This is a genomic window from Streptomyces sp. NPDC052682, assembly GCF_040678435.1.
Taxonomy (GTDB): Bacteria; Actinomycetota; Actinomycetes; order Streptomycetales; family Streptomycetaceae; genus Streptomyces.
On sequence record NZ_JBFATS010000002.1, the window covers coordinates 53,943 to 275,614 of the forward strand.

Below are 221,672 nucleotides of genomic sequence, written 5' to 3' on the forward strand. Positions count from 1 at the left end.
CGCACTGCGAATACTGTCGATCATCGTCATCGTCCTGGCCGGCCTCTTCGTCGTCGCCGACCGCGTCGCCGTCAACTTCGCCGAGGACGAGGCCGCCGACCGCCTGAAGGCGAACGAGAACCTCGCCACCACCCCCGACGTGTCCATCAAGGGCTTCCCGTTCCTCACCCAGGTCGCCTCCGGCTCCCTCGACGACGTCGAGGTCGGCATCGACACGTACGAGGCCGCCACGGGCGACGGTGCCAAGAAGATCCGTATCGACGATCTGCGCGCCGACATGAAGGGCGTCGAGTTCTCCGGCGACTACAGCTCCGCCACCGCCGCCAGCGCCACCGGCACCGCGTTCGTCTCCTACGACGAGCTGCTCAAGGCCGCCAAGTCCGAGGCCACCCAGGTCGCCCCGGGCGTCACCGCCAAGGTCGTCGGCCTCTCCGACGGCGGCAACGGCAAGATCAAGGTCGACGTGGAGGCGACCGTGCTCGGCACCGAGCTGCCCAAGCCGGTGTCCGTGCTCAGCTCGGTCTCGGTCGTCGACGGGGACACCGTCCGGGCGCACGCCGACTCCCTGCCCAGCTTCGGCGGGGTCGCCCTCGCGGAGAACCGGGTCCGGTCGATCACCGACTTCCAGCAGAAGATCGACGGCCTGCCCGGCGGCATCCGGCTGGACAAGGTCGAGGCCGCGCGGAACGGCGTGGAGATCACGGTGAAGGGTTCCGACGTCCGGCTGGCCGGGTAGGACCTGTCCCCGGAGCGGCGGTGGACGACGGTTGTCCGAAAGGCGAGACGACGTCGTCCGCGGGGCAGGGGCGACCGCGTACACGGGGGCCGGGCGGCGTGCGACGCCCGCCCGGATCGCCCTCTGATCCCGCATCGCGGACGATCGCGTCTCAGCATGCGACACACCGGTGACACGGTCCCCCGACCGTCCCTACGATCGGGACCATGAAGCGACAGGCGGATCTCACGAAGCGGCGGGCAGTGGACCTGTGCCGCGTTGCCGCCATGCTCTGTCGCCCCTTCTGAGCGGAAGCCCGGCTTCCGTATCCCTCGACGCCCTGCTGCCAGGGCACCCGTGCGCCGCCCTCGGCATGGGCGCGCGCCCTGAAGATCTCGCACGCCCCCGCAACTGCCCCGGAGGAGAAAGAGCATGAGCCGCAGCGACGTCCTGGTCGACGCCGACTGGCTTCAGGAGCACCTGGACGACCCCAGCATCGCGATCGTCGAGGTGGACGAGGACACGTCCGCGTACGACAAGAACCACATCAAGAACGCGATCCGCATCGACTGGACCAAGGACCTGCAGGACCCGGTCCGCCGTGACTTCGTCGACCAGGAGGGCTTCGAGAAGCTCCTGTCGGAGAAGGGCATCGCCAACGACCACACGGTGGTCCTGTACGGCGGCAACAACAACTGGTTCGCGTCCTACGCCTACTGGTACTTCAAGCTCTACGGCCACGAGAACGTCAAGCTCCTCGACGGCGGCCGCAAGAAGTGGGAGCTCGACGCCCGCGAGCTGGTCCCCGGCGACGAGGTGCCGGAGCGCCCGAAGACCGAGTACAAGGCCAAGCCGCAGGACACGTCCATCCGGGCCTTCCGGGACGACGTCGTCGCCGCGATCGGCTCGCAGAACCTGGTCGACGTGCGCTCGCCCGACGAGTTCTCCGGCAAGCTGCTCGCCCCGGCCCACCTGCCGCAGGAGCAGTCCCAGCGCCCGGGCCACGTCCCGACCGCCCGGAACATCCCGTGGTCGAAGAACGCCAACGACGACGGCACCTTCAAGTCGGACGAGGAGCTCAAGGCCCTCTACGCCGAGGAGAACGTGGACCTGTCGAAGGACACCATCGCCTACTGCCGTATCGGTGAGCGCTCCGCGCTGACCTGGTTCGTGCTGCACGAGCTGCTCGGCGTGGAGAACGTCAAGAACTACGACGGCTCCTGGACCGAGTACGGCTCCCTCGTCGGCGTGCCGATCGAGCTCGGCGCCAACAAGTAACCCCTCCCGACCGACCCCATCCGACCCCCTTCAGGAGAACGACATGTGTGGAGCGAAGGCCGGCGGGCCGGACGCCTCGACGATCAAGCCCGGTGAGACCACGATCCAGGGCCAGGTGACCCGCGACGGCGAGCCGGTGCAGGGCTACGTGCGGCTGCTCGACTCGACCGGCGAGTTCACCGCCGAGGTGCCGACCTCGGCGACCGGACAGTTCCGCTTCTACGCGGCCGAGGGCACCTGGACCGTCCGCGCCCTCGTGCCCGGCGCCACCGCCGACCGCACGGTCGTCGCCCAGAAGGGCGGCCTGGCGGAGGTCGCGATCGCCGTCTGACGGCCGTCGTACGGCACGCATCGGCCGACGGGCCGCACCCCTCGGGTTGGACGCCTGGGGTGCGGCCCGTCGGCATGTCCAGGGCCGGGCACGCGGATCTACCCTGAAGACATGTACGCGCGCAGGCGGCACGCCTACTTCGCCCTGATGGGCACCTGCGTCGGGCTTTTCGTCCTGGCCTGGGGCGTGGTACGCCTGTGGTCCGTGCCGGCCGCGGTGGGCATGTGTGTGGTGGCCATGGTCATCCCGCCCGTCGCCGCGATGGTCGCCAACCGGCGGGGCCCGGAGGACCGCTGGTGGGACGACCCGTCCGGGGACCCGGTCTCCGATGCCTGGTGGGACGAGCTGGACGGCAGGAAGCGGCCCAGGTAGCGGCCGGGTACCACCCGGGCCTGTCTCAGTAGACGAGCGCCTGTGTCCCGTCCGCCAGCGCCTCCTGGACGAAGACCTGCGCGCCGGCGATCCGTACGCCCTCGATGACGTCCTTCTCCGTGATCTCGCGGCGGGCCGCGCACTGCGTGCACAGGGTGATCCGGCCGCCCGCCAGGATCGACTCGAGCAGGTCGGGCAGCGGGGCGGCGTGCGGCAGCTCGAACTCGGCGGCACGGCCGGGCAGCGCGAACCAGGCGGACTCCCCGGTGAGCCACAGGGAGACGTCGACGCCGCTGGCCACGGCCACCGCCGCCACCGTGAACGCCTGGGAGCAGCGCTCGGGGGCATCGGCCCCCGCCGTCACCTTGATCACGAGCTTCTTCGCCATGACCGAATCGTAATCAACTCCTCCCACAACCACCGGCGCCGCCCGGGGGTCTCCTGTGCGCGCGTGTGACGGACGTGCGCGCCGACCTTCGTGGGGGGATGTCTTGGAACGACCTGAAGGGACGGGCGCTCGGCGCGGGCGGGCCGCGGCGCTGATCGGTGCGGCCGCCGCGCTGGGGGTGGTCGCCGGGACCTGCGCCGGTTACCTCGTCCAGGCCGGGCGCGAGCCCACCGAGCTGCCCCCGTTGTCCCAGCCGGTGCTGGCCCAGGCGAAGGGCGAGGCGCCCGAGCCGCTCACCGCCGCGCAGGACCGGCGCGTGAAGACCGACGGCGACCTGCGCGAGCTGCTGCTGAAGAAGCCGCGCGGGGCCAGGGACGCCGAGTACCTCAGGGGTGACGACGGCTGGCTGGACCTGGACGGCTACGCGGCCTTCCACAAGTACCCGGACCGTGCGTTCGGGGCGCTGGTCAGCGACGAGTTCCGGCGGGCCGCGGTCACGGGCTGGGAGGTCGGCGGCACGTACGTGGTGGAGATCCGCCTCCTGCAGTTCCGCCAGGAGGAGCGTCTCGGCGCCGTCGAGAACAGCGAGGGCAACCAGTACGGGGCCGACGCGCGGGACGACGACGCCCGCACCTGGGCACTGCCCGGCACCCGGAACGGGCGCGTGTTCGTCGCCACCCGGCCGGAGACCAAGCCCGGCTACCGGCCGGACTACACCGCGAAGGCCTTCGCCTGGCGCGGTGACATCGCCATGGAGGTCTGGATCTCGGACACCCGCCCGATCCCCAAGGCGAAGATCATGGATCTGGCCGAGCGGCAGTTGGAGCGGCTGTGACCGAGAACCAGTCCGGCCGGAACCACCCGGCCGTCGAACCCCAGCCTGTGCCGGCCGGGCAGCCCGAGGCGCAGACCGCTGCCGAGACCGCTGCCGAGGCCGCAGGCGCGCCCGTACGTCGGCGCGGGCGGGTCGCCGCGGTCGGCGCGTCCGTGGTGCTGGCGCTCGCCGTCGCCGGCGGCGCCGTCTGCACCGGGGTGACCGTCAGCGGCGCCGACCGGGACGCGGGAGCGCCGGTGTGGAAGTTCCCGGAGGAGAACTCCGCCACGGAGGAGCCCCCGCGGGAGAGCACCGGCGCAGGCGACGGCAAGGCGGCCGCCTCCGGGCTCGCCGCGATGCTCGTGCCCTACGGCACCACGTGGGGCCGCGGGCCGGACCTCGGCGCGTTCGGGTCGGACGCCGCCCTGAGCGGCCAGGAGGCCACCGCCCTGCGCAAGGAGTCGCTGAGCGGCCTGCCTCGCTCCCAGCGCAAGCGGCTGGAGAAGTCGATCGACCGGCAGCGCATCACCGGCCTGGCGATGCGCAGCTACGTCAGCACCACCGACCTCGCCCCGGCCTTCACCGGTGACGCCTTCACCCTGCGCATCGAGCTGGCCCAGATGGGCAACAGGGCGGCCGTGCGCGACATCGCGGACTTCCAGAGCGAGTTCCTGGACGCCCTGAAGGTGCTGCGAAAGGGCCCGGCGATCAAGGGCCACGACAACGCGCGCTGCTTCCTGCCGCCGAAGGACGCCGACAAGGACCTGGAGACGATGGTCTGCTCCGCCTTTGTCGGCAACGTCCTGGTCACCGCCGTCGCGGACGGGGCGGAACCACTCGACACCGAGCAGGCCGCGCTGCTGGTCACCCAGCAGCTCGACCGCATCTCCGACCCGGGGAAGGCCGTATGACCGAGCAGCAGAACCTCGCCGCCGCCCCTCTGCCTCAGGAGCCGCCCGCCGCACCGCCGCCGGCCCGCCGGGACCGCCGGGCGCTGCGGGCCGTGCTGCGCTGGAGCGCCGCCGTCGCCGTCTTCGCGGCCGTCGGCGCCGCCACCGCGTACGGCATCACCCGCCTGGAGCGGACCGACGTACCGGGGCTGGCCACGGAGTCGGACGGGCGCTGGACGTATCCGGCCCTCACCAGGCCGCCGCTGCCCCCCGGCCGTCCCGGCCCGTTCGCCGCGTCCAACCGCGCCAACACGCACTACGCCGACCTGCGCGCGCTGCTGCTGCCCGCGCCCGAGGGCGCCGAGGAGGACAAGGAACTGCGCGGCGGCGACGGCTGGCTGGCGACCGAGGACTTCCTGACCCAGTACGCCTCCGAGGAGGACGCCGAGGAGATCCGCCGGCAGCTCACCGACCACGGCCTGCGGCACATCGCCGCCCGCGGCTGGACCACCCAGGACGGCACCCGCACCCGGATCTACCTGCTGCAGTTCGACACCGCGGCCGTCACGGACGAGCTGTTCGGCCCCTGGCTGGCCCCCTACGGCCAGCCGAGGTACCAGCTGAGAGGCACCGCGATGTCCGGGCACGATGAGGCGTTCCCCGACGCCGCGCAGGTGGAGAACGTCCAGCGGACGCCGTACGACGAGCAGGAGCCGTATGGCGTAGAGCACGTCCGGCACGCCTACCTGGCCGCCGGCGACACCCTCGCGCTCGTGGTGCAGTCCCGCGAGAAAGCCGCGCCCGCGGTGCCCTTCCAGCAGACGGTGACCCTGCAGAGCCAGCTGCTGGGCTGACCCACCTCACACGACAGCGCCGGAGTCCGGCCGCGTAAGCTGGGGCCCGGCCCTGTGCATCCATCCGCACCCCGCTCAAGGAGCACCCCGTGGAACTCTTCTTCGAAATCCTGCTGGTCCTGGTCTGCGTCGGCGTGCTCGCCTTCGCCGGGCTGACCGTGAAGAAGCTGTACCAGGGCCAGCGCTGACCCACCTCTAGGAACTGCTGCTGATGATCGAGATCCCGTCCGACCTCCACAAGGACCTCGTCCCCCTCGCCTTCCTGCTCGGCAACTGGGCGGGCGCGGGCGTGCACGACTTCCCCGGCGCCGAGAAGTGCAACTTCGGTCAGGAGGTCACCTTCACGCACGACGGCCGGGACTTCCTGGAGTACCACTCGCACACCTGGGTGCTGGACAAGGACGGCAACAAGGTCCGGCCGCTGGAGTCCGAGCACGGCTACTGGCGCATCGACGCCGAGCGCAAGGTCGAGGTCACGATGACCCGCGACGACGGTGTCGTCGAGATCTGGTACGGCGAGCTGGCCGACAAGAAGCCGCAGATCGACCTGGTGACCGACGCGGTGGCGCGTACGGCCGCCTCCCGGCCCTACACCGGCGGCAAGCGGCTGTACGGCTACGTCAAGAGCGACCTGATGTGGGTCGGCGAGAAGCAGACGCCCGAGGTCGAGCTGCGTCCCTACATGTCGGCGCACCTGAAGAAGGTCGTCACCCCCGAGGAGGTCGAGCGCTGGGCCAAGGCCCTCCCGGACGACCTGCCCGACGACGGGATCGCCTTCTTCAAGTAGCTCTAGACTCGGTGCTGTGGTGAGCACCGACTGGAAGAGCGATCTGCGGCAGCGCGGCTACCGGCTGACCCCGCAGCGGCAACTCGTGCTCGAAGCCGTGGAGACCCTGGAGCACGCGACCCCCGACGACATCCTCAGCGAGGTGAGGAAGACGGCGTCGGGGGTCAACATTTCCACCGTCTACCGGACCCTGGAGCTGCTGGAGGAACTGGGGCTGGTCAGCCACGCCCACCTCGGGCACGGCGCGCCGACCTACCACCTGGCCGACCGGCACCACCACATCCACCTGGTGTGCCGCGACTGCACCAACGTCATCGAGGCGGATTTGAGCGTGGCCGCCGAGTTCACCGCCAAGCTGCGCCAGGAGTTCGGCTTCGACACGGACATGAAGCACTTCGCGATCTTCGGCCGCTGCGAGGACTGCACTCTCAAGGCTTCAACTACCGAGTCGTAGGCTTGTGCGTATGAAGAGCCCCCTGCTGACCCTGCCCGGCGCCGTTCCCGCCGAGGGTGTGGACGAAGGCGTCGCCGCCCACTACGGCGACCTGTTCCGCGAGCAGCGTGCCCTCGCCGACGGCACCGGCTTCGTCGACCTCTCCCACCGCGGCGTCGTCACCGTCTCCGGCGAGGACCGGCTCGGCTGGCTGCACCTCCTGCTCACCCAGCACGTCAGCGAGCTCCCGCCGCACCGGGCCACCGAGGCGCTCATCCTCTCCGCGCACGGCCACATCGAGCACGCGCTGTACCTGGTGGACGACGGCGAGACGGTCTGGGCGCACGTGGAGCCCGGCACCCAGGAGGCGCTGGTCGCGTACCTGGAGTCGATGAAGTTCTTCTACCGGGTCGAGGTCGCCGACCGCACCGCCGACTTCGCGGTGGTGCACCTGCCGGCCGGTTCCATCGCCGAGGTCCCCGAGGACGTCGTCGTACGGGAGACGCCGTACGGCCGTGATCTCTTCCTGCCCCGCGCCGAGCTGGAGTCCTACGCCGAGAAGGCCGGCCCGCCCGCCGGGCTGCTGGCCCACGAGGCACTGCGGGTCGAGCACCACCGGCCCCGCCTCGGCTTCGAGACGGACCACCGCACCATCCCGCACGAGCTGGGCTGGATCGGCTCGGCGGTGCACCTGCAGAAGGGCTGCTACCGGGGCCAGGAGACCGTCGCCCGGGTCCAGAACCTCGGCAAGCCGCCGCGCCGGCTGGCCTTCCTCCACCTGGACGGCAGCGAGGTGCACCTGCCGCCGCACGGCACGGAGCTGCGCGTGGCGGAGGACGGCCCCGACGGCCGCAAGGTCGGCTTCGTGACGACGTCCGTACGCCACCACGAACTCGGACCCGTCGCCCTCGCCCTGGTCAAGCGCAATGTCCCGGTCGACGCCCACCTGATGGCCGGCGACACGGCGGCGGCCCAGGAGGTCGTGGTCGAGCCGTAGGCCGGGCGGGGCCTAGATCTCCAGCAGCACCGTGAACGGGCCGTCGTTCGTCAGCGACACCCGCATCTGCGCCCCGAACCGCCCGGTCGCGACCGTCGCGCCGAGCCCCCTGAGCTGGGCCACCACCTCATCGACCAGGGGCTCGGCGACATCCCCCGGAGCCGCGGCGTTCCAGGTGGGCCGGCGCCCCTTGCGGGCATCGCCGTAAAGAGTGAACTGGCTGATCACCAGCAGCGGTGCGCCGACGTCGCTGCACGACTTCTCGTCGTGCAGCACGCGCAGCGTCCACAGCTTGCGGGCCAGCTGTGCCGCCTTCTCCTTGGTGTCCTCGTGGGTCACACCGACCAGGACGCACAGCCCCTCGCCCTCGATCGTCCCGACCGTCTCGCCGTCCACGACGACGCTCGCGCCGTCCACCCTCTGCACCACCGCACGCATATGGACCATGATGCCGGGCGGTGCCACGCACCCCGACGGCGGTCCGCGGCAGGACCCCAGTCGGCTGATTATTCCTCCTTGTGCCCCCATCTGGGGAGGATCGTGGGCACTCGGTCACTATGCGGCCACTTGGGGTGGCACGATGCTTTCTCACACGCCGGTCGAGGGGACGGTAGAGACACATGAGCACATCGAGTACCGGGCAGCAGCCCGGGGCTGTCTCGTGGATCCGCGCGGGGGCGGGGGAGCTGGAGTACCACCGGCCGCCCACCCAGCGTACGGACAGCCCGCCGATGCCGGGGGACACGTCCCAGCCCGCTCGGACAGCCGGGGCCGCACCCGGGCACCACCTGGCCGCACTGAGCCTGGCGGAGCTGCGCGGCCTGCGCCGGGAGGCCCAGCGCGACGAGGCCGACCTGAGCTACGTACGGCGGCTGCTGCAGGGGCGGATCGACATCCTGCGCGCCGAACTGGCGCGGCGGGCGCCGGCCGGGGAGGCCTCGGTGTCGGCACCGGCGGAGGGGTCCGTCGTCGAGCGGCTGCCGGAGATCCTGCGGGACGCCCCGGCCAGGCACCGCTCCTCGGCCCGCCATGTGACGCTGGGCACACCGCAGGGCGAGGAGTCCCGGCGGCTGGCCGCCGAGATGCTCGCCGAGGTGGAGCTGTCCGACCTGGCCGCCCGCACGGACCCGGAGCTCAACGCGGCGATGGGCCGGCTGGTGCGCTACGAGCGGCAGGTCTCGGGCCGTCGGCAGCGGTTGCAGCGGACGGCCGACGAGTGCAGCGCGGAGATCGCCCGTCGGTACCGTGAAGGAGAAGCACAAGTCGACGACCTGCTCCTGTGACGTATCCGGCCCGGCGACCCCGGGCCGTTCGCCGGAGCGGGTCACGTTCCGTCCGGGAGGCCACCGCCGATGTCCGCGATATCCCCTGTTCTCGCCGAGGTCGTCCGCTCCGGGTTCGTCGAGGGACGGCACCGGGGCGCCCTGGTGGTGCTGGACGCGGACGGGGCGGTGGAGCTGGCGCTGGGGGAGGTGACGGCGCCCGTCTTTCCGCGGTCCAGCAACAAGCCGATGCAGGCGGCGGGCGTGCTGAAGGCGGGCCTGGACCTGTCGGGGGAGCGCCTGGCACTCGCCGCGGCCAGCCACTCGGGGGAGTCCTTCCACCGTGACCTGGTGCAGAAGATGCTCGACGAGCACGGGCTGCGCCCCGAGTCGCTGCAGTGCCCGCCCGACCTGCCGCTGGACGCGCGGGAGAGGGAGACGTACCTCGCGGCGGGCGGGGCGCGGGACCGGGTGGTGATGAACTGCTCCGGCAAGCACACCGCGATGCTGGCGGCCTGCACTCTGCGGGACTGGCCGCTGGAGTCCTACCTGGACCCGGACCACCCGCTGCAGGAACTCATCCACCGGGTGGTGGAGGACGCGGCGGGCGAGCGGGTCGCCGCCGTCGGCACGGACGGCTGCGGGGCGCCCCTGGCGGCGATCAGCCTCACCGGACTGGCCCGGGCGTACCGGGCGTTCGTGCGGGCCGAGCCGGGCTCGGCCGAGCGGCGCGTCGCCGACGCCATGCGCGCCCACCCCGAGTACGTCGCCGGCACCCGCCGCCACGACACCTGGCTGATGCGCGAGGTGCCGGGCGCGCTGTCCAAGATGGGCGCGGAGGCGGTCCAGGCGGTGGCCCTGCCGGACGGCCGGGCCCTGGCCTTCAAGGTGGAGGACGGCGCGGCACGGGCGCTGGGGCCGGTGCTGGCCCGGGCGCTGGAGCGGATGGGAGTGGACGCGCCGGTGCTGGAGCGCATCGGCCGGGCACCGCTGCTGGGCGGGGGCCGCGAGGTGGGGGAGGTCCGGGCGGCGTTCTGAGGCGGACCGCCGGAAAACCGGTGGGGCGGCCGCGCCCCGGCCGCCTACCGTGAGCCCATGGCTCCCCACCCCGACAGCATCGACGTACGCGCCGTCACCGAGGCCGAGTTCGCCGACTGGACCCGCGCGCTGTGCACCGGGTTCCTGCGGGAACCCACCGTCTCCGCCGAGGCCCTCGAAGCCCGCCGTGCCCAGTTCGTGCCGGGCCGGCTGCTCGGCGCCTTCGACGGCGGGCGCTGTGTGGCGACCTTCCGGTCCTTCGCCCAGGAGCTCACCGCCGTCGGCGGCGCCACCGTGCCCGCCGACGCCGTCTCGAACGTCACCGTCAGCCCCACCCACCGGCGCCGCGGCCTGCTGACCCGCATGATGAGCCAGGACCTGGCGGCCGCGAAGGAGCGCGGCGACGTCGTCGCGACGCTGATCGCCGCCGAGTACCCGATCTACGGCCGGTACGGCTTCGGCCCGGCCACCTGGACCTGCGAGTGGACGGTCGACGTACCGCGCACCGGCCTCGACCCGCGCTGGGCGGGTCCGCGGGACGGCGGCCGCGTCGACCTCGTGGACGGCGAGGACGTCCGCAAGCTGGGCCCCGAGCTGCACGAGCGGCTGCGCGCCGCCCAGCCGGGCGCCGTCAGCCGCGAGGCGCTGTGGTGGAAGCTGAACACCGGCGCCCTCCGGTTCTCCGAGTCGTGGACCGAGCCCTTCTACGCCGTCTACCGTTCGGCGGCCGGCGAGGTCGAGGGCATGGTCTCCTACGAGGCCGACGACCGGTGGGGGGACGGCAAGCAGCCGCTGAACACGGCGAGCGTCAACTGGCTGATCGGGGTGACCCCGGCCGCCGAGCGCGCCCTGTGGCACTACCTGTGCTCGATCGACTGGATCACCAAGGTCAAGAGCGGCTGGCGGGCCCCCGACGACCTGCTGCCGTTCTTCCTGCCGGACCCGCGCGCCGCCGCCGTCACCACGCAGGCGGACTGGCTGTGGGTGCGGATCCTGGACGTCGTTCGGGCCCTTCAGGCGCGGACGTACGCGGGGCCGGGGACGCTGGTGCTGGAGGTGGCCGACCGGGACGGGCTGACCGGCGGGCGGTACCGGCTGGAGGCGGCCGAGGACGGCGCCTGCTGTGTGCCGACCACCGAGAGCGCCGATCTGGCGCTGGAGGTGGGCGAGTTGGCCACGCTGTGGCTGGGCGACGAGTCGGCGGTGCGGCTGGCGGCGCTGGGCCGGGTGCGGGAAGAACGAGCGGGCGCCGCCCGGAAGGCCGACGCCCTGCTGCGTACGTCCAGGCGACCGTGGTGCCCGGACCTGTTCTGAGGACCGCTCCCTTCCGCCGACGACTGGAACGCTCATCCGTAGCGAGCTGTGGAGTTGTGGTTGTTGTTCGGTTGTGGCTGTGCGGACGGTGTTCGGTTGTCGATGTGAAGTTGTGACTGTGCCGTTGCGTGGTGTGCGGTGGCCGCTGAGCGCACCGGCCGGGGTCCCGGCTCCCCTCCGGAAGGGAACCTGGCACGGTGTGCCAACACCTCTCGAAGTTTGACCATGTCGCCCAAGTTGGCGACCAACTTCACTGTACTTATCTCCGCTTGGAAGCGGCTCATAACCACCTTTCGCTGAACTGCCGGAAGATGGCGGGAAGTTGTAGTGTTTGTGCGTGGAGCCGGAACACGCCTCCGTCAGTGGGCGGAAGAGGTCGCAGCGGCCACAGAGGACACATCGCGAGGTGGCCGACGAGCTGCGCGCCCGGATCAGGTCCGGAGCGCTGCGCCCCGGACAACGCATGCCCACCCAGGCTCAGCTGGCCCACGAGTTCGGTGTCGAGCGCGGAGCCGTGCGCGAGGCGCTGCGCATCCTGCAGTCCGAGCAGCTGCTCACCAACGTCTCCAAAGGGAGCCCGGCGACCGTCGCCCCCGACCCCGTCAGGGCGCTGACCGGCCCTTCCGCGCCGCCCCTGCCCACCACCGTGGCCCTCGCGCCCCGGATCGCGGCCGCCTTCGCCGCCGAACACGTCGAGATCGACGCCGTGTGCCTGACCTCGGTCTCCCTCACCCTCGCGGTCGGCGAGCCGCTGCGCCAGATCCACGCGGGACAGCTGAAACCGGCCAAGATCGACGTCCGGGTCCTGGTGCCGAGCCGGAACATCGACCTCGCCTTCCCGGTGCCCGTCGAGGGCCGCGACGGCGACGACGACCCGATCCACCAGCGCTGGGTGGCCATGCGCAACGCCCAGTTACAGGTCCTCCAGCACAACCTGCACGCCCTGCGCTCCACCCACGGCATCGAGGTCCGGGTGAGGTTCCGCGCGCTGCCCTTCACCCCGCCCGTGAAGCTGTACCTGCTCAACGGCACGGAGGCGCTGTTCGCCTACTACACGCTGACGCGCCGCGAGGAGGAGATCGGCCAGGAGCACCTGGAGATGTACGACGCCCACGGCATCCGCCAGATGCTGTTCGCCTTCGCACCGGGTGCCGGCCCGCGCGACGCGACGTTCGTGGAGCAGTCCCACCTGTGGTTCGACGCGTTGTGGGAGACGATCAGTTCGGAGCTGAAGCTCACGAGCTGACGTCTCCCAGGGGCCGGCACCCCGGCTGGTGCGTCACTCACAGGGCGGGGCCCGCCATCAGCAGGGCGAGGACGACCGCGCCGGCGGAGCTGATCGCCGGGCTCTTGGCCTTGATGCCGACGGTGAGCAGGAGCAGGCCGACGATGCCGGTGGCGCCGTACTTCCACTGGACGAGCTGCTCGAAGCCGATGACGAAGACGGCGGAGAGGACAGCGAGGACGGGCACGGTTCATTCCCCCTTCGGGCTTCCCGGGCGGGTGGTGGGCGGGTGGTGCGCGGTGGTGGGGCGACGGGGGGCGAACTTCGGAAGCAAAACTTCCGCCAACTCCCCCAAGTTGGCGACCAACTCTGACTAAGTTGTCCCCGCTTGGTCCCTAGTTATAAACAACTTTCAAACAACTCCCCTCAGATGGATCAGAGTTGTAGCGTTTGGTCGTGGCCCAGGAGAGCGTGGCAGTGAACGGCAGCAGACGACTCACGCCGCAGGAAATCGCCGATGTCCTGCGGGAACGCATCCGTGCCGGCGAGCTGAAGGCGGGGGAGCGCCTGCCCACCCAGGCCGAACTCGCCGAGGAGTTCGGGGTGGAGCGCTCAGCCGTGCGCCAGGCCCTGCGGGTGCTGCACGAGGACGGCCTGCTGACCAACGTGAGCAAGGGCAGTCCGCCGCGGATCGCCGAGCCGGCGGGGGAACGGGGGGAGCCGCAGCCGACGATGGTGGCGCTGGCGCCCCGGCTCGCGCAGGCCTTCTCGGTGCCGCGCGTGCGCATCGACGCGGCGTGCCTGACCGCCGAGACCCTGATGCTGGCCCTCGCCGAGCCGCTCCGCCTGATCCACGAGGGCCGCATCCGCCCTCAGTCGATCGACGTGCGCATCCTGCTGCCGTCCCGGGACATCAACCTGGCGTTCCCGATCTCCGTCGAGGACCGCGGCGACGACGACCCGGTCCACGAGCGCTGGCTGGCCCAGCGCAACGCGCAAGGGCAGGTGCTGCGGCACAACCTGTACGCGCTGCGCTCCACCCACGGCGTGGAGGTCCGGGTGACGTTCCGCGCGCTGCCGTTCACCCCGCCGGTGAAGCTGTACCTCCTCAACGAACAAGAAGCCCTGATCGCGTACTACATGGTCACCCGCCGCGAGGAGTTCACGGACAGCGGCACGATGGACATGTACGACGTCCTCGGCACGGAGTCCCTGCTGTTCTCGTTCGAGAAGCGGGCGGGGCAGCGCGACGCGGCCTTCGTGGTGGAGTCCCAGAAGTGGTTCGACGCCCTCTGGGAAACCATCACGTCCGACCTGACACTCTTCTAGTGACCCGTGATGCGACGCAGACTGAACCGGTGACAGCATCGACTGAGGAACTGCAGAAACTGCTCGCTCCCGTTCGCTACGTCCTGTGGGACCTGGACGGGCCCATATGCCGCCTGTTCGCGGGGCATCCGGCGGAGGGAGTGGCCAAGGAGCTGGTGGGGCTCATCGACCGGCTGGGGCTGGGCGGGCTGTTGACGGAGGAGGAGCGCGTCCAGAAGGACCCTCAAGCCGTCCTGGGCGGGGTCGACAGTCGGCACCCGGACAGCGATCTGACCGCGGAACTGGAGGACTGGCTCACCGGCCAGGAACTGAAGGCGGTCGCCGGCGCGTTCCCCACTCCGTACGCCGACCCACTGATCAGGACGTGGTCGGCCCTGGGTGCCCGGTTCGCCGTCACCACCAACAACTCGGCGCGTGCGGCCGCCGCCTACCTCGCCAGCCGGGGCCTCACCGGCTGTTTCTCGTCGATCTACGGGCGCACTCGTGACCTCCACCTGATGAAGCCGCATCCGCACTGCCTGCTCCAGGCCCTCAACGCCCTGGGCGCCGATCCGGCCAGGGCCCTGATGCTCGGCGACGCCCCGACGGACTTCGCCGCCGCAAAGGACGCGGGTGTGCCCTTCCTGGGTTACGCGCGCACCGCGAGGACGGCCGAGGCGCTGGTGGCGGCGGGGGTGGATCCTGCGTGCATCGTGGGGTCCCTCGAGGCCGTGCTGACCGTGCTGAGGGGCCAAGCCTGAGCCATCGGCCCGTCCGATCCTGGAGCCCGGCAACTTCCCTACTGCCCATTGGACGGGTTGCTGTGAGGTGGTCGCTCCGCGTGACGAGATGGGCTGGCTCGAGTCCCGTCAGGGGAGCGGGTCCCGCGTGATCCGGCAGCCGGTCTCCGGTGCGGTCGGGGCGTCTCCGGTGCGCATGGCGGACCTCGGGTGGTTCATCGACCGGGTGTTCCAGCACCAGGAGGTCGACCTCGACGTCTACACGCTCACCTCGGAATCGCTGGACACTCACCTGCGGTTGGGAACGCGGCCGACCTTCGGGTGCGCCGACGGCTGCCGAAGATCGCGGACCGGCATCTGGTGTCGCTGCGCACCACGCTCCAGGACCTAAAAGGCCAACGGCAAGATCGGCAAGGTCGCCGCCCGGCCTATCGCCCGGCCCGCTCCTCGGGCGGAACCCACCGGGGTTCCGGGATCACGGGGTTCTGCGACTTGATGTACCCCAGCTTCTCCCACAGGTTCCGGTGCCACTCCATGTGGTGCTCCGCGATCTCCTGGGTGGAGCGGGACTGCGCGCGCCGGTCCCAGCCGATGATCCGGGCCTTCCCGTAACGCAGGCCGAAGCCCGCGGCGTCGAGGATCCGGTAGGAGTTGTCACGCCAGTTGATACGGGTGTCCATTATCCCGTAGGGCGCATAGAACAGCTTTTCCTGGTTGAGGATGTAGACCTTGCGCTCGGGTATCTGCGGCGACTCGCGGACCTCACACGTGATGGCGATGTGCGGGTTTCGTTGGTGCACCCGGTCCAGGAGATCCTTGAGCTGGTTCCAGTTGGGCTTGGTGAAATCGTCCCGCATGCGCTGACGGTTCTCCGCGAAGTCCGCGAAGAACACCGTGCCGGCGGGAAGACCGGAGGCCTCAGGAGCGGGATCAAGTCGTCCGGGCAGGCTCATCGGCAGATTGAGATGGGCGATGATGATGCGCAGGTGGAGTTCCTGCGTGCGTACTTCCTCGTCGGCCAGGCGTTCCAGTGGTTCCCGCAGCAGGCCGATCAGCGTCTGCATAGTGAAGCCGGAGAAGTCGATACGGACCTGGCGCGCCTCGAACGCCTCCCTGAAAGGAGCGGCCAGGTCGTTCAGATTGGCCAGGACGTAGACACCCGACACCTCGCGGGGCTCGGACTCGCTGACCGCGTCGAAGAGAATGAGGGCGATCAGTGCGGCGAACGAACCGCCCAGGAAGCCCTGGCCTTTGAGGGCGTCCCCTAGAGGATCGATGATCTCGGCGGCCACACCGAGGACGGCGACCAAGGCCAGCAGCCACTTGATGAGACGGGGTTTCCACTCGCTCAGGGCGTGCTGCACGCGCTGGAGTCTGGAAGGCCGGCCGTCACCCGGATCGCGCGGAGACACCCGCCACCTCCCCTGTGCGCGCCGCAGACACGAGACGACGGCCATGTCTGTCGAGCGTGGTGGCCCCCATGATGCCGTGGTCAAGTCCACAGCGCCAGAAGGTCACTTGCCTTTTCGGAGGGCTCGCGCGGCGACGATGACCGGTTCATGGGAGGGCACCACCCAGTCGGCCAGGCGCTCCCACATCTGTGTGGCGCGCTCCTGCCGCGAGGTGTATCCGATGAAGCGGGTGCCCGCCGCGCGAGCGGCTTCGAGGTCGGTGAGCTGGTCTCCCACCAGCAGACACGAGGAAGGGAGCAGCCCCAGGTGCTGCACCGCGCGGTCCACCGCGTAGGAAGCGGGCTTCATGTGCCGCAGCTCGTACGGGTCGCGCCCGATGACCGTCTCGAACCGCGACTCCATGCCCAGGCGCTTGAGGAACTCCCAGACCGGTCCCTCGGCGTTGTTGCTCACAATCGCCAGGGTCAGTTTCAGCTTGAGCAGCTCATCGACGAGATCCGTGAAACGTGCCGTCGGCTCGGCCGCCTCGACGGCTTGGTATTCGTACCGGGTCACGATGGCTTCCGCCAGGGCGAGCGCCCTGCGGCTGCGAGAGACCGGGGCCGGACGGTCGTACATGTCACGGATGCGCCGCAGAATGCCGTGCGAGTCCTCGCACGCCTCGACGTCAGGGTCGAGAGGGCCCCAGATCTCGCGGACCGCCGCCTTGATCTCCTGGGCGACGGGGGCGGTGGACACCCCGCGGAACAGCCGGGTGACCGGTCCGTCGAAGTCGAACAGCACGGCGCGCGCGTCACCGAGAAGCCGTCGCAGGGCCTCCTGCTCGTCGCGTGCGTCGCCCATCGGTCTCCTCCCGCTCGCCGGCTTCAGTGTGGCTCACGGCGGGCGCTGCGGGGGGCACCGCAGGTCACCGTTCGATCCGCGTCGAGAGGGGATCGACGGGCGTACATGGGCCCGTCCGGTAACCGTTCGGTGGAACAACTTCGGCGAAGAGCGGCGTTTGACGTGAGCCACACGTGACCGCGGAGTACTTTGCTGCCACATCTGTACCCTCCGGAAGGTTCCCACGCAAGAGAAACGGCCCCATGTCATCGGAACCAGCTTCCAGCGCTCGACGGCATGCCCTCCAGGTGTGTGGGGACGCGAGCGTGGTCGAAGGGCCGCTCCAGGGCTACCACCACGAAACGTACGTGTTCCCTCTGCCCGGCGGCGCGGGAACGGCACGGCCGGTTCGCTGGAAATGCCGGGAGCCGCGCACCGAGCTCCTGTGGTTCGACCGACGGTGTTTCGCTTCGGAAGAGGAGTTGCTGGACGCGCTGAGCGGCCGCATCACGGGTATCCCGGACATCCTGGAGTTCGGCGGTCTGCGCCTGCAGCGTTTCATCGAGGGCCGGACGCTCGGGTCGTTGTGGGAATCGGGCCTGCCCGTGCCGGAACCTCTCCTCCGACAGATCGCGCAGGTGTTCCGGCAGCTGGCCGAGGTGACTGCGGAAACGCTGATAGTCAAGCGACGCTGCACCGGCGAGGACCGACCGGAGGACGGTGACACCGACGGCTTCCTGGAGCGGCTCGTGTGTTTCACCGAGGAGAACGTCTACCTGCGGAACCTGCAAAGGTTCGAAGCGCTCTTCGGTGAGCTCGGTGTGGACGGGGATTCCTTCAAGAAGCTCAGGAAGCAGGTGCCGGGTCTCCGGGAGCGCCCCTTCTGCCTGCTGCACGCCGATCTGCACCGGGAGAATTTCATCGTCGATCGGCGCGGACGGCTGTGGACGATCGACTGGGAACTGGCGATGCTCGGCGATCCGCTGTACGACCTGGCGACCCACCTCCACCTGATGCGGTACCCGACCTGGCAGGCTCGCAGGTTGACCGAGCAGTGGTGCCGCACGGTCGAGAAGGTGCGCCGCGGCAGCTCGAACGGCTGGGAGCAGGATCTCGGGCGGCTCCTCTCCTACAAGAAGGCGCAGTCCGTGTTTACCGACGTCATCCGCGTGGCGCTGTCCCTGGAACCCGGACAGGGTGAGCACGGGCGGCACCTCGCGCGGTCCGCACTGAGACTGCGTGGAGTCCTGGCCGAGGCCGCCGTGCCCCTGGGGCTGGACAGGGTGCCGGACCCCCGCGAGATCACGGCCGCTCTCGCGCGATGGTGCCGCACCCACGGAGAACCGCGACGTGACCTGCCGGGCTGACCCTTGTCGTGGTCACCCTCCGCTTGCGTAGGCTCCCCCCATGACCCCACCCGGCCTGCGTGAGCGCAAGAAGCAGCGGATGTACCAGGTGCTGTCGGACGTCGCCGTCCGGCTGTTCCTGGAGAAGGGGTTCGACGCGGTGTCCGTCGCGGAGATCGCCGCCGCGGCCGAGGTGTCCAAACCGACGCTGTTCCGGTACTTCCCGGCCAAGGAGGACCTCGTCCTGTACCGGATCGCCGACCACGAGGGCGAGGCCGCGCGGGTGGTGGGGGAGGGGCCCTCGCCCCTGGCGGCGCTGCGGCGGCATTTTCTGCGCGGGCTGGAGCAGGGGGACCCGGTCACCGGGCTGAGCGACGATCCCGAGGTGCTCGCCTTCCACCAGCTGCTGTACGGCACGCCGGCGCTGGTCGCGCGGCTGTACGCCCATCTGGAGCGGTCCGAGGCCGCGCTCGCCGAGGCGCTGGGCGGCGACCTGGACGCCCGGCTCGCGGCCGGGCAGATCGTCGCCGTGCGGCGGGTCCTCGCGCAGGAGAACTGGCGGCGGATCGCGGCGGGGGAGCGGGCGGCGGACGTACGGGCGGACGCGGTGGCGGCGGCTGAGCGGGCGTTCGGGCTGCTGGCGGGAGGGCTGCCCCGGTTCGCCTGAGTGAGGCTCAGTAAAAAATGTGACCGAGTTACGTTTTTACCGTACGCTCGGCGGCATGACGTCACCCGACCCCGCCCTCCCGCCCGCCCTCGCCCGCGAACGCGCCCACCACGACCGCTGCCGTGCCGCCCTGGCGGCGATGGCCGACGGTGCCCGGGAGTACGTCGTCACCGGCGAGGACGTCTCCGCCTCCGGCGCCGACGCCGAGGTCCTCGGACGCCGGCTGCGCAGCCGGGCCGCGGAACTGCGCGAGCTGCCCGACGGGCCGTTGTTCTTCGGCCGGCTGGACTTCGGCCCGGGCGGGGGCGAGCACGCCGGGCTGACGTACCACATCGGGCGGTTGCGGATCACCGAGGAGCCGGCCGAGCCGCCCCTCGTCGTCGACTGGCGGGCCCCCGTCTCCCGCGCCTACTACCAGGCCTCCACGCGGGATCCGCAGGGCGTGGCCGTGCGGCGGCGGTTCGGGTGGGCGCCCGGCAGCCGGGGCGAGTCCGCCGACCTCACCGGGCTGGAGGACGAGCACCTGGCGCGAGGGGAGGCCGGGCCCGGCGGCATCGTCGCCCGGGAGATCGAGCGGCCCCGGGTCGGGCCCATGCGGGACATCGCCGCGACGATCCAGCCCGAGCAGGACGACCTCGTACGCGAGGACCTCGCCGTGTCCGTGTGCGTGCAGGGCGCGCCGGGCACCGGCAAGACGGCGGTCGGGCTGCACCGGGCGGCGTACCTGCTCTACACCCACCCGCAGCGCCTCCGGCGGGGCGGCCTGCTGATCCTCGGCCCCCACCCGACCTTCCTGTCGTACATCTCCGAGGTGCTGCCCTCCCTCGGGGAGACGGGCGTACGTCAGTCGACGCTCGGCGACGAGATCGCCCGGCATCCGGTGACCGGCGCCGACGACGAGCGGACCGCCGTCGTCAAGCACGACGCCCGGATGGCCGAGGTGCTGCGCCGGGCGCTGTACGCGCGCGTGCCCGGCGGCGCCGGTCCCCTCGAGGTGCCGGACGGGTCGTACCGCTGGCGGGTGGGGGCGCAGGAGCTGGAGCGGATCGTGGCGGGCGTGCGGGACGAGCGGCCGTTGTACGGGGTCGGGCGGGAGCGGGTGCGCAGCCGGATCGTGGCGGAACTGCGGGACCAGGCCGAACGGCGGGGCGGGCCGCGGACGCGGGCGTGGCTGCGCCGGATGGAGCGGGCCCGGCCGGTGACCGCCTGCCTGGACGCCGTCTGGCCCCGGGTGCGGCCCGAGGAGGTCGTCGCCGGCCTGCTGTCCGACCCCGCCGTGCTGGCGGCGGCGGCCGAGGGGGTGCTGGACGCCGAGGAGCAGAAGGCGCTGCTGTGGGCGGGGCCGCCTCGGTCGTGGCGCTCGGCGCGCTGGTCGGCCGCCGACCTGGTGCTGCTCGACGAGGTCGCCGGGCTGATCGAGCACCCGGCGGGGTACGGCCATGTGGTCGTCGACGAGGCGCAGGACCTCTCCCCGATGGAGTGCCGGGCCGTCGCCCGCCGGTCCGCCTTCGGCTCCCTGACCGTGCTGGGCGACCTGGCACAGGGCACCACCCCGTGGGCGGCGCGCTCGTGGCGTACGGTCCTTGCGCACCTGGGCAGGCCACAGGCGCCCGTGGTGGCGCTGACCACCGGGTTCCGGGTGCCGAAGGCGGTCGTCGCCCTCGCCAACCGGCTGCTCGGCCGGCTCGGCGTGGACGTCCCGCCCGCCACGTCGCTGCGCGGCGACGGGGAGGTGCGCATCCGGCGGGCGGCTCCGGGTGAGGTGCCGGGAGAGGTCGTGGCCGCCGTGCGGGACGCACTCGCCCGGGAGGGCTCCGTCGGGGTCGTCGCGGCCGACGCGGACGTGCCCCGGGTGCGTCGTGCGCTGGCGGCGGCCGGGGTCGCGGCGGCGGGCCCGGAGGACCTGGGCGCCCGGGTGACCGTGGTGCCGGCGAGTGTCGTCAAGGGCCTGGAGTACGACCACGTGGTGGCCGTCGAGCCGGCGGCGATCGCGGCGGCGGAGGACCGCGGGCTGCACCGGCTGTACGTGGTGCTGACCCGGGCGGTGTCACGGCTGGACGTGGTGCTCAGCGGCCAACTGCCGTTCTGACAGCGGGCGTAGGGTGCGGGCATGGCAGACACGGAGATCGACACCGACCGCGACACCGCCAGCGACACCGACCGCGTCAGCGACCGGGGCATCGCCGCGTTCGCGGACCTCCCCACCACCACCCTCGCCGACCTGCTGGGCCGCGCCCAGGTCATGGACATCGGCATCCGTCCGCTGTGGGGCCCGGTGCCGCGCGTGGCCGGGCCGGCGTTCACCGTGCGGTGCCCGCCCGGCGACAACCTGATGCTGCACGCGGCCGTCTACCGGGCCGAGCCCGGCTCGGTCGTCGTCGTGGAGTCGGGCGACCTGGACTACGCGCTGGCCGGCGGCAACGTGTGCGCGGTCGCGCAGCGCCGGGGCGTCGCGGCCTTCGTCGCCGACGGGCTGATCCGGGACCTGGCCGAGGTGCGGGAGGCCGGGTTCCCGGTGTTCGCGCGCGGGGTCATCCCGATCCCGGGCACCAAGTCGGCCGTACGGCCGCTCGGGGAGCGGGTGCGGTGCGGCGGGGTGTCCGTCTCCCCGGGGGATGTCGTCGTGGCCGACGAGGAGGGCGTGGTCGTCGTGCCGGGTGACCGCCGGGCGGAGATCCTCGCCGGGGCCCGGGACAAGCTCGCCAAGGAGGCCGCCGAGTCCCTGGACGACTGGGAGGCGGCGCACCGGGCGCGGATCGAACGGACCCTGGCCGAGGGCGGGTTCGAAGGGTGACGTTCCGGGGCCGGGGAGGGAGCCGTCCCCCGGCCCCGGGGGATCACCCAAGGTGGCGGCTGATGACCTCCGCGACCCGCACGAAACCGTCCGTGCCGTGTCCGAGACCGATCGCGCGGCGGGCCATGCCCTCGGTCGCGCGCATCACGCCGGCGTCGATGCCGTGGGACTCGGACACCGCCACGATGTGGGCCATCGAGGACGCCCCCGAGGTGAGCGGATTGAGGCGGCCGGAGAAGGTGCCGTCGTCGGCGTCGCCGGCCCACTCCGCGAACAGCGGCGGCAGGATCGCGGCGATGCCCTGGGCGAAGGGCGCCAGCTCCCGGGCGGTGATGCCCTCGGCCTTCGCCACCGCCAGGGCGTGCGCGTAGCCCGCCATCGACGTCCAGAAGACGTCGAGCAGGGCGATGTCGAAGGCGGCGGCCCGGCCGATGTCCTCGCCGAGGTGGGTGTGGCTGCCGCCCAGCACGTCGAGCACGGGGCGGACCTCGCGGTAGAGGTCCCGCGGGCCGCTGTACAGGAACACCCCGCCGGGCGTTCCGATGACCGGGGTCGGCACCATGATGGCGCCGTCCAGGTAACGGACCCCGTGGGCGGCGGCCCACTCGGCCGTCTCACGGGCCCGGGCCGGGGTGTCGGCGGTCAGGTTGACGACCGTACGGCCCTTCAGGGCGGCGGCGACCTCGTCCTGCCGCAGCACGGCGTCGGCGGCGTCGTAGTTCACCACGCAGACGACGACCACCTCACCGGCGGCGGCCGCCTCGGCGGCGGTCCGGGCGCCGGCCGCTCCCCGGTCGAGCAGCTCGCGGTCCTTGCCCGGGGTGCGGTTCCAGACGGTGGTGCGCAGCCCCGCGTCCAGGAAGGCGCCGGCCAGCGCCCGGCCCATCGGACCGAGCCCCAGCACGGTGACGGCGGCCCGGGAGGAATGCCCCGGGGACGGGGTGGTGCTGTACGTAGACACGCTTCAACTCCTAGCTGTATTACGGCAATTGATGACGAAAGGGGCGAGGATGACGCGCCGCCGCCAGGACCCGGGCGTCTGCGGAGTGACCGCCGCGATCAGCGTGATCGACGGCAAGTGGAAGACGACCCTGCTGTGGCTGCTGGAGTCGGGCCCGCGGCGGCCGGGGCAGCTGCGCCGGCAGGTGCCGGGCCTCACCGAGAAGGTGCTGACCCAGGCGTTACGGGAGATGACGGAGGACGGGCTGGTGCACCGGGAGGTGTACGACGTGCTGCCGCCGAAGACGGTCTACTCGCTGACCCCCTTCGGCCGTGAACTCGCCGAGGCGCTGGCCCCGCTCTCCGACTGGGGTCACCGCCGCCTGGAGCGGCTGGCCGAGACCGAGGCGGGAGTCTCCCGGCCCGCCTCCTGACGCGTACGTCACCTCCGTCCCCTGCCCGCCCGGCACCTCACCGGCCGCCCACCACCAGGGTCGCCGTACGCCCGCACCCAGCCAAGTACCCACAAAAAAGTGGGTGTTGGTCACCGGCCGGCCGGCCATGCGGCGCGGCACCGCGAGGTCCGGGTGGCGCGGCTCCGGGTCGCGGTCATGCCTCCGGCCGCCGGGCGAGGAAGACGAGCTCCTTGCCGGGGCGGTCGGGGGCGTCCCGTACGGCTTCGACGGTGTACCCCTGTGCGGTCAGGTCCGCCTCCACCTCCTCGCGGCCGCGGAACCGCAGGGTCGAGTCGGAGGTCAGCACCTGCCCGTCCGCGGTGAACACGTACGTCCAGCGGAAGGTGACCAGCTGCCCGTCGACGCCGCGTACGTCCACCCAGCTGCGCACCGTGCCCACGCCGGGGACCTCGGTGACGCGGTACGTGGCCTCGCGGTGCCAGTCCTCCCAGGCGCGCCGGGCCGGGTCCCGGGTCTCGAACACCAGCCGTCCGCCCGGGCGCAGGGCCTGGCAGGCGCCCTGGAGGGTCGCCTGCCAGGCCTCGGGGGTGACGATCGCCTGGGCGACGTTCGCCGTCATGGTGGCCAGGTCCACCCGCAACGGCGGCAGGGCCGTGGCGTCACCGTGGATCCAGCGCACCCGGTCGGCGCCCGGTGTCGCCCGGGCCACGTCGAGACACGCCCCGGCGGGGTCCACGCCGACCACCTCCACCCCGCGCCCGGCCAGCAGCAGCGCGAACACGCCCGTGCCGCAGCCGATGTCCAGCACCCGGCGCGCCCCGGACTTTGCCGCCAGCCGGAGGTAGGGCGCCAGGTCGGTGCGGTCCGGGTGGAGGTGGTCGTACAGGGCGGCGAGCCGGGGGTGGTGGAACTCCTCGTCGGCCATGCCGGGACGCTAGCCGCCGGGGCGCGACGCCGTCAGCCCGCGAACGGGCCGTCCGCGCCGAAGGCCAGCGCGGCGAAGCGTTCGCCGATCCGGCGGTGGGCCGCGGCGTCGGGGTGGAGCTGGTCGGGCAGGGGCAGTTCGGCGTGGTCGGCCTCGCCGTACAGGTCGCGGCCGTCGAGGTAGTGCAGGTGGGGGTCGTCGGCCGCCCGTTGCCGCACGATGCGGGACAGCTCCTCCCGGATGACGCCGAGGGTCAGTTTCCCGCTCGCGCGTTCCGCCGGGTCGCCCATCGCGGCGAACCGCAGCTGCCCGGCGCGCAGTCCGTCGAGGTCGGGCGCGCTGGGGCCCGGGGTGTCCTCGTGGATCGGGCACAGGATGGGGGAGACCACCAGCAGCGGGGTGTCCGGGTGGCCCTCGCGGACGGTGTCGAGGAAGCCGTGCACGGCCGGGGTGAAGGCGCGCAGCCGCATGAGGTCCAGGTTGACCAGGTTGATGCCGACCTTGAGGCTGATCAGGTCGGCTGGGGTGTCCCGTACGGCGCGGGCGGTGAAGGGGTCGAGCAGGGCGCTGCCGGCCAGCCCGAGGTTGATCAGCTCCACGCCGCCGAGGGAGGCGGCGAGCACCGGCCAGATGCCCGTCGGGCTCGCGGCGTCGGAGCCGTGGCTGATCGAACTGCCGTGGTGCAGCCACACCCTGCGGCCGCGGTCCGGCACGGGCTGGACGGGGGCGTCGGTGCGCAGGGCGAGCAGCTCGGTGGTCTCGTTGTGCGGCAGCCAGATCTCCACGTCCTTCATCCCGGCGGGCAGGCCGGTGAAGGACACGGTGGCGGGCGGGCCGGGCCGGTGCTCGGCGGTGCCGGTGGTCATGTCGATGGTCACGGTGTGCCCGCCGCCGGCGGTGGCCTGGGCGGTCAGCCGGCCGTCGACGAGCAGGTCGTACAGCCCGTCCGGGCGGGGCGGGGCGCCGACGTAGGCGCGTTTGGTGGGCAGCGTGTCCAGTTCGACGGCGGTGGCCGGCGTACGGAACACCAGCCGTACGCCGGAGGGCTGGGACTCGGCCGTCGCGAGCTGCTCGTCGGGGCACTGGGCGCGGGCCCGGGCGGGCAGCCGGTGCGGCAGGATTCCGCGTTCGGTGCGTTCCAGGTCGAGGGCGCCGCGGACGAGTTCGGCGGTCAGGGGGGTGGTGGTCCACTCGGTGTGCACGGGTTCCGCTTTCCGACGTCGGGAGGGGCCGACGGTGCCCGGGCCGGGCAGCCCTGTCCAGGCCGGGCAGCCGGGCCGGGCACCGTCTGTCGGCGACTACCCAGCCTGACTCACGCCAGTTCCGGTTGCGGTTCCGGCCGCGGGACCGCCGGCGTCTTCGGCTCCCACCGCTCGATGGCCCGTACGAAGCCGTACACCACGGACGCCATCGCCAGCAGGAGCAGCGGCCCGAACACCCACGGATACGCGGCCATCGTCACCGGCAGGTAGCGGTAGGACACCAGCATCAGGGCGAAGACCGTCGTGCCGCAGGCGACGAGCTGCACCGCGGACCGGTCCCAGCCGCGGCCGGCCGCGCGCAGCGCAGCCTCGATGGTCAGCGCGAACACCACGCCGGCGATGAGGTCCGCCCCGTAGTGGTAGCCGAAACCGAGCGTCGCGGCGAGCGTGGCGATGAGCCAGAAGGTGCCCATCAGGCGCAGCGCCCGGGGGCCCCTGCGGGAGTGCACGAAGATGGTGGTGGCCCAGGCCGTGTGCAGGCTGGGCATGCAGTTGCGGGGGGTGATCTGGTCGAACGGTATCGGGTGCGGCGCACCGGCCGGCGGGGTCGTCGGCCACAGGTTCGCCGCCGCCCAGTGTCCGCCGTCGGCGCCGTAGGCGAAGACCGGTCCGACCACCGGGAAGATCATGTAGATGCCGGGTCCGAGGAGGCCGATCACCAGGAAGGTGCGCACCAGGTGGTGGGCGGGGAAGCGGCGCTCGGCGGCCACGTGGCGCAGCTGGTACACCGCGACGACGACCGCGGCCACGGCGAGCTGGATGTAGACCCAGTCGAGGAGATGGGCGCCGACCGGGCCGGTGGCGTCGACGAGCCGGCCCACCAGCCAGGACGGGTCACCCAGGGCGTGGTCGGCGGTGGCCACGTACGGGTCGAGCACCGTCGGGCGGGTCTTGGAGGTGATGAGCAGCCAGGCGTCACCGGTCTTGCGGCCGGCCACCAGCAGCAAGCCCAGCCCCACCCCCTTGAGCAGCAGCACGCGTTCCTGTCCGGTGCGGCGCGTGACGGCGATGACCGCGACGGCCAGGATCACCCACAACGCGCCGTTGCCGAACGGGTGGCCGGTGGGCGGCCAGATGCCGAGGACCCACCGCGCGAGAAGGAAGACGAGGTCGATGCCGACCGCGGCAGCAGCCGCGATGAACCGCTGCCGCCAGGTGAGCACCACCATCGTCAGCGCCATGCTGGCGTACAGCAACGGCCCCGATTTGGGGGCGAATATCACCTCCCGCGCCTGATTGGTGATCGGCCCTGGTATGCCGTAGCGACGGGCGGCGATCTCCAGCGCGACCAGGAACCCGAGGGCCACCGCACCGGCCGCGGCCCACAGGATGACGCGCGGCCGGCGCCAGGCGGGGGGCGCAGGTGTGTTGTCTGTCCGCGAGGTGTCTCGCGAGGCTATGGGTATCAATGCTGTGGCCGATTTGGTCGGTTATGGGCGAATTAATGCAAGATGGTTGATAAATGCGCTCACCATGAGTTCGAACATGTTATCGGCGCAGGCGGCGCAACACGCCGAAAACGGCACCGAAAACCATGCGGGAATCCTTTTGCCCCATCCTTGATCCCGTCTCGGCCGACCGGGCGGTTCCCGCGTGGCGTGGCGCACTTTTGCAAGCGGCGTGCTTGCAAAAGTTAGCGGGGGTGGGGCAAGGTGGAGGCATGGCATCGCTCAACGTCGGCAATCTCGGTGAGTACCTGCGCGAGCAGCGGCGCAACGCGCAGCTGTCGCTGCGGCAGCTCGCCGACGCCGCCGGTGTGTCCAATCCGTACCTCAGCCAGATCGAGCGCGGGCTGCGCAAGCCGAGCGCGGAGGTGCTCCAGCAGGTCGCCAAGGCCCTGCGGATCTCCGCGGAGACGCTGTACGTCCGTGCCGGGATCCTGGACGCCGAGCGGGACCGGGACGCGGTGGAGACGCGGGCGGTCATCCTCGCCGATCCCACGCTGACCGAGCGGCAGAAGCAGGTGCTGCTCCAGATCTACGAGTCCTTCCGCAAGGAGAACGGCCTCGCAGGCGAGCATCCGGCCGACGCGGCAGGTGAGGATGCGGCGCACCCGGACACTCCGGACAGCGGCACCGCCGTAGGACGTACCCGCACGGGCGACCGTGCCGACCCCGCCGTACGCCGTCCCCGCACGGTCGGCGGCGGTGACAACGGCCCGCAGCAGGCGGCCGGTTGAGCCGGACCAGGGCACCGGCCACCTGACTGCGGACCCACAGACCCCCAGCCGAAACGAATCCGGGAGGACCATCACCATGGCCATCACCGACGACCTGCGCAAGACCCTGAGCAACCCGACCCCGCTGTACTTCGCCGCCGGCACCGCCGACCTCGCCCTGCAGCAGGCCAAGAAGGTGCCGGCCCTGGTGGAGAAGCTGCGTGCCGAGACCCCGGCGCGGATCGAGGCCGTGCGCAACACCGACCCGAAGGCCGTGCAGGAGAAGGCGACCGTCCGGGTCAAGGAGACGCAGGAGACCCTGCAGAACAAGGTCAACGAGTTCCTCGGGTCTCTCGACAAGGACCTGAAGAAGTTCGGCGAGACCGCCCAGGACCTCGCGCTGCGCTCGGTCGGCGTGGCCGCCGAGTACGCCGTCAAGGCCCGGGAGGCCTACGAGAAGGTCGCCGAGCACGGTGAGCAGGCCGTGAAGACCTGGCGCGGCGAGGCCGCCGAGGGGATCGAGGATCTGGCCGTGGCCGTCGAGCCGAACGCCGAGCCGGTCGAGGTGAAGGAGGAGGCCAAGCCCGCCGAGGCCAAGCCCGCCGAGGCCCAGGCCGGCCCGGACGCCGACAAGAAGGCCCCGGCCAGGAAGGCCCCGGCGCGCAAGCCGGCGACCGCGAAGAAGACGACGCCGCCCGCCAAGTAAGCGGCGGCAGGCGAGCGGGCCGGGCACCCTCGGGGTGCCCGGCCCGTTGTACGGGTACGGTGACCGCGTAGGAACGAGCCGAGTCGGGTGGTGAGCGTTGTGCTGATGCAGGGCTTCGCGGGGTTCATGTGGCTGCTGAGCATGGCCCTGATCCTTTTCAGCGGCTTCGCGTTGATCGACGCCGCCGTGCGACGCGAGGACGCCTACCGCGCGGCCGACAAGCAGACCAAGCCGTTCTGGATGATCATCCTCGGCATCGCCTTCGTGGTGGACCTGCTCTTCCCGATCCTGTCGTTCCTGCCGGTCATCGGCCTCGTCGCGACGATCGTGTACATGGTCGACGTACGCCCGGCCCTCCGCAGCCTGCCCGGCGGCGGCCGCAGCCGCCGCGGCTCCAGCAGCGACGGCCCGTACGGCCCCTGGAACGGCGGGCGCTGAGCGCTGCGACGCCAGGGCCGGCGCCGAGCGGGACGGTGCGGAGCGGGTCCGCTCAGCCCTCCCGGTCCAGCAGCAGCACGGCCACGTCGTCCGTCAACTCCCCGCCGTTGAGCGTCCGCACCTCGTTCACCGCGGCCCGCAGCAGTTCCTCACCGCGCAACCCCTCGGACAGCTGCCGGCGGATCATCTCCACCATGCCGTCCTGCCCGAGCCGCTCCCGGCCCTCACCGATCCGGCCCTCGATCAGTCCGTCGGTGTAGAGCATCAGGCTCCACTCGGCGCCCAGCTCCACCTGCATACGCGGCCAGCGGGCGCCCGGCAGCAGGCCCAGGGCCGGGCCGTTGTTGTCGTACGGCAGCAGCCGCGGCGCCTGGCCCGGGCGGGCCAGCAGCGGTGCCGGATGGCCGGCCAGGCACAGCCCGGCGCGGCGGCCGTCCGGCGCGATGTCCACCGTGCACAGGGTCGCGAAGATCTCGTCGTCGGCACGCTCGTGCTCCAGCACCTGCTGCAGCGTGCCCAGCAGCTGGTCGCCGCACAGGCCCGCCAGCGTCAGCGCCCGCCAGGCGATGCGCAGCTCCACCCCGAGGGCGGCCTCGTCCGGGCCGTGGCCGCAGACGTCGCCGATCATGGCGTGCACGGTGCCGTCCTGGGTGCGCACGACGTCGTAGAAGTCGCCGCCGAGCAGCGCCCGGGAGCGGCCCGGGCGGTAGCGGGCGGCGAACCGCAGGGAAGAGCCCTCCAGCAGCGGGGTCGGCAGCAGGCCGCGCTGCAGCCGGCGGTTCTCCTGGGCGCGCATCCGGCCCTCGGCGAGCCGCCGTTCGGCGGTGTCGGACCGCTTGCGCTCCACGGCGTAGCGGATCGCCCGGCTCAGCAGCCGGCCGTCCAGCTCGTCGCGGAAGAGGTAGTCCTGGGCGCCCACGCGCACCGCCTCGGCGCCGCGCTCGGCGTCGCCGGACGCGGTGAGCGCGAGGACGGCGTGCCGGGGCGCGAGCTCGAGCACGTGCTTGAGCACGGCGAGCTCGTCGTCACCGTCGCCCGCCCGGCCCGGCGCCGGCAGCGCCAGGTCCAGCAGGATGCAGTGGACGTCGTCGGTGAGCAGCCGCTCGGCCTCGGTGAGGTTGCGCGCGGTGCGGACGCGGATCGGCTTGCCGGCCTGGTCGAGCAGGTCGGGCACGATCGGCGAGCCGGCCGGGTCGTCCTCGATGAGCAGCAGCGTCAGGTTGGTGTGGGTGGTGTGGTTCTCGACCTGGTCCGTCTTCTCGACCTTGGCCTCCTTGCGCGGGGCGGTCCCCAAGGAGTCCTTGGGAGCGCCGTCGCTCAGGGACGCGGCCTGCGCCTGACCACTCTCCACGGCCGGGATCGCTCTCTGCCGCGGTACGGGTACGGGCATTGTCCTGAGTTCCTTCCCTCCCCCCGAGGGCTGGCGGGGGCGAGGGGTCTCGACCCACCGACGGGGACCATAGCGGGTCGCGGCACCGCAGCGGAATGGTGTGAGGCACGCCGCTGGGCCCTCGGCCACTGTCATATGCCGCGATATCCGTAGCAGTTGGACAGGGAATGTGTGTCGCGGGGATGACGAACGTCACGTCCGCGCGGGGTTTTCGGGGGTGTTGGGCGTGGGGTGGGTCACGTGGTCCACGTCACGGAGGGCGGTCACCCCCCGGCGGTTCCTACGCGTCCGGCCGGACCACCCCGAGGATCGGCATCGAGCCCGCCCCCGCGATCGTCACGGTCCGCCCCGGGCGCGGGGCGTGCACGATCGAGCCGTCGCCGATGTACAGCGCGACATGGCTGGCGTCGTCGAAGTAGATGATGAGGTCGCCGGGGCGCATGTCCTGTACGGCGATGTGCTTCAGCCGCTTCCACTGCTCCTGCGAGGTGCGCGGGATGCCCCGCCCGGCCGACGCCCAGGCCTGTGAGGTCAGCCCGGAGCAGTCGTACGTCCTGGGGCCCTCGGCGCCCCACTGGTACGACTTGCCGAGCTGGGCGGTGGCGTACTGGACCGCCTTCTTCCCCTGCTCGGTGGCCTTGCCGGTGATCTCGTCGAGGACGCCGGAGTCGAGCCAGGCGGTCTGCGCCCGCTGAGCGGCCTCGCGTTCCAGTTCGGCGAGGCGCTCGCGCTCCTGTTTCGCCAGCTCCGACTCGAGCTTCTCGGCCGCCGCGATCTGCTTCTCGATCTTCTTCTGTGCCGTGGCCTTGGCCTTGCGGCCCGCCTCCAGCTTCTTCCACTGGGCGGTGGCGTCCTTGGCGTACTGCTCCAAGTCCTCCTGAGTGCGGGTCATCTCGCCCAGCAGGCCTTTGGCGGCGTGCTGGCCCTGGCGGACCCGGCGGGTGCCGTCGAGGAACTCCTGCGGGTCGTCGCTGAGCATCAGGTGGGCCTCGGGCGGCAGCCCGCCCGTGCGGTACTGGGCGCGTGCCGCGGCGCCCGCGCGGTCCTTCAGCTCGGCCAGCTTCTCGCGGCCCTCGGCGATCTTCTTCTCCAGCCGGGCGATCTCGGCGGACTGCTGCTTCGCCTTCTCCTCGGCGGCGTTGTACTCCTCCGTGGCGACGGCCGCCGCGCGGTAGAGGCTGTCGAGCTTCTTGCGGACGGCTTCGAGGTCCTTGTTCGGCGCGGGGGCCGGGCTGGTGGACGGTGCGGGGCTCGTGGACGCGCTGGGGGAGGGGCCGGGGTCGGGGGCGGCGAACGCCGTGCCCGGGGCCGCCAGCACGGTGACCGCCAGGACCACGGTCACGGCCGCCGTGATCAGGCCGCGCTTGCCCGTTCCCATAGCCCATCCCCCCACGTGGTTAACGGTCAGTAACTTACGGCGTCTGGGGGATGCTGCCATGCCCGCGCCCGAAACGACAGAGTCCGTACACCCGCCGGTCCCTCCGGCAGGCCTTTCCTGGCCGCGGTCCTGTCATGACGGGCCCCCGGTGAGTGTGACGAACGACTCACAGAGATCGTTCCGCGGTGGGGGACGCTCCCCCGCACGGGCGGTGCCCCGTTCACCCCCGCGGCGCCAACGCCTCCCACCGCAGGGTCACTTCGCCCTGGCGCCAGCGGGCCGGTCCGTCCGTGACCGGCCAGTCGGTGCGTATGTCCTGGACCGCGCGGATCCAGCGCTGCCGGGCGCCGTAGGCGGCGTAGGGCGCGGCGGCGGCCCAGGCGCGGTCGAAGTCGCGCAGGAAGGCGTGCACCGGCTCGCCGGGGACGTTGCGGTGGATGAGCGCCTTCGGCAGCCGTTCCGCCAGGTCCGAGGGGCGCTCCAGGGAGCCCAGCCGGGTGGCGAAGGTGACCGTGCGCGGGCCCTCGGGGCCGAGGGCGACCCACACGTGCCGGCGTCCGATCTCGTCGCAGGTCCCCTCCACCAGCAGCCCGCCGCCCGAGTGCGCGGTCGCCGGGGCCAGCCGGGCGCACAGTCCGGCCCAGACGGAGGCGACCTCGCTCTCGTCGTACTGGCGCAGGACGTTGGCGGCGCGGATGAGCAGCGGACGCTCGGGGATGGGGATCTCGAACCCGCCGTGCCGGAAGGCCAGGCCCTCGCGCTCGTACGGCCGGGCCGCCGCGACCCGGGCCGGTTCGATCTCGATGCCGACCACACGCGCGCGTGGCGCCACGGTCCGCAGGCGGCCCAGCAGCTCGACGGCCGTCCAGGGGGCCGCCCCGTAGCCGAGGTCGACCGCGACCGGGTCGGCGCCGCGCCGCAGCTCGGCGCCGTGCGTGGCCGCGATCCAGCGGTCCATGCGGCGCAGCCGGTTGGGGTTGGTCGTCCCGCGCGTCACCGTCCCCACGACGGGCGTCCCCGGGCGGATCCGAGCCTGGGGGAGGGGCACTGCGCGGGCTGTCACGGATACGAGGGTAAGGGAGCGTCCACGCCGCCCACGCAGGCGAGCGACCCGGCAGTCCACGCATCCCGGCGTCGAACGGTTGAGCGACCAGCAGTAATGATTCGGCAAAAGCCGCCCCCGGCGGAAATGGGGCAGCCCCTTCCGGTGTTGCCCCTCTTCGAAGGGCTCGTGCGCCCTGCGACCGGCATGCCCGCAAGCGAGGAGGAACGCCACGTGAGCCAGTACATCGGCAGGCTCGGGCGGCGCTCCCCGGCCGCATCGCCGCGCCTGAGGCTGCACCGCAGGCCACGCCGCGTGGCCATGCTCTCCGTGCACACCTCCCCGCTGCACCAGCCGGGCACCGGCGACGCCGGCGGCATGAACGTCTACATCGTGGAGCTCGCGCAGCGCCTGGCCGCCCACGGCATCGAGGTGGAGGTCTTCACGCGCGCCACCGCCGCCGCCCTCCCGCCGACCGTGCAGCTCGCCCCGGGCGTGCTGGTCCGGCACGTGGACGCCGGGCCGTACGAGGGCCTCGCCAAGGAGGACCTCCCGGCGCAGCTGTGCGCCTTCACGCACGGCGTGATGCAGGCCTGGGCCGGCCACCGCCCCGGCCACTACGACCTGGTCCACTCCCACTACTGGCTCTCCGGCCACGTCGGCTGGCTCGCCGCCCAGCGCTGGGGCGTGCCCCTGGTGCACGCCATGCACACCATGGCCAAGGTCAAGAACGCCAACCTGGCCGACGGCGACACCCCCGAGCCCGCCGCCCGCGTCATCGGCGAGACCCAGATCGTCGCCGCCGCCGACCGGCTCATCGCCAACACCGCCGAGGAGGCCGACGAACTCGTCCGGCACTACGCCGCCGACCCGGCCAAGGTCGCCGTCGTCCACCCGGGCGTCAACCTCACCCGTTTCACCCCCGCCGACGGCCGCGCCGCAGCCCGGGCCCGGCTCGGCCTCCCGCAGGACGCCCTGATCCCGCTCTTCGCCGGCCGTATACAGCCCCTCAAGGCCCCCGACGTGCTGCTGCGCGCGGTCGCCGTGCTGCTCGACGAGCGCCCCGAGCTGCGTTCCCGCATCCTCGTGCCCGTCGTCGGCGGCCCCAGCGGCAGCGGCCTCGCCAAACCCGAAGGGCTGCAGAAACTCGCGGCCCGCCTCGGCATCGCGGACGTCGTACGGTTCCGCCCGCCGGTCGGCCAGGAGCAGCTCGCGGACTGGTTCCGGGCGGCCTCCCTGCTGGTGATGCCCTCCTACAGCGAGTCCTTCGGCCTGGTCGCCATAGAGGCCCAGGCGGCGGGCACCCCCGTGCTCGCGGCAGCGGTCGGCGGCCTGCCGGTCGCCGTACGGGACGGGCAGACCGGTTTCCTCGTCCGCGGGCACAACCCCGCCGACTACGCGCGCGTGCTGCGCGACTTCGCCGACAGGCCGGAGCTGACGGACCGTATGGGCGCCGCCGCCACCCGGCACGCCCAGTCCTTCGGCTGGGACACCGCGGCCGCCGCCACCGCGGACGTCTACACGGCCGCGCTGCAGGCGCACCGGCGTCGCGTACGCTCCCACCATGGCTGAGGCACACAAGGCGGCGGCACAGGTCATCGAGGGCGTCCTGAAGGACGCCGAGCTGGAGTGGGAGAGCCCCGAGCCCGGGACGTACGTGGCCAAACTCCCCGGCACCCGCAAACTGTCGACGACCCTCTCGCTGCGCGTCGGCCGCCACTCCCTCTCCCTCAACGCCTTCGTCATCCGCCACCCCGACGAGAACGAGGCGGCCGTCCACCGCTGGCTCCTGGAGCGCAACCTCAAGCTGTACGGCGTGAGTTACGCCGTGGACCAGCACGGCGACATCTACGTCACCGCCCGCCTCCCGCTGTCCGCCGTCACCCCGGACGAGGTGGACCGCCTGCTCGGCCAGGTCCTGGAGGCGGCCGACGGCAGTTTCAACACCCTGCTGGAACTGGGCTTCGCGAGCGCCATCCGCAAGGAGTACGCCTGGCGCGTCTCGCGCGGCGAGCCGACGCGGAACCTGGACGCCTTCGCGCACCTGCTGCAGCGGCCGACCGAGGACTGACGTCCTCAGGCCCGGCGCAGCCGGTCGTACCCGACGAACCGGAACATCCGCTCGCCCGCGACCAGGGGCCGCGGATCGCCGGTGAACCGGTGGGCGCCGACGGCCTGCCGGACCGAGGGATCGGACACCGCGAGGCGTTCGAAGCCGCGCTCCTCCAGCCAGGCGCAGACCTGCGGGACGAGGTCGGGGGCCTTGCGGTTGCGGGTCCAGACCAGGGTGCCGCCGGTCCGGCACAGCCGGGTGCAGTAGTCCAGGATGCGTTCGACGTCGGTGTCGGTGACGTTGCCGAGCGTGCCGCAGACCAGCACCAGGTCGGCCGGCACCAGGCCGACGTAGTGGTCGGTCAGCGCGGCGTCGCCCGCGACGACCTCCACCCCCGCGAGTCCCGCCGCCCGGGCCGCGCCCCGCGCCGCCTCGACGTTCCGCTCGTCCAGCTCGACCAGCCGGGCCCGCACGTCGGCCCGGCGGGGGTGCCGGGCGAGCACGCCGATCAGATCCCGCCCCTGGCCCGCGCACAGGCTGACGGCCGTCAGCGGCCCCGGCGGGGCCTCGTCCAGGGCGCGGCGCACCTGCGCCTGGACGAGCGCCAGCCGCCGGGCGAGAACGGAGCCGGGGGAGTCGTAGGCGTCATGCCAGGAATGCCAGTCCACGCCCGGACCCTACGACCGCGCACCTGTGGACGACGAGGCCTTTTTCACCGCCGTCGCCGCGTACCGCCCCGGGGTCACCCCCACCAACTTGCGGAAGTGACGGGTGAGATGGGACTGGTCGTAGAACCCCGTGGCGGCCGCGACCTGACTCGGTGCCGCTCCCTCGAGGAGCAGCCGGCGGGCGCGGCCCACGCGGCGGGACATCAGGTACTGGTGCGGGGCGATGCCGTACGCGGCACTGAACGCCCGGACGAGATGGGCGGGATGGGCGTGCAGCAGGCCGGTGGCCTCCGCCAGCCCGAGCCCCTCCACCACCCGTGCGTCGAGCAGCTCGCGCAGCCGGCGCGCGAGCACCGGGTCACGCCGGGGCGCGGACGCCCGCCCCGCGGACCGCGACCGGTCCCGCAACCGCTCCCGCAGCCACTGCCCGACGAACGCCAGCCGGCTCTCCGCCTCCAGCTCGTCGCCCGGTTCCGCCAGCGCCGCGTGCAGCTGCCCGACGCGCCGCCGCAGCAGGGGATCGCGCAGGTCGGGACCGTCCACGGCGGCCCCGACAAGGTCCTCCGGCAGATGCGTGCCGTCCAGGTACAGCACCCGCTTGCGGAAACCGCCCGGCGTCGCCGGCGAGCCGTTGTGCGGAACGTGCGGCGGCAGCAGGGACACGGTGTCGTGCGGGGTGCCGTGCTCGTGCCGGTCCAGGTCGTAGCGCACGGCCCCGGAGTCGACGATCAGCAGCGTCCACGCGTCGTGCACGTGCATCGGATACGCGTACTCGGTGAACCGGGCATGCAGCACCTCGACCACGCCCGGCACGCGCGGGCGCCAGGCGGAGACGTTCTGCCCAGGGGCGGTGTCCGGGGAGCCCATGCAAAGAACGTACAAGACGCGTCCGGGCCCCGACGGCAGCCTTGGTGCCCATGAGCACCGAACCCCTCCGCTTCGACACCAAGATCGCCGTCCTGCTGCGCGAGGACCTCGCACCCTGGCAGCGCCTCAACGTCACCGCCTTCCTGGTCAGCGGCCTGGGCACCCGGGTTCCCGAGGTGATCGGCGACCCGTACGAGGACGCGGACGGCGTGCCCTACCTGCCGATGTTCCGCCAGCCCGTCCTGGTCTTCGAGGGCGCCAAAGAGACCCTGACGACGGCCCACGCCCGCGCCCTGTCCCGCGCCCTGCCGCGCGCCCTGTTCACCTCCGACCTCTTCACCACGGGCAACGACCACGACAACCGCGCGGCCGTACGGGCCGTCCCGACGGCACAACTGGACCTGGTGGGGCTGGCGGTGTACGGGCCGCGCAACGCCGTGGACAAGGTGGTGAAGGGGGCGCGGATGCATCCGTGAGGCAGCGGCTCAGGTGGCCTGCGGGGAGCCCGGCACGGCCTGTGAAGCGGTGGCCTGCTGAGAATCCTGGACCCTCCGCGAGGCCAAGGCTTCCCCCGCCTCCTGCGGGAGGGGTTCCTCCGCGGGCAGTCTCCGCATCAGCACCCCGTATCCCACCCCGGCCACCGTCCCGACGGCCGCGCACGTCCCCCACAGCCACTGCGCGCCGAACCGGTCGATGACGAAGCCCGACAGCAGCGGGGCGACCAGGGAGGCGACGGACCAGGACAGGGTGTACATGCCCTGGTAACGGCCCCGGCCGTGCAGGGGGGAGAGGCGGACGACGAGGCCGGTCTGGGTCGGGGCGTTGACGATCTCGGCCAGGGTCCACACGCAGACGGTGAGCGCGAAGACGCCGACCGACCCGGCGAACGCGGTCAGCCCGAATCCGTACCCGGCGAGCAGCGACGACACCACGAGCAGCCGCCGGGGGTCCCGGTGCTCGATGAACCGGGTGACGGGAATCTGGAGGGCGACGACGAGGACACCGTTGAGGGCGATCACCATGCCGTAGTCGGCCGGACTGAACCCGGCCCGGCCCATCGCCACCGGCAGGCCGACCGACCCCTGCTGGAAGATCATCGCGACCAGGAAGGACAGCCCGACGACCGCCATGAACCGCCCGTCGCGCACCACGGCCCCGAGCCCCGCATCCCCGCCCGGCCCCTCCTTCCCGGCGGCCGCCCCGCCCGCCGGCCGCGACTCGGGCAGCTTCAGGAAGACCAGGACGGCACACACCATCGTCATCCCCGCCTCGATCAGGAACCCGGCGAGATAACTGACCTCGGCGATGAACCCGGCGCCCATGGACGACACGGCGAACCCGAGGTTGATGGCCCAGTAGTTCAGCGAGAACGCGCGGATACGGTCCTCCGGCCGCACGATGTCCGCCATCATCGCCTGCACGGCGGGCCGGGAGGCGTTGGACGCCATGCCGACGGCACACGCGACGACCGCGATGGACACCGGGTCCCGCACCAGCCCCAGCACCGCGATGGACACGGCGGTGGACGCCTGCGCCACCAGCAGGGTGGGCCGCCGCCCCAGCCGGTCGGTCATCACGCCCGCGCCCAGCGAGGAGATCACCCCGCCGAGCCCGTACAGGGCGGCGACCAGACCGGCGTACGAGGCGGAGTAGCCGCGGTCGAGCGTGAGGTACAGCGCCATGAAGGTGGCGACGAAGCCGCCGAGCCGGTTGACGAGCGTGCTGGTCCACAGCCACCAGAACGCGCGGGGCAGACCGGAGACGGACTCCCGGACGGCACGTCTGGCACGGACGAACGGCATGCATCCCCCACACAGGTTGCTGTAACAGGCGCAGTCGACGCCTGAACCTTACGAACACCACGTACGGCGCGACCACCGAATTAACAGATCCCGCCGGCCGTCCGCCCAGCGAGCGGCCCGCGCGAGCGATCAGGGGGTTCGATTACGCTCGGGGCCATGGCCGACGCACCGTACAAGCTGATCCTCCTCCGCCACGGCGAGAGCGAATGGAACGCGAAGAACCTGTTCACCGGCTGGGTGGACGTGAACCTGAACGAGAAGGGCGAGAAGGAGGCCCTCCGCGGCGGTGAGCTGCTCAAGGAGGCCGGCCTGCTGCCCGACGTCGTCCACACGTCCCTCCAGAAGCGCGCGATCCGCACCGCGCAGATCGCCCTCGAGGCCGCGGACCGCCACTGGATCCCGGTCCACCGCTCCTGGCGCCTGAACGAGCGCCACTACGGCGCCCTGCAGGGCAAGGACAAGGCGCAGACCCTGGCCGAGTTCGGCGAGGAGCAGTTCATGCTGTGGCGCCGCTCGTACGACACCCCGCCCCCGCCGCTCGAGGACGGCGCGGAGTTCTCCCAGGCGGACGACCCGCGCTACGCGACGATCCCGCCGGAGCTGCGCCCCCGCACGGAGTGCCTCAAGGACGTCGTCATCCGCATGCTCCCGTACTGGTACGACGGCATCGTCCCCGACCTCCTGGCCGGCCGCACGGTCCTGATCGCCGCCCACGGCAACAGCCTGCGCGCCCTGGTCAAGCACCTGGACGGCATCTCCGACACGGACATCGCGGGCCTGAACATCCCGACGGGCATCCCGCTGTACTACGAACTCGACACCGACTTCAAGCCGGTGACCCCCGGAGGCCGTTACCTGGACCCGGAGGCCGCGGCAGCGGCCATTGAGGCGGTCAAGAACCAGGGCAAGAAGAAGTAGCCCGACGCCATTAAGCCCCCGACCTGCGGTCTCTTCGCGGGGCGGGGGCTTCTTGGTGGTGCTGGGCCGCCTCGCGGCCGTCGCGCTGGTGCTCTGCTTGGGAACCTGCGCGACCGCTGAGCCGATCGAACTAGGCTCCCAGCATGTCTGGTCCGACGTTGGTGATCGAGCTGGCGGAGCCGCTCTCCCCGGCTGAGCTGCGGGAGTTCCGCGCGTTGATGGTGGGGCTCTCCTCGCGCTTCGCCGAGAAGCGGCCCGGGTTCTTCGACGTCAACGTGCCCGCACAGCGACTGGGCGTCGAGGACAGGCGAGAGGAGGACTGGCGAAAGCCGTTCCCGCTTCCACTCCTCGGCAACGCCTCCGCGGACGAGGAGCTCACGGCCCTGGTGGGGTGCAATCCGCAACGCGAGGACCGGCGCCGGCCCTTCCTGGTCTACTTGATGGGGCCGGGTATCGGCGATGAGAGCCTCTTCGAGGCTGAGCACGCGGACGAGCCCGAGGTGGAGGCCATCCTCGGCTTCAGACCGACTCATGCCGTCAATGTCAGTGCCTGCTGCAATCGCGGGATCGACCACGTGGCCACGGCTCTGCTGACCGCCGCTGTCATGGACGTCATCGGGGGCGTGGCCAAAGCCGACCTGCTGGACGGACAGGCGTCGGTCGTCGCCGGCCTTCCAGGGGTGTTGGGGTTCACGGACGACGACGGGATGGCGCTGGGAACGGCGGAGTTCCTGCGGACCTGGGCCGGGCACCCCGCCTTCCGGCTGGTCAAGTAGCCCCGGACGGCGTCCTCGTCGGCCCGCACCAGCTAGGCGATCACCGGCACCCGGTTCCGGCTGGCCGAGGCCGGCAGCGTCACCTTCTGCCAGTCAGTTCGCGCACACGGACAGGCTTGGCATCGCACTTCCAGCGGTCGGATCGGACGCCACCGCTCATTCACCAGGGAAGAAACCCCTCCCTGCGATGCTCGCAGAGGGGGGTTTCCTCAGTGCGCTTGGGATCAGGCCGGGCAGGCCCCTGTCACCTCAGATGCCGCCCGAAGAACCGCACCGTGTCCTCCAGTTCGAACCACGGCGTGCCGGTGTGTCCGCCCAGGTTGGCGTGGAGTGTCTTCTCCTTGCTGCCGAAGGCGTCGAACAGGTCCAGGGCCCGCTGCCGGGGGTTTCCCTCGTCGTTCCACTGGAGCAGGACCAGCAGCGGGATGGTGATCCGGCGGGCCTCCTCGCGCTGGGCGTGGGGCACGTAACCCCCGGCGAAGAAACTGGCGGCCGCGATACGTGGCTCGAGGGCCGCCAGCCGGATGCCGACGGCGGTCCAGCCCGAGTACCCGACCGGGCCGCCGATCCCGGGCAGGGACAGGAGGGCGTCCAGGGTGGTCCGCCAGTCCGGGACCGCCTGTTCGACGAGCGGGCCGACGAAGGACTCGAAGACCTCGTCGACCGGCTCGCCGGCCTGCATCGCCCGGCGCAGCTCGGCGCGGGCCTGTTCGTCGGCGGCGGAACGGGGCCGGTCACCGCACCCGGCGGCGTCGATGGACGCCACCGCGTAGCCGCGCGCCGCCGTGTACCGGGCCCGGGCCACCAGGCGGGCCGCCCCCTTGGGCAGGCCGTTGTTGTGGGCCGTCAGGATCAGCGGGGCCGGTTCGGCGGAAGCGGGCGTCCACAGGGTGCCGGGAATCTCGCCGAGAGTGAACTCGCGTTCGAGAACGCCGTCGTCAAGGCGCTGCTCGGAAGTGAAGCGCATGGTCGTGCCTTTCGGGAGTGCTCACGGACGGCGCTCCCGGACGACCTGTCGCCCGACCGTGACCCCGGAGGGGAGCACCCATGTCGATACAGCGTTCACGGGTACCACCTCCTCACGTCCTCGCACGGCCACCCGAAACGTAGCAGTGGGCGCCTGACCCGCCAAACGGTTTTCCGCGCGGCACCGGCGGGCCCGCTCAGCTCGTGAAGGTGAAGTACTTCCAGGAGCCGTACGTCGTCGTGTTCACGCTGTCGCCCGAGCCGCTGATGTACGAGTCGCGGACCCGGAAGCGGTAGCCGGTGGGCGGGGTCCCGGTGAGCGTGACGACGGACTTGCCGGCCGAGTCGAGTGTGAAGTACTGCTTGGCCGTGGTCTGCCAGACACCGCCGGAGTAGACCTGGACCTGCAGCAGCTGCGTGCGGCCGGGGTACGGGGTCATCGTGGTCGTGACGACCGGGTCCTTCGACTGGTGGAAGTAGTAGTAGGTGTGGTTCCAGACGGAGCGGGTCGTGTAGGAGCCGCCGAGCGCCGTGGACACCTTCACCTTCGTGCCGACCGTGCTCGTCGCCGTCTTCGGCGCGTAGCGCGCGTCCCCCGCGAACTTGGCCGTCAGCTTGGTCTTCCGCTTCAGGGTGAGGGTGACGGAGAGGTTGCCGCTGGAGTTGACCGTGCCGGACTTCACCAGGGTGTCGGGCTGGTCGGCGCCGTACGGGTTGGCCCAGATCTCCACCGTGCGGTTCTTGTACGTGGTGCCGAGGTGCGCCGTGAAGGTGACGGACTGGGCGTAGCCGTACACCTTGCCGTTGTTGTCGAGCGTCAGCGTGGGCGTGGCGCGTGAGACGGAGACCGTGTCCGAGGCGGTCGCCGCGGTGTGCGTGGCGTCACCGGCGTACGTCACCTTGTACGTCACCTTGCCGCCGGCCGGCGGGGTGTCGGTGAAGGAGTACGCGCCGCCCGCGCCCAGGTACTTGGTGCCCAGGGACGTGCCGTTCGGCGACTCCAGGTCGGTGCGGGTGACCCGCAGCGGGGTGCCCGCGGGCAGCGCCAGGTTCGCGGTCAGCTTGCCCTTGACGGTGAGGGACGTGGCGCGGGTGGCCGTCGAGGGGGCGTCGACCGTGAGGGTGGCGGCGTACTTGCGGGGGGCGTCGACGGTCTGGAACTGCATGGCGTCGCTGGAGCCGGTCAGTACGAAGAGCCGTGAGCCGTCGGCCGACCAGCTGGTGGAGTGCCCGCCCCCGGGCATCCAGGAGTGCGACAGGTTGCGGACGCTGGCCGGCTGGGCGGGGTCGGTGCCGAACACATAGGTGTCGCCGACGTCGTCGGTGTCGAGGACGGTGGCCGCGACCGTGCCGTCGGGGGCGACGCTGACCGTCTCCGGCGCCGACACGGTCGGGAAGGTGCGCACCTCGGACAGGTCGGAGAGGCGGTACTCGGTGAGCGCCCGCCCCCCGGGACCGGCGACGACGACGTTCTGGCCGTCCGGGGTGAGGGCCGCGTCGTGGTAGAAGCCGCCCTTGTCGGCGGAGACGCGGATCGCCGGGGTGCCGGAGGAGATGTCGTAGACGACGATCGGGCCGGAGCTGATGCCCCCGTCGAGGGCGAGGAGCGTGCCCGGGTTGTCGGGGTCGGCGTAGAGCATCGGCGGGCTCGCGAAGTCGTGGCCGGCCGCCAGGTCGAGGGTCACCGTGGGCGTCTGGGCGGTCAGGTCGACCTCGCCGAGCCCGGAGTCCCACTGGTCGCCGTAGCCGAACCACAGCTTGCCGTCGGCGTAGGCGAGCCGGGAGGGGATCGTGTGGTCGCCCGTCGGGTACGCGGCGGTCTGCGTGAGCTGCCCGGTGTCGATGGCGACGATCTTGTCGGCGCCGTACACCGCGGCGTACAGCGTGCCGGAGTCCGGGCTCAGCTCCAGGTCGCGGACCTGGGGGAGGCCGGTGAGCTGGGCGACGACCTTGCCGGTGAGGTCGGTGACGACGATCTGGCTGTCGTAGGTGTCGCTGATGAAGACCCGCTGGTGGACGCCGTCCACGACGGTGTCGGCCGCGCCCCAGACCGGCAGGGGCGTGCTGGAGTCGGCGGACGCCGGTACGGCGAGCACCACCGAGCTGAACAGGGCCGCCAGGGCGGCGGCGGCCGGAAGAGTACGCAGACGCACGGTGTCGAACCCCCGGGGCGAAGGTGAGCGCGAGTGGGCGCCACCCGTGCGTCCGGTGTGCGGACCGTCGGCCGTGTGTGGCGGGTGAGCGAAGAGTAGGGGATGCCGCGGGACACCGTGAGAGAGGGGGTCGTGTACGTGTCATGCGTACGGGCGAGCCCGCCGGCTGTCCTGCGAGCCACCGGTGCCGCCCTGCCCCCTCGGGCCCTCACCCTCGGCGGCCCGGCCGCGCGCACGCGACCACCCCGCTCACCGCGGCGGTCGCCGCCAGGCTCCCCGCCATGACCAGCAGCACGCCGATCAGGAACAGGCCGGTGGCGTCGTCCGACCAGTCGTAGTAGGCGGCGACCGTCAGGCCCGCCGTGGTGCCGAAGACGGCTGCCGGAATGTGGCGCCGGGCCGCCGCCCAGCACACCGGCGGCAGGAGCGTCAGTACCAGGCCGATGACCTGCCACGGCTCGTACGGGCCGGTCGACGAGCCGTCGGGGTGTACGTCGCGTTGCTGGTCCCAGCCCAGCCAGGCGGCCCACAGGGCAGCCGCAAGCACAGCCGCCCCGAGCGCCGGCAGCAGGCGGGACATGACGGTCTTCGGAAGTCCTGATCGCATGGGGCCAGCGTTCCTGCCCGTTCGGGCGGCGACCAGAGCGCAGGTACTCAGTCCGTTCCGAGTACGCGCGGCCGGTCCGAGGCCGGCCAGACGTAGGGCAGATCGTCCGGTACGCCGGGGAACAGCGGGGCGTACGTGACCGGGTCCTTGCGGACCAGGGCCGACCGGTGACTGCGGTGGAAGGCGGGGTCGCCGAGCCAGGGAGGGAGTTCCCCGGCGGCCGCCAACGCGTCCTGCTCGCGTATCGGCACATGGGGCCGGAAGGCCAGGAGGTCGGCGACCAGGGTGGCCGCGCAGCTGTCCTGGTGGCCGAGTTCCCGCCAGACCCGGCAGACCTCCAGGCCGTACCGGACCAGCGCCTCCTCGTACCCGGCCCACATCCGCACCGCCGGGTGATGCCGCCAGCCGTACCCCGGTACGACGAGGCCGCGCAGGACCTGCAACGTCTCGACCCGCTGTTTGCCGAGCCGCCGACGGTCCAGCGCCTTGGCCGTGGCCCTGAAGTCGGAGTAGGGCAGGAAGGTCTGCATGCCGCCGGAGTACCACGGCCGGTGGGGGAGCCACACGACTCGGCAGGTTGAAAAGGAAAACAGAACAGAAGATAACGGGCATTTTCTGCTTATCGGGGTGAATCTGGTGAAGAGGGGCACTCCCTCAAGGGGTGACCCCTGGAGGGCAACCCCCACCACGGACCCATGACGGGAGAACAGCATGATCATCAAGAAGATGCACGAGATGGGCGTCCGCAGCGAGCACGCCTACATGGCGGCCTTCGCCTCCATCGGCCTCACCGTCGCCGCCTGGATGACCAGCCTCAAGGCCGAACCCGGCACCGGGCTCGCCCGTGCCGACCGCTGGGGCATCTTCGTGGGCGAGTGGGCACCGACGTTCTTCGGTCTGGGCATCGCCCTGTCCCACTACGAACAGCACGACGGCACCCTCACCGCGACCGTCCACGAGCTGCGGCAGCACAAGCAGGCCGTCTGACCGGCGGGATCGCGCCGCGTTTGTTAGGTTCCTGACAGAGAGGTCGCTGCGACGCAACGCAGCGCGAAACAGGGGGGACCAAGGAAAATGGGCGCCACGGTGGCCGCGGTCAGCAGCAACGGTACGTACTCCTTCACCAAGCCGAACCGGGACAGCATCACGCTGATCGCCGGGATCGGGGTCGAGGGGGACGTGCACGCCGGCGTGACGGTCAAGCACCGCTCGCGCATCGCGCAGGACCCCACGCAGCCGAACCTGCGCCAGGTGCACCTCATCCACGAGGAGCTCTTCGCCGAGGTCGGTGCGGCGGGGCACCACGTGGCGCCCGGCGACCTCGGGGAGAACATCACCACCCGCGACATCGACCTGCTCGGGCTGCCCGTCGGCACGCTGCTGCACCTCGGCGACGAGGCGGTGGTGGAGGTGACGGGGCTGCGCAACCCCTGCGTGCAGATCGAGGCGTTCCAGGAAGGGCTGCTGAAGAAGGTGGTCGGCCGGGACGAGTCCGGCGCGGTCGTGCGGAAGGCCGGGATCATGAGCGTCGTGAAGGTGGGGGGTGTCGTCCGCCCGGGCGACGCGATCGAGGTGGAACTCCCGGACGGACCGCACCGCCCGCTGGACCGGGTCTGAGCCCACCCCGGCCCCATTTCCCGTCCGCTATTCCCGGCCGGTGCAGTTCCGCGCCCGGGACGGCCGGAAGCGGTGACGCGGCATCGTCCGGTGCGGCGGACGGGTCAGGGTGATCTGGCGGACGAACTGCTGGAAGCAGGCCAACGACGCCAGGACGGGCAGGGCTGTCGCCGACATGTCGACGGCGTTCCTGGGAGCCTGGGCGACGGACAGCAGGATCGCGATCGCCGAGAAGACCAGCACCACACACCACGAGTGCACCGCGCGGCGCTGGTGCAGCGCGGCCCGCAGCACCGACAGGGAGGCCGCGAGCCAGGGGCCGTACACCAGCACGGGCCACAACGAGGCGATGCCGTGCTGGGCGCCGGACTCGCCGGCGTGGCGCAGGGGGTCGTACGAGGCCACTCCGCCGACGTAACTCACCCCGGAGGCGATGAGCGTCACGCCGGCGGCGATGACGCAGCTGACCGTGCGGATCGCGCCCCTGCGCCGGCGCGCCTTGCGATGGCCACGCGACGGCGCCTTCAGCGGGGGCAGCTCCGCGGTGATGTCCTGGAGCCCGCGCAGGTGGCCGCTGTCCGTAGCCGGGGCACCGGCGGAGACGTCCGCGGCATCCGGCGGGGCGCCGGGCCCGTCCTCGCCCGGCCGGTCCGCACGGTCCGGGCCGGCACCGGGGCCGTCCCAGCCCTCGGCGAACCCGTCCGTCGAGGGCTTCTGGTCCCGGGGGGGCGGAATCCTCCTCAGGCGCTGCTCCCGGCTCTCCTCCAGCATGGTCTCCTGGAGCATGAAGGCCAGTTCCTCGGCCGGGTCCCAGGCGGAGTCCGGAGGGACCAGGGGTCCCCGGCGCTCCCTGTTGTCCCGGCTGTCCCGGTGAGGGGCGGCAGGAGCGCGGTGCCGGCCGGTGCCGGACTCGGTGTAGTCGTACATGACCACGGCGGCTCATTCCGCCCGGGCGAACGTCGGCAGACCCGTCGCGCTCATCCACCGCCGGCCCAGATCGTCCTCCAGGGACCGCAGGGCGTCGAGGAAGTCCCGCAGGATGGGCTCGGTGGTTGTCAGGGTGATGAGACGCCCGTCCTTGGTGAGGGTTCCGTCGGCAGTGGCCGGTGAGCGCGGCGGTGCGGGAATGTAGGTGTAGGTGCCCATTTTTACTGCCCGTCCCACGGTGAGTCCTCTCCCGGTGCCTCGGTCGTATTCCGACTAACGCCTGCCCGGTACGGCGGATGCGCGACAAACGGGTGAAGGATTCCTTAGATTATTTCCTTTTGTGCCTGCTGATTCGAGCCCTAGATATCGCTTTATGAAAAACACAGGGACTGCGTCGTACACAGGGACTGCGTCGTGCCGCCGGACCTACTGGACAATCAGCGGCACGGGGTGGACCTCGTCGGCCTTGTGGCCGGCGCGTTCGTGGATGCGCTGGACCGCTTCGGCGGAGGGGGCCTCGGACAGGCAGTAGACCGTGCCGGACTCCGGGTCCGCCCAGGCTGTCTCGAAGTGGACCTTCTCGTCCTTCTCGATGGCGAGGTCCGCGTTGTGCGCCTCGAGCAACTGCTCCTCGGTGATGCCCTTCATACCGTGGTGGACGTCCATGAACTTGGCCATGGTCACGCACCTCCTTCGTCAGCGTGTCCCGGCCTGTTCTGCTCCTTCCATGGTGCGCCCGCCGTACCGGGGCGGGCGACCGCACCGAGGCCCGCCGCCCCTCACCGCACGCCGAAGGGCCCCGGCGTGCAGCGCCGGGGCCCTTCAGGGGCTCTCGCTCGTCCGTGTCCTCAACCGCACTGACAGGGACTGCCCGACTGGCAGCCGCAGCCGCAGCCCGATCCGCAGCCGCACGCGGCGATCAGCGTCAGGTTTCTGATCTCGGCGGGCTGCTCGGTCGGGCGTTCCTGCGCGGGGTCAGGTGTCGTGCTGGGGGATTCGGCCATGGTCCCTCCTCAAGGCTGGTGCCTGTGCCCATTGCACGCCCGCCCGCCTGGGCGCATCAACGGCGCACTGTGGCTCACGCCCGCCTTGGACGGAAGGTCCGCGCCGTCGGGATGAGCGGCGCGGCCGCCCACCGCGATCAGGCGCCCTCGGCGTCCGTCACCGGCTGGATCTCCGGCTGCACGTCCGCCTGGAGCTCGTCCGCGTGTTCGCCGGTGACCAGGTACACCACCCGCTTGGCGACCGCGACGGCGTGGTCGGCGTACCGCTCGTAGTAGCGGCCGAGCAGCGTCACGTCGACGGCGGTCTCGATGCCGTGCTTCCAGCGGTCGTCCATCAGGTGCTGGAAGAGGGTGCGGTGCAGCAGGTCCATCGCGTCGTCGTCCTGCTCCAGCTGCAGCGCCAGGTCGACGTCCTTGGTGATGATGACCTCGGCGGCCTTGGCCATCAGGCGCTGGGCGAGCTGGCCCATCTCCAGGATGGTGGCGTGCAGGTCGTGCGGGACCGCCCGGTCCGGGTAGCGCAGCCGGGCCAGCTTGGCCACGTGCTGGGCCAGGTCGCCGGAGCGCTCCAGGTCGGCCGACATACGCAGCGAGGTGACGACGATCCGCAGGTCGGTCGCCACCGGCTGCTGCCGCGCCAGCAGGGCTATGGCCCGGGCCTCCAGCTCGTGGTGGAGCTCGTCGACCTTGGCGTCGGCCTCGATCACGCTCTCGGCCAGCTTCAGGTCGGCGTCGAGGATGGCGGTCGTGGCGCGCCCGATCGCCGACCCGACCAGCCGGGCCATCTCCACCAGACCGTCGCCGATCGAGTCCAGTTCCTCGTGGTACGCGTCCCGCATCAGGGTTCCCTCTCGTACGTCATTTCCGGGGGGTTCGCACCCCACGCTCCCACGGTCCGCCCGCTACGCGTCCGTTTCCGTCATCCCAAATGAACCGCTACTGGCTCCAAGGTGAACTCTGGGCGACGAGTGTTCGAGGTCGCCCTCCGGCGGCTGTGGAGATGTCCTACCCCATGCCTAACCTGGACGCATGGACGTGAACGCGGCGGTCGCCGCAGCGGCAGCGATCGCCGGGGTGCTCACCGGCGTCATCGCCATGCTGGCGTTCCGCTGGAGCGAGCGCGAGCAGAAGCGCCCGACGCGTACCTCCCTGCACGCCGACCCCATGCTCCCGCCGGGTGTGGACACCGTTCTGTCGGTCCTGCGTTCGTCCGCCGTCGTGCTCGACGAGGCGGACGCCGTGGTCAAGGCCAGCTCCGCCGCCTACGCCCTCGGGCTGGTGCGCGGCGGCAAGCTCGCCGTCGAACCCATGCTCCAGATGGCCCGGGACACCCGGAGGGACGGGGAGATACGCCAGGTCGAGCTGGACCTCCCGCGGCGCGGGACCGGCCGGGGCGAGGCCCTGGCCGTCTCCGCGCGCGTGGCGCCCCTGGGCTCGCGGCTGGTGCTGCTGCTGGTCGAGGACCTCACCGAGGCACGCCGGATCGAGGCGGTCCGGCGCGACTTCGTGGCGAACGTCAGCCACGAGCTCAAGACACCCGTCGGCGCGCTGTCCCTGCTGTCGGAGGCCGTGATGGACGCCTGCGACGACCCGGAGGCGGTGCAGCGCTTCGCCGGGCGGATGCAGATCGAGGCGACCCGGCTGACCAACCTGGTGCAGGAACTCATCGACCTCTCGCGGGTGCAGAACGACGATCCGCTGGAGGACGCCGAGCCGGTCCGCGTCGACGAACTGGTCGCCGAGGCCATCGACCGCTGCCGCCACCAGGCGGGCACCAAGCAGATCACCATGGCGGCCGGAGGCACGGCCGACCTGGCCGTGTGGGGCAACCGCGGCCAGCTCGCCGCCGCCCTCGGCAACCTCGTCGAGAACGCCGTCAACTACTCCCCGGCCCGCACCCGCGTCGGCATCGCCGCCCGCCGGGTGAGCCAGCCCGGCGGGGACCTGATCGAGATCGCCGTCACCGACCAGGGCATCGGCATCTCCGACAAGGACAAGGAGCGCATCTTCGAGCGCTTCTACCGCGTCGACCCCGCCCGCTCCCGCGCCACCGGCGGCACGGGACTGGGCCTCGCGATCGTGAAGCACGTGGTCGCCTCGCACGGCGGGGAGGTCACGGTGTGGAGCGCCGAGGGCCAGGGCTCCACCTTCACGCTGCGGCTGCCGGAGGCCGCGTCGGCCCGTGACCGGGCGGCACAGCAGCAGCCCGCCCGCGACGCACACGCAGGCCTCGACGGCGAGGCCGGGCGGTCCACCGCCGCATCCCCTGACTCAACCACCGACACCACCGCGTACGAAACGCTTTCCGCCCCGGAGGTCCTTCCGTGACCCGTGTGCTCGTCGTCGAGGACGAGGAGTCCTTCTCCGACGCCCTGTCGTACATGCTCCGCAAGGAGGGCTTCGAGGTCGCCGTCGCGACCACGGGGCCCGACGGACTCGACGAGTTCGAGCGCAACGGCGCCGACCTCGTCCTCCTCGACCTGATGCTGCCCGGGCTGCCGGGCACCGAGGTGTGCCGTCAGCTGCGCGGCCGCTCGAACGTTCCCGTGATCATGGTGACCGCCAAGGACAGCGAGATCGACAAGGTGGTGGGCCTGGAGATAGGGGCCGACGACTACGTCACCAAGCCGTTCTCCTCGCGGGAACTGGTCGCCCGCATCCGCGCGGTGCTGCGCCGCCGCGGCGAGCCGGAGGAGGTCACCCCGGCCGCCCTGGAGGCCGGCCCGGTCCGCATGGACGTCGACCGGCACGTGGTCACCGTCAACGGCACCAAGATCGACCTGCCGCTGAAGGAGTTCGACCTGCTGGAGATGCTGCTGCGCAACGCCGGCCGCGTGCTGACCCGGATGCAGCTCATCGACCGCGTCTGGGGCGCCGACTACGTCGGTGACACCAAGACCCTCGACGTCCACGTCAAGCGCCTGCGCGCCAAGATCGAGCCGGACCCGGGCGCCCCGCGCTACCTGGTGACGGTCCGCGGCCTGGGCTACAAGTTCGAGCCGTAGACCGTCCGGCACCACGTCGTACGTCGGTACGTCGCGTGAACCGCCGTCCGTACGTACGTGAAGGGCGGGACCTCCCGGAGGTCCCGCCCTTCAGGCGTTACGGCTCAGTGACCGGCCGGCGACTCGGAGGCCGAGGCGCTCGCCGACGCGGAGTCGTGCGGGGAGGCCGACCCGCCCGGGGTCTCGCCCGGCGAGGCCGAGGCGCCCGCGGACGGCTTCTCCGACGGGCTCGCGGAGGCGCCCGGCGTGGCCGGGGTCTCGCTCGGGCCCCAGGCGGCGTAGTAGCCGTCGGCCGGGTGGACGAACGCCTTCAGGCGGACCTCGCCGGACTCGCTGAAGGTGAAGGTGACCTGCTGCACGTTGCCGTCCTGCAGCGCCTCGCGGCCGCTGGGCAGTACCGCCGAGGCGTTGTCCTTGCCGCCGATGATCAGCGAACCGTGGGCCGGGACGGTGAGGCTGCCGCCCTTGGCCGGCGTGAGCTTGGCGCTGCCGGCGCCGTCCACGCTGATCGACTCCAGCTTCTGGTCGGTGCTGCCGGAGTTGAAGACGGTGGCGGAGACCATGGCCGGACCCGTCGCCTCCGGGTCCTTCTGGGTGACGACGATGGCGTTCTGGATCTTGAGGTCGCCGACGGTCGTCGCCGCGTTGTCCGGCTGGATCTGCAGGGTCTGGGCGTTGTGGCCGGCGCCGCACGCGGCGAGCGAGGCGATCGAGAACGCGATGGCGGCGGCGGCGAGGGCGCCGCGTCGAAGGCTGCTGCTCACGGCGGCGGCAACTCCTTGACTCGAGCGAGGCGGCGGCGAGGGGTAAAGCCGCCCTAAGTGTCTGTCAGCGGGCTTAGGTTACCGAGCCGCCCCCACCCGGCCGCACCCGACCCCCCGACACCCTTCGTCCCGTCCCTCTCACCGGCCATTCCGCACCCGTCACCGGCCGTGGCGCCCGCGCGCCGGGACGACTGGCCGGTCCCCGGGGCCTCGCCGGGTCCAGCTTCGCCGGTCATTCACATAAGGACCGCCGGGAGTACGGCTAAGTCTTGCTGGGACTACCGCCGAATTCCGGTGCCGGAATGCGCGGCCGCCCCGCCGAATTGATCAACGTCCGCCCGGCCCGCCGCCGCGTGATCAATTCCTGATTCGGCCGGAAGCGGGCCCGCGCACCGAACGGAGTAGCGAAAGTCGCACGCCTGGAACCGGACATATCGGGATGTTTGGTCGCCTCGACGGGGCCCCGGATGTGTGTAACGTACGCGTTTCACCTGACCCGGACAGCCGCTCCGACCTGCGAATACCTTGTTCCGCTCACCTCGCGAAGCACGTTCCTGTCGCTGTTGTCAAGCCCCGAGATATGCCCTGACCTGCGAAAACGCCATTCAGAAGACGCCGTATCCGTGTTACCCTGGATAGCCACGGAAGGGGTACCTGTCACATGACGTTCAAGGTTGGCGACACCGTGGTCTATCCCCATCACGGGGCCGCGCTGATCGAGGCCATCGAAACTCGCCAGATCAAAGGCGTGGACAAGACCTACTTGGTGCTGAAGGTCGCCCAGGGTGACCTGACGGTACGTGTGCCAGCGGACAATGCGGAGTTCGTCGGCGTGCGTGATGTGGTCGGTCAGGACGGGCTGGACCGGGTCTTCGAGGTGCTGCGTGCGCCGTACGCCGAGGAGCCCACGAACTGGTCCCGTCGCTACAAGGCAAACCTGGAGAAGCTCGCCTCGGGCGATGTCATCAAGGTCGCGGAAGTCGTGCGTGACCTGTGGCGTCGTGAGCGCGAGCGCGGACTCTCCGCCGGTGAGAAGCGCATGCTCGCCAAGGCGCGCCAGATTCTGGTGAGCGAGCTCGCTCTCGCGGAGAACACCAACGAGGACAAGGCCGAGGCCCTGCTCGACGAGGTTCTCGCCTCCTGATCCGAGGCGAAGCCCGTTCGTTCAGCACTTCGCTCAGTACACCGAAATGCCGCGGTGCCCGATGACGCATCTCCTGTCGCCGGGCGCTGCGGCATGTTCGTACGCAGTCGCCGTCCTCCGTGACGGTGGCTGATGTGCCGTCCCTCACGCCCCCGCGCGATGCTGTGCCGGGCCCGGGCAGCCGGCTCGACCAGTTCACGGAAGGGGCCGGTCAAGGCGTCGCGCCCGGTACTCCCCCGTGCTCCACGAGCAGGGGGTACCTCCCAGGCCATACCCACGTACGCCGAGCACACAAACCTGACAGGAACCGATGTCTGACGATTCGCGCCCCACGCCGTCGGCGACCCGTACGGGACCGCGTACGGCGGCTGTGATCCCGGCCGCCGGCCGAGGGGTACGCCTCGGCCCGGGCGCCCCCAAGGCGCTGCGCGCGCTGGGCGGCACGCCCATGCTCATCCACGCGGTGCGCGCGATGGCCGCGTCCCGCCATGTGTCCCTGGTGATCGTCGTGGCCCCGCCCGACGGCGCCGGCGAGGTGAAGTCCCTGCTCGACGCGCACGCGCTGCCCGAGCGGACCGACTTCCTCGTCGTCCCCGGCGGGGCCTCCCGCCAGGAGTCCGTCCGGCTCGGCCTGGACGCGCTGCCCGCCGACTACGACATCGTGCTGGTGCACGACGCGGCCCGGCCGCTGGTGCCGGTGGACACGGTGGACGCCGTCATCGAGGCCGTACGGGAAGGTGCGCCGGCCGTCGTCCCGGCGCTGCCGCTCGCCGACACGGTCAAGCAGGTCGAGCCCGCGGCGGCCCCCGGCGAGCCCGAGCCGGTCGTCGCCACGCCGGAGCGGGGGCGGCTGCGCGCCGTGCAGACCCCGCAGGGCTTCGACCGGGCGACGCTCGTCCGGGCGCACACGGAGGTCACCGGTGACGTCACCGACGACGCCGGGATGGTCGAGCAGCTGGGGCTGACGGTCGTGGCGGTCCCCGGCCACGAGGAGGCCTTCAAGGTCACCCGACCCCTGGACCTCGTCCTCGCCGAGGCGGTCCTGGCCCGCAGGAGGCTCACCGATGGCTTCTGACGAGGTCGTCCTGCCGCAGGTCGGCATCGGCACGGACATCCACGCCTTCGAGGAGGGCCGCGAGCTGTGGTGCGCGGGCCTGAAGTGGGAGGGCGAGGGGCCCGGGCTGGCCGGCCACTCCGACGCGGACGTCGTCGCGCACGCCGCCTGCAACGCGCTGTTCTCCGCGGCGGGCCTCGGCGACCTCGGGCAGCACTTCGGCACCGGGCGGCCCGAGTGGTCGGGCGCCTCCGGTGTGGTCCTGCTGACGGAGGCCGCCCGGATCGTACGGGAGGCCGGTTTCCGCATCGGCAACATCGCGGTGCAGGTCGTCGGCCCCCGGCCGAAGATCGGCAAGCGCCGCGAGGAGGCGCAGAAGATCCTCTCCGAGGCGGCCGGAGCCCCCGTCTCCGTCTCCGGCGCCACCACGGACGGCCTGGGCTTCCCCGGGCGCGAAGAGGGCCTGATGGCCGTGGCCACGGCCCTGGTGGTGCGGACGCGCCCCGAGTCCTGAACGGCGGTCACCCCGGGCCGGTGCCGTCGTGCCGGGGGGGACTGCGTGGCGCGACGGCATCACCGACGCCGTCGTCGCGGCGACGCGTTGCGCGCGCGGTGCGCCGTTGGCGGTGGTGCGCTTGACCGGTGTGCCGGGGCCGGCAGGCGCGTGGCGCCGGCGGGCCGGGGCGGTGGTCCGTCCAGGGCTTGCGCGCGGGTGGGTGCGTGGCGTCGGTGTGGTAGCCGCCGCCCCGCGTGGGGGCGACTGCGCGGCGTGTGCCGTGCGGGCCGTCGGCCGAAGGTGCACGGTTGCCGCTGGGCCGTGGGTGCGCTCCGCGCGGGCCGGGGACGAACGTCACGAATGCGTCCCCCTTGCGGCGAAGGTCGCGAGGCACTGGGTGCGGCCCACTACCCTGGGACACGTGACTATTCGCCTGTACGACACCAGCGCCCGGCAGATCCGTGACTTCACCCCGCTAAAGCCGGGTTGTGTCTCGATCTACCTGTGTGGCGCCACCGTGCAGGCCGCACCGCACATCGGGCACATCCGGTCGGGCCTGAACTTCGACATCATGCGCCGCTGGTTCGCCTACCGCGGCTACGAGGTGACGTTCGTCCGCAACGTCACCGACATCGACGACAAGATCATCGCCAAAGCGGCCGAGCAGGGCCGCCCCTGGTGGGCCATCGGCTACGAGAACGAGCGGGCGTTCGGCGACGGCTACCGTGCGCTGGGCTGCCTGCCGCCGACGTACGAGCCGCGCGCCACCGGCCATGTCACCGAGATGGTCGAGATGATGCGCACCCTCATCGAGCGCGGGCACGCCTACGAGGCCGACGGCAGCGTCTACTTCGACGTCCGCTCCTGGCCCTCCTACCTGGAGCTGTCCAAGCAGGACCTCGACGAGCTGCGCCAGCCCGCCGAGGAGGGCATCACCGGCAAGCGCGACCCGCGTGACTTCGCCATGTGGAAGGCCGCCAAGCCCGGCGAGCCCGACTGGGAGACGCCGTGGGGCCGGGGCCGTCCGGGCTGGCACCTGGAGTGCTCGGCGATGGCGCACAAGTACCTGGGCTCCGCCTTCGACATCCACGGCGGCGGGCTGGACCTGATCTTCCCGCACCACGAGAACGAGATCGCCCAGGCCAAGGCCTTCGGCGACGACTTCGCCCGGTACTGGGTGCACAACGCCTGGGTCACCATGAGCGGCGAGAAGATGTCCAAGTCGCTCGGCAACTCCGTGCTCGTCTCCGAGATGGTCAAGCAGTGGCGGCCCATCGTGCTGCGGTACTACCTGGGCACCCCGCACTACCGCTCGACCATCGAGTACAGCGAGGAGGCCCTGCGCGAGGCCGAGTCCGCGTTCGCGCGGATCGAGGGGTTCGTGCAGCGGGTGGTGGAGAAGGCGGGCGCCGTCGAGCCCGCCCCCGAGGTGCCCCTCGCGTTCGCCGAGGCCATGGACGACGACCTCTCGGTGCCGCAGGCGCTCGCGGTCGTGCACACCACGGTCCGGCAGGGCAACAGCGCGCTGGCCGCCGACGACAAGGAAGCCGCGGTGGCCCGGCTGGCGGAGGTCCGCGCCATGCTCGGCGTGCTCGGGCTCGACCCGCTCGACGCGCACTGGGCCGGGGAGAACGACCGGGGCGAGGACCTGCACGGCGTGGTCGACACCCTCGTCCGCATGGTCCTCGACCAGCGCGAGGCCGCCCGGGCCCGCAAGGACTGGCCGACCGCGGACGCCATCCGCGACCAGCTGGGCCAGTCCGGGCTGGTCATCGAGGACAGCCCGCAGGGACCGCGCTGGACCCTCGGCCCCCGCTAGCTCCGGGTGACCGGCTGTGCCGTCCGGGTACCCGGGCGGCACACCGCACACAGCATTGCACAACAGCACTTCACAGACGTACGCACGCAGACAGAGACAGGTAGATCATGGCCGCGAACAACCGCCGCATGTCCGGCAAGAAGGGCGCGCAGGTCGGCAGTGGCGGCAAGCGGCGCCGGAGCCTGGAGGGCAAGGGCCCGACCCCGCCCGCCGAGATGCGCAAGGGCCACGCCAAGCAGCGCGCCGCCCAGGCCAAGGCCCGCCGCGCCCAGAGCCGCGCCAAGGGCCCCCGCTCCAGGGGCACCTCCGAGCTCGTCGTCGGCCGCAACCCCGTGGTCGAGGCGCTGCGCGAGGGCGTTCCCGCCACCACGCTGTACGTGCAGCAGTTCATCGACAACGACGAGCGGGTCCGCGAGGCGCTGCAGCTCGCCGCCGAGCGCGGCGGCATCAACCTCATGGAGGCGCCCCGTCCCGAGCTCGACCGGATGACCAACGGGCTCAACCACCAGGGGCTGGTCCTCCAGGTCCCGCCGTACGAGTACGCCCACCCGCAGGACCTCGCCGACAACGCCGCCGACGCCGGGGAGGACCCGCTGATCGTCGCCCTCGACGGGGTGACCGACCCGCGCAACCTCGGTGCCGTCGTCCGGTCCGTCGCCGCCTTCGGCGGGCACGGCGTCGTCGTGCCCGAACGGCGCGCCGCCGGCATGACCGCCGGTGCCTGGAAGACGTCCGCCGGTACGGCCGCCCGTACGCCCGTCGCCCGGGCCACCAACCTGACGCGGGCGCTGGAGGCGTACCAGAAGGCCGGGATCATGGTGGTCGGCCTCGCCGCTGACGGGGACGTGGAACTCGGCGAGCTCGACGCGCTGGAGGGGCCGGTCGTCATCGTGGTCGGCAGCGAGGGCAAGGGCCTGTCCCGGCTGGTCGGCGAGACCTGCGACTTCCGGGTGCGCATCCCGATGCCCGGCGGCGCCGAGTCGCTCAACGCCGGTGTGGCCGCGGGCATCGTGCTGTACGAGGCGGCCCGCCGCCGCGCCTGAACAGACGTTCGCCGCTTTCCCCCGTACGGGGTGTTTCGGATGGTCCGGGCAGGCTTGACGCGGTCCGGACAGTTCTGGCGGGTCAAAGCAGTGTCCTAACACCACGTCACTCGGTTAGATGAGTGTGGACACCAGAACACCCCGCACACCCACGGGGGACCGCTCGTCGGGACTCGACGACGCTCCCGCGCTGAGCATGGTGAAGGTGCCGAGCGATCCGGCGCAGGTCATCGTCAACCACGCGAGTTTCCGTGTGCAGTTGGGCGCCTCGTCGCGCCGTATGCAGTCCCCCCGGGTCGCACGGCACATGAGCGCCGCCGAGGACACCGCCCGCATGCCCGTCGTGGGCGCCGACGGGGCCCGTCGGCGCCCCGTCGTCTGGAGCGGCAGGTCCGCCCCGGACGACACCGGCGCCCACCGGCTCCTCCAGGCGGTGCGGAGCGAAAGCGTCCGGCACGCCGACGAGCCGTCCTCCGAGGCCGGGGCCACCCAGGTCATCCCCCGGGTCGGCACCGGCTACGGCGACGGCCCCGGCCGGGACGACCTCACCCGGACCGTCGAGACCCCCGTCGTCGGCGCCCAGCGCGCGCCCGCCGCCGGCGAGCGGCGCCTGCTGCCGCCCATGCGCGACGTCGGCAGCGCCTACGACGAACCCGCCTACCGCGACGAGCGGTTCGGGGACGTCCCCGCCGAAGAGGAGGAGACCGGCCGGCTGGGCAGACGGCACGGCGACGACCCAGCACGGCACGCCTACTACCCCGGCCGCCGCGTGAACCTCGGCATCGTGCTGCTGCCGCTGCGCGTCTTCCTCGGCTGCATCTCCCTCTACGCCGGCATGGGCAAGCTGTGCGACCCCGTCTACTTCGACGGCGGCGAACGCGGCTCCATGGTCACCTGGCTCAACACCCTGCACCCCTGGGAAGTCGCCGAACCCCTGCGCCAGTTCGCGCTCCATCACCCGATCGGCTCGGGCCTCGCCATCGCCTTCGCGCAGGTTCTCGTCGGCGTCCTGACCGTCCTCGGCTGCTGGCAGCGCGTCGCCGCCGTCGTCGGCGCGATGCTGTCCGCCGCGCTGCTCGTCACCGTCAGCTGGAAGAGCGTCCCCGCCTACGAGACCCCCGACATCATCTACCTCGCCGCCTGGTCTCCGCTGATCATCGCCGGCGCCCCCGTGTACTCCGTCGACGGACGCCTCGCCGGCAGCGCCTGGCGCCGCCTCGGACCCCGCGCCGCCCTGTGGGACCTGCGCCGCTACGTGCTGCGCCGCGGCGCCCTGATCACCGCCGTCACCACCGGGATCACCCTGCTCGTCGGCTCGCTGCTCGGCGGTGCCGTCCGCGACACCGACCGCGTGGTCGTGCCCGGCCCCGGCGAGGCCCCGCGCAACGAACTGCCCGGCTCCCCGCTGCCGCAGGAGCCCGGCACGCGGCACAGGAAGACCCCGTCGGCCTCCGCCACCTCCCCCACGCAGGGCGCCGCCTCGGGCTCGGCCACCCCGTCCACCGGTGCCGCGACCACCCCGGGCGAGGCCCGGGAGAGCGGCACCGCGACCGGCGGCTCGGTCCCCAGCCAGACCCAGGGCAGCGTCGGCCAGGCCCCGCCCCAGCAGTCCTCCCCGGCCGGGCAGGCCCCGAGCACCAGTTCCGGCCCGGCCTCCGGCGGCAGCAGCAGCGGTGGCCCCGGCAGCGGCGGCTCGACCGGCGGACCCAGCTCGGGCGGCTCGTCCTCCGGACAGCCCGGGCTGGTGGGCGGCCTGCTGGGATAGACCCACGGCGGCCGTACCCGTACGACGACGGGGTCCCGCACGGACGATGTGCGGGACCCCGTCGGCGTGTCCGGGCGCGTATCCGGGCGGGTGTCCGTGGTGCGCGGGGACGGTCCGGGTCAGCGGCCCTGCGCCGCCAGTTCCCTGGCCGCCTCCGTCAGGTCCTTGGCGGTGTCGATGGCCCGCCAGTAGGAGCCCTGCGGGATCGGGAAACCGGCCAGGCGGCGCTCCCGCGCCAGATGCGGGAAGGTCGTCCGCTCGTGATCGCCGCGCTCCGGGAGCAGGGCGGCGAACTCGGGGGAGAAGACGTAGACACCCGCGTTGATCTCGAACGTGGACGGCGGGGCCTCGATGAAGTCGGTGACGCGGCCGAAGCCGTCGGTCTTCACCGCGCCCCACGGCAGGCGCGGGCGGGCCAGGGCGAGCGTGGCGACGGCGTCCCGCTCGGCGTGGAAGTCCGCCATGTCGCGCAGTGAGAAACGCGTCCAGATGTCGCCGTTGGTGGCGTACCAGGGCCGGTCAGGGTGGGGCAGGTGCGCGGCGGCGTACTTCAGGCCGCCACCGCGGCCCAGCGGCTCGGTCTCCACGACCGTGGTGACGGACAGCGGCAGGTCGGCGGAGTCCAGCCACTTCTGGAGGACCTCGGCGAGGTGGCCGCAGGAGACGACCACGTCGGTCACGCCCTCTTCGGCGAGCCAGGACAGCTGATGGCCGATGATCGGCGTCCCCGTCCCGGGGATCTCGACCATCGGCTTGGGCCGGTCGTCGGTGTAGGGGCGCAGCCGGGAGCCTTGGCCGCCGGCCAGGACGACGGCTTGAACGGGGCGGGACGCGGCACTCGGATCGGTCATGACCGAACTGTACGTGGCGTCCCGCGCTCACACGGCGTCGACGACCGTTCTCGTATCCGCGGTTGACCCACTTCCCACCTGGCGGTTCGGTGTGCTCAGCGGTGTGCGGCGGCGACCCCCGAGGCGTAGGCGGTGTCGCAGACCGGACGCGCGAAGGACTGGGCTTCCTTCGGGCCGTAGATCCGGACCGCCGCGCGGCCGAGGGCGCGGGCGAGAGACGTGCAGTGCCGCGCCAGCGACGGGTGCTCGTCGACGGCCTGCTGGAGGTGGGTGAGGGCGACGCCCGGGTTCTCCTTCTGGAGCTCGGTCAGCAGCTGCTCGCGCAGCACGTCCTTCGGGGCGCGCGGGGCTGCCTTCGCGGAGCGTTCCGACACGGTGGTGTCCGCGGCGGTCAGCACCGGGCCGGTGTGGTTGCCCGACCAGTTGACCCGGGTGACCGCGAGGGTGCCGGAGAGCACCAGGACGACGGGGAGGACGAGGGCGAGGGAGCGGCCGATCCGTCGGGCGGGGCCCCGGCCGCGTCGCGTCTGTGGGGTGGTGGAGTGCTTCACGCGTGTGAGGGTAGCGTGCAGTGATGGTTTGTAGACATTAAGTCACCGGTTCGGGGGATGAGAGACCGCCCGATATTGGGTAAAGGGTTGACGCACGCTGCTCGAAATGACCGGTGTGCCGGGGTATTTGTCGACAACTGCCGACCACGAGGAAGGGCCCCGCAGGGATCTGCGGGGCCCTCGTTCGTCAACCTGGGTGACCTCAGTCGGACAGGCGCTCACCGGTCGAGGTGGAGAACACGTGGGTCTCGCCGGAGCGCGGCACGACGCGCAGCTGGCTGCCCTTCTCGGGCACGTCACGGCCGTTGACGCGGACGACCAGGTCCTTGGAGCCGTCGCCCAGCTGGGCGGTGCCGTACACGTAGGCGTCGGCGCCCAGCTCCTCGACGACGTTCACGGTGACCGCCAGGCCCTGGTCGGACTCCGGGCCCGCCACGTCGAAGTGCTCCGGGCGGACACCCACCGTCACGGTCTTGTCGGTGGTGGCGGAGAGCGCGTCGCGGTCCACCGGGACGACCGAGTTGCCGAACTTCACACCGCCGTCGGTGATCGGCACCTCGACCAGGTTCATCGCCGGGGAGCCGATGAAGCCGGCCACGAAGAGGTTGGCGGGCTTGTCGTACATGTTGCGCGGGGTGTCGATCTGCTGGAGCAGACCGTCCTTGAGGACCGCCACACGGTCGCCCATCGTCATGGCCTCCACCTGGTCGTGGGTGACGTAGACGGTGGTGATGCCCAGGCGGCGCTGGAGCGAGGCGATCTGCGTACGGGTGGACACACGGAGCTTGGCGTCCAGGTTGGACAGCGGCTCGTCCATGAGGAACACCTGCGGCTCACGCACGATGGCGCGGCCCATCGCGACACGCTGGCGCTGACCACCGGAGAGGGCCTTCGGCTTGCGGTCCAGGTACTGGGTCAGGTCGAGGATCTTGGCGGCCTCCTCGACCTTCTGCCGGATCTCCGCCTTCGGCACACCGGCGATCTTGAGCGCGAAGCCCATGTTGTCGGCGACCGTCATGTGCGGGTAGAGGGCGTAGTTCTGGAACACCATGGCGATGTCCCGGTCCTTGGGCGGCAGGTGCGTGACGTCGCGGTCGCCGATGCGGATGGCGCCGGAGTTGACGTCCTCCAGCCCCGCCAGCATGCGGAGCGAGGTCGACTTTCCACAGCCGGACGGGCCGACCAGAACGAGGAACTCGCCGTCCTCGATCGCGATGTCGAGCGCGTCGACGGCGGGCTTGTCGGAACCCGGGTAGATCCGGGTCGCCTTGTCGAACGTGACAGTGGCCATGGTGAATGGGCCCCCTTCTACCGGCAGGAACGTGCCGGACGATCCGTTGTAGGAAGGTGGTGCCACGACGGGTGGATCCGTGTGGTTTTGTTCGATGTAGTCCACCGACGTGAACTGGGTCAGGACGGTACCTGGCGTTCACCTGGTCTGTCAGTACCTCGGGGGCTGTGAATTTCGCGGGAACTTTCGACGGACCGCTTCTCCCGCGCCTACGGGGCGGCCTGCTCCCCGCTGTACCACTCCGCCAGCACCGCCACCGCCCGGGCGACGGCCCGCCGCAGCTCGGGCGGACCCAGCACCTCCGCCTCGGTGCCCAGCCGCAGCAGGTCGCCCACCGCGACCGCCTCCGCCTCCACGGGCATCTCCACCTCCACCCAGCCCGCCGCGTCCGGCGGCCCCGCGCTCTCCAGCGCCCGTACGCCCGCCGCGCCGCACTGCATCGGCAGCAGGCGCTGCGCCCGCGGCGAGAGACGCAGTCGGGCGGTGCCCTGGTGCAGGGCCGCCTCCAGCCGCCGGGAGGACTCCTCCCAGTGGGCCGCCAGATCGAAACCGGCCGGACGCGCGAAGACCTCCCCCGTCTCCTCCGCCTCCAGCACGCGCGACACCCGGTACGTCCGCGCGGCCGTCCCGTCCGCGAGCGCCACCAGGTACCAGACACCGCCTTTCAGCACGAGCCCCAGCGGCCGCACCTCCCGGTCCACCTCGCCCCGCCACCGCCGGTACCGCAGCCGCAGCACCCGCCCCTCCCACACCGCCCGGGCGATCACCTCCAGGAACGGCACCGGATCGGCCTGACGGAACCACGCCGGCGCGTCCAGGTGGAACCGCTCCTGCACCCGCCGGGCCTGTTCGGCCGGCTCGGCGGGCAGAGCCGCCCGCACCTTCAGCTGCGCACTGGCCAGTACCGCCCCCAGCCCCAGGTCCCGGGCCGGCCCGGGCATTCCCGCCAGGAACAGGGCAGCGGCCTCCGTGTCCGTCAGCCCGGTCAGCCGCGTGCGGTAACCGTCCACCAGCCGGTACCCGCCCTCCGGGCCCCGCTCGGCGCACACCGGCACACCCGCCGCGCTCAGCGCCTCGACATCCCGGTACACCGTCCGCACCGACACCTCCAGCTCCGCGGCGAGCTGCGGGGCCGTCATCCGGCCGCGGTTCTGCAGCAGCAGGAGGAGGGAGAGGAGACGGTCGGCTCGCATGCGGGCCATTGTTCCGGGGCCGGTCGCCGTACCTGACGGAAGATGTCAGGTACGGCGGACAGGCTGGTCCCGCAGACGGAACACGCCCTGTGCCCGACCGGGAGGACACCCATGCCCAGCCCCAGCACCACCGACGGCCACTTCACCTACGCCGACTGGAAGGAGCACCCGGTCGGCTCGGCCGACACCAGCCCGCGCCTGGCGCACGCCTCGGTGACCAACACCTTCCACGGCGGCATCGAGGCTGCCGCGACGCAGTGCGAGTACTCCATCGCCTACGTCACGGAGAAGACCGGTTCCTTCGCCGGCATGGAGCTGATCACCGGCCGCGTCGACGGCCGTGCGGGAAGCTTCGTCCTTCAGGAGCGGGGCTTCTTCGACGCCGACGGCACGGTGCACTGCACGTTCGAGGTCGTGGCGGGGTCGGGGAGCGGGGAGCTGGCGGGGCTGCGGGGGAGCGGGCGGTTCACCGCTCGGCAGGGGGAGACGGAGGTGGCGTACGCGTTCCGGTACGAGCTGGACTGATCCACGCCGGCGGTCGTCCGCTGCGGAACGCCGTGGCTCGGGGAAAGGGCGGCTGTGTACAGTGGAGCCGCCCATGCGTACGGGTGGTACGCGGTGCCTCCTTAGCTCAGCTGGCCAGAGCAACGCACTTGTAATGCGTAGGTCGTCGGTTCGAATCCGACAGGGGGCTCTGCTCGGACCCCAGGTCAGTCGCGGTCTGACCTGGGGTTTGTTTGTTGAGGCCACGAGCAGCCCGTGGCAGGCTCATGCCGCATGATCGATGGCTTCGCGAAGGAACATCTGCACGGCAGACTGCGGCGGGACCGCGAGGCGCTGCTGTGGAAACTCGACGGCCTGTCCGAGTACGACGCCCGCCGGCCTCTGACGGTGACCGGGACCAACCTCCTCGGCCTGGTCAAACACGTGGCCACCGTCGAGGCCAGGTACTTCGGCGAGGTCTTCGGCCGCCCTTCCCTGGAACCGCTGCCCCGGTGGCAGGACTCCGACGGCAGCGATCTGTGGGCGGCCGAGGACGAGACCCGCGATCAGATCATCGGGTTCTACCGGCGCACGTGGGAACACTCGGACGCGACGATCAACGCGCTTCCCCTCGACGCCCCCGGCCACGTGCCGTGGTGGCCGGAGCCTCATGCCGACACCAACCTGTTCGCCGTCATGGTGCATGTCCTCGGCGAGTCCATCCGGCATGCCGGGCACGCCGACATCCTGCGCGAGGGCCTCGACGGCCGGACCGGGTTGCGCGCCGCACACGAGAAGCAGATCGACGAGGAGGCCCGGGCGGCCCACTGGGCGAAGATCGAGCAGGCCGCCAGGTCGGCCGCACCGAGCGAGGTTCAGAAGCGTCCGGTTCGCTGAGGAACCCTCAAGCCGCCCACCCACCCCGGGCGGTGTCAGTCCTCCACCCTGATCCCCAGTTCCGTCGCCAGCAGCGGTGCCAGGTCCAGTAGCTGGGCCGTGCCGATCACCGCTCCGGCCAGCCGGTCCAGCCCCCGGGCGATCTCCAGACGCGCGGCGCCGCGCAGGTCCACGTCCGTCAGGGTCGCTGCCGTGAGGTCGGCTTCCTTCAGGGTGCAGTCGACGAACTCGACGCGTTCCAGGCGGGCGGCGCCGAAGTCGGGTTCGACCAGGACGCAGCCGTCGAAGACGACGTCGCGCAGGCGGGCCGAGCGGAGGTTGAGGCAGTCGAGCTTGCCGCCGCGGACGATGACGCGCTCCAGGACCGCGCCGTGCAGCTGGGTGCCGCCGAGGCGGGCGTCGGTGAGGGTGACGTCGCGGAGGGTGGCTTCGGCGAGGTCGGTGCCGACGCCGTGGGGGCCGGTCAGGGCCGAGTCGAGGATGCGGGCGTGCGCGAGGCGGGTCTCGGTCAGGACGCAGGCCTCCAGGGCGCAGTCCAGGAAGCGGGCTCCGGTGCCGTCCTGTCCGGTGAGGTCCGTGGCGTGAAAGCGCAGGCCGTCGTAGTCGCCGTCCGGTTCCAGTGCCTCTCCGGTGTGCGGTTCCAGGGGCGGCAGGCGCAGGTCGGGGCGGCGGGCGCGCCTCAGGTGTCGGGATGCCATGCCGTCCATGCTGGGCCTCCCCACTGACAACCCTCTCTGACCTGCGGAAACGGGGCTCATGTCACATTCCGGGGGGTTCGGTCGGTCCTAGTCGTGACACGGGCGCCAGGAGGGCGGCCGGAGCGAGAGGGAGATCCCGGGTCATGCATCGCATCACCGTGATCGGCGGCGGGTTCGCCGGACTGACCGCGGCCATCACCGCAGCGGAGGCGGGCGCGAAGGTCACCGTGTACGAGGCCCATCACACCCTCGGCGGGCGGGCGCGGACCGCCGAGGGGCCCTACCGGACGAACGAGGGGCCGCACGCCCTGTACAGCGGCGGCCCGCACTGGACGTGGCTGAAGCAGCGGAATCTCATCGGGCCGCTCGCCCCGGTTCCGCCGCTGGAGGCGGCCCGGCTCCGGTTGCGGCACCGCGGGGTGCTGCGCCGTACGCCGCCCTTCGCGATGCTGAAGCTGCTGCGGCGCAGTGCTCAGCGGGCCCCGGTGGACGCCGACTTCATGACCTGGGCGAGCGGGGTCGCGGGGGAGGAGGGGGCGCGGGCCGCCGCGCACTACGCGGCGGTGGCGCTGTTCCACCACGATCCCGGGGCGCTGTCGGCCGCGTTCGTGCAGGAGCGGCTGCGGCGGGCCATGAGGGTGCCGCCGGAGGCGCACTATCCGCGGGGCGGGTGGGGGAGCGTCATCGACCGGATGGCGGCACGGGCGTGGAACCTGGGGGTGCGGATGGAGACGCTGGCGCGGGTCGACACGCTGCCCACGGACACGCCGGTGGTGGTCGCGACCTCGTTGGCGGCGGCGCGGCGGCTGCTGGGGGACGCGTCCTTGGTGTGGCCGAGCGGGCGGACCGTGCTCGTCGACCTGGCGGTGCGGACGCGGCGCGGGGACGCGTTCGTGGTGTCGGACCTGGACGCTCCGGGGTGGATCGAGCGGTTCACGGCGCAGGACCCTTCCCTCGCTCCGGCCGGTGAGCAGGTGATCCAGGGTCAGATCCCGGTCGGGCCGGAGGAGTCGAAGGCCGACGGTGTGGCGCGGGCGGAGGAGTTGCTGGACCTGGGCTTCGCGGGGTGGCGTGAGCGGGTCGCCTGGCGGCGGGAGGCGGTGGCGGACGGGCGTACGGGGGCGGTCGATCCGCCGGGGAGCAGCTGGCGTGACCGGCCGGCGGTGGACCGGGGCGACGGGGTGTATCTGGCCGGGGACCAGGTGGCGGCTCCCGGGGTGCTGTCGGAGGTGTCCTTCACCAGTGCGCTGACGGCGGTGTCGCTGGCGCTCGGCCGGCGGGAGCTTGACCTCAAGCGTGCTTGAGGCCGGAGACTGGGGCCCGGGAGACAGTCGTCGAGAAGTGGGGGTCCCATGCGCGCCGTTCGTCTGCACGCCTTCGGTCCGGCCGAGAACCTCGTCGTGGAGGAGGTGGAGGATCCGCGACCCGGTCCGGGGCAGGTGCGGATCGCCGTCCGGGCGGCCGGTGTCCATCTGCTGGACACGGCGCTGCGGGAGGGGATACGGGGGCCGCTGCCCGAGCTGCCGGCGCTGCCGACGATTCCCGGCCGTGAGGTGGCCGGGGTCGTCGACGCTGTGGGGGAGGGCGTGCCGGAGAGCCGGCTCGGCAAGCGGGTCGTGGCGCATCTCGGGTTCGCTCCGGGCGGGTACGCCGAGCTCGCCGTCACCGATGCCGGGCGGCTGCACGAGGTCCCGGAGAACCTGGACTTCGCCGAGGCCGTCGCCATGATCGGTACGGGCCGTACGGTCATGGGGATCGTGCAGTTCGCCGAGCTGGGGCCGCAGAGCGTGGCCGTCGTGCCGGCGGCCGCCGGGGGGATCGGCACGCTGCTGGTGCAGTACGCCCGCAACGCCGGGGCGACGGTGGTCGGGCTGGCGGGCGGACCGGAGAAGGTCGCGCGGGTGCGGGCCAACGGGGCGGACCTGGCCGTGGACTACACGGAGCCGGACTGGCCGGGGAAGGTGCGCGCGTTCCTGGGCGGGCGGGGTGCCACGGTCGTCTTCGACGGGGTCGGCGGGCAGGTCGCCCGGGAGGCCGTCGGGCTGCTGGGGCCGGGCGGCCGGCACATCGTGTTCGGGTGGTCCGGCGAGGGGGTGCGGGACGGGGCGCCGTATCTCGTCGAGGGGGTGTCCGAGCAGGTGCTCGGGCCGGTGATGCTGCAGAAGGCGGGCGGCCCGGATCCCGTACGGACCCTGGAGCTGCGGGCGCTGGCCGAGGCCGCGGCGGGGCGTCTGGTGCCGGCGGTCCAGCGGTTCCCACTGGCCGAGGCCGCCGCCGCGCACCGGGCTCTGCAGGGGCGGGGGACGGTGGGGAAGGTGGTGCTGGAGCCGTGACAGCGGTGACGGCAGTCGCGGTGACCGGTGGGACGGGCGGCGCCGTGGCGGCGAGGCAGTCGGTGGCGACCGCGGCGCCGTGCCCCCCGTAGCGGTGACCGTCGTGGCCGGGCGGCGAGGCAGGTTGTGGCGGCCGTGGCCGTCGTGACCGTGTGGTGGTGGCGGTGACGTGGTGGGCCGGGTGGCCCGGGCAGTCTGTGGCGGCCGTGGTGGCGGTGACGTGGTGGGCCGGGTGGCCCGGGCAGTCTGTGCGCCGTGGCGTCGTGACCCGCGTGGCGCGGCGGTACCTGTCGTGGCCGGTGGCACCGAGGCAGTCTGTCGCAGTCCGAGGCCGCGTGGCGGCCGGTGAGCGGCGGTGACCGCCGGGAGGGCCGTTGCAGCCCCGGCCGCCGTGGCGGCGTGACGGCGTGACCGGGACGGGGGAACGCCAGGGGTCCGGCGGGTGCGCCACGTCCCGTCTCGTGGTGTTCTGGCGAGATGAGTGGCACCCGGACAGGCGAGGCCGCGGCTCCCGTGCACGCCGACCCCCGCCGATGGTGGGGTCTGGTGGTGATCGCCCTCGCCCAGTTGATGGTCGTGCTGGACGCGACGATCGTGAACATCGCGCTGCCGTCCGCGCAGCGCGACCTGGGCGTGTCCGACGGCGACCGGCAGTGGGTGATCACGGCGTACACGCTGGCCTTCGGCGGGTTGCTGCTGCTGGGCGGGCGGATCGCCGATCTGGTGGGGCGCAGGCGGACGTTCGTGATCGGGCTGGTGGGTTTCGCCGCCGCCTCGGCGCTCGGGGGCGCGGCCACCACTGCGGGGCTGCTGTTCGCGGCCCGTGCCCTGCAGGGTGTGTTCGCCGCCGTGCTGGCGCCCTCGGCGCTGTCGCTGCTGACCACGACCTTCACCGATCCGAGGGAGCGGGGGAAGGCCTTCGGGATCTACGGGGCGCTGGCGGGCAGCGGGTCGGCGATCGGGTTCATCCTCGGCGGGCTGCTCACCGAGTACCTCGACTGGCGCTGGTGCCTGTACGTCAACGTGCCCATCGCGGTGGCCGCGGTGTGCGGTGCGCTCACGCTGCTGCGCGACCGGCCCGGGCATGCCGGGGCGCGGCTGGACGTGCCCGGGGTGCTGCTGGGCTGCGGGGGGCTGGTGGCGCTGGTCTTCGGGTTCAGCGAGGCGGAGTCGCGGGGCTGGTCGGACGGTCTGGTGCTGGGGGCGTTCGCGGCGGGGGCCGTCCTGCTGGCCGTGTTCGTGTGGTGGCAGTCCCGGGTGGAGCGGCCGCTGCTGCCTCTGCACATCGTGCGGGACCGCAACCGGGCCGGGTGCTTCCTGACCATGATGCTCGCGGTGATCGCCATGTTCGGGCTGTTCCTGTTCATGACGTACTACCTCCAGGCCGTCCTCGCGTACTCGCCGGTGCGCACGGGTCTGGCGTTCCTGCCGCTGACCGCCTCGATCGTCGTCGGCTCCACGCAGATCTCGGCGCGGCTGCTGCCGCACGTGCCGCCGCGTCTGCTGCTGGCACCGGGGATGCTGCTGGCCGCGAGCGGCATGGTGGTGCTGACGCGGATGACCGTGGACTCCTCGTACGCCACCGAGATCCTGCCCGCGCTGATCCTGATCGGCCTCGGGATGGGGCTGACGTTCATGCCGGTGTTCTCGACGGCGACCGCGGGGGTGGCCCCCCGGGACGCGGGGGTGACCTCCGCGACCGTGAACACCTCGCAGCAGGTGGGCGGTTCCATCGGTACGGCCCTGCTCAACACGATCGCGACCACGAGCACCTCGGCCTACGTCACCGCCCATCTGCACGGCCCGGCCCGGCGGGCCGAGGTGGTACGGGAGGGCGTCGTCCACGGCTACACGGTCGCCCTATGGTGGGCCGCCGGGATCATGCTGCTGGCGGGCCTGGTCGCGGGGTCGATGGTGACGGCCGGGGCACCGAAACACGGCACCGCGGCGGGTACGCCCGTGCCGGAGTCGGTGGCCTGAGGGCCCGCGGTGGGCCCACCGGTAGCGTGGGTGAGGTGATCGACGTCCCAGCGGAACTGGCCCTGTCGCAGGAGAAGTACAACGGGGCGCGGGGCCGCGCCTTCGTGCAGCGGCTGCCCGGCCTGGCGACGGAATTCCTCGACCGCTGGGGACTGCGTCCGGACGGCCCGTCGATGTCGGGTGTGTGCGCCCTGGTCCTTCCGGTGGTGCGCCGGGCGGACGGCACCCCGGCGGTGCTCAAGCTGCAGCTCCTCGACGCGGAGAGCGAGGGCGAGCCGGTCGCGCTGCGCGTGTGGGACGGGGACGGGGCCGTACGCCTCCTCGACCACGACGAGGCCACCGGCACGATGCTGCTGGAGCGCCTCGATCCGGCGCGCATGCTCCGCCACCTGCCGGACGCCCGCGCGGCGGCCCTGGTCATCGCCGGACTCCTGGCCCACCTGACCTCCGTCCCCGCCCCGCCCGGTCTGCGCCGCCTCGGCGACCTCGCCCGGGCCATGCTGGAGCGCACTCCCCGGGCGCTGGAGCGGGTCCCCGACCCCGGGACCCGCCGGCTGCTGGCCGACTGCGCGGCCGCCGTACGGGAGGTCGCCGGCACCCCCGGTGACCGGCTCCTGCACGGGGACCTGCACTACGACAACGTCCTCGCCGCCGACCGCGCCCCCTGGCTCGCCATCGACCCCAAGCCCCTGGCGGGCGATCCGGGTTTCGAGCTGCTGCCGGCCCTGTACAACCGCTTCGACCCGGACGGCATCAGCCCGCGCTTCGACGCGATGACCGGCGTCCTCGGCCTGGACCGCGCCCGGGCCCGCGCCTGGACCCTGGGCCGCGTCCTGCAGAACTGCCTGTGGGAGATCGAGGGCGGCCGGCCGCTGGAGGCGGAGCACCTGCAGATCGCGCGGCGGCTCCTCGGCAGGGCCTGAGCCGGGCGGCGCCGTTTTCCGTGCCCGCCACAGCGGCATCAGACCTCTGGACGACCGCGGGACCGGAAGCTGGGCCGTTCCTAGTACCAGCCGTACGCGGTCCGTGCCTCCTCGTTGGGGTCCAGGGACTGGTGGAGGCCCACCAGGGCGCTGACCAGGCGGGGGTCCAGGCCGGGGGCGCGTACCTCGTACGTGCCGGCCAGGCCGCGGAAGACGAGGTGGGTCCGGCGGGAGGCGTCGCGCCAGATGATGCGCCGGGGCGGGCCGAAGCCGTCGTCCCCGTCACCCAGCAGGGCCATGACCAGCCACACCAGGCGGATCGGCGCGCCCAGGGGCCACCACAGCGCCCACCACACCAGCCGGCCCTGGAAACCGTGCAGTACGGGACCCGTGGCCGGCTCCACCGTCCACCGTGTGCGGCCCCACCGGAAGGCGCGGCGGCGCCGGAGCGTGATCCGCCCGAGCGGGACGTCGCGGGCGTCGAGGACGTCGTAGACGGCGGGGCGTCCGCTCAGGCGGTAGCCGAGGGGCTGGGTGGTGAGCAGGCGGCCGAGGTACGTGCCGTCCTCGGCGAGGAGGTGGAAGCCGCGGACCGAGTCGAGGCGGTCGCGGGCGGGGCCGTCGGCGGTGCGGGAGAGCCGGACCGTCACGCCCTCCGGGCCCGGTGCCCCGTCCCGTACGACGGCCGGCGGGTTCACCTTGTAATCGATCGTGTAGGTCACGCGTGGTGCGGTCATGCGCGTCACTGCTCCCGGACGTTCACGGGACCCTGGGGAAGCGGGCCTGGAGGGTCCAGATCGCCGGGTTCTCCGCGAGGTCCTCGTGCAGGTCGCACAGGTCGGCGATCAGGTCGTGCAGGAAGTCCCGTGCCTCGCGGCGCAGTTCGGCGTGGGAGAAGCTCAGCGGGGACTCCTCGGCGGGCATCCAGTCGGAGGCGATGTCGACCCAGCCGAAGCGGCGCTCGAACAGCAGCCGGTCGGTGGACTCGGTGAAGTCGAGTTCCGCGCGCTGCGGGCGGGAGGCGCGGGAGCCGGCCGGGTCCCGGTCCAGCCGCTCCACGATGTCGCACAGCGCCCACGCGAAGTCGAGCACCGGCACCCATCCCCAGGCTGTGGAGATCTCCCGGTCCGTCTCGGTGTCGGCGAGGTAGACGTCGCCGCAGAACAGGTCGTGCCGCAGGGCACGGACGTCCGCGCGGCGGTAGTCGGTCTGCGGCGGGTCGGGGAAGCGCTGGGAGAGGGCGTAGCCGATGTCGAGCACGGGGGTGATGGTGTCACGTCCCCGTAGGATCACGAGCGTGCCCCGGTTCGCGCGCATTGCCGCCGTCTTCGCCCTCCTCGTCCTCGCCCCGACCGCCTGCGGCGGGGGTGGCGGCCACGGCAGCCGCGGCGGCGCCGGGCTGCGGGACCCGTACTTCCCGAAGGCCGGCAACGGCGGCTACGACGTCACCCACTACGGCCTGCGCCTGTCCTACGACCCCGGGCCCCGCCGCCTCACCGGCACCGCGACGATCACCGCGCGCGCCACCCAGGACCTGTCCGCGCTCAACCTCGACCTGAAGGGCCTGACGGTCCGGAAGGTCACCGTCGAGGGCGAGGCCGCCCGCTGGAAACGCGCCGGTCAGGAACTCACCGTGCGCCCGTCCCGCGCGCTGGAGGAGGGCGAGACGTTCGCCGTGACCGTCCACTACTCCGGGGCCCCCAAGACCCTCACCGACCCGGACGACTCGAAGGAGGGCTGGCTGCGCACCGCGGACGGGGCGGTCGCGCTGGGCGAGCCGGCCGGGTCGATGACGTGGTTCCCCGGCAACCACCACCCGCGCGACAAGGCGGCGTACGACATCACCGTCACCGTGCCCGAGGGCCTGCGGGCCGTGTCCAACGGGGAGCTGACCGCCGAGCACACCGAGCGGGGCCGTACGACCTTCGCCTGGCACACCGCGGAGCCGATGGCGAGCTACCTCGCCACCGTCGCGATCGGCGCGTACGAGATCCACCGCTCCACGACCGGCGGCGGTCTGCCCGTGTACACGGCCGTCGACCCGGACCAGGCCGAGGCGAGCCGGGCGGTGCTCGCGCGGCTCCCCGAGGTGATGGACTGGGCCGGGACGACCTTCGGCCCCTACCCGTTCTCCTCCGTCGGCGCCGTCGTGGACCGCCCGGACGACGCCGGGTACGCCCTGGAGACCCAGACCCGGCCCTTCTTCCCCGGCGCCCCCGACCTCGACACGCTCGTGCACGAGCTGGCCCACCAGTGGTACGGCGACTCCGTCACCCCGCGGACCTGGCGGGACATGTGGCTCAACGAGGGGTTCGCCACGTACGCCGAGTGGCTGTGGCAGGAGGACCACGGCGGCGACACCGCCCAGGAGACCTTCGACGCGCTGTACGCCGGCGACTACTTCGACACCGAGGAGGACGACCGGGCGCTCTGGGCGTTCCCGCCCGCCCGGCCGGCGAGCGCCGCGCACCTGTCGGACCCGCCGGTGTACTGGCGCGGCGCGATGGTCCTGCACAAGATCCGCCAGACCGTCGGCGACGACCTCTTCCACGACATCCTGAAGGGCTGGGCGGCCGCCCACCGCCACGGCACGGCGAGCACGGGCGACTTCACCGCGTACGTGGAACGGCAGGCCCCCGACGAGGACTTCGGCCGGATCTGGGCGGACTGGCTGTACGGGGAGGGGCGGCCGAAGCGGCCCTGACCGGGCTTCAGGGGGTCAGCCGCCTGAGCAGCACCGCGCAGGGGCGGCCCCGTTGGCGGTCGGCGCGGTGGTCGATGACCTGGTAGCCGAGGGCCGTCCAGAAGGCGAGGGCCCTGGCGTTGCCGTCCAGGACGGCGAGGCGGACGGCGGTGCGGCCGGCGGCGCGGAAACGGTCCTCGACGAGGGACGCCAGCCGGCGGCCGTAGCCCCGGCCGTGCAGACGCGCGTCGATCATCAGCAGGCCGATCCACGGGTCGGGGTCGGCCGGGTCGGGGTGGTGGGCGAGGGTGATCGCGATGCCGGCCAGGCGCCCGGCGTCACGGGCGAGCAGCACCTCGGCGTCCGGGTGCGCCAGCTCGGCCGCCAGCGCGGCCGCCACCTGCTCCGGGCGGATGTCGTCGGGGTCGGGGAAGTCGCCGCTGAGCGCGTGGAAGTCGCGGTGGGAGACGTACAGCGCGGTGAGCTCGGCGAGCAGCGGGGCCGGGATGCCGGGCCCGGGGGCGCTCTCGCGGGTGAGCGGGAGCGGCTCGAGGGTCAGGTGGGGTGGTCCGGGGGTCACGCGGTGAACCTAACGCGGGACACACCGGAGCCCCCGGTCTTTTTCCGGACCGGGGGCTTCTCAGGACGCGGATGTCCTCGGACGTGGATGTCCTCGGACGGGGGCGTCGCGTCAGACGTTCACGCCGAAGTCCTGGGCGATGCCGACCAGGCCCGAGGCGTAGCCCTGGCCGACCGCGCGGAACTTCCACTCGGCGCCGTTGCGGTACAGCTCGCCGAAGACCATGGCGGTCTCGGTGGCGGCGTCCTCCGACAGGTCGTAGCGGGCGATCTCGGCGCCGCCGGCCTGGTTGACGATGCGGATGTAGGCGTTGCGGACCTGGCCGAAGTTCTGGCCGCGGTTCTCGGCGTCGTAGATGGAGACCGGGAAGACGACCTTGTCGATGTCGGCCGGGAGGGCGGCGAGGTTGACGTTGATCGCCTCGTCGTCGCCGGCGCCCTCACCGGTGCGGTTGTCGCCGGTGTGGACGATCGTGTTGTCCGGGGTCTGCTTGTTGTTGAAGAACACGAAGTGGGCGTCCGAGTAGACCTTGCCCTGCGTGTTCACCGCGATCGCGGAGGCGTCGAGGTCGAAGTCCGTGCCGGTGGTGGTGCGGACGTCCCAGCCCAGGCCCACGGTGACAGCGGTCAGGCCCGGAGCCTCCTTGGTGAGCGAGACGTTGCCACCCTTGGACAGGCTTACAGCCATTGTTGGGAGTCCCTTCCCTCGTTGCGTACGGGCACGAAGCTACAGCTACCCCAAGGAACGCCGCGGGGGGTGCCGGAGGTTCCCGCGTCTTTACTTTCTTTACCGAACGGGCCCGGTCCGGATTATTGAGGTGACGTGGACCGGTCAGGGGCGGGAACATGTACGGCATGTCCGGTCCCTATCTCATCCGCGGCTCCGTCTCGCTCCCCGAGGCCGAGCTCATGTGGCGTTTCTCGCGGTCGTCGGGGCCCGGCGGACAGCACGTCAACACCACCGACTCCCAGGTGGAGCTGCGCTTCGACCTGGCCCGCACCGAGGCGCTGCCACAGGTGTGGAAGCAGCGGGCTCTCGAGCGGCTGGCCGGGCGGCTGGTGGACGGGGTGATCACCGTACGCGCCTCCGAGCACCGCTCCCAGTGGCGCAACCGCGAGGCCGCCGCCGTACGCCTGGCGGCGCTGCTCGCCGAGGCCACCGCGCCCCCGCCCAAGCCGCGCCGGCCGACCCGGATCCCGCGCGGCATCAACGAGCGCCGGCTGCGGGAGAAGAAGCAGCGCTCGGAGACCAAGCGGGGGCGCTCCGCGCGGGACTGGACGTAGCCCGACCCCTACGACAGGGCCAGCGCCCCGACGATCTGCCCTCCGTTGGTCTCACCGGTCGGCCGGAAGCCGAGCCCCAGGTAGAACCCTTCCGGGCCGTCGGGCCCGGGATGCCAGGTGACGTACAGCTCCGTGCCGCCCCGGCGGCGGATCTCGCCGGCCACCGACTCCACTGCGAACCGGCCGTAGCCCCTGCCCTGCTCGGCGGCGTCGATGTTCAGCCGCCACAACCCCGAACGGACGGGGCCGCGGCCCTGCCCGCTCCAGTCGATGCCGAAGAAGGCCATGAGGAAGCCGACCGGCCGGCCGCCGTCGACGATCAGCCGGGGCCAGGCGACGCCGGGATGGACGTACGCCTCGGCGAGCGACTTCACGACCGGCGCGACCGCGTGCTCCTGCTCGGGCCGGACCCGGATCCCGAGCGCGGCGTCGAGACGAGCGGGCGTGATCTCTTCGAGGCGGAGCGCGGAGGGGGCCATGCGGGCAGGCTAGGCCGTGTGTTCCCCGGAGGGCCACGGGATTACGGCCGGCGGCGCCGGGCTTCCCGGGCCGGGCCGCGGCCTGCTCGGGGACCGGGCGTCCGGGGGCCTCGGGCTGTGCGGGGCCTGGGGCTGTGCGGGGCCTGGGGCTGTGCGGGTCCCCGGGTCGTTCGGTCCCCGGGTCGTCCGGGTCCCCGGGCTGGCCCCGTTCAGCCCAGATGCCGGTACCGGCCCCGGAAGTACGTCAGCGGGCCGGTGTCCGTGTTCGGTGTGTGGGCCGTCAGGACGCGGCCGATCACCAGGGTGTGGTCGCCGGCCGTGACCCGTTGCTCCGTGCGGCACTCCAGGGTGGCCAGGGCGCCGCCGACCAGGGGCGCACCGGTGTGTTCGCCGCGGACGTACGGGATGTCCTGGAACAGCAGCCGGTCGCTGAGCCGGCCCTTCATGGCGAAGCGGCCGGCGATGTGCCGCTGGCCCTCGGAGAGCACCGACACCGCCCACAGGGGCTGCTCGGCGAGCACCTCGTCCATGCGGGAGCCCTCGCGCACGCTGACCAGGACGAGCGGCGGGTTCAGCGACACCGACACGAACGCGGTGGCCGTCATGCCGACGTCCTCGCCGCCCGGCGCGCCGGGGTCGTCCGGGTCGAGCGGCGGCTCCTGCGCGGTCACCAGGACCACGCCGGCGGCCAGCCGGGACATCGCCGCGCGGAACTCGTCGTTGCTCACCCCCTCAGCATGCCCGGCGGCGGGCGAGGGGATCATCGGCGAGGTGACAGCGGGAGTGTTCGGCACGTTCGAAACGCTAGTCGCCGCCGCCCGCGCACCGCATCGGACCTCGGCCCGAGCGGGGACCTAGGTCCGCGGAAGGACGCACCGGAAGAAGGCAGAGGAAGCAGAGGAAGGCAGAAGAAGGCAGAAGAACGCAGAAGAACGCAGAATCTCCACGCAATTGCTCACGTTTGCCTGTGACTTGAGTCACAAGAGGCGAGAATTGTTGACCCTGTGTACCGAGTGGGCAGCGCGCTGTGATTCAGTGGCGGGGAAGCCACTAGGACGATACGCCGAAGAGAACCCTTGATTCGCTGCGAGGTCTCGGGGGGAGGGCGAGCATGGAGACCGAGTCGGAACCCTACGTCCGTCTTGCGTCCCTGCGACAACTGCACCAGGTCATGGCCGACATGAACACGGCCCGCAGCCTGGCGGACACGTTGCAGACCGTCGCCGACGGCGCGGTCAACGCCCTCGGCTACGAGCTGGCGTGCGTCAACCTCGTACGCCCCGACGGCGACCTCGTCGTCGCCGCCCTGGCAGGCAACCCCGCCGCCGAGGCGCTCATCACCGGCCGTGTCGGCTCCCGCGAGTCCTGGGAGCGCCGGCTGAGTATGGGCGAGCGGTGGGGCGACCTGGTGTTCATACCGCACACCGAGGGCTGGGTCCTCGACGACGACGACGTCCCCCAGTGGTACACCGACGGGCCCGCGCCCCGCTTCGAGGACGAGTGGCACCCCGCCGACCGCCTCTTCGCGCCGATGTACGCGCCCGGCCCGCAGGGCGGCGGAACGAGCGGCGAGCTGATCGGCGTGCTGTCCGTGGACCGGCCGCGCAACGGCCGGCTGCCCGGCGCCTGGGGCCGCGAGGCGCTCCAGATGTACGCCTTCCAGGCCGCCATCGCGATCAGCAACGCCCGGCTGCGCGCCAACATGCAGCGCGCCCTGGTCCGTCTGGAACGCGAGCAGCAGGCGCTGCGGGCCAGTGAGGAAAGCTTCCGGCAGGCCTTCGAGTACGCCCCCTCCGGCATGGCCATCGCCGAGATGGGCGGCGACCAGCACGGCCGGATCCTGCGCACCAACGACGCCCTGTGCCGCCTGCTGGGCCGCCCCGCCTCCGCGATGCGGCGCTACTCCTTCTCCGACCTCGTCCACCCCGAGGACATAGGCACGCTGCTGCGGACCTCCGCCGAGGGCGGACGCGCCGAGCTGCGGCTCGGCCGCCGCGACGGCACCTACGTATGGGTGTCGCTGCGCAACTCCGTCGTCGCCGACGCCGCCGACGGGCCCCGCTTCCTGCTCACCCACGTCGAGGACATCGAGGAACGCAAGCGCCGCGAGCTCCAGCTCGCCCACCGCGCCTCCCACGACTCCCTCACCGGCCTGCCCAACTCCGCCGAGCTGCGCGCCCGGCTCTCCGCCCGGCTGTGCCAGCGGTCCACGTCCCCGCATCCCGCCGAAGCCGGGATCGAGTCGCAGGACGCGGCCTTCGGCCACCCCGCCTTCGACTCGGTCGGCCACGGCTTCGCCTTCCCGCCGCCCGCGGAGGCGTACGACGCCTACGACCACCACGTGCACACCGTCGCCCCCGCCGCCGACCGCGACGACGGCACCAAGGGCCTCGCGGTGCTCTTCTGCGACCTCGACGGCTTCAAGTCGATCAACGACCGTTTCGGGCACAACGCCGGCGACGCCGTCCTCATCGAGGTCGCCCGCCGCCTGAGCAACGGCGTACGCGACGGCGACACCGTCGCCCGGCTCGGCGGCGACGAGTTCGTGATCCTCGCCGACGGGCTCGGCCGCGCCGACGCCCAGGACCTCGCGGTGCGGCTGCGCAACGAGATCATCCAGCCCATCCGCGCCGAGGGCCGGGCCGTCCGGGTGGGCGCCAGCTTCGGCATCGGGTGGGCGCACTGTGGAATGACTGCGGACGAAGTGTTGAAGTCCGCCGACGAACGGATGTACGTCGAGAAACGATCTCGTCCCAAACAACACAGACGCGCGGGCTGACCCCCAGGTCAGCGAGTCGATGCGGTCTGAGTCACCCGTTTGGGTCACGTGGAGCGGGTAGGCTCGCAGGTCTCACCACCCGTACCGCATCCACACGCACCTGACTGAGGAGACCAAGGGATGACGCCCGGCAACAACGGCGCGAGCACGCCCGAGGACGACGACCCGTTCGGCTATCTGTACGCCGACGGGCAGGCCAACGGGGCCCAGCCGCCGTCCGGTGGCTACGGCTACCCCAACGCGGTCAACCGTGTGCGGACGGTCGGACAGCGCCAGTACGGCCAGCAGGCGCAGACGGCGCCGTACGGTCAGGTGTCGCAGCAGCAGAACACGTACGGCCGGCCCAACGCCCACTACGCCGCCCCGGAGACCTTCCCCGGCGGTGCGACCACCGTGCAGCAGCAGGCTCCCGCGGCCGGCGCGGGCGGCCGGGGCCGCGGCCCGAACACCAAGGGGCTGCTGATCGGCGCGGTCGCGGTGGTCGCCGCGGTCGTCATCGGCATCGGCGTGGTCATGCTGGGCGGCGACAAGGAGCCGGACGACACCGGCACGCAGGCCGGCGGTGCGACGCCGGGGCAGTCCCAGAGCGCGGAGCCGAGCCCGTCGGCGAGCAGCAGCGGCGCGAGCCAGGCCGAGCTGCCCAAGACCGACGCCAAGGCGCTCCGCCTGGAAGGCGGGACCACGACCGCCTCGGACATCAAGGGTGCGAAAGCCGACGGCGGCGTCTACGTCACGGGTTTCAACAAGGCCGGCGCCTCGGTCACCTGGACCTTCAACGGCATCGAGAAGGCCGGCAAGTACACCGTGTTCGTCGGCTACAGCGTGCCGGGCAAGGACCAGAACGCCACCCTCACGGTCAACGGCACGCCCCTGACCACGCCCGTCGACCTGAAGAACTGGGCGGGTGCCGGCGCGGGCGACTACGAGAAGGGCTGGACGAAGACCTACAACTACGTCCAGCTCAACAAGGGCACGAACACCGTCAAACTGTCCTGTGAGCAGGGCAACCAGTGCGACGCCCTCATCGACCAGCTGTGGCTGGTCAAGGGCTGGGTCAAGTAGGAGGCCTCAGGCCGCGCTGGCCTCGCCCGTCACCGACACCCGGCCCAGCAGCTCCCCGTACGCCGCCCGGTCGACCTCGTCCGCTGCCGGCGTCGTCGCCGCCGACAGTGCTGCCGCGCGGGCCAGGCGGTCCGGCCACGGCAACCGGTCGACCAGGCCCGACAGCAGGCCCGCGACCACCGCGTCGCCGGCTGTGGCCGGGGTGCCCCGGTCCTGGGCGGGCGGCCTGGCGCGCCAGCGGCCCTCGGAGGTCGCCGCCAGCAGGCCCTCCGCGCCGAGCGAGGCCACCACGGCCCGGGCGCCGCGCCGCCGGGCGTCCAGCGTGGCCCGCAGCGGCTCGTGGGAGCCGGTCAGCTCGGCCAGCTCGTCGGCGTTCGGCTTGATGATGTCGGGGCGGGCCGCCACCCCCCGGCGCAGTGGCTCCCCGCTGGTGTCCAGCAGCACCGGCACCCCGGCGGCCCGGGCGGTGCGCACCAGACCGGCGTACGCGCCCACCGGCACACCCGGCGGCAGGCTGCCGCACAGGGCCACCGCCGACGCCGCCGGCAGCAGGCCCTCGTAGGCCTTCTGGAAGGCGGACCACTCGGCGGGGGTGATCAGCGGGCCGGGTTCGTCGAGCCGGGTGGTCCCGCCGGTGTGCTCGTCGACCACGGCGACGGTGCGGCGGGTGGCGCCGCCGACCGGGACCAGTGCGTCGACCAGCCCGGGCACCGCGGCGAGCCGCTCCCGGACCTCCCGGCCGGTGGTGCCCCCGGCGAAGCCGGTGACGGAGACCTCGTGCCCGAGGGCCGCGAGGACCCGGGCCACGGTGACGCCCTTGCCGCCGGGGCGTTCCCGCACCTCGGAGACCCGGTGGGAGGCGTGCGGCCGCAGGGCCCCGACGCGGTAGGTGATGTCGAGAGCGGTGTTCAGCGTGACCGTGAGGATCACCTGGGCCGACCTCCCCCGATGGATGTGCCATCCGTTCGCCATACGTTCCGGAGAGCCGATCATGCCAAAGAGACGGCGGCCGGCCCAGTCCAGGCCTCGGCCACCGTCTCTCCGACAGCGGGACGCATTAGGCCAGTTGGGGATCGACCACCCACACGCCCCGGCGCATCACGCCCCTGAGCTCGAAGTCCTGGTCCAGGATGAGCAGGTCGGCGAACTTCCCGGGCTCCAGTGAGCCGATCGTGTCCGCCATGCCGAGCAGCCGGGCCGGGTTCTCCGACAGGGCCCGCACCACGTCCTGCACCGGCAGCCCGTCGACCGTGACCGCGCGCTTGAAGGCCCGGTCCAGGGTGAGGGTGGAGCCGGCGATCGTGCCGTCCGCGGCCAGCCGGGCCACCCCGTCGGCGACCTCCACCTCCAGCGGGCCGAGCATGTAGCGGCCGTCGCCGAAACCGGCCGCGTCCATCGCGTCGGTGATGAAGGCGACCCGGTGCGCGCCCGCGTGGCGGAACGCCAGCTGCAGCGCGGCCGGATGCAGGTGCGTGCCGTCGTTGATCAGCTCGACCGTGACCCGCTCGTCCTCCAGCAGGGCGGCGATCGGGCCGGGGGAGCGGTGGCCGAGCGGGGGCATCGCGTTGAACAGGTGCGTGGCGACGGTCGCGCCCGCGTCGATGGCCTCCACCGTCTGCTCGTAGGTGGCGTCGGTGTGGCCGACGGCCGCGATCACGCCGTGCTCGGCGAGCAGGCGCACCGCGTCGATGCCGCCGGGCCGTTCGGTGGCCAGGGTGACCATCGTCGCGTGGCCGCGTGCCGCGTCGATCAGCTTGCGGACCTCCGCCGGGTCCGGGTCGCGCAGCAGGTCCTCGGCGTGCGCGCCCTTGCGGCAGGGGGAGATGAACGGTCCCTCGAAGTGGATGCCCGCGATGTCCCCCTGCTCGGCGAGCTCGCTGAGCAGGCCGGCCCGCCGGGCGAGGAAGTCCATGTCGCCGGTGACGGTGGAGGCGACCAGGGTGGTGGTGCCGTGCAGGCGGTGGGTGTGGATGCCCTGGAGTACGTCCTCCACCGACCCGGAGGTGAAGGAGGCTCCGCCGCCGCCGTGGTTGTGCAGGTCCACGAAGCCGGGGACGACCCAGTGGCCTGGGATGTCGATGACGTGAGCGTGTTCCGGGGCCGTGTGGGTGATGCGGGTGCCGTCGACGGCCAGCCGGCCGTTCTCGACGGTTCCGGTGGGGAGGACCACCCGGGCGCCGGTGAGCACCAGGGGTGTTCCGGCCGTGGCGGGGTGCGGGTGCGTCGTGGCTGGTCGCGCCCCGCGGCGGAGCCGCATATCGACGCTGTCCCGCGCCCCTTGAGCGGCGTCGGCCATCAGGGGGTTACCTCCGTACGGTCGGTTCGGTCCAGGAGATCCCAGGCGAGCAGGCCCGCGCCCAGGCTTCCGGCGGTGTCTCCCAGGGCGGCCGGGACGATGTCCGGCAGTTTCTGGAACGTGACCCGGCGCCGGACGGCGTCCCGCAGGGGCGTGATCAAGGTTTCCCCCGCCTCGGCCAGGCCGCCACCGATGATCAGGACGCGGGGGTCCAGCAGGGTGAGGGCGGTGACCAGGCCGTCGGCCAGGGTGTCCACCGCCGTCTGCCAGACCGCCCGGGCCCGCGGGTCGCCGGACTCGACGGCCTTCGCGCAGTCGGCGGCGTCCGCGCCCGGGTCGCCGCAGGCCGCCGCCCACGCCTCGCTGACGGCCGCCGCGGACGCGTACCGCTCCAGACAGCCGCGCTGCCCGCACGGGCAGTCGGTGCCCCCGGGCCGTACGACGATGTGGCCGATCTCACCCGCGAAGCCGTGCGCGCCCGCCTCCACCCGGCCGTCGAGGCCGATGGCGCCCGCGATGCCGGTGCCCAGCGCGACGAACAGGAACCGGTCGGCGCCCCGGCCCGCGCCGAGACGGCCCTCGGCGAGGCCGCCGGTGCGCACGTCGTGGCCGAGGGCGACCGGGAGGCCGAGCCGGGCCGCCAGCAGGTCGCGCAGGGGCAGGTCGCGCCAGCCGAGGTTGGCGGCGTAGACGGCGGTGCCGTGCGCCTCGTCGACGATGCCGGGGACCGCGAGGCCCGCGGCGCAGGGGTCTTCACCGAAGCGGCGCGCCGCGTACGACCGCAGTTCGGTGGCGAAGTCCAAGATCGCCGCGACGACGGCCTCCGGGCCGCGCTCCCGGCCGGTGGCCCGGCGCGCCTGGTGCAGCAGGGCGCCGTCCGCCCCGACCAGGGCGGCCTTCATCCCGGTGCCGCCCACGTCCAGGGCGATGACATGTCTCACGGGGACAGTGTGGCCCGGGGACCCGCAAGAGGTCTAGTCCACTCACGTGGTGTAGACCTAAAGTCTGATGATTCGAAAAATTTCGCAGAGCAAGATGTGGGGAAACGGTGCAGCGTCGGCGTAGGACAGGAACGATCGCGGTGGTGTCCGCACTGGGCATGACGGCGGTCCTGGGCGGCTGCGGCCTCACCGGTGTCTCGGGGGACGTCACCCTGAGACTGGTCGCCGCCGACTACGGCGACAGCGCGGCCAACAGCTCCGAGAAGTACTGGGACCAGCTCGTCACGGAGTACGAGAAGGACCACCCCGGAGTCAAGATCGACGTCAGCGTGTACTCGTGGAACGACGTCGACCGCAAGGTCAGGGAGATGGTCGACGCCGGGGACCCGCCGGACATGGCGCAGATCGGCGCGTACGCCGACTACGCGGCCAAGGACCTGCTCTACAAGGCCGGCGACGTGCTCTCCATCCCCGTGCAGGCCGACTTCGTCCCGCAGCTGTCCACCGCGGGCGAGGTCAGCGGGGTGCAGTACGGCATGCCGTTCGCCTCCTCCACGCGCGTGCTGTTCTACAACAAGACCCTCTTCGCCAAGGCCGGCCTCACCCCGCCGAAGACCTGGGCCCAGCTCGCCTCCGACGCCGAGGCGCTGAAGGAGGAGGGCGTGAAGTACCCGTACGCCCTGCCCCTCGGGCCGGAGGAGGCGCAGGCCGAGACGCTGCAGTGGCTGCTCAGCGGCGGGGGCGGCTACACCGACGACGTCGGCACGTACCAGATCGACTCCCCGCAGAACGTCAAGACGTTCACCTGGCTGAAGGACGAGCTGGTCGACAAGGGCCTGACCGGTCCGGTCGCCCCCGGTGAGCTCAACCGGGCCGCAGCGTTCGAGGCCTTCGCCAACGGGGACGTCGGCATGCTGAACGGGCACCCGTCGCTGATGAAGATCGCCGCGAAGAAGGGCGTGAAGTTCGGCATGGTGCCGATGCCGGGCGCCGAGGGCGTGAGCAAGCGGACCCTCGGTGTCGCGGACTGGATGCTGGCGTTCAAGAAGAACGGCCACGCCGAGCAGATCGGCGACTTCCTCGACTTCGTCTACAGCGACAAGAACGTCCTCGCCTTCTCCCGCGAGTACGACCTGCTGCCCGTCACCACCTCCGCGTCCGCGGCGATGGCCGGGGCGGAGGAGGACCGGGACCTCAAGCCGTTCCTGCAGGAGCTGCAGTCCTCCGAGCTGTATCCGGTCGGCCAGACCTCGTGGGCCGAGGTCAGCGCCGACATCAAGAAGCGGATCGGCAAGGCGGTCGCGCCCGGTGGCAGCCCGGCGGGCGTCCTGACGCAGCTCCAGACGACGGCGACCCGGGCGGAGAGCGCCCAGCAGTAGCCGGCCGGCAGCCGTGTTGTCGGTGGCAGGGGCTACGGTTCCTGCCATGGACCAGGAGCAGCTCGGACGCCGTGAGCAGGACATCCTCGCTCTGGAGCGCCGTGGCTTCGCGGGCCCCGGCGCGAAGGAGCGGGCGATACGGGAGGAGCTGGGGCTGGCGCCGGTGCGCTACTACCAGCTCCTCAACGCCCTGCTGGACGATCCGCGCGCCCTGGCCCACGACCCGGTGACCGTCAACCGGCTGCGGCGGGTCCGGGAGGCCCGGCGGGCGGAACGCTGAGCACGAGGCTTCTCAGGGTGCTGGGCGTCGGCGCCCGGGCCGGGTGGGAGCGCAACCCGGCGCGTCCGGAAGCGCCCCTCACTCTCGGTTTCACGCGAGCGGGCCCCCTCGCCCACCCGTGCCGCCCCAGCGGCACGACCGCCCGCAGCCGGGCGGCTCACGGGATGTCCGCCGCCGGGGCGGCCCCACCGCCGTGCCCGTGCCGGGTGGCGGCGGGCGCGCCGCCGGCAGCGGGGCGGCACCCACGGGACGGCCGGCGCGGGCCGCGCGCGGGCTCAGGCCAGCCGCTCGGCCAGGGTGCGCAGGAGGCTCACCACGCCCTCCGGGCCGGGGACCACCACGTCCGCGCGTTCGCGCAGTTCCGTGACCTCGTCGTTGCCGCTGCACACCAGCACGCCGGGGGTGCCGTCGGTGCGCAGGGTGTCGACGGCGGCGAAGGCGGGCAGGTCGCCCAGGTCGTCGCCGGCGTACAGGACCGAGCCGGCGCCGATCTCGCGGGCGAAGTCCAGCAGGGCGACGCCCTTGTCCATGCCCGGCGGGCGCAGCTCCAGGACCATCCGGCCGGGCTCGACGATCAGGCCGTGCCGGGCGGCCAGCGCGGTGAGCGGCTCGCGCAGGGCCTCGAAGGCGGCCTGCGGGTCGGCGGCCCGGCGGGTGTGCACGGCCACCGCCCGGCCCTTCTCCTCGACCCAGGTGCCCTGCCCGGCGGCCCCGGCCCGGTCCAGAACACCGGGCAGCTCGGCGCGTACGGCGGCGACCCCGGGGTGCGCGGGAGGTGCGGTGACCTGGCCGGTGGTGGCCTCCCAGCGCTCGGCGCCGTAGTGGCCGAGCACCACGAGGTGCTCCAGGCCGGGCACGCCCGCGAAGCCCCCGTTGCGTACCGCCACCTCGGCCGGCCGGCCGGTGATCACGGCGACGGCGGCCACCTTCGGGGCGAGGGCGGCCAGCGCGGGCACCGCCTCCGGGTGCGCCCGGGCCCGCTCGGGGTCGGCCACGATCGGCGCGAGCGTGCCGTCGAAGTCCAGGCCGACCAGCGCCTTGCCCGGCCGGGCCAGGAGCGCGTCGAGGCCCTGCCGCCCGGGGCGGGTGGCGGGCGTCGGCAGCGAGTCGGTGCCCATGCTCAGCCCCTCAGCGCGTTCAGCTGGTCCAGGAACCACTGCGCAGGCGGCAGCGCGGTCGCCGCCGCGGCCAGCCGCTTGGAGCGTGCCGCCCGTTCCTCCGGTGCCATCGCCAGCGCCTCGTGCAGCGCCCGGGCCGTGTCGATGACGTCGTACGGGTTGACGACGAGCGCGTCCTCGCGGAGCTCCTCGTGCGCCCCCGCCTCCCGCGACAGCACCAGCGCGCAGCCCTTGTCGGAGACGACCGGCACCTCCTTGGCGACCAGGTTCATGCCGTCCAGGACGGGGTTGACCAGGGCCACGTCGGCCAGCCGGTACGCCGCCAGCGACCGGGCGAAGTCGTCCTGGACGTGCAGCACGACCGGGGTCCAGCCCGGCGTCCCGTACCGCTCGTTGATCTCCCGCGCCACGCGCTGCACCTCGGCCGTGTAGTCGCGGTACACGGCGAGGTCCTGCCGGGAGGGGTAGGCGAACGCCACGTGCACGACCCGCTCGCGCCACTCGGGGTGGTCCTCCAGCAGCTGCCGGTAGGCCAGCAGGCCCCGCACGATGTTCTTGGACAGCTCGGTGCGGTCGACCCGGACGATGGTCCGGCGGCCCTCGCCGATCTCCTCCCGCAGCGCCGCCATGCGCTCCTCGACGTCCGGCTCGTGGGAGCGGGCGCGCAGGAACTCGGCGTCGGCGCCCAGGCCGTGCACCCCGATGAGCGTGGTCGTCAGCGGCGGCCGGCCCGTCGGCGTGTGCTCGATGTACCGGCGCGGGTCGCCGCTCGGCCAGCTGGGGGAGATCCGCTCGCCGTCCACCTCACCGGCGCACGACATGAACAGCGACGCCCACCGCCAGGTCAGGAACCCCAGCCGGTTCGCGCCGAGCATGCCCCACACCAGCTGGGCGCGGATGTCGTGCGGCAGCATCCGGAAGTACTCCGGCGGCGCCCACGGCGTGTGCGAGAAGTGCCCGATGCGCAGATCCGGGCGCAGCTCGCGCAGCATCCCCGGGACCAGGCACAGGTGGTAGTCCTGCACCAGCACCGCCGCGCCCTCGGCCGCCTCCTCGGCCAGCGCCTCGGCGAAGGCCCGGTTGTACGTCTCGTACGACGCCCACTGCCGCCGGAACTCCGCGTCGAAGACCGGCTCCAGCGGCGTCTGGTACAGCATGTGGTGCACGAACCACAGCACCGAGTTGGCGATGCCGTTGTACGCGTCGGCGTGCACGTCGGCCGGGATGTCCAGCATCCGCACGCCGTCCTCGCCGACGCCCCGCCGCACCGCCTCCCGGTCGCCGTCGGACAGCGCCGAGCACACCCACAGGGCGCCCGCGTCCGGCCCGATCGCCGACAGCCCGGACACCAGCCCGCCGCCGCCCCGTCTGGCGTGCAGCGAGCCGTCGTCCTTGACCGAGTAGGAGACCGGGCCCCGGTTGGAGGCAACCAGCACCTGAGCAGCACCGTTCGTCGAAGCCATACGCCTCAACCTAGCCCGGCCCGGAAACGCTCAAACGTACGACCCGCCCGTATACGGTGCGCACGCCCGTATCAGGCCGTCCGGGCCGCCGTCGCGGTCAGGCCGCCGTGCGTTCCTGGTACTCGGCGATCTCCACCATCGGCGGCCGTTCCTCGGTGTCCACCGAGTACGTCCGCGGCTCGAAGCCGTCCTCGCCCCGCTCGAACTGGGTCAGCGACGGCCGGATCAGGTGGCCGCGGGCCAGCCGCAGCTGGGCCGTGCGGTAGATCGCGGCGGCCATCCGGCCGAGCGCCTGGCCGTCCTGGTGGCGGTGCTTGCGCACCCCGACATCCACCTGGGCGAGGGCGTCCAGGCCCACCAGGTGCAGGGCGTCGACGAGCATGCCCAGCTCCACGCCGTACCCGACGGGGAAGGGCAGCTGCTCCAGCAGCGAGCGGCGGGCCGCGTACTCGCCGCCCAGCGGCTGCACGAACCCGGCCAGCTGCGGCCAGTGCATGTTGAGCAGGGGCCGGGCCATGAGCTCGGTCACTCGCCCGCCCTGCCCGGCCGCCGACCCGAGCGGACGGTCGTACATGGCCTTCACCAGGTGCACGTCCGGGTCGGTGAGCAGCGGGCCGACGATCCCCGAGACGAAGTCGGAGGAGAACTCCCTCAGGTCGGCGTCGACGAAACAGACGATGTCCCCGCGGGTGACCAGCAGGGAGCGCCACAGCACCTCCCCCTTGCCGGGCACGGTGGGCACGCGCGGCAGGATCCGGTCCCGGTGCACCACCGTCGCGCCCGCGGCGGCGGCCACCTGCGACGTACGGTCGGTCGACCCCGAGTCGACGACGACGATCTCGTCGACGAGGGGAACTTGCTGCATCAGGTCGTGACGGATGATCGCGACGATGTCGCCGACCGTCTCCTCCTCGTTGAGCGCGGGCAGCACGACGGAGACCGACTGGCCCGTGCGCTGCTTCGCGGCCAGGATCTGGTGGAGCGGGCGATCGGTCACGGACCAGGAGCGGGTGCTCAGCCAGCGCTCGACTTCTTCCAGCACGGTGGGCGGCTCCTCACTGTTTGTCTCGCGGTTCGGACGACTATCTCAACTGTCCTGGCCTTCGGTTACAGTCTTGAACAACGCGGATGACCATCGCATGTCCGATCCCGTGCTCGAGGGTCGCCGCCGTTGACAACCTCATACAGCTCATCCAGAGGGGCAGAGGGACACGGCCCGATGAAGCCCCGGCAACCCCCCTGATCCGGTCTCGTTGCGTCACGCGAGGCTCCCGGCCAGGGAAGGTGCCAATTCCGTCTCACGGCGAGATGCGTCGTGAGGAAGATGAGGAGAAAGGGCCTCGCCTCCATGGCTGTGCAGACCGTTGCAAGCACCAGCAATCCCGCCGCTCCGTCCGTCGACCTGGGTCCGGCCGCCGCGCTGTCCTGCCGCGAGTGCGGTCACCGGGTACCCCTCGGACCGGTCTTCGCCTGCGAGGAGTGTTTCGGCCCGCTGGAGATCGCCTACGACTTCTCCGCGTACGACGCCGAGGAGCTCCGCAAGCGCATCGAGGCGGGCCCCGCGAACATCTGGCGCTACGCGCCGCTGCTGCCCGTCCCCGCGGACGTGGCCGCCAAGCCGAACCTGAACCCGGGCTGGACCAAGCTCGTCCAGGCCGACAACCTGGCGCGCGAGCTCGGCGTGACCGGCGGCCTGTACGTGAAGGACGACTCCGGCAACCCGACGCACTCCTTCAAGGACCGCGTGGTCGCCCAGGCCCTGGAGGCGGCCCGCGCCTTCGGCTTCACGACGCTGTCCTGCTCCTCCACCGGCAACCTGGCCGGCGCCGTCGGCGCCGCCGCCGCACGGGCCGGCTTCCGCTCCTGCGTGTTCATCCCGCACGACCTGGAGCAGGGCAAGGTCGTCATGGCCGCGGTCTACGGCGGCGAGCTCGTCGGCATCGAGGGCAACTACGACGACGTGAACCGCTTCTGCTCGGAGCTGATCGGCGACCCGGCGGGCGAGGGCTGGGGCTTCGTCAACGTCAACCTGCGGCCGTACTACGCGGAGGGCTCCAAGACCCTCGCCTACGAGATCTGCGAGCAGCTCGGCTGGCGGCTGCCGGACCAGATCGTGGTGCCGATCGCCTCCGGCTCCCAGCTCACCAAGATCGACAAGGGTCTTCAGGAGCTGATCAAGCTGGGGCTCGTCGAGGACCGGCCGTACAAGATCTTCGGTGCCCAGGCCGAGGGGTGCTCGCCGGTGTCCACGGCCTTCAAGGCCGGGCACGACGTGGTGCGCCCGCAGAAGCCGGACACCATCGCCAAGTCGCTCGCCATCGGCAACCCGGCGGACGGGCCCTACGTGCTGGACATCGCGCGGCGGACCGGCGGCGCGGTGGAGGACGTGACGGACGAGCAGGTCGTCGACGCGATCAAGCTGCTCGCGCGCACGGAGGGCATCTTCGCGGAGACCGCCGGTGGCGTGACCGTGGGGGTGACGCGCAAGCTGATCGAGAACGGGGTGCTGGACCCGGCCCTGACGACGGTCGTGCTGAACACGGGCGATGGTCTCAAGACGCTGGACGCGGTGGCGGGCACCGGGCTGACCGCGACCATCCGTCCCACCCTCGACTCCTTCCGCGAGGCCGGACTCGTCTAGACCGTCGTCCGCTGCGGGCCGGTGGGGGCCGGCCCGCGGTTCCTCGCGCCCCTGGCTTCGTTCCCCTACCGGAGGTTCCACCGTGAGCGTCACCGTCCGCATCCCCACCATCCTGCGCACCTACACCGGCGGTCAGGCCGAGGTCACGGCCGAGGGCGCGACCCTCGCCGAGGTCATCGCGGACCTGGAGAAGAACCACACCGGCATCGCCGCCCGTGTCCTGGACGACCAGGGCAAGCTGCGCCGGTTCGTCAACGTCTACGTCAACGACGACGACGTGCGCTTCGAGCAGGGGCTCCAGACGCCGACGCCCGAGGGCGCGGGCGTGTCCATCATTCCGGCCGTCGCCGGCGGCTGAAACGGCTTGCTCGTTACCTTCGGTAACGGCTGTCACGCAGCGTTTGCCGGATTGCCCCCTCCGTAAGAGAAGCGGAGGGGGCAATTCAGTGTGGTTGATCGCGGTACAGTTGGGGAACGCGATGCCGCTCCGCTGTTGCGTAACCCTGTTTTTCCTGCCGTACGCCCGTCGAGATGTAGCCAAAGTGTGCGCGTCTTTCGCGGCTTTTGTTCCCTTTGTGCGGCCTGACTTGCCCCGAATTCAGGCGAATTCTCGCCACATTCCGGACCGGGTGCGTCCAGATTTCTCGTCCGATTGACCTGTTGCAGACGGCAGTTGGGCAGATACATTCGGCCGCGGTCGACGCGTTCCGGCGCACGCCCCCAACCGTTGGGGGGTGAGGTCTGACCCGGATCCGCGAAGTGTGGATCTGTGCAAGGGCCAGTAATAGGGGAGTTAGGCATGGCTCAGGGCACCGTCAAGTGGTTCAACGCGGAGAAGGGGTACGGCTTCATCGCGGTCGACGGTGGTGCGGACGTCTTCGTCCACTACAGCGCGATCCAGATGGACGGCTACCGCACCCTGGAAGAGGGCCAGCGGGTCGAGTTCGAGATCTCGCAGGGCCAGAAGGGCCCGCAGGCCGACATGGTGCGCGTCACCGCCTGAACGCGCGACCGACGACCAACCGCTGACACACGGTCTTCTCGCAAGGGCCCGTACCCCCCGGGGTGCGGGCCCTTCGGCCTGCCCGGGAGCGGCTCGAAGCCTTGTTCGCCCCGGGCTGAGAAGGCCCGGCCTACCCCCGAGCCGCTTGCACTCGCCTATGTCGAGTGCTAATCATTGGCGTTAGCACTCTGAAGGTGAGAGTGACAACTGGAAGGACCGGGTCGGTGAGGCCACGGACCAGGTGGGGCAAGGAACCACCGGTCGGGGGCCGTCCGTCGCGGGCGCGGGCGCGGTCCGAAGTAATCACCCCCAGTCCTGGAGGGACCACTTCACATGGCCAAGATCATCGCGTTCGACGAGGAGGCGCGGCGCGGCCTCGAGCGCGGCATGAACCAGCTCGCGGACGCCGTCAAGGTGACCCTCGGCCCGAAGGGCCGCAACGTCGTCCTCGAGAAGAAGTGGGGCGCCCCCACGATCACCAACGACGGTGTCTCCATCGCCAAGGAGATCGAGCTCGAGGACCCGTACGAGAAGATCGGCGCCGAGCTGGTCAAGGAAGTCGCCAAGAAGACGGACGACGTCGCCGGTGACGGTACGACCACCGCGACCGTGCTCGCCCAGGCCCTGGTCAAGGAGGGCCTGCGCAACGTAGCCGCCGGCGCCAACCCGATGGCCCTCAAGCGCGGTATCGAGAAGGCCGTCGAGGCCGTCTCCGCCGCCCTGCTGGAGCAGGCGAAGGACGTCGAGACCAAGGAGCAGATCGCCTCCACGGCCTCCATCTCCGCCGCCGACACCCAGATCGGCGAGCTCATCGCCGAGGCCATGGACAAGGTCGGCAAGGAAGGCGTCATCACCGTCGAGGAGTCCCAGACCTTCGGTCTGGAGCTGGAGCTCACCGAGGGTATGCGCTTCGACAAGGGCTACATCTCGGCGTACTTCGCCACCGACATGGAGCGTATGGAGGCCGTCCTCGACGACCCCTACATCCTGATCGCCAACTCCAAGATCTCCTCCGTCAAGGACCTGCTCCCGCTGCTGGAGAAGGTCATGCAGTCGGGCAAGCCGCTGCTGATCATCGCCGAGGACGTCGAGGGCGAGGCCCTGTCGACCCTGGTCGTCAACAAGATCCGCGGCACCTTCAAGTCCGTCGCCGTCAAGGCCCCGGGCTTCGGCGACCGCCGCAAGGCCATGCTCGGCGACATCGCCATCCTCACGGGCGGCGAGGTCATCTCCGAGGAGGTCGGCCTCAAGCTGGAGAACGCCACCCTCGACCTGCTGGGCAAGGCCCGCAAGGTGGTCATCACCAAGGACGAGACCACCATCGTCGACGGTGCCGGCTCCGCCGAGCAGGTCCAGGGCCGGGTGAACCAGATCCGCGCCGAGATCGAGAACAGCGACTCCGACTACGACCGCGAGAAGCTCCAGGAGCGCCTGGCCAAGCTCGCGGGCGGCGTGGCCGTCATCAAGGCCGGTGCCGCCACCGAGGTCGAGCTCAAGGAGCGCAAGCACCGCATCGAGGACGCCGTCCGCAACGCCAAGGCGGCCGTCGAGGAGGGCATCGTCGCCGGTGGTGGCGTGGCCCTGGTCCAGGCCTCGCAGACCTCCTTCGAGAAGCTGGAGCTGGAGGGCGAGGAGGCCGTCGGTGCCGAGATCGTCCGCAAGGCGCTGACCGCCCCGCTGACCCAGATCGCCGTCAACGCCGGCCTCGAGGGCGGCGTCGTGGTGGAGAAGGTCCGCAACCTCACCCCGGGCCACGGCCTGAACGCCGCGACCGGTGAGTACGTCGACATGATCGCCGAGGGCATCATCGACCCGGCGAAGGTGACCCGTTCCGCCCTGCAGAACGCCGCCTCCATCGCCGCGCTGTTCCTGACCACCGAGGCCGTCATCGCCGACAAGCCGGAGAAGGCCGCCGCGCCCGCCGGTGGCGGCATGCCGGGCGGTGACATGGACTTCTGATCGACCGGTTCCGGTTGATCGACCGTCCTTCCGTGACCGAGGGCGGCACTCCCTTCCAGCAGGGGGTGCCGCCCTCGGGCGTGTCCGGGATCACAGCGGCCGGCGGGATGCCGGTGAGGCGTGCGGGAGTTGACACGGACGCAGCGTCCATGCGCATGCACATACCAGCTGGTCCCTTCGCAAGGAGCCGTCCCGTGTCCCTCACCGAGTCCCCGGCCGCCCGCGCCGCCGAGATCCTCTCCCGGCCCGTCGCCATCAACGGCCTGACCGTCCCGAACCGCATCGCGATGGCGCCCATGACCCGGATGTTCTCCCCGGGCGGCATCCCCGGCGAGGACGTCGTGTCGTACTACGCGCGCCGTGCCGCCGCCGGGGTCGGGCTGATCGTCACCGAGGGCACCTACGTCGGCCACCCCTCGGCCGGGCAGAGCGACCGGGTGCCGCGGTTCCACGGGGAGGAGCAGCTCGCGGGCTGGGCCAAGGTCGCCGAGGCGGTGCACGCGGCGGGCGGCACCATCGTGCCGCAGCTGTGGCACATCGGCATGGTCCGCAAGCAGGGCGAGCCGCCCTTCCCGGACGCCCCCGCCCTCGGCCCCTCCGGGCTGCGCCTCGACGGCAGCGAGGCCGGCACGGCGATGACCCAGCGGGACATCGACGACGTCATCGGCGCGTTCGCCGAGGCCGCGGCCGCCGCCGAGCGGATCGGCTTCGACGGCGTGGAGATCCACGGCGCGCACGGCTACCTCGTCGACCAGTTCCTGTGGGCGGGCACCAACCGCCGCACCGACGCCTACGGCGGCGACCCGGTCGCCCGCACCAGGTTCGCCGCCGAGATCGTCGCGGCCGTACGGGAGACCGTCTCCCCCGAGTTCCCGGTGATCTTCCGCTACTCGCAGTGGAAGCAGGAGGCCTACGACGCCCGCCTCGCCGAGACGCCGGAGGAGCTGGAGGCCATCCTGACCCCGCTCGCGGCGGCCGGTGTGGACGCCTTCCACGCCTCCACCCGCCGCTACTGGCTGCCGGAGTTCGAGGGCTCCGACCTGAACCTGGCCGGCTGGAGCAAGAAGCTCACCGGCAAGCCCTCCCTCACCGTCGGCTCGGTCGGCCTGAACGGCGACTTCATCAAGGCGTTCCAGGGGCAGGGCGCCGAGGTCGGCAGCCTCGACAACCTCCTGGAGCGGCTGGAGCGGGACGAGTTCGACCTGGTCGCCGTCGGGCGGGCGCTGCTCCAGGACCCCGAGTGGGCGGCGAAGGTGCTGGACGGCCGCGTCGGCGAGCTGACGGCGTACGACCCGGCGTCACTGAAGACGCTCAGCTGACTCCGCGCACGCACTGCTCTTTGTTGTCGCCATCAATTGTGGTGGCCTCCCACGGTTGCGTAGTGAGGAGTCCACGATGGCGACAGCGCAGTCCCGCCCCTCGAAGGCCGACGACTCCGCCGGGCCCGTGGTCCGTACCGGTGCCGGTACGGTCCGCGGGCGCTGGGAGGACGGGCTGGCGGTGTTCCGCGGGATACCGTTCGCCGCGCCCCCGGTGGGCGAGGCCCGCTTCGCGGCGCCCCGGCCGGTGCCCGCCTGGGACGGCGTGCGGGACGCGTACGTCTTCGGCCCGCCGCCCCCGCAGGACGCGGCCGGCCTGGGCCCGGCGGACGGCCTGGACGCGGCCGAGGGCGACGACTGGCTGACCGTCAACGTCTGGACACCCGACCCCGACCCGGCGGCCCGCCGCCCCGTCATGGTGTGGATCTACGGCGGCGCCTACAAGATCGGCCACTCCGGCAGCCCCGGCTACGACGCCCGGCACCTCGCCCGCGACGGGGACGTGGTGGTCGTGAGCCTCAACTACCGTGTGGGCATGGAGGGGTTCGCCCACATCGAGGGCGCGCCCGCCAACCGCGGCCTGCTCGACCAGGTCGCCGCCCTGGAGTGGGTCCGGGACACCGTCACCGCCTTCGGCGGCGACCCGGACCAGGTCACCGTCTTCGGCGAGTCGGCGGGCGCGGGCTCGATCGCCGCACTGCTGGCCATGCCGCGCGCGGCCGGACTGTTCCGGCGGGCCATCGCCCAGAGCGTGCCGGGCACCTTCTTCTCCGACGAGCTGGCCCGGGACATCGGCACCGCCCTCGCCGCCGAGGTGGGGCTGCGCCCGGCCGTCGCCGACCTGGCGAGGGTGGAGCCGCGCCGGCTGACCGAGGCCGGTGCGTCGCTGAGCGCGAAGATGCTGCAGTACGTCGACCGGTGGGGGCAGGCCGCGCCGACCGTGACCCCGTTCTCGCCGGTCGTCGACGGGGACGTCCTGCCGGTGACGCCCTGGCAGGCCCTGGCGGCGGGCGCGGCCCGCGACACCGACCTGGTGGTGGGCCACAACCGCGACGAGTTCCGCCTCTTCGTCGCCATGTCCGGGCGCCTCGGGCAGATCACCGACGAGCAGGCGGCCTCGGCGCTGCGCCTGTTCGCGCCGGGCGGGCCGGGCGGGGAGCGCGCCTACCGCGCCGCGTTCCCGCGGGCGACGCCGGGCGAGCTCTACGAACGCGTCCAGAGCGACTGGCTGTTCAGCATGCCCTCGCTGCACCTGGCCGAGGCGCAGGTGGCGGGCGGCGGGCGCGCCCACCTCTACGAACTGACCTGGGCGGCCCCGGCCGAGGGCGGTGCGCTGGGCGCCTGCCACGGCCTGGACGTCCCGTTGCTGTTCGGCACGTACCAGGCGGATCTGGGGGGTCTGCTCTTCGCCGGGGCCGGGGAGTCAGCGCAGGCGCGGGCGCTGTCGTCGCGTTTCCGGGCGTCGTGGACGGCGTTCGCGCGCAGCGGCGACCCGGGCTGGCCGGTGTACGACACACGGCGGCGGCTGACGCAGGTGCTGGACGCGGAGCCGGAGGTCAGGCCGTACCCGGAGGAGGCGTCGCGGCGCCTGTGGGAGGGGTACGCGTTCGCGCCCCTGCCGCTTCTCTGAGCGCTACAGGTTGCCCATCGGCTCGATGTCGACCCGTACGGGCGTGCCCCACACGCGCAGCACCTCGTAGTCGGTGAACTCGTGCACGAGCCGGTACGCCCGCGCGGGCCGGGGGCCGCGCAGCTGGGCCGCGATGTACAGCTCGGCCTCGCGGCGGTCCCGGCGCGGGGTGCCGCACAGCTGCCAGGCCTGGCCGTTCCAGGCTTCCGGGAGCCAGCGCTGCTGGGGCTGGGGGCGGTCGCCGCGCATCCCGTAGCGGGACGGGGCGGGCTCGGCGGGCCGGGGCTGCGGTGCGCCGCCGCCCGCGTACTCGGCGCGGCGGGCGGCCCTGCGGCGGGTCTCGCACAGCAGGCACAGGTCGGGAGCGGCCGTGTCGACGGGCCCGTTCGGATGCTCCGGGCAGCGTGTGCTGGGCGCGGCCGTGGTGACGCTGTCCTCCAGCAGGTCCAGGGCACGCTTCAGGTCCGCCCTGACCTCGTGCAGCTTGGCGTCCGGGGTGTCGGCGGTGAGGGCCTCGCCGTGCTCGCCGAGGAGGCGGAGGGCGCGGCCCAGGGCGGTGAGCTGGGCGTGGTTCATGGGGTCAATTGTGGTCACAGGTCGGACCGTAGGAGCGGTCGTACGGGCGTTCTTTCTTGTTGCCGTCGGGCCATCGCGGCACGGATCTCGGCAGCGCGAGCGTGGATCATGGAGGGCGGCAGCGGCGTACTGGAGCGGGCAGGGGCGTGTTCGCCCCGGCAGGCGCTGCAACGGCCTCCCGGCAGGGCCTCCGGGTGCCCCGGAGCGCCGCAGGTCGCGCACTCCAGCATCCGCAGGTGCGGGCGGGGAGCGGGTGCCGGCGGCGGGAGTTTGCCGGTCAGGCGGGTGCGCACCAGGGCGGCGGGGTGGTGCACCGGGGTCGGCAGACCGGCCGTCAGCGCCCGCAGTACGTCGTCTTCCGAGGCGCCCCGCGCGAACCACTCCGTCACCAGCGGGGCGAGGGCGGCGCAGTCGGTCTGGGAGAGGGACAGGACGGGCTCCGTGCGGCCGAGGGCGGCCAGGAGGACGTGGGCGCGGGAGCGGGTGGGGGGCCGCGGAGCTTCCGGCTGCCGCTCCGGTACGTCCCCGCGGGTGAAGGCCGACCACCAGTCGTCGTCCCGCGCGGTGCGGGACCACCACGTTCGGGTGATCCAGCGGGAACTTCCGTCCTGCGCCGTCACACACTCCCGGCCCCGGCGCAGATGCCCCGCGTCCTGGAGGCGGTTGAGGGCGGTGCGCAGGGCGCACTGACCGTACGGCAGCTGTCTGGCCAGCGTCTTCACGGAGATGTCGGCGCCGTCGGGGAGCCGGTCCAGGTAGGCGGCGATGGCGGCTTCGCGGGGTGGGAGGTGGGCGAAGTCGTGGCTCGTGCGGCGGAGTTGGTCGGGGGCGGAGCGCTTGCCGTAGCCGGGCCTGGCCAGGGGGTGCGCGGGCAGCGCGGGCGCACTAAAGTCTGTCTCAGCCATGGGATCGGTCCGTGTTCGATCTCGTTGGTTAAGCCCCCGCAGGTGTTGCCGCACCGGGCGGGGGCTGTTGCTTTATGCAGGCACGCTAGAGGTCCGTCACTGTCTGTGGCAAGTCGAACGCGTCAGGTCAACACGCAGGGTGGGAGGGTGGGTTGGAGCCTTCCACCCGTTCCTTGGAAAGAGGGCTCGAAGCTCGGCGCCCGAGGCTCAGGCGGCCCCGTCCTTGAGGTTCGCGACGAACGCGGCCCAGGTCTCGGCCCGGAACACGAGCTTCGGGCCGTGGGGGTTCTTGGAGTCGCGCACGGGGACCAGGGCGGGGTGGCCTTCGGCTACTTCGAGGCAGTCGCCGCCGGACCCGCCACGCTTGATCGCCTCCACTTCCACCGCTTCGGCCAAGTGCCTCGCGGGCGTGGCGCAGTTCCGCGCCCAGCAGGGCCCGAGGTGCTGCGCTCGCTGCCCGCCGGGGAGACGCTGCGGGCCCGGGTGCGGCAGGTCGACCGGGAGGCCAACGGTAGTCAAACCCGGGTGAATGACAGGTGATCGTCAGGTGTACAACCTTTCGGCCCCCACCGTCGTCGAACAGGCGTATCGCGCGTACACGGCGTACGCCCCACCGCACGCCACCCCGGAAGACACGCCACCCCCCTAGAGGAAGCCTGTCCATGATGATCCGTTGGTTGTGCGGTGTCCTGCGTGTGCGCGGGAAGACCGACCTGCTCCTGGTGTTCCTGTTCGCCGCCGGGTTCACCGCCCTGCCCGTCTTCGCGCTGCTGCCGTCCCTGTGGGGCTTCGCGGTCGCGTCGGCCGTGAGTTACGCCGCGGACGAGGTGCTGCACGTCCGTGCCCCGAACTTCGTACGGCGGCTGGCGACGCTCCAGCTGACGCGGACGCTGCGGTTCGCCGTACGGACGGTGATGCTGCTGGCCCTGGCGGAGCGGATGGACGCGCCGGAGACGGTGCCGGTGGCCGCGCTGGCCGTGCTCAGCGGGCACTTCGCGCTGGTGATGCTGTACACGGCGGTGCACCACGCGATCCGGCGGCGCCGCATGCTGCCGGTGATCGTGCGGAACCTGGACATGAGCGAGGCGGGCATCCCGCAGCAGCCGCCCGCCCTGCTCCACCGGCGTTACCTGCGCAAGCTGCTCCACCTGGACGTGCCCGCCCACGCCGGGCTGCTCGCCGCGCTGGCGGCCGGGACCTGGTACCCGGCGCAGCTCGGTTACGCGCTGACGGCCGGGCTGTCGGTGGCGGCCGTGGTGGCGGTGCTGGGGCAGCTGCGCCGGGCCCGGCGGATGCCGTCGCGGGACGCGGTGCTCGGGGAGGTCAACCGGCAGCTGGCCGGGTACCGGCCCGAGGTCGCGCTGTACTTCAGCTTCGCCTCGGTGTCCCGGGACTTCATGTACCAGGTCAACATGTGGATCGAGACACTGGAACAGCTCGACCGGCGGCCGGTGATCATCCTGCGGGAGCGGGCGTCGTTCCGGTATCTGAGCCGTACGTGGATCCCCGTCGTGTGCGTGCCGAAGGCCGACGACCTGGCGCAGCTGGAGCTGTCCGGCGTGCGGGTGGTGCTCTACCCGGGCAACGCGGGCAAGAACGTGCACATGCTGCGGGTCGCCGAGGCCAAGCACGTGTTCATCGGGCACGGCGACAGCGACAAGCTCGCCAGCAGCAACCGGGTCAGCAAGGTGTACGACGAGATATGGGTGGCGGGGAAGGCCGGCCGGGACCGCTACCAGCGGGTGCGGCACGCCATCAGCGACGAGGCCATCGTCGAGGTGGGCCGTCCGCAGCTGACGCCGATCCGGCTGCACGCCGACCACGCCCCGGGCCCGCTGCCCGTCGTGCTGTACGCGCCGACCTGGGAGGGCTGGAGCGACGACGACTGCCACACCTCGCTGATCCCGATGGGCGTGACCCTGGTGGAGAAGCTGCTCGCGGAGAACGTCCGGGTCATCTACAAGCCGCACCCGCTGACCGGCAAGCGCTCACGCGAGGCCGCCGAGGCGGACCGGGCCGTCCGGGAGCTGCTGCGCGCCGACAACGCGCGGCGCGACGCCGAGCGCACCGAGGCCGCGATCGCCGCCGCCCGGCCCCGTCTGGCGGAGATCCAGGCCCGGCTCGACGAACTGGCCGGGCGGCAGCGGGGCGACGACGCCCAGCAGACCCGCCAGGCCCGGGTGCCCGACCGCGAGGGCGCGGCCGAGTGGCACGCGCTGCGCGCCGAGTGGCACCGCGTCTTCTGGGAGAGCCGCGGCGAGCTGCGCCACCACGTGATCCTCAAGCAGCTGCCGACGCTGTACGAGTGCTTCAACCAGGCAGACATGCTGATCAGCGACGTGTCGTCCGTGGTCGCCGACTTCGTGGCCAGCCTCAAGCCGTACGTCCTGACCAACGCCCACGACCTGCCCGAGGAGGAGTTCCGGGCCGCGTACACCACCGCGGGCGGCGCCTACCTCCTGGACCGTGCCTGCACCCGGCTGCCGGAGATCCTGCGCGCCGTGCGCGAGCCGCGCCACGACCCGATGGCCGCCGAGCGCCGCACCCTGAAGGAGTACGTGCTGGGCCCGGACCACCCCACCTCGATGGAGCGCTTCAACCAGGCCGTCAACGCCCTGGCCGACAAGGCGGAGGCCGAGCGGTCCGCGGCCGGCCGGGCGGAGGCGGAGCCGTCCGCCGCCCGCGCGGACCTGCAGCGGATCGCCGTCGGCTGAGGTCAGCGGGCCGCCGCCAGGGCCGCCCGCAGATGGCCGTCCGACTCGTGCAGGAGACGGGCGGCCGTCGGGGCGTCCACGTCGGCCAGGAGGACGAGGATGGCGTGCTTGACCTCGCCGTCCGTGGCGGCCAGGGCCCGTTCGATCTCCGCGTCGGTGGCGCCCGTGGCCAGGGCGACGATGCGGTGGGAGCGGGCGCGCAGCTTGTCGTTGGAGGCGCGGACGTCGACCATCAGGTTCCCGTAGGTCTTGCCCAGCCGGATCATCGTGATCGTCGACAGCATGTTGAGGACGAGCTTCTGGGCCGTACCGGCCTTCAGGCGGGTGGAGCCCGTCAGCAGTTCCGGGCCGGTCACGATCTCGATGCCGTGGTCGGCGGCCGCCGCCAGCGCGCTGCCGGGGTTGCAGGCCAGGCCGACGGTCAGGGCCCCGCGGGCCCGGGCGTGTGCGACCGCGCCGAGGGCGTACGGGGTGCGGCCGGACGCGGAGATGCCGACGACCGTGTCCTCGGGGGTGAGGCGCAGCGCGTCCAGGTCCGTCCTCGCCAGGTCCCCGGAGTCCTCCGCGCCCTCGACGGAGGTGACCAGGGCCTTGGGGCCGCCCGCGATGAGACCCACCACCTGCGCGGGGTCGGTGTTGAAGGTGGGCGGGCACTCGGAGGCGTCCAGCACGCCGAGCCGGCCGGCCGTGCCCGCGCCCGCGTAGATCAGCCGCCCGCCGCGCGCCATCCGCTCCGCCACGGCGTCGATCGCGGCGGCGATCTCCGGCAGCCGCCGCGCGACCGCCCCGGCGACCGTCGCGTCCTCCCCGTTCATCAGCCGCGCGAGGTCGAGGGTCGCCAGCCGGTCGATGTCCGCGAGCTCGGGCCGGAACGCCTCGGTGGCCAGCGACTCCAACTCGGCTCTGACGTCACGGGGGTCGGGCGGGGAGGTCATCACAGGGCGGTTCTTTCGTCGTACGGCCGGCCGGCGGCGGGACGGAACGGGCGGCTGAGGCTGATCCCCGTCCCGCGTGCCTCCAGCCACCGTACCGGCGACCTGTAGCGAAGTCGTCAAGCCGACCTGTGCTCACAGGACACCTGGAGGGGCCTCTCTGAGGAGAGGCCCCTCCGACGAGGGCCCGTCGGGCCGGTCCTACTTGTTGCGGGCCCTGCTCACCAAGAACGCCACCCCGAAAAGCGCGCCCGAGGTGAGCCCGGCTCGGTGGCCGGCCCTCTGGACCCCAAGGCCGTTTCGCGTGTTCGACGCCTTATAGGGACTCAGCGACGCCGTTTGGCATACATGACACCGACGAAAATCATGGCTGCGACGAACAAGCCGATGGCCAGGTAAGGAGACCAGGACGGCCCGTCGGGTCGGTCATTGGCGAGTTCAATGAGAGCAAACATGCAGGGTCTCCCGAGGCGTCAGAAGGTGTACTTGGCCGTACCTGAGCACTTTCCGGTGCTGCCACCTGTACCCACGCCCTCGCTTCCATCAGTAGCCACTCACATGACCGAAAAGGGCCGGTCAGCCGTTTCCGGCACGGGGACGGTGCCGGTGCGCGAGTGCCTCGTACGACGCCGACAGGGCGGGCGCCGCCGTGTCGTACGTCCGCTGCGCCACGCCCACGAACAGGCAGTCCACCACCAGCAGCTGGCTGGTGCGGGACGACATCGCCGCCGGGCGCAGTTCGCTCTCCCGGGCGGTGGAGGTGGTCAGCACATGGTCGGCGTACTGGGTGACCGGGCCGTCCGGGCGGCCGGTGATCGCCACGGTCGTCGCGCCGTGCTCGAAGGCCACGCGGAGCGGCTCGATGACGTCCCCGGTGGACCCGGAGTGGGTGATGGCGATCGCCACGTCCCCCGCGCGCAGCTGCACGGCGTTGGTCACCGCCAGGTGCGGGTCGCTGTGGGCGTGGGCCATCAGGCCGATGCGCAGCAGCTTCTGCGTGAGGTCCTGAGCGACCAGGCCGGAGGCGCCGACGCCGTACACGTCGGTGCGGCGGGCGGCGGCCAGGGCGGCGACGGCCGCGCCGAGCTGGGCGGTGTCGAGGCCGGCGGCGGTGTCGGCGAGCGTCTGCTGCTCGTCACGGGCCAGCTTCGCGACCACGTCGGCGATCGGGTCGTCGACCGCGATGTCCGTGGTGATGGCGGGGGCCCGGCCGGACTCCTGCTGGGCGGCCAGGCCCGCCAGCGCCAGGCGCAGGTCGCGGTAGCCCGGATAGCCGAGCAGGCGGGCGGTGCGTACGACGGTCGCCTCGCTGGTGCCGGTGCGTTCGGCGAGGCCGGTGACGGTGAGGGCCGCGCAGCCGGCCGGGTCGCTCACGACGGTCTCGGCGACCCGCTGCATGGACCGGGTCATCGACGGGGCCAGGGTGCGGACTTTGGCCGCGAGGGCGGCGGGCGGGGGCGGGGTGACGCCCGGGCGGCCCCGCCCGCCTGCGAGCCCGTCTCCGAAAATTCCCTTCACGTCCTGGGTCACTCCTGAAAGGTATTTTCGTCTCGGTGGCACGGTCAAGCGTGCGCACAATGGGTGCATGAGCCCCACCGACAACCCCGTCAGCCCCCTGGAGCAGGCGCTGCACGCGGCGCGCGCACGCGTACTGGCCGACCTGGTCGCGGGCCGGGTCGCCGAGGCGGACGTCGTCTCGCTGGTCGAGGACTCCGTCACCCAGCGGCGGTGGTGGGTCGAACAGTGGCCGGAGGGCGCCGCCTACGTGGCCGGGCTGGTCGCCCAGGACGTGCAGGACGCCCTGCTGGAACGGTACGGACGCTGGCCGCTGTGCCCGGTGTGCGGCAGCGGCGACCCGCACGCGCTCGACGTCGAACCCGAACTCGGCCCCGACCCGCACTGGGTGTGCGCCAAGGCGGGCGTGAAGGTCGCGGCGGTGGGGTCGCTGGGCGAGGCCACCGGCGGGACGGCCTCGTCGTGACGGTGTACATCGACCCCCCGACCTGGCCCGGCCACGGCCGACTGTGGTCCCACCTCGTCAGCGACGTCTCGTACGACGAACTGCACGCCTTCGCCGACCGGTTGGGCATCCCGCGCCGCGCCTTCGAACGCGACCACTACGACATCCCCGAGCACCGCTACGCGGAGGTGGTGCGCGCCGGGGCGGTGCGGGTCAGCAGCCGCGAGGTGGTGCGGCTGCTGAACGGGGCCGGGCTGCGCAGGCGCAAGGGGCGGGGCGGCCGGGACGAGAGCCGGGACGACGGCCGGGGCGAGGGCCGGGCTCAGTCGCGGGACGCGCGCAGCTCGTAGACGAGCTGTTCCTCGTTCTCGGCGACCCGGGTGAATCCGGCGCGCGTGACGACGTTCTGCGACGGCACGTTGGCCCGGTCGATCACGGCGGTGACGGCCCGTACGCCGTCCTGCCGGAGCGACCACGCCGACAGCGCGCGCAGCGCCTCCGTGGCGTAGCCGTGGCCGCGCGCGTCCGGCACCAGGTCGTAGCCGACCTCGACCCGGCCGTCCTCGTCCGGGGCGCCGTGGAAGCCCATGGCGCCGACCGCCCGGTCGTCCTCGCGGCGGACCAGGACGTACATGCCCCACTGCGGGCGCAGCACCCCGGCCTCGTACTGCTTCACGCCGATGCCCGCGCCCTCCCGGGTGCCCTCGATGGGCCCGCCGGTGAGCCAGGTGAAACCGCCGTCGCCGCCGGACGCCAGGTCCATCGCGGCGGCCGGGGTGACGCCCTCCAGGGTGAGGCGGTCGGTGGGCAGGACCGGATTGTTGTACCAGCACCACTCGGTGACCGGGGCACGGCCGGGCAGGTCCGCGCGCCCGGTGGCCCACAGCAGGGTCTGCCAGGGGCTGGGGCCGGGCTGGACGTGCGGGAAGATCCGGGTCAGGACGAACGTGCTCAGCTCGGCGGGCGGTTCGTACGCCACGCCCAGGCCCTCGGTGATGTCGTGGGTGTGCAGCAGCACCTCGGCGACGCCCATCGCGGCGAAGCCCTCGCGGTTCGCGCTGCGGAACGGGTACGGGTGGAAGCCGCGGACCGCGCGCGGCGCGCTGCGGATCGTGGTGACGAGCACGGCGGCGGTCGCCTCGATGGCCTGCAGGGCGCCGGCGTTGTCGGTGCCCTCGGCGACGGTGATGCGCAAGGGGACGCGCGTGGCGTGGCCGCGCCCCGCCAACTGCGCCGCGTACATGAGGAAGGCGTGCGGGATGTGGTCGGCCGTCTGCCGGCAGCTCCACTCCAGCCGGCCCGCCGTCACCCCTTCCCAGTCCCGGTCCGCGACCGTCCGCAGCAGCGCCACGCAGTGCGTGACGGCCTCCTCCACCTGTTCCCCGCCCACAGCATTGTGCATAGGGGCGAGGCTAGGCGGCCCGGCCGCGTCACGTCGACAGCATTTCCAGCTCGGCGCGGAGGTTGTAGCGGGCTGTCGCCTCCCACTTCTGCCGGCCGTACGGGGTGCGGAACAGGCGGGGCAGGCCGAGGAGTTGGCGCAGGATCGCGGCGCGGCCGGAGCGGAAGGCGTCGTTCGGGACGAAGTGGTACTCCTCGCGGACGGCGGCGGTGTAGGCGGCGTACGCCGACGGGGGCGAGGCGAGGACGGCGAGGTCGGCGTCGCACAGGACCTGGCCGTTGGCGTCGTCGTCGGCGGGGTCGTGGGTGACGGTGAGGCGGACGAGACGGGCGGCCTCGGCGGTCTTCCCGGCGCTGACGCCGGCCTCGGGCAGGGCGCGTTCGGCGAGGCGCGCGGAGCGCTCCTCGTTCTCGGAGCGGTCGGGCAGGTACACGGCGTCGTGGAACCAGGCGGCGAGGCGTACGACGTCCGGGTCGTCGGCGTACTCCTCCAGCACGTCGATGTGGTCGAGGACCGCCGCGAGGTGGGTGAGCGTGTGGTACCGGCGTTGCGGCTCCTGCCAGCGGGCCAGCAGGTTGTCGGCGTACGGCACCGGGTCGGGCCCGCCGGCGGCGCCCCGGGCTGCTTCCAGGGCGCGCACGAAGCGGGCGCGCAGGGCTTCGGGTTCGGCCATGGGGTCATTCTCCCGCCCCGGGGGGGCGGTGCCCCTAGCGTGGAGGGCATGACGACTCCAGCTGATGTGCACGATGTACGAGACCCCGAGCTGCCCGGGCGGCTGCTGGCCGCCGAGCGGGACGCGTTGATCCCGTTGTTGCGGGCCCGGGGCGATGAGGACTTCACGCGGCCGGCCGCCGGGTGCCCGGGCTGGACGGTGCGGGACGTGCTGGCGCACTGCTCGGCCGCGCTGACGCGGGTGGTGGAGAGCCGGTTCGAGAAGGGGGTGTTCTCGCCCGAGTCGAACGACCGGGACATCGCCGAGCGGGCCGGGTGGAGCAACGCCGAGGTGGTGGACGAGCTCGAGCGCGGGATGACCGAGGCCGGGCCCGTGATCGCCAAGGCGGGCGGGCCGCTGGACGGGATCGCGCTGGGCGAGTGGGTGCACGCCGGGGATGTGCGCGAGGCGCTGGGGGAGCCCGGGGCGTACGCGGGGGAGGCGCTGCCGTACGCGCTGACGCTGCTCGCCCAGGTCACCCGGGAGAAGGGGCACCTGCCGCTGCACGCCGACCTGGACGACTGGGACGAGCCGCTGCGGCTGGGCGACCACCTGGCCGGGGACCGGCCTCCGGCCCGGTACATCGGGGACGCCGCCACCCTCGTGCGGCTGTACGCGGGCCGGCCCGTGGGCGGGGCGTCGTACGAGCTGGCGGGCGCGGAGGAAGGGGAGCTGAACATCTTCCGCTGAGGGACCCGGGTGGATGACGTCCGGTGACGGTGTGGACTAGACCTGTACATTGGCCTAGACCTGTAGTCGTCCAACCGAATGGGGTCCCATGAGCAGGCGTGCGGTCCTGGAGGTGATCGCCCTCGGCGTCGAGGACGCGGTCGCCGCCCAGGCGGGAGGCGCGGACCGTCTCGAACTGGTCACCGACATGGCGGCCGACGGGCTCACCCCGCCGGCCGCCACCGTTGCCGGGGTGCGGGGCGCGGTCGAGGTGCCCGTACGCGTGATGGTGCGGCCGGCCGACGGGTTCGCGGCGGGGGACGTCGGGCGACTCGTCGATGCCGTGGGGGAGTTGCGGGAGGCCGGGGCCGAGGAGTTCGTGCTCGGGTTCCTCGACGCGGACGGCGGGGTGGACCTGGGGGCCGTCGAGCGGGTGGTGGGGGCGCTGGACGGGTGTGCCTGGACCTTCCACCGGGCGATCGACCGGGCCGCCGACCGGGAGGCGCTGCGCAAGCAGCTGGACGGGCTGCCGGGGCTGGACACGTATCTGACGGCGGGGGCGGCCGGTGGGGTGGACGACGGGCTTCCCGTGCTGCTCGCCGAGGCGGGGCGGCGGGGGGAGCCGGGGTACGGGCAGGAGCTGATGGTGGGGGGCGGGCTGCGGCTGGATCATGTGCCGGTGCTGCGGGCCGCGGGCGTGGGCGCCTTCCACATCGGCGGGGCTGCTCGGCCCCGGGGGTGGGGGGAGCCGGTGTCGGTGGAGGCGGTGGCGCGGTGGCGGGCTGCGCTGGACGGCGTCTGACAGCGGCCCGGCGCGTGGGGGGCGGGGCGGGGTGGGGGCGCAAACCGGCGCTGCGGGGTGCCTCCCCCACCCTTGCTTGAGCGGGGGGCCCGTCGCCCACCCGTGCCGCCCCAGCGGCACGACTGCCCGCGCAGGTGCCTCAGGGGGCCAGCTGCGGCGGGAGCGGCGCCTGGTGGGTGACGAGGAGGCCCGAGACCGCTCGGGTCAGGGTGACGTACAGGCGGCGCAGGCCCGTGCGCTCGTCGGGCTCGCCGTCGACCACCGCCCGGGGTTCGTCCAGGACGACGTAGTCGTACTCCAGGCCCTTGGCGAGGGAGGCCGGGACCAGGGTCAGGCGGGTGTCCTGGGTGGTCTCCTCGCCGGGGGCGAGGCAGGAGATGCCGGCCGCCGCCAGCGCCTTCGCCAGCTCCGGGACCCGGGCGTCCGCCGCGATCAGGCCCGTCGAGCCCTCGTGGCCCAGCATCTCCCGGCAGGCCGCCACCACGTCCGCGGTGCCCGTGACCGGACGCACCTCGAAGAAGCCCGGGTTCTCACGGATCGACGCCACCGGGGTCAGGCCCGGGGCGATGTGGGGAAGGAGACGCGAGGCGTAGGCGATGACGTCGGTCGGGACGCGGAAGCCGGCCGTCAGCTCCTCGACCAGCGCGTCCGGCTTGCCGAGGTGGGTCAGCGCCTCCTGCCAGCTGCGGGTCGCCCACGGTGTGGTGCCCTGCGCGAGGTCGCCGAGGACCGTCGCCGAGCCGGTGGTGCAGCGGCGGCCCACCGCCCGGTACTGCATGGGGGACAGGTCCTGCGCCTCGTCCAGCACCACGTGCCCGAGGGACGGGGTGCGCTGGATGAGGTCGGTGGCCTCGTCGATCAGCACCGCGTCCGCCGGCGACCACTTCGCGGACTTCACCGACCGGGCCGGTTTCGTCCACAGGACCGCCTTCTGCTCCTCCTCGCTCAGCAGGCCGTCGGCGTGTGCCGCGAGGAAGTCCGCGTCCGACAGCAGGCGCAGCACCAGCTTCGCCGGGTCGACGGCCGGCCAGATCTCCTTCACGGCCGCCTTGACCGCGCCGGTGCGGGCGACCGCGTCCTGCACCCGGTCGTCCGGCGCCTCGCCCGACCGTTCCATCTGCACCAGCACCGCGTGCGCGATGCGCTGCGGCAGGGCCTCGCGGGCGGCGCCGTAGCGGATGCCGCGGTCCAGCAACTGGCGGACCAGGTCCTGAAGTTCGTACGCCGGGACGCGCCAGCGGCGGGAGCCGCGGACCACCACGACCGGTTCGGTGGGCAGCGTGACGTGGGAGTACAGGGCCCGGCGCAGCACCTGGGCCATCCGCGCGTCGCCCTTGACCAGGGCGGCCGCCGGGTCGTCCGTGCCGCGCACCTCCACGTGCGCGACCAGGTCGTCGACCGTGGCCTGCCGGACGGTCAGCTCGCCCAGCGCGGGCAGCACCTGCTCGATGTAGCTGAGGAAGGACCGGTTCGGGCCGATGACCAGCGTGCCGGTGCGGGCGAGCCGCTCGCGGTGCGCGTACAGCAGGTACGCCACCCGGTGCAGGCCGACGGCGGTCTTGCCGGTGCCGGGACCGCCCTGCACGCACAGCGAGCCGGACAGGTCGCTGCGGACGATCTCGTCCTGCTCGGGCTGGATCGTCGCCACGATGTCGCGCATCGGGCCGACGCGCGGCCGCTCGATCTCCTGCTGGAGCAGCCGGCTGGCCTTGGCCGCCTCGGCCGGGTCGGACAGGTGCTCGTCCTCGTACGCGGTGAGTTCGCCGCCGGTGTAGCCGAAGCGGCGGCGCAGCGCGATGTCCATCGGGTCCTTCTTGGACGCCCGGTAGAACGGCTGCGACACCGGCGCACGCCAGTCGATGACCATCGGGTCGCCGTCGGCGTCGTGGACGTGCCGCCGGCCGATGTAGAAGCGCTCCCCCTGAGCACCCTCGGCCTGGTCGGCGCCGGGCGCGTGCAGGTAGTCGAGCCGGCCGAAGAACAGCGGGGTGTCGCTGAGGTCGGCCAGCGCCTTGATGCGTTCCTCGATCTGGTGGGCCAGCACCTGGGCGTTGACCCAGTTCGCGGTGACGTCGCTGATGTCGAGGGACTCGACGTCCTCGCGCATGGCGCGCAGGGCGGCCCGGGACGCGGCGAGGTGCGCGCGTTCACGGGAGAGGGGGTCGTCGTCGACGGGCGTGGACAAGGGGGTGCCTCCGAAGGACCTGCTGCGGGACGGGCCGCGGTTGCCGGGAACGGCCGCGGTTGCCGGCCGGTTTCCGAGCGGCCGGCGGCACTCCGTTGGGGGAGGCGGGCAAGAGGGGGGATTCTAGGACGCCGGCGCGAGCGGGGGCCAACCGTTTTTCCCGCCCCCTAGGGGACGAGGTCGTCCCCCCTGAGGGGCAGGGGTCACTCCGCAGACGTACGAGCGGCGGACGCGGGCTCGGTCCCTGGGCCGATGCCCTCCTTATGTCCCGGAATCCACCATGGAGACATGAGTGCAGCAACCATCACCCCGGCTCCCGGACCCTCCGGAGCGACGCCCCTGCAGGGCAGCCACCACCACCCCCTCGGCGACGCCCTCCGTGCCGTCCGCGTGTTCCTGGGCGCCGCCTTCGACGTGGTCGTCCTCGGCGAGTACGGCGCGGAGGCCGGCCTCGTCCGACGCAAGTGACCGGGGACAGCCCCCGGTCAGCTCTCCGCCAGCAGCTCGTCCGCGTCCATGATCCGGTACGCGTATCCCTGCTCCGCCAGGAACCGCTGCCGATGCGCGGCGAAGTCCTGGTCGATCGTGTCCCGGGCCACCACCGAGTAGAAGTGCGCCTGGTGGCCGTCCGCCTTGGGGCGGAGCACCCGGCCCAGCCGCTGCGCCTCCTCCTGCCGTGACCCGAACGTGCCCGACACCTGGATGGCGACCGTCGCCTCGGGCAGGTCGATCGAGAAGTTCGCGACCTTCGACACCACCAGCACGCTGATCTCGCCCTCCCGGAAGGCGTCGAACAGCTTCTCGCGCTGCGCGTTGGACGTCTCGCCCTTGATGACCGGCGCGTCCAGGTGCTCGCCCAGCTCGTCGAGCTGGTCGATGTACTGCCCGATGACCAGGATCTGCTGTCCGGCGAAGCGCCGCACCAGCGCCTCGGTCACCTTGCGCTTGGTGTCCGTCGTGGCGCAGAAGCGGTACTTCTCCTCCGCCTCGGCGGTGGCGTACGCCAGCCGCTCGGCGTCCGTGAGGTTGACCCGGACCTCCACGCAGTCGGCGGGCGCGATGTAGCCCTGCGCCTCGATCTCCTTCCACGGCGCGTCGAACCGCTTCGGGCCGATCAGCGAGAACACGTCCGACTCGCGGCCGTCCTCGCGTACGAGCGTCGCGGTCAGGCCGAGCCGCCGCCGGGCCTGGAGGTCGGCGGTGAACTTGAACACCGGCGCGGGCAGCAGGTGCACCTCGTCGTAGACGATCAGGCCCCAGTCCCGGGAGTCGAACAGCTCCAGGTGGGGGTAGATGCCCTTCCGCTTCGTCGTCAGCACCTGGTAGGTGGCGATGGTGACGGGCCGGATCTCCTTCTTCGTCCCGCTGTACTCGCCGATCTCGTCCTCGGTCAGCGAGGTCCGCTTCACCAGCTCGTGCTTCCACTGCCGGGCCGAGACGGTGTTGGTGACGAGGATCAGGGTGGTGGACTTCGCCTGCGCCATGGAGCCCGCGCCGACCAGGGTCTTCCCGGCGCCGCAGGGCAGCACGACCACTCCGCTGCCGCCGTGCCAGAAGTTCTCCACGGCCTGCTTCTGGTACGGCCGCAGGGCCCAGCCGTCCTCGCGCAGCTCGATGGGGTGCGCCTCGCCGTCGACGTACCCGGCGAGGTCCTCGGCGGGCCAGCCCAGCTTCAGCAGCACCTGCTTGATCTGCCCGCGCTCCGAGGGGTGCACCGCCACGGTGTCCGGGTCGATCCGGGCGCCGACCAGGGGCGCGATCCGCTTGGACTTCAGCACCTCCTCCAGCACCGGCCGGTCGGTGGTGGTCAGGACCAGGCCGTGCGCGGGGTGCTTGCTCAGGGTGAGGCGGCCGTAGCGGTCCATCGTCTCGGCGATGTCGACCAGCAGCGCGTGCGGCACCGGGTAGCGGCTGTACTGCACCAGCGCGTCCACGACCTGCTCGGCGTCGTGCCCGGCGGCCCGGGCGTTCCACAGGCCGAGCGGGGTGACGCGGTAGGTGTGGATGTGCTCCGGGGCCCGCTCCAGCTCGGCGAACGGCGCGATGGCCCGACGGCAGTCGTCGGCCTGCTCGTGGTCGACCTCCAGGAGCAGGGTCTTGTCGGACTGGACGATCAGCGGTCCGTTCACGCGCGGCACACACCCTTTCCACAACGGCCAAACGTCCAGTGTGCCTGATCGTTCCCCGGGCCGCGGTGGCCCGCGCCACCCCGCCCAGCCGCAGTCCCGGGAGCGGGCCGGATCGCCGAGGAACGGGGTGCCGGTCACGGCCGGCGGGCTGGCCCGGAACGGGAGGCCGGGCTCGCCGGCCCTCCCGGCGCGTCGGATCCGCGGCGCGGGGACTTCCTTTCTGCTGCGCTCGCACGGGCGGCCCCAGCGGGCCCCCGGGCTCGGTCAGGACACCCGGTGGCTGCCCGCGGCCACCGGCCGCATGCCGACACGCCGGGCGGGACCGCCCGCGGGCGGGACGTCCCCGGCGTGCCGTGCAGGGAACCCGGCCTCCACCCGTACGGGTGATTCCTGCGCTGGTCCCTCCGCTGATCCCTCAGTGGTCGCCGTCGGCGAGTTCCGCGACCCCCGTGATCCGGTGCAGCGGATACGTCCGGACCTCGTCCGCGGTGTGGTCGTACGCCGTGACGAAGCCGCCCTCGACGCGGACCGGGGCGATGACGCGCTGGCTGGCGGCGCCGTCGGCGTTGACGTAGCCGATCCACAGGGACTCGCCGGTCAGGACGGCGGCCTGCAGGGTGGCCAGGGTCTCGGCGGAGGAGGTCCGGGGCAGTTCGCCGCCCACGGCCGCGCCCGTGCCGGTCTCGGGCTGTCTGCGCGGGGCGGTGGAGGCGAGGTCGCCGGCCCGGATGGCGCGGATCGCGGCGGCGAGCAGGGTGTCGTCGGGCACCGGCGGGCCGTCCGGCACCGGCTCGGGCGGCGTGCGGGGCGGGGTGCGGTGGGCGTGGGCGCGGGTGATCAGCACGTCGCCCTCCGCCGACTCGGCGGCCGGCGCGAACCCCATCGACCGCAGGCCGTCCAGCAGCGCGGCCGGGCCGGCCTGGGCGGCCAGCACGGTCGGCGCGAGACGGCGCAGCCCCAGGCCGGCGGCGCGCTTGTCGGCGAGGATCTCGCTGAGCACGGCGTCGTCGTCGCAGCGCACGTACGCCGAGGCGGCACCCACCCGCAGGTGCCCGTGCCGGCGGGCCACGTCGTCGATCAGGTAGGCCAGCGGCTGCGGCACCGGCGTACGGGAGTGCGCGGCGAGGAAGGCGTGCAGGTCGGCGGCGGTCTGCCCGGCGTCCAGGGCGCGCCGTACCGAGCCCGGGGTGAACCGGTAGACGGTCGCCCCGCCCTTGGACTCCACGTCGGCGAGCACACCGAGCATGTCCGCGAGCGGGCGTCGCAGCGGGCCGGGAGCCACCGCCGTGAGGTCCGCCTGGAGCAGGACGTGGTCGAGCGGCTCGGGCAGCAGCGGCGCGAGCAGCCGGGCGGCGGCCGCGGCGGCCGTGGCCTGCTCGGCGGGGGGCAGCGGCGCCAGGGCGGGGGCGGGCCGGTGGTGGACGGGCAGCTTGTCGCCCGGGCCTTCGGGGCCTTCGGGGGGTTCCTCCTGCGGTGTCCGGTGGTGCACCGGCGCCCCGAGCAGGGCCCGCCCGTGCGCCGACAGCGCGCCCCGGCCCGTGACGCCGAGCATCTCGGCCTCCGACAGGGTCCAGCGGGCGAGCCGTTCGCGCAGGTCGTCCTCGCGCCGCTGCGGGCGCTCCCACCGCAGCCGGGCGAGCACCGACTCGGCGGCGGGCGCGGCGCCCTCCGGCAGGTGGGCCAGCAGCGCCAGCACCCGGTGCCGCACCTCGGGCGCCGCCGACCGGTCCAGGCCCGGGCCGAGCGCCGACAGGGTCCGGTCCTTCGCGTCCCGGCCGCCGACCAGTCCGGGCGTGCGGGTGGCGGTCAGCCAGGCCGTGGCCAGCCGCGCCCAGCGCTCGGCGGGGGGCGACTGGAGCCACTCGTCGTACGCCGGGGTGGCCGCGTACCGCTCCTCGGCCTCCCCGTCGGAGGCGACCAGCCCGGCCGCGTACGCCAGCTCCACCCAGAACGCCGCGACCGGTTCCGACACGTCCAGGGCGACCGCGGTCCGCTTCAGGTCCCGCACGCTCAGCCCGCCCGCCCGCAGCACGGCCGGGCCGCCCTCGTCCCACTCCTTCAGCAGCTCCTCGACGGTTGCCAGGGCGGTGTACGCCTGCCCCGCCGCGGTGGTGTCCACCACCTGTGGACGGTGGGCGGCGGCGGCCTCCACCGGCGGCGGCACCGGTTCGGGCGTCCGGTGCGCCCGCCCGCGCCGCAGGTGCAGGGCGACCTCGCGGGGCAGTACGACCGTGCCGGGCGCGGTCGGCAGCAGCAGCCCGCGGTCCAGCAGCCAGCGCAGCCGGGGCGCCGGGTCTGCGGTGACCTGCCCGTACGGCGGGCCCCACACCAGCCGTTCCAGCACCTCCAGCGAGTCGGCCGGCGCCCCGGCGAGCAGCGCGGCCATGCGCTCGCGGTCGGTGAACAGCGAGGTCAGGGCGGTCACGGCGGAGACCGAGTCGTGGGTGGAGGCCAGCCCGGCGGTGGTGACGATCTCCTGGATCCGGCCCGGGGACATGCCGGCCGTGGCCTCCCGCACGGTCGGGCCGAGGCCGGTCGGCGAGGGGTGCTGCGGGGAGGGCGCCAGCAGCTCCCGGGCCGTGCGGACCAGCCGCAGCCGGTCGTCACCGCCCCACACCAGGGCCTGCTCGCGCAGCGTGCCCAGCGCGCGGGGCAGGGCGGCGGCGACGGCGGGGTCCTTCTCGTCGCCCGCCATGAGACCGAGCAACTCGTCGTACGTCGCCGGGTCCGCCGCCACGGCCAGCGCCTGGGCCGTCTGGAGCGCGAACCGGTCCAGGTGTTCGAGGGCGCGCACGACCGAGGCGCGGGTCCCCGCCCGGGTGGCGAGCTGGGTCAGGTCGGCCGGAACGGGCGTGATGAGGTCCGGGCGGCTGCGCAGGAGGGCGGCCAGGGCGTCGTCGTGCCGCGCGCGGAGGGCTTCCGCGAGGGAGCGGGGGGCCGGGGCCGCGGGGGTCTCCTCGGTGCTCATCCGGTCAACGGTAGCGGGTGGCGGTGCGGGGGGAAGGGGGTCCGCCGGCGAGGCGCCCGCGGCCCCGCGCACCCCACGGGCCACCCGGCGGGCGTGGCACGCACGCCGGGCGGGCGCCGACACGCGATACCGTCGTCCGGCAGGGGTTCGAACGCGCCAACCCCCGGAGGGACTTCGTGGGGATCGAGAGCGACCAGGTCGTCTACGAGTATCTGAGCCGCGTCGGGGACGTGGCGCACCAGCGGCAGTTGTCGTCGGCCGCGCGGATGCGGCTGGTCGCGGAGCTGCGCAACGAGATCGACCGGCGCCGGGCCAGGACACCCGTGGACAGCCCCGCCGCCGTCCGCCGCATCCTGAGCCGTCTGGGCAGCCCCGACGAGGTCGTCGCCGCTGCCGCCGGGGGCGACGGAACCGGCGGCGCGTCCCCGGCCGCCGCCTCCCCCGCCGCCGTCCCCGTCCAGCGCGACGGCGAGCCGCGGGAGGCGGAGCGCACCAGGAGCGCGCGGCGCCGGATCGTGCCGCGTCCCCGCACGGGCCGCGCGGACCGCGACGCCGAGCCGCAGGCCCCCTCCACCGGGCCCGCCCCGCCGCACCTGGCGGCCGCCCACGAGCTCGGCGACGGGTCCGCGCAGCCCGACTGGTGGCGGGTGACGGACCACGGCCCCCTCGCGCTCGGCGACGACGTCCCCGGCTTCGTCGGCGGCGTCGAGATCCCGGAGCTGCTCAAACCCCCGCCGGGCAGGGACGTGCCGAGGCAGGCGGTGGCGAAGGAGGCCCCGGCCGCCGAGGAGCCCGCCGTCGAGGAGCCCGTGGCGGCGCCGGCCCCCCGGCGCCGCCTGCCCCGCCTGACCGGCGGCCGCTGGACCAACCCGCTGCTGCTGCTCGCCGCCGGGCTGCTGCTCGCGGGCGCCGTGCTCGGGAACTGGTTCGCCCTGCTGCTGGGCTGGGCCCTCGCCTACACCTCGCGCCGGCTGACCCAGGCCGAGCGGAAGTGGGCCGTCATGGGCCTGCCCTCGCTCGCGGCCACGGCGGGCCTGGTGTGGCTGTGGGGCCGTACGGAGGGCCGCTGGGGGACGCCCATCGCCGAGGGGCAGATGAACGGCGCGGTCGCCGGGACCTGGCCGTGGGTGGTGCGCGGCGCCGCCGTCGCGTCGGCGCTGTTCCTGGTGTGGCGCTCGCAGCGGCAGAGGTAGGCCGCGGCGGGTGCGCGCGGCAGGCCTGGGCGCCGCACCTCCTGGGCACAATGGCCCATATGGCCTTCACGACCTCGCCCGTGCCGACCGTCGGGTTCGACCTCGACATGACCCTGATCGACTCCCGCCCCGGCATCCGCGCCTGCTACCTGGCGCTGTCCGAGCGGACGGGGACGTACATCGACGCCGACCTGGCGGTCACCCGGCTCGGTCCGCCGCTCGCCCAGGAGCTGATCCACTGGTTCCCGGCCCACGAGGTGCCGGCCATGGCCGAGCTGTACCGCGAGATGTACCCGGCCATCGCCGTCACCGCGACCCCCGCGCTGCCCGGCGCGCACGAGGCCGTCGCCGCCGTACGGGAGGCCGGCGGGCGGGCGATCGTCGTCACCGCGAAGTACGAGCCGAACGCCAAGCTGCACCTGGCCCACCTGGGCATCGAACCCGACGCCGTCATCGGCGACCTGTGGGCCGAGCAGAAGGCGCAGGCGCTGCGCGAGTACGGGGCGGGCGTGTACGTCGGCGACCACGTGGGGGACGTGCGCGGCGCCCGGGCCGCCGGCGCGCTGTCGGTCGCGGTGGCCACCGGCCCCTGCCCGGCCGGGGAACTGCGCGCCGCCGGCGCGGACGTGGTCCTCGCCGGACTGCCGGAATTCCCCGAGTGGTTTTCCGGGCACCTCGGCGAACCGGACTACCGCCCCTCGCGCGCCTGACGCCGTCCGGCCGCGACCGAGCGCAGTACACCCGCAGCGGCGATCACGAATCCGACCGCCATGAGCATGCTCAATCCGAACATGTATGGCGGAAAGGGCGTCGTTCCCAGGAACAGCGGGGCCACCGTGACCAGCGTGGCCACGGCTCCGAGGAAGAACACGAGGGCACCGGCGCGGACCAGTCGGTCACCGGGCGCGGCGGAATTCGGTTGGGTTTTGTCACGCACCCGACCAGGGTAGTTCCCAGCGCGAAGGAACAACCGGGTGACGTCTTGTCACCGGCCTGAAGACCATTAGCCTTGGAACCGGCGGGTCCGGACGGCCCGCCCGAGTGCTATCAAGAGCCGTTTCCGTAAGCAGTTTTCCGACGAGTACGAGGACGAGGACAGACGTGCCTACCGGCAAGGTCAAGTGGTTCAACAGCGAGAAGGGCTTCGGCTTTCTCTCCCGCGACGACGGCGGTGACGTCTTCGTCCATTCCTCGGTCCTCCCCGCCGGAGTCGAGACGCTCAAGCCGGGACAGCGCGTGGAGTTCGGCGTGGTCGCCGGGCAGCGCGGCGACCAGGCGCTCTCCCTGACCCTGCTCGACCCGACTCCGTCGGTGGCCGCCGCGCAGCGCAAGAAGCCCGACGAGCTGGCCTCCATCGTCCAGGACCTCACGACGCTCCTGGAGAACATCACCCCGATGCTGGAGAAGGGCCGCTACCCCGACCGGAACTCCGGCAAGAAGATCGCGGGCCTGCTGCGCGCGGTCGCCGACCAGCTGGACGTGTAGCGGGGACCGGCGGACCGGCTGACTAGGGGAAATCCAGCGCGTGCGGGCCGAGGGGCGGGACCAGCCCCTCGGCCGCCGCGCGGGTGAGCAGGCCCCGCACGGCCGCGTAGCCGTCCTCGCCGAGGCCGGCGGTGAACTCGTTGACGTACAGCCCGATGTGCTGGTCGGCGACGGCCGGGTCCATCTCCTGGGCGTGCGCCATGACGTACGGCCGGGAGACCTCCGGGTCGTCCCAGGCCGCCCGTACGGACGCCCGGACGGAGTCGGCGAGCCGCCGCAGCGTGTCCGCGCCGAGGGACCGCTTGGCGATGATCGCGCCGAGCGGGATCGGCAGGCCGGTGGTGTGCTCCCAGTGCTCGCCCATGTCGGCGAGCTTGTGCAGGCCGTAGGTGTGGTAGGTGAAGCGCGCCTCGTGGATGACGAGGCCCGCGTCGACCTTCCCGTCGCGCACGGCCGGCATGATCTCGTGGAACGGCATCACGACGATCTCGCCGACCCCGCCGGGCACGGTGTCCGCCGCCCACAGCCGGAACAGCAGGTAGGCCGTGGAGCGCTCACCGGGCACGGCGACCGTACGGCCCGTCAGGTCCGTGCCGGGCTCCCGCGTCAGCACCAGCGGCCCGCACCCCCGGCCCAGCGCGCCCCCGCAGGGCAGCAGCGCGTACTGCTCCAGGACGTACGGCAGTACCGCGTACGACACCTTCAGCACGTCGAACTCGCCCCGCTCGGCCATGCCGTTGGTGACGTCGATGTCCGCGAACGTCACGTCCAGCGCCGGGGCGCCGGGGACGCGGCCGTGGGCCAGCGCGTCGAAGACGAAGGTGTCGTTGGGGCAGGGGGAGTAGGCGATCTTCAGCGGCTCACTGCTCATGGGGGTTCCAACTCGTCAGGACGGGTGCGAGCTTCCCGAAGGCCTCCGTCAGGGCGGCCAGGGCGTCACCGATCCGCCAGGCGGCGCGGTCGCGCGGGCCCACGGGGTTGGACACCGCGCGGATCTCCAGCACGGGCACGCCATGCGCGGCGGCGGCCTCGGCGACCCCGAAGCCCTCCATGGCCTCGGCGAGCGCTCCGGGGTGGCGGGCGCGCAGCTCGGCGGCCCGGGCGGCCGTACCGGTCACGGTGGACCCGGTGAGCACGGCCCCGACCCGCGCCCCGGTCGCGGCGGCGGCAGGCCGCACGAGGTCCTCGGGCGGCCGGTGGGTGACGGTGCCGAAGCCCAGCGCGGTGACGGGCAGGAACCCGTCGGCCGTCTCGGCCCCCAGATCGGCCGCGGTGATCTCGTCGGCGACGACGAGGGACCCGACCGGGGCGTCCGGCGCGAACCCACCGGCGATCCCCGCGGAGACGACCAGGCCGTAGGGGCGTCCCTCCAGAGCGGCGGCCGCCAGTGCGGCACCGGTGGACGCGGCGGCGAGCGCGGGCCCGACCCCGGCGGCGAGGAGGTCGTAACGGACGGCGGGCCCGGAGTGCGGGGTGCGGGGCGTCCCCTGCGGGGCGGGGGACGCGGGGGGTGTGGGGTGCAGCAGTGTCACCCCCGGGAGCCGGAGCTCGCGGTGCGGGGGTGGGAACGCCTGGGCCACCGCGTCCCGTTCCGCGGGGACGGCGGTGGCGATCAGGACGCGCATCGGCGGATCAGGCGTCGGCGTTCTCGAGCTTGAAGTTCCACACGCCCCGGAACTTCGAGCCCGCCTTGTTCTGCTCGACGACGCTGATGTACAGGTTCTTCTGCGGGGCCTGGCCCTGCTGGCTGGCGAAGAGGTCCGCGCCCTGGAAGGCGTAGTACGTCTTGTTGAACGTGTCGGTCGCCTGCTGGCCGTTGATCCACAGGGCCCAGCCCTCGTCCGCGATCTCCGGGTCGACCCCGACGCGCAGGACCTCGCCCTGCTCCACCTTGATGGTGTCCGAGGCCTTCTTCATGGCGCACTTGGTCGCCTGCTCGCGGCTGAGCTCGTCCTCGTAGCACTTGGCCTCGGCACTCACCGAGTTCTTGCCGAACGTGACGGTGGCGATCGGCGTCGGCTTCTCACAGGCAGACAGGACGAGGAGTCCGGCGGAAACGGCGCCGAGAGCGGCTACGGCGCGACGGGAACGCTGGGAGGTCATGCCCGAAGGCTATCGGGCACCCCGCGCGGTCCTCCCATGCGGGGTACGGCGTGCCCGTACCGTTACCCCGGCCGCTACGCCACCCGCGGGCGTTCCGCGCCCCCGCGCCGGGCCGAGGCGACCAGCCCCCGTACGGTGGTCAGCCAGCCCGTGCCGACGATCGCGGCGCCCACCGCGAGGCCCAGCGAGCCGATCAGCGGCAGGGCGATGCCGATCGCCCCGCCCAGCACCCACGCCATCTGCAGCAGCGTCTCGACCCGCGCGAAGGCCGACGTCCGCACCAGCTCGGGCACGTCCCGCTGGATCATCGCGTCCAGCGCCAGCTTGGCCAGCGCCTGCGCGAACCCGGCGACCGCGGCCAGACAGGCCACCAGGAACGCCCCGAAGAACACCGCCGCGGTGATCGCCGCGCCCAGCACGCACGCCGTCACCGTCACGATGATGATCTCCGGCGCCCGGGAGCGCAGCCACGCCCCGACCGCCGTACCGAGCGCGTTGCCCGCCCCCGCCGAGGCCGCCACCATGCCCAGCGACACCGCCGCGCTCTGCCCGGTCATCGGGTGCTCGCGCAGCAGGAACGCCAGGAAGAAGATCAGGAACCCGGACTGGCAGCGGATGGCGGCGTTCACGGTCAGGCCGTGCGTGACGGCCGGGCCGACCGTGCGCAGCCCGGGCCGCTTGACCGGTCTGCGGTGCGGCCCGTGCAGATGCCGCTCGTCCGCCGCGAGCAGCGCGGTGTCCTCGCCCCTGGCCGAGTCGACCTTGTGCGGCAGGGAGAAGGACAGCACCGTTCCCGCGACGAAGATGACGAACGCGCCGTACAGGGGCCAGCGCGGCCCGAGCTGGTGCAGGCCGGCGCCGACGGGTGCCGCGACCCCGGTGGCCAGCAGCCCGCCCAGGGTGACCCGGGAGTTGGCCTTCACCAGGGAGAAGCGGGGCGGCAGCAGCCGCGGCACGACCGCGCTCCTGACCACCCCGTACGCCTTGGAGGCCACCAGCACGCCGAGCGCGGCCGGATACAGCTCGATGCCCCCGGTGACGACCGCGCCCGACAGCACCAGCGCGAGCAGCGCCCGGGCCAGCATCGCCGCGGCCATCGCCGCCCGGCGGCCGTGCGGCAGACGGTCCAGCAGCGGGCCGATCACCGGCGCGAGGAGCGTGAACGGCGCCATGGTGATCGCCAGGTACAGCGCGACCCGGCCGCGCGCCTCGTCGGTCGGCACGGAGAAGAACACGGTGGAGGCGAGCGCGACGGTGATCATGACGTCGCCGGCGCCGTTCACACAGTGCAGCTCGATCAGCTTGCCCAGGCCCGACTCGCCCGCGCCGTGCGCGTGGGTCGCCTTGCGGATCCCGCGGGCCGCGCCCGTCACGGGGAGGTGCAGGGCACGGCCGATCGCACGCAGCGGACCGCCCGTCCGGCCCGGCCCGCTGCGTCGGCTGCTCCCCTTGACCCCTTTCGGCCCACCGGTCCCGGTGGCGCCCTGGGGCGTCCTCGCGGCTGCCACGACTGCATAGTGCCCCGAGAAGGCCGGGCCTAGTGCCCCCATGACTCGTATAGAGCCTGTGGGGTGACGGTTCGGGCATGCCGGCCCGGGCGGGCGGCGCGCAAACACCGCCGCGAGGCAGCGGACTGCTCCGTCGGTGTAGGCCGCGGGCACGCGAGAAGGTAGCGTGCGTATCTCAGCCATCCAGCAGAATGGATGGAGCAGGCGCGCCCGAGCACGATTCGGCGCGGACGTCGACGCGGTCCTGCGGTCCGCTCCGTCCGCCCCCGCGCTGGGAGTGGCGCACTCGTGAGACGGCGTATGGAGAGAAGCGATACCTGTGAGCGCAGCGACAACGCGAAGCCGCACCCCTGACCGTCTGTGCGCCGAGGCCGTCGACCTCGCCCGTGCCGCGGCCGAGGAGGCCGCCGCCCCCGGGGTCGTGGGCGAGCACGTCGGGCTGGTCTCCGAGGGCGACCGCGTCGTCACGCACCTCTTCGAGTGCAAGGAGCTCGGGTACCGCGGCTGGCGCTGGGCCGTGACGGTGGCCCGGGCCTCCCGCGCCAGGATCGTCACGGTGGACGAGGCGGTCCTGCTGCCCGGCCCCGACGCGCTGCTCGCCCCCGAGTGGGTGCCGTGGAGCGAGCGCCTGCGCCCCGGCGACCTGGGCCCTGGCGACCTGCTGCCCACCGACGCCGAGGACCTGCGCCTGGAGCCCGGGTACACCGGCGCGGAGGAGCCGCCGCCCAACTCCGCGGTCTCGCAGGAGATGGCCGACCTGGTGGAGGCGGAGGACGCCGAGGTCACGCAGGACTCCCCGGCTCGGCTGCCCGTCGCCCCGTCGCGCGGCTCCGTCGCGGCCGTCGCCGAGGAACTGGGCATGCGCCGTGCCCGGGTGCTGTCCCGGTACGGCCTGCACACCGCCGCCGACCGCTGGGAGGAGGCGTTCGGCCCCAAGACCCCGATGGCCCAGGCGGCCCCCGCGTCCTGCGTCAGCTGCGGCTTCCTGGTGCCTGTCGGCGGCTCCCTCGGGCAGGCCTTCGGCGTGTGCGCCAACGAGTTCTCCCCGGCCGACGGACGGGTCGTGTCGCTGGCGTACGGCTGCGGCGGCCACTCGGAGGCCGCGGTCATGCCCAAGCCCCCGCAGCCGGCTCCGCCGGTCATCGACGAGACCCGGGTGGACCCGTTCCCGCTGCGGCCGGCGTCGGACTCCGGTTCGGTACCGGTGTCCGCCGACGAGGACACCGAGGAACTGGGACACTCGTAGCGTCCCGTCGCCGGTTCCCCGCCGGCCCGTGGTGGCACCCGTTCCGGGGCTGCGCCCCCGGCGGCCCCGTGGTCCCGGCCCGGTCCTCGGAACCGGACGGCCCGGGTCGGTCGGTGAGGGGCAGGAGGGGGCGTGGCCTCGCGGTACCTTCTCCTGGTCACGCCGATGAGGAGAGTGAACGTGAGCAAGTTCGTGCGGCCCGCCGCCGAGGGTGCGGACCCGTTCGGCACGGCACGCCTGCGGCGCGGGGTGCTGGACGCCTGGGTCACCAGCCCCGCCCGGTTCCGTGAGGACGCCAACGCCGAGGAGGATCTGGTTCTCGGCGGCTACCGGGACCGGCTCGTCGTCGAACTCGCCCAGAACGCCGCCGACGCCGCCGCCCGCGCCGAGGTGCCCGGCCGGCTCCGGCTGACCCTGCGTGACGGCGTCCTGGTCGCCGCCAACACCGGCGCGCCGCTGGACGCGGCCGGTGTCGAGTCGCTGGCCACGCTGCGCGCCTCCGCCAAGCGGGACACCCCGTCCGTGGGCCGGTTCGGTGTCGGCTTCGCCGCCGTCCTGGCCGTCACCGACGAGCCCGCCGTCGTCGGCCGGCACGGCGGGGTGCGCTGGTCCCTCGCCGAGGCCCGCGAGCTCGCGGGCGACGTGGCCCGGCACAGCCCCGGCCTGGGCGACGAGATCCGCCGCCGCGACGGGCACGTGCCGCTGCTGCGGCTGCCGTTCGCCGCCGAGGGCACCGCCCCCGAGCCGTACGACACCGCCGTCATCCTGCCGCTGCGTGACGCGGCCGCCGCCGACCTCGCCGAACGGCTGCTGCGCGCCGTCGACGACGCCCTGCTGCTGGCCCTGCCCGGGCTGGCGGAGGTCGTCGTGGAGATCGGCGACGACAGCCCCCGGACCCTCGCCCGCCGCACCGACGGCCCCTTCACCGTCGTCGACGACTCCGCCCACGGCGTCACCCACTGGCGCACCGCCACGGCCCACGGCCCCCTCACGCCCGACCTGCTCGCCGACCGGCCGGTGGAGGAGCGGCTGCGGCCGTTCTGGTCGGTCACCTGGGCCGTGCCCGTCCAGGACGACGGCTCCCCGGCCCGCCCCCGCACCACGCCCGTCGTGCACGCCCCCACCCCCAGCGACGAGCCCCTCGGCGTCCCCGCCCTGCTCATCGCGTCCTTCCCGCTGGACTCCACCCGCCGGCACGCCGCGCCCGGCCCGCTGACCGATTTCGTGGTGCAGCGCGCGGCGGACGCGTACGCCGAACTCCTCGCCGGCTGGCGCCCGGTGAACGCCGGGATCATCGACCTCGTACCGGGCCCGCTCGGCAAGGGCGAACTGGACGGCGCGCTGCGCCGGGCGATCCTCGAACGCCTGCCCCGCACCTCCTTCCTGCCGCCCGCCGCCGAGCCGCGCGGCCACGACGCCGAGGACCTGCCGCAGTCCCTGCGGCCCCGGGACGCCGAGGTGGTGGAGGGCGCGGGCGCGGACACCGTGCGCGTCCTCGCCGAGGTGCTGCCCACGCTGCTGCCCGCCGGTCTGGAGCGGCGCGCGGAGCTGCGCACCCTGGGCGTCGCCCGCGTGCCCCTCACCGACGCCATCGACCGCCTGGCCGGGCTGGAGAAGGAACCGGGCTGGTGGCGGCGGCTGTACGACAGCCTTGCCGGGGTCGACCCGGACCGGCTGTCCGGCCTGCCCGTACCGCTCGCGGACGGCCGTACGACCATCGGCCCCCGCCAGGTGCTGCTGCCCACCCCGGACGCCGCCCGCATCGACCCGGAGGTGCTGGCCCGGCTCGGCCTGAAGGTCACCCACCCGGACGCCGCCCACCCTCTGCTGGAGAAGCTCGGCGCCCTGCCCGCCACCCCCCGGGCCGTCCTGACCACCCCGCAGGTACGGGCCGCCGTCGCCGCCTCCCTGGACGAGGAGGGCGGCACCACCTGGGAGGAGGACGCCCTCGACGCCGAGGAACTGGCCGACACCGTGCTCGCCCTGGTCCGGGACGCGGGCCTGGAGCCCGGCGAGGAGCCGTGGCTCGGCGCGCTCGCGCTGCCCGACGAGGAGGGGGAGCTCGCCCCCGCCTGCGAACTCGTCTACCCCGGCGGCCCCTTCGCGCAGGTCATGCGCGAGGGCGAACTGGCCGCCGTGGACGCCGACCTGGCCGGCAAGTGGGGCGAACAGCCGCTGGCCGCCTGCGGGGTGTTGGTGAGCTTCGCCCTCGTGCGCGCCACCGACGTCGTCCTCGACCCGGACGAACTCGAGCCCCGCGACGGCGACTTCCCCGAGCCCGACGACGCCGGCCTGCTGGACGCGGTGGACGTGTGGTGCGAGGACATCCTCGACCGCTTCCCCGACTCCCCGGTGCCGCCGGTCGCCACGGAGATCACCGCCGTACGCGACCTGGACCTGGTGGACGACGACAAGTGGCCCCAGGCGCTGGGGCTGTTGTCCCGGCCGCCGCTGCGGGACGCGATCGTCCAGCCGGTGCGCATCTTGCTGCCGGACGGCACCCACGAGGTCGTACGGCCCTACACGGCCTGGTGGCTGCGCGGCCACCCGGTGCTCGACGGCCGCCGCCCGGCCGGTCTGCGCGCGGCCGGCGGCGACCCGCTGCTGAAGGGCCTGTACGACGAGGCCGACGCCACCGGCTTCGACGACGAGCAGGTGCTGCGCGCCCTGGGGGTGCGGACGTCCGTCGCCGCCCTGCTCGACGAGCCGGGCGGCGCGGCCGAGCTGCTGGACCGGCTCGCCGACCCCGAGCGGGAGGTGACGGCCGCCCAACTGCACGCCCTGTACACCTTCCTGGCCGAACTGGACCCCGAGCAGGTGACCCTGCCGGACGAGCTGCGCGCGGTGGTCGACGGCCGGGTGGAGGTCGTCGACGCGGCCGACGCGGTCGTGGTCGACTCGCCCGACCTGCTGCCCTTCACCGAGGGCGTCCCGCTGCTGCCGGTCCGCCCGTCGCTCGCCGGCGACCTGGCCGAGCTGTTCCAGGTGCGGCGGCTGAGCGAGTCCGTCTCCGGCCGGGTGCACTCTGAGGGCACCGAGCACGACGTACCGGAGCCGGTACGGGTCCTGCTCGGGCCGCGGACCCCGGCCTCCTACGTCGAGCACGAGGAACTCGTCGTGGACGGCGTGGACATCGACTGGCGCCTGACCGACGACGGCGTGCTGCACGCGGCCACCCTGGAAGGCGTGGCCGCGGGGCTCGCCTGGGCTGCGGGGCAGTGGCCGCGGCGCTTCGAGGTGGCGGCGCTGCTGGAGGACCCGTCGCGGACCCAGGAGCTGGCCCGGGACCGCTGGTTCGACTGAACTCCCCCTGGTCACACCGTTCTTCGAAAAAAGTTCACGACTTCGCACAACCTTTCACACCGGTCCCGGGTCTTGTCTGTGACGTCAGCGGTCGCTGGCGTCACCGACCTGATGCGGGCACCGCGGAGGCCGTAGAGCCAGACGCGTGCCCCTTGAAACGTGGGGACACACAACACATGCGCATTCGTGCCTCTGTCGCCGTCGTGACCGGCGCTCTGGCCCTGTCCGCCCTCGCCGTCCCGGCCGCGCAGGCGGACGTGTCCGCCCCGAGCGCCGCCGCGAAGGCCGCCACGGTCACGCCGTTCGGCACCGCCGCCCCGGCGGACGACGTCACCGAGGGCGACATCAAGATCAAGAAGGTCACCGTCAACGGTGGGAAGAACATCGTCGTCGGCACCACCCAGAAGAAGACCTTCACCATCTCGGTGACGGCCACCGACCCGTCCGGCATCCACGACGGCATGGCCATGCTGTGGCACGGCCCGGACTTCGAGCACGTGGACGGCGCCATCGTGCCGGAGACGGAGGAGGGCGACTGCACCAACTCCAGCGCCACCACCGCCACCTGCAAGGTCACCGTCGTCGCCGACCCGAAGGCGAACATCTACGGCAACGTCCTGGCCGGCACTTGGAAGGTCTGGGTCGGCGCCATCGCCAAGGACGGCGACCTGATCATCCGTGAGGCCTACAAGACCGCCAAGGTCCAGCGCGCCTCCAAGCTGACGGTCAACGCCTCGCCCGAGCCGGTGAAGAAGGGCAAGACCATCACGGTCACCGGCAAGCTGACCCGCGCCAACTGGGACACCGGCAGGTACGCGGGCTACGCGGGCCAGTCCGTGAAGCTGCAGTACCGCAAGAAGGGCAGCGACACGTACACCACCCTGAAGACCATCAAGGGCGACTCGACGGGTTACCTGAAGACCACCACGACCGCCTCCGCGGACGGCTACTACCGCTTCTCCTTCGCGGGCACCACGACCACCCCGGCGGTCAACGCCACGGGTGACTTCGTCGACGTGCGGTAACAGCCCCTCCGTCGATGTCCGCACGCCGCCGGTCCCGGGTCTCTCCGGGGCCGGCGGCGTCGTTCGTCATGCGGCCGTCAAAGAACGCGTATCAGCCAGCAAAATGCGGATGGCCGAATACAACCCTTCCCGGCCGTCGCGGATCACACCCCATGAGTCAGTCAGACTCCTAGATCACTTCTCCCCCAGGGGAACGCACATGCGTATACGCGCCACCGCGGCCGCCGTCTCCATCACCGGCGTCCTGGCCCTGTCCGCCTTCGCCGTCCCGGCCGCGCAGGCCGCCGACGCCGCCTCCGGCAAGGCCGCCTTCAGTTCCGCCTCCGCCGACGCGACGTCCGGCACCACCACGACGTCGACGCTGGACGTCACCTTCTCCGACATGAAGGTGAACAACGGCAAGAACATCGCCGTCGGCACCACCAACGTGGTGAGCGTCCCGGTCACCTACACCCTGACCCACCCGGCCGACATGGACACCAGCAGCGACCACTTCGCCAGCGGTCCGCTCATCTACCGCGGCTCCTCGCCGGACACCGCGAGCAACATGCTCATCAGCGACGACCCGGCGACCTGCACCGCCACCTCCTCGACCACCATGAGCTGCAAGGGCGTCATCTACGTCCGCCCGGCCGACGGCGACCTGATGAACGCCGACGCCGGCACGTGGAACGCCGGCGCACTGGCCGTCGACGACAGCGGCGACCACACCATGCAGGGCGGCCTGGGCACCACCAAGGTCCAGCGCTACTCCAAGCTGACCGCCAACGCCGGCCCCGAGCCGGTCGTCAAGGGCAGGACCATCACCACCACCGGCAAGCTCACCCGCGCCAACTGGGAGGACAACCAGTACCACGGCTACACCAACCAGCCGGTCAAGCTGCAGTTCCGCAAGGCGGGCACCAGCACGTACACGACGATCAAGACCGTGTACTCGGACTCGTACGGCAACGTGAAGGCCACCGCCACCGCCCAGTACGACGGCTACTGGCGTCTCAGCTTCGCCGGCACCACGACGACTCCGGCGGTCAACGCGACCGGTGACTTCGTCGACGTGCAGTAGCGGCAGCGGGCCCTGAGGGCCCCTCCACCGGGAAGCGGCGGTCGACCCACCACCACGTCAGTTCCAGGGCGGCCGCCGCCACCGCCGCGATGCCGACGGCGATCCACGGCATCGTGACCCCGACCAGCTTCAGCGCGAAGAAGTCCTGCAGATCCGGCACGATCAGCACCACCAGGAACGCCCCGCCCATCGCCGCCACCAGGGCGATCCGCCACCAGGTGTAGGGGCGGGCGATGATCGCCAGGACCCACAGGGAGATCAGGAAGAGCGTGAGGGTCGCGGCGCTGGTCTCCGCGTCCAGCGCCCCCGCGCCGGTGTAGTGGGCGCGGGCGGCCAGGTAGGCGGCGAAGGTCGCCAGCGCGGCCACCACCCCGCCCGGCACCGAGTACCGCATGACCCGCCGTACGAAGTGCGGTCTCGCCCGCTCCTTGTTGGGGGCCAGGGCCAGGAAGAACGCCGGCACACCGATGGTGAGGGTGGACAGCAGCGTCAGGTGGCGGGGCAGGAAGGGGTACTCCACCTGCGCGCACACCACCAGGACGGCCAGCAGCACCGAGTACACCGTCTTGACGAGGAACAGCGTCGCGACGCGGGTGATGTTGCCGATGACGCGGCGGCCCTCGGCGACCACCGAGGGCAGCGTGGCGAAGCTGTTGTCCAGCAGCACGATCTGGGCGACCGCCCGGGTGGCCTCCGAGCCCGACCCCATGGCGACCCCGATGTCGGCGTCCTTCAGGGCCAGGACGTCGTTCACGCCGTCGCCGGTCATCGCCACCGTGTGGCCGCGCGACTGGAGCGCGCCCACCATGTCCCGCTTCTGCTGCGGGGTGACCCGGCCGAAGACCGTGCCCTCGTCGAGGGCCGCCGCCCTCTCGTCCCGGGCGGCGGGCAGCCGGCGGGCGTCCACGGTGGTGCCGGTCAGGCCGAGCTTGGCGGCGACCGCGCCGGCCGAGACGGCGTTGTCCCCGGAGACCACCTTCGTACGGACCCCCTGCTCGGCGAAGTAGCGCAGCGTCTCGGCGGCGTCCGGCCGCAGGCGCTGCTCGAGGACGACCAGGGCGGCCGGCTTCGCCCCGTCGGTGACCTCCGGGTCGTCGAGGGGGCGCCGGACGCGGGCCAGCAGCAGGACGCGCAGGCCCTGCTTGTCGAGCCGCTCGGTTTCGGCCAGGGCCGGGTCGTCGCCGGGCAGCAGCACGTCCGGCGCGCCGAGCAGCCAGGTGCTGGACGTGCCGCCGTCCTCGGTGAGGGAGGCGCCGCTGTACTTGCGGGCGGAGGAGAAGGGCAGGGCCTCGGTGCAGCGCCAGCCGTCCACGCCCGGGTAGGCGTCGACGATGGCCTGCAGGGAGCCGTTCGGGCGGGGGTCGGACGCGCCGAGCGCGCCGAGCACCTTGCGTACGTACGTCTCGTCGCTGCCGCCGAGCATGCGCAGCTCGGTGACGTCCATGCCGCCCTCGGTGAGCGTGCCGGTCTTGTCCAGGCAGACCGTGTCGACGCGGGCGAGACCCTCGATGGCGGGCAGCTCCTGGACGAGGCACTGTTTGCGGCCCAGCCGGATGACGCCGATCGCGAAGGCGACCGAGGTCAGCAGGACCAGGCCCTCCGGGACCATCGGGACGATGCCGCCGACGGTGCGGGCGACGGAGTCCTTCAGGTCGTTGTCCTTCACCACCAGCTGGCTGATGACCAGGCCGATCGCGGTCGGGACCATCATCCACGTCACGTACTTCAGGATCGTGGAGATGCCGGTGCGCAGCTCGGAGTGGACCAGGGTGAAGCGGGAGGCCTCCTCGGCGAGCTGGGCGGCGTACGCCTCGCGGCCGACCTTGGTGGCCTGGAAGGCCCCGCCGCCGGCTACGACGAAGCTGCCGGAGAGCACCTGGTCGCCGGGGCGCTTGACGACCGGGTCGGCCTCGCCGGTGAGCAGGGACTCGTCGATCTCCAGGTGGTCGGTCTCGACGCAGACGCCGTCCACGACGATCTTGTCGCCGGGCCCGATCTGGAGGACGTCGTCCAGCACGATCTCGCAGGTGCCGACCTGTTCCGCCCGGCCGTCGCGGCGGACGGTCGGCCGGGTCTCGCCGATCAGCGCCAGGGAGTCGAGGGTCTTCTTGGCCCGCCACTCCTGGACGATGCCGATGCCGGTGTTGGCGAGGATCACGAAGCCGAAGAGGCTGTCCGGGATCGAGGCGACGACCAGCATGATCAGCCAGAGCACGCCGATGATCGCGTTGAACCGGGTGAAGACGTTGGCGCGGACGATGTCGAGCGTGGAGCGGCTGCTGCGCACCGGAACGTCGTTGACCTGTCCCCGCGCGACCCGCTCCGCGACCTGCGCGGAGGTCAGCCCGGTCCCGGCCGGCACGCTCGGGGCGGGGCGCGCCGGGTGGGAGCCGACCTGGGCGTCCGCGTCGAGATGCGTCATGCCTTCGACGGTACGTGCGGATTTCGGGCTTCACCCGCCGAGTGTCCGGAAGATCCGGCCTGGGGAGGACCGACATCGTGCCGTGGTGGCAGGGCCGGGCCGCTGCGGGGGCGTCCGTCGCCGCGTGCACGTCTCCCCTCAGGAGCCCACCCTCTGGAGTGATCTGCGTCACAGACTGTCACAGCGTTTCCCCGTGCGGTGTCTCAACGGCCGACCCCTTGAGACCAATGGAGCGACTCATGAAGCACCGCATCGTCGTCCTGGGCGCCGGCTATGCCGGGGCCTACGTGGCCGGGACCCTGGCCCGCCGGCTGTCCCCGCTGGACACCGAGATCACCGTGGTCAACGCCGAGCCGGACTTCGTCCAGCGGCTGCGGCTGCACCAGCTCGCGGCCGGCAGGGAGATCGAGGCCCCACAGCTCGCCGACGTCTTCGCGGGCACGGGGATACGGCTGCGCCTGGCCCGTGTCACCGCCGTCGACCCCGAGCGCCGGGTCGTGGCCCTGACGGACGCGGACGGCGGCGGTGAACTCGGCTACGACACCCTGGTCTACGCGCTCGGCAGCCAGGCCGCCGACCGCGGGGTTCCCGGGGCGGCCACACACGCCTTCGACGTCAGCAGCCGCCCCTCGGCGCTGCGCCTGCGCGAGGCCCTGGCCCACCTGGACAGGCAGGGCGGGCGCGTGCTGGTCGTGGGCGACGGGCTGACCGGCATCGAGACCGCCACCGAGGTCGCCGAATCCCGGCCCGGCCTGTCGGTGACGCTGGTCGCCCGCGGAGAGCTGGGCGCCGCGCTCTCCGCCGGAGCCCGCAGCCACCTGCGCCAGGCCTGCGACCGGCTGGGCATCACCGTTCTGGAGCACACCACCGTCGAGGCCGTCGAAGCGACGCGGGTGCGGTGCGCGGGCGGCGCCGCCCTGGCGTCCGACGCAACGGTGTGGACGGCCGGGTTCGCGGTCGGCCCGCTCGCTGCCGCCGGCGGGCTGGAGGTCACCGAGGCCGGACGGATCGTCGTCGATCGCACCATGCGCTCGCTCTCGCACCCGGACGTCTACGCCGTCGGCGACAGCGCCCACGCCATCGGGGACAACGGCCGTCCGCTGCCGATGTCCTGCGCTTCGGCGGGCTACACCGGCCGGCAGGCCGCAGCGGCGATCGTGGGACGCCTGACAGGCCGCGAGGTCCCGACAACCAAGCTGGAGTATCACGGCAACCACATCAGTCTCGGGCAGCGGGACGGCATCCTGCAGCTGGTCGGCGACGACGCACAGGCGAAGCCGACGTACGTGGGCGGCCGCAGGGCCGCGCGGATCAAGGCCGCCATCCTCAGGATGTCGTTGTGGACCACCTCGCACCCGACCTTCGGCCTGCCCAAGCGCAAGCTGCGTCTGGCCGCGCCGGATCCGTCCGCCGGGAAGACGGTCCCGCCCCTGGAGACCGAAGCAGCCGCCCGTGGCTGAGGACGCGGCCGTGCGTGGGCCGTCGCGGGGCGGGCAGCCTGACCAGGCATCCGAGGGAGGGGAAGAGATGACCGACCGGACCACCGACCTGGCGACCGAGGCGTTCGTCGCGCACCGCAACCTGCTGTTCACCGTCGCCTACGAGATGCTCGGCTCTGCGGCCGACGCCGAGGACGTCCTCCAGGAGACCTGGTTGCGGTGGGTCAAGGTCGACTTGGGACGGGTGAGCGACCAGCGGGCGTACCTGGTGCGGATCACGACCCGGCAGGCGCTCAACCGGCTGCGCACCATGAAGCGCCGCAGGGAGGCATACGTCGGCCAGTGGCTGCCCGAGCCGCTGGTCACCACGCCGGACGTGGCCGAGGACGTCGAACTCGCCGAGAGCCTGTCGATGGCGATGATGCTCGTTCTGGAGAGCCTTTCCCCGACCGAGCGGGCGGTGTTCGTGCTGCGCGAGGTCTTCGACGTCGACTACGACGAGATCGCCGAGGCCCTGGGCAAGACCCCGGTGGCCGTACGGCAGATCGCGCACCGTGCCCGCGGGCACGTCGACGCCCGCCGACCCCGCCGGACGGCCTCCGCGAGGGAGACCAGGGCGGCCCTGGAGTCCCTCCAGCGTGCCCTTGAGACCGGGAATCCACAGGACCTTCTCGACGTACTCGCCCCCGATGTCGTGCTGCTCAGCGACGGCGGCGGCGTCAAGAGGGCCGCGCTGCATCCGGTCATCGGCGCCGAGAAGATCGTCCGCTTCTACCTCGGCGGTTCCGCCAAAGTCGAGACCACCATCACCTGGGAGCCCACTGTGGTCAACGGCAGCCCCGCCCTCGCCGTACACGTGGGCGGCGAGCTGGACGGCGTCATGGCCGTCCGGGTCGAGGACGCCCGCATCACCGGCCTGTACTTCGTCCGCAATCCCGAGAAGCTGACGCACGTCACCTCCGAGACCACGCCCACCCTGCGCTGACGCCGACGGCTCGGACAGCACCCGTCCGTGCCGCACACCACAAGAGGGGGACCACACCATGATCAGACGAACGACGGCCGCACCGGGCGGACTCACCTTCCTCAGGACTGCGACAGCACTTCAGACCCTGACCCTCTTCTTCCAGGCGGTCACCGCCGGCATGCTGCTGACCTCGCCCCTTGCCGGGGAGGTGCACCACATCGGATCGCGCGTGATGTACGGCGCGTCGATGCTGTACGTGCTCGCTGCCGTCCTGGCCTGGCGCCCGGGCGGCGGCTCGGCCCGTCCCGCCCTGTACGCCACCGGCTTCCTCCTCCTCGCCTCGGTGCAGGTCGTGCTGGGCATCGCTCACATGCCCTCGTTGCACGTCCCCTTGGGCGTCGTGATGTTCGCCCTCAGCACCCTGTCCCTGGTCCAGGCGCTCACCCCGCGCTTGCCCGTGCGCCCCGCCGCACGGCCGTAGCCGCGCGGGGAGGCGCCACCGGAGCCGGCGGTCGAGCGCTCGGTCAGCCGCTCTGGCGGCCGCGCGGCGGCAACGCCGAGTACTACTCGGCAGGCGGATCCTCAGCCGCCTTCAGCGCCGCCGCCCGCTTGAGGGCGGCCTCCCGCCTGCGGACGTACCAGATGCCGTAAAGCCCCAGCCCCCCGCCGGCCAGGCAGGTCCACAGCCACCACACATGCCCCTGGTCCTCGAACCAGCCGTAGAACGGCAGCTGGACGAGGAAGAGGACGAACCAGACGATCGTCCCGCCGGTGACGGTGGCCACCACCGGCCCCTCCAGGGGCTCCGGTGCCTCGTGCTTGATGGGACCCGTAAAGAAGCCGGACATGGGCACAGCTTACGAGCCCGGCCGGTCTACGCGCGGAGATGGCGCCGGGGTCGTCATATGTTCATACTGAATCCGTTTGTCTCTGACCACATCTGTTCGTAGAAAACACCAACGGCGCCGGGGGACGCCCGCTGGTGATGAGGTCCCGCATGTCCACCTCGGCCCCCGCCCAGGCCCCCGCCCCCGAACAGCCGGGGGCGGGTTCCGCGTACGGCCCCCTCGACCGCTTCTTCCGGATCTCCGAGCGGGGCAGCACCCTGTCCCGTGAGATCCGCGGCGGTTTCGCCACCTTCTTCGCGATGGCCTACATCATCGTGCTGAACCCGATCATCCTGGGCAGCGCGAAGGACATGTACGGACATCAGCTGGACAACGGCCAGCTGGTCACCGCGACGGCCGTGACAGCGGCGTTCACCACCCTGCTGATGGGTGTCGTCGGCAACGTGCCGATCGCGCTCGCCGCCGGGCTGGGTGTGAACTCGGTGGTCGCCCTCCAGCTCGCGCCCCGGATGTCCTGGCCGGACGCCATGGGCATGGTCGTCCTCGCCGGGTTCGTGGTCATGCTGCTGGTCGCCACCGGACTGCGCGAGCGGGTCATGAACGCCGTGCCGTACGGCCTGCGCAAGGCCATCTCCATCGGCATCGGCCTGTTCATCATGCTGATCGGGCTCGTCGACTCGGGGTTCGTGAGCCGTATCCCGGACGCCGCCCACACGACCGTGCCGCTCCAGCTGGGCGCCGACGGCCACCTCACCGGCTGGCCCGTCCTCGTCTTCGTCCTGGGCGCGCTGCTCACCCTGGCGCTGATCGTGCGGAAGGTGTCCGGCGCGATCCTCATCTCCATCGTCGCCATGACCGTCGTCGCCGTGGTGATCAACGCGGTCGCCGAGGTGCCGAGCTGGGGCCTGACGACCCCGAAGTGGCCCGGCAACCCCTTCGCCACCCCGGACTTCGGGCTCGTCGGGCAGGTCAGCCTGTTCGGCGGGTTCGGGAAGGTCGGGGTGCTGACCGGTGTGCTGTTCGTCTTCACCGTGCTGCTGTCCTGCTTCTTCGACGCGATGGGCACGATCATGGGCGTCTCCGACGAGGCGAAGCTGACCGACGCCCAGGGGCAGATGCCCGGCATCAACAAGGTGCTCTTCGTCGACGGCATCGCGGTGGCCGCCGGCGGTGCCAGCTCCTCCTCGGCCACGACCTGCTTCGTCGAGTCGACGGCCGGGGTCGGGGAGGGCGCCCGGACCGGTCTCGCCAACGTCGTCACCGGCGCGCTGTTCGCCGTGGCGCTGTTCCTCACGCCGGTCGCCACGATGGTGCCGTCCCAGGCGGCCACCCCGGCGCTGCTCGCGGTGGGCTTCCTCATCCTGGCCGGTTCGGTCAAGGAGATCGACTGGGCCGACCCCACCCTCGCCATCCCGGCCTTCGTGACGATGGTGATGATGCCGTTCACCTACTCGATCACCAACGGCATCGGCATGGGCTTCCTCACCTTCGTCGTCCTGCGCCTGGCGGCCGGGCGGGGCCGGGAGGTGCCGGCGGCGATGTACGTCGTGGCGGCGGTGTTCGGCTTCTACTACCTGATGCCGGCCCTGGGCCTGACCTGATCGGCGTACGGGCAACCTGATCGGCACACGGTCACCTGATCGGCGTACCGCGCTCAGGTGACCCGCTCATGGGGTCCGTAGAACCTCTCCGTCTCCTCGACGGCGGTCTGGAACCGTTCGTCGAAGTCGTCGCGTATGAGCGTCCGGACGACGTAGTCCTGGACGCTCATCCCCCTTTTCGCGGCGTGCCGGCGGAGCCGTTCGAGCAGCTCGTGGTCGATGCGCAGGCTGAGCACACTGGTCCCCATGGACACGAGGGTCGCCGTACGCCCGCGTGCGGTGGGTCACGTTTCGCCGCCTGATCACTCGTACGAGTGATGTAGGGGAGGGGTGGCGCGGAGAGTGGGCCGGCTGTGCAGGCCGCCGCCATTGGTCTTTAGCGAGGGTAATGAGTTACGCTAAAGAACATGCCGGACCTCAGCCATGGCGACGACGCTGCCGCCGTGAACGCCCTCCGCTCCGCCGTGATGCGGCTGTCCCGTCGGCTCAAGCACCAGCGGGTCGACGAGTCGCTCAGCCCCACCGAGATGTCGGTGCTGGGCACCCTGGCCCGCTGCGGCCGGGCCACCCCGGGCGAGCTCGCGCGCAGGGAACACGTCCAGCCGCCCTCGATGACGCGCATCGTGGCCCTGCTGGAGGCCAAGGGACTGGTCCGGCTGGAGCCGCACCCCGAGGACCGGCGCCAGAAGGTCGTGACGCAGACCGAGCAGGCCGAGGCCATGCTCGAGGAGAGCCGCCGCAAGCGGAACGCGTTCCTGGCCTCCCTGGCGGAAGGCCTCGACGAGGACGAGTGGGCGAGACTCCGCGCCGCCGCCCCCGTGCTGGAGAAGCTCGCACATCTGTAGGCAGCAGCAAGAGCAAGGAGGCGAACCCTGTTGAGTTCGGGACCCGGAGCAGCTTCCGCCCCCGCACCTACTCCCCACGACTCCCCGACCGACCCGCTGCGCAAGCCCGCCCGCACGTCCTCCATGTTCTCCTCGCTGAGGGTCAGGAACTACCGCCTGTTCTTTCTCGGCCAGGTCGTCTCCAACATCGGCACCTGGATGCAGCGCATCGCCCAGGACTGGCTGGTGCTCAGCCTCACCGGCTCCTCGGCCGCCGTCGGCATCACGACCGCCCTGCAGTTCCTGCCGATGCTGCTGTTCGGCCTGTACGGCGGTGTCCTCGTGGACCGGCTGCGCAAGCGGCCCACGCTGCTGGTCACCCAGTCGGCCATGGCGCTGACCGCGCTCGCCCTGGCCGCCCTGACCCTCACCGGCCAGGTGCAGGTCTGGCACGTGTACGTCGCCGCCTGCGCCATGGGCCTGGCCACCGTCGTCGACAACCCGGCCCGCCAGTCCTTCGTCTCCGAGCTGGTCGGCAAGGAGCAGCTGCAGAACGCGGTCAGCCTCAACTCGGCGAACTTCCAGTCCGCCCGGCTGGTCGGCCCCGCCGTGGCGGGCCTGCTCATCACCGGCGTCGGCACCGGCTGGGCGTTCCTGTTCAACGGCCTGTCCTTCGTCGCGCCCCTGACCGGCCTGCTGCTGATGCGGGCCCGGGAGCTGCACACCGTCGAGCGCGCCCCGCGCGGCAAGGGGCAGCTGCGGGAGGGCATCCGGTACGTCACCGGGCGGCCCGAGCTGATCTGGCCGATCGTCCTGGTCGGCTTCGTCGGCACGTTCGCCTTCAACTTCCCCGTCTACCTGTCGGCCTTCGCGGACCACGTGTTCCACGGGGGAGCGGGCTCCTACAGCATGTTCAACACGCTGATGGCGGTCGGCTCGCTGGCCGGCGCCCTGCTGGCCGCGCGGCGCGGCACCGCCCGGCTGCGGGTGCTGATCGGGGCCGCGCTGGTCTTCGGCGCGCTGGAGATCGTGGCGGCCGTGACGCCCGAGCTGTGGATGTTCGCCCTGCTGATGGTGCCGCTCGGCCTGTTCGGCATGACGGTGAACGTCACCACCAACACCAGCATCCAGATGGCCACCGACCCGGCCATGCGGGGCCGTGTGATGGCCCTGTACATGATGGTGTTCCTCGGCGGCTCGCCGGTCGGCGCGCCGATCGTCGGCTGGATCACCGACACGTACGGCGCCCGCGTCGGCCTCGCGGTGGGCGGCGCGATCGCGGCCGCCGCGGCGGCGGTCATCGGTCTGATCCTGGCCCGGCTCGGCGGCCTGCGGCTGTCGGTCGGCTGGCACCGCGGGCACCCGCGGGTACGCTTCGTGCCGCGCGAGCGGCGGGAGGAACTGACGCCGGCGGCGTAGTCGGGGCGCTCCCGGTCAGTCGCGGGGGAACTCGTCCGTCCTGAGGACGGGCAGTCGCGCAGGACAACGATACGTACGGTCATACCGGCACGCCCGGCCCCGCGGCGGGGAGACTGACCCCCATGAGACTCTTCGCCGCCGTCCTGCCCCCCGAGGGCGTGACCCAGGAACTGGCCGCTCAGGTCGCCGAATTGAGGAAACTGCCCGGCGCGGACGCGCTGCGCTGGACCGGCCGCCCCGGCTGGCACTTCACCCTGGCCTTCTACGGGGAGGTCGACGACGGCCTCGTAGCGGACCTGTCGGCCCGGCTGGAGCGGGTCGCCCACCGCACCGCGCCGTTCCCGCTGGCAGTGCGGGGCGGCGGCCAGTTCGGGCACGGGCGGGCGCTGTGGGCCGGGGCCGAGGGAGACCTCGGGAGCCTGCGCCTGCTGGCGGACCGCGCCGAGGCGGCGGCCCGCAAGGCCGGGCTGCCGATGGGGGAGCACCGCCGCTACAAAGCCCACCTGACGGTGGCGCGCAGCCGCGAGGCGGTGGACGTCCGCCCGTACGTCGCGGCCCTGGACGCCTTCACCAGCCGCACCTGGACGGTGGAGGAGCTGGTGATGGTGCGCAGCCACCTGCCGGTGTCGGGGGTGCCGGGCGAGCAGCCCCGCTACGAGGCGGTCGCCCGCTGGCCGCTCGGCGCGGCCGGTTAGGCTCGAAGGCGTGGACCCGAAGACCCGGAACCGGATCATGGCCGGTGCGCTCGCGCTGATGTTCGTGGTGGTGGCGGTGGCGGCGGCGCTCGGAAAGTGACGCACCGCCGCTCCGCCCTTCGCTGCCCGGACTACCAGGCGAAGGCCTCGGGCGACGGCCCCGGCCCGGGGAAGATCTCGTCGAGCCCGGCCAGCAGCTCCTCCGACAGCTCCAGCTCGACCGCGCGCAGGGCCGACTCGAGCTGCCCCGCCGTGCGCGGACCGACGATCGGGCCGGTCACGCCGGGGCGGGTGAGCAGCCAGGCCAGGGCCACCTCGCCCGGGGTGTGGCCGTGCTTGTCGACCAGGTCCTCGTACGCCTGGATCCGCGCGCGGACGGCGGGGTCGGCGAGCGTCTCGGCCGCCCGGCCCGAGCTGCGCCGGGCGCCCTCGACCTCCTTCTTCAGCACACCGCCGAGCAGCCCGCCGTGCAGCGGCGACCAGGGGATCACGCCGAGCCCGTAGTCCTGCGCGGCCGGGATGACCTCCATCTCCGCGCGCCGCTCGAAGAGGTTGTACAGGCACTGCTCACTGACCAGACCGTACGAGCCCCGCCGGGCGGCGATCTCGTTGGCCTGGGCGATCTTGTACCCGGGGAAGTTGCTGGACCCCACGTACAGGATCTTGCCCTGCTGCACCAGGACGTCGATCGCCTGCCAGATCTCCTCGAAGGGGGTGCTGCGGTCGATGTGGTGGAACTGGTAGACGTCGATGTAGTCGGTCTGGAGCCGCTTCAGCGAGGCGTCCACGGCCCGCCTGATGTTCAGGGCGGACAGCTTGTCGTGGTTGGGCCAGACGGTGGCGCCGTCCGGGTCCATGTTCCCGTACACCTTGGTGGCGATGACGGTCCTGTCGCGGCGGCCGCCGCCCTGCGCGAACCAGTTGCCGATGATCGTCTCGGTGCGGCCCTTGTTCTCGCCCCAGCCGTACACGTTCGCCGTGTCGAAGAAGTTGATGCCCGCGTCCAGCGCCGCGTCCATGATGGCGTGGCTGTCGGCCTCGCCGGTCTGCGGACCGAAGTTCATCGTGCCGAGGACGAGGCGGCTGACCTTGAGTCCGGTGCGTCCGAGCTGCGTGTACTTCATGGTCCACAAGCCAACGTCCTGGAGTGAACTCCAGGCAAGCACGGAGGCGAGTCAGTCGCGGGGGAACTCGTCCGTTTTCAAGGTGAGTCCGACCACCGTGTCCGTGAGGTCGATGCCGTCGCCGAAGGGCACCTTAAGTCTCCGTGGCGAAGTCGTCGCCCTTCGGGTGCGTGAGGACGCGGCAGCGGCCCTGGTAGGGATCGACGACGAGGTAGACCGGGACTTCCGCGCGTGCGTAGGCGGCCTTCTCGGGGCCGTAGTCGTTGAGGTGCCCCGGGTAGTCGATGCGCACGTCGGACTTCACGCGCTTGCGGGGGTACTTGGTGCGCAGTTGCTCGACGATGTCGTACGGCGACCAGGACACGCGGAGGAACGCATATGCCAGGGCAGCGCACCGACGACCTCGTACGGCTTGTGCGCACCACCCTCGGCGACGTGCTGCTGGGCGTCTTCCTGCACGGCTCCGCCACCCTCGGCGGTCTGCGCCCGCACAGCGACCTCGACCTCCTGGCCGTCGTCCGCGAGCGGCTCACCGAGGAACAACGGCGGTTCCTGGTGGGGGAGTTGCTGGAGGTCTCCGGCGGCCCGGGCCGGCGGCCCGTCGAGCTGGCCGTCGTCGTCCAGGGGGACGTACGGCCCTGGCGGTACCCGCCGGTCTGCGACTTCCTGTACGGCGAGTGGCTGCGCGCCGAGTTCGAGGGCGGGGCCGTGCCGCGGCCCGGGCCCAGCCCGGATCTCGCGCCCCTGCTGACCATGGTGCTGCGCGCGGACGCCCCGCGGTACGGGCCGCCGCCCGCCGAGCTCCTCGACTCCCCTGCGCACGAGGACCTGCGGCGCGCGATCGTCGCCGGGGTGCCGCAGCTCATGGCCGAGCTGGAGTGGGACACGCGCAACGTGCTGCTCACCCTCGCCCGGGTGTGGACGACCCTCGTCACCGGCGGCATCCGGTCGAAGGACGCGGCCGCCGACTGGGCGCTGGAGCGGCTGCCCGCCGAGCACCGTCCGGTCCTCGCCCGGGCCCGGGCCGTCTACCTCGGCCGCGAGGAGGAGCACTGGGACGACCTCAGGCCCCGGGTCCGGCCCTGCGCGGACTTCCTCGGCCGTGCCGTCCAGGACGCCTACGCCTTAGGGCCCGCCCAGGCCCCACCCCTGGTACATCGCCTCCGCGAAGGCCGCCGCGATCTTGTGCTCGCCATGCGCGTTGGGGTGCGTGCCGTCGTAGGTGTCGGTGTGGGTGGTGTACGAGGGCGGGGGCGAGGCCAGCAGCACCGGGGAGCCGGGTTCGTCGAGGTCGGCGGCCGCCTTGGCCAGCAGTTCGTTGAAGCGGGTGACCTGCGCGGCGAAGCCGGGCTCGGACTCCGCCCGGACGTTGGGGATGACCGGCAGCCACACCATCCGGATCCGGGGCTTCGCCGCCCGGGCCTCGGCAACGAAGCTGGCGACGTTCCGCGCCGTCTGCTCCGCGTTCGTGTAGAAGCCGAGGTCGATCAGGCCGAGCGACACCAGCAGCACGTCCGCCCGGGTCTGCCGTACCGCCTCGCCGATCAGCGGCGCCATGTGCACCCAGCCCTCGCCCCAGCCGGCCAGGTGGGCGCGGGGGAAGTCGGGGTCGGCGTACGCGTACGACACGGGCGCCTGCGCCTGCTGGTCGTACAGCGTCTCGCGCGGGCCGACGAGGGTGAAGGGGCCGCCGTACGTGCCGCACAGGTGCTGCCACAGCCGGTAACGCCACGTGTGTTCGCCCGCGCTTCCGATCGTCATGGAGTCACCTACGGGCATCAACCTGAGCATCCGCTCATCATGGACGATCACCGGGCCCGGCGGGGTGTGAGGCCCGCCACCGCCCCGGAACGCGGGCACACGATGGCAGGCTTGGGGCATGCGCCGACCCTTCGCCCTCCTCACCGCGGCCCTCCTCCTGGGCGCCAGCGCCGTGCCCGCGGCCTTCGCCGCCGACGGGGACGAGGACTTCACGATCCAGGACCCGCGCATCACCGAGTCCAGCGGACTGGCCGCCTCCCACCTCCACCCCGGCATCTACTGGACCCACAACGACCAGGACGAAGGGGCCTACCTCTACGCCGTCGACAGCCGTACCGGGAAGACCGTGGCGACGATCACCATGACCGGCGTGGGCACCCCGCGCGACGTCGAGGCCATCGCCGTCGGGCCGGGCAACCAGCTCTACGTCGGCGACATCGGCGACAACTTCGGCGGCAAGTGGCCCTACGTATGGGTCTACCGGCTGCCCGAGCCCCAGCAGCTCAAGGACCAGACGATCCGGGCCACGCAGTACGTCGTGAAGTACTCCGACGGCCCGCGCGACGCCGAGTCGCTCGTCGTGCACCCGAAGACCGGGCGCGTCTACCTCATCGACAAGAACGAGGACGGCGGGCACCTGTACGAGGGGCCCGCCCGGCTCTCCCCGACGGGGAGCAACATCTTCCGCCCCGTCGCCCCCGTCGACCTGTGGGCCACCGACGCCGCCCTCTCGCCCGACGGCCGGCAGCTCGCCGTACGCGGTTACTTCGGCGGCATCTGGTACGACTGGAACGGCGGGAAGATCAAGCGCGGGGGACGCCTGAACGTGCCGCTTCAGGGGCAGGGCGAGTCCGTCAGCTACTCCGCCGACGGCACCAAGCTGATGTACGGCACCGAGGGAGCGAACAGCTCCGTCGAGGCGGACGACGCACCCGGCGGCACGTCCGCCCCGCGGGGCGGGAGTTCACGGGCGGAAAAGCAGGACGGCGGGGACGGCGAGGGCTCCGGGGTCCGCCTCACGGCCGGGGCCGTGGCGGTCGTCGCCGCCTGCGCCGTCCTGTTCGGCCTGCGCCGCAGGCGCCGCTGACCCGCCCTGAGGGGCCGTCACCGTGGACGGCCGGCGGCCGGCCGCCCTTCCCCCGGTGGCCCGTCGGCGTCACCAACCGTCCGGTCGCCTTCCGGCGCGCCGCGCCACCAGGACCTCCAGCCCGTCCAGCAGCCGTTCCAGGCCGAACGCGAAGTGGTCGAAGCCGGTGGCGAAGGCGTCCTCGGACAGGGCGGCCGTCCGGGGGAACTCGCCGCTCGCCATGGCCCGTTCGAGGAACGGCGTCTGCTGCCGCCAGAACTCCTCGTGGCTCAGGCCGGTTTCCTTCGCGGCCTCGTCCGCGTCGATCTCCATGCGGGCGATCCCGCCGGCGAAACTCTGCACCGAGATGATCACCGAGATCAGCTCGGGATCGCTGAGCCCCATGCCCTGCAGCGGAACCAGCGCGGCCTCCAGGGAGCGCAGCGAGCTCGGGCCGAGGACCGTGCGGGCCTGGTTGACCCGGAGCAGCCAGGGGTGGCGCCGGTAGAGGTGCAGGTAGCCGCGGGCCATGGACGCGACCGCGGCACGCCAGTCCGCCGCCTGTACGGGGGACGGCTCCAGCGCCTCGCCCTGCACCCGGTCCAGCATCAGGTCGAGCAGTTCGGCCTTGCCCGGCACGTACCGGTACAGCGACATCGTGCCGACGTCGAGCGCGGTGGACAGGCGCCGCATCGACACCCCGTCCAGCCCCTCCGCGTCGGCGATCTCGACGGCCGCCTGGACGATCCGGTCGAGGCTCAGCGCCGGCTTCGGACCCCGGCTGGGGCGCTCGCCGGTGCCCCACAGCAGCTCGAGGCTGGCCCTGATGTTGCCGCTGCCGCCCGTCTCCATCCTCGTCATGAAGCTCAGCGTAGCCCTCCTGACGTGGGTGTTTCCCCGCCTCGCGGAAAGCGCTGGACAGAAACTGAGTACGGCGTACTCTCTTATGGGTACACCGTACTCAGTTTATGGAGAGAGGGGTCCGGCGTGACCGCGTACGCCGTACTGGCCGAAGGCCTGGAGAAGCGCTACGGCGCCCGACGCGCCCTGGACGGCTTCGACCTGGCCGTCCGCTCCGGCACCGTGCACGGACTGCTCGGGCCGAACGGCGCCGGCAAGACCACCGCCGTACGGATCCTGTCCACGCTCGTCCGGCCGGGCGGGGGCCGGGCCACCGTGGCCGGGCTGGACGTGGCCCGGCAGCCGCGCGAGGTGCGGGCCCGGATCGGGCTCACCGGCCAGTACGCGGCTGTGGACGAGGCGCTCACCGGGCGGCAGAACCTGGAGATGTTCGGCCGCCTGTTCCACCTGGGCGGCCGGCGGGCCCGGCTGCGGGCCGCCGAGCTGCTGGAGCGGTTCGGTCTGACCGGCGCCGCCGACCAGGGCGTCGACGGCTACAGCGGCGGCATGCGGCGCCGCCTCGACCTGGCCGCCTCGATGATCCTCGCCCCGGCCGTGCTCTTCCTCGACGAGCCGACGACCGGCCTCGACCCCCGCAGTCGCGGTGAAGTGTGGCAGGCCGTACGGGAGTTGGTGGCGGACGGCACGACCGTGCTGCTGACCACCCAGTACCTGGAGGAGGCCGACCGGCTGGCCTCCCGGGTCACCGTGATCGACCGGGGGCGGGCCATCGCCGACGACACCCCGGACGGGCTGAAGGACCGGATCGGCGGCGACCGCGTCGAGGTCGTGGTCGCCGAGCGTGCCGAGATCCCCCGGGTGGTGAAGGTGGTCGCCCGGGTCGCGGACGGCGAACCCGAGGCCGACGAGGGCGAGTTGCGCGTGCACGCCCCGGTGGCCGACCGGGTCGCGGCCCTGACGCACGTGGCCCGGACCCTCCAGGACGAGGGCGTCCGGGTCGAGGACATCGGGCTGCGCAGGCCCAGCCTCGACGAGGTGTTCCTGCGCCTGACCGGACACCGCACGGACACACCGGAGACGAAGGGAGCCGCCGAGTGAGCGCGCTGACCCCCCTGGCCCGTTCCCGGGCCCACTGGCTGCTCGCCGACTGCGGGACCATCGTCCGCCGCGGCCTGACCCACTACCGGCGCCGGCCCGTGAACATCGCCTGGCAACTGGGCTTCCCGATCCTGTCGGTGCTGCTGTACGGCTATGTCTTCGGCAGCGCGATGAAGGTGCCCGGGGGCGGGGACTACCAGGACTTCCTCATGCCGGGGATGTTCGTGATGACGATGGCGTTCGGCTTCGTCAACACCGCGACCGTGGTGGTGTACGACGCCACCAAGGGAGTCATCGACCGGTTCCGCTCCATGCCGACGGCCTCCTCGGCCGTGGTCGCCGGGCGGGGTGTCACCGACCTGGTCGTCGCCTGCGCCGAACTCACCATCATGATGCTCACCGCTCTCGGCATGGGCTGGCGGCCGGACACGGGCGTGGGCTTCCTCGCCGCCTTCGGGCTGCTGCTGTGGCTGCGGTTCGCGCTGATCTGGGCGGGGGTGTGGCTGGGGCTGCTCGTGCCGGACCCGGAGGCGGCGGGCGGGCTCTTCGCGGTCGCCTTCCCGCTGACCATGATCTCCAGCGTCTACGTGGCCCCGCAGCTGATGCCCGACTGGCTGGGCTGGGTCGCGGCCTGGAACCCCGTCTCCTCCACCGCGGCGGCCACCCGCGAGCTGTTCGGGACACCGGCCGGCGGCGGCGACGCGTGGGTCGAGCGGCACGCGCTGCTCATGGCCGGGGTGTGGCCGGCGGTGCTGACGGCGGTCTTCCTCCCCCTCGCGGTACGCCGGTTCCGCCGGCTCAGCCGGTGACGTCGTAGTCCTTGACGTGTCCGTGTGTCCTGTCTTCCATGGGAGGTGCGGGTGTGGGAGCGCTCCCACTCGTTCCGGCCCGCGCCCCCCGAGAGGAAGCAGCGAGATGTTCCGCAGCTTGCGAAGAGCGCTGTGCGCTGCCGTGGCGGCCGTGCTGTTACCGCTGGCAGGAGCGCCGGCGGCGGACGCGGCGGAGCCGAGTGCCGGTGCCGGCTACTGGCACACCAGCGGCCGGAAGATCCTGGACGCGGCCGGGCAGCCGGTCCGTATCGCCGGCATCAACTGGTTCGGCTTCGAGACCGGCAACCGCGTCGTCCACGGCCTGTGGGCGCGCGACTACAAGAGCATGATCGACCAGATGAGGTCGCTGGGCTACAACACCATCCGGATGCCCTACAGCGACGACATCCTCAAGCCCGGCGCGATGCCCGACAGCATCACCTTCGCCGACGGCAAGAACGCCGACCTGCAGGGCCTGACGTCCTTGCAGGTGCTGGACCGGATCGTGGCGTACGCCGGTCAGGCCGGGCTGAAGATCGTGCTGGACCGGCACCGGCCGGACGCGGCCGGGCAGTCGGCGCTGTGGTACACCTCCTCGGTCCCCGAGTCGACGTGGATCACCAACCTCAAAGCGATGGCGGCCCGTTACAAGGGCAACCCCACGGTGGTCGGCATCGACCTGCACAACGAGCCCCACGACCCGGCCTGCTGGGGCTGCGGGGACACGGCGAGGGACTGGCGGCTGGCCGCCCAGCGGGCCGGCAACGCCGTGCTGTCGGTCAACCCCGAGCTGCTGATCATGGTCGAGGGCGTGCAGACGTACAACGGCGTCAGCGGCTGGTGGGGCGGCAACCTGATGGGCGTCGCCCAGTACCCGGTGCAGCTGGACGTGCCCAACCGGCTGGTCTACTCCGCGCACGACTACGCCACGTCCGTGGCCCAGCAGTCCTGGTTCAGCGACCCGTCCTTCCCCGCCAACATGCCCGGCGTCTGGGACAAGTACTGGGGCTACATCTTCCAGCAGAACATCGCCCCGGTGTGGGTGGGCGAGTTCGGTACGACGCTCCAGGCGGGCGTGGACCAGAAGTGGCTGGCCGCGCTGGTGACGTACCTGCGCTCCACCTCGGCGTACGGAGCCGACAGCTTCCACTGGACCTTCTGGTCCTGGAACCCCAACTCCGGTGACACCGGCGGCATCCTCAAGGACGACTGGCAGAGCGTGGACACGGTCAAGGACGGCTACCTGGCGAGCATCAAGGCGCCGGGCTTCACCGGGGGCGGGTCGGGCAACCCCGGCGATCCCGGCGGGCCCGGCGATCCCGGCGGCCCGGGGCAGGGGACGGCCACGTGCAGCGCCGCCTACACCGTCAGCAGCGACTGGGGCGGCGGCTTCAACGCCGAGGTGAAGGTGACCAACACGGGCACCACGGCCCTGAAGTCCTGGAAGGTGACGTGGACCTGGAGCGGGTCGCAGAAGGTCACCAGCATGTGGAACGCGTCGTACACGCAGAGCGGAGCAAGCGTCACCGCGGTGAACGCGGCTCACAACGGCAGTGTGCCGGTGGGCGGTTCGGCGAGCTTCGGGTTCGGCGCGGCGCCCGGAGGCGGAAGTGTGCCGAGTGTGAGCTGCACGGCGACGTGACCGGATCAGGGGCGTCCGGCCGGGCCATTCCGGGCGCCCTCGACCCGACTGTCCGTTATGTGACGAGGTTTAAGCGCGGAAGATGACTCGATTCGGTCAAGTCTTCGGCGAAAACGCTCGTGTGCCGTGTCATTATCCGAAACCATGCGGCGTGGGCCGCGGCACCCCGCGGCCCTGAACCCCCCTCACCCTTTCTGAGGAAGCTGCATGAGAACAAGCACAGCCGTGCTGTGCGGCGCCACCGTCGTACTGGCCGGGACCCTCACCGCCGCCCCCGCCAACGCCACCGTGTCCCATCCGGCGCACTCCGCCGTGACCTCCCAGGTCAGTTGGAAGAAGTGCGCCACGGAGGACTACCCGACGCTCCAGTGCGCGTCGGTGAAGGTGCCGCTCGACTACGCCAAGCCCCAGGGGAAGAAGATCACCCTGGCGCTGTCCCGCGTGCCGCACACCTCGTCGACGTACCAGGGCCCGCTGCTGGTCAACCCGGGCGGCCCCGGCGGCAGCGGCCTCACCCTGGCCGGTTTCGTCGCCTCCTCGCTGCCCAAGAAGGTCGCGGCCCAGTACGACGTCATCGGCTTCGACCCGCGCGGCGTCGGCAAGAGCCGGCCCGCCCTGGACTGCAAGCCGGGCCAGTTCGACCCGGTGCGCCCGGACAGCGTGCCGAGCACCCCCGCGATCGAGAAGGCCAACCTCGCGCGCGCCAAGAACTTCGCCGCGGCCTGCGGCAAGAAGTACGCGGACGTCCTGCCGTACATCAACACGGTCAGCGCCGTGAAGGACATGGACTCGATCCGCAAGGCCCTCGGCGCCAAGAAGATCAACTACTTCGGCTACTCGTACGGCACCTACCTGGGCGCGGTCTACGCCAAGCTGTACCCCGAGCGGGTCCGGCGCCTGGTGCTGGACTCGATCGTCGACCCGACCGGCGTCTGGTACGAGGACAACATCCAGCAGGACTACGCCTTCGACAAGCGCCACAAGGCGCTCATGGCGTGGATAGCCAAGTACAACGCCACGTACAAGCTCGGCACCGACCCGAAGAAGATCGAGGCCAAGTGGTACGCCCTGCGGGCGGCCCTGGCCAAGAAGCCCGCGGGCGGCAAGGTGGGCGCCTCCGAGCTGGAGGACACCTTCATCCCCGGCGGCTACAACAACGCCTACTGGCCCTTCCTGGCCCAGGCGTTCGCGGCCTACGTGAACGACAAGAACGCCGAGCCGCTGGTGAAGGCGTACGAGAACTTCGCGGCCGTCGACGCCTCCGGCGACAACGGCTACAGCGTCTACACCTCGGTGCAGTGCCGTGACGCGTCCTGGCCGCGCGACTGGAAGCAGTGGCAGAAGGACAACTGGGCGGTGTACGAGAAGGCGCCGTTCATGGCCTGGAACAACGCCTGGTACAACGCGCCGTGCGCGTTCTGGCCGACCAAGTCGCTCAAGCCCGTGAACGTCTCCAACAGCAAGCTGCCTCCGGTGCTGCTGTTCCAGGCGACGAAGGACGCGGCCACCCCGTACCAGGGCGGTGTCACCATGCACCGGCTGCTGAAGGGCTCCAGCCTGGTGGTGGAGCAGGGCGGCGGCAACCACGGCATCTCGCTGAGCGGCAACGCCTGCCTCGACAAGTACCTGGCCGCCTACCTCACCAACGGCAAGGTCCCGCACGGCAGCGGGGTCGCCGACGCGGTCTGCCAGAAGCTGCCCGACCCCAAGCCGCAGAGCGCGGCGGCGAAGGCGATGACCTCGCAGCAGCCGGCCCTCACCACGGCCGGCCGGACCCTGAGCTCGCTCCTCGGCTTCGGCCGCTGAGCGATGTCCGCCTGAGCACCACCCGGCACCACGCGAGGGGCGCCCGGCTCGGCCGGGCGCCCCTCGGCGTGCGTACCTCGTGCGACCGCTACAGACGCTCGATCACGTAGTCGACGCACTTGGTCAGCGCCTCGACGTCCGCCGGGTCGATCGCCGGGAACATCGCGATGCGCAGCTGGTTGCGGCCGAGCTTGCGGTAGGGCTCGGTGTCGACGATGCCGTTGGCGCGCAGCACCTTGGCGACGGCGGCGGCGTCCACCTCGTCGGTGAAGTCGATCGTGCCGATCACCTGGGAGCGCTTGGCCGGGTCGGTGACGAACGGGGTCGCGTACTTGGCCTCCTCCGCCCAGGCGTACAGACGGCTGGAGGAGTCCTTCGTCCGGGCGGTGGCCCAGTCCAGACCGCCCTGCCCGTTGATCCACTCCAGCTGCTGGTTCAGCAGGAAGAGGGTGGCGAGGGCTGGGGTGTTGTACGTCTGGTTCTTGCGCGAGTTGTCGATCGCGGTCGGCAGGGAGAAGAACTCCGGCACGTGCCGGCCGCTCGCGTGGATCCGCTCGGCGCGCTCGATCGCGGCCGGGGAGAAGATGCCGATCCACAGACCGCCGTCGGAGGCGAAGGACTTCTGCGGGGCGAAGTAGTAGACGTCGGTCTCGGCGACGTCGACGGGCAGCCCGCCGGCGCCGGAGGTGGCGTCGACCAGGACGAGGGCGCCCTCGTCGGCCCCGGCCACGCGCCGGATCGGCATGGCGACACCGGTGGAGGTCTCGTTGTGGGTGAACGCGTAGACGTCCACACCGGCCTCGGCCTGCGGCTCGGGGTGCGTGCCCGGGTCACTGGAGACCACGGTGGGGTCGGCCAGCCAGGGCGCGAGCTTGGCGGCCTTGGCGAACTTGGAGGAGAACTCGCCGAAGCTGAGGTGCTGCGACTTGTTCTCGATCAGGCCGTGCGTCGCGATGTCCCAGAACGCGGTGGAGCCGCCGTTGCCGAGGATCACCTCGTAGCCGTCGGGCAGGGAGAACAGCGTGCTGATGCCCTCACGCACCTGGCCGACCAGGTTCTTCACCGGGGCCTGGCGGTGGGAGGTGCCCATGAGGGACGTACCGGTGGCGGCCAGCGCCTGCAGCGCTTCCGTCCGCACCTTGGAGGGGCCCGCGCCGAAGCGTCCGTCGGCGGGCTTGATGTCAGCGGGAATCTGGATCTCGGCCACGGAGGCGAGCGTAGTCGTTCCGGGAAACGTGCGTGAAACGTCGTCCGTCGGGTGAGACGGGGTCGTGGACGGTTGTGGACGGTCGTCCGGCGGTCGCCCCGCGGTCGTCCAGGGGCGCTCGTACGCCGACGCCAGTACACCGGGATACTCCCGCCGTCAGACGCCCGGGCGGCCGCCGCCCGGCACGGTGGTGGGCATGAAGCTGACTCGTCCCGCGCGCCGGGCCTGTCTCGTCGTCCACGTCACCGCCTCGGCCGGCTGGCTGGGGCTCTCGCTGGGCCTGCTCGCGCTCGGCACCACGGCGGCCACCACCGGTTCGGCGGCGACGGTGGAGGCGTCCGTCAGGGCCATGAAACTCTTCGCCGACTGGCTCCTGCTGCCGCTGGCCCTCCTCACCCTCCTCAGCGGCCTGCTGCTGTCCCTGGGCACCCCGTGGGGCCTGGCCCGGCACCGCTGGGTCTACGCCAAGTTCTGGCTGACCCTGGCCACGACCACGGCCACGGCCTTCGCGCTGCGGCCCGGGGTGAACGGAGCGGTGGCCGCGGTCGCGGCGGGGCATCCGCTGCCGGACGCCGGGGACGTTCTGTTCGGCCCGGTCGTCTCGCTGTCGGCGTACGTGTTCATGACGGTGATCTCGGTGCTGAAGCCGTGGGGGCTGACGAGGAGGGGGCGGCGGTTGCGGGAGGTGGCCGGGGCCGGTCGGTAGTCGTCATGGCCCTGGATCAGGGCGAGTCGCGCGTTTCGACCTCTGACAAGCCGAGCGCTTCCAGCAGGGGGACCAACTGCGTCAGATACCAGCCCATGTCGCAGAACTTCGTGGAACCCGGCAGCGGCTTGGGGTTGACGCCGATCACGTAGGACAGAGACCTGCGCCCTGGATGGAACAAAAGATCACCTCCGCGTTCCCCGTCCGGGAAGAGCAGGGTGATTCCGACCGTCCGGTCCTTCCAGTGACCTCCCCCCATGGAGGAGATGATCTCGTCCCTCCGACAGACAGGTGCCCGCTGCCACTCGAACATGCCGTCTTCGTCGATCAGGTAGGTCAGCTCGCCCTCCGGGGTCGGCTTCATACCGGCCCGCATGAGGGTGTGCACGGTCGCCGGCACGTCAAGCGGATCATCGAAGGTGAAGTCGATGTCCACGGAGCGGGTCATGTCCTTACATCCTTCTTCCTAGGTCGGTGCATACGGGGCAGGCGGCTCACCTGAACTCTGGCTCCTGCCATCGGACACCCGTTGGACGCTTCCCTTCGGACGACAAGAACTCCGCTCCAGGAAGCGTCGAAGCAACCGCAATGCGGGTTCGTGATGATAGGACTCCGCGATCTGCAGGGGCGTGTCCCCGGAATCTGCCGGCAGCTCCGGATCGGCACCGTACGCCAGCAGAATTGCGGTTGCGGCAGTGTTCAGTGGATGACCTGTTTGCACCTGCCCGTCACCTTCGACGTCGATGGCGTGAGTAAGCAGCGTATGGCCGAAGCACCTCTCGTTGGGATCGACACCAGAGTCCAGCAGTCTGGAAAGGGCTTCATAATCACTGCCTTCTACGGCCTTGTGGGCAGGTGTCCATTCATTGGCATCTTGATTCGAGTCCTCATGTGGTCTGTGATGCATCGAGTCTCCATAACAGCGTCACCGACGTCCGGTCCTGCCAGGACCTCATCCTGCCGCGTCGAGCCACCGAGGCTGTGACGCCACCGCGGGCGGGCATTCTGAACCCATGACCGACCTCCGGGCCCTGGAAACGCACCTGCGCGCCGCCGTCCAGGGCGACATCGACTTCGGGCGTACCGCTCGCGCCCTGCACACCATGGACGCCTCCAACTACCGCCGTGTCCCGCTGGGGGTCGTCGCGCCGCGGGACGCCGATGATGTGGTGGCCGTGCTGGAGGTGTGCCGGGAGCAGGGGGTGCCCGTCGTGGCCCGGGGCGGGGGGACCTCGATCGCCGGGCAGGCCACCGGTGCCGGTGTGGTGCTGGACTTCACCCGGTACATGAACCGGCTGCTCGCGCTGGACCCCGGGGCGCGGACCGCCGTCGTGCAGCCCGGCCTGGTGCTGGACCGCCTCCAGGAGGCCGCCGCCCCGCACGGGCTGCGGTTCGGGCCCGACCCGTCCACGCACAGCAGGTGCACGCTGGGCGGGATGATCGGCAACAACTCGTGCGGCTCCCACTCGGTGGCGTGGGGGACCACCGCGGACAGTGTGCGCGAGCTGGCTGTCGTCACCGCGCGCGGGGAGCGGTTGCGGCCCGGAGCCGGGTGGGCGGGGGCACCGGAAGGACTGCGGGCTCTGGTCGAGGGGGAGTTGGCGCGGCTGCGGACCGGGTTCCCGCAGCTGCCCCGCCGTATCTCCGGGTACGCGCTGGACGCGCTGCTGCCGGAGAAGGGCGCCGATGTGGCCCGGTCCTTCTGTGGCTCCGAGGGGACTCTCGGCCTGCTGACGGAGGCCGTCGTACGGCTCGTCGAGGCGCCGCGCGCGCGTGCGCTCGCGGTGCTGGCGTACGCCGACGAGAGCACCGCCGCCGAGGCCGCGGCCGGGCTGCTCGGCCACGGCCCGCTGACGGTGGAGGGCATGGCGGCCGACCTGGTGCCGGCGGGGACGGCGGAGCTGCCCCGGGGCGGGGCCTGGCTGTTCGTGGAGACCGGCGGCAGCACCGAGGGCGAGGCCCGCGCGCGTGCGGAGCGGATCGTGCGGGCCGCCGACGTCGTGGACGCCCTCGTGGTCACGGACCCGGCCCGGCAACGTGCCCTGTGGCGGATCCGGGAGGACGCCAGCGGGACCGCGACCCGGATGCCGGACGGCTCCGAGGCCTGGCCCGGCTGGGAGGACTGCGCGGTGCCGCCCGCCCGGCTGGGCGCCTACCTGCGGGAGTTCCGCGCGCTGCTGGCCGGGCACGGCCTGCGCGGCACACCGTACGGGCACTTCGGGGACGGCTGTATCCACGTCCGGATCGACTTCGATCTGCTCACCGAGCGGGGCGTCGCCCGGTTCCGGCGGTTCTCGGAGGAGCTCGCCGACCTGGTGGTGGCGCACGGCGGGTCGCTGTCCGGGGAGCACGGGGACGGGCAGGCCCGGGCCGAACTGCTGCCGAGGATGTACGGCCGTGAGATGGTCGGCCTCTTCGAGCGGGTCAAGGCCCTCTGGGACCCCGACGACCTGCTCAACCCGGGGACGCTGGTGCGGCCCGCGCCCCTCGACTCCGCCCTGCGGTTCTCGGTGCTGCCGCGCGAGCCCGTCGACGTGGCCTTCGGCTACCCGGCCGACGGCGGCGACTTCGCCGCCGCGGTGCGCCGCTGCGTGGGCGTCGCCAAGTGCCGTACGGCGTCCGTGTCCGGCTCCGCCGTGATGTGCCCGTCCTTCCGGGTCACCGGCGCCGAGGAGCACTCCACGCGCGGGCGTGCCCGGCTGCTGCACGAGATGCTCGCCGGTGAGGTCGTCACCGACGGCTGGCGGTCGACGGAGGTACGGGACGCCCTCGACCTGTGCCTGTCCTGCAAGGGCTGCCGGTCGGACTGCCCGGTCGGGGTCGACATGGCCACCTACAAGGCGGAGTTCCTGCACCACCACTACGCCGGGCGCCGCCGGCCCGCCGCCCACTACGCGCTGGGACGGCTGCCGGTGTGGCTCCGCGCGGTGGCCCGTACGCGCACCGCTCCGCTGGTCAACGCCCTCGCCCGCACCCCGCTCCTGGCCCGGGCGGCGAAACGGCTGGGCGGGATCGCGCCCGAGCGGGAGATCCCGCGGCTGGCGCGGCGGACCTTCAGCCGGTGGTGGGAGCGACGCCCTGCCCGGACCGCCACCGGGGACCTCGTCATCCTCTGGCCGGACACCTTCACCGAGCACCTGTCGCCGTCGGTGGGGCAGGCGGCCGTACGGGTGCTGGAGGCGGCGGGGCTGCGGGTCGCGCTCCCGCCGACCGTGCGCCTGGAGAAGGCACCCGTGGGGGACGGCAGGACCGTCGCCCTCGACCCGCTGTCCCTGCTGCGGGGCCGGGGCCGGGTCTGCTGCGGCCTGACGTACGTGTCCACCGGACAGCTGGACCGCGCCCGCCGGGTCATGCGCCGCACGCTCGACCTGATGGCCCCCGTCCTGGACACCGGCGCCCCCATCGTCGTGCTGGAACCCAGCTGCGCCGCCGCCCTGCGCACGGACCTCCCCGAGCTGCTGCACGACGACCCGCGCGCCCGCCGGCTCGCCGACCGGGTCCTCACCTTCGCGGAGGCACTCCAGCGCCACGCCCCGGGCTGGACCCCGCCCCGCCTGGACCGCCCGGTGGCCGGCCAGACCCACTGCCACCAGCACGCCGTTCTCGGCGACGCCCCGGACCGCCGGCTGCGCGCCGCCGCGGGCCTCACCGGCGACCTCAGCGGCGGCTGCTGCGGGCTCGCGGGCAACTTCGGCTTCGAGCGCGGGCACGTCGAGGTGTCCAGGGCGTGCGCGGAGGAACAGCTGCTGCCGTCCGTACGGCACGCGCGCGAGGACACCGTGATCCTGGCCGACGGGTTCTCGTGCCGCACCCAGCTGGAGCAGCTGGCGGGGGTGCGCGGGAGGCACCTGGCGGAGGTGCTGGCGGACGGGCTCGACGGACTCGACGGGCAGGCCGGCTGACCCGGGGGCGGTACGCGGGAGGCGAACACCTGGGCGGTCGCGGTCCCCGCCCGGCGAAGGTGAACCCATGTCTGCCCAGCCACCCCTCCACCGCGTCGCCGTCCTCTCCGACATCCACGGCGTCCTGCCCGCCCTCGAAGCGGTCCTCGCGGAGCCCGACGTGGCCGCCGCCGACCGGATCGTGCTCACCGGTGACATCGCGGCCGGCCCGCAGCCGTCCGAGGTCCTCGAACTGCTGCGCGCCCAGGGCGACCGGGTGCTGTGGGTCGCCGGGAACGCCGACCGGGAGCTGGTCGAGTACCGGCAGGGCAGGCCGGGGGAGTACCCGGACCCGATCACCCCGTACGCCGCCGAGCGGCTCAGCGACGAGCAGGCCGCGTTCCTCGACTCGCTGCCGAAGACCCTCACCCTCACCGTCGACGGCCTCGGCACCGTCCTGTTCTGCCACGCCACGCCCCGCGACGACGAGGAGGTCGTGCTCGTCGACTCCCGGCTCGCCCGCTGGGCGGAGGTGTTCGAGGGCCTCGACGACGACGTCCGTACGGTGGTGTGCGGGCACACCCACATGCCGTACGTGCGTCTGGCCCACGGCCGTCTGGTCGTCAACCCGGGCAGCGTCGGCATGCCCTACGGCCGCTCCGGCGCCCACTGGTGCCTCCTCGGGCCGGGCACGGACCTGCGGTCGACGTCGTACGACATCCCGGCCGCCGTCGGGCGGCTCGTCGCCGCGTGCTCCTACCCGGGCATCGCCGAGTGGGCCGACACCTACCTGCGTGCCCGGGTGACCGACGCCGACGCCCTTGCGGCGTTCGGGCCACGGGACGGGCGGGGCTGAGTGTCGGGGCCGGGCGGCGGCCCGGGCGGTTCCTACGCTGGCCGGACCCGCCGCCCACCCAAGGAGTGCGCGCATGGCCTTCCGCGTCCAGCCCCTCAGCCGTGACGAGCACCTGGCGTTCGTCGCGTCCCGCCCCTCCGCCAGCCCCCTGCAGATGCCGTCCTGGGGCGAGGTGAAGCCGGACTGGCGGGCGCGCAGCATCGGGTGGTTCGACGACGGCCGGGGCGGGCGGCTCGCCGGGGCGGGGCTGGTGCTGCTGCGTCCGCTGCCCGGGCTGCGGCGGTCCCTGGCGTATCTGCCGGAGGGGCCGCTGATCGACTGGTACGCGGCCGACCTCGACCGCTGGCTCGCGCCGATGCTCGCGCACCTGAAGAGCCAGGGCGCCTTCGCGGTGCGGATGGGGCCGCCCGTCGTGGTGCGCCGGTGGAACGCCGGGACGGTGAAGGCGGCCATCGCCGACCCGGCCGCGCGGCGCCTGGGCGAGGTGCGGGCGGACGCGTACGACGAACGGGCCGACGGCATCGCCAACCGGCTGCGCCGGATGGGCTGGCGGCGGACCGGACCCGGCGGCGAGGACGGCTTCGCCGCCGGGCAGCCCCGGTACGTCTTCCGGGTGCCCCTCACCGGGCGGTCGCTGGACGACCTGCGCGCCGGGCTCAACCAGCAGTGGCGGCGCAACATCAGGAAGGCCGAGCAGGCGGGGGTCAAGGTCGTCCGCGGTGGCTACGAGGACCTGCCGGTCTTCCACGAGCTGTACACCGAGACGGCCGAGCGGGACCGTTTCCTGCCGCGCCCGCTGCCCTACTTCCAGCGCATGTGGACCGCGCTGACCGCCGAGCACCCCGACCGCATGCGGCTCTACCTCGCCCACCACGACGGCGAGGTCCTCGCCGGGGCCACGATGCTGACCGTCGGCGACCACGTCTGGTACTCCTACGGCGCCTCCAGCAGCCGCAGGCGCGAGGTGCAGGCCGCCAGCGCCGTGCAGTGGCGGATGCTGGCCGACGCCCACGCACGCGGCGCCGCCGTCTACGACCTGCGCGGCATCACCGACACCCTGGAGGAGGCCGGCCACCTGCTCGGACTGCTCCGCTTCAAGGTGGGCACGGGCGGCGAGGCCGCCGAGTACCTCGGCGAGTGGGACTTCCCGCTCAACAAGCTGCTGCACAGGGCTCTGGAGCTGTACCTGGCCAGGCGATGACGCCGCAGTGACGTCTCACCCACCGGGACAGAGGCATGGGGGCTTCACACTCCTGACCGGGTCTATTACCGTGGACTCGACAGTTCACTTCGATGAACACCCGAGTCGAGCCCCAGGACCGCCCGTGACCACCCCGGAAGCCCCCGCCGCGACCCCCCTGACCCCGGCCGCCCCGCCCGCGAGCGGCACCCCAGGCCGCCGGGGCTCCCTCGGGCCGGTGGGACTGGTGCTGGCCGGAGGGATCTCGGTGCAGTTCGGCGGCGCGCTCGCGGCGCTGCTGATCCCGCGGGCCGGCGCGCTCGGGGTCGTCACCCTGCGGCTGCTGGCCGCCGCGCTGGTGCTGCTGCTGATCTGCCGTCCGCGCCTGCGCGGCCACTCCCGCGCCGACTGGGGAACGGTCGTCGTCTTCGGTGCCGCCATGGCCGCGATGAACGGCCTGTTCTACCAGGCCCTCGCCCGCATCCCGCTCGGCCCCGCGGTCACCCTGGAGGTGCTGGGGCCGCTGGCGCTGTCCGTCCTGACCTCCCGCCGGGCCCTCAACCTCGTCTGGGCCGGGCTCGCCCTCACCGGCGTCTTCCTCCTCGGCGGCGGAGGCTTCGGCAACCTCGACCCCTGGGGGGTCGCCTTCGCCCTGGGGGCCGGCGCCATGTGGGCGGCATACATCGTTTTCAGCGCCCGTACGGGCCGCCGCTTCCCGCAGGCCGACGGGCTGGCCCTCGCCATGGCCGTGGCGGCCGTGCTGTTCCTGCCCCTGGGGATCGCCGAGTCGGGCCCGCGCCTGGCCGAGCCGGCCACGCTGGCCCTGGGCGCCGCGGTGGCGGTCCTCTCCTCCGTCCTGCCCTACACCCTCGAACTCCTCGCCCTGCGCCGCCTGCCCGCCGCCACGTTCGCCGTGCTGATGAGCCTGGAGCCGGCCATCGCGGCGAGTGCGGGCTTCCTGATCCTCGGCCAGGCCCTCTCCGCGAGCGAGGCGGCCGCCATCGCACTGGTCATCGCGGCGAGCATGGGCGCGGTACGGACTCAGGTGGGGCGGGCGAAGAGGGCCGGGGCGCGGGACGCCTGACCCGCCCGCGGTCCTCCAGGGTTGCGGTAGCTGTCGGTCAGGTTCGGGGCGGTGCCGTCGAGGGTCAGCGCGTTGTAGGACAGGCGGTCGTGGTGCGCCTGCGTCCGAGGTTCCGAAGGCCGCCCCCGGGTCGGAGAATTATGCAAGCATGCTTGCTTGTTTTCGGCGCGGCTGCCATGCTCCTCAGCACGCCGCACCACCCCGCCCCGCACACCGCCGTGCCCCGAGGGGAGCGCCCGTGTCCGATCCGTCGCCCGTGCTCGACGACCTGCGCGAGGAGAGCGAGGAACTCGACCGGCTCGTGGCCCGCCTGGCCCCCGGGCAGTGGACACGCGCCACCCCCGCGCCCGGCTGGACCGTGGCGCAACAGATCGCCCACCTCGCCTGGACCGACCGCTCGGCCCTGCTGGCCGTGACCGACGCGGAGGCCTTCCAGCTCCTGGTGGACAAGGCGCTCGCCGCGCCCGGCTCGTTCGTCGACGAGGGCGCCGAGGAGGGCGCCCGGGTGCCGCCCGCCGCCCTGCTGGCCCGGTGGCGCGCAGGACGTACGGCGCTGGACAGGGCGCTGCGGGCCGCACCCCCGGACACCCGCTTCCCCTGGTACGGCCCACCCATGTCGGCGGCGTCCATGGCCACGGCCCGGCTCATGGAGACCTGGGCACACGGCCTGGACGTGGCGGACGCGCTCGGCGTCACCCGCGCCCCCACCGACCGGCTGCGGCACATCGCCCGCCTCGGCGTGCGCACCCGCGACTTCTCCTACGGCGTCCACGGCCTCACCCCGCCCGCCGCCCCCGTCCGCGTCGAACTCCGCGCACCGAGCGGCGCGCTGTGGACGTACGGCCCCGAGGAGGCCCCGCAACGGGTCACCGGCCCGGCCCTCGACTTCTGCCTGCTGGTCACCCAGCGCGCCCACCGCGCCGACCTCGCCCTGCGGGCCGACGGGCCCGACGCCGACCGCTGGCTGGACCTCGCGCAGGCCTTCGCGGGCCCGCCCGGCGCCGGGCGCCCGCCGAAGGGGGACGCCGGGTGAGGGCCCTGCGCATCGGCAACGCCTCCGGCTTCTACGGCGACCGTTTCGACGCGATGCGCGAGATGCTCACCGGCGGCGACCTGGACGTCCTCACCGGCGACTACCTCGCCGAGCTGACCATGCTCATCCTCGGCCGGGACCGGCTGAAGGACCCCGCCGCCGGATACGCCCGCACGTTTCCCCGGCAGCTGGAGGAGTGCCTCGGGCTCGCGCACGAGCGGGGCGTGAAGATCGTCACCAACGCCGGGGGACTCAACCCGGGCGGACTGGCCGCGCGCGTACGGCAGTTGGCCGACCGGCTCGGCCTGCCCGTCAAGGTCGCGCACGTCGAGGGCGACGACCTCACCGACCGGTTTCCGGGCACGCTTGCCGCGCACGCCTACCTCGGCGGCTTCGGCATCGCGGCGTGCCTGCGGGCGGGCGCCGACGTGGTGGTCACCGGCCGGGTCACCGACGCGGCCCTGGTCACCGGGCCCGCCGCCGCCCACTTCGGATGGCGGCCGACGGACTACGACCGCCTCGCGGGCGCGGTGGTCGCCGGGCACGTCCTGGAGTGCGGGACGCAGGCCACCGGCGGCAACTACGCCTTCTTCGCCGAGGACGGCCGCGATGTGCGCCGCCCCGGCTTCCCGCTCGCCGAACTGCACGAGGACGGCAGCAGTGTGATCACCAAACACCTCGGCACCGGCGGCTTCGTCGACACCGGCACGGTCACCGCGCAACTGCTGTACGAGACGGCCGGCGCCCGGTACGCCGGCCCCGACGTCACCGCTCGGCTGGACACGGTCCGGCTCACCCAGGACGGCCCCGACCGGGTCCGTGTCGACGGCGTACGCGGCGAGGCCCCGCCCCCGACCCTCAAGGTGGGGCTGAACCGGCTCGGCGGCTTCCGCAACGAGGTCGTCTTCGTCCTCACCGGCCTCGACATCGAGGCCAAGGCCGCCCTGGTGCGGGAGCAGATGACACCGGCGCTCGCTGAAGTCGCCGAGTTCCGCTGGGCGTTGGTCCGCACCGACCGGCCCGACGCCGACACCGAGGAGAGGGCCAGTGCCCTGCTGCGCCTCGTCGTACGGGACCCGGACCAGGAGGCCGTCGGCCGGGCGCTGAGCGGGGCCGCCGTGGAACTGGCGCTGGCCTCCTACCCCGGCTTCCATGTGCTGGCGCCTCCCGGAAAGGGCACGCCCTATGGGGTCTTCCAGGACGTGTACATCCCCCATGTGGCCGCCGCCCATGGTGTCGCCCCTCATGTGGCCGCCCCTCATGTGGCCGCCGCCCATGGTGTCGCCCCTCATGTGGCCGCCCCTCATGTGGCCGCCGCCCGTGGCGCCGCCGCCCACAGCCCCGTCCCCCATGTGGCCGTCCTCCACGACGGACGCCGCGTCCCCGTCTCCCCGGCCCAGGACACCGCCGTACTGGAGGACGTGCCGGAGCCGCCGCTGCCCGAGCCGCTGCCGCCGGGGCCGGTCCGACGCGCCCCGCTCGGGCTGGTCGCCGGGGCCCGCAGCGGTGACAAGGGCGGCAACGCCAACGTCGGCGTGTGGGCCCGCAGCGACGACGCCTGGCGCTGGCTGGCGCACGAGCTGACGGCCGGCAGGTTCCGGCAACTGATCCCGGAGAGCCGCCCGTTGACCGTCGTACGGCATCTGCTGCCGAACCTGCGCGCCGTCAACTTCGTCGTCGAGGGGATCCTCGGCGCCGGCGTCGCCGCCGGGCACCGCTTCGACCCGCAGGCCAAGGCCCTCGGCGAATGGCTGCGTTCCCGCCACCTGGACATCCCGGAGGCCCTGCTGTGACCGTCCTGACCTCGGCCCTGGACCCGGGCAGCCCCGAGTACCGGGCCCACCGCGACGCGATGCTGGCCAAGCTGGAGGAGCTGGCCGCCGAGCACGCCAAGGCCCTCGCGGGCGGCGGCGAGAAGTACGTGGCCCGGCACCGGGCGCGCGGCCGACTGCTCGCCCGGGAACGCGTCGAACTGCTCCTCGACCCCGACACGCCCTTCCTGGAGCTGTCCCCGCTGGCGGGGTGGGGCAGCGACCACACCGTCGGCGCCTCACTCGTCACCGGCATCGGCGTCGTCGCGGGCGTCGAGTGCCTGATCAGCGCCAACGACCCGACCGTACGCGGCGGCGCGAGCAACCCCTGGAGCCTGAAGAAGGCGCTGCGCGCCCATGAGATCGCCCGCGCCAACCGCCTCCCCGTCATCTCCCTGGTGGAGTCCGGCGGCGCCGACCTGCCGTCGCAGAAGGAGATCTTCATCCCCGGCGGCGCGATCTTCCGGGACCTCACCCGGCTCTCGGCCGCCGGGATCCCCACGGTCGCCGTGGTCTTCGGCAACTCCACCGCGGGAGGCGCGTACGTGCCGGGCCTGTCCGACCACGTGATCATGGTCAACGAGCAGGCGAAGGTGTTCCTCGGCGGGCCCCCGCTGGTGAAGATGGCCACCGGGGAGGACAGCGACGACGAGTCCCTCGGCGGCGCCGGCATGCACGCGCGCGTGTCGGGCCTCGCCGACCACCTAGCCGCCGACGAGCAGGACGCCCTGCGGCAGGCCCGCCGGATCGTGGCCCGCCTCAACCACCGCAAGGCGTACCCCGATCCGGGCCCCGCCGAGCCGCCCCGGTACGCCGAGGAGGAACTGCTCGGCATCGTCCCCGGCGACCTGCGGACCCCCTTCGACCCGCACGAGGTCATCGCCCGGATCGTCGACGCCTCCGACTTCGACGCGTTCAAACCGCTGTACGGCACCAGCCTGGTGACCGGCTGGGCGACCCTGCACGGCTATCCGGTCGGGATCCTCGCCAACGCCCGGGGCGTGCTGTTCAGCGCCGAGTCGCAGAAGGCCGCCCAGTTCATCCAGCTCGCCAACCAGCGCGACATCCCGCTGCTGTTCCTGCACAACACCACCGGCTACATGGTGGGCAGGGAGTACGAGCAGGGCGGCATCATCAAGCACGGCGCGATGATGATCAACGCGGTGAGCAACTCGACGGTGCCCCATCTGTCCGTCCTGATGGGGGCGTCGTACGGGGCCGGGCACTACGGCATGTGCGGCCGCGCCTACGACCCGCGCTTCCTGTTCGCCTGGCCCAGCGCCAAGTCGGCCGTCATGGGCCCGCAGCAGCTCGCCGGCGTGCTGTCGATCGTGGCCCGGCAGTCGGCGGCGGCGAAGGGCCGGCCGTACGACGAGGACGCGGACGCCGCCCTGCGCGCCCTGGTCGAGCAGCAGATCGAGTCCGAGTCGCTGCCGATGTTCCTGTCCGGGCGGCTGTACGACGACGGCGTCATCGACCCGCGCGACACCCGCACCGTGCTCGGCCTGTGCCTGTCCGCCCTCCACACCGCCCCCTACCAGGGCGTCCGCGGCGGCTTCGGCGTCTTCCGGATGTGAGGGACCTGACCGTGATCACTTCGCTGCTCGTCGCCAACCGGGGCGAGATCGCCTGCCGCGTCCTGCGCACCTGCCGGGAGCTCGGCATCCGCACGGTCGCCGTCCACTCGGACGCCGACGCGCACGCCCTGCACACGCGCGTGGCCGACGCGGCGGTCCGGCTGCCCGGGTCGGCACCCGCCGACACCTACCTGCGCGGCGAGGCGATCGTGCAGGCGGCCCTCGCCGCCGGCGCGGACGCCGTGCACCCCGGCTACGGCTTCCTCTCCGAGAACGCCGGCTTCGCCCGGGCCGTCCTCGACGCGGGCCTGGTGTGGATCGGCCCGCCCCCGCAGGCCGTCGAGGCGATGGCGTCCAAGACCCGCGCCAAGCGGCTGATGGGCATCGAGCCCCTGCGGGAGGTGACCGAGTCCGACCTGCCGGTGCTGGTGAAGGCCGCGGCGGGCGGCGGCGGACGCGGCATGCGGGTGGTACGGCGCCTGGCGGAGCTGGAGCAGGCCCTGGAGGCAGCCCGCGCCGAGGCCGCGAGCGCCTTCGGGGACGGCGAGGTCTTCGTCGAGCCCTACGTCGAGGGCGGCCGGCACGTCGAGGTGCAGATCCTCGCCGACGCGCACGGCACCGTGTGGGCGCTGGGCACCCGGGACTGCTCCCTGCAACGGCGCCACCAGAAGGTCATCGAGGAGGCACCGGCACCCGGCCTGCCCGAACGGCTCACCGCCCGCCTGCACGCCCTGGCCGTGCGCGCGGCCCGTGCCGTGTCGTACGTCGGCGCGGGCACGGTCGAGTTCCTCGTCGACGGCGACCGGGCGCACTTCCTGGAGATGAACACCCGACTCCAGGTCGAACACCCCGTCACCGAAGCGGTCTTCGGCCTGGACCTGGTCGCCGAGCAGATCCGCGTCGCCGAAGGCCACGCCCTGCCCGCCGACCCCCCACCCGCGCGGGGCCACGCCGTGGAGGCCCGCCTCTACGCCGAGGACCCCGCCCACGACTGGGCCCCGCAGACCGGCCGCCTGCACCGCCTCGCCGTACCCGACGGCATCCGCCTGGACACCGGCTACCAGGACGGCGACGAGATCACCGTGCACTACGACCCCCTGCTCGCCAAGGCCGTCGCCCACGCCCCCACGCGCGCGCAGGCCGTCCGCGCACTCGCCTCGGCCCTGGAACGGACGGTGCTGCACGGCCCGGTCACCAACCGGGACCTGCTGGTGCGCTCCCTGCGCCACGAGGAGTTCACGGCCGGGCGCATGGACACCGGCTTCTACGACCGCCACCTGCCCGAGCTCACCCAGCCGGCCCCGGACCCGTACGCCCCCCTGGCCGCCGCCCTCGCCGACGCCCACGGCCGCTCCCGCTTCGGCGGGTGGCGCAACCTGCCCTCGCAGCCCCAGGTCAAGCGGTACCTCATGGCGGGCGAGGAGCACGAGGTCCGCTACCACCACACCCGGGAGGGCCTCGCAGCGGACGGCGTCCGCGTGGTGCACGCCGACGCCCACCGAGTCGTCCTGGAGGCGGACGGCGTCCAGCGGCCCTACGACGTCTCCCGCTACGGCGACCAGATCCACGTCAACACCACCCGCCTCACCGCCTTGCCCCGCTTCCCCGACCCCGCCGCCCGGCACGCCCCCGGCTCCCTGCCGGCCCCCATGCCGGGCACGGTCGTGCGCGTCGCGGAGGGCCTGGCGGTGGGCAGCCCCGTACGGGCCGGAGAGCCCCTGCTGTGGCTGGAGGCGATGAAGATGCAGCACCAGATCACAGCGCCCGTCACCGGAACCCTGACAGCCCTGCACGCCGTACCCGGACAGCAGGTGGAGCCGGGCACGGTGCTGGCGGTGGTCTCGCAGACCCAGGGGCGCGGGGCCGCACCGACAGGCGGCTCCGCCGCGTGAGCGACCAGCCACGACGCACCCGCATCCAGGAAGGAGCCCCATGCGTGCCACCCCAGACTCCGAGGACCACGAAGCCCTGCGAGCGGCCGTATCCACCCTCGGCCGGCGGCACGGCCGCGAGGGCGACACCGCTCACCTCTGGTCGGAGGCAGGCAGACTCGGCTACCTCGGCGTCAACCTGCCGGAGGCATACGGCGGGGGAGGAGGCGGCATCACCGAACTCTCCCTCGTCCTGGAGGAACTCGGCGCGGCGGGCTGCCACCTGCTGATGATGATCGTCTCCCCGGCCATCTGCGGCACGGTCATCGCCCGCTTCGGCACGGACACCCAGAAACAGCACTGGCTCCCCGGCATAGCCGACGGCACCCGCCTCATGGCCTTCGGCATCACCGAACCCGACGCCGGCTCCAACAGCCACCGCATCACCACCACGGCCCGCCGCGACGGCACCGACTGGCTCCTCACCGGCCGTAAGGTGTTCGTCTCCGGCGTCGACCTCGCCGACGCGACGCTCATCGTCGGCCGCACCGAGGACGCCCGTACCGGCCGCCTCAAGCCCTGCCTGTTCATCGTCCCGCGCGACACCCCCGGCTTCCAGCGGCGGCACATCGCCATGGAACTGCACGCCGTGGAGAAGCAGTTCGAGCTGACCCTGGACGACGTACGACTGCCCGCCGACGCCCTCGTAGGCGACGAGGACGCCGGCCTGCTCCAGCTGTTCGCCGGACTCAACCCCGAGCGGATCATGACGGCCGCCTTCGCCATCGGCATGGGCCGGTACGCCCTCACCGAAGCCGTCGCCTACGCGCGCGAACGCACCGTCTGGAACACCCCCATCGGCGCCCACCAGGCCATCGCCCACCCGCTGGCCCAGGCACACATCGAGCTCGAACTCGCCCGGCTGATGACGCGGAAGGCGGCCCAGCTGTACGACGCCGGGGACGACACGGGCGCGGGAGAGGCCGCCAACATGGCCAAGTACGCGGCCGGGGAAGCCTGTGTGAAGGCGGTCGACCAGGCCGTGCACACCCTCGGCGGCAACGGCCTCACCCGCGCGTTCGGACTCGCCTCACTGATCACCGCCGCCCGGGTGTCCCGTATCGCCCCGGTGAGCCGGGAGATGATTCTCAACTACGTCTCCCACCAGACCCTGGGCCTGCCCAAGTCCTACTGAGACGGCACCGTGGGTGCCGTTCGGCCAGGAGGAACCATGTTCCGCAGCGAGTACGCCGACGTCCCGCCCGTCGAGCTCCCCGTCCACGAGGCCGTGCTGGGCCGGGCCGCCGGGTTCGGCGCGGCCCCCGCGCTGGTCGACGGCACCGACGGCACCACCCTCAGCTACGAGCAGGTGGACCGGTTCCACCGGCGCATCGCCGCCGGCCTCGCCGAGGCCGGGGTCCGCAAGGGCGACGTCCTCGCCCTGCACAGCCCCAACACGCTCTCCTACCCCCTCGCCTTCTACGCCGCCACCCGCGCGGGCGCCACCGTCACCACCGTCCACCCGCTGGCCACCGCCGAGGAGTTCGCCCAGCAGCTCAAGGACTCGGCGGCCCGCTGGATCGTCACCGTCTCCCCGCTGCTGGACAGCGCCCGCCGGGCCGCCCACCTCGCGGGCGGGGTCAGGGAGATCCTCGTGTGCGACAGCGCACCCGGACACCGCTCCCTGATCGGCATGCTGGCCTCCACGACCCCCGAACCGGCCATCCCCATCGACCCGGTGGAGGACGTGGCCGCCCTGCCGTACTCCTCCGGCACCACCGGCACCCCCAAGGGCGTGATGCTCACCCACCGGCAGATCGCCACCAACCTCGCCCAGCTCCGGCCGGTGATGCCCGCCCGCCCCGGCGACCGCATCCTCGCCGTCCTGCCGCTCTTCCACATCTACGGCCTGACCGCCCTGATGAACGCGCCCCTCAGCCAGGGCGCCACCGTCGTCGTCCTGCCCCGCTTCGACCTGGAGACCTTCCTCGCGGCGATCCAGACCCACCGCATCACCGGCCTGTACGTCGCCCCGCCGATCGTCCTGGCCCTCGCCAAGCACCCCCTGGTCGCCCGCTACGACCTGTCGTCCCTGCGGTACGTCGTCAGCGCCGCCGCACCCCTGGACGCCCGGCTCGCCGCCGCCTGCGCGCAGCGCCTCGGCCTGCCGCCCGTCGGCCAGGCCTACGGCATGACGGAACTCTCGCCCGCCACCCACGTCGTCCCCCTGGACGCCATGCGCCAGGCCCCGCCCGGAACCGTCGGCAAGCTCATCCCCGGCACCGAGATGCGGATCGTCTCCCTCGACGACCCCGGCACGGACCTCGGCCCCGGCGAGTCCGGGGAGATCCTCATCCGCGGCCCCCAGGTCATGAAGGGCTACCTCGGCCGCCCCGACGCCACCGCCGCCATGATCGACCGCGACGGCTGGCTGCACACCGGCGACGTCGGACACGCGGACCAGCACGGCTGGCTGTTCGTCGTCGACCGCGTCAAGGAACTCATCAAGTACAAGGGCTTCCAGGTGGCCCCCGCCGAACTGGAGGCCCTCCTGCTGACCCACCCGGGCATCGCCGACGCCGCCGTCATCGGCGCGCACGACGACGGCACCGAGGTCCCGCACGCGCACGTGGTCCGCCGCCCCTCCCACCCCGGCCTGACCGAAGGGGAGATCATGATGTACGTCGCCGAACGCGTCGCCCCCTACAAGCGGGTCCGCCGCGTCACCTTCGTCGACGCCGTCCCCCGCGCCGCCTCCGGCAAGATCCTGCGCCGCCGGCTCCGGGAGGAGGCGTGACACACGTCGGCCGCACCCGCGCACGGGGCGTGGAAACCCTCACCCTCGACTCCCCGCACCACCGCAACGCCCTGTCCGCCGCGCTCGTCGGCGACCTGCGCGACGCCCTGACCGCCTGCGCCGCGGACGACGACGTCCGCGCGGTCCTCCTCACCCACACCGGCACCACCTTCTGCGCCGGCGCCGACCTGCGCGACCCCCCGCCCCCGGACGCCCTCGCCGGCCTCCTGCGCCAGATCGTCGCCCTCGGCAAACCCGTCCTCGCCCGCGTCACCGGCCACGTCCGCGCGGGCGGCCTCGGCCTGCTGGCCGCCTGCGACATCGCCGCCGCCTCCCTGGACGCCACCTTCGCCTTCACCGAGGTCCGCATCGGCGTCGCCCCCGCCGTCATCTCCCTCCCCCTGCTGCCCCGCACCGACCCCCGCGCCCTGACCCGCTACTGCCTCACCGGCGAACGCTTCGACGCCCCCGAGGCCGCCCGCATCGGCCTCGTCACGGCGGCGGGCGCCGACGTGGACGCCGTACTCGCCCCCGTCCTGGACGGCGTACGCCGCGCCTGCCCGCAGGCCCTGGCCGAGACCAAACGGCTGCTCACGGCTAGGGTGCTGGAGACATTCGACCGGGACGCGGCCGCCTCGACCGCGCTCTCGGCCCGGCTGTTCTCCGCCCCGCAGGCCCGCGAGGGGATGACGGCCTTCCTGGAACGACGGGATCCCGCATGGGTGCTGTGAAGACAGTCGACGCGCGTCCGGACCGCCTGCCCAAGCAGGACCGCAGCCGGGCCACCCGGCAGCGGCTCCTCGAAGCCGCCGTGGCCTGCCTCGCCGAACACGGCTGGGCGGGCTCCACCGTCCTGGTCGTCGCCGCACGCGCCGGCGTCTCCCGCGGCGCCGCCCAGCACCACTTCCCCACCCGCGAGGACCTGTTCACCGCGGCCGTCGAGTACGTCGCCGAACAGCGCTCCACCGCCCTGCGCGCCCTGTTCCCGCAGGGCGCGGCCGGCGACCGCCGGGCCGTCGTCGCGGCCCTGGTCGACCTCTACACCGGCCCCCTCTTCCGCGCCGCCCTCCACCTGTGGGTCGCCGCCTCCAACGAGGACCAGCTGCGCCCCCGCGTCACCGAACTGGAGGCCCGCGTCGGCCGCGAGACCCACCGCATCGCCGTGGAACTGCTCGGCGCCGACGAGTCCCGCCCCGGCGTCCGCGAAACCGTCCAGGGCCTGCTCGACATGGCCCGCGGCCTGGGCCTGGCCAACCTCCTCACCGACGACGCGGCCCGCCGCGACCGGGTGGTCACCCAGTGGGCGAAGCTGCTGGAGGACACGCTGGGCTGAGGGCACTGTCAGTGCCGGGGGCTACGGTGCGGGGCATGGGGGACACGTATCAGACGATCGCCGCGCCGGACGTGCCGGCGCACCACGCGCCACGCCTCGCCGCACGCGTGGTGCGCCGGCTGGTCGCCGAGGGCATCGTCCTCGCCGAGGCGGAGGCCGGCTGGGCCCTGCCCGACCGACCGGCCCACCCGCCCGGCCCGCGCTGGCACAAGGCGGTGGGCGACGCCCGCTGGGGGGCGCCGGACGGCCTCGTCGTCCACACCGAGCGCCACGTCTTCCACCGCCTCGGCACCCCCCGCCCGGACACGGTGGTCTGCCCGCGCTGCGGGCGGACCACGACGGTGCAGGGCGATGCCGAGCCGCGCTTCCACGCCGCCATCGGCACCTGGTACGAGACGGGCAACGCCGACGTCGACTGCCCCGCCTGCCACGCGCCCGTCCCCCTGCCGGCCTGGACGTGGACCGAGGACACCTTCGCCTTCGCGCACCTGGGCTTCGAGTTCTGGAACTGGCCCGCCCTCGCCGAGGAGTTCCGCACCCTCGTCACCGGCCTCCTGCCCGGCCGGCGCACGGTGTTCCTGCACGGCAAGCTCTGAGTTCCCGCGCGGCGAGCTCAGACGCCCCCGCCCGTCACGGACTGAGCCGCTCCACCCGCCAGCTCCCGTCCGGCCGGGCCACGTACCGCAACCGGTCGTGCAGCCGGTTCTCGCGGCCCTGCCAGAACTCCACCGACTGCGGAGCCACCCGGAAACCGCCCCAGTGCGGCGGCACCGGCACCTGCTCGCCCTCCGGGTAGCGGGCCGCCAGCTCGGCGTACGCCGCGTCCAGATCGGCCCGCGACACGATCACCTCCGACTGGGCGCTGGCCCACGCACCGAGCTGGGACCCGTGCGGACGGGTCCGGAAGTACGCCGCCGTCTCGTCCCGCCCGGTCCGCCGCGCCACCCCCGTGACGATCACCTGCCGGGCCATCGGATGCCACGGGAACAACAGCGAGACATACGGGTTCTCGCCCAGGTCACGGGCCTTGCGGGAGCCGTAGTTGGTGTAGAACACGAAGCCCTGCTCGTCGAAGTGCTTCAACAGCACCGTACGGGAGCTGGGCCGGCCCTCGGCGTCCGCCGTGGAGACCACCATGGCGTTCGGCTCGAACAGGCCGCCTTCCGTCGCGGCCTGCTTGAACCAGCGCGCGAACTGCTCCACCGGCGTGGCGGCCAGCCCGGACTCGGAGAGCCCCTCGGCCCGGTACTGCTTGCGCATCGAGGCGAGATCGAAGGGAACGGCGTCGCGGTCGGTCACCTGGTCATCTTGCCGCATCGACGGTGACCTCCGGCACTGCGTGGCACTCAGTGCCACAGACTCTCCCCAAAACTGGCACTGAGGGATATCGTTTCTTGTGGTGTTCCGGTTGGATGACCGCCGACCGCACGGGGCATCACAGGGGGGAGACCGGACCGTCCAGGACCGCGAGTCGCCGTACCGGACCGCGGAACCGTCGGACGACCACCACTCCACCCACCACACCGGCACAGCGGCGTTCCACCGGCCGTCACCACAGCGGCCCCAAAGACACCGCCCACCACAACCGCACCCGTCGCCCACATCACCGAGGAGCCGCCTGATGTCCGACTTCGTACCCGGGCTCGAAGGAGTCGTCGCGTTCGAAACGGAGATCGCCGAACCGGACAAGGAGGGTGGCGCCCTGCGCTACCGGGGCGTCGACATCGAGGACCTCGTCGGTCACGTCTCCTTCGGCAACGTCTGGGGCCTGCTCGTCGACGGCGCCTTCAACCCCGGCCTGCCGCCCGCCGAGCCGTTCCCCATCCCCGTGCACTCCGGCGACATCCGCGTCGACGTCCAGTCGGCCCTCGCCATGCTCGCCCCCGTCTGGGGCCTCAAACCCCTCCTCGACATCGACGCCGAACAGGCCCGCGACGACCTCGCCCGAGCCGCCGTCATGGCGCTGTCCTACGTCGCCCAGTCCGCCCGCGGCCAGGGCCTGCCCATGGTCCCGCAGCGCGAGATAGACAAGGCCCAGTCCGTCGTCGAGCGCTTCATGATCCGCTGGCGCGGCGAGCCCGACCCCAGGCACGTCAAAGCGGTCGACGCGTACTGGACGAGCGCCGCCGAGCACGGCATGAACGCCTCCACCTTCACCGCCCGCGTCATCGCCTCCACCGGCGCCGACGTGGCCGCGGCCCTCTCCGGCGCCGTCGGCGCCATGTCCGGCCCGCTGCACGGCGGCGCCCCCTCCCGCGTCCTGCACATGATCGAGGAGATCGAACGCACCGGGGACGCCGAGGCCTACGTCAAGCGCACCCTCGACAAGGGCGAACGCCTCATGGGCTTCGGCCACCGCGTCTACCGCGCCGAGGACCCCCGCGCCCGCGTCCTGCGCCGCACCGCCCGCGAACTCGGCGCCCCCCGCTTCGAGGTCGCCGAAGCCCTGGAGAAGGCGGCCCTGGAAGAACTCCACAACCGCCGCCCCGACCGGGTCCTGGCCACCAACGTCGAGTTCTGGGCCGCCATCGTCCTGGACTTCGCCGAGGTCCCCGCCCACATGTTCACCTCGATGTTCACCTGCGCCCGCACGGCCGGCTGGTCCGCCCACATCCTCGAACAGAAGCGCACCGGCCGCCTGGTCCGCCCCTCGGCCCGCTACATAGGCCCGGGCCCCCGCGACCCCCGCGAGATCGACGGATACGCGGACATCGCCCACTGACCCCACCCACGGCTCGCGTCCCGACCCCGCCCGGATCAGGACGCGAGCCGGTCCAGCTCCGCCCCGATCAACGCCCGCAACCGCTGGTGCCGCGCCCCGAGCGCATACCGCTCCGCACGCCACCACTCCCGTGGATACAGCCACACGGGCCGCCCCACCAGGTCGGCCGGCTCCCAGTCGTACCGCGGCCAGACATGCGCGTGCAGGAACGGATCGGAGTTTCCCAGGATCTCCAGGTTCACCCGCCGGAAGGCGTGGTCCAGCCGCACACACGCCCGCTCGACGGCCTCACCGAGCCTGTCCAGGTCCGACAGGAACGCCAGCCGCCTGCTGCGCGGCAACTCCGACAGCCTCTGCACCCCCGGATCGTCCGCCAGCAGCACCGAGTAACCCGGCAGGAACTGCACATCGCCGATCACGGCGAACCCCGCCCCCAGCCTGCGCAGCACGGTGGGGTTCTCACCCCGCAGCGCACTGCCGATCCGGTCCTTCCGCCAGTCCCCCTCCACGCCGATCCCCCTCTCCGTCCCTGACAACGCAGACGACCCGCGAGTCTGGTTCCTCCAGTGGAGGAGCCGGCCGGACGTACCGGCGACTCGCGGGTCGGGTGACTGCTCGGGATTGGGCCGGCTGCACGCGTCTGTCACGTGCTGGTCCGGCACCGCACTGAGTGTGGTGACGGGCCGCTAGCCCGCAGCCACCTCGCGCGTCCGGGATTCATACATGTACCGGATCACCTCCTTTCGTGCGTGAGCCACACACTAGGAACAGGTCGCCCACCGATCAACCGGTTTTCCGAGAAGTTGACGGTAGGAGCTCGGACCGGATCTCGTACCCGTACCCGTCCCCCCGTTGCAGAAGCCGCAGATGCCGGTGCGACACATTGATCCGGCCCTTCGGCGTCGTGAGGCTGTGCTGCCCACGGGCCCGGACCGAGACACGGCCGGTCCACGTTCCCGCCCACGTGCCGGAGGGCACGACAGCTCGGACGAGGTCTCCGGTGACGAACCCGAAGTGCTGCTTGGTACGGGCCCGCCGCAAGCGCGGGAATCCGTGCCGGTCGGGAGTCGTACGGGCGTAGGAGCCGCGTCCCGTCGCCTTCGCGACCAGGACGTCACGGGGCACCCGCACGATTCGGTCACCGCGCGCGTGGTCAAGAGCACCGAGGGACAAGGCATCGAGGGTGTGTGTCTTGCCGAGGCCCATGGCGCTGCGGTTGCGCTGTGTGAGTCGGCCTGACCAGGCGTGTACGGGCCTGCCGAGGGCGGCAAGGGCATGTGCGAGCTGCCGACAGGTCGCGTTCATGGTGGCGGCGTGCTCGAGCGGTGCCCTGACCTGCTGGAGGATCGTCGCGAGACGGTCTGGCTGGTGGGCCAGGAAGTCTGCCACGGATCTGCTGCCCTTGGCCCGGTTGCACGGGACGCAGGCCAGGACCAGATTCGAGACGCGGTCCGAGCCCCCTCGGCTGCGGGGCCTGAGGTGCTCGATGTTCAGGGGGACGCCGGTTGCGCCGCAGTAGGCGCAAGCGTTGTTCCACTTGGCTTTCAGGTAGGCGCGTGCGTTCGTTCCCGCGAGAGGGCCGTGCCGGTGCCGGTCCTGAGTGGGCGGTCTGCCCGCGCTCATGAGGTGCGTGTCGAACGCGACGCGTTCCAGGTGGATCTCCGTGACGGGGGCGTAGCGGCACAGACGCTGCGCCAGCGAGAGGGTCGTGTCGACGCGGTGGCGTACGGAGGGTGCCAGCCACCCCTCGGGGCGCGTGCGGTTGTCGAAGCGGGGGGCTCGGTAACGGCGGTTCGCCGAGCGGCGCCTGCGCCGGTAACCGGCCCGTTGATGCATGCAGCTGCGAATCCGGTCGCCGCGGTGCCAAAGCTCGACCGAAACCAGACCGCGTCGGAGGGTGATGATGTGCCCCGGTCCGGCGGGCTTCTCCTTCTCGTCGGTGAGGACGAGGCCGGTGCCTTTGGACCCCGGGTCGATGCGCAGCTGTACGCCGGTGACTCGCGCCTCGGAGCGGGCGCGGTCCTTCAGCCGGATGGTGAAGGGCACCTGCCGTGCGACTGCGGCCCGTCCTTTGCGCAGCAGCTCGCGGGCCCGAGCCGGGTGGCAGGGCATCAACGGCTGTCCGTCCCTGGACAGCACCAAAACCCTGCCGGCGCCGATGCCTCCCTCGTACGGCTGACGGGGAGCGTCACCGCTCCCGTGCTCTGCCTCCTCCACCGCCGCGGCGGCGTTCTCGGCGTGACGCCGACGGGCTGCGGTGCCGCGCCCACCGGTCTCCCCTCGCTCATGTTCCCTGCCGGTGCCCCGCGCGACGGCGGGGTGTCCGTGAGCCGTTTCGGCCCTGCTCCCGGGGGTGTCTGCTCTCACGGATTCCAGAGCAGGCCGCTGAGGAAGCACGGCCTGGTGGGTCTGCTCGCCTGCCGGAAACGTAGTCATCGGGGGCACCTCCCTGATCCTGCGGATCGTGATGACTGGAGCTGGTCACTCGACTGCCTTGCGGGCGGGGAGCGAGTGACCTCCCTTCTTCGGTGGATCGAGACACTAGTGATCACATCTGGCAGGAGGCACCCACGTCACCGAGAAGCACTCGTTCGTGCGTCATGACCTCAAGCCTCGTGTCCATGGCGGGGGCCTCAACGATTCCAGGCAATCTTGCGGGAACCAGATGTGCGCTGGGTCACGTTCGAGTTGAATGATTGCAAGGAGCGAACCGAACGAGCCGTACGTGCGGACGCAGCCTGCAGGGGGTCCAGGTGAGTGCTTCCCGGCGTAGTGGGACCACCGGCGAGCTGGGGCCGGACGAGCCCGGGCGGGAGGGGTCGGACGGGTCCGATCTGCTGGCCGCGCTGCTGGACGGGATGGACGCGGCGCTGTGTGCCTTCGACGCGGACGGGGTCGTCACGCACTGGAACCGTGAGGCGGAGCGGATCCTGGGGTGGACGGCCGCGGAGGCGGTGGGGCGGCGTGGGCTGGCCGGATGGGCCGTGCGCAGCGCCGACGCCGAGGAGGTCGAGGGGCGGCTGATGTCGGCCATGCACGCCCCGGGCCGGCAGGTGCACGAGTTCGCGCTGCTGACGAAGGACGGCGGGCGGGTGCTCGTACGGACGCAGTCGGCCGCGGTGCGCGGGCCGGACGGGAAGCCGGCGGGGGTGTACTGCGCGTTCAGCGAGGTGCACGTGCAGATCGACCTGGAGCGGTCGATCGCGCTGAGCGAGGCGTTGTTCGAGGACGCGAGCTGGGGTGTCGTGCTGGTCGACGCCGACCTGCGGCCGGCCGTGGTGAACGCGCACGCGGCCCGGGCGCTGGGGACCGGGCGTACGTCGGTGCTGGGGCGGCCGCTCGGGGAGTTGCTGGCGCAGGGGGTCGAGGAGCTGGAGAGCGCGCTGACGCATGTGCTCGCCGAGGGCGCGCCGCCCGCGCCGGCCGAGATATGGGTGGCGGTGCGTACGCCGGAGGGCGAGCGGCGCAGGTGCTGGCGCAGCGGGTTCCTGAGGCTGTCCTCGCCGCTGGCGGAGGAGCCGGTGCCGCTGGGGGTCGGCTGGCTGTTCCAGGACGTGACGGAGGCCAAGCAGCGCGAGCAGGAGGCGGCGCTGCTGCGGTTCCGTGCGCAGCAGCTGCACCGGGCGGCCCGGGCGGCCGCCGAGTGCGAGGATCCGGGGGAGGCGGCGACCGTGCACCTGGACTTCGCGCTCGCCGGGTTCGCCGACCACGCGCTGATCGACCGGGTGGCCGGCGGGGCGGTGCAGGACGGGGCGGCCGGCGGGCCGGTGCGGCTGGTGCGGGTGGCCGCGACGCCGTCGGGGGCGCCGGGGCCGAGCGGGTTCGCCGGGCAGGCGGGGCTGCCGGTGCGGTACGGGACCGGGCATCCGGCCCTGCAGTGCGCGGAGCGGGCCGGGGCGGTGCGGGCGAGCGCGGGGGCGGTGCCGGCCGAGGAGGCCCGGGCGTGGGCACTGGCGCGGCAGTGGCCGCCGGACGTGGTGCACGCGCTGTGTGCGGCGCTGCGCAGCCGGGGCCGGACGCTGGGGGTCGTGACGTTCCTGCGCGGGGCGGGGCGCAGTGCGTTCGAGCGGTCCGACGCCACGTACGCGGAGGACGTGGCGGTACGGATCGCGGCGGCGCTGGATCTGGCGGAGCTGGCCGCGTCGGCGGGGGAGCGTCCGTAGCGGGGGCGGTGGCCCGGAGCGCCGGGCTCAGTGGCGGTAGAAGATGCGGTCGCGGTACTGCTCCATGACGCGGCTGTTCCACTCGTGTCCGCCGTCGACGTTGCCGGAGCGCAGCAGCGGCGGTTCGATGCCGCGGTCGGCGAGGGCGGCGGCGGTGGTGGCCATGACGGCCTGGAGGAGTGCCGTGGTGACGACCGTGGAGGCGGGGGCGAAGGGCGCGGGGACGTGGTCGAGCGTGAGTTCCGCGTCGCCGACGGCGATCTTCGAGTCGAGGACGATGTCGCAGTGGTCCTTGAGGAAGGTCCCCGAGGCGTGCCGGGAGGTGGTCTGGGCGGCGTACGCGACCGAGGTGACGCCGATGACCTGGACGCCCCGGGCGCGGGCGGCGAGGGCCATCTCCACGGGCAGGGCGTTGCGGCCGGACAGCGAGATGATCACCAGGGCGTCGCCGGCGCGGAGCGGGGAGCTGTCCAGGACGGCGGTGGCCAGGCCGTCGACGCGTTCCAGGGCCGAGCCGAGCGGGGCGGGCATGACGTCGACGCCGACGACGCCGGGGACGGTGAGCAGGTTCATCAGGGCGAGACCGCCGGCGCGGTAGACGACGTCCTGGGCGGCGAGGGAGGAGTGGCCGGCGCCGAAGGCGAAGAGCCGGCCGCCGGCGGCGACGGTGTCGGCCAGGAGCGTGCCGGCGGCCGTGATGGGCCCGGCCTCCTCGTCGCGGAGCCGTGCCAGCAGGCCGATCGCGGCGTCGAGGAACTGGCCGGCCGGCCGACGGTCGCTCATACGGGGTCCCTCCGGGGTCGCTGTGTCGCGGATCACCGTGCGGTCTGGACCAGTGTGGTGTCAATACGGTCGGCGGTGCGGCGGGGGGAGCCCCGCGTCGCACCGTCGCGGCACGGTTGTCGGTGCCATGCGTCAGAATTGGGAGCAGGGCCAGCGCAGGCGCCGGTGAGGCGGCCAGCCTCCGGCAGAGCTAATCGAGGGGCACGTATGTCCGGACTGATCGACACCACGGAGATGTATCTCCGCACCATCCTCGAGCTGGAGGAGGAAGGTGTGGTCCCCATGCGCGCCCGCATCGCCGAGCGGCTGGACCAGAGCGGGCCGACGGTCAGCCAGACGGTGGCCCGGATGGAGCGGGACGGCCTGGTCTCGGTCGCCAGCGACCGGCACCTGGAGCTGACGGACGAGGGGCGCCGGCTGGCCACGCGCGTGATGCGCAAGCACCGGCTCGCCGAGTGCCTGCTCGTCGACGTGATCGGGCTGGAGTGGGAGCAGGTGCACGCCGAGGCGTGCCGCTGGGAGCACGTGATGAGCGAGGCCGTGGAGCGCCGCGTGCTGGAGCTGCTGCGCCATCCGACGGAGTCGCCGTACGGCAACCCCATCCCGGGCCTGGAGGAGCTGGGCGAGAAGGACGGTCCGGAGCCGTTCCTGGACGAGGGCATGGTGTCGCTGGCGGACCTCGACCCGGGTCCGGAGGGCAAGACCGTGGTGGTCCGGCGGATCGGGGAGCCGATCCAGACGGACGCGCAGCTGATGTACACGCTGCGCCGCGCGGGCGTGCAGCCCGGCTCGGTGGTGAGCGTGACGGAGTCGGCGGGCGGGGTGCTGGTCGGCAGCGGCGGCGAGGCGGCCGAGCTGGAGGCGGACGTCGCCTCCCACGTGTTCGTGGCCAAGCCCTGACCCGGCGCCCCGGGCCGCTTCGGCCCGGCCGGCCGGGCATCGCAAGATCCACTGCGGCGAATCGCAGCGCTCGCCCGCTCCGCGTGCGAGGCTGTCGCGTGAGGCATATGACCTGAGGGGCCTTGGGCCCGGGCCCGGCGGCGAGTCGGCCCGGCCGGGGAGGGGGCGGGAGGATGTGCCGTACGGACGTGGAAGGCCCCGGCGCCGTCTGGCGCCGGGGCCTGTCCTCCCCTGTGCTGACCCGGAGCCCCGAGCTCTCAGGGTCATCCCCCTCGGACCTTTTTCCCCGAGCGGTCCGCCTCCTGGTGAAGATCTCCCCTGGGGGGCGGCGATCAATCCTCGAGGGGTGTCACTCATATGAGGGGTGTTAGCCGGCGAGACACCGTTTTCGAATAAACATTCGATAGTCTGCGGGTGACGGGCCGGGCGGAACCCGCGCTCCACAGATGTGCACGGAATCAGAGGCCACAGACACGGCAGCGGAGCTTGGGGGGTGCCAGGACCGATGGTGCGACGCATCGACGTGACCGGGGTGGGCGGCGTACGTCTGGCCGCCTGGGAGTTCGGCGACCCGCCGAAGACCGACCCGGCCGCGGACCCGCCGGACCGGGAACCCGGCGCACGCCCCCCGGGCGTGCTGTTACTGCACGGCCTGATGGGCCGCGCCTCGCACTGGGCGTCCACCGCCCGCTGGCTCTCCGGGCGCTACCGCGCCGTCGCCCTCGACCAGCGCGGCCACGGCCAGAGCGAGAAGCCCCCGGAGGGCTCCTACACCCGTGACGCGTACGTCGAGGACGCCGAGGCGGCCCTCGAACAGCTGGCGCTCGCCCCGGCCGTCCTGGTCGGCCACGCGATGGGCGCCCTGACGGCCTGGCAGCTCGCCGCCAAACGCCCCGACCTGGTCCGCGGCCTGATCATCTGCGACATGCGGGCCTCCGCGCTCGGCGCGGCCTCGCAGCGCGAGTGGGCGCAGTGGTTCCAGTCCTGGCCCCTGCCGTTCGCCACGCTCGCCGACGTCCGCAAGTGGTTCGGCGAGGACGACCCCTGGGTGGAGCGCCCGAACCCGGCCCGCGGCGCGTTCTACGCCGAGGTGATGGCCGAGTCCCCGGACGGCTGGCGCCCCGTCTTCGAGCCGGAGCAGATGCTCCGCTCCCGCGAGACGTGGGTGTACGACGCGCACTGGGAGGAGCTCGCCCAGGTGCGGTGCCCGGCGCTGGTCGTGCGCGGCCTGGACGGCGAACTCGGCCGCGCCGAGGCCCAGGAGATGGTCCGCGTCCTGCCCCAGGGCCAGTACGCGGAGGTCGCCGACGCGGGCCACCTCGTGCACTACGACCAGCCGGAGGGCTGGCGCGCCGCGATCGAACCGTTCCTGGACGCCCTCAGGGACGGCTGAGCGGGGACGGCTGAGCAGGGACGGCTGACGGGCTGCGAGGAGCCCTCAGCCCTTGCTGACCGCCGCCAGGATCTCCGGCAGCCGCCGTGCCGTCCGCGGGGCGGCCAGCCGCAGGCCGAGGGCCGTCAGCCCGGCCCCGTACCCCGCGCCCACCGGCAGCAGCAGCAGGCTCCACGCCTCGCCGGCCGGGCTGACGTTCACCCAGATCGCCAGGGCGATGACGGGCGCGCACAGCAGCGCGGCCGCGATCATCCCGCCGAAGATCGAGATCCAGGCGAGGCCCGCCTGCCCGGGAGCGACGTTCTTGTGCCCCTCCTGCGGGATGGAGTACGGGAAGCGGGCCGAGGTCCAGGCACCGGTCGCCAGCATCGCGCCGAGCAGGGCGTACGACAGGCCCAGGGCCTCCGGCAGCCGCGGCCAGTCACCGAGCATGGCCGTCGTGAGCACGGTCACGAGGGTGGCGTACGGCAGCGTGATCACCAGCAGGGCCAGCGCCCGCGCGCGCAGTTCGACGTACGCGTCCCGGGCCGAGGAGATCGTCATCGCGACGATCCAGAAGGCGGAGGTGTCCTGCCCGAACTGGTTGTACATCTGGATGCCGAGCATCCCGGCCGCGAAGCACGCGAAGTACACCGACCCGGTGCCCTGCCAGGCGTTGAACACCGGCACGATCAGCCCGATGGCCAGCGACGTCACCCAGGCCGCCTTGGTCTTGGGGTCGCGCCACACGTACCGCAGACTGCGCTCCATGACCGTGCCGGTACGGCCCTGCGGCAGCAGCCGGGACAGTCCGGTGGAGGTCCGCTCCCGTGCGGCCGACTCGGCGGCGGGCAGCGTGGAGCCGTCGGGCGCCGTCATCAGCCGCGTCAGATGCCGCGACCACACCCCCACCAGCGCTGCCAACGCGGCACCCGTGAGGGCGAGTTGGGCCGCGGCGACGCCGTACGAGCCCTCGCTCACCGCGTGCACCGCGCCGAGCGCCGACGCGGGCGGCACCCACTGGAGCACGTCGGCCGCCGGGTCGAGCTGCGCGAGCCCGGACGAACCCAGCCGCTGCGCCCCGAAGTTGACGACCTGCGCGCCGACGGCGATGACCAGCCCGCTGAGCACGGCCAGGTCGCGTCCCTTGCGGCTGGTCAGCAGCCGTACGTTGGCGGCGGCCACGGCCCGCGCGAAGGCCACGCACACCAGCAGCCCCAGGGCGACGGCGAGGACACCGACGGCGTACGCGGCCCCGCCGTGCGCGACCGCGATCACCGAGCCGGTCAGCAGGCACAGCGTGAACAGCGGCCCGATGCCCACCAGCGAGGCCACCAGCAGGGCCCGCACCAGCGGCCCGGGCCGCAGCGGCAGCATCACCAGCCGGGTCGGGTCGAGTGTCTCGTCGCCGCTGGGGAAGAACAGCGGCATCACCGCCCAGCCCAGCCCCAGCACCGCCACCAGCAGCACGACCAGGGCCTCGGCGTGCGCGGTGCCGCGCAACGCGATCAGGCCGAGCAGCTGGAGCGCGGCGAACAGCAGCGCGGCGACGGCGGAGGCGATGTACGCGGCGCGCCGCCCGCCGGACTGGCGCAGCCCGTTGCGCAGCAGCGACAGCTTCAGCCGGACGACGACCGGGGTGAGAGGGGGCGCGCTCACCGGTTCCCGCCGCCCAGCCAGTCCAGGTCCGTACCGGTGTCCCGGCCCTGGGCGCCCACCAGTTCGAGGAACGCGCGCTGCAGCGAGGGCGCGTCACCGCGCACCTCGGCGAGCGGTCCGTGGGCGCGGATCCGGCCGGCCGCCATCACCGCCACCCAGTCGCACAGCGACTCGACGAGCTCCATGACGTGGGAAGAGAACACGACCGTGGCGCCCGACGCGGTGTACCGCTCCAGGACGCCCCGGATGGTCTGCGCGGAGACCGGGTCGACGCCCTCGAACGGCTCGTCGAGGAAGAGCACTTCGGGGTTGTGGAGGAGAGCGGCCGCGAGCCCGATCTTCTTGCGCATGCCGGTCGAGTAGTCGACGACGAGCTTGTGCTGTGCCCCGGCCAGGTCGAGCACCTCGAGCAGCTGCGTGGCCCGCTTGTCGACCTCGGCCCCGGGCAGTCCGCGCAACCGGCCCGAGTAGGCCAGCAGTTCACGCCCCGAGAGGCGTTCGAACAGCCGCAGGCCCTCCGGCAGCACGCCGATCCGCGCCTTCACCTCGACCGGGTCCCGCCACACGTCGTGCCCGACGATCTCGACACTGCCCTGGTCGGGCCGCAGCAGCCCGGTCACCATAGACAGGGTGGTGGTCTTCCCGGCCCCGTTCGGTCCGACGAGCCCGATGAACTTCCCTGCGGGCAACTCCAGATCGATCCCGGCGACAGCGACCTGCTGCCCGAACCGTTTCCACAGATCCCGCACCCGTACGGCACTGACGCCCACCGCATCTCCCTCCGTCAAGCAGAACCCTACGGTGGGACAGCGAACCGGAAGGGGCCCGGGGGACGGACGGACACCAGGCAGGAGAGCAGGCGCCCTCAGCGATCCCTGCCGCAGGCGTAGGCCAACGGCGAGATCAGCTCCTCCGCGTCCGGCAGCCACCGGTTCGCGGGCGTGGGCCGGCAGGCCCACTGCACCGCCCCGCGCGAGCCGAACCTGGTGGGCGGCGCCGCCACGTACGCTCCCTCGCCCAGCACGGTCAGATCCAGGGACGACAGCGACCAGCCCAGCCTGCGCACCAGATCCGGCACCTTCACCGACGCTCCGGGCAGCACGAAGAACTGCATGCGCCGATCCGGCGTCAACGTCACCGGGCCGAGCGTCAGTTCCATCCGCTCCATCCGCGCCAGCGCCAGGAACCCGGCCGTCTCCGGCACCGAGATGGCGTCGAATGTACGGCCGGTGGGCAGCAGGATCGACGCCGTCGGCGTCTTCTGCCACATGCGGCGGGCGACGGTGGCGCTGCCCGTGGCCTGGGTCTCCCAGTCCGGGCGGGCCGGGTGGGCGCCGGGCAGCGGGCACGCGGCGTCACCGCAGGAGCAGCGCGGCGTGCCGTCGACGGCTTCCAGCCAGGTGCCGGGGAACACGTCCCAGTGCCGTTCCTCGGCGTAGCGGACGGCGGTCTCCAGCAGCGATTCCCCGCGCTGCTTCGGGACTTGAGCGGCTTCGGTGCCGGCGATCGTCTCTTCCACGATGAACACAACTCTAGCCGTCACCAGGGGTTACGCCCAGGCGAATGCGCGGGGGAGGAGCACCGATCCGGGGTCCGGGGCGCATGGGTGCATGTGCGGGGGCGCGCGGGAGGGTCGACGACCGGAGCGGGGTAACCACGAGGGGGATCGACCCAGTCTTTCCCCGGCAATCTTCACATGCCTCGCATTGTCGGCATGTCGACGGGGCATTGATCTTCCCGGCCGGGTCCCTTCCCTGGGACCGGCCGGGAAGACACGTCAACTCGGTGCGTGGGCAGGCACCACAGCCACAGGGGGTAGTGCCATGGCCGCCAGGCCTCTCGTCGCGCGGCAGCCGAACGAACGGCTGCAGGCGCTCATCCAGGAAGCCGGATGTTCCAACGCCGGGCTCGCCCGCCGGGTCAACATGTGCGGCGCCGAGCACGGTCTCGACCTGCGCTACGACAAGACGTCGGTGGCGCGCTGGCTGCGCGGTCAGCAGCCGAGGGGGCGGGCTCCGGCGATCATCGCCGAGGCGCTCGGCCGGAAACTGGGCCGGACGGTCACGATCGACGAGATCGGCATGGCCAACGGCAAGAACCTCGCCTCGGGGGTGGGGTTGCAGTTCTCCCCGACCGTCCTCGGCGCCATCGAGCAGGTGTGCGAGCTGTGGCGCAGCGACGTGGGCCGCCGGGACTTCCTGTCCGGCTCCTCCGTCGCCGCGTCGGCGCTGGTCGAGCCGAGCCGGGACTGGCTGATCTCCGCGCCGGACGCCTCGGTGGCCCGTTCGGCCGGGGCGCGCGTGGGCCCGTCCGACGTGGCGGCAGTACGGGACATGACGCAGGCGCTGGTGGAGCTCGACCACCAGTACGGCAGCGGACATGTGCGGCCGGTGGTCGTGCACTACCTGAACAGCGTGGTCTCCGGGCTGCTGGCCGGCTCGTACCGCGAGAGCGTGGGGCGCGAACTGTTCGGCGCGGTCGCGCGGTTGACGGAGCTGGCCGGGTACATGGCCGTCGACACCGGGCAGCCGGGGCTGGCGCAGCGGTACTACATCCAGGCGCTGCGGCTGGCCCAGGCGGCCGGGGACCGGGGGTACGGCGGGTACGTACTGGCGGCCTCCATGAGCCACCTGGCCGCGCAGCTCGGCAACCCGCGGGAGATCGCCCAGTTGGCGCGCGCGGCGCAGGAAGGGGCGCGCGGGCACGTCACCCCCCGCGCGGAGGCGATGTTCCACGCTGCCGAGGCGCGCGGGCACGCCCTGCTGGGCGACGCGCGCGCCGCGCAGGCGGCGGCCGGGCGCGCGGTGAGCGCCCTGGAGGCGGCCGACCCGGACTCCGGGGACGACCCGGCGTGGATCGCGCACTTCGACGAGGCGTACCTGGCGGACGAACTGGCGCACTGCCACCGGGACCTGGGGCATGCCGAGGCGGCGGCGCGCTACGCGCGGGAGTCGCTTGCCGGGCACCCGGAGAAGCGGGCGCGGCGGCGGGCCATCGGCTATGTGCTGCTGGCCACCGCGCAGGTGCAGCAGCGCGAGATCGAGCAGGCGTGCAGTACGGGCATGAAGGCCGTGGAACTGCTCGAGGGGCTGCGCTCCAACCGGGGAGCGGAGTACCTGGAGGACTTCCAGCAGCGGCTGGAGCCGTACCGGGAGGAGCCGGTGGTGCGGGAGTTCGGGGCGCGGCTGGACCTTCAGGCGGCGGCCTGACGGTGAACGGGCGGGGAACGCCGGGTTGACGCGGAGGAGGTGAGGGCGCGGACGTGCGGGGGCCCGTCTGTTACGGCGCTCACAGGGCGGGAGGTCAGGCCCTGTGCGGCGTGGCACCGGGCTGAGGGGACCCGGTAGCGTGAGCCGACGATTCACAAGGTCCCCCATTAGTAGGAGTCCCGGTGACGCAGAGTGGACAGGGCGAGGAGCCCTCGGCGCGCCCCGCGCGCGAAGGCATCGTGCTGCCCTCCGACGGTGGCGAGCCCCTGCTGCCGGGCATGACGGGCGGCCCGGCCGCCCCGCCCGGCGGTCACGGCGCGGGCTCCCGGCCGGGCGGCCAGGCCCCGGCCTCGCCGCCCGGCGGCCAGACCTGGGGCGGGCCGTGGGGCCCCGACCAGCACCAGCAGCAGGGCCAGCAGCAGGGCCAGGGCTGGCAGTCCCCGCCGCCCCAGCAGCAGTGGGGCGCGCAGGATTCCGCCCCGTGGGCCACGCAGGACCGGCCGGGCCCCGGCCCGCTGCCTCCCGAGGACGCCCAGCCCCCGGCCCACGGCGGGCAGCCGTCGTACTCCCTGCACGCGTACGGCCCCCAGGGCGGCAGCGCCGGCGACCCGGGGCCCGCCTCGGGCTACGGCGGTCAGGGGTACGGGTCCGCGCAGGGCGGGAGCGCGCCCACAGGGCAGCCCGGCGCGGGTTATGGCGGTCAGGCCTACGGGTCTGCCCAGGGCGGGGCCGGGCCGCTGCCGCCCGCCGCCGATGAGGGGGCCACCCAGTACCTGCCGCCCGTCCCGGGCGGGCCGGCCGCGGACCAGGCGGCCACCCAGTACCTGCCGCCCGTGCCCGCGGCTCCCGCGGACGAGGGGGCGACGCAGTACATACCCCCGGTGCGGGCCGGTGCGCTGCCGCCCGAGTCGCCCGCCGAGACGGACTCCGAGGCGACGCGGTACCTGGGGCGGGTGCCGCGCGACGGCGCCGGGCCCCTGCCGCCCGCCGGGAACCCGGACGCCGAGGCCACGCAGTACATCGCGCCGGTGACCGACGGGCACCGGCAGCCGCCCGCCGGGTTCGAGAACCTCTTCCGCAGCGAGCCGGGCGGCGACGGCCCGGCCGGCGCCACCCAGCAGATGCCCCGGGTGCAGCAGCCGCAGCCCGCGTACGGGGCGCCCCAGCCCTCCTACGCCCCGCCCGGCGACGGTGACGGCGGGGGGCGGGGCGGCCGGGGCGGCCGTTCCGGTTCCCGAGTGCCGGTCATCGCGGCCGTCGGCATCGGCATCGCCGTCCTCGGCGTCGGTGCCGGGGCGCTGCTCGGCAGCGGCGGGGGCGGCGGCGACAAGGGCGGCAACCAGCCCGTCTCCGCGGCCTCGCCCGCGCCGAGCGGCTCCGCCTCGCCGAGTGCCGACCCGGTCCGGCAGCAGGCGGTCGAGCTGGACAAGCTGCTGGCCGACAGCGGCGCCAGCCGGACCAGCGTGATCAGCGCGGTCGCCGACGTGAAGGCCTGCCGGAACCTTGCCCAGGCGGCCGGCGACCTGCGCGACGCGGCCAAGCAGCGCAACGAGCTGGTGACCCGGCTGTCCGGCCTGACGGTGGACCGGCTGCCCGATCACGCCGCCCTGACCAGCGCCCTCACCAAGGCGTGGCAGGCCTCCGCCTCCGCCGACAACCACTACGCGGCGTGGGCCGGCCAGGTCGGCGGCAAGAAGGGCTGCAAGAAGGGCCAGGCCCGCATCACGCCCGAGGCGCAGGCGGGCAACCGGGCCAGCGGCACCGCGAGCGCGCAGAAGGCCAGGGCCGCGCAGCTGTGGAACGCGATCGCGCGGAAGTACGGCCTGACCGAGCGGCAGCCGACCCAGCTGTGAGCGGCCGCGGGCCCGGGAGCGTTCCCGGGCCCGCCCGCCCGGCGGCTCAGATCACCTGCGCGTCCCTCAGCGTCCCGGTCGTGTCCACGAAGCCCTTGCGCACCGCGACCAGCCGCCCCTGCCGGACGACCTGGAGTGTCACGTTGGCGTTGACCAGGCGCGGGAAGCCGACGGAGGCCAGCTTGTCCTGGAACCTCCAGCGCAGCGTCGGCGTCAGCCCGCCCGTGGTGACCTGCAGACCGCCGTCGAGGGCCCGCCGGACCGTGTCGGCGCTCACCTCGCCGCCGCCGAGCGACTCGACGGCCTGCCGGAAGACGGTGTAGGCGATGTAGGTGGTCTGCACCCCGGCGTCCGCCGGGTCGATGCGGTTGTCGCCGAAGGCCTCCCGCCGGATCACCTTCTTCATCCCGTCCCACCGCGGGTCGCTCGCCACCGGGTACCAGCCGGTGATGTACGAGTCCTCGTACGGTCCCGCGGCCCCGCCGGTCGCGTCGATCGTCGTCTGGTCGACGCTGCCGAGCACGGTGGCGGTGCGCACGTCGGGGTAGTCCGCGCGGGCCCTGCGGAAGAAGTCCATGAAGGTGCCGGTGCGGTCGCCGAGCGCCGGCACCACGCAGCCCCTCCTCGCCGCGTCGGCGGTCGCCGACTCGAGCGCCCGCTGCGCCTGGCCGTCGTACTCGGTGGCGTCCTCCGCCGCCCGCTGGTCGTGCGACGCCGGGTGCCCGCCCTCCGTCAGGCCGGCGTCGAGCAGCGTGGGCAGCTGGTCGCCGGCGATGGTGTCGGGCCTGACCAGGGTGACCGGGCCGCAGCTGCGGGCGAGCGCGCTGCCGAGGCCGGCCAGCAGGGCGGGCTGGCCGCCGTTGACGGGGTACGACAGCGGGCTGGTGAACTCGTCGTTGGTGATGCCGTAGCCGCCGATGTACGCGATGCCCGCGGCCTCCAGCGGAGGGAAGAAGGTGTCGGTGTACTGGCTGTAGGATCCGACGACCGCGACGGCGTTCTCCTTGACGGCGCGCCGGGCGCACTTGGCGGCCTCGACGCCGTCGTTGTGATCGTTGCAGGTCAGGACGTTGAGCTTACGGCCGTTGATCCCGCCGTTGGCGTTGATCCAGCGGGCGTAGGCGCGGGCGAAGGCGGGCATGCCTGGCTTGTTGGTGGCCTTGGTGCCCTCCGGGGCCCAGGTCATGACGGTGATCGGGTCGTCCCCGGAACCCCCCGTGGTACCGGGGACGACCCCGCAGCCGGCGGCGAGTGACACACACGCCACCAGCGCGCCGGCGGCCAGGGCGGCGGATCGGAGACGACGGGGGAAACGGCCGGGGTGGAAGGTGCGGGGGGTGCGACGCCTACCGGTCATGGGCACGCACGATTCCGTCACATGGATAACCCGTGTGTGACCTTCGGTCAACAAATGGTGACCCGGAGGTGAATTGCGAGGGCTCGTGAAGCCTTCGAGGAGGGGAACGTACGATCGATGACCGTGCAAGGTTCGGAGAACTCTTCCCGTCGCGGCCGTCGCTACACCACCATGGGCGGCATGCCTGTGAACGACATGCCGTGGTGGCGGTGGCGCAGCAATGTGCGGTCCGCGCTGCACATGCTCTCCGATCCCGCCTTCCAGCGGGACGTCTGGCTGGCCGGCGTGGAGGGCTACGGCGATGTGACCGACGCGGTGTACCGGCTGGTGGAGGACACCTGGCTGGACCACTGGTCCGCCGAGAAGTACGTCGGCACGATCTTCCGCGACTCGCAGGAGGCGGCGCTCGTCGACAGCGCGGTGCTGCGCGTGCTGCGGATCATGCACCAGGTGGGGCCGGACGCCCCGGTCCACGCCTACCTCGACCACCCCGCCTGGCCGGAGGCGGTCCAGGCGGCCCGCGACGCCCACGTCCGCCTCGCCACCAGCGACGGCGAGGACCCGGACGCCCCACCGCGCTCCCTGGAGGTCCTGCGCATCCTCACCCGTTCCGCCTGACGAGAGGTGGTCCGGGGAGCGGACGGGCGGGTGGTGGGGGACGGGAATGTGGGACCCTGTCCTGCATGAACGAGCAGTCCACCCGAGCCGCCGCCCCGGCCGACCAGTACGTCCTCACCCTCTCCTGCCCGGACAAGAAGGGCATCGTGCACGCCGTGTCGAGCTACCTGTTCATGACCGGCTGCAACATCGAGGACAGCCAGCAGTTCGGGGACCACGACACGGGACTGTTCTTCATGCGCGTCCACTTCTCGGCGGAGGCGCCGGTGACCGTGGACAAGCTGCGGGCCAGCTTCGCGGCGATCGGTGACTCCTTCCAGATGGACTGGCAGCTCAACCGGGCCGACGAGAAGATGCGCATCGTCATCATGGTCAGCAAGTTCGGGCACTGCCTGAACGACCTGCTGTTCCGGGCCCGCATCGGGGCCCTGCCGGTCGAGATCGCCGCCGTGGTGTCCAACCACACCGACTTCGCCGAGCTGGTGGCGTCGTACAACATCCCCTTCCACCACATCCCGGTGACGAAGGACACCAAGCCGGAGGCCGAGGCACGGCTGCTGAAGATCGTGCGCGAGGAGAACGTCGAGCTCGTCGTCCTCGCCCGCTACATGCAGGTCCTCTCCGACGACCTGTGCAAGCAGCTCTCCGGGCGGATCATCAACATCCACCACTCCTTCCTGCCGAGCTTCAAGGGCGCCAAGCCGTACCACCAGGCGCACGCCCGGGGTGTGAAGCTGATCGGCGCCACCGCGCACTACGTGACCGCCGATCTCGACGAGGGCCCGATCATCGAGCAGGAGGTCGAGCGGGTCGGGCACGACGTGACGCCCGAGGGGCTGGTCGCGATCGGGCGGGACGTGGAGTGCCAGGCGCTGGCCCGGGCCGTGAAGTGGCACGCCGAGCGGCGGATCCTGCTGAACGGGCGGCGGACGGTGGTGTTCGCGTAGGGAGTGCCGACGCGGCGCGGCCGGCCGTCACATCCTGCTCAGGGACGCCGCCGCCAGCAGCACCTCCCTGATCGCCTCCCGGTCCCCGTCCTGGCCGGCGGCGGCCTCCTGCGGGGACAGGTGGCCCGCGGCCAGACGGCAGAACTCGGGGCCGTCGAGCGCGATGTGGGCCACCTCGTGCTCGGCGGAGCCCCGCGCCCCGGGGGAGTCCAGCGGGATGAGCCACTGGCCGCCGCCCGAGCCCTCGATCTCCAGCCGCAGGCTGCGGCCCGGCTCGCCGGCCGTGACGAGGTGCCGGTGGGCGGCGGGCGCGGCGAGTCCGGCGCGGCGGCGGGCGGCCAGCACCCGCGGCAGCATGCGGGCCGCGAGGTCGACCATGCGGTGCAGATGGCACCCGGAGGGCGTGTCGTACGGGTAGTCCACGGCCTCGGCGATGTCCTCCGCGTGCACCCAGCACTCGAAGGCCCGGTCCAGCATGGCGTCGTGCAGCGGCAGTTCGAAGGCGCCGTAGGAGACCGGCAGCCCGCCCGGGCCGTCGCCGGTGAAGGACGCCGTCCGTACGAGGGCGTGGCTCTGCTCCCGCCAGGGCGCCCGCACCGAGCGGGTGGGCGGGTAGTGCGCGGCACGCCAGTACGCCTCGGTACGGGCCGCCGGGGTGGGGGAGCCGGCCCCGGCCTTGCCGAGCGGGTCGCCGAGGCCGAGCGCGACCGCCACCAGCCCGTCGACGGACAGCAGGTGGGCGATGACCCCGGCCACGGTGGTGCGGCGGGTCGTGGCCCGGTCGGCCTCGTACCAGCGCAGCCGTACGGGCGCGTGCCACTCGGCGTCCCCGAAGTCCTGCAGCAGGGCGTCCAGGCGCGCGGTCTCGGCGTCGTAGGGGGCGGCCCACTCCGGCACCGGGACGCGCGGCGGGCGGCGCTCCAGGCAGGACTCCAGGACGCGGGTGCGCAGGCCCGGGTCGAGGTCGAGGCTCTCGGGGCGCTGGAGCAGGCCGACGGCCTCGCGCAAACGCCGCGCCTCGTCCGCGCACGGCCCGCAGCCGCCGAGGTGGTCCTCGACGGCCGCGGCCTCCTCCGCCGAGCAGGCGGCCAGTGCCCAGGCGCCCAGCAGCGACTTGAGCACGGGGTGCTCCAGGACGAGGGGTGCGCGGGCGGACGGGTCCGCCGGTACGGCCGGCCCCGGTGCGGTGCCGTGGTGCTGCGAGACGCCGGGCCCGCTCATGCCGCACCCCCGTATCCGGGCGGCGCCCCCGGCGCCTCGGTGTCGTGGGCGGTGGACAGCAGCTGCAGGCCCAGACGCAGCCGGCGGCGGGCCTCGTCGTCGGTGACGCCCAGGTCGGCGGCGGTCTGACGGTAGTCGCGGCGCTGGAAGTAGGCCTGTTCCAGGGCGGCGCGCAGCGGGGCGGGCATGGCCTGGACGATGTAGTCGGCGCGGGCGGCGACCGCGGCCTGGCGCACGGTGCGCTCCAGCTCCTCGGTGCTGCCGGGGCCGCCGTGGGCGAGGGCGGCGGTCTGCGTGGCGCGCAGCCGCTGGACGGCGAGGCGGTGGGTCAGCGTGGCGACCCAGGTGCGCAGCGGGCCCTGCCGGGGGTCGTAGGCGTCCGGGTGCTCCCAGACGTGGGCGAAGACGTCCCGGGTGATGCCGTCGGCGGCACGTTCGTCGCCGAGGACGCGGTGGGCGAGGCCGTGCACGAGGGAGGCGAAGCGGTCGTAGAGCTCGCCGAGCGCGGCCGCCTCCCCGCGGGCGAGCCGTTGCTGCATCTTCCGGTCCCAGCGGGGCGCTACGTCGTTTTCGGCCATGCGGCTCCCTCACCCCCCGGCTTGTCCTCCACACCCGTGCCTGTCCAGCCTGGGCCCGACGTCTCCTCGAAATGTAGTCGGCACGTCCGGCACCGCACGCCCCTTTATGGCAATGTGCGCCCCCGGCCGCGCCGCAGGTGGTAAAGGGTCACCGGCGCCCGGCACGGGCCGTTCGAGCGGCGCCTACCCACCCCGGCACCCCTCAGACTCGATCGAACAGGATCGAAGTCGGCTGAAACAAGCCTTTTCTGATCGGCATCCGTTTTCCGGGCCTGGTTTCAGGGAAACGGCCGGTGGGCAGCCGCGCTGCAAAGGAAGCGTAGGAACTGCTTCCGTCCGGCCGAGCGAAGGGCGTCCTGGTGACCTTCAAAGTGACCGACGGTGAGCAGGGTCGGTGGGCCGTGCTCGAAGTGTCCGGCGAACTGGACCTGGTGACCTCGCCCCTCCTGCGCCAGCGGGTGCACGACGTGGTGGCCGACGGCCGCCACCGGCTCGTCCTCGACCTCTCCGACGTCCTGTTCTGCGACTCCAGCGGCGTCGGCGTGCTCATCGCCGCCCGCCGTCTGCTGCGCTCCTGCCAGGGCACGCTGCGCCTGGTGCTGCCCGCCCAGGGGGCCGTGGACGGCAGCCATGTCAACCGCGTCCTGGGCGCGCTCGGCATCCACCGGCTCTTCGACGTCCACCCGGACCTCGCCTCGGCCGTGCGCGAGGAGCCGCGCTCCCTGTCCGCGTGACCCCCGGCGGTACGCGGCCCGCCGCACGAGCCGTGGCGGGTGAGCGCCGTCACCCGGGCGTGACACGCCGTTGTCCCGGAATTTCCCCAGTCCTGGCACAAGCGTGGTTTCCGCGCTCCCGAACGGCCTCCTGCGTCGTACGCTCCGAGCGAGAGTCACCCCACCCGACGTAAGGCGGCCCGAAACAGACATGGTCAGCAGCGAGTACGAGCGCAGGATCGCCGCCCGGTTCGCCACCTTCGACCAGGACGGCAACGGCTACATCGACCGCGAGGACTTCAGCAGGGCGGCCAAGGCCCTGCTCGCCGAGTTCGGCGTCGCGGCCCGCTCCGACAAGGGGCAGGCGCTGTACGGCGGCGCCGAGGCGTTCTGGCAGGGCATGGCCGGGATAGCGGACCGCGACGGCGATCAGCGCATCACACGCGAGGAGTTCGTCACCGGCGCGGTCAAGCGGCTGCGCGACAACCCGGACCGGTTCGCCGAGATCGCCCGCCCCTTCCTGCACGCGGCCCTCGACGTCGCCGACCCCGACGGGGACGGCGCGGCCACGATCGCCGACACCGTCCGTGTCCTGAAGGCGCTCGGCGTGCCCGAGGACCTCGCGCACGCGGCCGCGGGCACCCTCGACACGGACCACGACGGCAAGGTCGGCGAGGCGGAGATCATGCCCGCGTTCGCCCGCTACTTCACCGTCCCCGAGTAGGACGGGCGCGGCGACGCTCCCGCGGCCACGACGTGAGCCGCCGGCCGTGGCGGCCCGGCTCCCCGGGTGACGGGCTGTGCCGGGGCGAGGCATTCGCCCCGGTCGACGTCAACGGCTCGACGCCCGGCCGCCGTTCGGGCGCCGCCGCCGGAGACGGCCGGACGACCGGGTCCGGTCCGCACGGCCGGGCGGCGGGCAACACGCCCGGGCGCCCGAGCGGTTCGGCCGGCCGCCGGGAGCTTCCAGCCGGCCGCCCACCTGCACCTCGTCCGCGCCCGGGTGCGAACGGAACGTGCGGGCGAGGTGACGGATCGTTACGAACCGTCGAGCTCGAACTGCTGAACGGAGCGGCCTCAAGGGCCCTCTGGGCTGCGGTGTCGCGCACCTTCGCCCCGCGAATGTCGCGGATCGTGGCATACCGGAATTACGGAGCGTTGATATCGGGTCGTGTCCCACGCAAGTCCCGTCACGGCCTGTCGCCGGCCGCCCGCTCCGGTACCTTGGGTGAGATGCGAGTGGTTCTGAGCACGCGCCGCGCCGGAGTTGCCCCAGGGGTGCCTCCGATATCACCGGTGCGCACCGCTGCTCGCGGGGCAGCAAGCCCTTGCCGCGCTGCCTGTTCGAGTCATCGCAGCGAGCGTCGCACAGTATGCCGCACGGGTACTCCTTCGCGCTGGAATATGCCCGAAGCGCTTGTTGGGGTGACTGTACGTCAACCATGCTGTCCCACAAGGGATTCACGTTCCGTGATCCCTGTCCCGGCCGTTGTTCTGGCCATGCAGAAAATGGCTACGATCGTGGCCCTCGTGAGGCGCGAGCCTAAGTGTCCGCCGGTTCGGATGGTGTGAGCGGTGCAGGTGCTTCAAGTGCAGCTGGAGATCCGGCCCGACCCCGCAGAGGTGGGGCGGGCCCGGCGGTGGGCCCGCTCGCGGCTGGCCGGGTCCGGGATACAGGCCGACGAACCGCTCGCCGAGACGCTGATCCTGCTCGTCTCCGAACTCGTCACCAACGCCGTGGTGCACACCGGCTGTCCCGCCGTGCTGAGACTGTCCCTGCCCGGCGCCACGGCCGAACCCTCCACCGTCCGCCTCGAGGTCGCCGACCGCAGCGACCGGGCCCCGGTGCCGCGATGCGCCGACGGCGAGGCGACCGGCGGCCGGGGACTCGCCCTCGTGGACGGCCTTGCCGACCGCTGGGGCTGGAGCTCCGAGGGCGGCGGCAAGCGCATCTGGTGCGAACTGGACCGGTACGCCCAGTCCGGCCGGACGGCCGCGGCGTGCGGAGGCGACGCGGTGGCCTACGGAGGCGGCTCGACGGCCCGCGAAGGGCTGGCGTACGAGGCCGTGTAGGCCGTGCCCGGCGGGCCGCTCCCTCGGGAGGGGGCCGGTGTGGTGCCGGTGCGAGGCCGGTGCACGGGTGCATGGAGCGGGGCCGCGTGTGCGGAGCTGTGCGTCGGTGCGCCGGGATGTGCTTCTGTGCGCGGCCGGAACGAACAGGGCAAACGTGATGAACCCCCCGACGGGTGTTGACGCCCCGTGACCGCCTGAACACCCTTGAGGGCAGCGATTCGCCGCGAGGGGACGGCGAGGGCGTCGGTGACGGGAGCCCTCGGCGAGTGTGAGTCGTACCGCGGCGTCGTTTCCGTCGGGGCCAGGGGGAGCCGACGGAAGCCCTCCCGCTCGGGCGAGAGCCGAGCGAGGGGGAGGGGAACGCCGGGAGTCGGGTGGCGGCGCGTACCGCCGTGACCGGCGGTGAGGTGGGGGCCTCACGGCCGGGCGCGGGCGGGCCTGGGGAAGCCGCGCCGCCAGCCGCCGCTCCCGCCGGAGTGCGGCGACAGGCCCTCAAGGGCCCGCAGCGGTGCGACCTCGCGGCTCCGCCTCACCCCGTGCGCGTTGCCGCGGGTGTCGCCGCGTCCGCCCCGGCCCGGAAGGTCCGCCGGTAGGCCGTGGGCGTCACGCCGAGCGCCGCCTGGAGGTGCTGCCGCAGCGACTGGGCGGTGCCGAAGCCGGCGTCGCGGGCCACCTGGTCGACGGTCAGGTCGGTGGACTCCAGCAGGTGCCGGGCGCGTTCCACCCGCTGCTGGGTGAGCCACTGGCCCGGGCTGACCCCGACCTCCTCCCGGAAGCGGCGGGTGAAGGTGCGTACGGACATGGACTCCTGCGCCGCCATGTCACGCAGCTGGATGGGCTCATGGAGGCGGCCGAGCGCCCAGGCGCGGGCGGTGGTGGTGGACGCCTGCTGCGGGTCGGGCACCGGGCGCTGGATGTACTGGGCCTGCCCGCCGTCGCGGTGCGGCGGTACGACCGTGCGGCGGGCCACGTCGTTGGCGACGGCGGCGCCGTGGTCGCGGCGCACCATGTGCAGGCACAGGTCGATTCCGGCGGCGACGCCCGCGGAGGTCAGCACGTCGCCGTCGTCGATGAACAGCACGTGGGGATCGACCCGGACCCGCGGGAACAACCGCTGCAGGCGCTCGGCGTCGGCCCAGTGGGTGGTCGCCGGGCGGCCGTCGAGAACGCCCGCGGCGGCCAGGACGTAGACGCCGGTGCAGATGGAGGCGAGCCGGGTGCCGGGGCGCACGTGTGCGAGCGCGGCGGCCAGTTCGTCGGTCAGCACGCCCTGCTCGTACACCGGGCCGAGTTCGTACGACGCCGGCACGATCACCGTGTCGGCGGTGGCCAGGGCCTGTGGGCCGTGGGCGACGTGGATGGCGAAGTCGGCGTCCGTCTCGACCGGCCCCGGTGGCCGGACGGAGCAGGTCACGACCTCGTACAGAGGGCGCCCCCGGGCGTCCCTGGGGCGGCCGAAGATGCGGTGCGGGATGCCCAGTTCGAAGGGGAGCAGCCCGTCGAGGGCCAGGACGACGACGCGGTGGGGCCGGAACGGGCGCTCACGGGGCTCACGGGGCATGGCCCGATCCTAACGAATGCTGTCCTCCGGGCCACTCGAAGGGCGACGGTCCGGCCGGGAAGCTCGGTGACGTGACCCAGACAACCGACACCGCGGCAACCGCAGTTGCCGCAGCCACCCCCGCAGATGCCGCAGCCACCGCGGCGGGCGCGGCGGCCGTGGAGAGCCTCCGGCCCGCCCGGCAGCCCCGTATCCACTGGGCGTGGTTCGCCGCCGCCGTCACCTTCGTCACGATCGTCGGCGCCGCCGCCTTCCGTTCGCTGCCGGGACTGCTCATCGACCCGCTCCACCAGGATTTCGGCTGGTCGCGCGGCACGATCGGCGCCGCGGTCTCCGTCAACCTCGTGCTGTACGGGCTGACCGCCCCGTTCGCCGCGGCGCTGATGGACCGCTTCGGCATCCGGCGGGTGGTCGCCGTCGCGCTGACCGTGATCGCGCTCGGCTCCGGACTGACGGTGTGGATGACGGCGGCCTGGCAGCTGGTGCTGTGCTGGGGTGTGCTGGTGGGCCTCGGCTCCGGTTCCATGGCGCTGGCCTTCGCCGCGACCGTCACCAACCGCTGGTTCACCGCGCGGCGCGGCCTGGTCAGCGGCATCCTCACCGCCGCCTCCGCCTCCGGCCAGCTGGTCTTCCTGCCCCTGCTGTCCTGGATCGTCGAGAGGTACGACTGGCGACCGGCGGCCGTGACCGTCGCCCTCGCCGCCCTCGCGGTCGTCCCGTTCGTCTGGCTGCTGCTGCGGGACCACCCCGCCGACGTGGGCCTGAAGCCGTACGGCGCCGCGGAGTTCGTCCCTAAGCCCGCGCCCGTCCCCGGTGCCGCGCGCCGGGCCGTGACCGTGCTGTCCTTGGCCGTGCGCACCGGCCCGTTCTGGCTGCTGGCCGGGACCTTCGCGATCTGCGGCGCCTCCACCAACGGCCTGATCCAGACCCATTTCATCCCCGCCGCCCACGACCACCACATGCCCGTCCAGGCCGCCGCCTCCCTGCTCGCGGTCATCGGCGTGTTCGACGTGGTCGGCACGGTGGCCTCCGGCTGGCTCACCGACCGGTTCTCCCCGCGCCGCCTGCTCGCCGTCTACTACGCCCTGCGCGGCGTCTCCCTGCTGTTCCTCCCCCTGCTGCTGGCACCCGGCGTGCACCTGCCGATGGTCTTCTTCATCGTCTTCTACGGCCTGGACTGGGTCGCCACCGTGCCGCCCACCCTGGCCCTGTGCCGGGAGCAGTACGGCGAGGACAGCGCGATCGTCTTCGGCTGGGTCCTCGCCTCGCACCAGGTGGGCGCCGCCCTCGTCGCCTTCCTCGGCGGCGTGGCCCGCGACACCTTCGGCTCCTACGACGTGGTCTGGTACGCCTCCGGGGCGCTGTGCGCGGTGGCGGCGCTGATGGCGCTGGTGATCCGGCACCGGCCGGCCGCGCTGCCCGCCGCAGCCTGAAGGTTCCCGGCTCGTCGTGTCCGACAGATCGGGCCCCGCCTCAGCCCGGGAGTCGGGAGGCGCCCGGGGTCTGCCGGGCGATGGCCTTCGCGATCTTGCGGGCGTCGAGGGCCAGTTCGCGGAGCATGCCGCTGATGGGGTTGGTGAAGCCCTGGAAGTACAGGCCGGGTGCGTGCGGCGGGGTGCGGCCGCCGTGCACGACGGGCTTGCCGCGGGCGTCCAGCACGCCGAGGTGGCCGACGAGGTCTTCCAGGGCGCGGACGTAGCCGGTGGCGGCGATCACCGCGTCCGGCTCGACGCGGCTGCCGTCGGCCAGGACGACCTTGCCGTCCTCGAAGGCCTCGACGGCGGCCACCACCTCGACCCTGCCCGTGCGCACGGCGTCGATCAGCCCCACGTCCTGCACGGGGACGGCACCCTCGGCGGCCCGGCTGAGCAGGCCGGTGTCGGGCCGGGGAAGGCCGTGCGCCGACAGGTCCGGCGTGCTGATCCTGGCCAGCGGCCGGGCGAGCCGGTCCACCAGCCACACCGGCAGGCGCCGTACCAGCACGCCCGAGTACTGCGCGGCCCAGCCCGCGGTCGAGCGGCGCACGATGTGCGGGGCGGTGCGCACCGACAGCCGTACCCGGGAGGCGCCGCCCTCCACCAGGTCGACGGCGATCTCGGCACCGGTGTTGCCGACCCCGACGACGAGGACGTCCCGGCCGGCGAAGGGTGCGGGGTTGCGGTAGGCGGAGGCGTGCAGGAACTCGCCGGTGAAGGAGGCGCGGCCGGGCCAGTCCGGGATGCGCGGGGTGTGGTTGTAGCCGGTGGCGACGACCACCGCGGCACCGGTCAGCCGTCGGCCGCCGGTGGCGTGCAGCAGCCAGCCGCTTCCGTCCGGCGCGCGCTCGACACGGGAGACCTCCACGCCGGTGACGATCTCCAGCCGGTGGTACTCGGCGTACTTCTCCAGGTACCGCACGACGTTGTCCCGGGACACCCACCGGCCGAACCGGCGCGGCATCGGCAGCCCGGGCAGGCTCGACAGGCGCCGGGTGGTGTGCAGGTGCAACCGGTCGTAGTGGCGCCGCCACGACGCCCCGACCTGGTCGGACTTCTCCAGCACGACGGCCCGTACGCCCTGGGCGCGCAGCGCGTGGGCGGCGGCCAGGCCGCCCGGTCCGCCGCCGATGACGTAGACGGGGCGGTCGGCGGGGCGGTCGGCGGGGTGCGGTGCCGCCGGTGGTGCGGAGGCTGTGGAGTCGGCCATGGGCGCGAGCGTAGCCACGTGCCCGCTTGATGGGTCTCGGTCAAGACCGGAATTGGTTGCGGATTGATCACGGGTGTGGGCGGGCAGGGTGGGAGCCGTGCCCGCACCGTGACGGGCGGCGCAGGGGTTCCCCTGACCCACGTATGGGTTTGAATGACTCAATGGCCCCTACAGGAAACCGCTCCCGGACCCGGAACCTGCCCGAACCGCGCGGCCACGGCCTCCACTTGGTCCCCTGGGACCCCGCCTCCCGCGCCGACACCCAGGCGTGGCTGCGGGGCAACCAGGACCCGGAGTTCCGCCGCTGGAACACCCCGCTGCGGACGGTCACCGACCTCGCCGAGGCCCGGGAGTCGCTGCGCGCCCGGGCGCGGGCCGCCGTGGAGGGCACGGCGGTGTCGTTCCGGATCACGGACGCGGACAGCGGTACGACGCTGGGGCACATCGGCGTCAACGAGATCAAGCCGGTCCTCGGCACCGCGCGCGTCGGCTACTGGGTGCTCCCCGAGTCCCGCGGCCGGGGCGTCGCCACCCGGGCCCTGCTGCTCACCACGCGCTGGGCGTTCGCCGAACTGGGCCTGCACCGCCTGGAACTGGACCACGCGGTCGGTCACGCGGTCTCCTGCCGGGTGGCCGAGCGCTGCGGGTTCCGCTACGAGGGCACCCTGCGCGGCGCGGCCTTCGAGGCCGGCCGGCACGACGCGTTCCGGGACGCCCACCTGCACGCCCGGCTGGCGACGGACCCGGAGCCGGCGGACCCCTAGGCCCGGCCCGTGTCACCGGCGGGCCGGGCGGGATCATGGGGCATGCCTTCCGACGACTGGCACCTCACCCAAGACCTCGACGCGTTCCTGGACCGTGCGGGCGCCTTCCTCCGCTCCGAACCCGCGCTGCACACCGTGCCGCTGACCGTCACGGAGAACCTCCGCACCCGTGGACCGCACCTCTACGGTGACGGCACACCGCAGTTCGGCTACCTGGAACGGGCCGGGACGGTCCGCGCGGCCTTCTTCCGTACGCCGCCGCACTGGCTCAACGTCACCGCCCTGACCGCCGAGGAGGCCGAGACCCTCGCCGCCCGGCTGGCCGCTCTCGGGGAGCACCTGCCCGGGGTGAACGCCGCCCAGGACACCGCCGCCGCCTTCGCCGCGGCCTGGCAGCGGCACACCGGCGCCGCCGCCACGCTCACCCTGCGCCAGCGGCTGTACCGGCTCGGCACCCTGACCGTGCCCGAGCCGGTGCCGCCCGGCCGGCCCCGGGTCGCGGACGCGGCGGACCGCGCGCTGCTGGTGCGCTGGTTCGTGGAGTTCACCGAGGCGGTCGGGACCGGGGTCGGACAGGACCCCGGCGAGTGGGCGGACGCCCGTGTCGCGCGCGGCGACGTCTCGTTCTGGGAGACCCCCGACGGCACGCCCGTCGCCATGGCCGGCACGACCCCCGAGGTCGCCGGCCAGGTCCGCGTCGCCGGCGTCTACACCCCGCCCCACCTGCGCGGCCGGGGCTACGCGGGCGCCGTGACCGCCGAGGTCAGCCGGGCGGCCCGGGCCGCCGGGGTGAGGGAGATCCTGCTCTTCACGGACCTGGCCAACCCCACCAGCAACGCCCTGTACCAACGCATCGGCTACCGCCCGGTGGCGGACTTCGCGGTGTACGACTTCACGTAGGCCGGGGGCGCGGGGGTCGGTTGGGGTCGGCCGGGTGTCGCGGCGGTGGGGGCGCACGGGCCGGTGTCGCGGTGGTCGGTTCTCGCGGGCCGGTGTCGCGGTGGTTGATTCGGTGGGCCGGGAGATAAGGCGGTCGGTTCGCGCGGGCCGGGGGCGCGGCGGTCGGTTCGGTGGGCCGGGAGACAAGGCGATCGGATCGCGCGGGCCGGGGGCGCGGCGGTCGGGTCGCGCGGGCCGGGGGCGCGGCGATGGGGTCGCGCGGGCCAGGGCGCGGCGGTCGGTTCGGGTGGGGCGGCGAGGGGAGAGCGGGGTGTTGTGGTCATGTTCCGGAGTGCCCCGCACTTGGCCCCGTCCGCCCGACGGGGTCCCCCGGGCCGGGGTCCGTTTACGCCGGCCCGGAGGCGGGTCCAAGCCGGGGGACCCGGTGCCCCCTCAGGGCCACAGCAACTCCCGGGTCCACCCCTGCTGCTCCCGCCGGTAGCGCAGCCGTACGTGCCGGCGCCCGGCGTCGCCCTGAAAGAACTCCACCTCGTCCGGCCGCAGGCGGTACAGGGTCCAGGACGGTACGGGGGCGTCGGGCTCGCGGCGGGCCCGTTCCCACGCCGCGGCCGACGCCCGCTCCAGGTCGGCCGGCGACGCGAGGACCTCGCTCTGGTGCCCGGTCAGCGCCGCGGCCAGCGCGCCCGTGGAGCGGGCGTGCAGGTCCGACTGGGCCTCCCGCGACGGGGCGGAGGTGACCGGGCCGCGCACCCGGACCTGGCGGCCCAGCACCGGCCAGTAGAAGCAGAGCGCGGCGTACGGCCGCCCGGCCAGCTGGCGGCCCTTGCGGCTGCCGGCGTGGCTCGCGAAGGACCAGCCGTCGGCGTCCGCGCCGTGCAGCATCACGATCCGTACGTCGGGCAGGCCCGACTCGTCCGCCGTCGCCAGGGACACGGTGTGCGGCTCGCTCTGGCCGGCCGCCACCGCCTCGGCGAACCAGTCGGTGAACAGGGCCAGCGGGTCGGCCGGCACCCCGTCCGTGTCGAACGGCGGCAGTGCGGTGACGGCCGGGTCCCACACGCGCAGGGACCTCAGCAACTCATCAAGATCCGGCATGCTCCGGAGCGTAGTCGGCCTGCCCGCCCAGGTCCGAGGACACCCAGCGCTCAGGGCGCATCCGGATGACGACCTGTTCGCCGTGGTTCTGCAGGGAGAACGCCACGTAGGCGTCGACCGCCTCGGCCGGGAGGTAGCGGGCCGACAGCTCCCGGAGCTGCTCGACGGTGGCGGGGGTGGTGTCGAGGACCGGGCCCTCCACCGACACGTACCGGACGGTGGGTTCCACGCGGTCCACCAGCAGCGAGAAACGCCCCGCCTCGCGGATCAGCCGGTTCTTGCGGGAGTCGGCCCCGGTCATGATCCACAGGTCGCCGCCGGGCTCGTACTGGTACCAGATCGGCACGGTCAGCGGGGCCCTGCCGGGACCCGCGTCGACCGCCAGCGCGGCGATGTGCGGTTCGGCCAGGAACTTCTCGCGTTCTGCACGGCTCAGGGCCATGTCGGTCTCCTCCGGCGATCGGACGTCACTGACCTTGCACCTGTCCCAACACCGGCTGGGCGGGCGGGTGTTCCCCGACAACTCACAGCGTTGCCAGCCGCTGCACCAGCAGGAACGCCCCGATGCCGAGCATCGCCGCGCCCGACGTGCGGATCACCGCGCGGGCCGCCGCCGGACGGGCGCCCAGGACCGCCCGGGCCGTGGCGCCCACGGTCAGGTACACGGCGGCGCAGCACCCCATGTGGAGCAGCCCCAGCGCGCCGGTCTGCACGGGCACCGGCAGCGCGCCGCCCCCGGTGACCAGGAACTGCGGCAGCACGGAGAGGTAGAGCAGCAGGCCCTTGGGGTTCAGGCCGCTGATCGTGGCCCCGCGCAGGAAGGCCCGGGCACCGCGCGCCCCGGCGGCCTCCTCGGCCGCGCCCGGGGTGCCCGGCCGCCGCAGCACGCCCCAGCCCAGCCACACCAGGTACGCAGCCCCCGCCACCGTCAGCGCGGTGAGCAGCACCGGCGAGCCCGCCACCAGCACCGCGAGCCCGGCCGCCGCCAGCGCGGTGTGCAGGGCGTAGCCGGCCACCAGGCCCGCGACGGCCGGCAGGACCGCCCGGCCGCGCAGCCCGGCCGAGATCGTGTACGCCCAGTCGGCGCCCGGCACGCACACCAGCAGGAGGTCCACGGCGAGGAAGGAGAGCAGCGTTGCGGAGTCCATGGCGGGCAGATTAGGCGGGTTGTGCCCGAAAGTGTTCCTGAAGTTTGCCCGTAGCTAGCCGAACTGGGGCAGGATCTTCCTCATGGACGACGTAGACCGGAAAATTCTTGCCGAGCTGCAGCGGGACGGGCGGCTGACCGTGACCGAGCTGGCCGCGCGGGTGCGGCTGAGCGTCTCGCCGTGTCACCGGCGGCTGCGCGAGCTGGAGCGGTCGGGGGCGATCAGCGGGTACCGGGCGGTGGTGGAGCCGTCCGCCGTGGGCCTGAGCTTCGAGGCGCTGGTCTTCGTCTCCATGCGGCAGGAGGACCGGGAGACGGTCGCCGAGTTCGAGAGGGCGGTGAGCGAGGTGCCCGAGGTGCTGGAGGCGCAGCGGCTGTTCGGTGAGCCGGACTACCTGCTGCGGGTCGTCGCCGCCGACCTCGCGGCCTACCAGCGGCTGTACGACGAGCGGCTCGCCACCCTGCCGGGGGTGCAGCGGCTGACGTCCACGCTGGTGATGAAGCACGTGGTCAGGGACCGGCCGCTGCCCGCCTGACGGGCACGGCGGCACAACGCGACAGGCGGTGGTCCACCGGAGTGAACCACCGCCTGCCAGACAGGACTTGCACGGGGGAAGGCCGGGACGGCCGTTACTTCGTCGGCTTCCTCCCGGTGATGCCCAGGTGCACCAACAAGGCGAGGTTCGGCTTGAGTTGGGCCGGCTTCACGCCCGCGGAGGAGAAGCCCTTCTGGTGCGAGGCCACGGCCGCGAGCATTGTGACGATCGAACCGGCGATGGCCGCCGGGTTCACGTCCTTGTCGACCCGGCCCTTGGACTGCAGCTCGGCGACGGTGTCCGCCAGGGAGCTGTTCACCGAGCTGAGGATCTTCGTGCGGAGCTTGTTGAAACGCTTGTCGCCCTCGGCGGCACCGAGGTCGACCACCCGCAGGATCGCCTCGTTCCTCCGCCAGAAGTCCAAGAACCCCTCGACCAGTTCCTGGGCGGTCTGCCAGCCCGCCCGGCCGGCCCAGGACCGGCCCTCGAGCAGCTGCGTCAGCTCCGCGCCCTCGGCGGCCGTCTGCTCGGCGATCTCCAGGACCGCGCCCTCGACGTCCGGAAAGTACTGGTAGAACGTGGCGGGCGAGGTGCCGGCCTTCCGGGCGACGTCGATGACCTTGACGTCCCGGTACGGAGAGGAACTGAGCATGTCGCTGAGGCAGTCGAGCAGCTTCTGCCGGGTCGCCTGCCCACGCCGGCCGGCCACACGGCCGTCGACGGTACGCACTTGTCCTGTCATGTCGTCAGCTTACCGAGGCGTGATCCAGGCGCGATTCGGCCGACTGCAAATGGGGTGCCCGGGGTGCCGGAGGCTGGTGTGCCTGGTGAGCGGGGTGCGCGCGACCCGGTTACTTTGACGGCATGGCCGAAAACAGCGCATCGGTGGACGGGGACGGCACCTCCCCGGACGGTGCCGCCGGGCAGGGCGGCTACGGCGAGGGCGTGCCCTGCTGGGTGGACGCGCAGTTGCCCGACGTCGAGGCGGGCAGGCGGTTCTACGGGGAGCTCTTCGGGTGGACCTTCGAGGACTGGTACGGCACCTTCACCCGGGCCCTGAAGGACGGCGCACCCGTCGCCGCCCTGGTCCGCAAGCTGGACGGCCGGCTGCCCACCGTGTGGACGGTGTACTTCTCCACCCCCGACGCCGAGGCCCTGTGCCGGCGGATCCGTGCCGCCGGCGGGCAGGTGGTGTCCCCGCCCCTGCCGGTCGCCGACCTGGGCGTCACCGCGCTCGTCACCGACACCGAGAGCGCCGTCTTCGCCCTCTGGCAGCCCGGCAGCCACCCCGGCTTCGGCCGCCGCCACGAGCCGGGCACCTTCGCCTGGGCCGAGCTGTACACCCGCGACACCGAGGCGGCCAACGCCTTCTACGGCGGCCTCTTCCACGACGCCCTGTTCGGGCCCGACGCCGCACCCGACTTCGGCCGCGCCCCCGTCTTTGACGTCTTCCCCGCCGAGATGCCGCCCCACTTCCTCGTCCACTTCGCCGTCGAGGACGTCGAGGCCGCGCTGGGCGAGGTGACCCGGCTCGGCGGACGTGTCCAGGCGCCGCCCTTCGAGACGTCGTACGGAACCGTGGCCGTCGTCACCGACAATCAAGGGGCGTCGTTCGCCCTGCTGCGCCGCTGAGCTGCCGCTTCTCGGACCGTTTTGGTCCGTATATGGTGCTGGACACCCCATTCCTCACCGGGTTCGCAACCAGGGCCGCGGACAGGAAGAATCGGGGTGCGTGCCGCCATGGCGGTGCGGTGGTGAGACGCTGCACGGGGTCGCGTACAGATGTGACCGGCGCGGCTCGTACGGGGAGGTGGCAGGCAAGTGGTGGATCAGCTGACGCAGCACGATCCGCGGCGGATCGGGCCGTTCGAGGTGCTGGGACGGCTGGGTGCCGGCGGCATGGGGCTGGTCTATCTCGCGCGCTCGGCGTCCGGCCGGCGGGTGGCGATCAAGACGGTCCGCACCGAGCTGGCCGAGGACCAGCTGTTCCGGGTCCGCTTCACCCGTGAGGTGGAGGCGGCCCGGGCGGTCTCGGGCTTCTACACGGCCGCGGTCGTGGACGCCGACCCGCGCGCCGCCGTGCCGTGGCTGGCCACCGCGTACGTGCCCGCGCCCTCCCTCGAGGAGATAGTGAACGAGTGCGGGCCGCTCCCGGCCCAGGCGGTGCGCTGGCTCGCGGCGGGCGTGGCCGAGGCGCTGCAGTCCATCCACGGCGCCGGGCTGGTGCACCGTGACCTCAAGCCGTCCAACGTGCTCGTGGTCGAGGACGGCCCGCGCGTGATCGACTTCGGTATCGCCTCCGGCGTGTCGAACACCCGTCTGACCATGACGAACGTCGCCGTCGGCACGCCCGCCTACATGTCGCCGGAGCAGGCGAAGGACTCGCGCAGCGTGACCGGCGCGAGCGATGTGTTCTCACTCGGCTCCACCCTCGTCTTCGCCGCCACCGGGCACCCGCCCTTCCACGGCGCCAACCCGGTCGAGACGGTCTTCATGCTGCTGCGCGAGGGCCCGGACCTGGAGGGCCTGCCGGACGAGCTGCGCCCGCTCATCGAGTCCTGCATGCAGATGGAGGCCGCCGCGCGGCCCACCCCCGCCGACCTCCAGGCCCAGCTCGCCCCGCACCTGTTCGGCTCCGGCTCGGACGACAGCGGCACGGCGTCGGCCTGGCTGCCGGAGAAGGCGGTCGCCCTCATCGAGGCCCGGCGCAACGGCCGCCCGCCGAGCAAGCAGTCCCCGGGCGCCGGCCGCAGCGGCGGCGGAGCCGCACGGCCCTCCGCGCCCCCCGCCCCGGCCCTCCCGCCGCCGCCCCCGCACGACCCCGTGGTCCCGCCCCGGCCGTCCGTGCCCGCGCCGGCCGGCTCCCCCGACACCGGCCCCGTACGGCTGGCCGGCGCCCAGGTGCCCATCGGGCCCGGCCCGCGCGTCGCCGAGGTCCGGGCCGCCGCCGTCAAGGCGCCCGCGCCGGAGGCCGCGCTCGCCGCGTCCTGGTCCAAGGCGCACCCCGGCGTCAACGGCGCCGACCCCGCCGTGCCCACGCCCCCGGCCGCGCCCCCGGAGCAGCCGGGCGGCTGGCGGCCCTGGCGGTTCCGGATGTCCAACGACGTCTGGGGCACCCCGTCGGTCGACGGGGACCTGGTGTACGTCACCTCCTTCGAGGTGCACGCGCTGGACGTGGCGACCGGCCGCCGCCGCTTCAAGACGCGGGACGTGGCCTGGTCGATGGCGGTCGCGGACGGCCGTATCCACGCCTCCGACGGCCCCACCCTGTTCGCGCTGGACGCCCGCGAGGGCACCGACCTGTGGCGCCTGCAGACGGACGCCTGGGTGTACTCGCTCAAGGCCGACCGCGGCACGGTCGTCACCGGCACCCGCGGCGGCGGCGTGCAGGCCTGGGAGGCCTCCACCGGCCAGAAGCTGTGGGAGATCACCGGCTGCCAGACCGACTTCGAGGCCCCGGAGGCGGGCCCGGTCGTCCACGACGGCACGGTCTACGCCTGGCAGGACGCCCGGCTGCGCGCCCTGGACGCCCGTACCGGCGACGAGCGCTGGTCGTACCCGATCGGCGACGCGGCCTCCTGCGGCGGCGTCCCGGTCCGGCTCACCCAGGCGCCCGACGGCTACGTGTACATCTGCGCCGGCACCCGCGTGCTCGCCGTGGACGTGGCGGGCGGGCACGTGAAGTGGCACTTCGAGGCCCCGGCGGTGTTCCTCTCGCCGCCCGCCTTCGTGCCCGGCCCGGCCGTCACCGGCGGCGGCGTCTACCTGGCCGACTACCTGGGCACGGTCTACGCCCTCGACGCCACCGACGGCCGCGACCGCTGGCGCATCGCCACCGAGGCCCGGGCCTCGATCGACCCGGTGCTGGTGGCCGCCGGCCACGTCCACGTCGGCAGCGGCAAGGGCCTCTACACGCTCGACGCCGTCACCGGCACGCCCAAGTGGCGCTTCCAGGCGGGCGGCGACATCGTGGGCGCCCCGGCCGTGGCCGAGGGCCGTATCCACTTCGGCTCGACGGACCACCTGCTGTACACCCTCAAGGCCGACGACGGCCGGCTGCGCTGGAAGCTCGCCACGGGCGGCGAGATCACCGGCTCCCCGGTCGTCCGGGACGGGGTGGTGTACGCGTGCAGCAAGGACCGCTGCGTGTACGCCCTGGACGCCGAGCTGGGCACCGGAACGGCGCGCTCCGCGTAGCGGCGGCCGTCGGGGACGGCCGTCGTACCGGCGTACGGAAGGGGCTCCAGACGGCGGCCGTCGCGTCGGGGAGCGGCCCGTTCACCGCTCTCACGGCCGACGCTACGCCGGGGACGCGGCGGTCGCCAAGGGGTGACATGCTCGTGACAGACGCGCGGTTAGGGTGACGCCATGCAGTCACGGGGACACGTACTGAAGCTCACGGCCGTCTCGGCGCTCGTCGTTCTGGCGCTGACCGGTTTCTCCACGGGACGCCATCACGGCGGGGGCCACGGCGGCGGGTGCAGCAGCTCCCAGCAGGACCACGACAGCTCGTCGTCGTCGGGCGGGGGCGGGGCGTACAAGGAGGACGACGACCACGACGCCGGCTACGACGCCGGCTACGGCGGCGGCTACGGCGGTGGATACGGCACCGGCTCCGGCGGCTCCGGCACCGGCGAGCCGGGTGACGGCAGCGGCTCCGTGAGTGCGGGGCGCCTCGAGCCCGCCACGGTGAGGTTGCTCAAGTGCGCGACCGTGAAGGAGCCGTACGCGACCGTGGAGGTGACCAACCCCAACGGGGTGGACGCGGCCTTCTGGGTGGCGGTGTCCTTCCGGGACGCGAAGAACGGCACCCTCAAGGACGAGACGTGGCGGGTCGATGTGCCGGCCGGCGACAAGCTGACCGTCGATGTCGAGATGAGCAACAGGAGCATGGCCTCCTCGGTCGACCACTGTGTGGTCGAACCCCAGGCTGAGCCCGACAACTGACGGCTCATCAGTCCCGCGGACCATGCGCCGCCGTGACGGGCCGGTGACAAAAGGAACGAACCTGTGGCAACGGTGCGGGGCAACGGTCGGGGAGGGCGACGGGTCGTACTGGGTGTGGACGGGCCGCACAGGGGCGCGCCACACGAGGACGACCACCAGGACGACCACTCACATGGGGGAATCATGACCATCCGCGTCCGCGGCACCCGCACGACCCTGACAGCCCTGGCCGCCCTGACGGCCGGCACGGCCCTGGCCCTGACCGCGGTCCCGGCGTCGGCGGCGACCGCCACCGGCTCGCCCCGCTTCCTCGAGCCGGGGCAGCTGCCCCCGCACCCCGCCTCCGCCTGGTACGCGGGTGAGGTCACCGCCGGGCAGCCCGACCCGCTGCCGATGTGCGTCGGCGAGGCCCTGCCGTCCATCTCCCTGCACCGCCAGTACTGGACGGAGTACGACACCAGCGCGCTGCAGGTCACCGTGGTGGAGCGGAACGAGCAGCGGGCCAAGGCCTTCGCGGCGCTGCTGCGCAAGGACCTCGCCGCGTGCGCGAAGAACCTGATGAAGCAGTACCCGGACGTCAAGGCGACCCAGAAGTACTACGGCAAGCTGAAGGTCGAGGAGGGCGCTCACGTCTACGGCGTCCACACCGAGAGCGCGTGGGGCGCCTCCGACATCAACCTGCTGTCGGTGGGCCGGGACGGGCGGACCGTGACCTTCGTGAAGTGGGGCCAGATGGGCACGTTCCGGCACGCCCAGGTCGCCGACTTCAAGAAGACGACGGTGACGGCCGTCAACCGGCTGTACTGAACCGCCCGTTCCTCCTGGGGAGGCGGAAGTGTGGGGAGGACGTGGGGACCGTGTGGCCGCCCGTGTGCCCCGCTGTGATCGGTGTCTCCGACGGCTGACGCACATGCCATGAACAAGGCAAACTGGCGTAGTTGCTCGGAGGCCTAGGGGGACTGCATGGACGGTGTACCGCGGCGCGTACCGGAGCAGCGGCGTTCCGGCACCTCGGCCGCGGCCGAGGTGCCGGCGCTGCGCTTCGGCGTGCTCGGGCCGGTGCGCGCCTGGTGCGGCGACGAGCCGCTCCCGACCGGCTCTCCCCAGCAACGCGCCCTGCTGGCGGCCCTGTTGCTGCGTGAGGGCCGTACGGCCACGGCGGCGGAGCTGATCGACGCGCTGTGGGGCGAGGAACCGCCCTCGCAGGCCCTGGCGGCGGTCCGGACGTATGCCTCCCGGCTGCGGAAGGTGCTGGCTTCCGGCGTCCTGGTCAGCGAATCCGGCGGGTACGCGATCCGCGGCCTCGGTGAGGGCGCCCTGGACCTCGCGGTCGCCCAGGACCTGGCGACGGAGGCGGACAAGGCCCGCTCGGCCGGGGACCTGTGCCACGCCCGGGACGTGCTGCGGCGCGCCCTGGCCCTGTGGGACGGGGAGGCGCTGGCGGGCGTACCGGGCCCGTACGCCGAGGCGCAGCGGGCCCGCCTGGAGGAGTGGCGCCTGCAACTGCTGGAGTCCTGCCTGGAGATGGACCTGGAGCAGGGCTGTCACGCGGAGGCGGTCAGCGAGCTGACGGCGCTGACGGCCGCGCATCCGCTGCGGGAGCGGCTGCGGGAGCTGCTGATGCTGGCGCTGTACCGCAGCGGACGGCAGGCCGAGGCCCTGGCGGTGTACGCCGACACCCGGCAGTTGCTGGCGGAGGAGCTCGGGGTGGACCCGAGCCCGGACCTGAAGGACCTCCAGCAGCGGATCCTGCGCGCGGACCCGGGCCTGGCGGAGCCCCCGTCCCCGGCGCCGGAGCCGGCCGCGGCCCCGGTGCGCCCGGCACAACTGCCCGCCACCGTCCCCGACTTCACGGGCCGTACGGCCTTCGTGCGTGAGCTGAGCGAGGTCCTGGCGTCCTCGGAGGGCCGGGTGATGGCGGTGTCGGCGGTGGCCGGCATCGGCGGCGTGGGCAAGACCACCCTGGCGGTGCACGTGGCCCACCAGGCGCGCGCGGCGTTCCCGGACGGGCAGCTGTACGTCGACCTGCAGGGCGCCGGACCGCGGGCGGCGGAGCCGGAGACCGTGCTGGGCGCGTTCCTGCGGGCGCTCGGCACGGCCGACTCGGCCATCCCGGACTCCCTGGAGGAGCGGGCCGCGCTGTACCGCTCGGTGCTGGACGGCCGCCGGGTGCTGGTGCTGCTGGACAACGCGCGTGACGCCGCCCAGGTGCGGCCGTTGCTGCCGGGCACGGACGGCTGCGCGGCACTGGTCACCTCCCGGGTGCGGATGGTGGACCTGGCGGGAGCCCACCTGGTCGACCTGGACGTGATGGCGCCGGACGAGGCGCTGGCGCTGTTCACGAAGATCGTGGGCGAGGAGCGGGTGGCCGCGGAGCGCGAGGCGGCCCTGGACGTGGTCGCGGCCTGCGGCTTCCTGCCGCTGGCGATCCGTATCGCGGCCTGCCGCCTGGCGGCCCGCCGTACGTGGACGGTGTCGGTGCTGGCGGCGAAGCTGGCGGACGAACGCCGCCGCCTGGACGAGCTCCAGGCCGGCGATCTCGCGGTGAAGGCCACCTTCGAGCTGGGCTACGGACAGCTGGAGCCCGCCCAGGCGCGGGCGTTCCGGCTGCTGGGGCTGGCGGACGGCCCGGACATCTCGCTGGCGGCGGCCGCGGCGGTCCTGGACCTGCCCGTGGAGGAGACGGAGGACCTGCTGGAGTCCCTCGTGGACACGTCGCTGCTGGAGTCGGCGGCTCCCGGCCGCTACCGCTTCCACGATCTGGTGCGGCTCTACGCGCGTGCGTGCGCGGAGAGGGACGAACTGCCGCCGAGCGAGCGGGAGCAGGCGGTGTCGCGGTTGCTGGACTTCTACCTGGCGACCGCGGCCGGGGTGTACGCGATGGAGCGGCCCGGGGACCGCGCGGTGGACCACCTGGAGGCCACCCGGCATCCGGGCCTCACCTTCACCGACCACCGCGAGGCGCTCGACTGGCTCTACTCCGAGGCGAACTGCCTGCTGGCCTGCGTCCGGCAGTCCGTCTCCCCCGGGAACCTGCGCAAGGCCGTGGACCTGCTGCTCGCGGCGAAGGACCTCGCCGAGTCGGGGGCCAACGCCCACCAGTTCGGTACGGCCGCGTCGGTCGTGCGGGACGCCGCGGCCGCCGCGGGCGACGCCCGCGCGGAAGGGCGGGCACGCACCACCCTGGCCCAGGTCCACAACACGGCGGGGCGGTTCGCCGACGCCGAGGAGGAGGCGCACCAGGCCGTCCTGCTCGCCGCGCGCGCCGACGACCCGTGGCTCGACTGCCACGCCTACAACGAGCGCGGCATCGTCGCCATCTACCACAACGACCACGCCGAGGCGGAGCGGCACCTGCGCCGGAGCATCGACGCCTTCCGGGCCGACAGCAACCGGCCGGGCGAGGCCAGCGCCCTGTGCAACCTCTCCCGGGTGCACCTCGCCCTGGGGCAGGTGAACAGCGCGGTGCGGCTCGCCAGGGCCGGGGTGGAGATCTACCGGCAGATGGGCCTCACCCTGCGCCTGGCCAACGGCAGTTACGCCCTGGGGCTCGCCCTGGCGGAGGCCGCCCAGCCGGAGGCGGCCGAGGCCCGTCTGTCGGAGGCGCTCGTCATCTTCCGGGACAGCCGCCAGCGGCTGTGGGAGGGCATGACGCTGTTCCGTCTCGCCCAGGTCGACCTCACGGCACGGCGGCCCGCCCGGGCGGCGGCGCACGCCGAGGCGGCGCTGAACGTCCTGCGGGGCATCGGCGGGCCGTGGCGGCGCGGCAACGTCCTGACGGTCCTGGGCCGGGCCCTGGCCGCGGTCGGCCAGGCCGGGCGGGCCCGGGTGTGCTGGGAGGAGGCCGCCCAGATCTTCGAGGAGCTGGGGTCCCCGGAGATCGCCGAGGTGCGCCGCCTCATGGCGCCCACCCGGGCCGCCTGAGGCGGTCCGCGCGTTCATCGTTCGTTTATCGCGCCCCGCCATGCTTTCCGTAGTCGATCCGTCGCGTCGGGGGGCAGACGGGTCACCGCACAGGGCCGCGCACCCACGCACCGGGGTGAGCGGCCCGTCCGGCCCGTTCGGCCACCCTCGGGGGAGTGGCCGAACGGGCCCCTACGGCCCAGGAACACGCCTCACAGCAAGGGAGTCACGGCATGAGCGACGCACAGCAGACCGGGAAGGCCACCCCGCAGGACAGCCACGTCACCGGCGGCGAGGCGGCCACGGCGGAGGAGATCACCCCCCAGGACAGCCATGTCACCGGCGGTGAGGCGGCCACGGAGGAGATCACCACGCAGGACAGCCACGTCACCGGGGGCGACCCTCGCTGACATCCACGACGGGGGAGATCGGCCGCGGCGGCGCGGAGGGGGAGCCGCCGCGGCCGACGCCGTTCCGCCACGGCTCCGCCGCCCCACGCCGAGGCTCCGGCCGCCCGGGCCGGCCGGTCGGCAAGCGGCAGGCGCCTCACGCGTGTGGGTCGGGCGGGTCCAGGTCCACCCGTACCGTCAGCAGGCCCGTCCCCAACGCCCTGACCCCGGCGCTGTTGAGCCGGGGCAGGCGGCGCAGGCGGGCGACCGGATCGTCGTCCGGGAGCAGGTGGGCCGTGCCCGTGTGCCACCGCCCCCGGATCCGCACCCGGACCCGGGGGTCCGCCTTGATGTTGCGCACGTACTGCGCGCGCTCCCCGAACTCCGACACCAGCCAGAACGCGTCCCCGACGCGCCGCCCGCCCACCGGCGTCCGGCGGGGCAGCCCCGAGACCCGGCCGGTGGTCTCCAGGACCGTCTGGAGGGGAAGACGGCGCATCACCGGGTTGACCCGGCGCTGGAAGGCCGTGGCGGCGCGGAACCTCAGGTCGGCGAGAGGGGACATCGTCGGGTACTCCTTCGCACCGGGTACTCACCGTTTCTCCAACAGTTCTTGATTCAATGGTCGGCGACGCGGCGCGAGGAGAGCGGGTGGCTGCGGATGCGGGTGGTGACGTGGAACCTGTGGTGGCGCTTCGGCCCCTGGGAGGCACGGCAGAAAGCGATCCTCACGGCCCTGCGGGAGCTGCGCCCCGACGTGGTCGGCCTGCAGGAGGTGTGGGCCGCCGACGGCGAGAACCTCGCCGAGTGGCTGGCCGGTGAGCTCGGCCTGCACTGGACCTGGGCGGCCTCGCCGGCCCCGCAGCGCTGGCGGAACAGGATCGGCGGCGCCGAGGTCGACATAGGCAACGCCGTGCTCAGCAGATGGCCCGTCGCGGACCAGCACGTCCTGCCGCTGCCCGCCCCGGCGGACATGGACGACGGCCGGCTCGCCCTGTACGCCCGCCTCGCCCACCCCACCTGCGAGGTCGCCTTCTTCACCGCCCACCTCTCCTCACCCCTGCACGCCTCGGCGGTGCGCTGCCGCCAGGTCGCCGAGCTCGCCGGGTTCGTCGCCCGGCACCGCGGCGGCACCCCCTTCCCGCCCGTCGTCACCGGCGACTTCAACGCCTGGCCGGACTCCGACGAGATCCGCCTCCTGGGCGGCTACCGGGCCGCGCCCCCCGTGCCCGGCCAGGTCCTCTTCGACGCCTGGCAGTACGCGGACCCGGCCGCCCCCTCCGCCACCTGGGACCCGGCCAACCCGTACGTGGCCCCCTCCGGGGAGCCGCCGGTGCGCATCGACTACGTTCACGTGGGCCCGCCCGGCCCCGGCGGCCTCGGCCGCGTCCTGGGCGTACGGCGGGCCTGCGACGGCCCGGTGGAGGGCGTGTGGCCCTCGGACCACGCGGCGGTGGTGGCCGACCTGGCGGACGGCACGGCCCCGTGAGAGCGACGGCGGCAAGACGGGGGACAGTGGACGCGACGAGACGTACGACGAGGCGAACACCAACACGTACGACGGCCGCCTCCTGGCGCGGAACAGCCGTAGCCGCCGCCCTGCTCGCCCTCACCACGGCCTGCGGGAGGGCCGGGGACGCGTACCACGCCCGCCCCGGCACCGAGGGCCTGGTCGGCGCCGGCGGCAGCCGCGTCTTCACCTTCGAGGCGGTGGCCGCGGGCCGTACCCGTGTGGTGCTCCTGCACTGCCCTGTGTACGTGTGCAGCGGCGGCCCGGCGTCCCCCGCCCCCGCCACGACCGCCCCGGCCGCCCGCCCCGCCGCCGAGCGCGTCACCTACACCGTCACCGTGGACGCGGACTAGGCCCGCCCGAGGAAGACCGGGTTGGTGAACGCGGCCAGCGCCCCGGGCAGCGGCCCCACCGCCGTCTCGTGCCGCACCTCGGCCCGTACGTACGCGGCGTACGAGGGCGTCGTACGCCACTCCACCACCCCCGCCCCGGTCACCGGCAGGGGTGCGCTGGTGTGCAGGACGCCCTGGTCGGTCACGAAGCGCACGGTGCAGCGCGGGGCGCCGGAGACCTCCAGGCGGACCGTGACGGGGGTGTCCCGGCCGGCCTCCAGGCGTTCGCCGACGCCGGCCCGCCGGCCCCGTCCGCCGCTCGCCGTGAAGGACAGCGACACGTGCCGCGACTCGGCGACGTACGAGCGGCCCGCGCGGATGCCCTCCAGGATCGCCTCCCGCGTCAGGTCGTCGGCCAGCACCACCGTCTGCGGCAGCCCGACCACGTCCGGATCGCGGTGGGCGTCGCTGTTGCCCATCGCCGGGATCCAGGACCGGGAGCCCGAGCGCACCGAGGCGACCAGCATGCTGTCCCAGTCGGCGAGCGCCACCTCGTCCTCGGGCGAGTAGGCCCCGTTCCACACCTCCACCGCGTCGGCCTCGCCGAAGCCGAACTTCCAGTTGCAGCCGACGCAGGTGGCGTGCGGGTGGGCGGGCACGACCAGGCCGCCCGCACGGCGGATCTGCCGGGCGAACCGGCCGAAGCGGTGGTCGCGGGCCCGGTACCGCCAGTCGACGAACGTGCCCGGGTCGGTGCCGAGGGCGACCACGTGCCCGTTGCGCGTGGTGACCTCCTCGCCCAGCAGCACCAGCAGGTCGTCACCGGCCACGTCGGCCCAGTGGGCGTGCGCGGAGTGGGTGTTGTGCTCGGAGCTGTTGATGAAGTCCAGCCCCGCCGCCCGGGCCAGCGCCGCGAGCTCGGCGGGCGTGCGGCGGCCGTCGGAGTACCAGGAGTGCAGGTGGCAGTCGCCCCGGTACCAGGCCCGGCCCCGCCCCTCGGCCCGCTCGGGCGGATACACCGGCTCGCGGACCTCGCCGGGCTCCCCGTACGTCAGCGTGATCGTGATCTCGTACGGCAGTCCCTGCGGGGCGACCGTGTACGGCCCGAGCGCGAGGTGCCAGGTGCCCTCCCGGACCGGGCCCGGGAGGTAGCCCGGGGTCGCGTCGTCGGCCCGGAGGAAGAACTCGCTGCGCGCCCCGCCCGACCAGCCGCGGAAGCCCCGGCCGCCGAGCTCGGTGCCGCGCTCGTCGAAGACGCCGATGTCGAGGGCGTTGCCCGTCGTCCCGGCGGGGACGGACGGCTTGTCGTAGGTGTAGGCGACCCTGATCTCCCGTACCCCGGAGGGGACTTCGACAGGCAGGTACACGAAGTCGGGGGAGCCGGGCGGCAGGGTGCCGCGCACGGTCCTCGTCTCCTGCTCCCGTCCGGCCGCCTCGGCGAAGCTCACGCTTCCCAACGTAAGCGCGGCGGCGGCACCCGTCACGAACAGCGCGCGTCTGCCGATTGCTGTGTCGTCGTCAGCCATGCCCGCCACTGTCGCCCGTGGGTGTGAACTGTCAAGAACGGGAAGGAAATCGGCGAGAGCCGGGGGAGTGGGAGGCGCCATGGCGAGCGAGGTTCCGGACAGATTCCACTACAGCATCACGCACACGTACGTCGCACGGCACGTCGGTGACAGCACCCGGAGCGCGACGCTGGTCAACCAGGGGGTGGGCAGCCTCGGCCGGTTCGCCGACCGGCCGAACGAGACGACCGAGCGCTGCGAGCACTGCGAGGCGCAGCTGCAGGTGGTGCTGCGCTCCACGGCCGACGTACGGCAGCGGCGGCGCCTGCACGCCGTGTTGTGCCCGGTGTGGGCCCTGCTGGCCGTGCTGACCGGCTGGGGGTTCTTCCGCGTGGGCGGCGCGGAAAGCACCCTGGACGACGGCGCCTACCTGTTCGGCTTCTACTTCAACGCGACCGCGGCCCTCCTCACCGGCTACTTGACCCTGCGCAGCCTGGTCCTCACGCGGTGCTTCGACACGCCGGAGGTCACCAGGACCGACGGCAAGGAGCCCTACGGCGTCCACCACGGCTGGCGCCCGCCGCGGGACCGGATCGCCCCTCGGGCCTGACCCCGGGGCGTTGCCCGCTGCCCCGCGGGCCGTCCCGTGGGCGCTGGTCAGCCCGACCGTATGCTCGAAGGATGACGACTTCCGCGACCTCCGGAACCGGCCCCACCGAGAACTCCCTGCGTCGCGCCCTCAAACGCGCCCGGGACGGCGTCTCCCTCGACGTCGGCGAGGCGGCGGTCCTGCTCCAGGCCCGTGGTGAGCACCTCGACGCCCTCACGGCCGTGGCCGCCCGGGTGCGCGACGCGGGTCTGGAGGCGGCGGGCCGTCCCGGCGTCATCACGTACTCGAAGAGCGTCTTCATCCCGCTGACCCGGCTGTGCCGGGACAAGTGCCACTACTGCACCTTCGCCACCGTCCCCGGAAAGCTGCGCCGCGCCGGGCACGGCATGTTCATGTCCCCCGACGAGGTGCTGGACATCGCCCGCAAGGGCGCCGCCCTCGGCTGCAAGGAAGCCCTCATCACCCTCGGTGACAAGCCCGAGGACCGCTGGCCCGAGGCGCGCGAGTGGCTCGACGCGCACGGCTACGACGACACCCTCGCCTACGTCCGGGCCGTCTCCATCCGCATCCTGGAGGAGACCGGTCTGCTGCCCCACCTCAACCCGGGCGTGCTGACCTGGACCGACTTCCAGCGCCTGAAGCCCGTCGCCCCGTCCATGGGCATGATGCTGGAGACCACGGCGACCCGCCTGTGGTCCGAGCCCGGCGGCCCGCACTACGGCTCCCCCGACAAGGAGCCCGCCGTACGCCTGCGCGTGCTGGAGGACGCCGGCCGCTCCTCCGTCCCCTTCACCTCGGGCCTGCTGATAGGCATCGGCGAGACGTACGAGGAGCGCGCCGAGTCCCTCTTCGCGCTGCGGAAGATCTCCCGCGCGTACCACGGCATCCAGGAACTCATCATCCAGAACTTCCGGGCGAAACCGGACACGGCGATGCGGGGCATGCCGGACGCGGAACTCGACGACCTGGTCGCCACGGTGGCCGTGGCCCGCCTGCTCATGGGCCCGTCGGCCTGCCTCCAGGCACCCCCGAACCTGGTCGACGCCGAGTACGAGCGCCTGATCCGGGCCGGCATCGACGACTGGGGCGGCGTCTCCCCGCTGACCATCGACCACGTCAACCCCGAGCGCCCCTGGCCGCAGATCGAGGAACTCGCGGCCAGGTCGGCCGCCGCCGGCTTCGCACTCCGCGAACGCCTGTGCGTCTACCCCGAGTTCGTGCAGCGCGGCGAGCCCTGGCTGGACCCCCGGCTGCGCCCGCACGTGACGGCCCTGGCCGACCCGGCCACAGGCCTGGCCCGCCCGGACGCGGTCGTCGAGGGCCGCCCCTGGCAGGAGCCGGAGGAGGTCTTCGTCGCGACCGGCCGCACCGACCTGCACGCCTCCATCGACACCGAGGGCCGCACATCGGACCGCCGGGACGACTTCGACGCGGTGTACGGCGACTGGGACGCCCTGCGCGAGGCGGCCGCCCCCGGGATGGTGCCCGAGCGGATCGACACCGACGTACGCCAGGCGCTGCGGGTGGCGGCCGACGACCCGACGAAGCTGACCGACGACGAGGCTCTCGCCCTGCTGCACGCCGACGGCCCGGCGCTGGACGCCCTGTGCCGGATCGCCGACGACGTCCGCAAGTCGGCGGTGGGTGAGGAGGTGACGTACATCGTCACCCGCAACATCAACTTCACCAACGTCTGTTACACCGGCTGCCGCTTCTGCGCCTTCGCCCAGCGCCGCACGGACGCCGACGCCTACACCCTGTCCCTGGAGCAGGTCGCCGACCGGGCCCAGCAGGCCTGGGAGGTGGGCGCGGTGGAGGTGTGCATGCAGGGCGGCATCCACCCGGACCTGCCCGGCACGGCCTACTTCGACATCGCCAAGGCGGTGAAGGACCGGGTCCCCGGGATGCACGTGCACGCCTTCTCGCCGATGGAGGTCGTCAACGGCGCCACCCGCACGGGCATGTCCGTCCGCGAGTGGCTGACGGCGGCGAAGGAGGCCGGCCTGGACACCATCCCCGGCACGGCCGCCGAGATCCTCGACGACGAGGTCCGCTGGATCCTGACCAAGGGCAAGCTGCCCGCGGCCACCTGGATCGAGGTCATCACCACCGCCCACGAACTCGGCATCCGCTCCTCCTCGACGATGATGTACGGCCACGTGGACCAGCCCCGGCACTGGCTGGGCCACTTCCGGACCCTGGCCAGCATCCAGCAGCGGACCGGCGGCTTCACCGAGTTCGTCACCCTGCCGTTCGTGCACACCAACGCCCCGGTGTACCTGGCCGGCATCGCCCGCCCCGGCCCCACCCTGCGGGACAACCGCGCGGTCACGGCGATGGCCCGCCTCCTCCTGCACCCCTGGATCCCCAACATCCAGACGAGCTGGGTCAAACTCGGCACCGAGGGGGCGGCCGAGATGCTCCGCTCCGGCGCGAACGACCTGGGCGGCACCCTCATGGAGGAGACGATCTCCCGCATGGCGGGCTCCTCCTACGGCTCCTACAAGTCGGTCCGCGACCTGATCGCGGTGGCGGAGGCGGCCGGCCGCCCGGCCAGGCCGCGCACCACCCTGTACGGCGAGGTCCCGGAGGAACGGCAGCGGGCGGCCCAGGCTTCCGACGGGCACCTGCCGGAGCTGCTGCCGGTGCTGGACTGAGACGAGGGCGCGATACGGGGATCGGTACGATGATCCGACCCCCGTATCGCTCGGTACGAGGGCCGGAGACTGAGGAGATGCGTGCCCGTGCCTGCCCGAATTCCCTCGTGGGCCTGGGTGACCGGACTGACCGTGGGGGCGGTCGCGGCCGTGGCCGTCCTCGCCGTTCAGGCGGACCAGGGGCCGCACCCGACCGCGACGGCGGCCCGGCCGAGCAGTTCGGCGTCGCCCAGCGCGCGGCCGACGCCCACGGAGTCGGCCCCGGCGGCGGTGCCGGACGGCTCCGGCACGGGCCGGCGCATCGTCTACTCACTCGGGCAGAAGCGGGTCTGGCTGGTCGACGCGAGCGACGCCACACGCCGTACGTTCGCCGTCTGGCCGGGCACGGTCGCCCCTGACCCGGGCACGTACGCGGTGTCCATGCGCAGGGAGGCCACGACCGGCTCCGACGGCGTCCAGATCGAGCACGTCCTGTACTTCACCGCGAAGAACGGCATCTCCATCGCCTTCTCCAACGAGGTGAACGGCGCCTCACCGCCCCCGCCGGCCTCGGGCACGCAAACGGGCGGCATCCGCATGCCCAAGCCGGACGGCTCGGCCCTGTGGGCCTTCGGCACGACGGGCACGTCGGTGGTGGTGGTCAAGTAGCCGGGACCTGGCAGGGGCTGTTCGGTGCGGCGCTGCGGCACCGCCTCAGGGCGTGTCTGCCTGGCGGGTCTGCCCGGACGGCAGGTGGTTGACGAGCAGGACGATGCCGCTGAAGACGAAGACGCGGGTCGCTGCGTCCAGGCCGTTCCAGGTCTTGGACTGCCACATCGAGAACCACTCGCCGCCGATCGCGATGAACCCGGCGCCGAACAGCAGCATGACCATCAGCAGGCCGTAGGTGGCGAACCGGCGGGCGCGGGCCTGGTCGCGCCGGGCCCACAGGTACGTGCCGTAGATCAGCACCAGCGCGGCGACGGTCTCCCACACGATGATCGCGACGTACGCGGCGTCCTGCAGCCCTGTGCTGGTGATCGCCCGCCACATCAGGTCCTCGTCCTTGAACGTCGTGTCCATCGCCAGCACATGCCGCACGAACTGCTGGTTGGTCCCGAAGTCGGTGATGTTCCCGAAGGCGACCAGGGCCATGTACAGGGCGACGGACGCGGTGAGGAGGGTGGCGGTGAGGTGGAGGGTGCGGGGGGTGGTCGTGGTCATGCCGAATATTGTGCCCGGGCGCACGGCCGCAAAGCCCGGAACTCCCCTCCCGCGTACGGGGATTGAGGCGCTGTCTCAGGGCGTGATGCGCCACGCCACCATGCCCGCCGAGTCCTTCACTCCCTCGACGTCGATGGCCAGGCGCCCCCGCTTCCCGGTGATGCGCTGGCGGTCGGTCGCCCCGTCGCAGGCGGCCTCCCGGGAGGACTGTCCCTGGACCACGATCCGGACGGCGCCCTTCCCGGCGCAGGCCACCACGAGGTGGTAGGACTTGCCTTGTTCCAGCTCCGGCCGCGTGTGGATGCCCTCCGTGACGCGCTCCAGCCCTGACTCGACGAAACGGTCGTCGTCCTCGTCGGCGGCGCCGACCGCGGCGGTCGCCCGGTCCCCCAGTTTCTTCTCGTCCACCTTCTTCGATACGTCCGGCCCGTCGTGCCGTGTGGGGCGCGAGGGGGGTGCCGGCGGCTCGTCGGTGGAACATCCGCTCAGCAGCAGGGACGCCAGGCAGCAGGAGAGTAAGCCCGCGCGAAGACCCACGCCCTTACGCCTCACGGCCGGCGGCGAACGTCACGAAGCGCGCCCAGGTGGCGTTCGTGAACTGCAGCGGAGTGGTGGTCATGTCTCTTCTCCCAGCACTGTTTTGATAAAGGTCAGCGACTCGCGCGGCGAGAGGGCTTGCGCCCGGATCATGCCATAGCGCATGTCCAGAGTCTGGACCTCTTTCGGCTCGCTGATCACCCGGTCGTACAGCTGGCCCTCCGAGTGCCCCAGCATCGCCGTCGCCCAGGGCGACCGGATCCCGCAGGTCCAGGACCCGGTGACGGACGAGCGGGAAACGGGGCCGGGACTGCGGATCGTGGCGGCGTACGCGGACCGCTGGGGCGTGGACGCGGCACCGGCCACCGGCAAGACGGTCTGGGCCGAACTCGCCCTCGCCCACCGGATCGCGGGAGGCCACGCCCCGGCTCGGCGCGACGCCAAAGACCAAAGAACCGGGGAAAGAACCGAACCCACCCCCGCCGCCCCCGTCGATCACCCGCAGGGGTGAACATCGCCAACTCGGCTGGCGCGGAGGGCGTTTCGTGGTGCAGCGTCAGCCGCAACAACCCCACACATGCATCGGCCCCCGCCGGGACTGCCATCCCAGTGCGAGGGCCTGATCACCGAGGAAGAAAAGGCCTTCCCGATGACTGACAAGCAGCGTAGCGCGCCCGCGCGCGCCTCGTCCGGCCGTTCCGCCGGTGGCGTCGAGCACGTCAACGAGCCCCACACCGACAACTTCGTCGTGGTCGGAAACCACCTCGCCCAGCACCCGGAGCTGTTCCTGACGGCGATCGGGCTGGCGGTGCACATCCAGTCGCTGCCCGCGGGGACGCCCATCGGCATCAAGGCCCTCGCCGGGAAGTTCCCCGAGGGGGAGATCCGGATCGCCGCGGCCCTGCGGGAGCTGGAGTCCCACGGATACCTGGCACGCCCCAAGGAGCGTCTTCAATCGGGCCGAGTCGTGACCCGGACGATCTCCTACAACAGGCCGCGCCTCGCGGTGACCAGGGCTGCCGCTGCGACTCCGGCTGCGGAGCCTGATCCGCGGCGACCGGCAGCGGCACCCGCGGCGGCAGTGGCTGCGGCACCCGCCCGGCACGCGTCCGCCGCCACCGACCTCCTCGCCGGCCTGCGCGCCTTGGACTCCCGCCTGCTGCTCACCGAACGGGAGGTGCACCGGCTGGCCCCGGCGGTCACGGCCTGGCTGGACCGGGGCGTGCCCGCCACGGCCGTACAGCGCACCCTGACGACCGGCCTGCCCCAGGACCCCATCCGCCACCCGGCGGCCCTCCTGGCACACCGCCTCACCGCCGACCTGCCCCCGCACCTGCCGGCCGCCCCGCCCCCCGCCCCGCCACGGACCCGCCCCGACCCCCTCCAGACCTGCGACGGCTGCGACCGCGCCTTCCGCGCCCCCGAGCCGGGCCGCTGCCGCGACTGCCGTACGGGCGACCAGCCAGCGCGGGAGGTGGCGTAGCGGGCCGGTACCGTACGAGGAGCGAACCACCAGCACCGGAGGTCACCGTAAGGGCTCAGAGCGACGGCCCGTACGGACCGCTCATCCCCATGCCTGAGCTGACTCCGGACGCGTTGCGAGACGCGGTTGCCCGAATCGCGCGGGCCGCGCGCCTGCAGGAGCTGGAGCGCATTGTGGACGCCGGCGAACAAGAACCGTCCGAGGCCCTCGCCGAGATCCATGCGATCCGGGAGGCCGCGGAGGCGGAGGCAGAGGCAGGGCTGTGACCGACTGGTCCTGCGACTACAACCCGATCAGCTTCCTGGCCGTGCCACGCCACGAGTGCGTCCACGTCTGCAGCATCACCTGGTACGGCTGACAACCGGCCATTCCGACACCCCACCCACACCCCACCCCCACTCCACTCCGCTAACCCCCCGCCCCCGTTCGATTACAGTGCTGGACTGTCGTACGGACGGACGGTGCCCCTGGGGAGGACTAGGTGAGTGCGACCGCTGGTGCCGTCTGGGGGCGTACCGAGCAGCAGGACTTCCGCAGCCGGGTGCGGGGGACGTTGCTCGGGGTGGCCGTGGGGGACGCGCTGGGGGCGCCCGTCGACGGGCTGGACCTCCAGGGGATCCGGGAGGTGTACGGCGTCGAGGGGCTGGTGGACCTGGTCCCGGCGTACGGCAGACGCGGTGCCGTCACCCACCTCACGCAGCTGACGCTGTTCTCCGTGGACGGACTGATCCGCGCCCAGGTGCGCAGGGACACCGGCGCCTGGCACCCGCCGACCGACCTGCACCGGGCGTACCTGCGCTGGGCGGCGACCCAGCGGGACTGGGGGCCCGACGAGCGGCGCAAGGAGGACGGGTGGCTGGCCCGGGAGGAGTGGCTGTACGCGCGGCGGGACCCCACGCGTGCGCTGCTGCTGGGGCTCGGCGACGCGACGATGGGCACGCTGGACGCGCCCAAGAACCCGGGGGAGCAGGGGCCCGAGGCCGCCGCCCGCTCCGCGCCCTTCGGGCTGCTGGTCGGCTGGGAGCCGCAGCTGGTCGTCCAGCTCGCCGTGGAGTGCGCGGCGCAGACCCACGGGCATCCCACGGCGTACCTCGCGGCGGGCGCGTACGCCGTGATCGTGCACGCGCTCGCCCGGGGCGACAGTCTCGACGGGGCCGTACAGCGGGCGCTGGCGCTGATGGCCGCCCGGCCGGGGCACCAGCCGGTGTCCGACGCGTTGCAGCACGCGCTGGGAGCCGTACGGCAGGGGATACCGGCACCCGAGCGGGTGGCGGGGCTGCTCGGCGCCGGTACGGCGGAGGGGGCCGTGGCCGCCGCGGTGTACTGCGCGCTGGTGGGGGAGGACGTCCGGCACGGGCTGCGGCTCGCCGTCAACCACGACGGGCCCTCGGCCGTGACGGGCTCCCTGACCGGGGGCCTGCTCGGCGCTCTGCACGGCGAGACGGCCCTCCCGCCGGCCTGGCTGGCCGAACTGGAGGGCCGCCCGACGATCCTGGAACTGGCCGACGACTTCGCGATGGAGATGACCCAGGGGCCCGCGCTGCACGGCCCGGCGGGCTCGTCACCGGCTTGGCTGGCCCGGTACCCGCGCGGTGCCTGACCAGCCGTCAGCCCGTCAGCCCGTCAGCCCGCCAGTCTTCAGTCCTTCACGGGCGTACGCACGCCGCCCCCCGCCGGCGCGGGAACCGCCGCTGCCGTCGCTCCGTCCCCGTCCGTGTTGATCTTCTCGATGATCGCCAGCCGCTCCGGGGTGTCCTCCGGCTTGATGAAGCCGACCAGGATGTACAGCAGCAGGGAGACCGCCAGCGGGATCGACACCTGGTACTGGAGTGGTACGCCGCCGTCGATGTTCCAGTGGATGGGGTAGTTCACCAGCCAGAAGGCCAGCAGGCCCATCGACCAGCTCGTCAGGGCCGCCGTCGGGCCGGAGCGGCGGAACGGGCGCAGCAGGCCCAGCATCATCGGGATGGCCATAGGGCCCATCAGGCCGGCGACCCACTTGATGACGACCGTGATGATGTCGTGGAAGGCGGGGGAGTTGACCTGGGTCGCCGCCGCCATGGACAGGCCCAGGAAGACGACCGTCGCGATCCGGGCCACGCGCAGGCCCTGGCCCTGGCTCCACGCCCGCGCCCTGCGCCACACCACCGGGGCGCAGTCCCGGGTGAACACCGCCGCGATGGCGTTGGCGTCGGAGGAGCACATGGCCATCGTGTGCGAGAAGAAGCCGACGATGACCAGGCCCAGCAGGCCGTGCGGCAGCAGCTGCTCGGTCATCAGCGCGTAGGAGTCGGAGCCGTCCGGCTTCTGCGACTCGACCAGCAGCGGCGACATCCACATGGGGAAGAACAGCACCAGCGGCCAGACCAGCCACAGGATCGCCGACAGCCGGGCCGAGCGCTCGGCCTCACGGGCGTTGGGCGTGGCCATGTAGCGCTGGGCCTGGTTGAGCATGCCGCCGTTGTACTCGAAGAGCTTGATGAACAGGAACGCCAGCAGGAACACCGTGCCGTACGGGCCGACCAGCGGTTTGTCGTGGCCCTGCAGCTCGGGGGAGTCCCAGACGCCGAAGAAGCCGCCGTGGTCGTCCAGGCGTACCGCCACCGCGAGGAACATCGCGACGCCGGCCAGCAACTGGATGACGAACTGGCCGAGTTCGGTCAGCGCGTCGGCCCACAGGCCGCCGATCGTGCAGTAGACCGCCGTGATGCCGCCGGTGATGAGGATGCCCTGGTTGAGGGAGATGCCGGTGAACACGGACAACAGGGTGGCGATCGCGGCCCACTTCGCGCCCACGTCCACGATCTTCAGCAGCATGCCCGACCAGGCCAGCGCCTGCTGGGTCTTCAGGTCGTAACGGTTCTTCAGGTACTCCAGCGGGGAGGCCACATGGAGGCGGGAGCGCAGCCGGTTGATGCGCGGCGCGAACAGCTTCGACCCGATGGCGATACCCAGGGCGATGGGGAAGGACCAGGTCACGAAGGAGGTGACGCCGTAGGTGTACGCGATGCCCGCGTAGCCCGTGAACATCACCGCGCTGTAGCCCGACATGTGGTGCGAGATGCCGGACAGCCACCAGGGCATCTTGCCGCCGGCCGTGAAGAAGTCGCTGACGTTGTCCACCCGCTTGTGCGACCAGACGCCGATCGCGACCATCACGGCGAAGTAGCCGATGAGCACGGCCCAGTCGAGACCGTTCATGTCTCCCCTTCCAGGGTGCGCCGCCAGGGTCAGGCATGTGAACTCTGAGTTTGGTGGCATGCCCACGGCAAGCGCACGGAAGGTCAAGAGAACGCAAAAATGTTCTGCTTGATGACTTGGGTTTATATACGTGAACGTCTTGCCGTGGCTGAAAAAGTGCGGTGACGCGGGACCTCCCCGTCCGTCCTCTCGCCGTTCTTCCCGGGCTGCGCCCGAGGGCCCGTCAGGACGTGGGTGAGGGCGAAGCCGGCGCCGACGACCGCGGCGCCGCCGGCCGCGTCGAGGATCCAGTGGTTGCCGGTCGCGACGATCGCCGCGAGCGTGAACGTCGGGTGCAGCAGGCCGACGGCCTTCATCCACCCTCTGCGGGCGACGATCGCGACGGTGAGCCCGCACCATAGGGACCAGCCGAAGTGCAGGGACGGCATCGCCGCGTACTGGTTGGTCAGCTCGGTCAGCCGGCCGTAGTCCGGCCTGGCGAAGTCCTGGACGCCGTGGATGGTGTCGATGATGCCGAGGCCCGGCGTCAGGCGGGGCGGCGCCAGCGGGTAGAAGAAGAAGCCGACGAGCGCGAGGGCCGTGGTGAGGCCGATGGCGGTGCGGGCCCAGCGGTAGTCGGCGGGGCGTCGCCAGTACAGGACGCCGAGGACCGTCAGCGGTACGACGAAGTGGAACGAGGTGTAGTAGAAGTCGAAGAAGTGCCGCAGCCAGCCGATCCGGACCACCGCGTGGTTGACCCAGTGCTCGATGTCGAGGAACAGGGCCCGCTCGATCGCGAGGATCTGCCGGGCGTGCTCCTCGGCGGTGGCCCGGCTTCCGGCGGCCTCCAGGCGGGTGCGCTGGTAGGCGGCGTACGTGACGCGTATCAGCAGCAGTTCGAGCAGCAGGTTCGGCCGGGTGGCGACCCGGCGCAGCAGCGGGACCCGGCCCCAGCGGGTCTCGGCCCTGGGGGCGTACTCGGTGGGGACCGGGTTCCGGTAGTACGCCGAGGTACGCGACAGGAACGGCACCACGAGGGCCGAGGCGAGCGCGGCCAGCAGGACGACGTTGTCGCGCAGCGGGTGCAGGACGTCGATGTTCGGCACCAGCATCGTCGCGGGCAGCGTCGTCACCAGCACGACGGCGACCGGCCACACAGGGCGCGACGAGGCCTTCGTGCCGACCCGGCCGACCGCCGCGAGCAGCACCCACAGCAGCTGGTGCTTCGCGGAGGTGGGCGAGACGACGACCACGACACAGCCGGTGATCGCCACAGCGAGCAGCAGCTGCCCGTCGCGCGCGTAGCGGATGGCGCGGCGCATGCCGAGCACGGCGACGGCGGTGCCCAGGGCGAGGAAGACCACGATCTCCACCGGGCCTTCGAGCCCGAGCCGCAGCAGCGCCCCGTGGAGCGACTGGTTGCCGAGGTCGTCCGCCCGGCCGCCGAGGCCCGTGCCCGCCAGATGGCGCACCCAGGAGGTGGACGAGTCGTGCGGCATCGCGGCCCAGGCGAGCGCGGTGGCGGCGGCGAAGGTGATCCCGGTGCTCGCGACGGCGCGTCGGCGGCCGGTGCACCACAGCAGCGGCAGGAACAGCAGCACGGTCGGCTGGAAGGCGGCGGCGACTCCCAGCAAGACTCCGCTGGTGCGCTCCCCCCGTACCGCGCAGCAGCCCGCGAGGACGAGCAGGACGGGGATGATGCCGGTCTGGCCCAGAGGGAGCGTGGTGCGCATCGGCAGCGACAGCATCAGCAGGGTGACCGCGACGGGCGCCGCCAGCAGGGCGGTCCGGCGGGTGACGGGCTCCGGCAGGGCGCGCGCCACGACCAGGCCGAGGGCGACGACCAGCAGCGGAGTGCCGAAGGTCCAGCCCCAGCCGAGGACCTGTTCCGCCGCAGGCGGGACGCCGTCCGGGCCGGCCCAGGTCTCCAGGCCGGTCACCCGGTCGCCCCGGGGCGCGGTCAGCGCGACCGTGATCT

215 protein-coding genes, 1 tRNA gene, 4 pseudogenes and 1 riboswitch (2 of these 221 cut by a window edge) are annotated in these 221,672 nt (G+C 72.8%); of the genes and pseudogenes, 130 read left to right on the forward strand and 90 right to left on the reverse strand.

Annotated elements, in window-relative coordinates; genetic code table 11:
• From AB0K80_RS02630 to AB0K80_RS02650, 5 genes are all read left to right on the forward strand, one after another.
• A protein-coding gene (locus AB0K80_RS02630; protein WP_365665092.1) for a DUF2993 domain-containing protein crosses the window boundary here: on the forward strand, positions 1-736 show its 3' portion. It extends 5 nt beyond the left edge of the window; only the last 736 of its 741 coding nucleotides appear in the window; its start codon lies beyond the left edge, outside the window; the stop codon is at positions 734-736.
• A 206-nt stretch (positions 737-942) separates the two neighbouring features.
• Complete coding sequence (locus AB0K80_RS02635; RefSeq protein WP_350751515.1) at positions 943-1,023, forward strand: Ms5788A family Cys-rich leader peptide; 81 nt, start codon at positions 943-945, stop codon at positions 1,021-1,023.
• A gap of 124 nt (positions 1,024-1,147) precedes the next feature.
• The gene (locus AB0K80_RS02640; RefSeq protein WP_365665094.1) at positions 1,148-1,993 is read left to right on the forward strand and encodes a sulfurtransferase; all 846 of its coding nucleotides are present in this window, start codon (positions 1,148-1,150) and stop codon (positions 1,991-1,993) included.
• Between the two features lie 43 nt (positions 1,994-2,036).
• Positions 2,037-2,324: a DUF1416 domain-containing protein gene (locus tag AB0K80_RS02645; RefSeq protein ID WP_365665095.1), complete on the forward strand. Its 288-nt coding sequence runs from the start codon at positions 2,037-2,039 to the stop codon at positions 2,322-2,324.
• 111 nt (positions 2,325-2,435) lie between these two features.
• Positions 2,436-2,696: a DUF3099 domain-containing protein gene (locus AB0K80_RS02650; RefSeq protein WP_365665097.1), complete on the forward strand. Its 261-nt coding sequence runs from the start codon at positions 2,436-2,438 to the stop codon at positions 2,694-2,696.
• Between the two features lie 25 nt (positions 2,697-2,721).
• On the opposite strand, the gene AB0K80_RS02655 is transcribed toward AB0K80_RS02650, so the two are convergent.
• Positions 2,722-3,084 (reverse strand): DsrE family protein, encoded by a 363-nt coding sequence (locus AB0K80_RS02655; RefSeq protein WP_365665099.1) that lies wholly within the window; start codon positions 3,082-3,084, stop codon positions 2,722-2,724.
• Positions 3,085-3,187: 103 nt separating this feature from the next.
• Here AB0K80_RS02655 and AB0K80_RS02660 point away from each other — a divergent pair, with 103 nt between their 5' ends.
• The 6 genes from AB0K80_RS02660 to AB0K80_RS02685 all read left to right on the forward strand — a co-directional run bounded on the left by AB0K80_RS02660 (position 3,188) and on the right by AB0K80_RS02685 (position 7,859).
• Complete coding sequence (locus tag AB0K80_RS02660) at positions 3,188-3,919, forward strand: hypothetical protein (protein WP_365665101.1); 732 nt, start codon at positions 3,188-3,190, stop codon at positions 3,917-3,919.
• Positions 3,916-4,809: a hypothetical protein gene (locus tag AB0K80_RS02665; protein ID WP_365665102.1), complete on the forward strand. Its 894-nt coding sequence runs from the start codon at positions 3,916-3,918 to the stop codon at positions 4,807-4,809. The genes AB0K80_RS02660 and AB0K80_RS02665 overlap by 4 nt, the downstream gene beginning before the upstream one ends.
• Positions 4,806-5,642, forward strand: coding sequence for a hypothetical protein (locus AB0K80_RS02670; protein ID WP_365665104.1), 837 nt, complete (start codon positions 4,806-4,808; stop codon positions 5,640-5,642). The genes AB0K80_RS02665 and AB0K80_RS02670 overlap by 4 nt, the downstream gene beginning before the upstream one ends.
• A gap of 211 nt (positions 5,643-5,853) precedes the next feature.
• Positions 5,854-6,429 carry an FABP family protein gene (locus AB0K80_RS02675; RefSeq protein WP_365665106.1) on the forward strand — a complete coding sequence of 192 codons (576 nt, stop codon included), beginning with the start codon at positions 5,854-5,856 and terminating at the stop codon, positions 6,427-6,429.
• Between the two features lie 16 nt (positions 6,430-6,445).
• Positions 6,446-6,883 carry a Fur family transcriptional regulator gene (locus tag AB0K80_RS02680; protein WP_365665108.1) on the forward strand — a complete coding sequence of 146 codons (438 nt, stop codon included), beginning with the start codon at positions 6,446-6,448 and terminating at the stop codon, positions 6,881-6,883.
• A 10-nt stretch (positions 6,884-6,893) separates the two neighbouring features.
• Positions 6,894-7,859 carry a folate-binding protein gene (locus AB0K80_RS02685; RefSeq protein WP_365665110.1) on the forward strand — a complete coding sequence of 322 codons (966 nt, stop codon included), beginning with the start codon at positions 6,894-6,896 and terminating at the stop codon, positions 7,857-7,859.
• A gap of 12 nt (positions 7,860-7,871) precedes the next feature.
• Here AB0K80_RS02685 and dtd read toward each other — a convergent pair whose 3' ends face one another.
• On the reverse strand, positions 7,872-8,297 hold the full coding sequence (dtd, locus tag AB0K80_RS02690) for a D-aminoacyl-tRNA deacylase (RefSeq protein WP_365665112.1): 426 nt from the start codon (positions 8,295-8,297) through the stop codon (positions 7,872-7,874).
• A gap of 182 nt (positions 8,298-8,479) precedes the next feature.
• Here dtd and AB0K80_RS02695 point away from each other — a divergent pair, with 182 nt between their 5' ends.
• From AB0K80_RS02695 to AB0K80_RS02710, 4 genes are all read left to right on the forward strand, one after another.
• Positions 8,480-9,142, forward strand: a complete 663-nt coding sequence (locus AB0K80_RS02695) for an aerial mycelium formation protein (protein ID WP_365665114.1) — start codon at positions 8,480-8,482, stop codon at positions 9,140-9,142.
• Between the two features lie 69 nt (positions 9,143-9,211).
• Positions 9,212-10,159 carry an asparaginase gene (locus AB0K80_RS02700; protein WP_365665116.1) on the forward strand — a complete coding sequence of 316 codons (948 nt, stop codon included), beginning with the start codon at positions 9,212-9,214 and terminating at the stop codon, positions 10,157-10,159.
• Between the two features lie 57 nt (positions 10,160-10,216).
• Positions 10,217-11,473 carry a GNAT family N-acetyltransferase gene (locus AB0K80_RS02705; protein WP_365665118.1) on the forward strand — a complete coding sequence of 419 codons (1,257 nt, stop codon included), beginning with the start codon at positions 10,217-10,219 and terminating at the stop codon, positions 11,471-11,473.
• A 331-nt stretch (positions 11,474-11,804) separates the two neighbouring features.
• Entirely contained in the window at positions 11,805-12,719 is a 915-nt protein-coding gene (locus tag AB0K80_RS02710; RefSeq protein WP_365665120.1) for a GntR family transcriptional regulator, read from the forward strand.
• Between the two features lie 37 nt (positions 12,720-12,756).
• Here the strand turns inward: AB0K80_RS02710 and AB0K80_RS02715 are convergent, their stop codons facing one another.
• Positions 12,757-12,945 (reverse strand): hypothetical protein, encoded by a 189-nt coding sequence (locus AB0K80_RS02715; RefSeq protein ID WP_365665122.1) that lies wholly within the window; start codon positions 12,943-12,945, stop codon positions 12,757-12,759.
• Between the two features lie 203 nt (positions 12,946-13,148).
• Between AB0K80_RS02715 and AB0K80_RS02720 the strand changes: the two genes are divergently transcribed.
• Both AB0K80_RS02720 and AB0K80_RS02725 read left to right on the forward strand, forming a co-directional pair.
• Positions 13,149-14,027: a winged helix-turn-helix domain-containing protein gene (locus tag AB0K80_RS02720; protein WP_365665124.1), complete on the forward strand. Its 879-nt coding sequence runs from the start codon at positions 13,149-13,151 to the stop codon at positions 14,025-14,027.
• 29 nt (positions 14,028-14,056) lie between these two features.
• Positions 14,057-14,767 (forward strand): HAD-IA family hydrolase, encoded by a 711-nt coding sequence (locus AB0K80_RS02725; RefSeq protein ID WP_365665126.1) that lies wholly within the window; start codon positions 14,057-14,059, stop codon positions 14,765-14,767.
• A 407-nt stretch (positions 14,768-15,174) separates the two neighbouring features.
• Here AB0K80_RS02725 and AB0K80_RS02730 read toward each other — a convergent pair whose 3' ends face one another.
• On the reverse strand, positions 15,175-16,110 hold the full coding sequence (locus tag AB0K80_RS02730) for a hypothetical protein (protein ID WP_365665128.1): 936 nt from the start codon (positions 16,108-16,110) through the stop codon (positions 15,175-15,177).
• 150 nt (positions 16,111-16,260) lie between these two features.
• Positions 16,261-17,001 carry an HAD family hydrolase gene (locus AB0K80_RS02735; protein ID WP_365665130.1) on the reverse strand — a complete coding sequence of 247 codons (741 nt, stop codon included), beginning with the start codon at positions 16,999-17,001 and terminating at the stop codon, positions 16,261-16,263.
• A gap of 242 nt (positions 17,002-17,243) precedes the next feature.
• Here AB0K80_RS02735 and AB0K80_RS02740 point away from each other — a divergent pair, with 242 nt between their 5' ends.
• From AB0K80_RS02740 to AB0K80_RS02755, 4 genes are read left to right on the forward strand one after another with little or no spacing between them, the layout of a single operon-like run.
• Positions 17,244-18,347, forward strand: a complete 1,104-nt coding sequence (locus AB0K80_RS02740; RefSeq protein WP_365665823.1) for a phosphotransferase — start codon at positions 17,244-17,246, stop codon at positions 18,345-18,347.
• A gap of 40 nt (positions 18,348-18,387) precedes the next feature.
• Positions 18,388-18,993, forward strand: coding sequence for a TetR family transcriptional regulator (locus AB0K80_RS02745; RefSeq protein ID WP_365665132.1), 606 nt, complete (start codon positions 18,388-18,390; stop codon positions 18,991-18,993).
• Positions 18,994-19,048: 55 nt separating this feature from the next.
• Positions 19,049-21,082, forward strand: coding sequence for an AAA family ATPase (locus AB0K80_RS02750; protein WP_365665133.1), 2,034 nt, complete (start codon positions 19,049-19,051; stop codon positions 21,080-21,082).
• Between the two features lie 21 nt (positions 21,083-21,103).
• Positions 21,104-21,787 carry an RraA family protein gene (locus tag AB0K80_RS02755; protein WP_365665135.1) on the forward strand — a complete coding sequence of 228 codons (684 nt, stop codon included), beginning with the start codon at positions 21,104-21,106 and terminating at the stop codon, positions 21,785-21,787.
• 43 nt (positions 21,788-21,830) lie between these two features.
• Here AB0K80_RS02755 and AB0K80_RS02760 read toward each other — a convergent pair whose 3' ends face one another.
• Positions 21,831-22,748, reverse strand: coding sequence for an NAD(P)-binding domain-containing protein (locus AB0K80_RS02760; RefSeq protein ID WP_365665137.1), 918 nt, complete (start codon positions 22,746-22,748; stop codon positions 21,831-21,833).
• Between the two features lie 49 nt (positions 22,749-22,797).
• Between AB0K80_RS02760 and AB0K80_RS02765 the strand changes: the two genes are divergently transcribed.
• Positions 22,798-23,160, forward strand: a complete 363-nt coding sequence (locus AB0K80_RS02765; protein WP_365665139.1) for a helix-turn-helix domain-containing protein — start codon at positions 22,798-22,800, stop codon at positions 23,158-23,160.
• Positions 23,161-23,335: 175 nt separating this feature from the next.
• Here the strand turns inward: AB0K80_RS02765 and AB0K80_RS02770 are convergent, their stop codons facing one another.
• The 3 genes from AB0K80_RS02770 to AB0K80_RS02780 all read right to left on the reverse strand — a co-directional run bounded on the left by AB0K80_RS02770 (position 23,336) and on the right by AB0K80_RS02780 (position 26,660).
• On the reverse strand, positions 23,336-24,067 hold the full coding sequence (locus tag AB0K80_RS02770; protein WP_365665141.1) for a class I SAM-dependent methyltransferase: 732 nt from the start codon (positions 24,065-24,067) through the stop codon (positions 23,336-23,338).
• Between the two features lie 32 nt (positions 24,068-24,099).
• A complete protein-coding gene (locus tag AB0K80_RS02775; RefSeq protein WP_365665143.1) occupies positions 24,100-25,269 on the reverse strand; it encodes a lipase in 1,170 nt (389 codons plus the stop codon).
• A gap of 110 nt (positions 25,270-25,379) precedes the next feature.
• Positions 25,380-26,660 carry a phosphatase PAP2 family protein gene (locus AB0K80_RS02780; protein WP_365665825.1) on the reverse strand — a complete coding sequence of 427 codons (1,281 nt, stop codon included), beginning with the start codon at positions 26,658-26,660 and terminating at the stop codon, positions 25,380-25,382.
• 67 nt (positions 26,661-26,727) lie between these two features.
• Between AB0K80_RS02780 and AB0K80_RS02785 the strand changes: the two genes are divergently transcribed.
• The 4 genes from AB0K80_RS02785 (at position 26,728) to AB0K80_RS02800 (ending at position 28,631) form a co-directional block, all read left to right on the forward strand.
• A complete protein-coding gene (locus AB0K80_RS02785; RefSeq protein WP_365665866.1) occupies positions 26,728-26,892 on the forward strand; it encodes a hypothetical protein in 165 nt (54 codons plus the stop codon).
• Positions 26,893-26,989: 97 nt separating this feature from the next.
• On the forward strand, positions 26,990-27,508 hold the full coding sequence (locus tag AB0K80_RS02790) for a helix-turn-helix transcriptional regulator (protein ID WP_365665145.1): 519 nt from the start codon (positions 26,990-26,992) through the stop codon (positions 27,506-27,508).
• Between the two features lie 76 nt (positions 27,509-27,584).
• A complete protein-coding gene (locus tag AB0K80_RS02795; protein WP_365665147.1) occupies positions 27,585-28,193 on the forward strand; it encodes a hypothetical protein in 609 nt (202 codons plus the stop codon).
• A 105-nt stretch (positions 28,194-28,298) separates the two neighbouring features.
• A complete protein-coding gene (locus AB0K80_RS02800; protein ID WP_365665827.1) occupies positions 28,299-28,631 on the forward strand; it encodes a DUF2516 family protein in 333 nt (110 codons plus the stop codon).
• Positions 28,632-28,683: 52 nt separating this feature from the next.
• Here the strand turns inward: AB0K80_RS02800 and AB0K80_RS02805 are convergent, their stop codons facing one another.
• The 3 genes from AB0K80_RS02805 to AB0K80_RS02815 all read right to left on the reverse strand — a co-directional run bounded on the left by AB0K80_RS02805 (position 28,684) and on the right by AB0K80_RS02815 (position 32,405).
• Positions 28,684-30,021: a fused response regulator/phosphatase gene (locus tag AB0K80_RS02805; protein ID WP_365665148.1), complete on the reverse strand. Its 1,338-nt coding sequence runs from the start codon at positions 30,019-30,021 to the stop codon at positions 28,684-28,686.
• Positions 30,022-30,301: 280 nt separating this feature from the next.
• On the reverse strand, positions 30,302-31,399 hold the full coding sequence (locus AB0K80_RS02810) for an NlpC/P60 family protein (protein ID WP_365665150.1): 1,098 nt from the start codon (positions 31,397-31,399) through the stop codon (positions 30,302-30,304).
• Positions 31,400-31,619: 220 nt separating this feature from the next.
• The gene (locus AB0K80_RS02815) at positions 31,620-32,405 is read right to left on the reverse strand and encodes a class I SAM-dependent methyltransferase (RefSeq protein WP_365665828.1); all 786 of its coding nucleotides are present in this window, start codon (positions 32,403-32,405) and stop codon (positions 31,620-31,622) included.
• Positions 32,406-32,675: 270 nt separating this feature from the next.
• Here AB0K80_RS02815 and mshA point away from each other — a divergent pair, with 270 nt between their 5' ends.
• Positions 32,676-34,013, forward strand: a complete 1,338-nt coding sequence (gene mshA / locus AB0K80_RS02820; RefSeq protein WP_365665152.1) for a D-inositol-3-phosphate glycosyltransferase — start codon at positions 32,676-32,678, stop codon at positions 34,011-34,013.
• Positions 34,006-34,512, forward strand: a complete 507-nt coding sequence (locus AB0K80_RS02825) for a YbjN domain-containing protein (protein ID WP_365665154.1) — start codon at positions 34,006-34,008, stop codon at positions 34,510-34,512. The genes mshA and AB0K80_RS02825 overlap by 8 nt, the downstream gene beginning before the upstream one ends.
• 5 nt (positions 34,513-34,517) lie before the next feature.
• Here AB0K80_RS02825 and AB0K80_RS02830 read toward each other — a convergent pair whose 3' ends face one another.
• Together AB0K80_RS02830 and AB0K80_RS02835 are read right to left on the reverse strand one after the other, a co-directional pair.
• A complete protein-coding gene (locus AB0K80_RS02830; RefSeq protein ID WP_365665156.1) occupies positions 34,518-35,162 on the reverse strand; it encodes a class I SAM-dependent methyltransferase in 645 nt (214 codons plus the stop codon).
• A 9-nt stretch (positions 35,163-35,171) separates the two neighbouring features.
• Complete coding sequence (locus AB0K80_RS02835) at positions 35,172-36,029, reverse strand: AraC family transcriptional regulator (protein ID WP_365665158.1); 858 nt, start codon at positions 36,027-36,029, stop codon at positions 35,172-35,174.
• Positions 36,030-36,079: 50 nt separating this feature from the next.
• Here AB0K80_RS02835 and AB0K80_RS02840 point away from each other — a divergent pair, with 50 nt between their 5' ends.
• Complete coding sequence (locus AB0K80_RS02840) at positions 36,080-36,505, forward strand: DUF2000 domain-containing protein (RefSeq protein ID WP_365665160.1); 426 nt, start codon at positions 36,080-36,082, stop codon at positions 36,503-36,505.
• Between the two features lie 9 nt (positions 36,506-36,514).
• Here the strand turns inward: AB0K80_RS02840 and AB0K80_RS02845 are convergent, their stop codons facing one another.
• A complete protein-coding gene (locus AB0K80_RS02845) occupies positions 36,515-37,831 on the reverse strand; it encodes an MFS transporter (RefSeq protein ID WP_365665162.1) in 1,317 nt (438 codons plus the stop codon).
• 156 nt (positions 37,832-37,987) lie between these two features.
• On the opposite strand from AB0K80_RS02845, the gene AB0K80_RS02850 reads away from it, so the two are divergent.
• Both AB0K80_RS02850 and AB0K80_RS02855 read left to right on the forward strand, forming a co-directional pair.
• Positions 37,988-38,749, forward strand: coding sequence for a phosphoglyceromutase (locus AB0K80_RS02850; protein WP_365665164.1), 762 nt, complete (start codon positions 37,988-37,990; stop codon positions 38,747-38,749).
• Positions 38,750-38,892: 143 nt separating this feature from the next.
• A complete protein-coding gene (locus AB0K80_RS02855; protein ID WP_365665165.1) occupies positions 38,893-39,525 on the forward strand; it encodes a DUF6368 family protein in 633 nt (210 codons plus the stop codon).
• Positions 39,526-39,769: 244 nt separating this feature from the next.
• Here the strand turns inward: AB0K80_RS02855 and AB0K80_RS02860 are convergent, their stop codons facing one another.
• From AB0K80_RS02860 to AB0K80_RS02875, 4 genes are all read right to left on the reverse strand, one after another.
• Entirely contained in the window at positions 39,770-40,492 is a 723-nt protein-coding gene (locus AB0K80_RS02860; protein WP_365665167.1) for an alpha/beta hydrolase, read from the reverse strand.
• Between the two features lie 196 nt (positions 40,493-40,688).
• Positions 40,689-42,644 carry an Ig-like domain repeat protein gene (locus AB0K80_RS02865; RefSeq protein WP_365665169.1) on the reverse strand — a complete coding sequence of 652 codons (1,956 nt, stop codon included), beginning with the start codon at positions 42,642-42,644 and terminating at the stop codon, positions 40,689-40,691.
• A gap of 208 nt (positions 42,645-42,852) precedes the next feature.
• Positions 42,853-43,251: a hypothetical protein gene (locus tag AB0K80_RS02870; protein WP_365665171.1), complete on the reverse strand. Its 399-nt coding sequence runs from the start codon at positions 43,249-43,251 to the stop codon at positions 42,853-42,855.
• A 47-nt stretch (positions 43,252-43,298) separates the two neighbouring features.
• Positions 43,299-43,781 carry an MSMEG_6728 family protein gene (locus AB0K80_RS02875; RefSeq protein WP_365665172.1) on the reverse strand — a complete coding sequence of 161 codons (483 nt, stop codon included), beginning with the start codon at positions 43,779-43,781 and terminating at the stop codon, positions 43,299-43,301.
• 181 nt (positions 43,782-43,962) lie between these two features.
• Between AB0K80_RS02875 and AB0K80_RS02880 the strand changes: the two genes are divergently transcribed.
• Both AB0K80_RS02880 and AB0K80_RS02885 read left to right on the forward strand, forming a co-directional pair.
• Complete coding sequence (locus AB0K80_RS02880; protein WP_365665174.1) at positions 43,963-44,238, forward strand: hypothetical protein; 276 nt, start codon at positions 43,963-43,965, stop codon at positions 44,236-44,238.
• 87 nt (positions 44,239-44,325) lie between these two features.
• Positions 44,326-44,868: an MOSC domain-containing protein gene (locus tag AB0K80_RS02885; protein ID WP_365665176.1), complete on the forward strand. Its 543-nt coding sequence runs from the start codon at positions 44,326-44,328 to the stop codon at positions 44,866-44,868.
• Positions 44,869-44,895: 27 nt separating this feature from the next.
• Here AB0K80_RS02885 and AB0K80_RS02890 read toward each other — a convergent pair whose 3' ends face one another.
• From AB0K80_RS02890 to phoU, 5 genes are all read right to left on the reverse strand, one after another.
• Entirely contained in the window at positions 44,896-45,795 is a 900-nt protein-coding gene (locus tag AB0K80_RS02890) for a DUF2637 domain-containing protein (protein ID WP_365665177.1), read from the reverse strand.
• Between the two features lie 12 nt (positions 45,796-45,807).
• Positions 45,808-46,032: a hypothetical protein gene (locus AB0K80_RS02895; RefSeq protein ID WP_365665178.1), complete on the reverse strand. Its 225-nt coding sequence runs from the start codon at positions 46,030-46,032 to the stop codon at positions 45,808-45,810.
• A gap of 189 nt (positions 46,033-46,221) precedes the next feature.
• Positions 46,222-46,473, reverse strand: coding sequence for an SCO4226 family nickel-binding protein (locus AB0K80_RS02900; RefSeq protein WP_365665179.1), 252 nt, complete (start codon positions 46,471-46,473; stop codon positions 46,222-46,224).
• A gap of 170 nt (positions 46,474-46,643) precedes the next feature.
• Positions 46,644-46,799 carry a hypothetical protein gene (locus AB0K80_RS02905; RefSeq protein ID WP_365665180.1) on the reverse strand — a complete coding sequence of 52 codons (156 nt, stop codon included), beginning with the start codon at positions 46,797-46,799 and terminating at the stop codon, positions 46,644-46,646.
• A 137-nt stretch (positions 46,800-46,936) separates the two neighbouring features.
• Positions 46,937-47,638: a phosphate signaling complex protein PhoU gene (phoU, locus tag AB0K80_RS02910; protein WP_365665181.1), complete on the reverse strand. Its 702-nt coding sequence runs from the start codon at positions 47,636-47,638 to the stop codon at positions 46,937-46,939.
• Positions 47,639-47,828: 190 nt separating this feature from the next.
• Between phoU and AB0K80_RS02915 the strand changes: the two genes are divergently transcribed.
• Both AB0K80_RS02915 and AB0K80_RS02920 read left to right on the forward strand, forming a co-directional pair.
• Complete coding sequence (locus AB0K80_RS02915; protein ID WP_365665182.1) at positions 47,829-49,127, forward strand: ATP-binding protein; 1,299 nt, start codon at positions 47,829-47,831, stop codon at positions 49,125-49,127.
• Entirely contained in the window at positions 49,124-49,804 is a 681-nt protein-coding gene (locus AB0K80_RS02920; protein ID WP_365665183.1) for a response regulator transcription factor, read from the forward strand. The genes AB0K80_RS02915 and AB0K80_RS02920 overlap by 4 nt, the downstream gene beginning before the upstream one ends.
• Before the next feature lie 104 nt (positions 49,805-49,908).
• On the opposite strand, the gene AB0K80_RS02925 is transcribed toward AB0K80_RS02920, so the two are convergent.
• Positions 49,909-50,568 carry a DUF461 domain-containing protein gene (locus tag AB0K80_RS02925; protein WP_365665184.1) on the reverse strand — a complete coding sequence of 220 codons (660 nt, stop codon included), beginning with the start codon at positions 50,566-50,568 and terminating at the stop codon, positions 49,909-49,911.
• 661 nt (positions 50,569-51,229) lie between these two features.
• On the opposite strand from AB0K80_RS02925, the gene AB0K80_RS02930 reads away from it, so the two are divergent.
• From AB0K80_RS02930 to AB0K80_RS02955, 6 genes are all read left to right on the forward strand, one after another.
• Positions 51,230-51,712, forward strand: coding sequence for a CarD family transcriptional regulator (locus AB0K80_RS02930; protein WP_003953493.1), 483 nt, complete (start codon positions 51,230-51,232; stop codon positions 51,710-51,712).
• Between the two features lie 310 nt (positions 51,713-52,022).
• Entirely contained in the window at positions 52,023-52,787 is a 765-nt protein-coding gene (ispD, locus tag AB0K80_RS02935; protein ID WP_365665185.1) for a 2-C-methyl-D-erythritol 4-phosphate cytidylyltransferase, read from the forward strand.
• On the forward strand, positions 52,777-53,280 hold the full coding sequence (ispF, locus tag AB0K80_RS02940; RefSeq protein ID WP_365665186.1) for a 2-C-methyl-D-erythritol 2,4-cyclodiphosphate synthase: 504 nt from the start codon (positions 52,777-52,779) through the stop codon (positions 53,278-53,280). The genes ispD and ispF overlap by 11 nt, the downstream gene beginning before the upstream one ends.
• 403 nt (positions 53,281-53,683) lie before the next feature.
• Positions 53,684-55,081, forward strand: a complete 1,398-nt coding sequence (gene cysS / locus AB0K80_RS02945; protein ID WP_365665187.1) for a cysteine--tRNA ligase — start codon at positions 53,684-53,686, stop codon at positions 55,079-55,081.
• Between the two features lie 107 nt (positions 55,082-55,188).
• Complete coding sequence (rlmB, locus tag AB0K80_RS02950) at positions 55,189-56,124, forward strand: 23S rRNA (guanosine(2251)-2'-O)-methyltransferase RlmB (RefSeq protein ID WP_365665189.1); 936 nt, start codon at positions 55,189-55,191, stop codon at positions 56,122-56,124.
• 118 nt (positions 56,125-56,242) lie between these two features.
• Entirely contained in the window at positions 56,243-57,889 is a 1,647-nt protein-coding gene (locus AB0K80_RS02955) for a DoxX family protein (RefSeq protein WP_365665191.1), read from the forward strand.
• A 119-nt stretch (positions 57,890-58,008) separates the two neighbouring features.
• Here the strand turns inward: AB0K80_RS02955 and AB0K80_RS02960 are convergent, their stop codons facing one another.
• The 4 genes from AB0K80_RS02960 to AB0K80_RS02975 all read right to left on the reverse strand — a co-directional run bounded on the left by AB0K80_RS02960 (position 58,009) and on the right by AB0K80_RS02975 (position 61,775).
• Positions 58,009-58,740: a nucleotidyltransferase family protein gene (locus AB0K80_RS02960; protein ID WP_365665192.1), complete on the reverse strand. Its 732-nt coding sequence runs from the start codon at positions 58,738-58,740 to the stop codon at positions 58,009-58,011.
• 95 nt (positions 58,741-58,835) lie between these two features.
• Complete coding sequence (locus AB0K80_RS02965; RefSeq protein ID WP_365665194.1) at positions 58,836-59,291, reverse strand: hypothetical protein; 456 nt, start codon at positions 59,289-59,291, stop codon at positions 58,836-58,838.
• A 202-nt stretch (positions 59,292-59,493) separates the two neighbouring features.
• Entirely contained in the window at positions 59,494-60,582 is a 1,089-nt protein-coding gene (gene ugpC, locus AB0K80_RS02970) for a sn-glycerol-3-phosphate ABC transporter ATP-binding protein UgpC (protein WP_365665195.1), read from the reverse strand.
• Positions 60,583-60,791: 209 nt separating this feature from the next.
• The gene (locus AB0K80_RS02975; protein WP_365665197.1) at positions 60,792-61,775 is read right to left on the reverse strand and encodes a WYL domain-containing protein; all 984 of its coding nucleotides are present in this window, start codon (positions 61,773-61,775) and stop codon (positions 60,792-60,794) included.
• A 111-nt stretch (positions 61,776-61,886) separates the two neighbouring features.
• Here AB0K80_RS02975 and AB0K80_RS02980 point away from each other — a divergent pair, with 111 nt between their 5' ends.
• The 3 genes from AB0K80_RS02980 to AB0K80_RS02990 all read left to right on the forward strand — a co-directional run bounded on the left by AB0K80_RS02980 (position 61,887) and on the right by AB0K80_RS02990 (position 63,155).
• A complete protein-coding gene (locus AB0K80_RS02980; protein ID WP_365665199.1) occupies positions 61,887-62,300 on the forward strand; it encodes a DUF3224 domain-containing protein in 414 nt (137 codons plus the stop codon).
• 95 nt (positions 62,301-62,395) lie between these two features.
• Positions 62,396-62,469: transfer RNA gene (locus tag AB0K80_RS02985), tRNA-Thr, on the forward strand.
• Positions 62,470-62,552: 83 nt separating this feature from the next.
• Entirely contained in the window at positions 62,553-63,155 is a 603-nt protein-coding gene (locus AB0K80_RS02990; protein ID WP_365665201.1) for a DinB family protein, read from the forward strand.
• Between the two features lie 35 nt (positions 63,156-63,190).
• Here AB0K80_RS02990 and AB0K80_RS02995 read toward each other — a convergent pair whose 3' ends face one another.
• Positions 63,191-63,853, reverse strand: a complete 663-nt coding sequence (locus AB0K80_RS02995) for a pentapeptide repeat-containing protein (RefSeq protein WP_365665203.1) — start codon at positions 63,851-63,853, stop codon at positions 63,191-63,193.
• A 143-nt stretch (positions 63,854-63,996) separates the two neighbouring features.
• Here AB0K80_RS02995 and AB0K80_RS03000 point away from each other — a divergent pair, with 143 nt between their 5' ends.
• The 4 genes from AB0K80_RS03000 to AB0K80_RS03015 all read left to right on the forward strand — a co-directional run bounded on the left by AB0K80_RS03000 (position 63,997) and on the right by AB0K80_RS03015 (position 69,089).
• Entirely contained in the window at positions 63,997-65,157 is a 1,161-nt protein-coding gene (locus AB0K80_RS03000) for an FAD-dependent oxidoreductase (RefSeq protein ID WP_365665204.1), read from the forward strand.
• Positions 65,158-65,205: 48 nt separating this feature from the next.
• The gene (locus tag AB0K80_RS03005; RefSeq protein WP_365665206.1) at positions 65,206-66,186 is read left to right on the forward strand and encodes a zinc-binding dehydrogenase; all 981 of its coding nucleotides are present in this window, start codon (positions 65,206-65,208) and stop codon (positions 66,184-66,186) included.
• 477 nt (positions 66,187-66,663) lie between these two features.
• Entirely contained in the window at positions 66,664-68,166 is a 1,503-nt protein-coding gene (locus AB0K80_RS03010; protein WP_365665207.1) for an MFS transporter, read from the forward strand.
• Positions 68,167-68,192: 26 nt separating this feature from the next.
• On the forward strand, positions 68,193-69,089 hold the full coding sequence (locus AB0K80_RS03015) for an aminoglycoside phosphotransferase family protein (RefSeq protein ID WP_365665208.1): 897 nt from the start codon (positions 68,193-68,195) through the stop codon (positions 69,087-69,089).
• An 80-nt stretch (positions 69,090-69,169) separates the two neighbouring features.
• Here the strand turns inward: AB0K80_RS03015 and AB0K80_RS03020 are convergent, their stop codons facing one another.
• The gene (locus AB0K80_RS03020; RefSeq protein ID WP_365665210.1) at positions 69,170-69,826 is read right to left on the reverse strand and encodes a hypothetical protein; all 657 of its coding nucleotides are present in this window, start codon (positions 69,824-69,826) and stop codon (positions 69,170-69,172) included.
• 22 nt (positions 69,827-69,848) lie between these two features.
• Positions 69,849-70,349: a hypothetical protein gene (locus tag AB0K80_RS03025; RefSeq protein WP_365665212.1), complete on the reverse strand. Its 501-nt coding sequence runs from the start codon at positions 70,347-70,349 to the stop codon at positions 69,849-69,851.
• A gap of 7 nt (positions 70,350-70,356) precedes the next feature.
• Here AB0K80_RS03025 and AB0K80_RS03030 point away from each other — a divergent pair, with 7 nt between their 5' ends.
• The gene (locus AB0K80_RS03030) at positions 70,357-71,793 is read left to right on the forward strand and encodes a M1 family metallopeptidase (RefSeq protein WP_365665830.1); all 1,437 of its coding nucleotides are present in this window, start codon (positions 70,357-70,359) and stop codon (positions 71,791-71,793) included.
• 7 nt (positions 71,794-71,800) lie between these two features.
• On the opposite strand, the gene AB0K80_RS03035 is transcribed toward AB0K80_RS03030, so the two are convergent.
• Together AB0K80_RS03035 and AB0K80_RS03040 are read right to left on the reverse strand one after the other, a co-directional pair.
• On the reverse strand, positions 71,801-72,352 hold the full coding sequence (locus AB0K80_RS03035) for a GNAT family N-acetyltransferase (protein WP_365665214.1): 552 nt from the start codon (positions 72,350-72,352) through the stop codon (positions 71,801-71,803).
• Between the two features lie 111 nt (positions 72,353-72,463).
• Positions 72,464-73,039, reverse strand: a complete 576-nt coding sequence (locus AB0K80_RS03040) for a TerD family protein (RefSeq protein WP_365665215.1) — start codon at positions 73,037-73,039, stop codon at positions 72,464-72,466.
• Positions 73,040-73,197: 158 nt separating this feature from the next.
• Between AB0K80_RS03040 and arfB the strand changes: the two genes are divergently transcribed.
• Positions 73,198-73,635 carry an alternative ribosome rescue aminoacyl-tRNA hydrolase ArfB gene (gene arfB / locus AB0K80_RS03045; protein ID WP_365665217.1) on the forward strand — a complete coding sequence of 146 codons (438 nt, stop codon included), beginning with the start codon at positions 73,198-73,200 and terminating at the stop codon, positions 73,633-73,635.
• A gap of 8 nt (positions 73,636-73,643) precedes the next feature.
• Here arfB and AB0K80_RS03050 read toward each other — a convergent pair whose 3' ends face one another.
• Both AB0K80_RS03050 and AB0K80_RS03055 read right to left on the reverse strand, forming a co-directional pair.
• Complete coding sequence (locus AB0K80_RS03050; protein ID WP_365665219.1) at positions 73,644-74,114, reverse strand: GNAT family N-acetyltransferase; 471 nt, start codon at positions 74,112-74,114, stop codon at positions 73,644-73,646.
• Positions 74,115-74,323: 209 nt separating this feature from the next.
• On the reverse strand, positions 74,324-74,878 hold the full coding sequence (locus AB0K80_RS03055; RefSeq protein ID WP_365665832.1) for a flavin reductase family protein: 555 nt from the start codon (positions 74,876-74,878) through the stop codon (positions 74,324-74,326).
• Between the two features lie 347 nt (positions 74,879-75,225).
• Here AB0K80_RS03055 and cdgB point away from each other — a divergent pair, with 347 nt between their 5' ends.
• Both cdgB and AB0K80_RS03065 read left to right on the forward strand, forming a co-directional pair.
• Entirely contained in the window at positions 75,226-76,893 is a 1,668-nt protein-coding gene (gene cdgB / locus AB0K80_RS03060) for a diguanylate cyclase CdgB (RefSeq protein ID WP_365665221.1), read from the forward strand.
• A 120-nt stretch (positions 76,894-77,013) separates the two neighbouring features.
• Entirely contained in the window at positions 77,014-77,955 is a 942-nt protein-coding gene (locus AB0K80_RS03065) for a carbohydrate-binding protein (protein WP_365665223.1), read from the forward strand.
• 6 nt (positions 77,956-77,961) lie between these two features.
• Here AB0K80_RS03065 and AB0K80_RS03070 read toward each other — a convergent pair whose 3' ends face one another.
• The 3 genes from AB0K80_RS03070 to AB0K80_RS03080 all read right to left on the reverse strand — a co-directional run bounded on the left by AB0K80_RS03070 (position 77,962) and on the right by AB0K80_RS03080 (position 81,192).
• Entirely contained in the window at positions 77,962-78,885 is a 924-nt protein-coding gene (locus tag AB0K80_RS03070) for a 1-phosphofructokinase family hexose kinase (protein WP_365665225.1), read from the reverse strand.
• 127 nt (positions 78,886-79,012) lie between these two features.
• Positions 79,013-80,251, reverse strand: coding sequence for an N-acetylglucosamine-6-phosphate deacetylase (gene nagA, locus AB0K80_RS03075; protein ID WP_365665227.1), 1,239 nt, complete (start codon positions 80,249-80,251; stop codon positions 79,013-79,015).
• The gene (locus AB0K80_RS03080) at positions 80,251-81,192 is read right to left on the reverse strand and encodes an ROK family protein (RefSeq protein ID WP_365665229.1); all 942 of its coding nucleotides are present in this window, start codon (positions 81,190-81,192) and stop codon (positions 80,251-80,253) included. The genes nagA and AB0K80_RS03080 overlap by 1 nt, the downstream gene beginning before the upstream one ends.
• 158 nt (positions 81,193-81,350) lie before the next feature.
• Between AB0K80_RS03080 and AB0K80_RS03085 the strand changes: the two genes are divergently transcribed.
• Both AB0K80_RS03085 and AB0K80_RS03090 read left to right on the forward strand, forming a co-directional pair.
• Positions 81,351-82,571: an extracellular solute-binding protein gene (locus AB0K80_RS03085; RefSeq protein WP_365665834.1), complete on the forward strand. Its 1,221-nt coding sequence runs from the start codon at positions 81,351-81,353 to the stop codon at positions 82,569-82,571.
• Between the two features lie 46 nt (positions 82,572-82,617).
• Positions 82,618-82,851: a DUF3263 domain-containing protein gene (locus tag AB0K80_RS03090; RefSeq protein ID WP_365665230.1), complete on the forward strand. Its 234-nt coding sequence runs from the start codon at positions 82,618-82,620 to the stop codon at positions 82,849-82,851.
• A gap of 275 nt (positions 82,852-83,126) precedes the next feature.
• Here the strand turns inward: AB0K80_RS03090 and otsB are convergent, their stop codons facing one another.
• The 3 genes from otsB to AB0K80_RS03105 form a co-directional block, all read right to left on the reverse strand.
• Positions 83,127-83,969 (reverse strand): trehalose-phosphatase, encoded by an 843-nt coding sequence (gene otsB, locus AB0K80_RS03095; RefSeq protein WP_365665232.1) that lies wholly within the window; start codon positions 83,967-83,969, stop codon positions 83,127-83,129.
• 2 nt (positions 83,970-83,971) lie between these two features.
• On the reverse strand, positions 83,972-85,432 hold the full coding sequence (locus AB0K80_RS03100; RefSeq protein ID WP_365665234.1) for a trehalose-6-phosphate synthase: 1,461 nt from the start codon (positions 85,430-85,432) through the stop codon (positions 83,972-83,974).
• A gap of 97 nt (positions 85,433-85,529) precedes the next feature.
• The gene (locus AB0K80_RS03105; protein ID WP_365665236.1) at positions 85,530-86,474 is read right to left on the reverse strand and encodes a glucosyl-3-phosphoglycerate synthase; all 945 of its coding nucleotides are present in this window, start codon (positions 86,472-86,474) and stop codon (positions 85,530-85,532) included.
• Between the two features lie 144 nt (positions 86,475-86,618).
• Positions 86,619-86,763, forward strand: a riboswitch (SAM riboswitch).
• Positions 86,764-86,780: 17 nt separating this feature from the next.
• Here AB0K80_RS03105 and thrC point away from each other — a divergent pair.
• The 6 genes from thrC to AB0K80_RS03135 all read left to right on the forward strand — a co-directional run bounded on the left by thrC (position 86,781) and on the right by AB0K80_RS03135 (position 93,984).
• Positions 86,781-88,073, forward strand: a complete 1,293-nt coding sequence (gene thrC, locus AB0K80_RS03110; protein ID WP_365665238.1) for a threonine synthase — start codon at positions 86,781-86,783, stop codon at positions 88,071-88,073.
• A gap of 82 nt (positions 88,074-88,155) precedes the next feature.
• A complete protein-coding gene (locus AB0K80_RS03115; protein ID WP_365665240.1) occupies positions 88,156-88,431 on the forward strand; it encodes a MoaD/ThiS family protein in 276 nt (91 codons plus the stop codon).
• Between the two features lie 441 nt (positions 88,432-88,872).
• Positions 88,873-89,076 carry a cold-shock protein gene (locus AB0K80_RS03120; RefSeq protein ID WP_004986573.1) on the forward strand — a complete coding sequence of 68 codons (204 nt, stop codon included), beginning with the start codon at positions 88,873-88,875 and terminating at the stop codon, positions 89,074-89,076.
• A 333-nt stretch (positions 89,077-89,409) separates the two neighbouring features.
• Entirely contained in the window at positions 89,410-91,035 is a 1,626-nt protein-coding gene (gene groL, locus AB0K80_RS03125; protein WP_365665242.1) for a chaperonin GroEL, read from the forward strand.
• A gap of 194 nt (positions 91,036-91,229) precedes the next feature.
• Entirely contained in the window at positions 91,230-92,354 is a 1,125-nt protein-coding gene (locus tag AB0K80_RS03130) for an NADH:flavin oxidoreductase (RefSeq protein WP_365665243.1), read from the forward strand.
• 76 nt (positions 92,355-92,430) lie between these two features.
• Positions 92,431-93,984, forward strand: coding sequence for a carboxylesterase family protein (locus AB0K80_RS03135; RefSeq protein WP_365665245.1), 1,554 nt, complete (start codon positions 92,431-92,433; stop codon positions 93,982-93,984).
• Positions 93,985-93,987: 3 nt separating this feature from the next.
• Here the strand turns inward: AB0K80_RS03135 and AB0K80_RS03140 are convergent, their stop codons facing one another.
• The 3 genes from AB0K80_RS03140 to AB0K80_RS03150 form a co-directional block, all read right to left on the reverse strand.
• On the reverse strand, positions 93,988-94,560 hold the full coding sequence (locus AB0K80_RS03140; protein WP_365665835.1) for a hypothetical protein: 573 nt from the start codon (positions 94,558-94,560) through the stop codon (positions 93,988-93,990).
• A gap of 14 nt (positions 94,561-94,574) precedes the next feature.
• On the reverse strand, positions 94,575-95,465 hold the full coding sequence (locus AB0K80_RS03145) for a hypothetical protein (RefSeq protein WP_365665247.1): 891 nt from the start codon (positions 95,463-95,465) through the stop codon (positions 94,575-94,577).
• Positions 95,466-95,672: 207 nt separating this feature from the next.
• The gene (locus tag AB0K80_RS03150; RefSeq protein ID WP_365665248.1) at positions 95,673-95,861 is read right to left on the reverse strand and encodes a DUF397 domain-containing protein; all 189 of its coding nucleotides are present in this window, start codon (positions 95,859-95,861) and stop codon (positions 95,673-95,675) included.
• A 266-nt stretch (positions 95,862-96,127) separates the two neighbouring features.
• Here AB0K80_RS03150 and AB0K80_RS03155 point away from each other — a divergent pair, with 266 nt between their 5' ends.
• Complete coding sequence (locus AB0K80_RS03155) at positions 96,128-98,179, forward strand: hypothetical protein (protein ID WP_365665250.1); 2,052 nt, start codon at positions 96,128-96,130, stop codon at positions 98,177-98,179.
• A 2-nt stretch (positions 98,180-98,181) separates the two neighbouring features.
• Here the strand turns inward: AB0K80_RS03155 and murQ are convergent, their stop codons facing one another.
• Together murQ and AB0K80_RS03165 are read right to left on the reverse strand one after the other, a co-directional pair.
• A complete protein-coding gene (gene murQ / locus AB0K80_RS03160) occupies positions 98,182-99,114 on the reverse strand; it encodes an N-acetylmuramic acid 6-phosphate etherase (protein WP_365665252.1) in 933 nt (310 codons plus the stop codon).
• Positions 99,115-99,687: 573 nt separating this feature from the next.
• The gene (locus AB0K80_RS03165; RefSeq protein ID WP_365665254.1) at positions 99,688-100,641 is read right to left on the reverse strand and encodes a MurR/RpiR family transcriptional regulator; all 954 of its coding nucleotides are present in this window, start codon (positions 100,639-100,641) and stop codon (positions 99,688-99,690) included.
• A 55-nt stretch (positions 100,642-100,696) separates the two neighbouring features.
• On the opposite strand from AB0K80_RS03165, the gene AB0K80_RS03170 reads away from it, so the two are divergent.
• Positions 100,697-101,092 carry a hypothetical protein gene (locus AB0K80_RS03170; RefSeq protein WP_365665255.1) on the forward strand — a complete coding sequence of 132 codons (396 nt, stop codon included), beginning with the start codon at positions 100,697-100,699 and terminating at the stop codon, positions 101,090-101,092.
• Positions 101,089-101,421 carry a DUF4031 domain-containing protein gene (locus tag AB0K80_RS03175; protein ID WP_365665257.1) on the forward strand — a complete coding sequence of 111 codons (333 nt, stop codon included), beginning with the start codon at positions 101,089-101,091 and terminating at the stop codon, positions 101,419-101,421. The genes AB0K80_RS03170 and AB0K80_RS03175 overlap by 4 nt, the downstream gene beginning before the upstream one ends.
• Here the strand turns inward: AB0K80_RS03175 and AB0K80_RS03180 are convergent.
• Together AB0K80_RS03180 and AB0K80_RS03185 are read right to left on the reverse strand one after the other, a co-directional pair.
• Positions 101,394-102,473 carry a GNAT family N-acetyltransferase gene (locus AB0K80_RS03180; protein WP_365665259.1) on the reverse strand — a complete coding sequence of 360 codons (1,080 nt, stop codon included), beginning with the start codon at positions 102,471-102,473 and terminating at the stop codon, positions 101,394-101,396. The two genes, AB0K80_RS03175 and AB0K80_RS03180, sit on opposite strands and share 28 nt — an antisense overlap.
• A gap of 28 nt (positions 102,474-102,501) precedes the next feature.
• The gene (locus tag AB0K80_RS03185) at positions 102,502-103,146 is read right to left on the reverse strand and encodes a hypothetical protein (protein ID WP_365665261.1); all 645 of its coding nucleotides are present in this window, start codon (positions 103,144-103,146) and stop codon (positions 102,502-102,504) included.
• A 48-nt stretch (positions 103,147-103,194) separates the two neighbouring features.
• Here AB0K80_RS03185 and AB0K80_RS03190 point away from each other — a divergent pair, with 48 nt between their 5' ends.
• Together AB0K80_RS03190 and AB0K80_RS03195 are read left to right on the forward strand one after the other, a co-directional pair.
• On the forward strand, positions 103,195-103,875 hold the full coding sequence (locus AB0K80_RS03190) for a maleylpyruvate isomerase family mycothiol-dependent enzyme (protein ID WP_365665263.1): 681 nt from the start codon (positions 103,195-103,197) through the stop codon (positions 103,873-103,875).
• Positions 103,876-103,963: 88 nt separating this feature from the next.
• Positions 103,964-104,656 carry a copper homeostasis protein CutC gene (locus AB0K80_RS03195; RefSeq protein ID WP_365665265.1) on the forward strand — a complete coding sequence of 231 codons (693 nt, stop codon included), beginning with the start codon at positions 103,964-103,966 and terminating at the stop codon, positions 104,654-104,656.
• A gap of 139 nt (positions 104,657-104,795) precedes the next feature.
• On the opposite strand, the gene AB0K80_RS03200 is transcribed toward AB0K80_RS03195, so the two are convergent.
• Positions 104,796-106,841, reverse strand: a complete 2,046-nt coding sequence (locus AB0K80_RS03200; protein ID WP_365665267.1) for an AAA family ATPase — start codon at positions 106,839-106,841, stop codon at positions 104,796-104,798.
• A 288-nt stretch (positions 106,842-107,129) separates the two neighbouring features.
• Here AB0K80_RS03200 and AB0K80_RS03205 point away from each other — a divergent pair, with 288 nt between their 5' ends.
• Entirely contained in the window at positions 107,130-107,309 is a 180-nt protein-coding gene (locus AB0K80_RS03205; RefSeq protein ID WP_365665269.1) for a hypothetical protein, read from the forward strand.
• A 17-nt stretch (positions 107,310-107,326) separates the two neighbouring features.
• Here the strand turns inward: AB0K80_RS03205 and AB0K80_RS03210 are convergent, their stop codons facing one another.
• Positions 107,327-108,970, reverse strand: coding sequence for a DNA repair helicase XPB (locus AB0K80_RS03210; protein WP_365665271.1), 1,644 nt, complete (start codon positions 108,968-108,970; stop codon positions 107,327-107,329).
• Positions 108,971-109,385: 415 nt separating this feature from the next.
• Entirely contained in the window at positions 109,386-111,938 is a 2,553-nt protein-coding gene (locus tag AB0K80_RS03215) for a helicase C-terminal domain-containing protein (protein WP_365665273.1), read from the reverse strand.
• Between the two features lie 176 nt (positions 111,939-112,114).
• Between AB0K80_RS03215 and AB0K80_RS03220 the strand changes: the two genes are divergently transcribed.
• Both AB0K80_RS03220 and AB0K80_RS03225 read left to right on the forward strand, forming a co-directional pair.
• Positions 112,115-113,131: a hypothetical protein gene (locus AB0K80_RS03220; RefSeq protein ID WP_365665275.1), complete on the forward strand. Its 1,017-nt coding sequence runs from the start codon at positions 112,115-112,117 to the stop codon at positions 113,129-113,131.
• Between the two features lie 59 nt (positions 113,132-113,190).
• Positions 113,191-113,841, forward strand: coding sequence for a haloacid dehalogenase-like hydrolase (locus AB0K80_RS03225; RefSeq protein WP_365665277.1), 651 nt, complete (start codon positions 113,191-113,193; stop codon positions 113,839-113,841).
• On the opposite strand, the gene AB0K80_RS03230 is transcribed toward AB0K80_RS03225, so the two are convergent.
• On the reverse strand, positions 113,820-114,068 hold the full coding sequence (locus AB0K80_RS03230) for a hypothetical protein (protein WP_365665279.1): 249 nt from the start codon (positions 114,066-114,068) through the stop codon (positions 113,820-113,822). The two genes, AB0K80_RS03225 and AB0K80_RS03230, sit on opposite strands and share 22 nt — an antisense overlap.
• A 164-nt stretch (positions 114,069-114,232) precedes the next feature.
• Between AB0K80_RS03230 and AB0K80_RS03235 the strand changes: the two genes are divergently transcribed.
• Positions 114,233-114,616 (forward strand): cold-shock protein, encoded by a 384-nt coding sequence (locus AB0K80_RS03235; protein WP_365665281.1) that lies wholly within the window; start codon positions 114,233-114,235, stop codon positions 114,614-114,616.
• 22 nt (positions 114,617-114,638) lie between these two features.
• Here the strand turns inward: AB0K80_RS03235 and AB0K80_RS03240 are convergent, their stop codons facing one another.
• From AB0K80_RS03240 to AB0K80_RS03255, 4 genes are all read right to left on the reverse strand, one after another.
• Positions 114,639-115,487 carry a 1,4-dihydroxy-6-naphthoate synthase gene (locus AB0K80_RS03240; RefSeq protein ID WP_365665283.1) on the reverse strand — a complete coding sequence of 283 codons (849 nt, stop codon included), beginning with the start codon at positions 115,485-115,487 and terminating at the stop codon, positions 114,639-114,641.
• Positions 115,477-116,241 carry a futalosine hydrolase gene (locus AB0K80_RS03245; RefSeq protein WP_365665285.1) on the reverse strand — a complete coding sequence of 255 codons (765 nt, stop codon included), beginning with the start codon at positions 116,239-116,241 and terminating at the stop codon, positions 115,477-115,479. The genes AB0K80_RS03240 and AB0K80_RS03245 overlap by 11 nt, the downstream gene beginning before the upstream one ends.
• A gap of 7 nt (positions 116,242-116,248) precedes the next feature.
• On the reverse strand, positions 116,249-116,719 hold the full coding sequence (locus AB0K80_RS03250) for a hypothetical protein (RefSeq protein WP_365665286.1): 471 nt from the start codon (positions 116,717-116,719) through the stop codon (positions 116,249-116,251).
• 74 nt (positions 116,720-116,793) lie between these two features.
• On the reverse strand, positions 116,794-118,227 hold the full coding sequence (locus tag AB0K80_RS03255; RefSeq protein ID WP_365665288.1) for an MFS transporter: 1,434 nt from the start codon (positions 118,225-118,227) through the stop codon (positions 116,794-116,796).
• Between the two features lie 319 nt (positions 118,228-118,546).
• On the opposite strand from AB0K80_RS03255, the gene AB0K80_RS03260 reads away from it, so the two are divergent.
• The 4 genes from AB0K80_RS03260 (at position 118,547) to AB0K80_RS03275 (ending at position 124,864) form a co-directional block, all read left to right on the forward strand.
• Positions 118,547-119,473: a DUF3027 domain-containing protein gene (locus tag AB0K80_RS03260; RefSeq protein WP_365665290.1), complete on the forward strand. Its 927-nt coding sequence runs from the start codon at positions 118,547-118,549 to the stop codon at positions 119,471-119,473.
• Between the two features lie 180 nt (positions 119,474-119,653).
• Complete coding sequence (locus AB0K80_RS03265; RefSeq protein ID WP_365665292.1) at positions 119,654-122,776, forward strand: molecular chaperone Hsp90; 3,123 nt, start codon at positions 119,654-119,656, stop codon at positions 122,774-122,776.
• A gap of 176 nt (positions 122,777-122,952) precedes the next feature.
• Entirely contained in the window at positions 122,953-123,801 is an 849-nt protein-coding gene (locus AB0K80_RS03270) for a calcium-binding protein (RefSeq protein WP_365665294.1), read from the forward strand.
• Positions 123,802-124,000: 199 nt separating this feature from the next.
• Entirely contained in the window at positions 124,001-124,864 is an 864-nt protein-coding gene (locus tag AB0K80_RS03275; protein WP_365665295.1) for a hypothetical protein, read from the forward strand.
• Between the two features lie 28 nt (positions 124,865-124,892).
• Here the strand turns inward: AB0K80_RS03275 and AB0K80_RS03280 are convergent.
• A pseudogene (locus tag AB0K80_RS03280) lies at positions 124,893-127,286 on the reverse strand (HAD-IC family P-type ATPase); the annotation flags it as partial.
• A gap of 239 nt (positions 127,287-127,525) precedes the next feature.
• Between AB0K80_RS03280 and AB0K80_RS03285 the strand changes: the two are divergent.
• The 3 genes from AB0K80_RS03285 to AB0K80_RS03295 all read left to right on the forward strand — a co-directional run bounded on the left by AB0K80_RS03285 (position 127,526) and on the right by AB0K80_RS03295 (position 130,173).
• Positions 127,526-128,746 carry an FAD-dependent oxidoreductase gene (locus AB0K80_RS03285; protein WP_365665297.1) on the forward strand — a complete coding sequence of 407 codons (1,221 nt, stop codon included), beginning with the start codon at positions 127,526-127,528 and terminating at the stop codon, positions 128,744-128,746.
• A 67-nt stretch (positions 128,747-128,813) separates the two neighbouring features.
• On the forward strand, positions 128,814-129,710 hold the full coding sequence (locus AB0K80_RS03290) for an RNA polymerase sigma-70 factor (protein ID WP_365665298.1): 897 nt from the start codon (positions 128,814-128,816) through the stop codon (positions 129,708-129,710).
• 58 nt (positions 129,711-129,768) lie between these two features.
• Complete coding sequence (locus AB0K80_RS03295) at positions 129,769-130,173, forward strand: hypothetical protein (protein WP_365665300.1); 405 nt, start codon at positions 129,769-129,771, stop codon at positions 130,171-130,173.
• Positions 130,174-130,255: 82 nt separating this feature from the next.
• On the opposite strand, the gene AB0K80_RS03300 is transcribed toward AB0K80_RS03295, so the two are convergent.
• The gene (locus AB0K80_RS03300) at positions 130,256-130,540 is read right to left on the reverse strand and encodes a DUF2530 domain-containing protein (RefSeq protein WP_365665302.1); all 285 of its coding nucleotides are present in this window, start codon (positions 130,538-130,540) and stop codon (positions 130,256-130,258) included.
• Between the two features lie 149 nt (positions 130,541-130,689).
• Here AB0K80_RS03300 and AB0K80_RS03305 point away from each other — a divergent pair, with 149 nt between their 5' ends.
• Entirely contained in the window at positions 130,690-132,141 is a 1,452-nt protein-coding gene (locus AB0K80_RS03305) for an NCS2 family permease (protein ID WP_365665303.1), read from the forward strand.
• A 53-nt stretch (positions 132,142-132,194) separates the two neighbouring features.
• On the opposite strand, the gene AB0K80_RS03310 is transcribed toward AB0K80_RS03305, so the two are convergent.
• On the reverse strand, positions 132,195-132,389 hold the full coding sequence (locus AB0K80_RS03310) for a ribbon-helix-helix protein, CopG family (RefSeq protein ID WP_365665305.1): 195 nt from the start codon (positions 132,387-132,389) through the stop codon (positions 132,195-132,197).
• A gap of 159 nt (positions 132,390-132,548) precedes the next feature.
• On the opposite strand from AB0K80_RS03310, the gene AB0K80_RS03315 reads away from it, so the two are divergent.
• From AB0K80_RS03315 to thpR, 3 genes are all read left to right on the forward strand, one after another.
• Positions 132,549-132,986: a MarR family transcriptional regulator gene (locus AB0K80_RS03315; protein ID WP_365665306.1), complete on the forward strand. Its 438-nt coding sequence runs from the start codon at positions 132,549-132,551 to the stop codon at positions 132,984-132,986.
• A gap of 30 nt (positions 132,987-133,016) precedes the next feature.
• Positions 133,017-134,384, forward strand: a complete 1,368-nt coding sequence (locus AB0K80_RS03320; protein ID WP_365665308.1) for an MFS transporter — start codon at positions 133,017-133,019, stop codon at positions 134,382-134,384.
• Positions 134,385-134,506: 122 nt separating this feature from the next.
• Positions 134,507-135,079 (forward strand): RNA 2',3'-cyclic phosphodiesterase, encoded by a 573-nt coding sequence (gene thpR, locus AB0K80_RS03325; RefSeq protein WP_365665310.1) that lies wholly within the window; start codon positions 134,507-134,509, stop codon positions 135,077-135,079.
• Between the two features lie 131 nt (positions 135,080-135,210).
• Here thpR and AB0K80_RS03330 read toward each other — a convergent pair whose 3' ends face one another.
• Together AB0K80_RS03330 and AB0K80_RS03335 are read right to left on the reverse strand one after the other, a co-directional pair.
• The gene (locus tag AB0K80_RS03330) at positions 135,211-136,203 is read right to left on the reverse strand and encodes an aldo/keto reductase (protein WP_365665312.1); all 993 of its coding nucleotides are present in this window, start codon (positions 136,201-136,203) and stop codon (positions 135,211-135,213) included.
• 51 nt (positions 136,204-136,254) lie between these two features.
• Positions 136,255-136,549: pseudogene (locus AB0K80_RS03335) on the reverse strand (Uma2 family endonuclease); the annotation flags it as partial.
• A 32-nt stretch (positions 136,550-136,581) separates the two neighbouring features.
• Here AB0K80_RS03335 and AB0K80_RS03340 point away from each other — a divergent pair.
• Positions 136,582-137,325, forward strand: a pseudogene (locus AB0K80_RS03340) (aminoglycoside adenylyltransferase family protein); the annotation flags it as partial.
• A gap of 3 nt (positions 137,326-137,328) precedes the next feature.
• On the opposite strand, the gene AB0K80_RS03345 reads toward AB0K80_RS03340, so the two are convergent.
• Positions 137,329-137,994 (reverse strand): SGNH/GDSL hydrolase family protein, encoded by a 666-nt coding sequence (locus AB0K80_RS03345; protein WP_365665314.1) that lies wholly within the window; start codon positions 137,992-137,994, stop codon positions 137,329-137,331.
• Between the two features lie 88 nt (positions 137,995-138,082).
• Between AB0K80_RS03345 and AB0K80_RS03350 the strand changes: the two genes are divergently transcribed.
• Positions 138,083-139,051: a WD40 repeat domain-containing protein gene (locus tag AB0K80_RS03350; RefSeq protein ID WP_365665316.1), complete on the forward strand. Its 969-nt coding sequence runs from the start codon at positions 138,083-138,085 to the stop codon at positions 139,049-139,051.
• Between the two features lie 69 nt (positions 139,052-139,120).
• Here the strand turns inward: AB0K80_RS03350 and AB0K80_RS03355 are convergent, their stop codons facing one another.
• Positions 139,121-139,882: a TetR/AcrR family transcriptional regulator gene (locus tag AB0K80_RS03355; protein WP_365665836.1), complete on the reverse strand. Its 762-nt coding sequence runs from the start codon at positions 139,880-139,882 to the stop codon at positions 139,121-139,123.
• A gap of 135 nt (positions 139,883-140,017) precedes the next feature.
• On the opposite strand from AB0K80_RS03355, the gene AB0K80_RS03360 reads away from it, so the two are divergent.
• The 4 genes from AB0K80_RS03360 to AB0K80_RS03375 all read left to right on the forward strand — a co-directional run bounded on the left by AB0K80_RS03360 (position 140,018) and on the right by AB0K80_RS03375 (position 145,246).
• Positions 140,018-140,989 (forward strand): ATP-binding cassette domain-containing protein, encoded by a 972-nt coding sequence (locus AB0K80_RS03360; RefSeq protein ID WP_365665318.1) that lies wholly within the window; start codon positions 140,018-140,020, stop codon positions 140,987-140,989.
• 5 nt (positions 140,990-140,994) lie between these two features.
• Positions 140,995-141,798 (forward strand): ABC transporter permease, encoded by an 804-nt coding sequence (locus AB0K80_RS03365; protein ID WP_365665838.1) that lies wholly within the window; start codon positions 140,995-140,997, stop codon positions 141,796-141,798.
• 106 nt (positions 141,799-141,904) lie between these two features.
• The gene (locus AB0K80_RS03370; protein WP_365665320.1) at positions 141,905-143,440 is read left to right on the forward strand and encodes a cellulase family glycosylhydrolase; all 1,536 of its coding nucleotides are present in this window, start codon (positions 141,905-141,907) and stop codon (positions 143,438-143,440) included.
• Positions 143,441-143,647: 207 nt separating this feature from the next.
• Positions 143,648-145,246, forward strand: coding sequence for an alpha/beta hydrolase (locus AB0K80_RS03375; protein ID WP_365665322.1), 1,599 nt, complete (start codon positions 143,648-143,650; stop codon positions 145,244-145,246).
• Between the two features lie 88 nt (positions 145,247-145,334).
• Here the strand turns inward: AB0K80_RS03375 and serC are convergent, their stop codons facing one another.
• On the reverse strand, positions 145,335-146,453 hold the full coding sequence (gene serC / locus AB0K80_RS03380) for a phosphoserine transaminase (RefSeq protein WP_365665324.1): 1,119 nt from the start codon (positions 146,451-146,453) through the stop codon (positions 145,335-145,337).
• Positions 146,454-146,649: 196 nt separating this feature from the next.
• On the opposite strand from serC, the gene AB0K80_RS03385 reads away from it, so the two are divergent.
• The gene (locus tag AB0K80_RS03385) at positions 146,650-147,159 is read left to right on the forward strand and encodes a DUF2269 domain-containing protein (RefSeq protein ID WP_365665326.1); all 510 of its coding nucleotides are present in this window, start codon (positions 146,650-146,652) and stop codon (positions 147,157-147,159) included.
• 16 nt (positions 147,160-147,175) lie between these two features.
• On the opposite strand, the gene AB0K80_RS03390 is transcribed toward AB0K80_RS03385, so the two are convergent.
• Both AB0K80_RS03390 and AB0K80_RS03395 read right to left on the reverse strand, forming a co-directional pair.
• Positions 147,176-147,607, reverse strand: coding sequence for a hypothetical protein (locus tag AB0K80_RS03390; RefSeq protein ID WP_365665328.1), 432 nt, complete (start codon positions 147,605-147,607; stop codon positions 147,176-147,178).
• Positions 147,608-147,625: 18 nt separating this feature from the next.
• Positions 147,626-148,066: an ankyrin repeat domain-containing protein gene (locus AB0K80_RS03395; protein ID WP_365665330.1), complete on the reverse strand. Its 441-nt coding sequence runs from the start codon at positions 148,064-148,066 to the stop codon at positions 147,626-147,628.
• Between the two features lie 106 nt (positions 148,067-148,172).
• Here AB0K80_RS03395 and AB0K80_RS03400 point away from each other — a divergent pair, with 106 nt between their 5' ends.
• The 13 genes from AB0K80_RS03400 (at position 148,173) to AB0K80_RS03460 (ending at position 165,178) form a co-directional block, all read left to right on the forward strand.
• Positions 148,173-151,061 carry an FAD-binding and (Fe-S)-binding domain-containing protein gene (locus tag AB0K80_RS03400; protein WP_365665332.1) on the forward strand — a complete coding sequence of 963 codons (2,889 nt, stop codon included), beginning with the start codon at positions 148,173-148,175 and terminating at the stop codon, positions 151,059-151,061.
• Between the two features lie 67 nt (positions 151,062-151,128).
• Positions 151,129-151,896 (forward strand): metallophosphoesterase family protein, encoded by a 768-nt coding sequence (locus tag AB0K80_RS03405; RefSeq protein ID WP_365665334.1) that lies wholly within the window; start codon positions 151,129-151,131, stop codon positions 151,894-151,896.
• A 73-nt stretch (positions 151,897-151,969) separates the two neighbouring features.
• A complete protein-coding gene (locus tag AB0K80_RS03410; RefSeq protein WP_365665336.1) occupies positions 151,970-153,097 on the forward strand; it encodes a peptidoglycan bridge formation glycyltransferase FemA/FemB family protein in 1,128 nt (375 codons plus the stop codon).
• A 124-nt stretch (positions 153,098-153,221) separates the two neighbouring features.
• On the forward strand, positions 153,222-154,160 hold the full coding sequence (locus AB0K80_RS03415) for an EamA family transporter (RefSeq protein ID WP_365665338.1): 939 nt from the start codon (positions 153,222-153,224) through the stop codon (positions 154,158-154,160).
• A 238-nt stretch (positions 154,161-154,398) separates the two neighbouring features.
• Positions 154,399-155,193 (forward strand): TIGR03084 family metal-binding protein, encoded by a 795-nt coding sequence (locus tag AB0K80_RS03420; RefSeq protein WP_365665339.1) that lies wholly within the window; start codon positions 154,399-154,401, stop codon positions 155,191-155,193.
• Entirely contained in the window at positions 155,190-156,986 is a 1,797-nt protein-coding gene (locus AB0K80_RS03425) for an acyclic terpene utilization AtuA family protein (protein WP_365665341.1), read from the forward strand. The genes AB0K80_RS03420 and AB0K80_RS03425 overlap by 4 nt, the downstream gene beginning before the upstream one ends.
• Positions 156,983-158,581: a carboxyl transferase domain-containing protein gene (locus tag AB0K80_RS03430; RefSeq protein ID WP_365665343.1), complete on the forward strand. Its 1,599-nt coding sequence runs from the start codon at positions 156,983-156,985 to the stop codon at positions 158,579-158,581. Before AB0K80_RS03425 ends, AB0K80_RS03430 begins: the two co-directional genes overlap by 4 nt.
• A gap of 11 nt (positions 158,582-158,592) precedes the next feature.
• Entirely contained in the window at positions 158,593-160,473 is a 1,881-nt protein-coding gene (locus AB0K80_RS03435; RefSeq protein ID WP_365665345.1) for a biotin carboxylase N-terminal domain-containing protein, read from the forward strand.
• 40 nt (positions 160,474-160,513) lie between these two features.
• On the forward strand, positions 160,514-161,647 hold the full coding sequence (locus AB0K80_RS03440) for an acyl-CoA dehydrogenase family protein (protein WP_365665346.1): 1,134 nt from the start codon (positions 160,514-160,516) through the stop codon (positions 161,645-161,647).
• 36 nt (positions 161,648-161,683) lie between these two features.
• Positions 161,684-163,249, forward strand: coding sequence for a 4-coumarate--CoA ligase family protein (locus tag AB0K80_RS03445; RefSeq protein WP_365665348.1), 1,566 nt, complete (start codon positions 161,684-161,686; stop codon positions 163,247-163,249).
• Complete coding sequence (locus tag AB0K80_RS03450) at positions 163,246-163,980, forward strand: enoyl-CoA hydratase family protein (protein WP_365665350.1); 735 nt, start codon at positions 163,246-163,248, stop codon at positions 163,978-163,980. The genes AB0K80_RS03445 and AB0K80_RS03450 overlap by 4 nt, the downstream gene beginning before the upstream one ends.
• The gene (locus AB0K80_RS03455) at positions 163,968-164,582 is read left to right on the forward strand and encodes a TetR/AcrR family transcriptional regulator (RefSeq protein WP_365665352.1); all 615 of its coding nucleotides are present in this window, start codon (positions 163,968-163,970) and stop codon (positions 164,580-164,582) included. The genes AB0K80_RS03450 and AB0K80_RS03455 overlap by 13 nt, the downstream gene beginning before the upstream one ends.
• Positions 164,583-164,617: 35 nt before the next feature.
• Positions 164,618-165,178 carry a hypothetical protein gene (locus AB0K80_RS03460; protein ID WP_365665353.1) on the forward strand — a complete coding sequence of 187 codons (561 nt, stop codon included), beginning with the start codon at positions 164,618-164,620 and terminating at the stop codon, positions 165,176-165,178.
• Between the two features lie 34 nt (positions 165,179-165,212).
• Here the strand turns inward: AB0K80_RS03460 and pdxH are convergent, their stop codons facing one another.
• Positions 165,213-165,899 carry a pyridoxamine 5'-phosphate oxidase gene (gene pdxH / locus AB0K80_RS03465; RefSeq protein WP_365665355.1) on the reverse strand — a complete coding sequence of 229 codons (687 nt, stop codon included), beginning with the start codon at positions 165,897-165,899 and terminating at the stop codon, positions 165,213-165,215.
• A 304-nt stretch (positions 165,900-166,203) separates the two neighbouring features.
• Here pdxH and AB0K80_RS03470 point away from each other — a divergent pair, with 304 nt between their 5' ends.
• Entirely contained in the window at positions 166,204-167,304 is a 1,101-nt protein-coding gene (locus AB0K80_RS03470) for a citrate synthase 2 (RefSeq protein WP_365665356.1), read from the forward strand.
• A gap of 35 nt (positions 167,305-167,339) precedes the next feature.
• On the opposite strand, the gene AB0K80_RS03475 is transcribed toward AB0K80_RS03470, so the two are convergent.
• Together AB0K80_RS03475 and iscB are read right to left on the reverse strand one after the other, a co-directional pair.
• Positions 167,340-167,813, reverse strand: coding sequence for a diadenosine tetraphosphate hydrolase (locus tag AB0K80_RS03475; protein WP_365665358.1), 474 nt, complete (start codon positions 167,811-167,813; stop codon positions 167,340-167,342).
• Positions 167,814-168,087: 274 nt separating this feature from the next.
• Entirely contained in the window at positions 168,088-169,521 is a 1,434-nt protein-coding gene (gene iscB / locus AB0K80_RS03480; protein WP_365665360.1) for an RNA-guided endonuclease IscB, read from the reverse strand.
• Between the two features lie 536 nt (positions 169,522-170,057).
• Between iscB and AB0K80_RS03485 the strand changes: the two genes are divergently transcribed.
• Positions 170,058-171,467 (forward strand): PAS domain-containing protein, encoded by a 1,410-nt coding sequence (locus tag AB0K80_RS03485; protein WP_365665362.1) that lies wholly within the window; start codon positions 170,058-170,060, stop codon positions 171,465-171,467.
• A 27-nt stretch (positions 171,468-171,494) separates the two neighbouring features.
• Here AB0K80_RS03485 and AB0K80_RS03490 read toward each other — a convergent pair whose 3' ends face one another.
• A complete protein-coding gene (locus AB0K80_RS03490) occupies positions 171,495-172,250 on the reverse strand; it encodes an SIS domain-containing protein (protein ID WP_365665364.1) in 756 nt (251 codons plus the stop codon).
• A gap of 207 nt (positions 172,251-172,457) precedes the next feature.
• Here AB0K80_RS03490 and AB0K80_RS03495 point away from each other — a divergent pair, with 207 nt between their 5' ends.
• Both AB0K80_RS03495 and AB0K80_RS03500 read left to right on the forward strand, forming a co-directional pair.
• Positions 172,458-173,150: a metal-dependent transcriptional regulator gene (locus AB0K80_RS03495; protein ID WP_365665366.1), complete on the forward strand. Its 693-nt coding sequence runs from the start codon at positions 172,458-172,460 to the stop codon at positions 173,148-173,150.
• 505 nt (positions 173,151-173,655) lie between these two features.
• A complete protein-coding gene (locus tag AB0K80_RS03500) occupies positions 173,656-174,543 on the forward strand; it encodes an alpha/beta hydrolase (RefSeq protein ID WP_365665368.1) in 888 nt (295 codons plus the stop codon).
• A 45-nt stretch (positions 174,544-174,588) separates the two neighbouring features.
• On the opposite strand, the gene AB0K80_RS03505 is transcribed toward AB0K80_RS03500, so the two are convergent.
• From AB0K80_RS03505 to AB0K80_RS03515, 3 genes are all read right to left on the reverse strand, one after another.
• Positions 174,589-176,181: a transporter gene (locus AB0K80_RS03505; protein WP_365665370.1), complete on the reverse strand. Its 1,593-nt coding sequence runs from the start codon at positions 176,179-176,181 to the stop codon at positions 174,589-174,591.
• Entirely contained in the window at positions 176,178-176,969 is a 792-nt protein-coding gene (locus AB0K80_RS03510; RefSeq protein ID WP_365665372.1) for an ABC transporter ATP-binding protein, read from the reverse strand. The genes AB0K80_RS03505 and AB0K80_RS03510 overlap by 4 nt, the downstream gene beginning before the upstream one ends.
• A 77-nt stretch (positions 176,970-177,046) precedes the next feature.
• Positions 177,047-177,709 (reverse strand): bifunctional DNA primase/polymerase, encoded by a 663-nt coding sequence (locus AB0K80_RS03515; RefSeq protein WP_365665374.1) that lies wholly within the window; start codon positions 177,707-177,709, stop codon positions 177,047-177,049.
• A 295-nt stretch (positions 177,710-178,004) separates the two neighbouring features.
• Between AB0K80_RS03515 and AB0K80_RS03520 the strand changes: the two genes are divergently transcribed.
• Positions 178,005-179,390, forward strand: coding sequence for a transcriptional regulator (locus tag AB0K80_RS03520; RefSeq protein WP_365665376.1), 1,386 nt, complete (start codon positions 178,005-178,007; stop codon positions 179,388-179,390).
• A 182-nt stretch (positions 179,391-179,572) separates the two neighbouring features.
• On the forward strand, positions 179,573-181,243 hold the full coding sequence (locus AB0K80_RS03525) for a hypothetical protein (RefSeq protein WP_365665378.1): 1,671 nt from the start codon (positions 179,573-179,575) through the stop codon (positions 181,241-181,243).
• 46 nt (positions 181,244-181,289) lie between these two features.
• On the opposite strand, the gene AB0K80_RS03530 is transcribed toward AB0K80_RS03525, so the two are convergent.
• Entirely contained in the window at positions 181,290-182,600 is a 1,311-nt protein-coding gene (locus AB0K80_RS03530; protein WP_365665380.1) for an ABC transporter substrate-binding protein, read from the reverse strand.
• Between the two features lie 117 nt (positions 182,601-182,717).
• On the opposite strand from AB0K80_RS03530, the gene AB0K80_RS03535 reads away from it, so the two are divergent.
• Positions 182,718-183,218, forward strand: coding sequence for a hypothetical protein (locus AB0K80_RS03535; protein ID WP_365665382.1), 501 nt, complete (start codon positions 182,718-182,720; stop codon positions 183,216-183,218).
• A gap of 65 nt (positions 183,219-183,283) precedes the next feature.
• Positions 183,284-184,165 (forward strand): formyltetrahydrofolate deformylase, encoded by an 882-nt coding sequence (gene purU, locus AB0K80_RS03540; RefSeq protein WP_365665384.1) that lies wholly within the window; start codon positions 183,284-183,286, stop codon positions 184,163-184,165.
• Between the two features lie 27 nt (positions 184,166-184,192).
• On the opposite strand, the gene AB0K80_RS03545 is transcribed toward purU, so the two are convergent.
• Complete coding sequence (locus tag AB0K80_RS03545) at positions 184,193-185,386, reverse strand: maleylpyruvate isomerase N-terminal domain-containing protein (RefSeq protein ID WP_365665386.1); 1,194 nt, start codon at positions 185,384-185,386, stop codon at positions 184,193-184,195.
• Complete coding sequence (locus AB0K80_RS03550; RefSeq protein ID WP_365665388.1) at positions 185,383-185,964, reverse strand: sigma-70 family RNA polymerase sigma factor; 582 nt, start codon at positions 185,962-185,964, stop codon at positions 185,383-185,385. Before AB0K80_RS03550 ends, AB0K80_RS03545 begins: the two co-directional genes overlap by 4 nt.
• 356 nt (positions 185,965-186,320) lie before the next feature.
• Between AB0K80_RS03550 and AB0K80_RS03555 the strand changes: the two genes are divergently transcribed.
• The 3 genes from AB0K80_RS03555 to AB0K80_RS03565 all read left to right on the forward strand — a co-directional run bounded on the left by AB0K80_RS03555 (position 186,321) and on the right by AB0K80_RS03565 (position 188,750).
• On the forward strand, positions 186,321-186,698 hold the full coding sequence (locus AB0K80_RS03555) for an STAS domain-containing protein (RefSeq protein ID WP_365665840.1): 378 nt from the start codon (positions 186,321-186,323) through the stop codon (positions 186,696-186,698).
• Between the two features lie 190 nt (positions 186,699-186,888).
• The gene (locus AB0K80_RS03560) at positions 186,889-187,401 is read left to right on the forward strand and encodes an EF-hand domain-containing protein (protein WP_365665390.1); all 513 of its coding nucleotides are present in this window, start codon (positions 186,889-186,891) and stop codon (positions 187,399-187,401) included.
• Between the two features lie 866 nt (positions 187,402-188,267).
• Positions 188,268-188,750 carry an ATP-binding protein gene (locus AB0K80_RS03565; RefSeq protein ID WP_365665842.1) on the forward strand — a complete coding sequence of 161 codons (483 nt, stop codon included), beginning with the start codon at positions 188,268-188,270 and terminating at the stop codon, positions 188,748-188,750.
• A gap of 529 nt (positions 188,751-189,279) precedes the next feature.
• On the opposite strand, the gene AB0K80_RS03570 is transcribed toward AB0K80_RS03565, so the two are convergent.
• The gene (locus AB0K80_RS03570) at positions 189,280-190,311 is read right to left on the reverse strand and encodes a helix-turn-helix domain-containing protein (RefSeq protein ID WP_365665392.1); all 1,032 of its coding nucleotides are present in this window, start codon (positions 190,309-190,311) and stop codon (positions 189,280-189,282) included.
• A gap of 158 nt (positions 190,312-190,469) precedes the next feature.
• Here AB0K80_RS03570 and AB0K80_RS03575 point away from each other — a divergent pair, with 158 nt between their 5' ends.
• Positions 190,470-191,744, forward strand: coding sequence for an MFS transporter (locus tag AB0K80_RS03575; RefSeq protein ID WP_365665844.1), 1,275 nt, complete (start codon positions 190,470-190,472; stop codon positions 191,742-191,744).
• Between the two features lie 40 nt (positions 191,745-191,784).
• On the opposite strand, the gene AB0K80_RS03580 is transcribed toward AB0K80_RS03575, so the two are convergent.
• Positions 191,785-192,996: an NAD(P)/FAD-dependent oxidoreductase gene (locus AB0K80_RS03580; RefSeq protein ID WP_365665394.1), complete on the reverse strand. Its 1,212-nt coding sequence runs from the start codon at positions 192,994-192,996 to the stop codon at positions 191,785-191,787.
• 161 nt (positions 192,997-193,157) lie between these two features.
• On the opposite strand from AB0K80_RS03580, the gene AB0K80_RS03585 reads away from it, so the two are divergent.
• Positions 193,158-193,760 carry a GNAT family N-acetyltransferase gene (locus AB0K80_RS03585; protein ID WP_365665396.1) on the forward strand — a complete coding sequence of 201 codons (603 nt, stop codon included), beginning with the start codon at positions 193,158-193,160 and terminating at the stop codon, positions 193,758-193,760.
• A gap of 42 nt (positions 193,761-193,802) precedes the next feature.
• Positions 193,803-194,660: a GNAT family N-acetyltransferase gene (locus AB0K80_RS03590; RefSeq protein ID WP_365665397.1), complete on the forward strand. Its 858-nt coding sequence runs from the start codon at positions 193,803-193,805 to the stop codon at positions 194,658-194,660.
• A 432-nt stretch (positions 194,661-195,092) separates the two neighbouring features.
• Here the strand turns inward: AB0K80_RS03590 and AB0K80_RS03595 are convergent, their stop codons facing one another.
• The 3 genes from AB0K80_RS03595 to AB0K80_RS03605 form a co-directional block, all read right to left on the reverse strand.
• Positions 195,093-195,755, reverse strand: a complete 663-nt coding sequence (locus AB0K80_RS03595; RefSeq protein ID WP_365665399.1) for a pyridoxal 5'-phosphate synthase — start codon at positions 195,753-195,755, stop codon at positions 195,093-195,095.
• Entirely contained in the window at positions 195,742-196,197 is a 456-nt protein-coding gene (locus tag AB0K80_RS03600; RefSeq protein WP_365665401.1) for a pyridoxamine 5'-phosphate oxidase family protein, read from the reverse strand. Before AB0K80_RS03600 ends, AB0K80_RS03595 begins: the two co-directional genes overlap by 14 nt.
• Before the next feature lie 82 nt (positions 196,198-196,279).
• Positions 196,280-196,903, reverse strand: a complete 624-nt coding sequence (locus AB0K80_RS03605; RefSeq protein WP_365665403.1) for a LysE family translocator — start codon at positions 196,901-196,903, stop codon at positions 196,280-196,282.
• An 82-nt stretch (positions 196,904-196,985) separates the two neighbouring features.
• Here AB0K80_RS03605 and AB0K80_RS03610 point away from each other — a divergent pair, with 82 nt between their 5' ends.
• A complete protein-coding gene (locus AB0K80_RS03610) occupies positions 196,986-197,438 on the forward strand; it encodes an Lrp/AsnC family transcriptional regulator (protein WP_365665405.1) in 453 nt (150 codons plus the stop codon).
• Between the two features lie 94 nt (positions 197,439-197,532).
• On the opposite strand, the gene AB0K80_RS03615 is transcribed toward AB0K80_RS03610, so the two are convergent.
• Positions 197,533-198,168 carry a TetR family transcriptional regulator gene (locus tag AB0K80_RS03615; RefSeq protein ID WP_365665846.1) on the reverse strand — a complete coding sequence of 212 codons (636 nt, stop codon included), beginning with the start codon at positions 198,166-198,168 and terminating at the stop codon, positions 197,533-197,535.
• A gap of 134 nt (positions 198,169-198,302) precedes the next feature.
• Between AB0K80_RS03615 and AB0K80_RS03620 the strand changes: the two genes are divergently transcribed.
• From AB0K80_RS03620 to AB0K80_RS03645, 6 genes are all read left to right on the forward strand, one after another.
• A complete protein-coding gene (locus AB0K80_RS03620) occupies positions 198,303-199,070 on the forward strand; it encodes a VOC family protein (RefSeq protein WP_365665407.1) in 768 nt (255 codons plus the stop codon).
• Positions 199,071-199,259: 189 nt separating this feature from the next.
• Positions 199,260-201,635, forward strand: coding sequence for a serine/threonine-protein kinase (locus tag AB0K80_RS03625; protein WP_365665409.1), 2,376 nt, complete (start codon positions 199,260-199,262; stop codon positions 201,633-201,635).
• A gap of 171 nt (positions 201,636-201,806) precedes the next feature.
• Positions 201,807-202,385, forward strand: a complete 579-nt coding sequence (locus AB0K80_RS03630) for a hypothetical protein (protein ID WP_365665411.1) — start codon at positions 201,807-201,809, stop codon at positions 202,383-202,385.
• A gap of 183 nt (positions 202,386-202,568) precedes the next feature.
• Positions 202,569-203,192 carry a hypothetical protein gene (locus AB0K80_RS03635; RefSeq protein ID WP_365665413.1) on the forward strand — a complete coding sequence of 208 codons (624 nt, stop codon included), beginning with the start codon at positions 202,569-202,571 and terminating at the stop codon, positions 203,190-203,192.
• A gap of 156 nt (positions 203,193-203,348) precedes the next feature.
• Positions 203,349-206,309 carry a BTAD domain-containing putative transcriptional regulator gene (locus tag AB0K80_RS03640; RefSeq protein WP_365665415.1) on the forward strand — a complete coding sequence of 987 codons (2,961 nt, stop codon included), beginning with the start codon at positions 203,349-203,351 and terminating at the stop codon, positions 206,307-206,309.
• Between the two features lie 212 nt (positions 206,310-206,521).
• A complete protein-coding gene (locus tag AB0K80_RS03645) occupies positions 206,522-206,698 on the forward strand; it encodes a hypothetical protein (protein ID WP_365665417.1) in 177 nt (58 codons plus the stop codon).
• A 136-nt stretch (positions 206,699-206,834) separates the two neighbouring features.
• Here the strand turns inward: AB0K80_RS03645 and AB0K80_RS03650 are convergent, their stop codons facing one another.
• Positions 206,835-207,242 (reverse strand): nitroreductase/quinone reductase family protein, encoded by a 408-nt coding sequence (locus AB0K80_RS03650; RefSeq protein WP_365665419.1) that lies wholly within the window; start codon positions 207,240-207,242, stop codon positions 206,835-206,837.
• 96 nt (positions 207,243-207,338) lie between these two features.
• Here AB0K80_RS03650 and AB0K80_RS03655 point away from each other — a divergent pair, with 96 nt between their 5' ends.
• Together AB0K80_RS03655 and AB0K80_RS03660 are read left to right on the forward strand one after the other, a co-directional pair.
• Entirely contained in the window at positions 207,339-208,166 is an 828-nt protein-coding gene (locus AB0K80_RS03655) for an endonuclease/exonuclease/phosphatase family protein (RefSeq protein WP_365665421.1), read from the forward strand.
• A 26-nt stretch (positions 208,167-208,192) separates the two neighbouring features.
• Entirely contained in the window at positions 208,193-208,540 is a 348-nt protein-coding gene (locus tag AB0K80_RS03660; RefSeq protein WP_365665423.1) for a protease inhibitor I42 family protein, read from the forward strand.
• On the opposite strand, the gene AB0K80_RS03665 is transcribed toward AB0K80_RS03660, so the two are convergent.
• Positions 208,537-210,045: a CehA/McbA family metallohydrolase gene (locus AB0K80_RS03665; RefSeq protein ID WP_365665425.1), complete on the reverse strand. Its 1,509-nt coding sequence runs from the start codon at positions 210,043-210,045 to the stop codon at positions 208,537-208,539. The genes AB0K80_RS03660 and AB0K80_RS03665 overlap by 4 nt on opposite strands.
• Positions 210,046-210,124: 79 nt before the next feature.
• Here AB0K80_RS03665 and AB0K80_RS03670 point away from each other — a divergent pair, with 79 nt between their 5' ends.
• The 3 genes from AB0K80_RS03670 (at position 210,125) to AB0K80_RS03680 (ending at position 213,939) form a co-directional block, all read left to right on the forward strand.
• The gene (locus tag AB0K80_RS03670) at positions 210,125-210,634 is read left to right on the forward strand and encodes a hypothetical protein (RefSeq protein WP_365665427.1); all 510 of its coding nucleotides are present in this window, start codon (positions 210,125-210,127) and stop codon (positions 210,632-210,634) included.
• Positions 210,635-210,705: 71 nt separating this feature from the next.
• The gene (locus tag AB0K80_RS03675) at positions 210,706-213,291 is read left to right on the forward strand and encodes a bifunctional FO biosynthesis protein CofGH (protein ID WP_365665429.1); all 2,586 of its coding nucleotides are present in this window, start codon (positions 210,706-210,708) and stop codon (positions 213,289-213,291) included.
• An 81-nt stretch (positions 213,292-213,372) separates the two neighbouring features.
• Complete coding sequence (locus AB0K80_RS03680) at positions 213,373-213,939, forward strand: hypothetical protein (protein ID WP_365665431.1); 567 nt, start codon at positions 213,373-213,375, stop codon at positions 213,937-213,939.
• Positions 213,940-213,984: 45 nt separating this feature from the next.
• Here AB0K80_RS03680 and AB0K80_RS03685 read toward each other — a convergent pair whose 3' ends face one another.
• The 3 genes and pseudogenes from AB0K80_RS03685 to AB0K80_RS03695 form a co-directional block, all read right to left on the reverse strand.
• Entirely contained in the window at positions 213,985-214,494 is a 510-nt protein-coding gene (locus tag AB0K80_RS03685; protein ID WP_365665433.1) for a DUF2165 domain-containing protein, read from the reverse strand.
• 75 nt (positions 214,495-214,569) lie between these two features.
• Entirely contained in the window at positions 214,570-214,902 is a 333-nt protein-coding gene (locus tag AB0K80_RS03690) for a hypothetical protein (RefSeq protein WP_365665435.1), read from the reverse strand.
• Between the two features lie 207 nt (positions 214,903-215,109).
• A pseudogene (locus AB0K80_RS03695) lies at positions 215,110-215,265 on the reverse strand (transcriptional regulator); the annotation flags it as partial.
• Between AB0K80_RS03695 and AB0K80_RS03700 the strand changes: the two are divergent.
• The 4 genes from AB0K80_RS03700 to AB0K80_RS03715 all read left to right on the forward strand — a co-directional run bounded on the left by AB0K80_RS03700 (position 215,195) and on the right by AB0K80_RS03715 (position 218,114).
• A complete protein-coding gene (locus tag AB0K80_RS03700) occupies positions 215,195-215,542 on the forward strand; it encodes a hypothetical protein (RefSeq protein WP_365665868.1) in 348 nt (115 codons plus the stop codon). The pseudogene AB0K80_RS03695 and the gene AB0K80_RS03700 sit on opposite strands and share 71 nt — an antisense overlap.
• A 138-nt stretch (positions 215,543-215,680) precedes the next feature.
• Positions 215,681-216,514: a helix-turn-helix domain-containing protein gene (locus tag AB0K80_RS03705; protein ID WP_365665437.1), complete on the forward strand. Its 834-nt coding sequence runs from the start codon at positions 215,681-215,683 to the stop codon at positions 216,512-216,514.
• 89 nt (positions 216,515-216,603) lie between these two features.
• The gene (locus AB0K80_RS03710; RefSeq protein ID WP_365665438.1) at positions 216,604-216,780 is read left to right on the forward strand and encodes a hypothetical protein; all 177 of its coding nucleotides are present in this window, start codon (positions 216,604-216,606) and stop codon (positions 216,778-216,780) included.
• 215 nt (positions 216,781-216,995) lie between these two features.
• Complete coding sequence (locus tag AB0K80_RS03715) at positions 216,996-218,114, forward strand: ADP-ribosylglycohydrolase family protein (RefSeq protein WP_365665440.1); 1,119 nt, start codon at positions 216,996-216,998, stop codon at positions 218,112-218,114.
• A 38-nt stretch (positions 218,115-218,152) separates the two neighbouring features.
• Here the strand turns inward: AB0K80_RS03715 and AB0K80_RS03720 are convergent, their stop codons facing one another.
• The gene (locus tag AB0K80_RS03720) at positions 218,153-219,715 is read right to left on the reverse strand and encodes a sodium:solute symporter family protein (protein ID WP_365665441.1); all 1,563 of its coding nucleotides are present in this window, start codon (positions 219,713-219,715) and stop codon (positions 218,153-218,155) included.
• A 122-nt stretch (positions 219,716-219,837) separates the two neighbouring features.
• Positions 219,838-221,672, reverse strand: partial view of a bifunctional glycosyltransferase 87/phosphatase PAP2 family protein gene (locus AB0K80_RS03725; RefSeq protein WP_365665443.1) — the 3' portion only. Its footprint extends 148 nt past the window's final position; the window shows 1,835 of its 1,983 coding nt (coding positions 149-1,983); its start codon lies beyond the right edge, outside the window — the gene reads right to left on this strand; it ends in the stop codon at positions 219,838-219,840.

Excerpts from the sequence above, each read along its gene's own strand:
- AB0K80_RS03350 (WP_365665316.1), top strand. The coding sequence starts at position 138,083 with ATGCGCCGACCCTTCGCCCTCCTCACCGCGGCCCTCCTCCTGGGCGCC.
- AB0K80_RS03290 (WP_365665298.1), top strand. The coding sequence starts at position 128,814 with ATGACCGACCGGACCACCGACCTGGCGACCGAGGCGTTCGTCGCGCAC.
- AB0K80_RS02800 (WP_365665827.1), top strand. The coding sequence starts at position 28,299 with ATGCAGGGCTTCGCGGGGTTCATGTGGCTGCTGAGCATGGCCCTGATC.
- AB0K80_RS03355 (WP_365665836.1), bottom strand. The coding sequence starts at position 139,882 with ATGGAGACGGGCGGCAGCGGCAACATCAGGGCCAGCCTCGAGCTGCTG.
- AB0K80_RS02840 (WP_365665160.1), top strand. The coding sequence starts at position 36,080 with ATGAGCACCGAACCCCTCCGCTTCGACACCAAGATCGCCGTCCTGCTG.
- AB0K80_RS02905 (WP_365665180.1), bottom strand. The coding sequence starts at position 46,799 with ATGGCCGAATCCCCCAGCACGACACCTGACCCCGCGCAGGAACGCCCG.
- AB0K80_RS03655 (WP_365665421.1), top strand. The coding sequence starts at position 207,339 with ATGCGGGTGGTGACGTGGAACCTGTGGTGGCGCTTCGGCCCCTGGGAG.
- AB0K80_RS02980 (WP_365665199.1), top strand. The coding sequence starts at position 61,887 with ATGCCCAGCCCCAGCACCACCGACGGCCACTTCACCTACGCCGACTGG.
- AB0K80_RS02930 (WP_003953493.1), top strand. The coding sequence starts at position 51,230 with ATGACGTTCAAGGTTGGCGACACCGTGGTCTATCCCCATCACGGGGCC.
- AB0K80_RS02845 (WP_365665162.1), bottom strand. The coding sequence starts at position 37,831 with ATGCCGTTCGTCCGTGCCAGACGTGCCGTCCGGGAGTCCGTCTCCGGT.
- AB0K80_RS02785 (WP_365665866.1), top strand. The coding sequence starts at position 26,728 with ATGGGTATCAATGCTGTGGCCGATTTGGTCGGTTATGGGCGAATTAAT.
- AB0K80_RS03090 (WP_365665230.1), top strand. The coding sequence starts at position 82,618 with ATGGACCAGGAGCAGCTCGGACGCCGTGAGCAGGACATCCTCGCTCTG.
- AB0K80_RS03100 (WP_365665234.1), bottom strand. The coding sequence starts at position 85,432 with ATGGCTTCGACGAACGGTGCTGCTCAGGTGCTGGTTGCCTCCAACCGG.
- AB0K80_RS03460 (WP_365665353.1), top strand. The coding sequence starts at position 164,618 with ATGGGGGACACGTATCAGACGATCGCCGCGCCGGACGTGCCGGCGCAC.
- AB0K80_RS03595 (WP_365665399.1), bottom strand. The coding sequence starts at position 195,755 with ATGCCGGATCTTGATGAGTTGCTGAGGTCCCTGCGCGTGTGGGACCCG.
- otsB (WP_365665232.1), bottom strand. The coding sequence starts at position 83,969 with ATGGGCACCGACTCGCTGCCGACGCCCGCCACCCGCCCCGGGCGGCAG.
- AB0K80_RS02885 (WP_365665176.1), top strand. The coding sequence starts at position 44,326 with ATGGGCGCCACGGTGGCCGCGGTCAGCAGCAACGGTACGTACTCCTTC.
- AB0K80_RS02770 (WP_365665141.1), bottom strand. The coding sequence starts at position 24,067 with ATGGCCGACGAGGAGTTCCACCACCCCCGGCTCGCCGCCCTGTACGAC.
- AB0K80_RS03245 (WP_365665285.1), bottom strand. The coding sequence starts at position 116,241 with ATGCGCGTCCTGATCGCCACCGCCGTCCCCGCGGAACGGGACGCGGTG.
- AB0K80_RS03390 (WP_365665328.1), bottom strand. The coding sequence starts at position 147,607 with ATGACCCGCTCCGTGGACATCGACTTCACCTTCGATGATCCGCTTGAC.
- AB0K80_RS02955 (WP_365665191.1), top strand. The coding sequence starts at position 56,243 with ATGAGTGTGGACACCAGAACACCCCGCACACCCACGGGGGACCGCTCG.
- rlmB (WP_365665189.1), top strand. The coding sequence starts at position 55,189 with ATGGCCGCGAACAACCGCCGCATGTCCGGCAAGAAGGGCGCGCAGGTC.
- AB0K80_RS02960 (WP_365665192.1), bottom strand. The coding sequence starts at position 58,740 with ATGACCGATCCGAGTGCCGCGTCCCGCCCCGTTCAAGCCGTCGTCCTG.
- AB0K80_RS03030 (WP_365665830.1), top strand. The coding sequence starts at position 70,357 with ATGGTGTCACGTCCCCGTAGGATCACGAGCGTGCCCCGGTTCGCGCGC.
- AB0K80_RS03645 (WP_365665417.1), top strand. The coding sequence starts at position 206,522 with ATGAGCGACGCACAGCAGACCGGGAAGGCCACCCCGCAGGACAGCCAC.
- AB0K80_RS03560 (WP_365665390.1), top strand. The coding sequence starts at position 186,889 with ATGGTCAGCAGCGAGTACGAGCGCAGGATCGCCGCCCGGTTCGCCACC.
- AB0K80_RS03295 (WP_365665300.1), top strand. The coding sequence starts at position 129,769 with ATGATCAGACGAACGACGGCCGCACCGGGCGGACTCACCTTCCTCAGG.
- AB0K80_RS03275 (WP_365665295.1), top strand. The coding sequence starts at position 124,001 with ATGCGTATACGCGCCACCGCGGCCGCCGTCTCCATCACCGGCGTCCTG.
- AB0K80_RS03570 (WP_365665392.1), bottom strand. The coding sequence starts at position 190,311 with ATGCCCCGTGAGCCCCGTGAGCGCCCGTTCCGGCCCCACCGCGTCGTC.
- AB0K80_RS03310 (WP_365665305.1), bottom strand. The coding sequence starts at position 132,389 with ATGGGGACCAGTGTGCTCAGCCTGCGCATCGACCACGAGCTGCTCGAA.
- AB0K80_RS03600 (WP_365665401.1), bottom strand. The coding sequence starts at position 196,197 with ATGGCCCTGAGCCGTGCAGAACGCGAGAAGTTCCTGGCCGAACCGCAC.
- AB0K80_RS03395 (WP_365665330.1), bottom strand. The coding sequence starts at position 148,066 with ATGCATCACAGACCACATGAGGACTCGAATCAAGATGCCAATGAATGG.
- AB0K80_RS02990 (WP_365665201.1), top strand. The coding sequence starts at position 62,553 with ATGATCGATGGCTTCGCGAAGGAACATCTGCACGGCAGACTGCGGCGG.
- AB0K80_RS03670 (WP_365665427.1), top strand. The coding sequence starts at position 210,125 with ATGGCGAGCGAGGTTCCGGACAGATTCCACTACAGCATCACGCACACG.
- AB0K80_RS03145 (WP_365665247.1), bottom strand. The coding sequence starts at position 95,465 with ATGGCTGAGACAGACTTTAGTGCGCCCGCGCTGCCCGCGCACCCCCTG.
- AB0K80_RS03490 (WP_365665364.1), bottom strand. The coding sequence starts at position 172,250 with ATGAGCGACCGTCGGCCGGCCGGCCAGTTCCTCGACGCCGCGATCGGC.
- AB0K80_RS03040 (WP_365665215.1), bottom strand. The coding sequence starts at position 73,039 with ATGGCTGTAAGCCTGTCCAAGGGTGGCAACGTCTCGCTCACCAAGGAG.
- AB0K80_RS03155 (WP_365665250.1), top strand. The coding sequence starts at position 96,128 with ATGATGATCCGTTGGTTGTGCGGTGTCCTGCGTGTGCGCGGGAAGACC.
- AB0K80_RS02755 (WP_365665135.1), top strand. The coding sequence starts at position 21,104 with ATGGCAGACACGGAGATCGACACCGACCGCGACACCGCCAGCGACACC.
- arfB (WP_365665217.1), top strand. The coding sequence starts at position 73,198 with ATGTACGGCATGTCCGGTCCCTATCTCATCCGCGGCTCCGTCTCGCTC.
- AB0K80_RS03300 (WP_365665302.1), bottom strand. The coding sequence starts at position 130,540 with ATGTCCGGCTTCTTTACGGGTCCCATCAAGCACGAGGCACCGGAGCCC.
- AB0K80_RS02650 (WP_365665097.1), top strand. The coding sequence starts at position 2,436 with ATGTACGCGCGCAGGCGGCACGCCTACTTCGCCCTGATGGGCACCTGC.
- AB0K80_RS02915 (WP_365665182.1), top strand. The coding sequence starts at position 47,829 with ATGGACGTGAACGCGGCGGTCGCCGCAGCGGCAGCGATCGCCGGGGTG.
- AB0K80_RS03585 (WP_365665396.1), top strand. The coding sequence starts at position 193,158 with ATGGCCCCTACAGGAAACCGCTCCCGGACCCGGAACCTGCCCGAACCG.
- AB0K80_RS03225 (WP_365665277.1), top strand. The coding sequence starts at position 113,191 with ATGGCCTTCACGACCTCGCCCGTGCCGACCGTCGGGTTCGACCTCGAC.
- murQ (WP_365665252.1), bottom strand. The coding sequence starts at position 99,114 with ATGACCTCCCCGCCCGACCCCCGTGACGTCAGAGCCGAGTTGGAGTCG.
- AB0K80_RS02745 (WP_365665132.1), top strand. The coding sequence starts at position 18,388 with ATGACCCCACCCGGCCTGCGTGAGCGCAAGAAGCAGCGGATGTACCAG.
- AB0K80_RS03400 (WP_365665332.1), top strand. The coding sequence starts at position 148,173 with ATGACCGACCTCCGGGCCCTGGAAACGCACCTGCGCGCCGCCGTCCAG.
- AB0K80_RS03410 (WP_365665336.1), top strand. The coding sequence starts at position 151,970 with ATGGCCTTCCGCGTCCAGCCCCTCAGCCGTGACGAGCACCTGGCGTTC.
- AB0K80_RS03005 (WP_365665206.1), top strand. The coding sequence starts at position 65,206 with ATGCGCGCCGTTCGTCTGCACGCCTTCGGTCCGGCCGAGAACCTCGTC.
- AB0K80_RS03455 (WP_365665352.1), top strand. The coding sequence starts at position 163,968 with ATGGGTGCTGTGAAGACAGTCGACGCGCGTCCGGACCGCCTGCCCAAG.
- AB0K80_RS03495 (WP_365665366.1), top strand. The coding sequence starts at position 172,458 with ATGTCCGGACTGATCGACACCACGGAGATGTATCTCCGCACCATCCTC.
- AB0K80_RS02870 (WP_365665171.1), bottom strand. The coding sequence starts at position 43,251 with ATGCGATCAGGACTTCCGAAGACCGTCATGTCCCGCCTGCTGCCGGCG.
- AB0K80_RS03315 (WP_365665306.1), top strand. The coding sequence starts at position 132,549 with ATGCCGGACCTCAGCCATGGCGACGACGCTGCCGCCGTGAACGCCCTC.
- cdgB (WP_365665221.1), top strand. The coding sequence starts at position 75,226 with ATGGAGACCGAGTCGGAACCCTACGTCCGTCTTGCGTCCCTGCGACAA.
- AB0K80_RS03140 (WP_365665835.1), bottom strand. The coding sequence starts at position 94,560 with ATGAACCACGCCCAGCTCACCGCCCTGGGCCGCGCCCTCCGCCTCCTC.
- AB0K80_RS02685 (WP_365665110.1), top strand. The coding sequence starts at position 6,894 with ATGAAGAGCCCCCTGCTGACCCTGCCCGGCGCCGTTCCCGCCGAGGGT.
- AB0K80_RS03085 (WP_365665834.1), top strand. The coding sequence starts at position 81,351 with ATGACGGCGGTCCTGGGCGGCTGCGGCCTCACCGGTGTCTCGGGGGAC.
- AB0K80_RS02675 (WP_365665106.1), top strand. The coding sequence starts at position 5,854 with ATGATCGAGATCCCGTCCGACCTCCACAAGGACCTCGTCCCCCTCGCC.
- AB0K80_RS03285 (WP_365665297.1), top strand. The coding sequence starts at position 127,526 with ATGAAGCACCGCATCGTCGTCCTGGGCGCCGGCTATGCCGGGGCCTAC.
- AB0K80_RS02850 (WP_365665164.1), top strand. The coding sequence starts at position 37,988 with ATGGCCGACGCACCGTACAAGCTGATCCTCCTCCGCCACGGCGAGAGC.
- AB0K80_RS02735 (WP_365665130.1), bottom strand. The coding sequence starts at position 17,001 with ATGGGCGACGCACGCGACGAGCAGGAGGCCCTGCGACGGCTTCTCGGT.
- AB0K80_RS02835 (WP_365665158.1), bottom strand. The coding sequence starts at position 36,029 with ATGGGCTCCCCGGACACCGCCCCTGGGCAGAACGTCTCCGCCTGGCGC.
- AB0K80_RS03120 (WP_004986573.1), top strand. The coding sequence starts at position 88,873 with ATGGCTCAGGGCACCGTCAAGTGGTTCAACGCGGAGAAGGGGTACGGC.
- AB0K80_RS02750 (WP_365665133.1), top strand. The coding sequence starts at position 19,049 with ATGACGTCACCCGACCCCGCCCTCCCGCCCGCCCTCGCCCGCGAACGC.
- AB0K80_RS02765 (WP_365665139.1), top strand. The coding sequence starts at position 22,798 with ATGACGCGCCGCCGCCAGGACCCGGGCGTCTGCGGAGTGACCGCCGCG.
- phoU (WP_365665181.1), bottom strand. The coding sequence starts at position 47,638 with ATGCGGGACGCGTACCACGAGGAACTGGACTCGATCGGCGACGGTCTG.
- AB0K80_RS03010 (WP_365665207.1), top strand. The coding sequence starts at position 66,664 with ATGAGTGGCACCCGGACAGGCGAGGCCGCGGCTCCCGTGCACGCCGAC.
- AB0K80_RS03530 (WP_365665380.1), bottom strand. The coding sequence starts at position 182,600 with ATGACCGGTAGGCGTCGCACCCCCCGCACCTTCCACCCCGGCCGTTTC.
- AB0K80_RS02900 (WP_365665179.1), bottom strand. The coding sequence starts at position 46,473 with ATGGCCAAGTTCATGGACGTCCACCACGGTATGAAGGGCATCACCGAG.
- ispF (WP_365665186.1), top strand. The coding sequence starts at position 52,777 with ATGGCTTCTGACGAGGTCGTCCTGCCGCAGGTCGGCATCGGCACGGAC.
- AB0K80_RS03055 (WP_365665832.1), bottom strand. The coding sequence starts at position 74,878 with ATGATCCCCTCGCCCGCCGCCGGGCATGCTGAGGGGGTGAGCAACGAC.
- dtd (WP_365665112.1), bottom strand. The coding sequence starts at position 8,297 with ATGCGTGCGGTGGTGCAGAGGGTGGACGGCGCGAGCGTCGTCGTGGAC.
- AB0K80_RS03710 (WP_365665438.1), top strand. The coding sequence starts at position 216,604 with ATGCCTGAGCTGACTCCGGACGCGTTGCGAGACGCGGTTGCCCGAATC.
- AB0K80_RS03675 (WP_365665429.1), top strand. The coding sequence starts at position 210,706 with ATGACGACTTCCGCGACCTCCGGAACCGGCCCCACCGAGAACTCCCTG.
- AB0K80_RS03500 (WP_365665368.1), top strand. The coding sequence starts at position 173,656 with ATGGTGCGACGCATCGACGTGACCGGGGTGGGCGGCGTACGTCTGGCC.
- AB0K80_RS02875 (WP_365665172.1), bottom strand. The coding sequence starts at position 43,781 with ATGCAGACCTTCCTGCCCTACTCCGACTTCAGGGCCACGGCCAAGGCG.
- AB0K80_RS03630 (WP_365665411.1), top strand. The coding sequence starts at position 201,807 with ATGCAGTCACGGGGACACGTACTGAAGCTCACGGCCGTCTCGGCGCTC.
- AB0K80_RS03640 (WP_365665415.1), top strand. The coding sequence starts at position 203,349 with ATGGACGGTGTACCGCGGCGCGTACCGGAGCAGCGGCGTTCCGGCACC.
- AB0K80_RS02655 (WP_365665099.1), bottom strand. The coding sequence starts at position 3,084 with ATGGCGAAGAAGCTCGTGATCAAGGTGACGGCGGGGGCCGATGCCCCC.
- AB0K80_RS02860 (WP_365665167.1), bottom strand. The coding sequence starts at position 40,492 with ATGCGCTTCACTTCCGAGCAGCGCCTTGACGACGGCGTTCTCGAACGC.
- AB0K80_RS03305 (WP_365665303.1), top strand. The coding sequence starts at position 130,690 with ATGTCCACCTCGGCCCCCGCCCAGGCCCCCGCCCCCGAACAGCCGGGG.
- AB0K80_RS03705 (WP_365665437.1), top strand. The coding sequence starts at position 215,681 with ATGACTGACAAGCAGCGTAGCGCGCCCGCGCGCGCCTCGTCCGGCCGT.
- AB0K80_RS03250 (WP_365665286.1), bottom strand. The coding sequence starts at position 116,719 with ATGACCTCCCAGCGTTCCCGTCGCGCCGTAGCCGCTCTCGGCGCCGTT.
- AB0K80_RS03580 (WP_365665394.1), bottom strand. The coding sequence starts at position 192,996 with ATGGCCGACTCCACAGCCTCCGCACCACCGGCGGCACCGCACCCCGCC.
- AB0K80_RS02790 (WP_365665145.1), top strand. The coding sequence starts at position 26,990 with ATGGCATCGCTCAACGTCGGCAATCTCGGTGAGTACCTGCGCGAGCAG.
- nagA (WP_365665227.1), bottom strand. The coding sequence starts at position 80,251 with ATGGCCGACGCCGCTCAAGGGGCGCGGGACAGCGTCGATATGCGGCTC.
- ispD (WP_365665185.1), top strand. The coding sequence starts at position 52,023 with ATGTCTGACGATTCGCGCCCCACGCCGTCGGCGACCCGTACGGGACCG.
- AB0K80_RS03370 (WP_365665320.1), top strand. The coding sequence starts at position 141,905 with ATGTTCCGCAGCTTGCGAAGAGCGCTGTGCGCTGCCGTGGCGGCCGTG.
- purU (WP_365665384.1), top strand. The coding sequence starts at position 183,284 with ATGAACGAGCAGTCCACCCGAGCCGCCGCCCCGGCCGACCAGTACGTC.
- AB0K80_RS03385 (WP_365665326.1), top strand. The coding sequence starts at position 146,650 with ATGAAGCTGACTCGTCCCGCGCGCCGGGCCTGTCTCGTCGTCCACGTC.
- groL (WP_365665242.1), top strand. The coding sequence starts at position 89,410 with ATGGCCAAGATCATCGCGTTCGACGAGGAGGCGCGGCGCGGCCTCGAG.
- AB0K80_RS02855 (WP_365665165.1), top strand. The coding sequence starts at position 38,893 with ATGTCTGGTCCGACGTTGGTGATCGAGCTGGCGGAGCCGCTCTCCCCG.
- AB0K80_RS02640 (WP_365665094.1), top strand. The coding sequence starts at position 1,148 with ATGAGCCGCAGCGACGTCCTGGTCGACGCCGACTGGCTTCAGGAGCAC.
- thpR (WP_365665310.1), top strand. The coding sequence starts at position 134,507 with ATGAGACTCTTCGCCGCCGTCCTGCCCCCCGAGGGCGTGACCCAGGAA.
- AB0K80_RS03605 (WP_365665403.1), bottom strand. The coding sequence starts at position 196,903 with ATGGACTCCGCAACGCTGCTCTCCTTCCTCGCCGTGGACCTCCTGCTG.
- AB0K80_RS02995 (WP_365665203.1), bottom strand. The coding sequence starts at position 63,853 with ATGGCATCCCGACACCTGAGGCGCGCCCGCCGCCCCGACCTGCGCCTG.
- AB0K80_RS03050 (WP_365665219.1), bottom strand. The coding sequence starts at position 74,114 with ATGGCCCCCTCCGCGCTCCGCCTCGAAGAGATCACGCCCGCTCGTCTC.
- AB0K80_RS03620 (WP_365665407.1), top strand. The coding sequence starts at position 198,303 with ATGGCCGAAAACAGCGCATCGGTGGACGGGGACGGCACCTCCCCGGAC.
- AB0K80_RS02810 (WP_365665150.1), bottom strand. The coding sequence starts at position 31,399 with ATGGGAACGGGCAAGCGCGGCCTGATCACGGCGGCCGTGACCGTGGTC.
- AB0K80_RS03185 (WP_365665261.1), bottom strand. The coding sequence starts at position 103,146 with ATGGCCGAACCCGAAGCCCTGCGCGCCCGCTTCGTGCGCGCCCTGGAA.
- AB0K80_RS02890 (WP_365665177.1), bottom strand. The coding sequence starts at position 45,795 with ATGTACGACTACACCGAGTCCGGCACCGGCCGGCACCGCGCTCCTGCC.
- AB0K80_RS03550 (WP_365665388.1), bottom strand. The coding sequence starts at position 185,964 with ATGGCCGAAAACGACGTAGCGCCCCGCTGGGACCGGAAGATGCAGCAA.
- AB0K80_RS02700 (WP_365665116.1), top strand. The coding sequence starts at position 9,212 with ATGTCCGCGATATCCCCTGTTCTCGCCGAGGTCGTCCGCTCCGGGTTC.
- AB0K80_RS03240 (WP_365665283.1), bottom strand. The coding sequence starts at position 115,487 with ATGAGCAGTGAGCCGCTGAAGATCGCCTACTCCCCCTGCCCCAACGAC.
- AB0K80_RS03180 (WP_365665259.1), bottom strand. The coding sequence starts at position 102,473 with ATGCACAATGCTGTGGGCGGGGAACAGGTGGAGGAGGCCGTCACGCAC.
- AB0K80_RS03270 (WP_365665294.1), top strand. The coding sequence starts at position 122,953 with ATGCGCATTCGTGCCTCTGTCGCCGTCGTGACCGGCGCTCTGGCCCTG.
- ugpC (WP_365665195.1), bottom strand. The coding sequence starts at position 60,582 with ATGGCCACTGTCACGTTCGACAAGGCGACCCGGATCTACCCGGGTTCC.
- AB0K80_RS02645 (WP_365665095.1), top strand. The coding sequence starts at position 2,037 with ATGTGTGGAGCGAAGGCCGGCGGGCCGGACGCCTCGACGATCAAGCCC.
- AB0K80_RS03520 (WP_365665376.1), top strand. The coding sequence starts at position 178,005 with ATGGCCGCCAGGCCTCTCGTCGCGCGGCAGCCGAACGAACGGCTGCAG.
- AB0K80_RS03590 (WP_365665397.1), top strand. The coding sequence starts at position 193,803 with ATGCCTTCCGACGACTGGCACCTCACCCAAGACCTCGACGCGTTCCTG.
- AB0K80_RS03345 (WP_365665314.1), bottom strand. The coding sequence starts at position 137,994 with ATGCTCAGGTTGATGCCCGTAGGTGACTCCATGACGATCGGAAGCGCG.
- AB0K80_RS03065 (WP_365665223.1), top strand. The coding sequence starts at position 77,014 with ATGACGCCCGGCAACAACGGCGCGAGCACGCCCGAGGACGACGACCCG.
- AB0K80_RS02705 (WP_365665118.1), top strand. The coding sequence starts at position 10,217 with ATGGCTCCCCACCCCGACAGCATCGACGTACGCGCCGTCACCGAGGCC.
- AB0K80_RS03650 (WP_365665419.1), bottom strand. The coding sequence starts at position 207,242 with ATGTCCCCTCTCGCCGACCTGAGGTTCCGCGCCGCCACGGCCTTCCAG.
- AB0K80_RS02825 (WP_365665154.1), top strand. The coding sequence starts at position 34,006 with ATGGCTGAGGCACACAAGGCGGCGGCACAGGTCATCGAGGGCGTCCTG.
- AB0K80_RS02635 (WP_350751515.1), top strand. The coding sequence starts at position 943 with ATGAAGCGACAGGCGGATCTCACGAAGCGGCGGGCAGTGGACCTGTGC.
- AB0K80_RS03700 (WP_365665868.1), top strand. The coding sequence starts at position 215,195 with ATGTCCAGAGTCTGGACCTCTTTCGGCTCGCTGATCACCCGGTCGTAC.
- AB0K80_RS03405 (WP_365665334.1), top strand. The coding sequence starts at position 151,129 with ATGTCTGCCCAGCCACCCCTCCACCGCGTCGCCGTCCTCTCCGACATC.
- AB0K80_RS03610 (WP_365665405.1), top strand. The coding sequence starts at position 196,986 with ATGGACGACGTAGACCGGAAAATTCTTGCCGAGCTGCAGCGGGACGGG.
- AB0K80_RS03170 (WP_365665255.1), top strand. The coding sequence starts at position 100,697 with ATGAGCCCCACCGACAACCCCGTCAGCCCCCTGGAGCAGGCGCTGCAC.
- AB0K80_RS03440 (WP_365665346.1), top strand. The coding sequence starts at position 160,514 with ATGCGTGCCACCCCAGACTCCGAGGACCACGAAGCCCTGCGAGCGGCC.
- AB0K80_RS03215 (WP_365665273.1), bottom strand. The coding sequence starts at position 111,938 with ATGAGCACCGAGGAGACCCCCGCGGCCCCGGCCCCCCGCTCCCTCGCG.
- AB0K80_RS02975 (WP_365665197.1), bottom strand. The coding sequence starts at position 61,775 with ATGCGAGCCGACCGTCTCCTCTCCCTCCTCCTGCTGCTGCAGAACCGC.
- AB0K80_RS03205 (WP_365665269.1), top strand. The coding sequence starts at position 107,130 with ATGAGTGCAGCAACCATCACCCCGGCTCCCGGACCCTCCGGAGCGACG.
- AB0K80_RS03375 (WP_365665322.1), top strand. The coding sequence starts at position 143,648 with ATGAGAACAAGCACAGCCGTGCTGTGCGGCGCCACCGTCGTACTGGCC.
- AB0K80_RS03535 (WP_365665382.1), top strand. The coding sequence starts at position 182,718 with ATGACCGTGCAAGGTTCGGAGAACTCTTCCCGTCGCGGCCGTCGCTAC.
- AB0K80_RS02805 (WP_365665148.1), bottom strand. The coding sequence starts at position 30,021 with ATGCCCGTACCCGTACCGCGGCAGAGAGCGATCCCGGCCGTGGAGAGT.
- AB0K80_RS03445 (WP_365665348.1), top strand. The coding sequence starts at position 161,684 with ATGTTCCGCAGCGAGTACGCCGACGTCCCGCCCGTCGAGCTCCCCGTC.
- AB0K80_RS03195 (WP_365665265.1), top strand. The coding sequence starts at position 103,964 with ATGAGCAGGCGTGCGGTCCTGGAGGTGATCGCCCTCGGCGTCGAGGAC.
- AB0K80_RS02740 (WP_365665823.1), top strand. The coding sequence starts at position 17,244 with ATGTCATCGGAACCAGCTTCCAGCGCTCGACGGCATGCCCTCCAGGTG.
- AB0K80_RS03545 (WP_365665386.1), bottom strand. The coding sequence starts at position 185,386 with ATGAGCGGGCCCGGCGTCTCGCAGCACCACGGCACCGCACCGGGGCCG.
- AB0K80_RS03635 (WP_365665413.1), top strand. The coding sequence starts at position 202,569 with ATGACCATCCGCGTCCGCGGCACCCGCACGACCCTGACAGCCCTGGCC.
- AB0K80_RS03020 (WP_365665210.1), bottom strand. The coding sequence starts at position 69,826 with ATGACCGCACCACGCGTGACCTACACGATCGATTACAAGGTGAACCCG.
- AB0K80_RS03000 (WP_365665204.1), top strand. The coding sequence starts at position 63,997 with ATGCATCGCATCACCGTGATCGGCGGCGGGTTCGCCGGACTGACCGCG.
- AB0K80_RS03470 (WP_365665356.1), top strand. The coding sequence starts at position 166,204 with ATGTCCGACTTCGTACCCGGGCTCGAAGGAGTCGTCGCGTTCGAAACG.
- AB0K80_RS02795 (WP_365665147.1), top strand. The coding sequence starts at position 27,585 with ATGGCCATCACCGACGACCTGCGCAAGACCCTGAGCAACCCGACCCCG.
- AB0K80_RS03665 (WP_365665425.1), bottom strand. The coding sequence starts at position 210,045 with ATGGCTGACGACGACACAGCAATCGGCAGACGCGCGCTGTTCGTGACG.
- thrC (WP_365665238.1), top strand. The coding sequence starts at position 86,781 with ATGGCTGTGCAGACCGTTGCAAGCACCAGCAATCCCGCCGCTCCGTCC.
- AB0K80_RS02880 (WP_365665174.1), top strand. The coding sequence starts at position 43,963 with ATGATCATCAAGAAGATGCACGAGATGGGCGTCCGCAGCGAGCACGCC.
- pdxH (WP_365665355.1), bottom strand. The coding sequence starts at position 165,899 with ATGCGGCAAGATGACCAGGTGACCGACCGCGACGCCGTTCCCTTCGAT.
- AB0K80_RS03685 (WP_365665433.1), bottom strand. The coding sequence starts at position 214,494 with ATGACCACGACCACCCCCCGCACCCTCCACCTCACCGCCACCCTCCTC.
- AB0K80_RS03135 (WP_365665245.1), top strand. The coding sequence starts at position 92,431 with ATGGCGACAGCGCAGTCCCGCCCCTCGAAGGCCGACGACTCCGCCGGG.
- AB0K80_RS02695 (WP_365665114.1), top strand. The coding sequence starts at position 8,480 with ATGAGCACATCGAGTACCGGGCAGCAGCCCGGGGCTGTCTCGTGGATC.
- AB0K80_RS02670 (WP_365665104.1), top strand. The coding sequence starts at position 4,806 with ATGACCGAGCAGCAGAACCTCGCCGCCGCCCCTCTGCCTCAGGAGCCG.
- AB0K80_RS03330 (WP_365665312.1), bottom strand. The coding sequence starts at position 136,203 with ATGAAGTACACGCAGCTCGGACGCACCGGACTCAAGGTCAGCCGCCTC.
- AB0K80_RS03190 (WP_365665263.1), top strand. The coding sequence starts at position 103,195 with ATGACGACTCCAGCTGATGTGCACGATGTACGAGACCCCGAGCTGCCC.
- AB0K80_RS03720 (WP_365665441.1), bottom strand. The coding sequence starts at position 219,715 with ATGAACGGTCTCGACTGGGCCGTGCTCATCGGCTACTTCGCCGTGATG.